Raw genomic sequence first — 228,847 nt, 5'->3', positions numbered from 1 at the left:
GCGCAGCGCCTCGTCCAGTGAAGTGCGGTAGGTCAGGTTGCGATCAAGGATCGGCTTGCCGTACTTGCTTTCGCCCAGTTGCAAAAACGGCGTGTCCTCTGTGGCCTGAATGAAGTTGCCTTGCGGATATACGCTGTAGACCCCCATGGGCCCGCCAGCAATCTGCCCGCCCACCAGCAGCGAGCAGCTCAAATCGACCTTGCTCGCCAGCTTGCAGCGGTCCCGGGTGACCACCTCGCGAATGGTTTCGGCCACCAGCACGGTGGCGTCGTACAGCGTGCGCACGTTCAGCAGATGGTTGCCCGTGCCGTTGCAGCGCTGGCGCAGCAGGTTGACCACCGATTGCGAGGTGGCCAGGTTGCCTGCACTCTGCAAGACGATCAAGCGCTCGCCGGGTGTGCTGAAGATGAACAGTTTGCGAAAGGTCGAGATCTGGTCGATCCCGGCGTTGGTACGTGAATCGGAGACAAACACCAGCCCGTCGGCCAGGTGCATGGCCACGCAGTACGTCATGTGGTTTACCTGTGTGCGTTGAAAGACCCCGGCGTCACGGCGACGACGGGGTCGGTAGGGGGCTTGCGTTACTGTTGCTGCCCCTGTAGCAGCGACCTGACCTGAACCTGCGCCAGCATCGACTCGGCCCCGCCGCCCCGGCGCATGCCGCGTACGGGGCAGGCGTCGAGGTAGTCCAGGCCCACCGCCAGTTTCAGGTGGCGATCGGGCCGGGCCAGCCGGTTGGTCACATCGAAGCTGTACCAGCCATCGCCCAGCCAGGCCTCGGCCCAGGCGTGGCTGGCCAGGTGGCTGGCATCCTCGGTGCACAGGTAGCCAGACACATAGCGTGCCGGGATCCCCAGGCTGCGGGCGCAGGCGAGGAAGGCATGGGTGTGGTCCTGGCACACGCCGGCACCGATGGCGAAGGAGTCGGCGGCGGTGCTGTCGACCGCCGTCGCGCCTGGGCTGTACGGCATGCGCTCGGCCAGCCCTTCCATCAGCGCGATCAGCGCGGCGCGGTCGCGGCGGCCGCCACAGTGTTCCCTGGCAAAGCCGAGCAGCGCTTCGTCGGCCTGGGTCAGGCGGCTGGTGCGCAGGAATGGCAAGGGCGACTGGCTGTCGTGTTCGACTTCGAGCGTCGGGTCGATCTCGACCTGACCCTTGGCACACAGCGCCAGGGCGCTGTGTGGCTCTTCCAGGGTCAACACGTGCAGCACGTTGCCGTAGGGGTCGATCTGGCTGCGCACCGGCCTGGGCATCTGCACCTGCCACTCGAGCACCTGCTGGCGGGCATTGCTCTGGGGTGTCAGGCGCAGGAACTGGATGCTGGCGCATACCTGGTTGGCGTAGGTGTAGCGAGTGTCGTGGTGGATGGCGAGCTTCATACGACCTCCAGGTAGGAGTGGTGAACGGTCTGGCTGAGTTGGCGAATACGCTCGATGAAGTCGGTCAGCCAGGGGTGCAGGCCGGCTTCGAGGATTTCGTCGATACCGGTGTAGCGCAGCCGGGCATTGAGCTCGGCAGCCATGCGCTGCGAGGCCCGGCCACTGGTGCTGGGCAGGCCGGCGAGGATATGGTCCAACTCCTCGATGCACGCATGCAGCGAGCGCGGCACATCGGCGCGCAACAGCAGCAGCTCCGACACCTGGCGTGCACTGGGCGCGTTGCGGTAGATCTCGTTGAACGCCTCGAACGACGACAGTGCACGCAGCAGGGCGCTCCACTGGTAGTAGCCACGGGCCGAATGGTCGCTGACCTCTTCCGATGCCTCGCCGAACATTTCGTAGCGTACATCCAGCAGGCGCAGGGTGTTGTCCGCCCGCTCCAGGAAGGTGCCCAGGCGGATGAAACAGTAGGCGTCGTTGCGCATGATGGTGCCCGCCGTGGCGCCGCGGAACAGGTGCGAGCGCTCCTTGACCCAGTCGCAGAACTGGCTCATGCCATAGCGCGCCAGGCCGTTGCTGGCGATGTTGCGCATCTCCAGCCAGGTGGCGTTGATGTTCTCCCACATGTCGGCGGTGATCCGCCCGCGTACCGCATGGGCATTGGTGCGCGCCGCCTGCAGGCAGCAGTAGATGCTGCCGGGGTTGGTCTCGTCGAAGGCGAAAAAATGCAGCATGCGCGCGGTGTCGAGCTCGTCGTGGCGCTGGTTGTAGTCGTCCAGGGTGCCGGCCGCCAGTAGCGACATGGCCAGCTCGGCGCGGCCGTCGCTGCGCCCGGCCTGGGGCATCAGCGACAGCGAATAGCTGACTTCGAGCATGCGCGCCAGGTTTTCGGCGCGCTCCAGGTAACGGGACATCCAGTAGAGGTCCGAAGCGGTTCTTGAAAGCATGTGTCAGTCCTCCACTACCCAGGTGTCCTTGGTGCCGCCGCCCTGGGACGAATTCACCACCAGCGAGCCTTCGCGCAGTGCCACGCGGGTCAGGCCTCCGGGCACCAGGCGGGTCTCGCTGCCCGACAGCACGAACGGGCGCAGGTCGATATGGCGCGGCGCGATGCCGTTCTCGACGAAGGTCGGGCAGGTCGACAGGCACAGGGTAGGTTGGGCGATATACGCCTCGGGGCGGGCCTTGAGGCGCGCGCGGAAGTCTTCGATTTCCGCCGCCGTGGCCGCCGGCCCGACCAGCATGCCGTAGCCGCCGGAACCCTGGGTTTCCTTGACCACCAACTCCGGCAAATGGGCCAGCACGTGGGACAGTTCCTTGGGGTTGCGGCATTGCCAGGTGGGCACGTTGTTGAGGATCGGCTCCTCGTCGAGGTAGAAACGGATCATCGCGTCGACGTAGGGGTAGATCGATTTGTCGTCGGCAAGGCCGGTGCCCACGGCGTTGGCCAGCACCACGTTGCCCGAGCGGTAGGCCGCGATCAGGCCGGGCACCCCCAGCATCGAGTCGGGGGTGAACGACAGTGGGTCGAGGTAGGCGTCGTCGAGGCGCCGGTAGATCACATCCACCTGCTTCGGGCCTGCGGTGGTGCGCATGAACACATGGTCGTCGCGCACGAACAGGTCGGCGCCCTCCACCAGCTCAACGCCCATTTCACGGGCCAGGAACGCATGTTCGAAGTAGGCGCTGTTGAAGCGCCCCGGGGTCAGCACCACGGCGGTGGGGTTGTCCAGCGGGCTGGCGCTCTTGAGGGTGTCGAGCAGCAGGTTGGGGTAGTGGTCGATGGGTGCCACCCGCTGGCTGGCGAACAGCTCGGGGAACAGGCGCATCATCATCTTGCGGTCTTCGAGCATGTAGCTCACTCCGCTGGGCGTGCGCAGGTTGTCCTCGAGCACGTAGTAGCTGCCGTCGCCGTCACGCACCAGGTCGACGCCGGCGATATGCGCGTAGATGTCACGGTGCAAGTCCAGGCCTTGCATGGCGATCTGGTAGCCCTCGTTGGCCAGCACCTGCTCGGCCGGGATGATGCCTTGCTTGAGGATGTGCTGGTCGTGGTAGACGTCGGCCAGGAACAGGTTCAACGCTTGCACCCGTTGGATGCAGCCGCGCTCCACTTTCTGCCATTCGCTGGCCTTGATGCTGCGGGGGATGATGTCGAAGGGGATCAGGCGCTCGGTGCCCTGTTCGTCGCCGTACAGGGTGAAGGTGATACCGGCGCGGTGGAACAACAGGTCGGCTTCGCGGCGGCGCTGCGCCAGCAACTCGGGCGGGGTGTCTGCCAGCCAGCGTGCAAACGGCTGGTAGTGGGGACGGCAGGCACCGTCGGCGTCATACATTTCATTGAAAAAAGCTCGGGACATACCGCACTCCTTGCCGCACTGATCGACGGCATTTTCCTGCAACTTGGCTACTTCACGATGCGAGATCCTGCGAGCGGGGATGGGTTCTGGTTTTTATCGGCACCTCATTGTGCGTTGACTACGTCCTGCTGCGCGTCGACCGGCGATGCGTTGCGCGGGTAGTTAAAGTCTTTGCAATGGAAGTGCCGGAATTCGGATAAGCGCTGAAACAGCTGAATATTTTTAAAAACAATCACGGACACGCTTTATTTATTCAATAAAGCGACGGTTTTGGCCTGGGTGAGCTGGGGACGATTGTTCGCGTGCGTGGGCCAGCAAGGTACGCCCGCGCCAAAACAGGGCGCGGTACGGTGGTGCTGGTTGTTTTGAACCAATACGGGGAGGGCGGCCGCTCAGACGGAAAATACGATCCCGGTGCGCAAGGAGGCACTACGGATATGTTCCTGCATCGCTTTCTGCGCCGCTGGCGCCGAATGCCTGGCCAGAGCGTTGAGAATCTTCTTATGTTCTTTCCAGGTTTCCATGGCCCGTTCCGGGCGAATGAATGGCAACTTCTGGCTTTCTATATAAATGGCCTCGCTGGCCATGACGATCTGCAGCATCGCCAGGTTGCCACTGGCCTCGAGAATGCGCCGATGAAACTCGAAATCCAGGCGCGCCGCCGCTTCGAAGTTGCGCGCCTTCAGCTCGATGCCCATGGCTTCGACATTCTCCGCCAGTGCATCGAGGGCCTCGGTAGTCAGGCCATTGGCAGCCTGGCCTGCGGCAAAGCCTTCGAGCACATAACGCAACTGGAAGGTATCGGCGGCGGATACCTGGGCATCGAACGGCCAGGCAAACCCCGACGCCGACGCAGGCGGTTCAGCTTGCGCAGCTTTGACGAATACCCCTTTGCCCGGCTGCACGCTTACCACTCCCATGGCACTCAAGGACGACAACGCCTCCCGCAGTGACGCACGGCTGACCCCCAGGTTCTGCGCCAGTTCGCGTTGCGCGGGCAGGGCGTCGCCCGGCTGGTATTCGCCCTCATCGATCAGGCGTTGGATGGCCTGCAAAGCGAGTTCGGGAACGGCGCCGCGAAGGGGGGCATCGAGCATCGGTACAGACCCATTCAATCAAAGAAGCTGTCGTTTTACGATGATCTTCACGGTGCACGCAAGTTTGGCCCTGTGCTGGTGCAAGGGTTCGAACGCTGCCATTTGAAGGGGATTTTTGTTCGGGTTGCCGGGCATAAGGCATCCAACTGTTCAGACCAGTAATACCACCAGGCACAAGGCCTGCAGCTGAATTGCCCGGATTTTCGGGCATTCTGGCACGTCGGCTGCAAGGGTTCAGCAAACACCAGCCCATCGCCACCTGAGGTCTTGACCATGAACAACCTGCGCAAATGCCTGCTGGCCACACTGCTGTGTGGCAGTGCCCTGATGCAATCAGTCGCCCACGCCGACACCCTCAGCGACATCAGCCAGCGCGGCGTGCTGAAGGTCGCCGTGCCCCAGGACTTCCCACCATTCGGTTCAGTCGGCCCCGACCTCAAGCCGCGCGGCCTGGACATCGACACCGCGCAGCTGTTGGCTGACAAACTGGGGGTGAAACTGGCGCTGACCCCGGTCAACAGCACCAACCGCATCCCGTTCCTTACCACCGGCAAGGTCGATTTGGTGATCTCCAGCCTGGGCAAGAACCCCGAGCGCGAAAAGGTGGTGGACTTCTCCAAACCCTACGCGCCGTTCTACCTGGGTGTTTTCGGCCCTGAAGCCAGTAGCATCGACACCCTGGACGCCCTCAACGGCAAGACCATCAGCGTCACCCGTGGCGCCATCGAAGACATGGAGCTGAGCGCGGTGGCCCCGCAAGGCGCGACCATCAAGCGCTTCGAAGACAACAACTCGACCATCGCCGCCTACCTGTCCGGGCAGGTGGACCTGATCGCCAGCGGCAGTGTGGTGATGTCGGCCATCGCGGCGAAAAATCCGGCCAAGGTGCCGGTGCTCAAGCTCAAGCTCAAGGACTCCCCTGTGTATGTGGGCATGGCCAAGGAGCAGCCGGCGCTGCGCGCCAAGGTCGATGAAATCCTGGTGCAGGCCAAGGCCGACGGCAGCCTTGGGCGCAACGCCGAGAAGTGGCTCAAGCAACCGCTGCCCGCCGATTTCGAGTGACCCTGAACGATGGCCTATCAATTCGATTTCGCTGCCGCCCTGCAGCAGGGCGACCTGCTGCTCAAGGGCGCGCTGTTCACCCTCGAACTGACCGTGATCGGCACCCTCGCCGGCGTTGCCCTGGGCATCGTCGGTGCGGTGGTGCGGGCCTGGCAGTTACGGCCGTTCAACTGGCTGTTCGCGGTGTATGTGGAGCTGATCCGCAACACGCCCTTCATCGTCCAGCTGTTTTTCATCTTCTTCGGCTTGCCGGCCCTCGGCGTGCGCATGACTGAATGGCAGGCGGCGGTGCTAGCCATGGTGATCAACCTGGGCGCCTATTCCACCGAGATCATCCGCGCCGGCATCCAGGCCATCCCGCGCGGGCAGCTGGAAGCCGCCTCGGCGCTGGCGATGACGCGCGTCGAGACGTTCCGCCATGTGATCATGCGCCCGGCGTTGGCCAAGGTGTGGCCGGCGCTGTCGAGCCAGATCGTCATCGTCATGCTGGGGTCGGCGGTGTGTTCGCAGATCGCCACCGAAGAGCTTTCGTTCGCGGCCAACTTCATCCAGTCGCGTAACTTCCGGGCGTTCGAAACCTACCTGTTCACCACCTTGCTGTACTTGGCCATGGCCATCGGTGTGCGGCAGGTGCTGAATTTGTTCGGCCGGCGCGTGATCGTGAGGAGACGCTGATGGATTTCACCTTCTGGGATATCGTGCGCAACCTGCTGACCGGGTTGCAATGGACCTTGCTACTGTCGCTGGTGGCGTTCGTCTGCGGCGGCGCCATGGGTTTGTTGATGCTGCTGGCGCGGATCAGCGACAGCGCTCCTTTGCGGCTGGCGGCCCGTGGCTATATCGAGCTGTTCCAAGGCACACCGCTGCTGATGCAGCTGTTCATGGTGTTTTTCGGCATCGCCCTGTTCGGCATCGATGTGTCGGCCTGGGCGGCGGCGGCAGTGGCTTTGACGCTGTTCACCAGTGCGTTTCTCGCCGAAATCTGGCGGGGCTGCGTGGAGTCGATCCCGCACGGGCAGTGGGAGGCCAGCGCCAGCTTGGCGCTCAGCCGTGGCGAGCAGCTGCGCCATGTGGTGCTGCCCCAGGCATTGCACCTGGCCGTGGCGCCGACCGTGGGCTTTTCGGTGCAGGTGGTGAAGGGCACGGCCGTCACTTCGATCATCGGGTTCACCGAACTGACCAAGACCGGCGGCATGCTGGCCAACGCCACCTTCGAACCTTTCCTGATCTACGGCCTGGTGTCGCTGGGCTATTTCATTCTGTGTTTTCCACTGTCGCTGGGTGCCCGCCACCTGGAGAGGAGGCTGCATGTCGCTGGTTAGCGTTTCTGCGTTGCACAAGTACTACGGGGACAACCATGTGCTCAAGGGGGTCGACCTGCGCATCGAGGAGGGCGAGGTGGTGGCGATCATCGGCCGCAGCGGCTCGGGCAAGAGCACCCTGCTGCGCACATTGAATGGGCTGGAGTCGATCAATGACGGGGTGATCGAAGTCGATGGCGAGTACCTGGATGCGGCTCGCGCCGACCTGCGTACCTTGCGCCAGAAAGTCGGGATGATCTTCCAGCAGTTCAACCTGTTCCCGCACCTGAGCGTGGGTGAGAACGTGATGTTGGCGCCGCAACTGGTGAAGAAGACGCCCAAGGCCGAGGCCCGGCAACTGGCGCGCAAGATGCTGGAGCGGGTAGGGCTGGAAGCAAAGTTCGATGCCTACCCGGACCAACTGTCCGGCGGCCAGCAACAGCGCGTGGCCATTGCCCGGGCGCTGGCGATGTCACCCAAGGTGCTGCTGTGCGACGAGATTACTTCGGCCCTCGACCCGGAGCTGGTGAGTGAAGTGCTTAGCGTGGTGCGCGGGCTGGCGAAGGAGGGCATGACGTTGGTGATGGTCACCCACGAAATGCGCTTTGCCCGGGAGGTGGGCGACAAGCTGGTGTTCATGCACCAGGGCAAGGTGCATGAAGTCGGCGACCCGAAGACTCTGTTCGATGCACCGAGGACGACGGAGTTGGCCAACTTCATCGGCAGTGTCGGGTAAGGCGGCGATCACTATCTATCTGTCTCTGCAGAGCGCGGTAAGGCCAATTATTCTGGCCACGGTACGCACTGCCCAGTGGCAGAATCAGGCGGCGCTGGTCAGTGCGTTGGGCGGGTAAGGGTAATGGGGGCTGCGTGGCAGCTCCCGCGTTACCGACTCAAACCTGGTCGATCGGAATGCCGTGGTTGTTCTTCCACATCAACACCACGCCACTGGCAACCAGCGCCACCACGATCAGGTAGACGTTGAACACCCAGCCGATCTGCTCCGAATAGAGCCAGGTCGTTACGTACGATGCGGTACCCCCGAACACCGCTACACCTAACGAAATGCACACACCGAACATCCGCGTGCGGTAGCGGGTAGGGACTTGCTCGGAAATCGATGCAGGCTTGCATCCGGTGATGAAGGCCACCAGCATCAGGCCAGCAGTCTGCGCCACCATCAGGGTCCAGGGCTCGCTGGAGATCATGCCCCACAGCGGGAACAGGGTCGCCGCGATACCCAGCAGCGAAATCAGTGCACAGACCTTGCGCCCGACCTGGTCCGAGATCCAGCCGCAGACCGGCAGGAAGGCCAGGTAGATAACCTGGGCGATGCAGCTCATCATGAATGCGTTATGCGGGTCCATGCCTTTCACGCTCAGGGCATAGATCGACGCCGAGGTGACCCAGGTGTAGTAGGTCAGGGTGGCGCCCGCTTCATACAGGAACAACCGTACACCGTGTTGCAACACCTGGCCGCGGCTCCAACAAGTAGTGTGCTGCGTTGCGCTACTGGTACTCGGGCTATGGTCGCTTTCCATCATGCTGCGCCGTAGCCACAGGGCAACCACCGCCAGCAGGCCGCCGGTGGCGAAGGGGATGCGCCAGCCCCAGTCCTGCATCTGCTCGGTGCTCAGCATCGAGGTCAGCAGGGCCATGTAGAAGGTCGCCAGAAGCGAGCCGCTGCCTACCGCGAAGAACACCGAGCTCGACCACAAGCCTCGGCGTTTCGGGGGGGCGATTTCGGCGATGTAGGCATAGGACGTGGTGGTCTCGCCACCATGGGCGAAACCCTGGATCAACCGCGCACAGAGTAGCAACGCGGAAGCCCAGCTGCCGACCGATTCATAGGCAGGAATGAACGCGATCAGCAGGCTGGCGCCGGCCATCAGCAGCATGGTGCTGAGCAGCACGGTACGCCGCCCCAGGCGGTCGGCCAGGATGCCGAACACGATACCGCCCAACGGCCGCAACAGAAAACCGGCAGCAAACACGGCAAGGGTGGCGAGCAGTGCCGAGGTCGGGTTGCTCTTATCGAACAGGGCGGCGGCGATATAGACGGAGGCGACGGTGTAGAGGGTCCAGTCGAACCACTCCAGCAGGTTGCCGACGCCGGTGGCGAGCAGCGATTTGCGGCGCAGGTTGACTGCGCTGGGGGCGGCTTGTGCCGCGCTGGCGGGCAGGGTCTCGGTCATATTGTTCATTGTTAGGCTCCGAGCGGAAGGGGCGGGCAGCGCCGGAGTTGGCACTGCCCGTACGGCGTAACGGGTCAGCTCGCCATGTGCGCGCGGGCGACTTCTTCGATACCGGCGGCATCGAGCTTGTAGTGCTGGTACAGGTGGGTGGGCGGAGCGATCAGGCTGTACTCGTCGTAAATGCCATGGCGCTTGAGCTTCACCCCGACGCCTTCGTCGGCCAGTACCTCGGCCACTGCCGCGCCCAGCCCGCCGAGCACGTTGTGCTCTTCCACCGTCATCATCCGTTGGCTGCGCGCCGCAGCGGTCAGAATCGCTTCACGATCGATCGGCTTGATCGAGGCCATGTCGATCACGCCCACCGAACGGCCCTCGGCATTGAGCTTGCGTGCCGCTTCCAGCGCCGGGTGCACGGTGATACCACAGGCGATGATGGTCAGCTCTTCACCCTGGCAGTGCTCGGTGGCCTTGCCGAACTCGAAGGTGGTGCCGCGTTCGTAGATGATCGGGTCGCGGCCGCGACCAATGCGGAAGTACACCGGCTTGTCATAGGTGGCCGAGGCCTTGATGGCCGCCACCAGTTGCGGGCCGTCGGACGGCGAGACCACCGCCAGGTCGGCGATCGAACGCATGGTGGCGATGTCTTCGGTGGCGTGGTGCGAGGTGCCATAGAAGCCCAGCGAGATGCCGGTGTGGTGGCCGATCAGGCGCACTGGCTGGGCCGAGTAGGCCACGTCCATACGGATCTGTTCGCAGCACAGCAGGCCCAGGAACGAGGCGAAGGTGGCCACGAACGGCATCACCCCGCAAGTGGCCAGGCCGGCGGCGGCGGTGACCATGTTCTGCTCGGAGATACCGAACTGGATGTAGCGGTCGGGGAACGCCGTGGCGAATTTGTTCAGGCCGTTGGAGTACTGCAGGTCGGCGGAGCCAGCCATGACCGGGTAGCCTTCGCGGGTCAGCTCGATCAGCCCATCGGAAAGGTACGACAGCCCAGGGTTCATGGCATTCAGGCCACGGTATTGCCAGGAGTTGGGGGACAGCGGGGCGTTCATGGTCAGATCTCCTTGGCTTCGATTTCAGCGATGGCGCGTTGCGCGTCTTCCGGGTCCAGGTAGCCCAGGTGCCAGCCCGGCTCGGTCTCCATGTAGGAAACGCCCTTGCCCTTGACGGTCTTGGCGATGATGCACACCGGCTTGTCGCGGTTTTCGTCGGCCTTGATGCGGCGCAGAGTGGTGGTCACCTCGCGGATGTCGTGGCCGTCGATCACATGGACCTCCCAGCCGAAGGCACGCCATTTTTCATCCAGCGGTTCGATGCCGATCACGTCATCGACCTGACCGTCGAGCTGAAAGCCGTTGCGGTCGACGATGGCGATCAGGCGGCTGGCCTTGTGGTGGGCGGCGCTCATGGCGGCTTCCCAGACCTGGCCTTCCTGCATCTCGCCATCACCGAGCATGACGAACACGTCGTAGCTGTGGCCGGTGAAGCGCTGCGCCAGGCACATGCCCAGGCCGCCAGACAGGGCGTGGCCGATGGAGCCGGACGAGAAATCGATGCCCGGCACCTTGCGCATGTCGGGGTGGTCGCCCAGTGGGCTACCCAGGCGGGTGTAGTCGTCCAGCCAGTCCTTGGGGAACATGCCAAGGTCGGCCAGGATCGGGAACTGGCCAACGGCGGCGTGCCCCTTGCCCATCAGGAAGCGGTCGCGCTCAGGCCACTTGGGGTCTTCCGGGCGCAGGCTCATGACGTCGTAGTACAACGCCGAGAACAGCTCGGCGGCAGAAAACACCGAGGTGTAGTGGCCGGTCTTGGCGATCTCGATCAGGCGGATGGTTTCCAGCCGGACGAATTTCGCCCGTTCGCGCAGGTGGGCGACGGTCTCGGCGCTGGGCACGAAGTCGCTGGCTTTCCAAGCCTCGAGGGTTTTACGGGGTGTAGCCATCTCTACCTCCAAATGCAGGCATCGCAGGGTGGGTGTTGCCAGGGGTATTCAGCGGGTCAGTGATTCCAGCGCGCGCATGGCCTCGATCAGGTCATCGCACTGCAGGGGCTGGCCGTTGGCTCGCAGGAAGTTGCGCGCATGGGGGGCTTGCAGGGTCGGCTCGGCGACCTGCTGCAAGGTGGCCTGGTCGGGCGCGTTGACGCCTAGCTCGGCCAGGTTGCAGGGCAGGCCGATGCGCCGGTAGAAGGCCAGCAACTCGGCCATGAACGCTGCCTCGCGGTCTTCCAGCACCAGCTGCACCAGCAGGCCATAGGCGACTTGCCAGCCGTGAACCTGGTCGCGGGCGCCTGGCACCTTGGACAAACCACGGGTCATGGCGTGGGCGATGGACAGCCCGCCGCTCTCGAAGCCCAGGCCGCTCATCAGCAGCACGGCTTCGATCAGGCGCTCGAAGGCGGCGTTCACCTGGCCGCTGCCGGCCAGCGCCAAGCCTTCCTCGGCATGCTCGCGCAGCACGGCATAGCATTCCCGAGCCAGGGTCACGCCGGCCAGCGAGGGGCGGGCGCCGAACATGTTGACACCGTCGGCCTTGAGGCACTGCTCAGCTTCGAACTTCTTGGTCAGGGCATCGGCGATGCCGGCCAGCAGGAAGGGGCGGGGGGCCTGGGCAATCAGGCGTGTGTCGACCAGCACGTAGCGCGGGCTGCTGAGCAGGTGGCCGACTTCGCTGAGCTGATGGTGCTCGTCGTAGACCACGTAGTTCTTCGACGTGGGGGCGTCATTGGAGGCGACGGTGGGCATGCTCACCAGCGCGGCGCCGCTGGAGTGGGCCAGGGCCTTGCCGGCATCGATGGACTTGCCGCCACCCACCGCTACCACCATGTCAAAGGTAAAGCGCGCGGCGGACTGGCGCAGGGCGGCGATGCCCTGGGCGGTGATCTCGCCATCGAAAGTGATGTAGTGCAATTGCACATCGGCGCGGGCACAGGTGGCGTCCAGGCGCTCTTTGACCAAGCCGATCACGAAGCTGTCGATGACTACTACGGCGCGGCGGCCGCAGTGGGCCAGGTACTGGCCTGCCTCGTCGAGTACATCGGGGCCTTGCACGTAGCGGCCGGGTGATCCGAAAACCAGATTCATACGGTACCTCTGTGTGACGGTTTGTTGTTGTTATGCGAGGTCGTGGTCGATCTCGGTCATGTGTGATGCATGATATATCATGCGTATTGGCCGTCAAGCGCCTTCACCGTTCGCTGACGGCCATCGATCGGTTCAGAGGGTGGAATCAGGCGATGGAGTAACCACCGTCCACCGCCAGGGTGGTGCCGGTGACGTAGCGGGCATTGTCGGAAACCAGGAAGGCGATGACGTCTGCCACGTCTTCCGGCTGGCCCCAGGCCTGCATTGGTATGCGCGAGAGGATCCCGGCCGAGCGGCTTGGGTCCTCATAGGCGCGGCGTGACAGCTGGGTGAGGATCCAGCCCGGTGCCACGGCATTGGCGCGCACACCGTCGGCGGCCCAGGCCACGGCCTGGCAGCGGGTCAGCTCGCCGATGGCGGCCTTGCTCGATGCATAGGCCGGTGTCTTGGCCGAGCCGAAGATGCCCCACATCGAGGCAAAGTTGACCACCGCGCCACGGGCCCGCTTGAGCCCCGGCAGCGCAGCGTTGCTGATGCGCATCACGGCGGTCAGGTTGACGTCGAGCACATGACTGAAGCCCTCCAACTGCCACTCGCGGTTGTGGTCGATGACCCCTGCGGCATTGACCAAGGCATCGACCCGCTCGAAGCGGCCGAAAAAGTCCGCCACTGCGACATCGTCAGTGACGTCCAGCTCCAAGTAATGAATGCCGTCCATGCGCTGTTCCGGCTCGCCCAGGCCCAGGGTGTGAACTTCATAGCCATCGGCGAGCAGGCGGCGTGCGGTAGCCAGGCCGATGCCCGAGCCGCCACCAGTGATGATTGCGATCTTGTTCATGAGTGCTCCGTTGGGAAGAACGCCATTCGGTTTTCAGTGCCCGTTGGCCGTGCCGAACAGGAAGTCGGCCAGCAGTTCGACCTGGCCGGTGATCATGTGCACGCCCTTGTGGACCTGGCAGCCACGGCCTTGGGCAGCTTCCAGCAGGGCAGTGACATCCGGGTTCATCACCACCTCGGCGACCAGCGTTCCGCTGTCGAGTGTGTGCGCTGGTAGCGGCAACGGGTCGTCGGCCTTCAGCCCCAGCGCCGTGGCATTGATCACCACATCGAAACCGCGACCATCGGCCGGGCCCGCCGCCACTTTGCGCCCAGGCAGCAATGTGCGCAATTGGGCGACCAGTTCCTCGGCCTTGGCCTGGGAACGGTTGGCGATGACCAGGCGCTGCAGCGGCTCGGCCAGCAATGCATGGGCGATTCCCGTGGCGGCGCCGCCGGCGCCAAGCAGCAGCACGCGTTTGCCGACCAGCGCGTGGCCCTGGTTCTTCAGGCCACGGACAAAGCCCTCGCCATCGAACATGCGCCCGCTGAAGCGGCCGTCGGACAGCCGTCGGGCGACGTTGCACACCCCAAGCGACGCCGCCGCGCCTTGCAGGTCGTCGCACAGTTCGGCGACTTCCAGCTTGTGCGGCACGGTGACGATCACCCCAGCAAGGTTTTCGATGCCGCGCAGGCCCGCCCAGGCGCTGGCCAGGTTGGCGGGCGACACCTCCCAGGGCACCAGCACGGCGTCATGGCCCAGGCGTTCGAGCAGCGGGTTGAAGAAGGAGGGGGTACGCAGGTGCTTGGCCGGGTAGGTCAGGTGAACCACCACTCGGGTGGTGCCGGTAATTGGCATGATGGGCTTCCTATGAAGTGGGTGGGGCGTCAGCGGCAATGACGGGGTGTTATTTGCTCACGGTGCGCGTCATCAGCCTCTGTTTAAAATATGATATATCATGTTTTTAATCGGCGTTGAAACCCCTGCGCTACCGGGATCTTAATGATGATGTATCATGCCTTATCGCCCGGCCGCACCCCTGCAGGTACCGGGCCATTCACCAGACAAGAGAGAATCAGCGTGACAGTTCACAAGCCGCTGGATAAAGGCAACTTGAGCGAGCGGGTCTACAGCATCATCCGCACGGCATTGATGGACGGCCAGTACCAACCCGGCGACCGCCTGCGCATCAGTGCCCTGGCCGAAGAATTCGGCGTGTCGATCACCCCGGTGCGCGAAGCGATCTTCCGCCTGGTCAGCGACCATGCGCTGGACATGAAAGCCGCCACCTCCATCTATGTCCCCGAGCTGACCGTCAACCAGTTGCGCGAGATCCAGCTGATCCGCCACCTGCTTGAAGGTGAAGCAGCGGGGCTTGCGGCCGAGCGCATCTCCGATGCCGAACTGGCCCATCTCGAGGAAGTGCAGGCCGCATTCCAGGCGGCGGTCAGCGTTGATTACAAGAAGGCTTCGTTGCTCAACCGCGAGTTTCATTTCGGCCTGATCGCCGCGGCGCGCACGCCGGTGATATTCAAAACCCTGGAAAACATGTGGGTGATGATGGGGCCGCTGCTCAGTACCTTCCACGCCGAAGTGCCCAAGGCCGAGCTGGCCAGCGCCAAGCACAAGCACTTCGAAGTGCTCGAGGCATTGCGCAAGCGCGACTCGGCCAAGGCCAAGGCTGCGTTGCAAGCCGACATCGCCTGGGGCGAGCTGATGCTGGAGTGGCTGGAACGCAAGTCCATGGCGGCGACCCCGGCTTGATGCCGTCGGGCGAGACCCTGGGTTGGAGCCATGGAACACGGGAGACGCGTACTCTCTGGTTTTCCACTGGCCAATTGCTTAGGGCACTCCAAGCCAGTGAAGGACGTAATTGAGGCATGGGAAAAAGTCATTTGCGCCCAGATCATTATTTCCTCTCTGGATGCCCAGTTATAGTGAGCGTGCCCTGCGCCTTGGACGAACACCCATGATTCCCGCCCTCGACACCATCTTCTCCCGACTGCGTTTGCGTCAGCTGCGACTGTTGATCGAGCTCGACCGCTGCGGTTCGTTGCACAAAGCCGCTGAGGCCATGGGCATTTCCCAGCCGGGCGCGACCAAGGCACTACGCGAGGTGGAGGATATTCTGGGGGTGCCGCTGTTCCAGCGCCAGCCTAGTGGTCTGATGGCCAACGATGTCGGGCGTTGCGTGGTGCGCTATGCGTGCCTGATCCAGAGCGACTTGGGACATCTGCGCGAGGAGGTGCTGGGGATCGTCCAGGGGCAAGGTGGCCGGTTGGCAGTTGGCAGCATCATGGGGGCTGTGCCGTTGCTGGTCGGTGCGCTGGGGCGTCTGCGACGTCGGCAGCCGCAACTGGCCGTGGAGATCGCTGAGAACACGAGTGCCAGCCTGCTGGGGCAACTGGATGAAGGGCGCCTGGACTTGGCGATCTGTCGTCCCGGTCTGGGACGCAACGCGGGTGACTACGTGTTCCATGAGCTGGCCCAGGAACCGCTCGCTGTGGTCGCTCATCCGCAGCACCCGCTGGCGGCACTGCCTGAACTGACGGTCGCCGACCTGAGCCAGTTCCGCTGGATCGTCTACCCGGCCAACATGCCAATGCGCCAGGCGTTGGAGCGAGAACTGAGCGAAGCGGGGATCGAGGTGCCGCGCTATCCGCTGGAAACCTCCTCGACCTTCGCCACGTTCATGTTGCTGGAAGAGGACCCGACCCTGGTGGCGGTGATTCCCCGAACGGTGGCCGTGTTCGCCGAGCAGCGTGGCTTGCTGGTGAGCCTGGCAGTGCGCTTGCGCGCGCTGAGCGAGCCGTTTGGGGTGGTTTATCGACACGCTTCACCGTTGTCGCACGCGGCGCAATTGCTGGTGGATGAGCTGGTTCAGGGGGCGTGACCCGCCGGGCCCGCACCGGCATTACCGCTGTTGCCGGTAGGCCCTTGTCCGCTCGAACCGATGCCCATCAGAACGTCCGCTCGCGGTAGTCGATCAAGCTGGAAAACACCGCGATCAGCACCGCTGCCACTACGAAGAAGATCAACGCGAAGAAGTACGCCCCGGTGAACTGTACGATCAGCCCGATGATGATCGGCACCAGTACGCCGGCCATGTTCCCGCAGAAGTTCATGGTCCCGCCCAGTACGCCGGTGCGTGATGGGCCGCCGATGATCGCCGGCAGACACCAGTACATGCCGCACCAGCGGATGAAGAACATCGCCACGCACAGCAGGGTGATCACCGCCCCGGTGTTGCCCACGTAGGCTGCGCCCAGGATGCACACGGCGGCCACCAGTGACGACCCGCTGAACATCGAGCGCATCACCAGGTTCGGCGAAGCACCGCTGGCCCGCCAGCGATCGCCGATCCAGCCGCCGATCAGCTCGCCGACGAAACCGCACATGAAGATCAGGAAGGTTGCCCCGCCCATGGCCGAGATGTCCAGGCCATGTTCCTTGTGCAGGTAGCTCGGCATCCAGGTCAGCAGGCCGTAGAACACCGCCAGGATGCAGCTGTAGCCTGCGAACATGGCGAAGATCGAGCGGTCCTTTAGCAGCACGCGCAGCGGGATGCCAGCCTTGGCCGCAGCGGCGTGGGCGCTGGCGTTGCCTTCGGTGATATGGCGCAGTTCGGCCTCGTTCACCCCCGGGTGCTCACTGGGGTGGTTGCGAATGTATTTCCAGGCCAGGATGCCCGCCAGGATGGTGCCGATACCGGCGATCACGAATGCCAGGCGCCACGAGCCGAGCCAGGCGATCAGCCCGGAGATGAGAATTGCGCCCAGCGCACTGCCCAGCGGTGCGCCACCGTCCACCAGCACGGCGCCGCGGCCGCGCTCGTTCGGCGTTAGCCATGAACCGTTGAGCTTTGCCCCGGCAGGCATTATCGGCGACTCGGCCACCCCCAGCCCGATGCGCGTGAGCAGCAGCAGCACCCAATTGTGCGACGCCGCGCCCAAGGCCTGGAAGGCACCCCAGGCGATGGTCGCGGCGCCGATGATGCCACGGGTGTGGAAGCGGTCCAGCAGCAGGCCGCCGGGGATCTGCATCAGCGCATAAGACCAGAAGAACGCGCTGAGCATCATGCCCTCCATGGCCGGTGTCAGGTTGAACTCCGGCGCGATCAGCGGCAGTGCCACCGACAACGAAGCGCGATCGATGTAGTTGATCGCGGTGAGCAGCAGCAGGATCAAAAAGATGCGCCAGCGCACGCTGGTCATGGGTGTGGCGTCAGTCAGCGCCAGGGCGGCCGGGGAGGAGGTCGTCTTCATCGCGGGAGGGCTCGTCATTGTGATTATCGGAGAGTTGCGTTGCCGGCGCATCACGTGGCGGCATCGCCACCGCGAAGCGCGATGCCCGTGGATTGTTCAATCCGTATCGGCCCTTGGGTAATGAAAAGACCTGATCCAGCGATAACACCTGCTTATCCCCTCGGTGGTGATAAGCAGTGGTTATTCCGGGATCAGGTCTTTTCATTATCTGCCCTTGTGCGCGCCGCCCTAGATTGCCCAGGCACGGCCCGCCGCACTCATGGCGGGCTCCAACAAGAACAGTGGCGCCACGTGCCTGAGGATATTCCATGAGCCATTTCCAGTTTCATTTCCCCACCCTCGCCAAATGCGGCGCAGGCATGGCTGAGCAGGCGGGTGCCTTGCTAAAGCCACATGTCCAGGGCGCACTCCTGGTGGTGACCGACCAGGGGCTGATCGATGCGGGCATTCTCAATGGTTTTTTCGCCTCGCTGGAGCAGGCCGGTATCGACTACCACCTATTCGCAGCGGTCGAAGCCAACCCCAGCACCGATGTGCTCGATGCCGCTGTCGCATTCCTGCGCGAGCGTGACTGCAAGGCGGTAATCGGCGTGGGCGGCGGCAGCAGCATCGACACTGCCAAGGGCGTCGCGGCGATGGCGACCAACCCGGGCAACATCCTCGACTACGAGGGCTACGACAAGCTGGTCAAGCCGCCGTTACCGATCTTCGCCATCCCCACAACGTCCGGTACCGGTAGCGAGTGCACCGCCTCGACCGTGTTCACCAACACGCGCACGCTGTTCAAGACCGTGATCGTCAGCCCGCTGCTGTTCCCGCGCCTGGCGATTCTCGATCCGGCGCTGACCCTCAAACTGCCCGCGTCGATCACCGCCGCCACTGGCATGGATGCGCTGACCCACGCGATCGAATCCTATGTCTCGCGCCAGGCTAACCCGATCAGCCAGGCCATGGCCTTGCAAGCGATCCGCATGATCGCCGCCAGCCTGCAGCGGTGCTATTTCGTCGGCACTGACATGGCGGCCCGCGAGCAGATGCTGCTGGGTTCATTCCTGGCGGGTGTGGCGTTCTCCCAGTCCAAGCTGGGCAATGTCCACGCGATCTCGCACACCTTCGGCGGCGTGTTCAACATCCCCCACGGCATCGCGAACGCCGCGCTGCTGCCCTATGTGATCAAGTTCAACGTGCCGGCCTGCCCCGAGCGTTTCCGTGACATCGCCATTGCCATGGGCGAAGACGTCAGCGGCCTGGATATCGCGCAGGCTGCGGGGCGTACGGTGGAGGCGGTGGTCGCGCTGAACCAGGCGATCGGCATCCCGGCGACCATCCGCGAACTTGGCGTGGACCTTGAGTACCTGCCGCAGATGGTCGGCGACTCCATGCGTAGCGGCAATGTGCTGGTCAACCCGCGCCTGACCACGGCGCGCGATGTCGAGCAACTCATCATCGATGCCTACCACGGCAACCTCTGAGTCCCCCCGAACGGAACCCATACTCATGTACTACGAAATGCGCACTTACACCCTGCACATCGGCAAGATGAAGGAATACCTCGAACACTTCGAAAAAGAAGGCCTGCCGGTGATTTCCCGCTACGCCACGCTGGTGGGTTGGTGGTACACCGAGATCGGCGAACTCAATCAGGTGGTGCATATCTGGGCCTACGACAGCCTGGATGAGCGCATCCAGCGGCGTACGGCGCTGTATGAAGACCGTGACTGGCTCGAGCGTTTCGTGCCCAAAGCCTTCCCGATGCTGATCCGCATGGAGTCGAAGCTGCTGCGGCCCGCAGCCTTCTCGCCGATCCAGTGAGCTCCCCACCGTTGTCGGCAACATCTACGTAACCCCCCCTGAATAACAACAAGAGGCCAGGCCCATGTGCCTAAAATCCAGCTCCATCTCGCCCGATATCGCCCGACTGCTCGAAGGCCTGCCTCGCAACTGGGGCAAGTGGGGGCCCGACGATGAAGTCGGTGCGCTCAACTACCTCGATCCTGCCCAGGTGCTCAAAGGCGTCGCCTGTATTCGCCAGGGCAAGACCTTCACCCTGCAGACTCAGATCGGCCACCCCAAGGGTGAACCGCTGTTCCCCGGTCGTCGTCCGTCATTGCGGGTCAATGTGCTGGACAAAGGCCACTACCTGGCCGGCAAGGCGCATTTCGACGGCAATGTCGAATACGTCGACGACGTGATCTTCATGCACCTGCAGGGCTCGACCCAGTACGACGCATTGGGCCATGTCTGGTACGACGACCAGCTGTGGAATGGCTACGACGCGCTGTCGACCATCGGCGGTATGAGCAAGGCGAGCATCCTGCCTATTGCCGAGCGCGGCGTGGTCGGGCGTGCGGTGCTGATCGACATGGCCCGCCATCGTGGCAAGGCGGTGCTGGACAAGGGCGAGGGTTTCGATCACCACGACCTGCTGGCCGCTGCCAGCGCCCAAGGCGTGACGCTGGAGCCGCGCGACATCCTCCTGGTTCGTACCGGCTGGATCGGCTCGTTCTACGAGCGCGAGGCTGAGGAGTTCTACCGAGACTACAACGAACCGGGGCTGGCCTTCAGCCGCGAACTGGTGGAGTGGTTCCACCAGATGCAGATTCCCAACCTGATCACCGACACCATGGCCAACGAAGTGGCGTTCGACGCCGAGTCGGGGGTGATGATCCCCCTGCACAACGCGCTGATGCGCAACCTGGGCGTAGCCTTCACCGAAGTCGCGATGCTCGACGCCCTGGCCGAGGACTGTGCCGCCGACGGTCAGTGGCAGTTCCTCTATGCCGCGGCGCCGCTGAAAATCGTCGGCGGCAGTGGGGCACCGGTCAATCCGATGGTGATCAAGTAACCCTTCACTTTCATATGCGAGCCACTCTTCATGTCTGACGGATACAACTTCATCGGCGGGCGGCGCAGCGGTCTGGGGACGGTGCTGTTGCACAGCATCGATGCCCATGGCGGCGAGCGCCTGCCCGGCTTCTTCCACCAGGCCACCGAGGCGGAGGTAGATGCTGCCGCTGCCGGCGCGCGCTCGGCCTTCCCGGTTTTCCGCAGCCTGGCGCCGGAGCGGCGGGCGCGTTTTCTGGAGGCCATCGCCGACCAGTTGGATGCGCTGGGCGAGGAATTCATCGCCGTGGTCGGTCGCGAGACGGCCTTGCCGGCACCGCGCATCCTCGGTGAGCGTGCACGCACCAGCGGTCAGTTGCGCCTGTTCGCCGAGGTGCTGCGTCGCGGTGACTTTCTGGGCGCCCGTATCGACCGGGCCATGCCCGAGCGCCAGCCGCTGCCGCGTCCAGACCTGCGTCAGTGCCGTCTGGGTGTCGGGCCGGTGGCCGTGTTCGGCGCCAGCAATTTCCCGCTGGCGTTTTCCACGGCAGGGGGGGACACGGCGGCGGCGTTTGCCGCCGGATGCCCGGTGGTAGTCAAGGCACACAGTGGCCATATGGCCACGGCGCAGTATGTGGCCATGGCCATCGAGCGTGCCGCGCAGTTGACGCAGATGCCGGCCGGGGTGTTCAGCATGGTTTTTGGTAGCGGTGTCGGCGAGCGTCTGGTGCTGCACCCGGCGATCCAGGCGGTGGGCTTCACCGGTTCGCTCAAGGGCGGGCGTGCCCTGTGCGATCTGGCGGCGACCCGGCCGCAGCCGATCCCGGTGTTTGCCGAGATGAGCAGTATCAACCCGGTGCTGGTGCTGCCAGAGGCGTTGCGCCTGCGCGGCGAGACCATTGCCCGCGAGCTGAGCGCCTCGGTGGTGCAGGGGGCAGGGCAGTTCTGCACCAACCCCGGTTTGGTGGTGGGTGTGCGCTCGCCTGAGTTCAGCGCCTTTGTCGAAGCCCTCAGGCATCAACTGGACGATCTGCCGGCGCAGACCATGCTCAACCGCGGTACGTTCGCCAGCTACTGCTCGGGCCTGCAACGCTTGGAGGCTCACCCACGCATCGATCGGCTCAGCATGGCGGGGCAGAGTGGCCAACAGGCGCGGCCGCAGCTGTTCAGGGCCGACGTCGGATTACTGCTCGAAGGCGATGAGTTGCTCCAAGAGGAGGTGTTCGGTCCTGTAACGGTGGTCGTCGAGGTGGCTGACCGCAAGACACTGCACGAGGCCTTGGTCGGATTGCGCGGACAGCTGACCGCAAGCCTGATCGGCGAGCCCGACGAGCTGGCCGAGGCGCAGGATTTGCTGGCGCTGCTGGAGGAGAAGGTCGGGCGGGTGTTGGTCAACGGTTATCCGACCGGCGTCGAGGTCAGCGATGCGATGGTACATGGCGGGCCCTATCCGGCGACTTCGGATTCGCGCGGGACATCGGTAGGCACCCTGGCCATCGACCGGTTCCTGCGGCCGGTGTGTTACCAGAATCTGCCTGACGCTTTGTTGCCGGATGCGCTGAAGGCTGCCAACCCACTGGGCATCAATCGCCTGGTGAATGGGGTGTTTAGCCGGGCTGCGCTGTAATCGAGCCCAGGGTGGCCCGTGCGTTGCGGGGCTTGTACATCAAGCCTGCAACGCGGGGCGCTTGTGTTCGCGTCGGCGGCGCCAGTTTCTACGTCGCCGTACGGCGCCATTGGCTTGACCTCCCCGACGCCAGCCTGCAACCGGCCAGGGGCTATCAAACTATTGGGTGAGCTGCAGTTGGACAGTTTATTACTGCAAGTAGAGAGGGGTTCAGGTGTAACTCGACGTCAACCAGCAATCGTTTTCTGTTCGTTCGTAGTTATTCGTCATTGCGCCAGGTGAGGCTGTTTTCAGGAAGGGAGAATGCGCGCATAGCGGTCGACGGTATCTATTGTTGATTCCACGTCAAATCTATTTGACTTGCCTATGGCTTAATCTGAAAACGCAAGTTCGCCAAACTGCAAACCATTGTTTAACTCCCTCCGGATTGCAACTATGCCTCTTGCACTGTTTGCTTTGACGTTGGCGGCCTTCGCCATCGGTACTACCGAATTCGTTATTGTGGGCTTGATCCCAACCATTGCTGCGGATCTCGGTGTGTCTCTGCCTTCGGCAGGGCTGCTGGTCAGCCTGTACGCGCTTGGTGTGGCTGTCGGCGCGCCGATCCTGACCGCGCTTACGAAAGGGGTACCGCGTAAGCCGCTGTTGGTGGGGCTGATGGTGCTGTTCACGGTTGGTAACCTGGTGGCCTGGCTGGCCCCTGGCTACACCACCCTGATTCTCGCTCGCCTGCTGACCGGTCTGGCGCACGGCGTGTTCTTCAGTGTCGGTTCGATCGTCGCCACCAGCCTGGTGCCTCGCGAGAAAGCAGCCAGTGCCATCGCCACGATGTTCAGCGGTATGACCGTGGCCTTTGTGACGGGTATCCCGTTGGGTACCTTCATCGGCCAGCACTTGGGCTGGCACGCTACCTTCCTGACAGTTGCCGCCTTCGGCGTGGTGGCACTCATCGGTGCGCAGGTGCTGGTACCACGCGACATTTCGCATACCGCGCCCGCGCCGCTCGCCCGGCAGTTGCGTGTTCTGCTGCAACCGCGACTGCTGCTGGTCTATGCGATGACCGCAGTTGGCTACGGCGGCTCGCTCATTGCTTTCACCTTTCTGGCGCCGATCCTGGAAGACATCTCCGGTTTCAACTCCAACATGGTGGGCCTGGTACTGCTGGCCTATGGCGTTTCGGTGGCAGTGGGGAACGTCTGGGGCGGCCGATTGGCCGACCGCAAGGGTCCCGTGGCGGCACTGAAGATCATTTTCGGGCTGCTCTCGGTTGTGTTGTTGGTGCTGACCTTCACCGCGCCGAGCAAACCGCTGGTGCTGTTGACGGTGCTGGCATGGGGCGCGGTGGCGTTCGGCAATGTGCCCGCCTTGCAGGTCTATGTCGTGCGCCAGGCGGAGCAGGTTGTGCCTGACGCAACCGATGTCGCAGCCGGCTTCAACATTTCGGCGTTCAACCTTGGCGTGGCCGGCGGTGCCTGGGGCGGTGCACAGGTCGTTGGCCATCTCGGCCTGGCCCATACGCCGTGGATTGCCGCGGTGGTCACGCTGGCCGCGCTGGGGCTCACGGTGTTGTCCGGCCGGCTGGACCGGCGCGCAGCCTCGGCGTTGGCCCAACCAAATCAAGCATGAAAGTTTCCTCGATCTTCGTTTCTTCCCAACCCTTCCAGGAGTTCATCATGAGTGTTCCTTCCTTCGGCGCAGGCACCTTCCGCCTGACCGGCCAAGCCGTCATTGATTCGGTGCGTAATGCGCTGGAGCTGGGCTACCGCGCGATTGATACCGCACAGATCTACGGCAATGAGGCCGATGTAGGTCAAGCCATCGCCGAGAGCGGCATCGAGCGTTCCGAGTTGTTCATCACGACCAAGATCTGGACCGACAACTACGCCCAGGACAAATTGGTGCCAAGCCTGCGCGAGAGCCTGAAGAAGCTGCGCACCGACTACGTGGACCTGACACTGATCCACTGGCCTGCACCCGGCAACGGTATCGAGCTGGCCGAATACATGGCGGCGCTGGCCGAGGCCAAGGCGCTAGGCCTGACCCGCCAGATCGGTATCTCCAACTTCAATATCGAATTGACCCGGCAGGCCATCGCCGTGGTTGGCAAAGACGAGATTGCCACCAACCAGATCGAACTCAGTCCTTATTTGCAGAACCACAAGCTGACAGCCTTCCTGAAAGAACAGGGCATCCCTGTCACCTCCTACATGACCCTGGCCTACGGCAAGGTACTCAAGGACCTGACACTGGCGCAGATCGCCGACAAGCACCAGGCCACTGTCGCACAGGTCGCTCTGGCCTGGGCGCTGCAACTCGGCTACGCGGTCATCCCGTCCTCGACCAAGCGCGAGAACCTGGCCAGCAACTTGCTGGCGGGTGACCTGCACCTGGACGCCGACGACATGGCCAGGATTGAACAGTTGGATCGTAACAGCCGCGAAGTCAGCCCTGAGGGCCTGGCTCCGGTTTGGGACTGAGGCGATCATCATGCGTATCCCCACAATGCCCCTGGAGCGATTGACCGCTGGTGGTTTCAGCATCGGTATCGAGGCTCCCCTGGACAACGACTGGACGCCCACCGCAGAGCAGGCACGGTGCAAAGCCGCCCGCCTGCCAGGCGAGCCGGACCTGGCTCGCCACGCCGAGCTCGCGCAGTTGGTTGACCGCCTCGGTTTTCGGGCGTTGTGGATACGCGACGTGCCGCTGTACGACCCTGCCTTCGGCGATGCCGCCCAGGTGTTCGAAGTTTTCGCCTACCTGGGCTATCTGGCCGGTATCACCCGCGACATCCTGTTGGGCACCGCTGCGGTGGTGCTTCCCATCCGCGAGCCGCTGCTGACGTTGAAATCGGCAGCGACGATCCAGAAATTGAGTGGAGATCGTCTGCTGCTGGGTGTGGCCAGCGGCGACCGGCCGGTGGAGTATCCATTGTTCGACCGCGATTTCGCGGGCCGCGGAACGGCTTTTCGTGAGCAGGTCGCGTTGCTGCGGGACCGCGCGCAGTCGAGCTTGCCGAATGGATTGACCGTGCTGCCGCGGTCAGCCGCTCCACTCCCGCTGCTGGTGGCCGGGCTGGCCCAGCAGAGCCCGGCCTGGATTGGCGAGCACATGGACGGCTGCCTGGCTTATCCGGGCACGCCCCGGGATCACGAACGCCGCGTTGCCGCATGGCGTGCGGTAGCCGGTGCCAAACCCTATGCGAGCTTCATCCACCTGGATCTGGCCGAGCGCGCCGACGCGCCGATGCAGCGCCATCGCTTCGGCCTGCGTGGCGGCCGCGACGCACTGATCGAGGAACTTCAAACGTTACGCGCAGCCGGCGTCGATCACGTAGGCCTGCACTTGCGCCGCAACCAGCGGCCGCTTGATCAGACCCTCCACGAGATCGCCGAACACGTCCTGCCCCTTTTTCATTCAGCCGATGCGACAGCGACGGCCATGGAGAACTGCAATGCCTGATACGAATGACCCCTTGTTCCAGCCGCTGAGGCTTGGCGACCTTGAACTGCCCAATCGCATCGTGATGCCGCCAATGACGCGTTCGCGTGCCAGCCAACCCGGTGACGTACCGAACGATCTGATGGCCCAGTATTACGCGCAACGTGCCACTGCCGGTCTGATCGTCAGCGAAGGCACCTGGATTTCCCCACTTGGCAAGGGCTATGCGTGGACGCCTGGCATTTACACTTCGGCGCAGGTCGCCGGGTGGCGCAAGGTTACCCAGGCGGTACACTCCGTTGGCGGACGCATTTTCGCACAGCTTTGGCACGTCGGGCGCTTGAGCCACATCAGCCTGCTCGATGGGCAGTCTCCGGTGTCTTCCACGGCTATCCAGGCTGAGGGTGTCAATGTGTTCGTCGCTGAAAGCGACGGCAAGCCGGGTTTCGTGCAAGCGTCCAAGCCGCGCGCGCTCAACGTGGAGGAAATCCGAGCCATCGTCGATGAGTTCCGCCAAGCCGCGCGCAATGCAATGGCCGCTGGCTTCGACGGCGTAGAGCTGCATGCCGCCAACGGTTACCTGATCAACCAGTTCATCGACTCCGGCGCCAACGGTCGCGGCGATGAATATGGTGGTTCGCTGCACAACCGCCTGCGTTTTCTCGGCGAGGTGGCGCAAGCCCTGGTCGAAGGCACGGGCGACAAGGGCTGTGTCGGCATCCGCCTGGCGCCGCTGACCACACTCAACGGCTGTGTCGATGACGACCCCGAAACCACGTACATCGCCGCAGCGCAGCTGCTCAGTGAAATTGGCGTGGGCTACATCCACATCGCCGAGGCCGACTGGGAGGACGCTCCTGAAATGCCGGTTGCGTTCAAGCAACGACTGCGTGAGGCGTTCCCCGGCACGTTCATCTACGCCGGCCACTACAACGCCGAGCGGGCTCGTACGGCGTTGCGCGAAGGGTGGGCCGACCTGATTGGCTTTGGCCGCCCGTTCGTTGCCAACCCCGACTTACCCGCGCGCCTGCGCGCAGCTGCGCCGCTCAACCCACACGACCGCGACACCTTGTTCGGCGGCGGTGCGCTCGGCCTGACCGACTATCCCAGACTGACGCAGTCCGCTGAAAACCCGGAGGCATGATGAAGACCCTTACAAAACTCACGTTGGCGGCTGTATTGCCGCTTGCCATGCATACCGCATCCGCAGCCGATTGGTATCCGTCAGCCTATGGTCCGAACGACGAGATCGGCGCTGCCAACTTGCTGACTCCGGAAGTGGTCAAGCAGGCCGTAGGCCTGGTCAAGACGGGCAAGACCTATCCGCTGGCGGTACCGGTGGACAAGCATCTGCCGGCCTTCCGGCATCGCAGCTTCAGGCTCTACAACGTGCAGGTTGGCCAGCAGGCGGGACGGTCGCTGGGGCCAAACAAGTTCACCTTCAATGATGAGCTGGTCAATGCCTGGACTGGCGTAGGAACCCAACTCAACGGTATCGGCCACATCGGTATCGACAACGTGTACTACAACGGCAACAAGGCAGCCGATTTCGTGACCGTTGATGGCGTCACCAAGCTCGGCGTCGAAAAAGTGCCGCCGATGGTGACCCGTGGCGTGGTGCTGGACATGACCGCTCACTACGGCAAGGCCATCGTGCCCGGCGGTACCGAGTTCAGCGTGGCCGACATCCAGGCGGTATTGAAGAAACAAGGCCTGACCCTGCGCAAGGGGGATGTGGTGCTGTTCAACACCGGCTGGCTGGAGCTGATCGGCAACGACAACGAGCAGTTCCTGGAAGTGGAGCCAGGTATCGGCATGGAGGCAGCGCAGTGGCTGGCCGACCAGGGTATCGTCGCCTTCGGCGGAGATACCTGGGCCTCCGAGGTTTATCCGAACCCGCATGGCAAGGACGAGTTTCCGGTCAACCAGTACATGCTTGCCAAACGCGGCATCTACAACCTGGAACTGATCGACAGCCGTGCGCTGGTGCACGACAAGGCTTGGGAGTTCCTTTTTGTTCTTGGCCAACCGCTCTATGCAGGTTCCACCCAGGTCAATATCAATCCGGTAGCCATTCGATGAATACGTGCAAGTAACTGTCTGTCTCAATCTCAAGTGATGCGCCAAGGCGGTCCCTGTCGGCCTGACAGGGACCGCCTTGTTTGTGCGACATCATATCGACGCGTGTGCCGGCGACGCGCCAGGCCGAGCCTAATGATCGTCAGCTCGTCGTGGCGCCTGCCAGCAAGTCGATCATTGCTCGTGCAGCTGCCGATTGTCGTTCATGGGGCGCATAGACCAGCGAGAAGGGCCGGGTGCGGCCCCGCAGACGTGGCAGCACCTCCACCAGGCGCCCACGCTCCAGGCGCTCGCGCACGATGAAGTCGTAGCTCTGGCAGATGCCGATACCCTGTTCGGCCAGGGACACCACGCCCAGGACGTCATCCGAAACCTCGATGCTCGAGACCGGGAGCCAGTCGATGTCTTGATCGCCGTCGCGGAACACCCACGGCGCCAGGCGCCCGGTCCGTGGCATGACGAAGGGCAGGCACAGATGCTGCTGCAACGCTTCCAGCGACTGCGGGGTACCCGCCCGTTGAAGATATTCGGGGGCGGCGACCAACAGCAGGGCTGCATCTTCGAGCTTGCGAGCAACCAGCCCGCTGTCCGGTAAAGGGCCCAGACGGATGGCGAGGTCGAAACCTTCTGCCACCAGGTCAACGTTGCGGTTGGTGATGTTCAATTCGACCTGCACCTGGGGGTGTGAGCGTGTGAAGCGAGCCAGCAGCGGCGGCAGGCGGTAATGGCCGTAGGTGGTCGGCACGCTCATGCGCACGCGCCCAGCCAGCGCGCCTCCCTGGCCCTGCACATCGCGTTCGGCCTCGACCAGCACGGCAAAGGCCCTGCGCGCCTGGTCCAGGTATTGCCGTCCAGCGTCGGTCAGGCCAAGCCTGCGCGTGGTGCGCTGCAGGAGTTGCCGCCCCAGCCGGGTTTCCAGCCGGGCCACGGCTCTGCTGAGCACCGAGGGGGTGGTCGACAGTACCACCGCGCCGGCGGTGAAAGAGCCGTGCTCGACCACCGCCATGAAGGCCTCTACATCCCCGAGATAGTCAAATTTACGGCTCATCTTGTCCCCTAAAGAACAAATGTTGTTCTGTCTGGCTAGTTTATCTCCTCCAGGGTGCTGAATACAGTACGCCCTGTCACACCTCTCTTTTAATGAATGTTCGAGTCTCATCATGAAACTGCTACCAAAGCTTGCAGCAACACTGCTACTAGGGCTCGCGGCGGCCACGGCCCAGGCCGGCAACGTGTTGGTCGTGCTGTCCGATGAAAACCATCTGGACCTGAAGGACGGAAAGGTCCTGTCCACGGGGTTCTTCCTTAACGAGCTGATGCAGCCGGTCAAGTTGCTGCTCGATGCGGGCCACCAGATCACTTTCGCTACGCCAAACGGTCAGGCACCGACGGTCGATGCCTCGTCCATCACTTCGGCGTACTTTGGCAATGACGCCGCCAACTTGCAGGTACACAAGGATCTGCTCGCCAAACTGGCGCTGACATCCAGGGAAAAATCGCCCGTGGTAAGCCTGGCACGTATCGAGCAATTGGGGTACGACCGGTTTGATGCAGTCTACATCCCAGGCGGTCACGCACCGATGCAGGACCTTTTGAAGAGCCCGGCGCTGGGGCGTTTGCTGACCGACTTCCATAGCCGCAGCAAGACGACCGCATTGGTTTGCCATGGCCCGATTGCGCTGCTATCGACGTTGCCGGATGCCAGTGGCTTTGTGGCCACGCTGGAATCCGGTCAGGCCCCGCGCGCGCCGCAGTGGATCTACAGCGGCTACCAGGTCACGGTCATCAGCAACCAGGAAGAAGAGCAGGCCAAACCTCAGTTGGGCGGCGGCGAAATGAAGTTCTATCCACAGACCGCGCTGCAGCAGGCTGGAGCGACGTTCCGCAGCAATGCCACGCCATGGGCCTCCAACGTCGTCGTCGACCGCGAGCTGATCACCGGCCAGAACCCGGCTTCGGCGCTTGCGGTGGGAGAAGAACTGCTCAAACGCTTGAAGTAGCGCGACGTCTGGAACCTCAACTCCATCCCAAATAGCCAGGTTCGCCCGGCCCACTTGCCGCAACGACACCCGCGCTCATGGCGCGGGTTGCCATGCGCATATTAAAAGGAAACCAGCATGGACCTTCAACTCACGGGTAAGACCGCGCTTGTCACCGGTGCCACCGCCGGCATCGGTTTGGCCATCGCCCAGACCCTGGCGCGTGAAGGCGTCGCTGTCACGCTGACCGGGCGCGACCCTGCAAAACTGCAAAGCGCCGTTGCCCAGATCACCCAGGCAGTGCCTGCAGCGCAAGTCTCCACCGTTGTCGCAGACCTGGGCAGCGCCGAGGGCGCCGCAACACTGTTTGCGGCTTACCCGGATACCGACATCCTCATCAACAACCTGGGCTACTACGAAGCCAAGGCCTTCGCCGACATCACCGACGAGGACTGGCTGCGCATGCTCGACGTCAATGTCATGTCCGGTGTGCGGCTGTCGCGGCACTACTTCCCGCGCATGCTCGAGCGGAACTGGGGCAGGGTGATTTTCATGTCAAGTGAAGTGGGCGCGTTTACACCCCCGGACATGGTGCATTACGGCGTCAGTAAGTCAGCGCAGTTGGCCGTCTCGCGCGGCATGGCGGAACTGACCAAGGGGACGGGGGTAACGGTCAACAGCGTGCTGCCTTCGGCCACCCGCTCCGACGGCATCGTCGAGTACCTGCGCCAGACCGCGCCGCGGCCGGGCATGACCGATGCGGAAATCGAAGCGAACTTCTTCCAGACCTACCGCCCCAGCTCGCTGATCGGGCGAATGATCGAAGCCGATGAGATCGCGGCAATGGTCGCGCTGTTGGCCAGCCCGCTTGGCGCTGCGTCCAACGGTGCGGCGGTGCGCGTCGAAGGCGGCACTTTCCGTTCCATCCTCTGATTCGGAGACAAGCCATGTCTGAACTCGTCATCATCGCCATCGCGCAGGCCAAGCCCGGTTTTGAAGCCGCGCTGGTCAAGGCACAGTCGGAGCTGGTCGCCATCGTGCGTGAGTTGCCTGGGTGCATACGCTACGAATTGAACGAGTCCCTGGAGCAACCGGGTCAAGTCGTGTTCGTCGAACGCTGGCGCGATCAGGCCGCTTGGGAAAGCCACAGGCGTGGCCCCCACATGGATGCGTTCCGCGCCAAGGCCGGGGCGATGATCGGTGCTTTCGAGCTCCTGCTCATGCACCAGGTCGCCTGATCGCTTGGTACTTCTTCGTCCCGTCTATTGGAATACACACATGTTCGTACGCATCCGTCGTCTGCCTGCCATTGGCATAGTGACCCTGATCTCCTTAGCCAACATCGCGGGTGCGGCGGATGCGCCTGTGCTTGAACGTTGGCGCAGCTATGCTGGTGTGAGCTGGGACGTGCCGCGCGCAGGCCAGGCTCCGGCCACGTTCCCGGCATCGGTCAACGCGCCCATCGCTGGAATCCATTTCGATGCACAAGGCACTGCCTTCGTGAGTACGCCGCGTCTGGTGTCTGCAGCGGCGCCCGCTACTTTGAGCACCCTGGACACCCAGACTATGGCTGGGCCCGCGCGCTTGAGCGCATTCCCGTCACGTCAGGGCAACGCGGTGAATGGCCCGGCGTCTACCAGCCTGCGCAATGTGCTCGGCTTTCATGTCGACCGTACCAACGGCTGGCTGTGGGCGCTGGACATGGGCTTTGTTAGCGGTGAGACCGAGGCTCCGCCTGGCTCACAGAAGGTGCTGGTGCTGGAACTGAAATCCGGCGCACTGGTGAAGGCAATCGACTTGCAGGGCGTGGCTGATCGCAAGGCCAGCTTTCTCAATGACATCGTCGTCGACGAGGCGCGTCGTGTCGCCTACATTTCCGACAGCGGTTCACGCAGTGCGCCTGACAACAAGGTGGGGCTGATCGTGGTGGACCTCGTGACAGGCACGGCTCGGCGCGTGCTCGATCGGCACCCGAGCCTGCAGGTCGAGCCGGGCGTGACGGTCATGGCCCATGGGGCCGAGGTGTGGTCGGGCAAGCCGCTGCAGATCGGTATCAACGGTATCGCCTTGTCGCCAGATGGCGAAACCTTGTACTGGACGGTAACCACCGGCACGCGACTGCATGCGCTGCCTACCAGTATCCTGCGTCAGGCTAGCGCCAGTGAAGTGCAGATCGTGTCGGCGATCCAGGACCTTGGCGCGGTAGGAGGCAACACCGACGGCCTAGCGACCGACGCCAGGGGGCGCCTCTACATCACCGATGTCACCCGCAATGGCATCGTCAGGTACGACCCCGCTACCAAGGCCATGTCGCTGCTGGCCAGTGACGAGGGTGTGCATTGGCCCGACACGCCTGCAATCCACCCAGACGGCGATCTGGTCTTTACCTCGAGCCGGCTGAATGACCACTTCGCAGGTATGGTCAGGGCAGGGGATGAGCGTTCCTGTCGCTCGATGGCCGCCAGGCGAAGTTCGACTGACTGAGCGGCTGGTGGTGCGATTCAGGAGCTTGGATGTGGCGCAGCTGCTGCTACGACGTGCCGGCTGCAGCGCATACGGTAAGCGAATGGAGTCAGTCCGTTGGCTTTACCGCTATTCGCGGATGACCAGGCGCTTTGCCGAAGCCGTAATCACGGCTTGCCAAAGACTGCCCAACGACGATGACTAGCAGATACCAGCCAACGCGCTCAAAGCGCCAGACGCGCTGCTGCATCGACATGTCTTCCTGAACAGGATTGCGCCTGGACGCCCATTCGTCTTCCGGCATGATCACTTGCCCTCAGGCGCGTGCGAGCAGCGGCGGGCGTTCCCGCTTGCGCCGGTGCCACCGATGATCAACACAGAGTCGCCCACCCAGTAACGCCTGGTCCAGCGCGCCCGGGCGGGCGCGCTGGCGCTCATCAGGCGGCGCGCTGTTCGCCCTTGAGCATCTTCTTCTGAGCTTCCATGGCCTTGCCCATGTCTTCAAGTTCCTGTTTGCCCAGCAGCTTGCGGGCAGTAGGGAACAGCTCACTTTCTTCTTCCTCGATATGGTGCTCCAGCAACTCCTTCATCACCTTGACCCTACCGGCGAACTCCACGGTGCCGGTCTCGGTGTGCAGCAGGTCGGGAATGACCAGCGAGTCGACCGTGCGGTGCTCCTCCTTGGCCTCGTAATACATCTTCGCTTCTTCCTTGCCGCCGGCCTGCTTGATCGCGGGGTACAGGATTTCTTCTTCCAGAGCCGTATGGATGCTCACCTCCTGCTTGATACGTTCGAGCAGTTCGGCGCGTTTCTTCACGGCGCGCTCGGTGGTCGAGGACAGTTCCTCGAGCAGTTTCTTCACCAGTTGATGGTCCTGGATCAGCAGTTCGATTGCGTTCATGGGACACCTCTTCAGGGGCTGGGAAAAATCACGGTTGCTCTGGGTGGAGTCGGCAACAAGCGCAAGGGTTCAATGCAGATGATGTGTGTTCTGCCGCGACAAGGCGGATGCTCCTAAGATGATTTGGGCGGTGAGGCTGCGCGGCTGTCATACCGCTGACCTGTCCCAGGTGAACCTTGCCACGGCAGCAGGCTCGACAGTCAAAGCGGGCGAGGGCAGGCAGCATGAACGCGATCACCCAGCAGATCACCCAGGAGCAGCGTCGTATGGCTGCAGTGAACCTTTGGTTCGCGCTGTATGACGATGTCGAGCGCAGGCGCGACTGCCCAAGTAGCCACCACGAAGAACTGCTTCGCCAGGTCGACGAGATGGACCGCTTGGGGCTCATTGACTGGCGCGAATGGCGAGACCTGCGACGGCTCGCCGACCGCGGCTTTCTCAAAGCCATAGCCGGCGCGGACTACCATCGTGTTTAAGTTCAGGGTCTTCGCCCCGATTGGAAAGCTGGCTGAAAGCCCCCATGCCATTCCGATGCACGGGATGATGGTTGGACGAAAGTGCTACACAAGCCAGCCGCTTGATCCTCGCACATATGCTTCCAGGGACGCAGGCATGGGCAGCGTTCACCGAACGAATACGCAAAAGGCTTAAGGCAGTTGGCTCAGTAACCAGCTTCTTGGCGTCCGCTGCCACGGGACAGGCCCACCCAGTCGCTCATTCTGCTCATGATGGACGAGGGTCAGATTTTTGATACCGAGCGGATGCGGGCGTGGCTTGTGTCCCGGCGCGATGTGATGCCCGTTCCCAGCATTGATCATGGTCAGGCGATATTGATGCTCTAATCGGCGGGGATGATGGAGATCTTGCCATTGCGCTCGACGATGGCAAATTTGACCTGCTGGATGTTTTCAATACCTTGGCTGTTTCTTGCCGACTCGAGAACATCGTCTTCCGTGAGGCGTGCTCGGCGCATTCGGTGATGCAGAAATTGCCCGTTCTCCACGACCAGGGTAGCGTGCCCATCCAGAAGCCGAGCCAAGGGCTTGGAGTTGAGCTTTGCCAACGACAGCCCTACGTCGAGGACGATCAGCGTCGCAATGACCAGCATGGCGTTGGTGAACGAGAAATCCTCACCCAGCAGTGCCTGCTGAGTGGCTTCCCCAATGATCAGCAGCAGAACGAAGTCGAATGTGCTCAGGTCCGCGAGTGAGCGGCGTCCGGCTACGCGGAACAGCAGCATGAGGGCCACGTACATCCCGGCTGCGCGGAGTATCGAATCCATGATGCGTTCCTATGGGTAGAGGAATGTGGATAAGTGGACAGCGGTTTGTGGGCCTGTCCTGACGACGCCCTCCAAGGTACCCACGTGATCACTTCGAAGCGTCAGGTACAAGGTGGCCACGCCGTCCTTGCTGGTACCCAGTTGCAGCAACAGGGCAGGGCCATGCGACATCGAAAGTTGCGGTTCCGGCTGCATCGTCTCGATACTGGCTGCGCGCAGTAGAGAGCCTTCAAGCTCTACCTTGACCGGCTGACCAGGCTCTCCTTGGACCGTTATGTAGAGGTTGTCGGTCGTGCCGCTGCGACTGAGGCGCTGATACTCGACCTTGACACGACCATCCTGGCTTACCACCTCAGCATCACTGAGCGGGCCGTTGCCAAACAGCCCTGCCAAGGCGAGCACGACGACGATGACCAGCAGATACCAGCCAACGCGCTCGAAGCGCCAGACGCGTTGCTGCATCGACATGTCTTCCTGAACAGGATTGCGCCTGGACGCCCATTCGTCTTCCGGCATGATCACTTGCCCTCAGGCGCGTTCGCCGCGAAGCCAGCGTTGGTGGTAGTGGGCAAGCCGCGTCAGCCCGAACAACGCCCCTTGGCGCATGACATCAGCCCGCTCACCGAAGAACCGTTGGGTACGGGTAAATACGGCTACTGGCTCGCCGGCAAAAGCCCAGGCAAAGCACATTGTGCCTGGCGGCACGCCAGACTCGGGCCCGGGCCCAGCCACGCCAGTGGTAGCGATCACGACATTGGCATCGCTGTCTCTCAACGCTCCCAGGGCCATTTCCCACGCTACTGCCTCGCTGGTCAGGCCGTAACGTTCGATGGTTTCGGCGCTGACGCCAAGCAAGCGTTTCTTGGCACTGGGGGAGTAGACCACATAGCCGCTTTCCAGCACTTCTCCGGTACCCGGCACCGCTGCCAATAGCGCCACCATGCAACCTGCCGTGCACGACTCCGCAGTCGTCAGGATCAACTGGTTGTCTTTGAGATAGCCGAGGGCGGCCAGTACGGGTTCGCTTGCCATAAGAGATCGACTCGCTTGTTGTTTGCGGTGGACGCAGTCAAGCGGTGATTGGTTCAGCGCAATCTTTGTCCGCCCATCCTGGGCAGTAAACCTAGCCTGAACTTTGCTCATCATCCTGGCTTCCCTTGTATACAGGGTCGCGATGCGGCCAATTCACCTGGGAAGAGGGAGAAACGATCATGAATGATCCTGTCACGTACTTCTGGATAGCCGTAGCGGCAATCATCCTGCTGGTTGACTTGTGGGCAATCGTCAGCGTTTTCCGCAGCGACAAGTCTGACGCAACCAAAGTGATGTGGTCGTTGATACTGGTGGTGCTGCCAATTGTCGGACTGGCCATCTGGGGAGTGGCCGGGCCTCGCGGAATCAAGCGCGGAACCGGGCCTACCTCACCCGAACACAGTAAAGGGTAGGAGGTCAGCATGACGAAAGAAGTCCAACAGCGGAAGCCTGGCTCGCAATCGAAGACTAAAGGCGAAGAGGAGCGGGACAACGATGCTCATCGTCCGGATGGCTCGTCGGGTACACCTCACGACTCTACGGCGCAAAAAACAGCACGGGAGGAGGGAAGGCACGAACGTTGATATTTTCACGAGAAACAGCAAAGAGGCTCGCTTTTTGGCGAGCCTCTTTTTTTTCGTCAAAGGATCGGCTTACCGCCAGTGACAGCGTACCGTGAACCACTGATGTAACTGGCTTCATCGGAGCCAAGCAGCACATAGATGGGCGCGACCTCCACCGGCTGTCCTGGTCGCCCCATAGGGTAGCTGGAGCCGAAGTTTTTCACGGCCTCGTCGGGCATGGTAGCCGGGATCAAAGGCGTCCAAATGGGGCCAGGCGCAACGCTATTGACCCTGATTCCCTTCTTCCCTAGCAATTGAGCCAAACCCGCCGTGAAGTTGGCAATGGCGCCCTTGGTCGCTGCATAGGCCAGTAGGCTTGGAGACGGATCGTCGGAGTTGACCGAGCTGGTGTTGATGATCGAACTGCCCTTTGGCATGGAAGGCAGTGCTGCCTTGCAGATTCTGAAGATCGCGGTGATGTTGGTATCGAAGGTTTTCACCCATTCGTCATCGTCGATTTCCTCCAGGGTTTCATGGGACATCTGGAAGGCGGCGTTGTTGACCAGGATATCGATGCGCCCGAACTGCTTGACGGTCTTTTCGACGATGTCATGGCAGTGCTGTTTCTGCGCCAGGTCTCCGGGGAGCAGAAGACATTTTCGGCCCGCTGCCTCGACCCAGCGCGCTGTTTCCTGCGCGTCGTCATGTTCATTGAGGTAAGCGATGGCAACGTCGGCGCCCTCGCGTGCGTAGGCGATGGCGACGGCCCGCCCGATGCCACTGTCGGCACCGGTGATCAGCGCAATCTTGCCTTCAAGGCGGTTATGGCCGGTATAGGACTGCTCACCGCAGTCTGGATAGGGCTCCATCTTGCGTTGTGAACCGGGGACGTTTTGGGGCTGGGACGGAAAGGGCGGAGTAGGGAAGTCGCGCATGGTAGAAGCTCCTGCAGTTGAGAACGCTCTTACCGTTTCGAAGCATCGGATGCCTGTGCGTTGGATTGAATGTGCACTTGGCATGACGAGCGGTGTATTGCTTTGAATGAATTGAATTCCAGACTGCGTCGCTTGTTCTACCGAACAGACCTCCTCGCGATCTCACCGCCTGGAGCCGTATTGCAGGAGGAAAAAGTGCCTCGAATCATTACCCCCGCGACCCCGGAGCATGAAATCAGCGAACACAACGCCAGGATGTTCGGCTCTCCCAAGGAGCGTCTGGACTTCTACCGGCGTGAGATCCAGTACGAAACCAGCATTCTGGCCAATCGCACCGACGCCTACCTGGCTGCCCAGTCCTTTCTGGTCATTGCGTTCGTGTCGTCTATGGGCAATCTCAATCAAGGATGGGGAGAAATGTTTACGCTGATCGTGCCAGCGTTCCTCGCCTTGTTGGGTGTGCTGAGCTCGCTCAATGCCTGGCCTGGGATCCGGGCGGCGTACAACATCATCGATCATTGGCAACTCAAGCAAGGTCACTTGCTGCAGAGCGAGCCCATCATGGGGTTGGCCTACGATGAATCGCCGCTGTTCTGCGAAACTGAAACTTCCCGGGCAGGGCATCGAAAGTCGATGCTGTTTTCGCTACGCACACCATGGATCTTCCTGGTGTTCTGGTTGCTGCTGGGTAGCTATTCGGTGTACATCCAGTTGGCGTGATGACGCTTCACTCGGCGAAGTATGGCCCCCGGAAAAGGGGGCCAGTGTGCTGAGAATGGGCTCAACCGGCCAGCGCCTTGATCAATTGCTCATTGAAGGCCGGAATATCGTCCGGCTGGCGGCTGGTGATCAGGTTGCCATCGACCACAACCTCTTCATCAACCCAGTTACCGCCTGCGTTGCGAATATCGTCCTGCAACGTCTTGTAGCTGGTCATCCGCTTGCCTTGAGCCAGGCCGGTCGAGACCAACAGCCAGGCGCCGTGGCAGATGACCGCCAATGGCTTGCTCGCCGCGTTGTGGCTTTTCACCAGCTTCTGAGCGCCGGGTATCAGCCGGATGGTGTCGGAATTCTGCACGCCACCCGGCAGCACGAGGGCGTCGTAAAGATCCAGGTGGGCGCTGTCGAACGTTGCATCCACGGCAAATTCGTCGGCGGGCTTGTCATGGTTCCAGCCGCGCACAGTCCCCTCCTTGTCGCCAAGAATATCGACCACGGCGCCGTTTTTCTCCAAGGCTTCACGCGGGCCGGTCAGCTCTATCTGTTCAAACCCGTCAGTGACCAGGAAGGCCACGCGCTTGCCGCTCAGTTGTGCATTCATTGTTGAATCTCCGTTTCCGATGGACCTGATAGGGGAGGCCATCCATAAAGCGGGAAGTTCAAAGACGATGCTTCGAATCCCGAACGCCTGACCAGTGGGTACCTTTCAAACACTCGCAGGCGTGCTTGCTGATATCACGTCGTATTTTGCCGCCTGGCTTTTCAATTGAATTTTTCTGGTCCATCTCCCCTCAACAGACGCATGAGTGAAAAGGGAGAGACTCACGTGGCTGGACAACAACTGTACGTTATCGAATACGCACTTCATGGCGAGAACCGATCATTCATCATCCGTCTGGAAAAAATGGACAACGCCGTTGCCTGGCATTGGGCAAGCTGCGACGCAGGGGTTGGCATCATTCCCAGGTTCTGTCAGCAGAAAATCAAGTTGGTCAGCCGGCCCATGGCCGAGCGCTACGGGATCGCGAATGTGAAGTGGCGATTGGCAGGCGATGGCCCGGAGTTCATTGCGCCGCCTATCGCTGTCGAAAAATTTTCCGAGACGGGTGTGGGCGAATAGCGGCCCACAGCTGACCCAATTGCCTGGAGACTTTGCTATGCAACCAAAAACTGAAGGTCTTGAAGAGCATGGTCCAAGCGGTGTGCCTTTCATCAACGATCCGGAAAAACCTACCTCACCGCCTTTGAATGACGCTGATGCCACCGACGCCGCGGAGGCTGAGCAAGACATCGAGGACGATGGCCAGACTCTTTAAGTAAAAGGAGCATGAAATGGACAACTATCATCTCAGCCCGACTTCTGATGGCTGGGAACTGAAAAAAGAAGGTGCTCACAGGGCCTCCAGGCGAGCTGCAACCAAACAGGAACTGGTGAGCTCGTTGCGGGATTTCTTTGAAGGCAAAACTGCGTCGGTGAAGATTCACAAGGCCGACGGTACCCTGGAGGAGGAGCGTACGTATCCACGCTCTGCTGACCCCCACCATACAAGAGGTTGAGTCACAGTAGCGCCTGTGACTATCTACCGCTGCAGATTGTCACGGGCTGCATCCTCTCCCACGGGGTCGACGGGTTTTTCGGGATGGGCTTCGCTCTGGCTGCCTTCACAGGCCCCTGCGCAGATGACCTTTATCGTCTGGTTCGCCATGCTGGGCGCAGTCTTGTTGCTGCTCGCGCTTTCATCCTCGTATTTGCGCTGGATACCTGTTACATCCTCGGTGGTGTGCCTTGGTCTAGGCGTTGCTCTGGGCTCGCCCGGGCTGAGCTTCCTGCAGCTTGATGTTGCACAGTCGGGTGGCTGGATGGAGCATCTGACCGAAGTCGCCGTGTTGTTTTCGCTGTTCTTCAGCGGCTTGAAGTTGCGCCTGCCCTTGGGTAACCGCAGATGGTGGGGGGCCTTCTACCTGGCTGGGCCGGTCATGGTGATCTGCATCGCTGGCGTAGCACTGGTGGCGCACTACGGGCTGAATCTGGGGTGGGGTATCTGCTTGCGCGTTACGAAGCGTGGAAACGGAGCGCTCGGTGACGTTCTTTTGTTTCGGTCGAGCGGCGCTTGATCTCTGGGACGCTAAAAATGCTCTGGCGAACGCTGATAAAAATGCCAGGGCGATCCTTCACCCTGGCTTCCAGGAAGCCTTCTCGTCTGAGTAATTCCACATTCGTTGGCTTTACCACTACTTGACCCAGTTCTGCGACTGAAAACCATCGGCATTCCACGATCTCGTGTGATGCTCGAGGCTGCATGGACGCTGGGACAGTCATGGGATAGAGCCAGTGCTCCTCGCCAGGCAGCACGCTGTGCCCAAGAAACTGAGCGTCGGTAAGTTGGAGGCTGGTTTCTTCACGCAACTCACGGCAGGCCGCCTCGAATTGTGTCTCGCCAGGATCAATTTTCCCGCCGGGTAGTGACCACTCAGGGGCTTGCTTGCGCACCATCAAAATTTTGCCGGCTTGCAGGCAAATGACAGTGGAATGCAGCTCTCTCAATTGGCTCATGGCGCTTCCTCCGGTATGAACGGAAGGCCCAAACCGCGCACCAAAGTTCATCTCGCAAGGTGAACGGTTCAAAGTCCGCTTTAGTCATTGCAGATGTCTCCAAGTGCTTGAGCGCTTCGGCTTCAGTCCTTTCAACACTAGCCGTCGTCAAACGAATGTCGCGTATCCTGCCCTGTTGGCAAGTGGCCGAGTACCGGTTTGAGACAGGGTGGGTGGTCATCGACAGGTCATTGAGGCACTTCGAACAAACCTTCAGGCAGCCCCGCAGTCACTACAGATAAGAGCCAGTGCCCAGAGGCCCAGGAAGGTAACCTATGCTCAGCCCACTTGATCAGGACGCCCTCATGTTTGCCATCGACAGCAACACCCAGCCCCTGCAGGCCTTGCGGTTCGAGGACGACGGCGCCACGCCCAACAGCCGTTTCCCCGTGTTGCTCTACCGTCTGCAACTTGCGCCTGCGCATGGCAATGCTGGCGCGTTCGAGACCTTGTTCGCCGCTCACCATTGGACCCCGCTGTGGCGTGCCGGAATTTTCGATTACCACCATTTCCACCCTAATGCGCACGAGGTGCTTGGCGTTGCCCGCGGCCATGCTCGAATAATGCTGGGCGGCGCAGCGGGCCAGGCGCTGACCGTCAAGGCGGGTGATGTGCTGGTGTTGCCAGCAGGGACGGGGCATCGATGCATGGCGTCCAGCGACGACTTTCTGGTCGTGGGCGCCTATCCCCAAGGGCAGGAAGATTACGACATCCAGCGGCCAGAAGTTGGCGCTCACCAGCAGGCGCTGGCACGCATCGCCCGAGTGCCACACCCTGAGCAGGACCCGGTAAGCGGAGCTCATGGTGCCCTGATGAGAATCTGGCAGTGATCAGAAAGAAACGAGATGGCTGCAGAGCCAATCCGATCGCCTGAAGAACGCCTGGATTTCTACTGAAGAGAAACCCAGGCAGGTGGCCAAACGAACCTTTCCCCCTAAAGATCGCTCACTGGCGCCGGCGTTGGGCATGGGTGATGACGAACCCAGCGAGCAGTCCGATAACTGCTGCACTCAGCAACAAAGGGGTTTTATCTTTTGCGGTTCGCCACCCACCTTCGATACTTCGTCGACCGCTTGGTGGCTCGAAGAGATTGCCTGAGGACTTCTGTGCGCCAGGGCTGCGGTCCAGTCCCCACCGAGTAAGCCAGCCGGAAAGTGCCGGCAGCCCTGGCACCAGATAGCTGGCCAAATGCGCGAGGCGGGCGCTTGCACCGACGGTGGTGTTGGCGCGGGGTGAGATTGCGCAGGCTACCATGGCTCTGGCCACGAGCTCTGGGTCGTAAATGGGCCCTGGTGGTTTGAGCGCATGGCCGGTGAAGTTACCGCCATCACGAAAGCCTGGGGTATCCATTACGGCTGGGTAGATGTCACAGACGTGGATGTTGGGGAATTCTGTCAGCTCGCCCCTGAGTGCTTCAGTGAGGCCGCGTAATCCGAACTTGCTGGCCGAATAGGCTGCGGCATAAGGTTGGGCTACCCAGCTGCCTAGGGACAAGGTGTTTATCAGCGTGCCGCTGCCCTGTTTCTTGAAGTAGGGCAGCGCAACATGGGCCCCGCGAAGGTAGCCCACCAAGTCGGTCTGGATGACCTGCTCGTGGGCTTCAAGCGGCGTTTCTTCGAAACTGCCCACCGCACCTACGCCCGCGTTGTTCACCCAAATGTCGATCCGGCCATGGCCAAAGTCGGCAGCACGGTCTGCCAAGGCTTGTACCTGATCGCTCTGGGTCATGTCGGTGGTTACGGCTACAGCATCGGTGCCGCAATCGGTGCATTCGTCCAGCGTTTCGAATAACCCATCCTGATCTCGTGCCGCCAGCACCAGACGCGCGCCTTTGCAGGCAAAAGCATGAGCTGCAGCACGGCCTATACCGCTGGACGCTCCGGTGATCACAACCACCTTGCCGCGCAGCGGGCCTCTGATCGGCGATCGAGTCAATGGGGTTTGCTCATCCGCGGATGAATTGGGGTCGTTTATCGGCGCCGTGAAGGTCTCACTGGCTTCGATGGGTGAGAGCTCGAGGGATGTACCGTCCACGAGATTCAAGGTCAAGTTGCTGATGGTGCCGGCCACCCGTTCCGGGAAAATGGGCTCCCCTTCAGCATCGAGACTGTCATAGATGAATCGGTCACCCTCCACCCATCCGACAGCCGTCAAAAGCTCTGGGCCGAGGTAATACTTGCCGTCCTGAAAGAAGCCTGGGAACTGATGAACACGTTCAAGGTTTTCAACGCGATACCGTTCACCTGGCTTCATGCCTGTGGCTTGATCAATCATGGTGCACGCTCCCGTGAGGTTTATACGTAGTCAGGGCCCAACGTCCCAGATGCCGCTCCTGGAACAAGGATCACTTTCCGGCAGTTGTCCTCTTTCTGATCGAACATCTTGTAACCCATTGCGGCTTCCTCCAACGCAAGGCGGTGGGTGACGATCAGCTCGGGCTGCAGGCGTCCTGCTTCGATATGTTCGAGCAGCTCGGGTAGGTACTTTTGAACATGGGTTTGCCCCATCTTGAAGGTCAGGCCTTTGTCGAAGGCATCACCGAACATGAAACCGTGAATGAACCCCGCATAGACTCCGGGCACGCTCACTACGCCACCACGGCGCACAGCCGCAATGCTCTGGCGCAGGGCCTTGCCGCTGCTGCCTTCCAGTTTCAAGGCCGTCATCACGGTTTCGGTAGTGCTGCCTTTGGCTTCAAACCCGACCGCATCGATGACCGCGTCCACGCCACGCATGCCGGGTGTCTGGCGAATGATGCTGTCGGCAGGATCATCATCCTTTTCAAAGTTGATCGGGATGACGCCGTAGGCCTGCTGGGCATAGGCCAGCCGGTAGTCGTTGTCATCCACCATGAAGACGGTGTGAGCGCCTAGCATCCGTGCGCAGGCGGCGCTCAGCAGCCCCACTGGCCCCGCGCCGTAGATCGCTACCGATGAGCCTTGGCCGATCTCCGCATTGATGACCGCTTGCCAAGCGGTAGGGAGGATGTCAGAGAGGAACAGCACTTTGTCATCGGCGAGGGTGGTCGGCACTTTGAATGGCCCGACATTGCCTTTGGGTACCCTGACGTAATCAGCTTGGCCTCCAGGAATGCCTCCATACAGGTGGCTGTACCCGAACAGCGCTGCGCCGGGCGGAATACCCTTTTTGTTGATGATCGATCCGCGTCCGGTATTGGTGGTTTCACAGGCAGCAAACAGATCGTGCTGGCAAAAAAAGCAACTGCCGCAGGCGATCACAAACGGAATCACAACACGGTCACCAACCTGCAGGTTCGTCACGTCTCTACCGACGTCTTCGACGATACCCATGAACTCGTGGCCGAAGATGTCGCCGTGTTCCGTTTCAGGAATCTTGCCGTGATAGAGATGGAGGTCGGAACCGCAGATAGCGGTCGCGGTGACCCGGAGAATGATGTCGTCTGCGTCTTGCAGGATGGGGTCTGGGACAGTATCGACCCTGACATCGTTAGCGCCGTGGTAGGTGAGTGCTCTCATCGTCTTGCTCCTGCATCACAAAAACGTGGGGGTATGCAGGGGAAGGCTTCTGGGCTGGTAAAGTTCAGACCAACCGGTTCAGTGGTGGTGTGATGCAGGCTGGGTTGAAGGGAGCAGCATTTCGAAGCTGGTTCCCTCGAGCTCCGAGGACTTCGCGTGGATGACACCCCCGTGACTGGATACGATTTGAGCAGCGATGAACAGGCCTAAACCCAAGCCCGTCCTGGCGTTGTTGTTTTCCTCCATGAAGGCGGAGCATCGTCGCTCGGGGTCGAACAGGTTGGGTAGCTCATTGGGCGAAATGGGCTTGCCCAGGTTGGTAACGACAAATCGCACGGAGTGTTCCGACTCGCTCAGGCGAACATGAATGGGATGTCGAAGATCGCCATGCCTGACCGCATTCCCGATGAGGTTGGAGAATGCTTGCGCCATGCGGTCGGGGTCAAAACTCCCAACTAGGCGCTTCGGTTCCTTATATAAGATAACGGCGTCAGGACGTCCAGCATTTATCTCAGCAATCACGGCCTTACAGATCTCGTTGAGATCAACCAGCTGTCTTGTAACCGGGATGCCAGTGCTCAGGTTGCAACGGGCCAGGTCGAGCAAATCGTTGACCATACGGTTTGCGCGTCGAACACTGCTGCTGATCTGGGTAACAATATCTCGCTCCCTATCAGGCAAATGCTTGCTTTTATGTAAGATATCAGAGCCCATCAACATCGCGCTCAGTGGTGACCGCAGGTCATGTCCCAGGACACCAAGCACCATTTTTCGAGTGGTTTCGACAGCTCGCCCATACGAACCAATCGACTCTGTCAAAGCCTGATCGATGGCTTCGTTGAATCGCACCATATCTTCGACCTGGCTGTCAGTGTTACCCGCTTCGGACGATAACCAGAGCCTTAACACGCTGGAACGCAGGGCACGGTATTCCGAAACCATCTGATCCAGGGTGAAACCATCCATCAACCTCAGCACAGCATGGGTTTGAGCTGCCGTCTCGTGGTCACCTGCCGGTGCGAGGCCCTTGGACTTCTGGATCTGCTCATGCTGCGTCTGTGGAGTCCTCATATCGATCGCCACAGCGCGAAGAATTTGTTCGGCATGGTTTCGCAGGGCTTTGTTACCCAGCGCAGGTGCAGGCGTTTCAACGGCGCGAGCAAAGCTGTCCCAGGCCAGGAGGATCGCCTCCAGGTTCGCTTCAATGAAATTTGACAGTCGCATGGCATATCTCCTGCGCAAGCGGCTTTCTGGGAAGCCTAGCGTAGTCGAAGACTGCACACGTCGGGCAGCCTCAGGAGGCAAAGACTAACCCCAATGCGACTACATGACTGTGTCCATTGTCGAAAACTGAAGACAAAATGAGGGTTGCGTCTGAGGCTAGTGCTCCACTGCTGCGAGCGCAAGTTCACTCGCGATGATGTCCCGAAACTTGGTCATAGGCCAAGGTTTGGGAAGAAATACTGCTTTCTCCGGCAATGCTCTACCCGCGAAATCGAAGTATCCACTCATTACGACGATTCGCGTCTCTGGTCTTTGCTGGTTGGCAATCCAGGCAAGATCGACCCCATTGAGCATACCCGGGGTTTGGATGTCGATGAGCATCAAATCCCACCGCTGGCTCACCAATTCATCGCGTCCATCGTCTGCCGTGGTCACGGCTTTGACCGAGGCCCCTTGATCCTCCAGGTAGTAGGACAACAGCTCTCGAATCATGGGGTCGTCTTCGACGATGAGAACGTTTGGGGATGCAGGCAGGCAATTTTCGAATTTGTTCATGGTGACATCTCTAGAGCGCCTGCTGGATAGGAGTGACATCCAAGTCTTCTCGCCAAGGAAGCGTAGGGCTGCAGCGCGCCGAGTTTCCGACAGCTTTGTTCATCCAATAATTCAATAAGATCGCTTCCGTGGCGATGGTTTCGAACGATATTTGAGGCGCCTTGCGCTCACGTCCAAGTCTGTGTACACCCTTTAATTGCAACGCTGTCCGTCAATCGTGGTGATTTATCACATCGTCTAAGGGCACCTAACGGATCCTGCAGCGCTCAAAGCTCCGATCCGTAGGCACCGACAAAGGTAAATACTGCGCTGATCCCCAAGCCTTTTGAAATCGAGGTATTGCTGGAGAAGGTGGCCGGGATGCTTCAGGTATCGAAATGATGCAAATGGATAATGATTGATTGAAAAACGGCTCCAGAGCGGGAAGCCAGGGCGGTCCATGTCCCTGGCGATTTGCTCAGCGGTTATCTTCCGTCATCCCGCTGTCTTCGTCCTGAATAGCTTGAGACCCGTCATCCATGTCGTCCTGCCGATCGGACTTGATGCCAGTCTCATGTCCTCCTTGGCCACCCCGTTGACTGGCGCCACTGGCACGCTGAGGATCGTCTTCCTGAAGATTTCCGCCGCTGCCTTGCCCTGTTTGCTCATCCTCAGATCGTCCCCCGGACATCTGGCCGCCTTTCTGACCAGCTTCTGACGCTCGTTGTGGATCGTTGGCGAAATTGCCCCCTGATGCTTGACCACCCTTTTGACCGGCTTCAGAAGCCTTCTCGCGGTCGTTCGCAAAATTGCCAGGGTTGTTCTGAGCGGTGCCGCCTTGCTGACCGGTTTTGTCTTGATCGTTTGCCATGATCTCGCACCTCATGTGTCACACAGTGGGCCTGTGTGTTTTCTTGAGAGCTTTCGGAAATCCCCCAAGCACCGTTAACTTTCGTATTAGCTGACCGAATGCGCGAAAGGTCGAGCCCCGCAACCTATTGCGTAGTAAAGACCTCAGCGACACACTCATTCCAGGCTGTCTGGGGGCACGGTTTCGACTGTATTGATCAGCGTGCTGGAGTTTCAAGTTGAACGAGTTAGCGGCGGTTCAAGTCATTAGGGAATGAGACGCCATTTCGCCGGTGAGTGAAAAGGGTATAAACCTGATTGTGATGTGAGCGTGAGCATGTGGGATGAAAAGGAGCGCAAGGTAAAAACCAGAGCTACTATCATTTGCTTGCAAAGCGGCAAGATTCTGTTAGTTCGAAAAAAAGCAGGTAAATGGCATTTCCCTGGCGGCACCATCGAGTTTCACGAGACGCCCAGTATGGCTGCCGAGCGGGAGTTGCGAGAGGAAACGTCCATCAAAGGGCATGGCCTGCTCTCACTTTGTACCCTGAGAGTCGGCTCCACACTCCATTACATTTTCACCACTCAACTGGACGACGGAGAAAAACCGCTGGCGAGTAACGAGATCGTTGCCTGTAAATGGGTACTTCGGGAAAAGCTGCTCTCCACGGATCTGAAGGCTTCAGCTGCGGCATTGCTTTCGCGTCAGCTGCCAGCGCTTAGTGCATGATCCAGAGGGCTGCAGGCGCAGACGAAGGTCGGCAGTGGTTGCCTAGCCGCATCAGGGCGGATGGGCAGAGATTGGCTTATGATGGCGAATGAATTTTCCCGCTGAATGTACGAAAGCCAAAGGTGTTGTAGAACAAGGTCACCGGAATCAGCAGTGCAAAACCAACCAGCATGAACGTTTGGCTTGCCCTGCTGGATGCAGCGTCGAATAGGGTGAGGTCGGGAGGGACGATCAGTGGGAAAATCGTAATGACCATCAGTTCGAATGCCAGAATGAACAGGATGAGCGCGCGCATAAACGGTGGCGGTGGCCTCCATCGCGCTTCGGGTCAGCCCGGATCGTTGCTCAAGCTCAGCCCAGGCATATCCCCGCACCCGCCCCATGAAGTGCCAAGGCATTCTGTATGTTGTGCGAGAACATCATGGTCCAGCACGGGCGGGTCGCCGTTTATTATCGAGCGTTCCTCCATTTCCAGAAGAGCCTTGGCTACCCCCATGACGGCAGCGGTGTCACCGCCGATTGCTACTTGGTGGTATTGAGTGCTGATGACAGTGGATTTCGGACCGAGCATTTCAGTGGGTGACTGGGGATTTACAAAGCGCTCCAATCCGCGTTCCCGGATTGGGTTGAAAGTGATGATCGGGACTTTGCGCTTACGTACCTCTTGAAGCGGATGAAGCATACGCGGGCTGTTGCTGCCTACGTTTTGCCCGAAGAAAAGGATACAGTCGGTGTGCTCGAAATCGGCCAGTGTGACCGTACCCACCGGTACTCCAATGCTTTCCTGCAAACCTACCGAAGTGCTCTCGTGGCACATGTTGGAACTGTCGGGAAGATTGTTCGTGCCATAGGCACGTGCAAACAGTTAATACATGAACGATGTTTCGAGCGATGCGCGCCCTGATGCGTAAAACGACCTCGTCGGGGCTCAGAGCGCGTAGCTGAGCGCCGATTGCCCCGTACGTCGGTGGACCACAGATTGGAAAAAACCATTTACGGGGGTATCACTCAGAACTATTGAAGAGTTCGTTCGACTCTCCACATCAGGTCTTTGGCCCGCCTCAGGGCGGGCCTTTTTTTCCGAGCGTCCGCCACAGCATTTTTAGCGCCAGCTCGCGATGCGCCATTGCAGCGACGGCGTGCTATGGAGTGCCTTGATGATCCACCTTGGGTGCGCGGGCTGGAGCGTGTCTCGCCAGTACGCCGATGAGTTCCTGCAGCCAGGCAGCCACTTGCAGCGCTACGCCGCGCGGCTTGCTGCCGTGGAGATCAACAGCTCGTTCTACCGTCCGCACCTGCCTGCGACCTATGCCCGTTGGGCATGCTCGGTACCGCAGCATTTCCGCTTTGCCGTCAAGCTGCCCAGGACCATCACCCACGAGCTGCGCCTGGAGGGCTGTGAGGTTGCGCTAGATGTGTTTCTTGGCCAATGCCAGCCATTGGGTGATCGCCTGGGCTGTCTGCTCCTGCAGCTGCCTCCATCGCTCGCCCATGATCCCAGTCGCGACCGGCGTTTCTTTGAATTCCTGCGTCAACGTCATGCCGGGCCGGTGGCGGTCGAGCCCAGGCACGCCAGTTGGCAAGCGGCGCAGTCGATGCTGGTCGACTTCCGTATTGCCCAGGTGGCGGCGAGCCCTTCACGCTTCGAGGCTGATGCGCAACCCGCTGGCTGGCCTGGATTGGCCTACTGGCGCCTGCACGGCGAGCCGCGGATCTACCACAGTGCGTATTCGCAACAGTACCTGCAACAGTTGGCTGAGCGGCTGCAGCGCAGCCGCGCTGCAGGTACGGCAACCTGGTGCATCTTCGACAACACCGCCTCCGGTGCGGCACTGGGTGATGCGCTGGCGCTCGAGCGATATCTGCGCTGATGCAAGCGGATCAAACTTTTTGCTCCTGTCAGGCTCTTCATACCTGCGCTGGTGGTCGGGCGCCAAGCCCGGCCACTTCCTTCACAGACTATCGGGGTCCCCGAAGAACATTTGGACAGGGCTCTAGGGCGGGATTTCTGGATTGCAGAAGCTGAAATGTACCCCCAGAAATACCCCTCGATACCCTCAGTAGAATACGCGATCGAGAATGGCGATTTCGGCTAGCCATCGATGTGGTATACCGTGGGCATCAGTGCATCCCCAAGGTGCAGTGGCTGGAAACCGGTCGGGCCCGCGCCTGTACTGGATCGCTTGTGACTAACGTCTCCCGTCGACGCGCAACGATACTTGATCGGTAATTGGCCGTTGGGTGGCTAAGTACCTGATTCACTGCACTGACCTGAGCCTTCGCCATAACGTGGTCCGACTGATTCCCAACTGCCGCGCCGCTTCGTCGAGATTGCCCCGGCAGTTATCCAGGGTTTCCTGCACATGCCGCAGCTGGGCGGCCTTGCCTATGCTGTGCAGGTCCGACTCCCGGGAGGGCCTGGCACGGCTGGTTGGCGCGACACTTTCGCACAGCTCGGGCAGCACCCGCGCCAGATACTGTTCGTCCACGCCGTGCTCCCCCAGCAGCTCGCAGGCCGAGAGCATCGCCCGCTCGATCACGTTCTCCAGCTCACGCACATTGCCTGGCCACCCATAACGTGCCAAATAAGGCAGCAGGGCGCTTGGCACCTTCGCCGCGCCGGGCGGCTGACCCTGGACCAGCAGGCGCTGGCTGATGCCTCTACAGATCAGGGCAATATCCTCGGGGCGCTCGCGCAAGGGCGTGGTCTGTAGGCGCAGGATGTTGAGCCGGTAATACAGGTCGGTACGAAAATCGCCATCTTGTATCGCAGCACTTAGGTCCTGATGGGTGGCGGCGATGATGCGTACATCGATCGCGATCGGCTCGGTGCCGCCCAGGCGCAGGACCTCGCGCTCCTGCAGTACCCGCAACAGGCGCGTCTGCAGTGACACGGGCATGTCACCGATCTCGTCGAGGAACAGCGTGCCACGGTGAGCCACTTCGAACAGGCCGGGCTTGCCGCCCTTGCGCGAGCCGCTGAAGGCGCCTTCCTCATAGCCGAACAGTTCGCTTTCCAGCAGCGACTCCGGGAAAGCCGCGCAGTTGATGGCGACGAAGGGGCCTTGCCGGCGCGGGCTCTCGTTATGGATGCCCTGGGCCAGCAGCTCTTTGCCGGTACCGCTTTCGCCGGTGATCAGGATGGTTGACTGGCTGGCGGCGAAACGCCTGGCCAGCTGCAGCATCTCGCGATTGGCCCGGCTGTTGCCGTCGAGCTGCTCGAGGCGGTATCGGGCGGTAAAGGCGCCGGGGCGGCGGGTGGAGCGGATGCGTTGGTCCGCGCGCTGCACAGCGGTGGTGTCCTGGCAGGTCAGGACCAGGCCGGTGCGCTGGCCGTTCTCCAGGATCGGCAGCAGGTTGCTGACCACTGCATGTGAGCCGAGCCGGATCACCCGGTTTTCTTCGCCACCCTCCGCAAACGCCTGCTCCAGGTCCAGTTCCGGGCACAGCTGCTGCAACGGACGGCCCAGCGCCGCGCCAAGGGGCAAATCCAGCAGATGGGCCAGGGCCGGATTCAGCGACTGCACCACGCCCTGGTTGTCGACTGCCGCCACGCCGGTGGGGATGTGTTGCAGCACGGCGTTCAAGTGCCGGCGCTTGGCGATCTCGATACGTTGGCTGTCGAGAATACCCAAGGCCTCTTCGAGCGCCTTGCGCACCGTGTCCTCGCTCAGTGACAGCACGCCGTGCAGGCCTGCCTGTTCCGCCAGCTCCACCACCGTCGAGGAACCGATGATGCTGCCACATCCCAGCCGCGCGGCCTGTTCGACCTCTTGGCGAGCTTCTTCCAGGGAGGTGTAGGCGGCCTGGTGAACCTGCACCGTGAACAGCGCGGCCATGGCCTGAAGGCCTTGGTCGATGCGGTTGTAGCTGAGCAAGGCCACCTGCGAGGCATGCTCGCGCGCCTGCCCCAATGCCCGCAGCAGGTCATCGCCGCCCACGCGCATCGTCAGTACCGGGCGCGCCAGATGCTTGCGCAGGTAGGCGGCAGTGGCCCCGGCGCAGATGAACACGTCGGCTTCGCCGCGCAACTCCAGTTCGCGGGCGACTTGCAGTGCCTCGGACACCGAAGTGTCGAGCACTTCGATATGGGTGTCGGGGTAATCCGTGGCGAGCGCGGCCACCATATGGGCGAGGCGGCTGCGTTGCCGGGGGCGCTGCAGGTGGCTGATCAGCACGACGACCTGGGACGTGGGGGAGTGCATGGCGGCGCCTGTTCAGAAATGAAGTGTTTCCATCCTGAACTAATTTGTTTCATGTATGCAATGCAGCGCTTCGCCAGATTTTCAGGTGAACCGCTGCAGGCCAGGTGTGACAGGGCCTACAGGTGAGCCCAGCAAAGTTGGCCCAGGCGTTGCTCTAGTTGACCTGCCCACTTGAAACCGAAGGCAGGACCATTGATTCATGAGCAGTTCCTCTACGACTTGTCCGGCTGGCCAGACGCTCGCGGTCGCGACCGATGAGCAGCGCCTTGTCGACTTCATCCGCGAGCAGGCAACGGCATCACGCGTTGTGATTCAAACCCGCAAGCGCCTGAGCGGCGGTGCCATCCAGGAAAACTGGCTGCTCGAGCTGTTGATCGAGGGCGGCCCCTGGGCCGGTGCCCGGCGCTGGGTGTTGCGCAGCGACGCGCTGTCCGCGCTGCCGGCCAGCCTCGACCGCGCCCAAGAGTTCGCCGTGTTGCAGGTGGCCCACCAGGCCAAGGTGAAAGTGCCGCGCCCGCTCTGGCTGTGTCGCGATGTTCAGGTCCACGGGCGGGTATTCTTCCTGATGGAGTACGTGCCCGGTGTCGCAGCCGGGCGGCTGCTCAGTGCAGGGGCGGGCGCCCAGGGCCAGGCCCGGTTGGCGGAACAGCTCGGTGCCAACCTGGCGCGCCTGCATCAGATCCGCCCGCCCAGTGCGGCGCTGGACTTCCTGCCCGTGCCGCAGCGTTCGCCGGCCCTGGCCACCGTCGATGCCTATCGTCGATACCTCGACACCCTTGACGATGCCTACCCGGCACTGGAGTGGGGCTTGCGCTGGTGCGAGCTGCATGCCCCGCGCGACAGCCGTCTGTGTCTGCTGCACCGCGACTACCGCACGGGCAACTACCTGGCCAGCGAGCAGGGGCTGGAGGCGGTGCTGGACTGGGAATTCACCGGCTGGGGCGACCCTTGCGAGGACCTGGGTTGGTTCACCGCCCCATGCTGGCGCTTCACGCGCCCTGACCTGGAGGCCGGCGGCATCGGCCAGCTGGCGGATTTCCTGCGTGGCTACCACCAGGTATCGCCACTGTGGATCGAGCCCCGCCAACTGCACTACTGGCAGGTCATGGCAACCCTGCGCTGGGCGGTGATCGCGCTGCAGCAGGGGCAGCGCCACCTGTCCGGAGAAGAACCTTCCCTGGAGCTGGCACTGACTGCGCGTCTGCTGCCGGAGCTTGAACTCGACATCCTGAACATGACCGGAGCCGATGCGCCATGACCCAGCCGCACGCCCATGAACTTCTCGAAATTGCCCGGCAGACCTTGCTGGAACAGGTCTTGCCGGCGCTACCCGGCGAGCTGCGCTACCCGACGCTGATGATCGCCAACGCCATGGCCATCGCCGCCCGGGAAAACCGCCTGGACGCCGCGGTCAGCCTTAAAGAGCAGATGCACCTGGCTGCGCTGACCGATGCGCCCGCCCCGTCGTTGCAGGACGCCCGACGCCAGCTGGCGCGGGCAATTCGCCAAGGTCGCCGCGACACCCCGCACAGCGCTCGCACCCTGGTCGAGACGCTGCGCCAGGTGACCCTGGACCGGCTGGCGATCAGTAACCCCAAGGCTGTGCGCTGAGCGCGGCGAGCCCCTGTTTCAAGACCGACAAGCACGAACAAGGACAAACATGAACTTCACCCTCCCAGACGAACTGCTCGAACTGCAGGCCAGAACCCGCACTTTCATTGCCGAGCAGGTCATCCCGTTCGAAAACGACCCACGCCAGGATGCCCACGGCCCCAGTGACGCCCTGCGCCGGGACCTGCAAGCCCGCGCCCAGGAAGCGGGCCTGCTGACGCCCCATGCCAGCCGTGAAATGGGTGGGCTGGGCCTGAGCCATGCGGCCAAGGCCATCGTCTTCGAAGAGGCCGGTTACTCGCCCCTGGGCCCGGTGGCGCTGAATATCCATGCCCCGGACGAAGGCAATATCCACCTGATGGACGTGGTGGCCACCGAAGCGCAGAAGGACCGCTGGCTGCGGCCTTTGGTCCAGGGGCACGTGCGTTCGTGCTTCGCCATGACCGAACCGGCACCGGGCTCGGGGTCTGATCCATCGATGCTGCGTACTACCGCCACCCGCGATGGCGACGACTACCTGATCAACGGCCGCAAGTGGTTGATCACCGGGGCCGACGGCGCCGGGTTCGCGATCATCATGGCGCGCATGGAGGATGGCTCGGCGACCATGTTCCTCACCGACATGCAGCGCGACGGGATCATCCACGAACGTCAGCTGGATACGCTAGACAGCTGCTTCACCGGTGGCCACGGGCAACTGCGCTTCGACAACCTGCGGGTACCGGCCAGCGATGTGCTGGGCGAGATCGGCAAGGGCTTCCGCTATGCCCAGGTGCGCCTGGCACCGGCGCGCCTGACCCACTGCATGCGCTGGCTCGGCGCTGCGCGACGAGCCCATGACATCGCCTGTGACTACGCACGCACCCGCGATGCGTTCGGCAAGCCGCTGGGCGAGCATCAGGGCGTAGGCTTCATGCTGGCCGACAACATGATGGACCTGCATGTGGTGCGCCTGGCGGTCTGGCACTGCGCTTGGGTGCTCGACCAAGGCCAGCGCGCCAATGTTGATTCGAGCATGGCCAAGGTGATCAGCGCCGAGGCGCTGTGGCGGGTGGTCGATCGCTGCGTACAGGTGCTGGGCGGGCGGGGCGTGACCGGGGAGACCGTGGTGGAGCGGATCTTCCGCGACATCCGCCCATTCCGCATCTATGACGGCCCGAGCGAAGTACACCGAATGAGCCTGGCGAAGAAACTCCTCGACCAGCGCCCGGGAGCCCACTGATGCAGCCGACTGTTGCCCGACTGTTCGCCCTTGATGGGCGCCGCGCCTTGGTGACCGGCGCCTCCAGCGGCCTTGGCCGACATTTCGCCACTACCCTGGCGGCGGCCGGTGCCGATGTGGTGGTGACGGCCAGGCGCCTGGCGCCGCTGCAGAGCCTGGTCGAGTCTATAGAGCTGGCCGGTGGTCGTGCGCGGGCCCTGGCCCTGGATGTGACCTGCCGCGACGATGTGTGCCGGGTGCTCGACGCCGCCGGCCCGCTGGATGTGCTGGTCAACAACGCCGGGGTGAGCGACAGCCAGCCGCTGCTGGCCTGTGACGACCAGAGCTGGGACCGGGTGCTCGACACCAACCTCAAGGGCGCCTGGACCGTGGCCCAGGAGTGCGCCCGGCGGATGGTCGCCGCGGGGCAGGGCGGCAGCCTGATCAATGTCACCTCGATCCTTGCCAGCCGCGTGGCCGGCGCCGTCGGCCCTTATCTCGCGGCCAAGGCCGGGCTTGCCCACCTGACCCGCGCCATGGCTCTGGAACTGGCGCGCCATGGCATCCGGGTGAACGCCCTGGCGCCGGGCTACGTGATGACCGAGCTCAACGATGCGTTCCTGGCCGGCGAGGCCGGGGAGAAGCTGCGCTCGCGTATCCCCAGCCGGCGCTTCAGCCAGCCGCAGGACCTGGACGGCGCCTTGCTGTTGCTGGCCAGCGATGCAGGGCGGGCCATGAGCGGCACCGAGATCGTGGTCGATGGCGGGCATCTGTGCAGCAGCCTGTGATCTGACGCGGACCCAAGCCTGAGGCGAGAACAACAATAAGCAGGAGATGTGTATGTACCTTCAATGCCTGGATAACCTGTCGATGGGGTGGCAGTGATGATTCACCCAACCTTCGAGCATGAGCTTGCCCCTAACGAAGCCAACCATGTGCCCCTTTCACCCTTGTCGTTCCTCAAACGCGCCGCCCTGGTGTACCCGCAGCGTGATGCCGTGGTCTATGGCGAGCGGCGCTACAGCTACCAGTTGCTGCACCAGCGCAGCCGCGCCCTGGCCAGTGCGCTGGAGCGGGTCGGCGTGCAGCCGGGCGAGCGGGTGGCGATACTCGCGCCGAACATCCCTGAAATGCTCGAGGCGCACTATGGCGTGCCCGGTGCGGGCGCCGTGCTGGTGTGCATCAATATCCGCCTGGAGGCGCGAAGCATCGCCTTCATCCTGCGTCATTGCGCAGCCAAGGTACTGATCTGTGATCGCGAGTTCGGCGGGGTCGTCCATCAGGCACTGGCCATGCTCGATACACCGCCGTTGCTGGTGGGCATCGACGATGACGCGGCCGAGCCGGGCGAGCTGGCCGCCGACCTGGACTATGAGACGTTCCTGGCCCAAGGCGACCCGGCCAGGTCGCTGAGCGCGCCGCAGAACGAGTGGCAGTCGATCGCCATCAACTACACCTCGGGTACCACGGGTGACCCCAAGGGTGTGGTGCTGCATCACCGCGGCGCCTACCTCAACGCCTGCGCCGGGGCGCTGATCTTCCAGCTGGGGCCGCGCAGCGTCTACCTGTGGACCTTGCCGATGTTCCACTGCAACGGCTGGAGCCACACCTGGGCGGTGACCCTGTCCGGTGGCACCCATGTGTGCCTGCGCAAGGTTCAACCCGAAGCGATCCACACCGCGATCGCCGTGCATGGCGTGACCCATTTGAGCGCAGCGCCGGTGGTGATGTCGATGTTGATCCATGCCGAGCACGCCGGCGCGCCGCGCGGGCCGGTGTCGGTGATCACCGGCGGCGCCGCGCCACCCAGCGCGGTGATCGCCGCAATGGAGGCACGCGGCTTCAGCATTACCCACGCCTATGGCATGACCGAAAGCTACGGCCCAAGCACCCTGTGCCTGTGGCAGCCGGGTGTCGACGAGTTGCCGCTGGAGGCCCGCGCCCGGTTCATGAGCCGCCAGGGCGTTGCCCACCCGATGCTTGAAGAGGCCACGGTGCTGGATACCGACACCGGCCACCCGGTCCCGGCCGACGGCCTTACCCTTGGCGAGCTGGTGGTGCGGGGCAACACGGTGATGAAAGGGTACTTGCACAACCCAGAGGCTACCCGTGCCGCGTTGGCCAACGGCTGGCTGCACACGGGCGACCTGGCTGTGCTGCACCCGGACGGCTATGTGGAAATCAAGGACCGAGCCAAGGACATCATCATTTCCGGCGGCGAGAACATCAGTTCGCTGGAGATAGAAGAAGTGCTCTACCAGCATCCCGAGGTGGTCGAGGCTGCGGTGGTGGCGCGCCCCGATTCGCGCTGGGGCGAGACACCTCACGCTTTCGTCACGCTGCGCGCTGATGCACTGGCCAGCGGGGACGACCTGATCCGCTGGTGCCGTGAGCACCTGGCACATTTCAAGGCGCCGCGTCACGTATCGCTGGTGGTGTTGCCAAAGACCGCCACGGGCAAGATCCAGAAATTCGTCCTGCGCGAGTGGGCACGGCAACAGGAGGCGGCAGTCGATAGCTTGGACGATTGATGTTGGCACGCTGGCTTGACTGTAATCCCTGTGGGAGCCGTGCTTGCCGGCGATGAGCCGCGAAGCGGCCCCAAGATTTCACGGTTGTTGCATAAATTGCTGGGGCCGCTTCGCGGCCCATCGCCGGCAAGCGCGGCTCCCACAGGGAGCGTGTCAACGCTTGGACGATGTGCAAAACAGAGCCTAGTGGCCGCGGAAGATATCGCCGATGCTCCCGACCGGTTGCGCCGTGTGCGCGACCGCTTGCTTAACTACCCCGGGCTTGGGCGCAAGGGCCGCCGCCAGGCACAGGGCGAGCGCCATGCTTGCCAGCAGAATGACAAAAACACGCATGAAAGCCTCCAGGTTCTGGTGAGGGCGTGCACCGTCACGCCTGCACGCCTCGGCTATCGCACTGTTCTCAGCGAGCGCCCGTTGCGAACGCTTGGGTAACGGCTGCAATGTCCTGATCGCCGTAACCCATCGACTGGGCCATGATCGTGCCCATGGCTCCAAGCCCCACGACGGATACGTCAAAGCCTGAACAGGCATCAACTGGGTTATGCATGATTCAACACTCCAGGTTCTTGTTTTATTTAGAGAAGGTTTTGTGACTGGGCCCAGCCGGCCGCGTCGTCCATCGTCTTGGCGAAAGCGTTGAAAATGGCATCCACATCGTCCTCTGTCGTAATCAGTGGCGGGCAGAAGGCGATCGTGTCGTAGATGGCGCGAATGATCAGCCCGTGCTTGTGAGCCTGTTTGAACACGTAGCCGCCCAACGTCCCTGGCCGGGCGAACGGTTGGCGGGTGGCCTTGTCGGCGACCAGCTCGATACCGCCCACCAGCCCGACGCCGCGGGCATTGCCCACCAATGGGTGATCGTCGAATTCGCGCAGCCTGCGCTGGAACACCGGAGTCAGGCGCTGGACATGGCCAATCAGGTCGCGCTCTTCGATGATGCGGATGTTTTCCAGGGCCACCGCAGTGGCGACCGGATGGCCCGTGCAGGTCAGGCCATGGGCAAAGGCCCCCAGGCGCTGGCTCTGGCTGAGCAGGACGTCATGGATCGCATCGGACAACAGTACAGCCGCCAGGGGTTGATAGGACGAGGTGAGCTGCTTGGAGAGCACCATGATATCGGGCTGGATGCCGTACAACTCAGCGCCGAACATCGTGCCAAGCCTGCCAAAACCGGTGATGATTTCGTCGAGTACCACGAGGATGTCGTAGCGTTTGCAGACCGCTTGGATCGCCGCCCAGTAGCCTGTGGGAGGAGGGATCACGCCGCCTGCCGCGATCACCGGCTCGCCGATGAAGGCGGCGATGGTTTCCGGCCCTTCGGCAAGGATGTAGCGTTCCAGTTCGTTCGCCAGACGAACCGTAAAGGCCTCTTGTGATTCTCCTGGCCGAGCAAATCGGTAGAAGTTCGGGCAGGTCAGGTGATGAACCGGGATGGCCGGCAGATCGAAGTCACGGTGCATCGATGGGATGCCGGTCAGGCTTGCTGCGGCGACGGTGGCGCCGTGATAGGCCTGTTGTCGAGAGATGAATTTCTTTTTGGCGGGCCGGCCCAGTGCGTTGTTCAAGTACCACACCATTTTCACCACCGAATCATTGGCCTCGGAACCTGAGTTGGTGAAGAACACATGGTTCAGATCGCCCGGCGCGAGCTCGGCCAGCTTGGCGGCGAGCGCTGCTGCGGGCGCATTGGTCTTGTGGCTGAAGCTGTGGTAGTAGGGCAGTTGCTTGAACTGCTCGGTGGCAGCGTCGACCAGGCGCTGCTCGCTGAAACCCAAGGCAACGCTCCACAGCCCAGACATGGCTTCGAGGTAGGCATTGCCCTGCTCATCGAATACCCGTATGCCGTCGCCACGGGTGATCACCAGCGGCCCGACTTCCCGGTGCTGGGCCAGGTTGGTGTTGGGATGAATGAGTGAAGCCAGATCATTCTGAACGGTTGCAGAGTGAAGGTTCATTGGCTCATGTTCCCGTTATTGGCCAAGCGCTGCCGCGACCGACTCGCCGAATGCTTTCAGGCCTTCTTCGAGCTGGTCGGTCGGGGTGTTCACCGGTGGCATCAGCTTGATGATTTCGCCGTTCGGGCCGCAGCGGTCGACCAGCACGCCCGCTTGCAGCACGCGTTGCTGGGCATCCTTGGCCAAGGCCACATTGCCTCGGCCGAAATCGATGCCGGCGATCATGCCGCGCGAGCGGGCGGAGGCGACGCCCGGGATCTCGGCGAAGCCGGCAACGGCACGTGTCATGGCTGCGCTGTTGTCAGCCAGGACCTTCAGGAACTGCTCGTCGCGCCAATAGCCGAGCGCGATCTGTGCGGTCAGGAAGGCCAGCTGGTTGCCGCGGAAGGTGCCGATGTGATCGCCTGGTTCCCACACATCCAGCCCGGCGCGGATCAATACGATCGCCATCGGCAGGCCAAAGCCGCCGATGGATTTCGCGCAGGTGATCACGTCCGGCACGATCCCGGAGCGCTCGAAACCGAAGAAGTCGCCCGTGCGGCCACAGCCAGCCTGGATCTCGTCGCAGATGAGCACCACCCCGTGATCGCGGGTCCATTGGCGCAAACGCTGCAACCACAGGTTGGAGGCCGGGTAGACACCGGCCTGGATCTGCACCGACTCCACGATCACGGCGGCTGGCATTTCCGATCCGCTGCCCTGGTCGTTGGCGAGGCGCTCGAGGAAGCCCATGCTGTCGAACTCACCATAAGGGCTGTCTTCGTACGGCACGAACACCACGTCGTTGGACAGCCCGGGGCCCCGGCGGCTACGGTTGCCGGTGACCGCCAGCGCGCCGGCCGTCATGCCGTGGTAAGCCCCGTAGAAGGAGACGACTTTGGTGCGCCCGGTTGCCTTGCGTGCCAGCTTCAATGCTGCCTCGACGGCGTCGGCGCCGGTCGGGCCTGTGAACTGCACCTTGTAGTCCCAGCCGCGTGGCTGGAACAGGTCACGCTCGATCGACTCCAGGAACTGGCGCTTGGTGGTGGTGTGCAGGTCGAGGGCATGGGTCACGCCGTTGGCCGACAGGTAGGCGATCAACGCATCGCGCATGCGCGGGTCGTTGTGGCCATAGTTCAGGGCGCCGGCGCCGGCGAAGAAGTCCAGGTACTCGCGGCCATCTTCGCCGCGGATCTTGCTGCCCTGGGCGGTATCGAACACCAGCGGCAAGTCGCGGCAGTACATCCGCACGTTGGACTCGAGCCTTTCGAACGTTTCGATGTTGTTCATGCATAACCTCTTGCAATGATGGGGTGTCGTGGGGCGGTCAGTGCTTGAACATCACGTGGCGGACCACGGTGTAGTCTTCCAGGCCGTACATGGACAGGTCCTTGCCGTACCCCGACAGCTTCACGCCGCCATGGGGCATCTCGCTCACCAGCATGAAGTGGGTGTTGACCCAGGTGCAGCCGTACTGCAGGCGGGCGGCCAGGCGATGTGCCCGCCCCACGTCGGCGGTCCACACCGAAGAGGCCAGGCCGTAGTCCGATTCATTGGCCCAGGCCAGTACCTGGGCCTCATCCTCGAAGGGCGAGACCGTTACCACCGGGCCGAAGATTTCACGGCACACCACCTCGTCCTCCTGCCGGGTGCCGGCCAGGACCGTGGGCTCGAAGAAGAACCCGGCACCGGCGGCGCGTTTGCCGCCCGTGATGACTTCGATGTGAGGCAGTTCCTTGGCCCGGTTGACGAACCCCTCGACACGCTCCAGGTGCTCTTGGGTGATCAGCGGGCCCATTTCGGTTGCCGGGTCATCCTGCAAGCCGCATTTGATGCTGGACACGGCTTCGCCAAGCTTGCGAACGAACTCCGGGTAGACCGCTTTCTGCACATAGAGGCGGCACGCGGCGGTACAGTCTTGGCCGGCATTGTAGAAGCCGAAGGCGCGGATACCCTCGACGACGGCGTCGATGTCGGCATCGTCGAAGATGATCACCGGTGCCTTGCCCCCCAGCTCCATGTGCATCCGTTTCACACTGTCGGCCGTGCCTTCGATGATCCGGCTGCCGGTGCGTACGGAGCCGGTCAGCGACACCATGCGCACCAAAGCATGACTAGTCAGCGGCTCGCCCACCGTGGCGCCGCGCCCATGAACGATGTTGACCACTCCGGCGGGGAAGACATCGGCGAGCAGTTCCCCCAGCTTCAAGGTGCTCATCGGGGTGTGCTCGGAGGGCTTCAGGACCACGGTGTTGCCGCCGGCCAAAGCCGGGCCGAGCTTCCACGCCGCCATCAGCAACGGGTAGTTCCACGGCGCGATAGAGGCGACGACGCCGACCGCGTCGCGACGGATCATCGAGGTGTGCCCCGGGATGTACTCGCCCGCCGCCGAGCCTTGCAGGCAGCGAACGGCACCGGCAAAGAAGCGGAACACGTCCGACACGGCGGGCAGTTCGTCCTGCAGCACGGCCGTGAACGGCTTGCCGCAGTTGTCCGCCTCCAGGCGGGCGAACACCGGTGCTTGGGCGTCGATGTTGTCAGCAAGTTTGAGCAGCAGTGCCGCGCGGTCCTTGGGCGGTGTTTGCGACCAGGCTTCGAAGGCGGCGTCCGCACTTTGCACTGCGGCATGGACCTGGGCATGGCTGGCCTCGTGGGTCTGGACCAGGACGCTACCCAGGGAGGGGTTGTAGACGTCCACGTGGTCGCCTTCGCCGGCTACAAGGGCACCATTGATCAGCAATTTCGTTTGCATGTCGATCTCGTCATTGAATGGCGAGGCCTGTGGCCTGCCTTGTGATTGTCGTCAGAGCGTTCGATGGGAAGAGAGGGCTATACCAGGGCGTCGGGGACCGGGTTACGGAACAGGCTGGTCCGGCAGGCGAGGTAGATCAGCCCAAGGGCGAGCCAGCAACTGCCCATGATCAGGGCGTCTTTGTCCAGGCTGGCCAGCATCCACCCGGCCGTGACCAGGCCGATGAGGGGGCAGAGCACCCCATGCACCAGTCCGGCACCATCCTTGACGCGCGGATCGAAGGTGAGCCGCAAGGCGCACAGGTTGACGGCGGTGAAGGCGAGAAAGGCGCCGAAGTTGACCAGGGAAGTCGCGGTTGCGATCGTCAGGCCAAACCCGGCGGTGCCGAAAACACCGCATAGCAGGATGTTGAAGGCCGGGGTCTTGTAGCGAGGGTGCAGCGCGCCGAACAAGCGCCGGGGCAGCTGGTTGTCCCGGCCAAGGGCGTAGAGCAGCCGGCCCACGCTGGCCTGGAATGACATCCCAGCAGCGAAGTGGGCGACGATGATCCCGGCCAGGACCACGGCGAAGAACAGGTCGCCGCCGATCATCCGGGCAATCTCGAAGGCCGCCCCGTCCACAAGCTCGAACGTGGGGGAAGGGTGCGCCAGGTACATGAAGTACGAGGAGCCGACGTAGACCGAACCGCCGATCAACGCGACCAGCAGGATGGCGCGCGGCAGCGTGCGGCCAGGGTCGCGGGTTTCCTCGCTCAGCGTGGACAGCGCGTCAAAGCCAAGGAACGAGTACGCGGCAATGGCGGCGCCGGCCATGCTGGTGGCGAAAGGCACGTCCTGATTGAAGAACGGCTTGGCCGACAGCAGCCCGCCAGGGCCGTTAGCCGCCACGATGTAGTGCACGCACAGCCCGATGAACACGACGATGATGACCAGTTGCACCACCATCAACAGCACGTTGAAGCGGTTGGCGACCTGAATGCCGAGCACATTGAGCAGCGAGGTGGAGACGATGAAGCCAGTGATCCACACCCACTGGGGCACGTCTGGAAACGCCATGTTGAGGTAGCTGGCGCCGAGCAGCCAGATCAGCATCGGGATGAAGAAGTAGTCGAGCAGGGCTGCCCAACCCACCATGAAGCCGAGGTTGGCATTGAGCATCTTGCGGGTGTAGGTGTAGGCCGAACCTGCCACCGGGAACACCCTGACCAGTCGGCCATAGCTCAAGGCCGTGAACACCACGCCGGTAGCTGCGACCAGGTAGGCCATGGCCGTGGTGTTGCCGCTGGCCTGGGTGATCACGCCATAGGTGCCGAAGACGATCAGCGGGGCCAGAAAGGCCAGGCCGAACAGCAGCACGGAAAACGGGCCCAGGGTGCGCCTCAACGAGGCGCCGGGGGTTGACTGACTCATGGCGGTGCCCTCTTACGCGACGAAGTGGTAAGCGGTGGTGATGATGTCGTGGTAGGCCTCTACGGACATCGCCTTGGCATTGCTGGCGTCCGAGAAGTTCTGCTTGGACTTCTCGGCAATGGTCGGGAAGTCTTCCTCGCGCACACCCTTGACCTCTGCGAAACGGGGAATGCCCAGCTCCTTGCTCATCTGGAACAGATGGCCGACGGCGGCCTCGGCGGCGTCGACCGGCGAAAACGTGGGGTCGATCCCCAGCGCATAGGCCACCTGGGCATGGCGGACAATATCGGCATCACGGTTGTGGCCGAATACAAAGGGCAGGAAGATCGCGTTGCCCACACCGTGGGGCGTGTCGTACATGCCACCGATGGCTTCGGAAATGCAGTGCACGCTGCCGACGTCGGCGTTGCCGAAGGCCATGCCGGCGATCAGGCTGGCCACCAGCATCTGCTCACGGGCCGCCTGGTTGTCGGGCTCCTGCACGGCCGCCTTGAGGTGCTGGCTGATCAGGCGGATGGCATGCAGCGCCAGGCCGTCGCTGATCGGGTTCGCCACGCGGCAGGTGTAGGCTTCGATGGCATGGGTCAGGGCATCCATGCCGGTGGCGGCGGCAATCGATGGCGGCAGCGTGTCGGTGATATGGGAATCGAGCAGCGCCAGTACCGGGCCGATGCGATAGTCCAGCACGTTCATCTTGAAGTGGCGGGCGGTGTCGGTGATCACCGAGAAACAGGTCACTTCGCTGCCGGTGCCGGCCGTGGTCGGGATGGCGACGATGGGCGGGATGGCATGGGTAAGCGTGAACGACCCTTCGTAGTCCTCGATACGGCCGTCGTGGGTGAGCAGCAGGCTGATGGCCTTGGCCGCATCCATCGCGCTGCCCCCACCCACGGCCAGCAGACCGTCGATACCCGTGCCCCGATAGCGCTGGGCGGTGTGGTTGATGTCTTCACTGCGCGGGTTGGCCTTGATGTCCGCCACTTCATCGTAGGTGATGCCGGCCTTGTCGAGGCTGGCGTAGACGCTGTCCAGCAGGCCTGCTGCCTTGACCCCGGCATCGGTCACGATCAAAACGCGGGCCAGGCCGAGTTGCCGCAGGTGTTCACCGGTGCGCTCGCGCAGGCCCGGTTCCATCACGATTTTGCTGGGGAGTAAAAACTTGAATTCCATACGTACCTCTTGCTCAATTGTTGTCATTGTCGAAAGGGCAGTGGAGGAGCATCCGCGCCTGGCCGTGGTTAACGGCGCTGGCGTGTGATGTGGGCCTGGCGGTTAGTCGCAGGCCGGAATGTTGTTGTTTTGGGTCTTGCTCAAGCGTGTTGCGTAAAGCCTCCAGCGGAATAAAAAGAGGGGCGACCAAGCGACGGGCCCCTAAAGGAAATCTGTGCTATCGCATGTGCCCCGTCAGTAGGGACAGCAGCGTGCCCGACAGGCACGTCGGCAAGTCATGCCCCATCCCGGGTAGCAGCACCAAGCTGGCGCCAGGAATCGCTGACGCCGTGGCAAACCCGCCATTGGTGGCGACCATGAGGTCTTTGTCGCCATGAATGACCAGCGTGGGGCAGCGAATCCGCTGCAACTCCTGGGTACGGTCACCGGAATTGATGATCGCGCCGATCTGCCTGGCGGTGCCGAGGTTGCTGGCCTCACCGCCACCTCGCGGCCAGGCTTGCGTGGCGTAGTCACGCAGGGCCGGCTCGTTCCACTCCAGCCGCGAACCGATCAGCCCCATGATGTCCACGTAGTCGCGAACGCTTTCGTGCTGGTTGCGCGGTGGGCGGCGCAGCAGCTGGAACAGGGCTTTGAGCGCCGGCTGGCCGACGCGCAGCGAACCTGTGGTGGAGAAGATCGAGGTCAGGGTGCTGACGCGTTCGGGGTAACGCGCGGCGAGGGTCTGGGCGATCATGCCGCCCATCGACATCCCCACCACATGAGCCGTTGCCAGCTTCAAGTTGTCCATGAGCCCGAGCACGTCGTTGGCCATGTCACCCAGGTCATAGCCGGGTGTGCGCTTGCGCAGGAACTGCTGCAGGGTCGTGGGGGGCGCCACATCCGTGAAGAACGAGCGGCCCGCGTCACGGTTGTCCAGCGTGATGACCCGCAAGCCTTGCTCGACCAAACCATCGATGAGCGGCTGCGGCCAGTAGGTCAGTTGCAGCCCGAGGCCGACGATAAGCACAACTGCCGGGGCGGTTTCGTCGCCATGGCTGCGATAGCAGAGCTTGCGCTCGCCCGGCAGTTCGCAGAAACGATCGGTGCTCATCGGCGGCTACCTTGCTGCTGCAACTGGACATCGGCGTGCAAGGGCGCGTTGGGTACTGCGGTGAACTTCAGGCACTTGTCTGCCACCGTGCCACGGCGCAGCAGTTTGACGTCGCGGAAGTAATCCATCGACATCACCCAGGGTTCGCGCGGGCCCTGGCGCGGCATGCTGTCCAACGCGCGCTGTACGTAGCCGGCACCAAAGTCGAGCAAGGGGCGGGTTTCGATACCTTCCGGCGCCTTGGGCTCACAGACGTTGTAGCCTTCGCGCTCCATCAAGCCCAGCAAGCGGCAGAAATGGTCGCACAGCAGGCAGACTTTCAAGGTCCAGGACGAGTTGGTATAGCCCACCGCGAATGCAAAATTGGGGACACCGGAGAGCATCATGCCTTTGTAGGCCAGGGTCTCGCTGAGCACGACCGGTTTGCCGTCCTTGTGCAGGGTGATGCCACCGAACAGCTGCACGTTCAGCCCCGTGGCGGTGACGATGATATCGGCCTTGAGCATCTTGCCTGACTTGAGCAATACACCGTGCTCGGTGAACCGCTCGATATGATCGGTGACGATGTCGGCTTTGCCCGCGCTGATGGCTTTGAACAAATCGCCTTCGGGCACCGAGCACAGGCGCTGATCCCACGGGTTGTAAGGCGGGTTGAAATCCACGTCGACCGGGTAGTCTTTCGGCAACTCCTTGCGGGTCAGCCACAGCAGCAGTTTCTTCGAAAGCTTGGGGAAGCGCTGGCAGAAGCCCCAGAAGGCCAAGGTGATCTTGGCATTCTTGTAGCGCGTCAAGGAATAGGCGGTTTGCGCGGGCAGAACCTTGCGCAGGAACGCTGCAACCCCATCGTTGGCGGGCTGGTTGATGATGTAGGAGGGCGTGCGCTGCAGCATGGTGATGCTGGCGACCTTGTCCGCCATGGCCGGGATCAGGGTTACCGCAGTTGCGCCACTGCCAATGACCACGACGCGCTTGCCGGTGTAGTCGAGGTCTTCCGGCCAGTGTTGCGGATGGATGATCTGGCCCTTGAACTGTTCGGTACCCTCGAAGAGGGGCGTGAAACCCTGGTCGTAGCGGTAGTAGCCACCTGCGCTGAACAGCCAGCGGCATTCGAGGGTACGGACCTGCGCCGTTTGACCATCCTCGATGCGCACCGCCCACAGGCCCTTTTCACTCTGCCAGTTGGCCGAGATGACCTTCTGCTGGTACTGAATGAAGGGGCCCAGCTGGTGCTCGTCGATGGCTTCGATCAGGTACTCCAGAATGTCTGCGGCGTCCGCCAGGGACTTGGCCTTGGTCCAGGGCTTGAAGTCAAAACCGAAGGTGTAGAGGTCCGAGTCGGAACGGATGCCGGGGTAACGGAACAGGTCCCAGGTACCCCCCACGCGCTCGCGGGACTCGAGGATGGCAAAGGTCTTGTTCGGTTGCTGGCGTCGCAGGTAGGCCGCCGCGCCGATGCCAGACACACCGGCTCCCATGATCAGAACATCGAGCGGCTCAACCGGAAGAGCAGTGTGAGAGGACATGTCGCCTCCTATTGTTGTGTTATAGAGACTGATCTTTTGACTTGATCATTTGACTCAGAATAAAGTCGCAGGAAGGGTGGAACAAGGTGCAAAATGCACCACGTCACTGGTATTTCAGGATGATTTGCACCTGTCGCTTCGCCGATCAACGATCAGACTGGGTCAGTCTGGTAGGTATCGTCATCGGAGCGTTCGAAGGGGCGCTGCGGCTTTCAGGGCCGGAGGGGGAGGGGATCGCCGTACAGCGACGCAGCACGGCGAATCCTGTGGGGCCTCAGTAACTGGCCACCAGCAACTTGACTGCCTGGCAGGCGGTCTCGGTCTCGGCCTCAAGGCGTGCACGGTCGCCGTGGGCGGACCAGGCGAGCATCAGGCCGTCGAACAGATTGATCAGCAAGCGGCTGATAGTGGTCAGTGCTGCCTGGTCCAGCGCGCCGTCGGTGACCTTCACGATGGCCTGTTGGGCCGCTTCGAGGGAAACGGCATAGATCTTGGTTGCCATCTCTGGATTGTTGCGCAGGTTCCAGCAAAACAGTTCGAACTGCGTGGTGGCCATTTCCGGGTGGGCGGTGAACCAGTTGACCAGCTGTCGCAGCATTTCCCCCACCGATTCCGCCGCCGTGGCGCCTGTCGGCACGTGTTGCAACGATTGTTGCGGCATGTTGATCAAGGACTCGTAGACCGCATAGAACAGCTCGTCCTTGGTGTGGAAGACATAGTGCAACGATGCCAGCGGCGAATCTGCCGCCGCAGCGATTCGCCGGGTTGTGGCGTTGGCCACCCCATGTTCCGCGATCACCTTTACGGTGGCCTCGATAAAGTCCTGCCTGCGCTCTTCAGCACCAATCCGAGCCATTGAGCGTTCTCCCTTTTCGGTATTGCCGCCGGCCCCTTGGCCCGGCGTTGACGGTGACGAATGCTAGCGCAAGGTCAAGTCTCAATCCATGAGTCGATGCAATCCCATTCCGTATGGGCACGGTAGGGTACGGAAAATTCAAATCAAACGACTTGATCAAGTGACCATGTTCGGTAATGATGAGTTCACCTCCCAGGTCGCCCGGCCTCGGTGGACAGAACAATGACAAAACCAGACAGGTAGAAAGCAGATGGATACACGAGCGCTCTCCACAGTCAGCAGCGACGCCTCGATCGAGCAGGTGGTGGACATCATCCGCCGTGACGGTGGCGTCATCATTGCCGACTTGGTTTCACCGGCAACGCTGAAATCCCTCACCGAAGAGCTGGACAGCTACCTGAAGGTCACACCTTGCGGTGTCGATCCTTACTTCGCAGGCACCCAGACCCGCCGTGTGGCCCGCATCATCGGGCGCAGCGACACCGCCGTGGAGGTGGCACTGCACCCGCTGTTCCTTGGCGCGGCCAGGCAGATCCTGCAAACCCCTACCCACGTCTGGGTGGGCAGCGACCGCATCGAGATGGCGCCTGATATTCAACTGAGCATCACCCAGGCGATCCAGATTGGCCCGGGGCAAGGCCTCCAGCCCCTGCACCGTGACGATGCCACTTCGCTCTGGCGGCACCCACAGTATGGGCGTGAGGCCAGGCTGCAAATGATGCTGGCCATTTCAGACTTCACCGAAGAGAACGGTGCGACGCGCGTCATCCCTGGTAGCCATCAGTGGGATGACGAGCGAATGCCCACCCAGGAAGAGACCGTCGCTGCGCAAATGAAGGCTGGCTCCGCGCTGCTCTGGATCGGCTCGGTGTATCACGGCGGCGGCGCCAACACGACGGATGCCCCTCGTACTGGCCTGACGATGGCCTACGACCTGGCCTTCCTGCGCCTTGAAGAGAATCACTTCCTGTCCATTCCCGTCGAACGTGTTCGCCAGCTCCCAGGTGAAATGCAACGCCTGCTGGGCTGGAGTGCCAGTTCCACGTTGCTCGGCTGGGTGGAAATCGATGGCCAGATGCGCGACCCGCAAGAGCTCCTGGGCATGCCGGCTTTCTCCGAGCCGGGTAAAGGCTTCTGACAATTCTGGGAGTGACGCGAATGAACGCGTTGAACAATGCGGCCGATGGTGACGCAGCACCGTTGAAGTTTCGCAGTCTGGGTGGATGGGTGGAAAGACCGGCTGATCTGCAGCCGACCCTCGAAGGTCACGCGCAGGCCGATGTGATCGTGATCGGCGCCGGTTTTGCCGGGCTTTCGACCGCACTGGAACTCAAGGCGCTCGGGGCGGATGTGATCGTACTGGAACAGGAATTCGCCGGCTTCGGTGCCAGTGGCCGCAATGCCGGTTACCTGCTGGGCAGCATGGGTATCGAGTACGACATGTTCGTCAAGCGCGTGGGCGTGGAGCAGGCGACTCAGTTCGTCAGGTTCTATGACGAGGCGGTGCCCTATGTGGAAGGTCGCTTCAAAGCCTTGGGTATCGACTGTGACTACAATCCTTCGGGCGTGCTGCGGGCAGGTGTTCATCCCAGCCAAGAGAAGCGCTTGCGGGAAAACATGGCGCTGGGTCATAAACTGGGAGCGACAAGCCGCTTCGTCGACGGTGCCGAGATGCGTGCGCGGGGTATCCCCCCAGCGTTTCTGTTCGCCACCGAGCAGTGCGGCGGCACCTTGAACCCCGGGAAGTACATCGGCGGCCTGCGGCGCGCGGCCATCGAGGCGGGGGTGAAGCTCTACGAACGCACGCCGTTGCTGGGTTTCAGCGAAGGGCCGGTCATTACCTGCAAGACTGCCCATGGCCGTGCAACCGCCCCGGTGATGGTGCTGGCAACCAACGCCTATACCCCGCAACTGGGGGTGTTGCGCAACAAGGTCGCGGCGATTCGGGTGTCTGCAATCGAAACCCAACCGCTGTCGACGCAGCAGTTGGCTGCCCTCGGCTGGCAAGGGAGGGAAGGGATCATCACACCGCACTACACCATGGAAAGCCACCGCCTGACGGCGCACGGCACGATGGTGTTAACCGTCAAGAAGCTAGGTTATGCCTACGGTTCGAAGACGCCCAATATCCCGGACCATGACGCCTACACCGCATTGGCAAAGGTACTGCGTGAGCGCTATCCGATGTTGCAAGGCCTGGGCGTCAAGCACTGCTGGAGTGGTTACGTCAGTGGTGCCTACGACTTCCTGCCGGTGATCGGTGCCATGGGCGCGAAGCAGAACATTTACTACACCACTGGCTGCTCGGGCCACGGGCTGGGCACGCAATCGTTGATCGGCAAGCTGTTTGCCGAGCAAATCAACGGCAAGTCGCCTGAACTGCTGGCGGCACTGCAACACAAGACCCCGTCCTTGCTGCCTGAACCCTTGCAATGGTGCGCCGTACACGCTGCCTTTGCGGCGGCCAAGTTGCTGGATGACTGGACCGATAGAAAAGTGCGTAAAGACAAAGCCAACAAGGGCTGATTGCATTTGATGTGCTTGTTCTATGCCCGTCATTGTAGAGCGACGGCGCAACCCTTTTGACAGAGGCTGTTATCGTGGAACTCATAGATTTGTTTGCGTTGATCTCATGTGTGCTGCTGGTGGTGTGTGGCTTGGGTTATGGCGTTGCATTTATCAGGCGCAAGAATTATCTGCTGGGCGTGGAGTTCTTGATTGTAGGTGTTTCCGCAACCAACTTTACGACGTTCATCGCCACGGGGTGGCAGGCCAATTATAATATTGCCATTTTTCTGGATGCTTTTTCCCGCGGGGTCGGCGTGCCGATTATTGCAACGCTCGGATTGATGGCCGTGACGCATAATTACAAGCCGTCCCCGGCAAAGGACGTGATATTGTTTTTGATCGCTTTTGCCGCGACGGCCATTTATTACCTGTCGACGAGCTTTAAAGCGGCGCTGCCTTATTTCTATGTGTTGATGTGGTCGCTGTACACGTTGTTCCTGGTCTACTTCATCTGGCGGCTGGTACGTGCCGGCGAGTCGCTGCACGCGCTGGCCACCTTGCTGGGAGGGGCGGCGGGGTTGACGATCGCGCTGCGGTATGACTTCTTCCCGATCCCAGGGGATGACACCAAGATGGTCTTCATGACCTGTGCTTTCCTGACCTGGTCCTATTCGATTATGCAGTTGTTTTATGCCTATGGGGCACTTCAGCGCTCAAGTACAGTGTCCTCACACGCCATGCTTCATCCCCGTTAAGTTGCGGGGTAGTTAACGGGTTGTTCAATGGCTGGCGGGAAGAGTGGACTGATATCTGCTGTTACTCCATGGCGGGCGAAAGCCTGCTTTTTTACCGCCTCTAGGGGCGGTTTTTTTATGGGTGAATCATTCGCATTAGTTATGGGCTTGCATAAGCGAGAAGTCGCCAGGGTTCAGTGTGGCTAGTGGTAAATCTTTTAGATGGCGCACTATTAAAAGCATCTTTTGGTAACACATGTTTCCTTACTTCCCAATAAGATGCAGGCGCCAGGTATGCATTAATCGTTAAATAACTTCAACTCGCTGATTTATCTAACGTAATCCACTCATGACGCATTCTGGCATGTGGCTTGCGTGTTGATCGCTCGACATGGTCAATTGATCATGTCGCTTGATCAGGATGCAGAAGGCGCCGATTTTTCCGCCCGGAAGGTCGAGCAGCCGGTCCAAGCCCTTTGTTTGAGGAACCTCCAATGAAAGAAGTCACTGCACGGTCGGAAAGTGTCGTATCCGCCCGCCGTATTTTCAGGCAGCTGCTGGTAAGCCTTGCGGCCTCGACCGCGATCTGTTCGGTACAGGCTGCGCCCCAGGGGGCAGAGGCGTTGGGTTCGAAATTGACGCCGCTGGGGGGAGAGAGCGCCGCCAGTGCTAGCGGGGATATTCCGGCCTGGTCCGCTCCAGGGCCACAGGGGGCGGGCTGGAGCTACGGCCAGGTGCGAGGGGAGCATTGGAAGTTCAAGGGCGACAAGCCGCTGTACAGCATCGACTCTAGCAATGTGGCGCAACACGCGAGCCAGCTTTCACCGGCCCAGCTGGAACTGTTCAAAAAGGTTCCGGGCTATCGCATGGATGTCTTCCCCACCCGCCGTACCTGCGACGCGCCGAACTTCGTGGCTGAGAACACCAGGCAGAACGTGGGCTTCGCCAAGCTCGATGCTTCCGGTGTCGCCCTTGAAGAAGCCCATGTTCCGGGTATCCCGTTCCCGATGCCCACTACCGGTGCAGAGGTGATGTGGAACATGAAGATGCGCTATCGCGGCGTTGGCGTTGAAATCCCCCGGAGCATTTCAGGTATTTCACCACGCAAGGGGGGTGAGTGGTTACGTCAGTCCACCGACACCTTCTTCCTGACCCCCTGGGGCAAAAAGGGCAGCGCGCTTTTCTCCTCCTACGGCCGTCTGGAAAACGCGACCTTCTTCAACTACCTGGAGCCTGCCGCGTTGGCCGGTCAATCCGCCGTGCAAACGGCTGTGGCCGGCGAGCAGGCCACGACCTTCTACTACTTCCCTGGCCAGCGTCGCGTGCGCCGTATGCCGTCGTACTCCTACGACGCGCCGCAGATCGGCCTGGACAACCAGTACACCGTGGACGAGGCAAACGTCTTCTTCGGCACCATGGACCGTTTCGACTGGAAGCTGATCGGCAAGCAAGAGCTGCTGGTGCCTTACAACGATTTCGGTGCATACGATACCGCCGCCAAGGTAGATGCGTTCGCCGGCAATGACTCGATCACGCCGCAGTCGCGTCGCTATGAGCTGCATCGCGTCTGGGTGGTCGAGGCCAATGTCCGTCAAGGCATGCGCCACCAGGCGCCCAAGCGCATGTTCTACATCGACGAGGACAGCTGGAACCCGCTGCTGGCCGTCGACTTCGACAAGCAAGGGCAGATCTGGAAGGTGCGTGAAGGGTTTTCGATTCCCGTGTACGAAACCGGCGCTTGCGACGTGCAGGCCCAAGTCCAGTACAACCTGGCCGATGGTCGTTACCTCTTCGACATGACCTCGATCGGGGCGGGCAAGAACGACATTCGCTGGATCACCGAAGACAGTGGCAACCCTCGCCTGAAACGTGACTTCTTCACCTCCGACAACCTGCGAGCCATCAGCGAGCGCTAGTCCGACGCCAGATCGAGAGCCAACATGAAAAAAATAATGACGAAAGCGTCAGGCCTTGCCATCGTGTGCGCAACCCCGCTGGCAATGGGGTTCACCTTTGAAACCGAAACCCTGACAGGCTCCTTCGATTCCACGATCACCGCAGGCATGGGTCTGCGTACGGAGTCGCGGGGCTGCAACCTGATCAACCAGGGGCCGACCGGCCACAACGTGCCGTCCGGCTGCCTGGCGCAGAGCTCCGGCGTGGCGGACCAGGGCGACCTGAACTACGACCGCGGCGACATGTTCACCAACTACCTCAAGGGCACCCATGAGCTGTTGGTCAAGATGCCCGAGGACGTGACCTTCATGGCGCGTGGCACCTGGATCCGCGATTTCGCGGCCACCGATACCACTGGCACGCTGTCGTTCAATACCCCAGAGAGCGTCGGCAGCGACGGGCTGAGTGACGACGCCCGCGACGACCTCGCCTTCAAGGCCCGCCTGCTGGACCTGTGGGTGAGCAAAGGCTTCGACGTAGGCGGGCAGCGGGTCCGTGCGCGCCTGGGCAACCAGGTGATCAACTGGGGCGAGAGCCTGTTCGTGGCCGGTGGCATCAACAACACCAACGCCTACGACTACCAGGCCTTGGCGCGCCCCGGCGTACAACTCAAGGAGGCCGTGCTGCCCGCGCCGATGCTCAGTGTTGCGTCAGGCCTTGGCTCGGGTGTCAACGTAGAGGCCTATTATCAGTTTCGCTGGAACAAGAGCGAGTTGCCGCCGGTGGGCAGCTATTGGTCAAACACCAACGCGCTGGGCGAGGGCAGGGGAGACTACGGGTTCTCCGAAAAGGATGCCCGCAACAGCGGCCAGTGGGGCCTTTCGCTGCGCTGGCAGCCGGAAGACAGCGACATCAACTATGGCTTCTACGTGATGCGTTATCACGACAAGTTGCCGTCGTTGCGCGTCGCCATTCTTGACCCGAACACGTTCGCGGCGGCACCCACCTGGGAATACCAGGAAAACCGGATGATGTATGGCGTCAGCGCCAACATGCCGATCGGTGACTGGGCAGTGGGTACGGAGCTTTCTTACCGGCCGAAGGACTCGGTCATGCTCAACCCTGTCGTCGACCTGTGTTCCGGCAATGGGGGCAAATGCTGGAAAGACGAAAAGAAATTCCAGTGGCACCTCACCGGCCTCTACAGCTTCACGCCGTCCAACTCCCCGACGCTGCTCGATTTCACCGGGGCCAGCACGGGCACCCTGCTGTCGGAACTGGTGGTGATCAAGTACCCCGGGTTGCATGACGAGGTCAATGGCGAACCACTCGCTCCAGGGCTCAATGCCTGGCAACTGGATCCTGCGACAGCGCCAAAGTCCCGTGGCGACAAGACCTCGTCGGGCATCAATCTGGACTTCAGCCTGACCTATGACGGCACGTTGCTGCCGGGCTGGCAGGTCACGCCCGGCGTCTTCTATTCGCGCTCGCTTGGAGGACGAACGCCGAACCTGAGCGCCACTTTCACCGAAGACGCGAGCAACATGAACCTCTACCTGAACTTCGTGCGTAACCCGGCCAGTTGGCAGATTTCCCTCAACTACGCGAAGTTCATGGGCGGCGAAACCCCCTACGACCAGCTTTATCGTGACCGCGATTATGTCGGCATCGCGATCTCCCGCACCTTGTGAGGCCTGCCGTGAATGGTTCTGTAAAGCTATCTGAAGCCCCGGCACGTGGCCTGTTGTCACGCGTCGAGGGTGTGTTGTTCGGGCATCGTCGTCTGGTGCTGGCGAGCCTGGCGATGTTCACGCTGATCATGGGCTGGTTCGCCGTGCAACTGCGCATGGATGCCGGCTTCGAAAAGCAATTGCCGGTAGGCCACGAATACATCAAGACATTCGAGGCCTACCGCAACGACCTGCTGGGAGCGAACCGGCTGACCATCGTGGTCAAGGCCCGAAAGGGCGATATATGGAGCGCCCCGGGCCTGAAGCGGCTGTATGACGTCACCCAGGCGGTGACCTTCCTCCCGGGAGTTTCACGCAGCAGCGTGCGTTCGTTGTGGACGCCCAATGCCTTCGTCAACGAAATCACCGAGGAAGGTTTTCGTGCTGATCCACTGGTACCGGGTACGGTTTCTCCCGATCACCTGGATGACCAGATCATCGCGACGATCGCCAATTCCACTGCCCAGGGTGGTTTCATCGGCACGCTGGTTTCCCGTGATCAGAACAGCGCGATGATCACGGTGGAACTCAACGAGTACGACACCAATGGCGCCCATCTGGACTATGTGGCGTTCAACCACAGGCTGGAAAAAGAGATCCGCCAGCAATTCGAGGATGGCGAATTCGAAGTCCAGATTATCGGTTTCGCCAAGCAGATTGGCGACATCGCTGACGGTGCTTCAGCCGTACTGGAGTTCTGTTTGCTGGCGTTGCTCCTGACCGCGGGGGCGGTGTACTGGTATTGCCACTCCCTGCGCTTCACGCTGCTGGCGCTGGTCTGTTCGCTGGCCTCGCTGGTGTGGCAGTTCGGCAGCCTGCGCCTGTTGGGGTACGGGCTCGACCCGTTGGCGGTGCTGGTGCCCTTTCTGGTGTTCGCGATCGGGGTTTCCCATGGTGTGCAGCAAATCAACTTCATCGTCCGCGAGATCGCTATCGGCAAGAGTGCCGAAGAGGCGGCGCGCTCGAGCTTCACGGGGCTGCTGATTCCCGGGACACTGGCGCTGGTGACCGCGCTGGTTTCCTTCGTGACGCTGCTGTTGATCCCTATCCCGATGGTGCGTGAGCTGGCGATCACGGCCTCGCTTGGCGTGGGCTACAAGATCATCACTAACTTGGTGATGTTGCCGTTGATGGCGTCATTGCTGAGTGTCGATGACCAGTACGCGGCCGCCCAGGAAGCCTCCCGACAGCGCCGGACCCGCTGGCTGCGTGGCCTGGCCCGGCTCGCCGAGCCGCGCAAGGCGCAATGGGTGCTTGGCGTTGCCTTGGTGGTATTCCTGGTGGCGATCTGGCAAAGCCATGACCGTGTCGTTGGTACACTGCAGGCGGGCGCGCCGGAACTGCGCGAGGAGGCCCGCTTCAATCGCGATGCGGTCTCTATCGCTGGCAACTACGACATTGGCCTGGACTGGCTCAGCGTGGTGTTCGAAGTCAACAAGGCCCCCTCTGGCGAAGACAGCCAGGTGGCCTGCGAGGATGTCGCCCTGGGCCAGTACCAGGATCGCTTCGTGTGGGCCATGCAGGGGGTGCCCGGCGTGCTCTCGGTCGCGTCCTTCTCCAGCAACATGCGCCAGTTCAACGAGGGCTACAACGAAGGCAACCCGAAGATGGCGGCGGTACCCATTGACCCGATGAACTACGCCGCGCTGGCCACCGAGGTGGCGCGCACGCCCGGGCTGATGCGCACCGACTGCAGCATGTCGGCGGTGCACTTGTACCTGGCCGATCACAAAGCCACGACCCTCACCCGAGTGGTGGACGCCGCCAAGGCGTTCCGCAGTGAGTACCCGATGCCAGGCATTTCGGTGCGCCTCGCTTCGGGCAACGCCGGGGTGTTGGCCGCCATCAACGAGGAGGTGGAAAAAAGCGAAACTCCCATGTTGCTTTACGTCTATGCCGCCATCGCATTGCTGGTGCTCGTGGTGTACCGCGACCTGCGGGCAGTCCTGGTGTGTTGCCTGCCGCTGACCATCGGCACCTTCATTGGCTACTGGTTCATGAAGGAGCTGCAGATCGGCCTGACCATCGCCACCTTGCCGGTGATGGTGCTGGCGGTGGGCATTGGCGTCGATTACGCCTTCTACATTTATAACCGCCTGCAGCTGCACCTGGCCCATGGGCAGCCAATCACCAAGGCCGTGGAGTACGCGCTGCTCGAAGTGGGTGTTGCCACTATTTTCACAGCGATAACCCTGGCGGTTGGAGTGGCCACCTGGGCCTTCTCGGAACTCAAGTTCCAGGCCGACATGGGCAAGCTGCTGGCCTTCATGTTCATCGTCAACATGGTCATGGCCATGACCGTGCTGCCGGCCTTCGCCGTCTGGCTGGAGCGGGTATTCCCACGTAAGCGCCCTGTGCGCATGATCGGCGCGCTGGTGCACTGAGGAGAGAAGCATGAAGTTCAGGGATTCTTTCACCGCGGTCTTGCTCGCAGCAGCATTGCCGTTGATGTCTCTTCAGGCCGCGCCGTTGCAGGCCGTGCCGGCCGTACAGGCGAGCAACGCCACGCAGGCCACCATGCTGGCCGCCGGCTGGGCGGGGGCGCGCATGGTGGCCGTGGGCGACCACGGTGTCGTGCTGTTATCCGACGATCAGGGCGTGCAGTGGCGCCAGGCGAGGTCGGTACCGTTGTCCACACCATTGACAGGCGTGTCTTTCGTGGATGCCAAACGCGGGTGGGCGGTTGGCCACTGGGGCGCGATCCTGGTCACCACCGATGGCGGGGAGTCCTGGCAGGTGCAGCGCCTGGCCACTGAAGAAGACCGGCCACTGTTCGCGGTGCACTTCTTCAATGCCCGGCAGGGTGTTGCGGTAGGCCTCTGGTCGTTGGTGCTGACTACCGAGGATGGGGGCCAGACGTGGTCCGAGCAGACGCTGCAGGCCCCGCCGGGGGCCAAGCGGGCCGACCTCAACCTGATGGGGCTGTTTGCCGACAGCCGCGGCACGTTGTACGCCACGGCCGAGCATGGGCAGGTACTGCATTCTGAGGACCAGGGTAAGAACTGGCGTTACCTGGATACTGGCTACGAAGGCACCCTGTGGGCAGGCGCGGTACTGGCCGATGGACGTCTGCTGCTAGGTGGCCAGCGCGGCACCCTGTTGCAGGGTTCAGCGGACGGCAAGGGCTTTCGCCGAGTGCCAACGCAAAGCAAGGGCTCTGTCACGTGCGTAGCGGTAGCCGGTTCGCGTGTGCTGGCGGTCGGGCTGGATGGGCTGAGCGTGCAAAGCAGCGATGGTGGGCACAGTTTCCAGGAAACGCAGACCGCTGATGGCCTTTCACTGACGGCGGCGTTATTCAACGCCGAAGGCGTACCTGTATTGTTTTCACGCCGGGGAGTAATGCCCTACCAGGAATGAAGGGTTGGCCACTCGCTCATAGGCCAGGCATCGCAATCCGGTGCCTGGCCTGTTTCCTTGCCTGGGCGATTGGGTGGTCGTGGCACCTTCAGGTCCAGGCAAGTCAACGCTGGACGCTAGAGCTGAAGGTAATCCGCCAGGTCTGCGTAGTTATGTTGCCAAAGGCCAGGGCTGCCATTGGGGTATTGGGAGCGGAAACCGAGGATCTTCTGTACCCGCGGAGAAAGCGTGCGCACCAGCTCGAGCGGCACGATCAACGGGTAGGCCTCTTCCGGCGTGATGATCGAAGCCTGCATCGGGATGGTTAGCCCGCGACGGTAATAGTCGGTGGTGACGTTGGCCCCGCCACCGTGAACGACCTTGCCGCCGAACAGCACGGCATCTCCGGCTTTCAACAGGGCGGGGATCGTCATCTCGGGGGTGCCGACATCGTCGAAGTCATCCCAGTCCTGGCTCCCGGGGATCAATCGTGTGGCGCCGTTTTCCTCGGTGAAATCGGTCAGCGCCAGCATCAGGTTGGTGATGGCGCGTGGCGCATGCTTGTTCATGGTCACGAACGGTTGGTACTGCATCATGTCACGGTGCAGCATTTGTGCTTTGTTGCCTGGGCCGATTTCGATCAACTGGGCCGTGGTCAGCCACCAGTCACCGCACTCCGGGGCGTAAAGCACTTTCCCCAGTTCGTGGAAGAGGTCGTCATCGAGAATTTCCTCACGAAAGGCCTTGCTGTGGGTGACTAGGTTGGTGAGCCGTTTGGTCTGATGGCCATGGAACTCGGCGATCAGCTCGTGCTCGTGCCTGGAGCCGGCATCGAGCGCGGCCAGGGGGGCGTCGAGCTCGTTGTTGATCCGTACGACTTGTTCTGGGGTCATGAAGTTGCGGATGATTACCGCACCTGCTTGGTCGCTCAGCAGCGCAATCTCTTGCGCGGAAGTCGAGCGGGTTACCACGGGCAGGCTTGGCGTGGCGTCGCGAGAGGCTGACATTGAGAACACTCCAGATTGAAAGGAACGGTTGCGCAGGCGGGTTGACGTTTGATCAAAGGGCATCAGGAAACAGGCCTGCTTGCCACTGCGCTAAACCCAAAAAAGGGACATGAAGCGTGACGGTGCCTCCTTGTATTTTTTGTTCAGGCAGTGCGTTCATGCTAGGTTTCCACTGGCCCTGCGCCAAGGTACGAACTGCACCATTTTCCAGCCGATTTTTGAGTGATTTGCACCGCCCATGACCAGCACGCCATCACCCTGGCCACGCCCCTCGGAAACCGTTCGCGAGCTCATGCGCAAAGGCGCCGAACTCGCTCAGGCGCTGCCACCCGAATGGGTCGAGCGCCTGAACCAGTCACTGTTCTCTTCGCCCGAAGATGCCAGGTTGCTGGAGGACCCGGTCATCCTCGCGGCGTGCCGGCGCGCCAACCGCGCTGAGTTGCTGCACTGGGCGAATGCCAACCTGCAGCGCCCCGGGGAGCCGGTGGAGCCCTATGTGTCCGCTGACATGGTGGACACGGCCAGAGAGCTCGCCCGCAGGGGGTTGTCCGAACTGCTGATGAATGTTGCAAGGTCGACACAGAACGCAGCCTGGGACCTGTGGATGAAGATGGCCTTCAGCCTGACGCAGGATCCCGCGGTGCTCGAGGAGTTCCTGGAGGTCTCGTCGCGGTCGATCTCGGACTTCATCGACAGCAACATGCGTGTGGTGACGCAGATCATCCTCGAAGAAAAAAGCGCCCAGGCCCATGACGACCCTATCGATAAACGCAGCCTGGTCAGCCGGCTGCTCGATGGCAGGGATGTGGACACGGAGCAGTTCGGCAGGCGACTGGGCTACAGCCTGGCTCAGAGGCACCATGCCTGCCTCGTCTGGAGCGAAACCCCGGACGCCGAGATTCGCCCCTTGGAGGATATGGCGCGTGCCCTGGCGCAGCTCACGGGTACGGTAGCGCCTCTGATCGTATTCGCGGGCCCTGCGACCCTGTGGGCCTGGAGCAATGCGGCAAAGCCGCTGGACCTGAACCTGCTGCAGGGCGTCGCCCGGCAATTTCCGAAGATACGCGCGGCAATCGGTTCGGCGGGCGCGGGGATGAATGGCTTCCGGCGCTCGCATCTGGAGGCCTTGACCACACAGCGGTTGATGGGCCGTCTGGCGGGCTCACCCGCCGTTGCCACGATCGATCAGGTGAGGATGGTGTCGCTGATGACCCAGGATGCCCGCGCGGCCAGGCAGTTCGTCTTGAGCACGCTGGGGCGCTTGGCGTCGGAGCCCACGGTTCTTCAGCATTCGCTGCACGCCTTCCTGGCCAATGGCTGCAACATCACCCAGACCGCCGAGGTGCTGGGTACCCATCGCAATACCTTGCTGCGCCGGCTGGAGCGCGCCCAGGACTTGTTGCCTATCCCGTTTGGCGACCATCGCATCCAGATCGCTGCCGCACTCGAACTGGTGATCTGGAATACCCCACTTGCAGACGACGAGAAATAGTTGTCAATGCACGACCAGAGTCAGGGCTGCGGGCCAGGAACCAGAATTCGAGCAGTTAAATAACTAGTGATTGGTCATGAGCTTGCGTCAACTGGCTCCGCTCGAATGCGCCCACGTTGTAGTTCTTACATATTTTCGTCGCTGCCGAAGAACATCTGTATTCTCGACCTCAGCCACCGCTCCGCCGGGTCATTGTCCTGCGCCCCGCGCCAGGCCATGTGCAGCTCGAACGTGCGCACTTCCATTGGCAGGTCTTCAGCGCGCAGTCCACCGGCTGCCGTCAATGCATCGGCTGTGTAGTCCGGCACCGTGGCGACGATATCGGTGCCCGCCAGCAAGCTTCCCAAACCGTTGAACTGCGGCACCGCAAGTACCACATGGCGCTTGCGGCCGATCTCTTCCAGCGCCTCGTCGATGAAGCCCGACAGGTCACCGGCAAACGACACCAGTGCGTGGGGCCGCGCGCAAAAGTCGTCGAGGGTAATGCTGCCTGGCACGCTGTCGGCGCGCAGCAGCTTGGGCTTGCTGCGCCGCAGTATCTTGCGCTTGGCGTTGGCCGGCAGTTCGCTGGTGTAGCTGACGCCAACGGAAATCTCACCCGAAGCCAGCAGGGTCGGCATCAGCAGGTAGTTGACCCGGCGCACCACCAGGACGATGCCGGGGGCTTCGGCGCGGATGCGCTTGAGCAGCTGTGGCAGCAGGGCGAACTCGGCGTCGTCCGACAGGCCGATGCGGAACACCGCGTTGCTGGTCGCCGGGTCGAAATCGGCGGCACGGCTGACCGCGGTGGAGATCGAATCAAGTGCCGGCGACAGCAGGGCAAAGATTTCATGGGCGCGTGCCGACGGCTCCATGCTGCGGCCGGTACGCACGAACAGCGGGTCGTCGAACAGGTTGCGCAGGCGCGACAGGGCCGCGCTGATCGCCGGCTGGCCGAGGAACAGCTTCTCGGCGGCGCGGGTCACGCTACGCTCATGCATGAGGGTTTCGAACACGATCAACAGGTTGAGGTCTACGCGACGCAGGTCGTTTCGATTCATCGGTGCGCTTCGCCTGAAGTGGAGCAGGGGTGAATCTTAAGGCCAAAGGCTGTTACCCTGCACGGATTTCCGGGGGCCAATGCACAGGAAAGTCAGGTGCCCAATCGATGACAGGCATGTCGACTATTAATAGCCACTGATGGTCTAACGGCAAAAGCCCGGATAAAGTCCGTGGTAATACGAGATTCACACAGGCGAGGTATGCGATGTCCCGCATGATCCGTTTCCACAAGTTCGGCGCTGCCGATGTGCTCCGATGCGAGGAGCAGGCCGAACCGTCACCTGCCGTTGGCGAGGTGCAGATCCGCGTCGAGGCCATCGGCGTGAGCTGGTATGACGTGCTCTGGCGGCAGAACCTGGCGCCATCCCAGGCCCGTCTGCCCGCGGGGATCGGCCACGAGATGGCCGGTGTGGTGACGGCGGTCGGTGAAGGCGTCGATGACATTGCGGTGGGCGACCGGGTCGCCAGTTTCCCGGCCACCAGTGCCAACGATCACCCGGTGTATGGCGATGTCATCGTCCTGCCGCGCACCGCCATCACCCGCTACCCGGACCTTCTCACGGCGGTCGAGGCCAGCGTGCACTACACGCCGCTGCTGATCGCCTACTTCGCCTACGTCGACCTGGCACGCGCCAAGGCCGGGCAGACCGCGCTGGTCACCGATGCCAGCCATTGTGCCGGGCCCGCCTTCGTGCAACTGGGCAAGGCGCTTGGCCTCAAGGTGTTCGCCGCCACCAAGGAGCCCGAGCAGCGTGAATACCTGCTGGCCCTTGGGGCCGACAAGGTGATCGTCACCGAAGAGCAGGACCTGCTCATGCAGGTTGGCAAGTACACCGATGGCCGCGGCGTGGACATGGTCCTCGATGGCATGGGCGGGCCACAGATGTCGCTGCTCGGCGATGTGCTGGCGCCACGTGGCAGCCTGGTGCTGTACGGTCTGCAGGGAGGCAACCAGACGCCGTTCCCGGCCTGCGCGGCGTTCCAGAAGAACATCCAGTTCTACGTGCACTGCATCGGCAACTTCACCGGCAAGCCGGAGCTGGGTATCAGCCAGGACCAAGTGGCGCTGCAACGGGCCTTGCGCGATATCAACCAGTTCACCGCCGATCAGTTGCTGACACCGCAGATCATCAAGGTGTACCCGTTCTCCGAAGTGGTCGAGGCCCATCGCTACATGGACGGATGCCCCTGTGGTGGGCGGGTGGTGCTGGACATGGCGTCAGCCTGACAGCATGTTTGGCGACGAAAAACCGGGCTCATGCCTAATGCCAGTCAGTTAATAGCGATCTGGGCGCAGAGGTGTTCGTCGAGGTATTTACTTCGCCTGTGAGATCGAGCGCCGCCCGCGCGGCGCATCGCGAGCTGTCGCTCGCTCCTACGTCTGTTTCGGGCCAATCATTCCTGTGGCATTGGCGCGCGACCGCCTTGGTGCATGTCTCGATATCGCGTCGTACCAACAAGGCGGTCGCGCGCGCCAGTCACAGGCGTTACTGGCCCGAAACAAACGTAGGAGCGAGCGATAGCTCGCGATGCGCCGCGCGGGCGGCGCTCGATCTCACAGGCGCTTAAAGGGCGAAGGCGGGCACCTGTCAGCCCCGACGCGCTTAACTGACTGGCATTAGGCGTATGCCCGGTTTTTTGCATGGGGGCCGGCTATCTTGAATAGGTTTTAGTCGCGGCTTTGTAATTGAATGTTGCCAACAAGTAATGGTTCATCTCTTTAAGCGTCCTTTTCTATAAGGCATTTTCCTGTTGTCTGCATATTGTGTGATTTCTGATTTCTGAATGGTTTTTTAGTCGGCATCTGTATCTTTTAATCCCTTTTCAAGGCTCGATAATGGCGCAATGATACTTGGCGCAAGGAGCGTGTGGTGGAGAAGGGGCCCTATTTTTCAATGGCATGGCGACAGATTTTCGCAACTTCAAAGTTTCCCGTTTTGCTGTAGGAAATTTCTTAAAGTTAAATTCGCTGCACCTTTAATAGGCGACCCGCTTGTGCGGCGGATGAAGTTGTGAGGTGACGCCGTGAGTATTGTTCACGACCAGGCTATGCACTTTATCTACCAACAGGTGCTGGAGCGCCTGTTGAGCCATATGTCCAAGGAACAACGTGTTTCGCTGCAACTGTTGATCCAGCGTTTGCTGGTGGCCGCCGGTGGGCCGGAATACATCGGTACGTTCAGGTTGCTGGTGATGCAGGGGGGCGATCGCCGTAGTGCCCGGCTGTTGGCGATCTTGCGTGCAGCCCAGCTGAGCATCGCCTTGCGGGCCCCCGTGACGTTCAAATTACGCGTGCTGGTGAGCTGTTTGCCGGCAACCAGCAGTGCGCAACTGGAGCAGCACGAGCGCCACTTCAACGCCTTGTTCATGCATGACGACCCGCGCGTGCAACTGGAAATGGTCGATGGCGCTGCGGTGATACCTTTCTGCCGTCAGGCCGACGCCATGGCTCGGGATAGGCCGTTGGCACGTGAAGCTTTGCTCTTGTTCGGCCACCTCGTCGATGCGAGCCCGGACGCGCTGCTGGGCAGTCGCACGCACCTGGAGCTGGCCGATGCCCTTCGTCTGGCGCTGGTCACCTACCCGAGCGCCGATGCGCTGGTCACCGCCATGCCGGCCAGCCAGCGGCGGCGGTTTGCGGCCTGGGCCCGGCGGAGCCTGCGCCAGGCAGGTGTAGAAGCCCCGGACACGCTGCATCAATGTGTTGAAAACTTGGCCAACTGCCTGGGCCAGCTGCATGCCGCCGCCGGCTCACCGGGCGGGGCGCATGCCTCGCCATGCAGCGCACAGTCGAGAGCATTGCCGCTGCGGGTTATCGTGATCGACGATCTGTTTGCGCAGCTGCTCGGTGAGGGGGAACTGGACCAGGCACTGGGAGGGTGTTTCGAGCCGGCGCGGCACGCCACGCCGCTGTCGGCGTTTGTCGATCCGCTTGCACTGTCGCAGTTGCATGAACTGGCCGCTCGCTGCCAGGCGCCTGTTGCACCCAGGCAAGCATTGCGCCTGGTCAGCCCGAATGCTGAGGCGCAGCCACAGCAGGCTCGCCTGGCCAAGTCATATGGCCTCGAACAGACTCAGCTCGCCTGCATGCTGTACCGGCCGTTTGCCGATCAGGGGGCAGGGCTAGAGCATTTTCTGCAATCCCGGCACGCTGACATGCTGGTCGCATTGCCTTACCTGCATCGGGCCCTGCAAGGCAAAAGCTGCCCCGATGCGGTCAAGGACTGGATAGTGAACACCAGCGGTCTGACGCTTGCGCAACTGCGCATGGTCTACAAAGGGCGACTGGGGCCTGGTATGCGGCACTTGCTGGCCAACCTGGCGCGACGGGATGTGCAGCTGCGCTTGCTGGCATGTGAGGCCGTCCCGCGCACGTTGGCGCGCAAGGCATCACCCTGATGGGCCGTGAGTTCGCCTATCAGGTGGTGTACCGCTACTTGGTTGCGTTGATCGACGAGGCGGAGCGGGGCGGGCAGCCACGCTTGCCCTCGTTGAGGGCCTTGTCCAGGCGCCTGCGTGTTTCGCTGGCCACGGTGCAGGCCGCCTACAACCTGCTCGAACACGAAGGGCGTGTGCGCTCGGTACCAAAGTCCGGCTACTTCGCCCAGGCCGGCATCCAGGCAGGCCAGGTCGACGCGGCCCATGCGCTGCCGGCGCAGCCGCAGCTGGAGCGCGCACTGTGCGCCCATGAGCGGCGCCTGGGGCGGCTGCGCGGGCGGCCTGCGCGCATGCTGGGCGGGCCACGCCTGCGTGATGCGTTGGCAGAGCGCTACACGCGGTCTTCCCGTCAATTCTGGAGGCCGGAAGATGTGCACCTGGGCCCGGATGTGCAGGCCGTACTGGAAACCCTGCTGCTGGCGCTGGCGCTGCGAGGCGCTACCGTGCTGGTCGCTTCGCCGTGCTGCTGGCGGATCCTGCGCACGCTGCAACGCTGCGACATGCGGGTCATCGAGGTACCGCTGGAAAGCTGCGGCAGCCTGGATATCGCCAGTCTTTCAAGGTTGCTGGGATGTGAACCGGTGCGCATGGTCATCATGCCATCGTGCCTGGGGATGCCCGTGGGACGCCTGATGCCCCAGCGAGTTCAGCAGCAACTCGGTGATCTGCTGGCACTTCATCCAGTCTGGTTGCTGGAGAACGATCTGGACAGCGAGTTGTGCTTTGCCATGCCAACGAGGCGCTTGCGCGATTGCGTTGACCCGCGCTGGTTGCTGGTGCTGGGTTCGCTCGAGTTCTCAGTGGGGGCCGAGGCACCTTATGCCTACGTGCTCGGGGGCCACCCGGCCTTGCCGGAAGCGTTTGCCCAGCGCGCCTTCCAGCTTGCGCCGATGCGGCAGCAGGCGCTGGCGCAGATGATCGCGACAGGCGAAATCGATGAGCAGCTAGGCCAAATACGCTTGGCGCTGCAGGGGCGTATGGAGCAACTTGGCCAGCACTTGCGTACGGTCCTGGGCAGGCAGGTGGACTTCGACATGCCGGATGGCGGGTGCGCCTTGTGGGTGCGCCTGTCACTGTCGATGGTGGGCACACACGCCATGGCGGCGACAGCGGGCTCGGCATTGCAAGTGCTGGCGGGTGAGCAATTCAGTTTGCACGGGCGTTACCGGCAGCATCTGGCGCTGACGTGGCTGGGCGAGCAGCCCGAGGCACTGGTGGAGGCGTTGGAAAACCTGGCAGGGGACCTGGCGTTCGGCACCATTCGTCGGTAGGTCGGCGGAATGAACCCTGGTGCTTGCCTGGGTGCTCTATCTGTATGTATAAACAGTGCTCACTCTTTTTGCCCGACCCCGTCCTGTGATCGCCCACTCCGTCGATGACCCGCTGTATTACTTGCACAACTTCCGCCAGGTGCTGCTGTGGGTCGAGTCACGTTATGCCGACCTGCTCGAAGAGCAGGAGCTGGCCTTTCTCCATGCCTTTGCCGAGCTGGCGCAGCCGGCCCAGGCGCTGATGGTGCGCATGGTGATGCGCAAAGGCGAGCTGTTTCGCTGTGACCGTCTGGACTATGCCGAAATCGGTGACAGCATGGCGGCCCTGCAACCGCTGTTGGCATTGGGCTGGGTGCGCGAGCCCGAGACCCTGAGCCTTGAGCAGCTGTTCGCGCTGTTGCGCAAGGATGAACTCGCCCTCGGGTTTGCCGGGCAGTTGAGCCGTCCGCGGGCGGCCAAGGGCGACCTGCTGGAGCAACTGCGGCCCCTGGTGATGGCCCCCAGGCCCTTGCGCGAGTGGTTCGCCCAGGCCCCGGTGGGTATCGTGCAATGGTGCCTGCAGCCGCTGTGCGATCGCATGCGCCTGTTGTTTTTCGGCAACCTGTACCAGGACTGGTCGGACTTCGTGCTGGCTGACCTGGGCCTGCTGCGTTTCGAGCAGGTACCGTTCAGCCCCGACTCGCGTGCCCTGCAGCTGCGCACCGAGGTCGACCAGGCCATGGCGCTGCACCAGTGTGCCGAGCGCCTGGAACAGGGTGAGGACCCTGCATCGATCCTGGCGACACTGGCAGGCCTGAGTATCGACAACCCATGGCTCGCCCGGCGCCATGGGCGGCTGCTGTTCGCCGTTGGCCAGCAGTGCGAGCGCCTGGGTGCCTGGGACCAGGCCCTGGCAGTTTATGCCCGTAGCAGCCATGCGCAAGCGCGTATCCGCCAGGTGCGCGTATACGAGCGCAGCGAGCGTTGGCAGCAGGCCCACGCATTGGCCCTGGAGCTGGCGGCCGCACCGGCCAACGCCTTGGAAGTGCAAGCCCTGGAACGCATGCTGCCGCGGCTGGCACGCAAGCTCGGCGGGCCTGTGCAGCGCCGCCGGCGCGCACCCGCCCTGGAGCTGATCGAACTGGAGTTGCCGCGCGAGCAGGCAGCGCTGGGTGTCGAGGAGGCCGTGCGCCAATACCTGGCGCAAGCGGGAGGGCAGGCGCATTACGTGGAAAACACCCTGTTCAACAGCCTGTTCGGTCTGCTGTGCTGGGAGGCGATTTTTGCCCCGGTTCCAGGTGCCTTCTTCAACCCGTTCCAGGCGGCGCCCCAGGACTTGCATGACAGCGATTTCCAGCAACGGCGTGCGGCACCGTTCGCGGCCTGCCTGGGCCGCCTGGACGAGGGCTCCCATCGTCAGGCCATCCTCGATTGCTACACAGCCAAGCAAGGCCTGCAATCGCCGTTCGTGTTCTGGCCCATGCTCAGCGAAGCGTTGCTCGATCAGGCGCTGGCGTGCCTGCCCGCCGAGCACCTGAAACAGTGCTTCCTGCGCCTGTTGCAGGATATCCGCAACAACCGCGCTGGCATGCCCGACCTGATCCAGTTCTGGCCGGAGCAACAGCGCTACCGGATGATCGAGGTCAAGGGCCCGGGTGACCGCCTGCAGGACAACCAGCTTCGTTGGCTGGAGTTCTGTGCCGAGCATGGCTTGCCGGTGGCGGTCTGCCATGTACGCTGGAGCGAGTCACAGTGAGCTACCGCGTGGCGGTGCGGGCGTTGTGTGAGTTCAGCGCCAAGGTCGGTGACCTGGACTTGCGCTTCACCCCTTCACCCACGGCGCAGGAAGGTATCGAAGGGCACCGCCGTGTGGTCGCTCGGCGCGCCGCAGGCTATGAAGCGGAAGTCGCCCTCGAGGGCAAGTACCAGGGCTTGCTGGTGCGAGGGCGTGCCGATGGCTATGACCCGGCCGCCAACCGCCTGGAAGAGATCAAGACCTACCGCGGCGACCTGGCACGCCAGCCTGCCAATCACCGCCAGCTGCATTGGGCCCAGGCCAAGGTCTATGCCTGGCTGCTGAGCCAGGCGCGGCAGCTGCCGGCCGTCGAGGTGGCGTTGGTCTATCTGGATGTCGACAACGACAGCCAGACACTGATCAGCGAGCATTTTCGCGCCGATGAATTGCAGGACTTCTTTGAAACGCAGTGCCAGCGGTTTCTCGCCTGGGCCCAGGCCCAGCAACAGCGCCTTGCCGAGCGCGACCAGGGGTTGCAGGCTCTGGGCTTTCCTTACCCGGAGTTTCGCCAGGGGCAGCGGCAACTGGCTGAAACCTTGTACAAGGCGGTCAGTACCGGGCGCTGCCTGATGGCCCAGGCCAGCACCGGCATTGGCAAGACGCTCGGCACCTTGTTCCCGCTGCTCAAGGCCATGGTCCCGCAGCGACTGGACAAGGTGTTTTTCCTCACGGCCAAGACGCCGGGGCGGGCGCTGGCACTGGACGCGCTGGGCCAGATCAGCGCGGGCACGCCGCAGCCGGCTTTGCGCACCCTTGAACTGATCGCCCGCGACAAGGCCTGTGAATACCCGGACAAAGCCTGCCACGGCGAGTCCTGCCCGTTGGCCAAAGGTTTCTACGATCGCTTGCCCGCTGCACGGGCAGCGGCGGCCTTGCGGCCTATGCTTGACCGCGCCGGCTTGCGCGAGGTGGCGCTGGCGCACCAGGTCTGCCCGTACTACCTCGGCCAGGAAATGGCCCGTTGGGTGGACGTGCTGGTGGCCGACTACAACTACTATTTCGACGCCCACGCCATGCTGTTCAGCCTGACCCAGCTCAACCAGTGGCGGGTCGCGGTGCTGGTAGACGAGGCGCACAACCTGGTCGAACGCGGGCGCGGCATGTACAGCGCCAGCCTCGACCAGGGCCAGTTGCTTGCCTTGCGCCAGAGCAAGCCGCAGGGGCTCGGCAGTGCCCTGGACCGGCTCAATCGGCAGTGGAACGCGCTGTACAAGGACCAGCACGTGCCGTATCAGGCCAGCGATCAGTTGCCGGAGGCCTTTCTGCGTGCCCTGCAGCAATGCATCGGATTGATCCAGGAGCGCATGAATGAAACACCTGCCGAGGTCGATGCCCAGGTCCTGCAGTTCTTCTACCAGGCGCTGCAGTTCAGCCGTGTAGCCGAACTGTTCGACGAGCATTTCCTGTTTGACGTCAGCCTGCGCGAAGGCCCGCGCAAGCGGCGCCTGGCCAGTCTGTGCCTGCGCAATGTCACTCCAGCCCGGCTGCTTGCCCCGCGCATGCAGGCAGCGCGCAGTGTGACGCTGTTTTCCGCCACCTTGAGCCCGAGGCCTTTCTACACCGACCTGCTTGGTATGCCGGCTGATACCGCTTGGCTGGAAGTGGCGGCGCCGTTCCGTGCCGAGCAGCTTGAGGTGCGCATTGCCAGTCAGGTCTCGACTCGCTATCGCGAACGCCAGGCTTCACTGGCACCGATCACCGCGCTGATTGCCGAGCAGTACCAGCGTCAGCCAGGTAACTATCTGGCGTTCTTCAGCAGCTTCGACTACCTCCAGCAGGTGGCCAGCCTGCTCGCCGAGCATCATCCTGGCATCCCGCTGTGGGCCCAGGCACCAGGCATGGACGAAAGCGCGCGCCAGGCGTTTCTTGATCGCTTCGTGGCGGACGGGCAGGGGGTGGGCTTTGCCGTGCTCGGCGGGGCGTTCGGCGAAGGGGTCGATTTGCCTGGCACGCGGCTGATCGGAGCTTTCGTCGCAACCCTCGGCCTGCCCCAGGTCAACCCGGTCAACGAACAATTCAAGCAGCGCCTGGGCCGGCAGTTTGGCGCCGGCTTCGACTACGCCTACCTGTACCCCGGCGTACGCAAGGTCATCCAGGCCGCCGGGCGGGTCATTCGTGGCGACCAGGACCGCGGCGTGCTGGTGCTGATCGACGAACGGTTCGCAGAACAACGGGTGCAGCAGATGTTCCCCGCGTGGTGGCAGGTGGCCGCTAAATAATCCACGGTGGCCCCATCGCACGGCATTGCAACTCCCAGTACACTGCGTGTTCCAACACCCACATCCGCTGAACTCGAGGTTTTTGCATGACGCTCAGTCCTTTGGCAGGCAAGCCGGCTCCGGCCAGCGTGCTGGTCGATATTCCCCGCCTGCTCACCGCCTACTACACCGGCCGCCCCGACGCTGCCGTGGCGGCCCAGCGCGTGGCCTTCGGCACCTCGGGGCACCGGGGCAGCTCGTTCGACCTGAGCTTCAACGAGCACCATGTGCTGGCGATCACCCAGGCTATCTGCCTTTACCGCCAGGAAAAAGGCATCGACGGCCCGCTGTTCATCGGCGCCGACACCCACGCGCTGTCCGCGCCGGCCGCAGCCAGTGCGCTGGAAGTGCTGGCCGCCAATGGCGTGCAGGTGATGCTCTCCAAGGACGACGAATACACCCCGACGCCGGCGGTGTCCCATGCCATCCTCTGTTACAACCGTGGCCGCAGCCAGGGCCTGGCCGATGGCATCGTCATTACCCCGTCGCACAACCCGCCACAGAGCGGGGGTTTCAAGTACAACCCGCCCAACGGCGGCCCGGCCGACAGTGACGTGACCAAGTGGATCGAGGCCAAGGCCAACGAACTGCTGGCTGCGAACCTTGCCGGGGTCAAGCGCATGGAGCATGCCCAGGCGCTGCAAGCTGCCACCACCCAGCGCCATGACTACGTGACCCACTACGTGGCCGACCTGGAAAACGTCATCGACTTCGACGTCATTCGTGGTGCCAACCTGCGCCTGGGCGTCGATCCGCTGGGCGGGGCAGGGGTGCGCTACTGGTCGGCGATTGCCGAGCGCTACCAGCTGAACCTGGAAGTGGTGAACACCGAGGTCGACCCGACCTTCCGCTTCATGTGCGTGGACTGGGACGGCCAGATCCGCATGGACCCATCCTCGCCTTACGCCATGCAAGGCCTGATCGGCCTGCGCGAGCGCTTCGACGTGGCCTTCGCCTGTGACCCGGACCATGACCGCCACGGCATCGTCACCGCCGATGGCCTGCTGCAGCCGAACAATTACCTGGCCGTGGCCATCGATTACCTGTACCGCAATCGCCCGCAATGGCGCACAGACGCCGCAGTGGGCAAGACCGTGGTGTCCAGCGGCCTGATCGACCGCGTCACCGAGCGCCTGGGCCGTGAGCTCTACGAAGTACCGGTGGGCTTCAAGTACTTTGCCCAGGGCCTGTTTGACGGCACGCTCGGTTTCGGTGGTGAAGAGAGCGCCGGCGCCTCGTTCCTGCGCAAGGATGGTACGGTCTGGGCGACTGACAAGGACGGCCTGATTCCGGCGCTGCTGGCGGCCGAGATGACTGCCCGTACCGGGCGCAACCCGAGCCAGGCCTACAACGACCTGACTGCGGCGCTGGGCAAGCCGTTCGCCACCCGCGTTGAGGCCAAGGCCGATGCCCGGCAGAAGGCCGCACTGAGCAAGCTGGCGCCGGAGCAGGTGAAGTCCACCGAGCTGGCCGGTGAGCCGATTGTGCAGATCCTCAGCAAGGCGCCCGGCAATGACCAGGCGATTGGTGGCTTGAAGGTGATGACGGCCAATGGCTGGTTCGCCGCACGGCCTTCGGGGACGGAAGACATCTACAAGATCTACGCCGAGAGCTTCGTCGACGAGGCTCACCTCAAGCGCCTGGTGGAAGAGGCGCAGGTGCTGGTGGATGCGGCGATTGCCTGATTGAACTGAGCGGGGCTGCTGCGCAGCCCCCTTTCACTTATGCAACATCGACCAGGACAATCTCGCTGTCTTCGATCGCGGTCACCCGCAGCACTTCTTCTTCCTCGATCGCCACGCCATCCCGGCCCTTGGCACGCAGTCCATTGACTTCCACCAGCCCCTTGGCCGGCACCAGGTAACCCCGGCGCCCGGCATCGAAGCGGTATTCGGCGGTTTCGCCAGCCTGCAGCGTTGCTGCAACCAGCCGTGCATCGGTGCGGATCTGCAGGCTGTCCTCATCTCCGGCGCGGCCACTGGCCAGGGTCACGAAGCCTTCGCCACGCTCACCTTTCGGGAACGGGCGGGTCCCCCACGACGGTGCATCGCCCACCCTCTCCGGCACGATCCAGATCTGGAAGATGCGGGTATCGACCTCTTCCAGGTTGTATTCGCTGTGCACGATGCCGCTACCGGCACTCATCACCTGCACGTCGCCAGCTTCGGTACGGCCCTTGTTGCCCAGGCTGTCCTGGTGAGTAATGGCGCCTTCACGCACATAGGTGATGATTTCCATGTCGCGGTGCGGGTGAGGCGGGAAACCGCTGCCTGCGGCAATCAGGTCGTCGTTCCAGACCCGCAGGTTGCCCCAGTGCATGCGTGCCGGGTCGTAGTACTCGGCAAACGAGAAGTGGTGGTGGGCGTCGAGCCAGCCGTGGTTGGCGTGGCCGAGGCCTTCGAATGGTCGCAGTTGCAGCATGGTCGTGCTCCTTGAATCAGTGGAATGGAGCCATGATGCGTGAAAAATAGATCGAAAATAAGCGTAAATATCGGCTGATTATGATCATTAAAATAGATAGATAGTGGCGATGTGGATTATGCGATTCATCGCCTAATCCACTGATCTGAAAGCATTCGCTGGTGATTTTCGGCAGATGCGGCGAACATGTCCGCTGATCTGATTTTCAACGGAGTGACCGTGGCCCACGAGCAACCCCAGGCCCCCGCCGAACTGACCCCGCCCGCCCAGTTACCTTGGTTGCGTCGCTTGGCCGCCCGCCTGCTGGGCCGTGGCTTGAACCGCCTGCAGGCGCAGCACCGCGACTCCTGGTGTCTTGGTTACGAGGCAGGGCGCCAGGTGCTGGTTATCCGCGACGCACGCCCTGACACCTGCGCTGTGCCCAGGCAGGACGACAACCTGTTCGACGATTGGCGCCTGCCGTTGAGCGCCGAACTGAAAAAGCGCTTCAAGGCCGACGTTGCCCAGCGCCTGCCCGCCGAGGCCCAGCCCAGCGCGGCGCAGTGGAAGCTGATCTTCAGCGACACCCCGTCCACCTGCGTGGTGGCCGGCGCCGGGGCGGGCAAGTCGACCTCGCTGGTACTGCGCATCCTGCTGCTGCGTCACTACCTGGGCTACGAGCTGGACGCGATGACCGTGGTCACCTTCACCCGCGAGTCACGCAAGGATTTCATCAAGCGCCTGGTGCAGGTGTTCGCCCTGTGGCAGCTCGACCTGCAACCGGCCAAGGCCCGCGAGCTGGTGCGCACCTTCCATTCGCGGATCCTGCCGTTGGTGCGCAGCCTGCCGGGCTTCAGCCAGGTGCGCGCGTTCGAGACCCTGGGCAACGAGATGCCGGCCGGCCGTGAGGCGGAAGCCGAGAGCAACCCGTTCGACCTGCGCCTGAACGATGCCCAGCGCCAACAGCTCAACCAGTGCTACAGCCAGTTGCTCGGCGACAGCCCGCGCTTTGCCGAGATCGTCGCCACCTTGCGCCGCGAGGCCCTGCAACTCAAGCCGCTGGACCCGGACCACCCGGATGTGCAGAAACGCGTGCAGGTCACCCAGCTGGCCGCCCAGCGTGACGAAGAGTTGTGCGACGTGATCGAGGACCTGTGGTTTGCCGCTGGCGCCTGGCCGATCAAGGGGATCGAGCCCTGCCGCGAAACGGTCGAGATCCGTGGTAGCCGCTTCCATGTGCACGGGCGTCTGGAAGGCCTCGAAGCCTGGGTGGTGCTGGGCTTCGACCCGGCGGAAAGCGCCCAGTACCAACGCCCCGGCGCCAAGCTGGCGGTGCGTGCCGAGTGGGCCGTCAAGCGCACTCTGCTGCAGGCGTTCTGCGACAAGCCGCTGATCTGGCTCGACAACTACGCCATGGCCCGGCGCCTGGCCGCATCACTGGCCGGCGATGCCGTGGCCGGGCCCGGCTTCGAGTACAAGGTCAAGGGCGAGCTGGCCCCAGCGCCGCTGCTCGACGCCTTCGTCGGCGCCGCCAACTTCATCGAGAACCTCGGCCTTGAAGTGAATCCGGCCGTGGCAGCCATGAGCTTTCCGTCCGGCGATCCCGACGCGCTGTTCTTCGAGGCGTTGGCCCTGTACTGGAAGGCCCTGGAAGCGCACCTGCTCGACCAGTCGCCACCGGTGATGAGCTACAACCGCATGTTCGCCCTGTTCGGCGAGAACAACCCGGAGAACCTGCAGCTGCTGCCCGACCCGCTGCTGCGGCCACTGGCGCACCTGATGATCGACGAGTTCCAGGACGTCTCGCCGCAGATCGTCAGCTGGCTGCGTGCCAGTCTCGCGGAAATCCGCCGCCGCGGCCCTGCCATGCACACCGGGCGCAATGCCCAGCATTCCTCGCTGATGTGCGTGGGTGACGACTGGCAGTCGATCTATGGCTGGCGGGGCAGTTCGCCGAAGTACTTCATGGAGTTCACCAAGGCTTTCCCGTCGCCGGCCAACACCCGGGTGATGCTGGTCGACAACTACCGCTGTCAGCAGCAGGTGATCGATGCCGCCGAACATCTGGTCAAGGGCACCCCAGCCATTGCCGGCAAGAAGGCGTGGGCCAGCGGGCCGGCTGCCGAGCTGAGAGGATCTCCGGTGCGGGTCTTCGACCGTGATGAGGCGGCGCTGGGCGAGACACTGATCGAGCATTACCAGCGCGGCGAATCGGTGATGATGCTGTACCGCAAGGGCAGCGACAAAGCCCTGATGAACGAGCACCTGCAAAGCGTCCTGCACGCCGAAGCCCTGCTGCCCGCCGAGCAACGGCGCCTGCGCCAGCTGACCTACCACAGCGCCAAAGGGCTGCAGGCCGATGCAGTGTTCATGCTTGGTGATTGCCAGTACCTGACCAGTTCGCCGTACAAGAACCAGGTGTATCGCCTGGCCGGGTTGGGCAAAGCCGGTGATGCGCAGCCGTTCGACACGGCGCAGAAGGAAGAGGTGCAACGCCTGGCCTATGTGGCGGTGACACGGGCGGTCAGGCACTGCTACTGGCATGTCGAGAGCGCCAACGGCGAGGTGGCGGGTGCGCCTCGCGCGTCGGCCCAGGTGGATGGCCGGCAGGCCTTCTTCGAAGACCTGCGCGGCCATTGAGCCGCGTTCAAGCGTCGATGACTTCCAATTGCCGGGTAAGGCTGAGCAGCAACCCGGCCTCCACTTGCTGTTGCTCGTGCGTCAATGCGCTCGTGGCGTTGTCGAACGCTTGCTGCCCGAGGGGTACGCGGCGTAACGCGCCGTGTTCGTCCAGGGGAGGGGCTGGCATGACCGGAGCCAGTGCACGTGTTATGGCGCTGTCCAGATGGGTGATAGGCTCGTAGTCTGCGTCCCAGCAATAGAACAGATAGTCGAGGCCAGGGCGCCAGAAGTCGGTGATGGCCTCGAACTGGCTGGCATAGCGTACTTTCAGGTAATTGATCCAGACTGGCTGTTGGCACGTCCACTGCTGCCGGGCATCGGTGTCGGCGTCGAACGTGCGCACGGCAGCCTCCACGTTGCCGATAATCTGCCGATTGATCCTCGCCGCGTCACGATAAAGCATGCCGCTGCTAGGTTCGGGAAAGTCGAGCGTGTGAGCCAGGGACTGGCGCAAGGCCAGGCGGACTTCAATATCGTCGACCAGGCCCGTCTCCAGGTCGACATCGGGGAAGGCAGTGGGCACATCCAGCGGGTCATAGGCCGGCAATTCTTCGTCCATGACGTTGTCCAGCAGGGCCTGCTTGCGCTGACCTCGCCTGAAGCTGATGCGATCTGCCAGTTCATTGACCTTCTCCCGGCGATACAGTTGGCGGTACAGGTCGAGCAGTGGTTTGGCGGTGCCATGCGCCTGGTCGAATGCATCACTGGCCAGCAACTCCACTTCCAAGGCGCTGAAGGCTTCGGCGCCTGCGTCACCACAGGTGGGCGGGTACAACTGTGCAACCTCGTTAAGGCGCTCGCGCAGCGCGGAGTTTTCACGAGCCCGCTCCAGCAGCGCCCAGACCCTTTCACGCAATCCTTGCGGATCGCGTTGTGCTTCCTTTGAATTGACCAGCCGTTCCAACACGGCTTGCAGGTCACCGTTTTCGCTCTGTTCGAACAGTTCGGTCCACAGCTGTTCTTGCTGTGTATTCGCCCAATCACGCCAGAACCCCTGCCACTCGGGGCGTTCGGGAGGGTGCTCGAAGACGTTGACGCCACTGGCCAGCAGGCGTCTGCGCGTTTCGGCTTCCAGACCGTTGTAGTTGAATAGCCAGCGGCGCTCGGACAGGTGGGCGCTGACATCACGCGCATAGGGGCTGCGAAGGATGTTCGACAAGTCTGCAATGTGATGGATGCGGTTGGATGAAAGGTCCAGAAAGCGCAGCTGATATTGAGGCTGGCTCATCAAGGTGGTGAGGCCCTCGGGCCATGCGGGTAATGCGCAGTTGTTAAGATCCAGATGTTGGAGGCGGGCCATGTAACGGACATCGGGTGCACGCTGCAGTGGGTTGAAGCTGAGGTCCAGTCGCTGAGGATGAACCAGATCCTGAAAACGCTTGGCGAGGTTCTCATCGAGGGTGATGCGGTTGCTACCCAGCCTCAGGATGTCCAGTGGTCGACTGGCGAGAAAGGTCAGCGTGGTTTCATCCAGAGTCAGTTGGTTGCGCCGCAGGTTCAGTTGGCGCAGGTCGGGCATCGCCGTCAGTGCGTTTTGCGCGGCGGGTGTGAGGCTGGCAAGGCCATTGCTAGTCAAGTCCAGGCTGCGCAGGCGGGGCACCGATGCAAGCGCGTCGAACAGCCCCTGGGCATCGATCGCCGGGTTGCGGGTCACTTCCAGCACCTGCAGATTGGGAAAGCAGGACAGGAATTGGGCATCCAGTTGCTGCAGCTCCAACCCCGTCAGCTTGAGTTCGCGGATATGGGGCAGACGGGCGGTAACTGCAGGCATCCGGGGTATGCGCATACGCTCCAGCACCAGCGTTTCGCGATCACTTGCGCCTTCCCGTCGCCAAGCCTCTTCGAGCAGCGAGGCGCAGCGCTGTCGATCCTGCCGCTCGAACACGTCAGTGGCGCCCCAGATCCAGTTCTTCAGATCGCGGTCAAGCGTTTGCAATTCTGCTTGCAACTCCTTGACCGCAGCGCCCAGATCACCCGTTTTGCTCAGCTCGGCCCGCAAGTCAGAGATCTGGCTGGCGTTGAGCGAGGGGAACAGCGAACGGAGCCGATGTTCAGCAGCACCCACACTGCCTCGGCCACTGAGCGGGTAACCGATGCGACCATGGGCCAGGCGCAGGGGGGAACGCCAGCCTGGCTTGATAGGCTGCTGGCCTAGCAGCGTGGCACAGCCCGATCGGTCGGCAACGGCGAAATCCAGCAGTTGGGCATCGTTCGCGTGCGGATGTTTGGCCAACAGGGCCTGGCGCAGCTTTTGGCTGTCGGAGTTGGCCAGGCTTGTTCGATACAAACCAAGCACGGCGCGGTCAAGGCGGGTGCGGGCTTGCAGGTGGCGTGCTTCTTCCGCCACGCGCAAGGGCACGCGGCCTCCCGCCAAACGTTGGCGTTCGCTGTGGCTGGCCTGTTCGACGAGCGCTTGCAGGGCACTGTCGGGCACACCGGGAAACTGGCGGCTGATGGTCTGCGCTTCGATGCTCAAGGGTGTTCGCCGGCTTCCAAGCAAGCGCTCGAAGACGTCGACGCGACGCGTTGTCAGGCGGCTCGCCAATTGCTCGTCCAAGGCCCTTGCCCGTTGTTCGGGAGCAATGCCAGGTAGCAGCTGCTCGATTGCGTCCTCATCCATTGCGGCCAGGACGACCATGCTCAGGTGGCCTTGTTCAAGGTCCTCGCGGCCGATTTCGATCTGCACCGTGTCACCTGCGTCCGGCGCACCATAATAGGCGGCATCTCCCCATTTTTCGGCGCCGGTGAAGACCTTCAGCCTGTAACGTGCCGGCCAGTCTGGCAGGCTCACCAGTTCAGGAAGGGCCAAGTTCTTGTAGGCAGCAAGCGGCAGGCCATGCCGAACCCGGTTGATGATGTCCGTTGCATCGTTGTCCAACTGCAGACGCAGCAGGATATCGGTCAGCAAGGCCGGTGGGCGCGAGCCGTTGACCTGGTGGTAACGCAGAACATCAGCGCTGTCCCCGGCAATACGCAAGGCTGCGAGCTGCTCCACTGTCTGCAGGCCCTGGCTGAATGTGCCAAGCGCGTGCAGCAGCTTTTCATCGTTCCAGCCGAGCGGGTCGTCATGGGTCAACTGCCAGCGCTTGTCGCCCAGGTAACGCAGGGGGGGGGCGTAGGCGTCGGTGCTGGCAGGGTGGCGGACACACCATTGCCGGTCGGTGTTCTCGAACGCTTCATACAGCTGACCCTCCAGCAGTACGTGGCGCTTGCCGTTGACGCTGTACAGCCCCCAAGCATCGGCCTGCGCATCGGCAGGCAGTGCTGCATTGCTGGCGTATGAGCGCATGTCGGGTTTCCACAGCTGTTCGCGGCCATCCTTCCACACGCTTTCCAGTGCATCAACGAAGCCCGACGCCTTGAGTGCGTAGGTACCGGCAGCGAAGCCGGCAATCACCGCCGCATTGACCGCCAGCGATTCAAGCTGACCCAGCGCTTCTTGGGTATCGCCTTCCTCCCAGGCTTCGAAGCCGGTGAACACCGAGTCCATGATCTGGTAGGCGAACACGCCTGACATGACGACATCCAGCCCCGGGACAAAGAAGGCGGCGACATTGAGCAGGTTCATGCCGGAATCCAGCCAATGCTGGAGACGTTTCTGGCGTGCCGCGGCGTTGGCATCTGCGGTAGGCACGGCGATCGCTTTGGCGTCAGCCAGGAGGCGCAGCTTGTGGTCGTTGAACAGGACGTGCCATATCGGCAATGCCAGCGGTGTGGGGACGATAGGGATGTGGGGGAGCTTTCGCGGCTTGCGCCCGCCCGTGTCGGTTGTTTCGAACAGGGCGGCTTCGAGCTTGTGGCTCAGCTCGACCTGACTGCTCTTGTAGGCGTTATTGACCAGCCGACGGCGGAACTCGGTTTGCAGCAACCGTCTGCGCAAGTGCGCGCCGACGTCTTGCAATGAATTGAACTCCCTTATCGGGTGTTCAGAGTCATTGGGGATGTAGAGTACGCAGGGGGTTGCCTGGCCCGGAATATCAGAGCCCATTAACAGCACATCATGGATCGGGATGCCGAACAGGCTGAAACGCCAGCAGCGCAGAGGCCGATCGTTGTAGTACGGCTGGCTTTCGTTGTTGCACAACCCCACCAGTGCTTCGCGGCCTGCCTTCGTCAGCAAACCTTTCAGCCAGGCGATCATGACCTGGACTTTGAGCACCTGGCGCTGTGCCTGCCCCCAAAAACGTTCGATCTCAACCCTTCTGGGGCCTTCGTAAATGGCTTGCAGATGGTTCTGGTACTTCTGCCCAAGGTCCAGTGCCCGGCATTGACGCACGAATGCCAAAGGTTGGAGCCGGGGTAGTGCAGCATCGTTTTGCGGGCCAAGGACCAGCGTGTCGTAAGGCCCCACTTCATCGAGCCCTTCGAAGTTGTGCAGGGCTGCCTCCAGCAAGGAACGCTTCTGTGCTGGTCCCTTGGGCCGCGTGCTAGTGGGTTCGAGTTCCACCGGAGGGGCGAGTTCGAACTCCAGGCCAGGCGGGTTCATCCACGGGGTGAAGATCTCGTACGGTTGCTGGACGTATTGCGCCTTGTCTACCTCGACATCCAGATTCAATTGTTCTTTCAACAGGGGCTTGCAGAACGTCCTGATGTCCTGGAACCCCTTCAGTGCGCCCTGCAAGGCCTTGAGCTGGTTTTCCCGATAGCCGATGAGGCGCCGCAGTAGCGCCTGGTCATCGGGGGAGGCGGCCGCATACCAACTGTAGGGCACACCGTTTTCATCCAGGTAGTCCTTGCGCAGGCTGCGCACGATGTGGCGAGTGTGGTCAGGGTGCATCGTCTGGGTCCAGGCGGGCAAGCCACGGATGATCTGGGCCTGATGGAGGGGGGGAGCTGTCTGCGTCATGCTGTTGGCACTCTGGAGTATGGAGTCTTCAGTCGAGCGCATTCGGTCCAGGCGCAGGTGGTACTTAGTTGGGTCAGGGTCGGTCCTGTGCACGCGAGGGTCGGTAGCAGGCCAGCGTGGACAGGGCTGTTAGGGGATGGTGGAGTCCGGCATGGCGTGGGCATGCCGTGTGGGTGGCGCCGTTGTGGCCTGCTGCAGGCCGGCGCTGCGTGATGCCTGGCCATGGGCCGGCACTCTGTCAGGGAGAACTCCGATGCATTCGCTGTGCAGTCCAAAGGATCACCTGCTGGACCTCGAGGGTATTGAAATTGCGGTAAGGACCTGGGGGCCTGAAGATGGCATCCCAGTCCTGGCCTTGCATGGCTGGCTGGACAATGCAGCCTCGTTCGAGCGCCTGGGGCCGCTGTTGGAGGGCTGCTTCGTGGTGGCCCCTGACCTGGTCGGTCACGGCCGTTCCGATCACCGCCGCCATGACAGTGGCTATTACCTCTGGGAACATGCCGAGGACATGCTGGCCGTCACCGACAGCCTGGGCCTGTCCCAGTTTCATGTGCTCGCCCATGGCATGGGCACCGGCATCGCCTCGCTGCTGGCTGCCATGACCAGCGGCATCGCCAGCATGATCTTCCTCGATGGCATCGGTGCGCCGTTCACCGTCGCCGAGGACGATCGCGTGCAGCACCTGGCGCGTGCCTATCGGCTGAAAAAGATGGTCCAGCGCAGCCAGTTGCGGGGTTTTGGCGAGCCAGATGGCAGCCGGTTCGACAACCTGGAGACCGCGCTCGAACAACGGCGCAAGCGCCTGGATGGCGAGTTGAGCGAGGAGGCCGCCCGGCTGCTGGCACTGCGCGACTTGCTGCAGCTGGCCGACGGTTACAGTTGGCGTCACGACCCACGGCTGGTGCTGCCCGAGCCCATGCCGCTGACCGAACGCGAGGCGTGCGACCTGCTGCGGGAAATCCGCTGCCCGTTGTACCTGATGTTCGGCAGGCAAGGCGCATTCACCGGCACGGGCTTCGAACAGCGTCAGGCGGCGTTGCCAGGCCATGCCAAGGTGTCCTGGCACCCGGGCGGGCATCATTTCCACCTCGAGGCGCCGGACCGGGCACTGGTCGACCAGATCCTGCGCATCCTCGCTCGGCATGAAGGCGGCCTGCTGCAGCGCCTGGTGAATGAATAGGCGGTGATGGTCAGCGAGCCAGGTCCTGGGCTATGGTGGCGAACGTTCACGGGCACTCGCCAAAAGGAGACCTGGCATGCGACCGTTCACCATCAAGCACATCGATCACCTGGTGCTGCGGGTCACCGACCTGCCGCGCAGCGTGGCCTTCTACCGTGACCTGCTGGGTTGCACGGTCAGCCGTGAGCGCCCGGACCTGGGCATGGTCCATCTGGCGACCGGCACGGCAATGATCGACCTGGTAACCCTCGACGGCCCGCTGGGCCGGCCCGGTGGTGCGGCGCCGGGGGCAGAAGGGCGTAATCTGCATCACTTCTGCCTGCGCATCGAACCGTTCGACGAACAAGCCCTGACGGCTTACCTACAAGCAGAAGGCGTCGCCGTCGAAGCGGCCGAGAAGCGCTATGGCGCCGAAGGCGAGGGGTTGTCGCTGTACTGTTTCGACCCTGATGGCAACCAGGTCGAACTCAAGGGCCCGGTCGAGGGAGCGGCATGACGCAGGTCGACGCGTTCGAGCACTGGATCGATACGCCTGACGGCAAGCTGTTCGCCCAGGACTGGCAACCCCTGAACGGCCAAGGCGTGCCGATCATACTGTTGCACGACTCGCTGGGCTGCGTTGCCTTGTGGCGTGACTTTCCCGAACAGCTGGCCGCGGCGACCGGTCAGCGGGTGATTGCCTATGACCGGCTAGGCTTCGGCCGCTCCGCTGCGCACCCAGGCCGGTTGCGCCGTGGCTTTGTCGAGGCCGAGGCGGAGCAGGGCTTTGCGGCGTTGCGCCGGCAACTGGGCATCGGCGACTTCATCGTCTTTGGCCACAGCGTCGGCGGCGGCATGGCCGTCGGCTGCGCAGCGACCCATGGCAAACATTGCCGAGGCCTTATCATCGAATCGGCCCAGGCCTTTGTCGAGGACCTGACCTTGCAGGGCATCCGCGAAGCCGATCAGCAGTTCGCCGCACCAGGTCAGCTGGAGCGCTTGGCGCGGTATCACGGCGACAAGGCCGAATGGGTGTTGCACGCGTGGGTGGACACCTGGCTGGATGATGCCTTCGCCGACTGGAACCTGGATGCGCTGCTGGCGCAGGTGCATTGCCCGCTGCTCAGCCTGCATGGCGACCAGGACGAATTCGGTTCGCCAGCGCATCCACGGCGCTTCACCACGCTGGCCGCCGGGCCGAGCGCGATGTGCCTGTTGCCAGGCTGCGGGCATGTTCCGCACCGGGAACAGGCCAAGGTGGTCCTGGCCGAAGTGCAGCGGTTTCTGGGGTGATGGCATCTGGCGATGCTGGCAAGTGGATATTGCCGCAAAGCCGATTATGCTTCAGTTACCTTGCTGCGATTCGAGGCAGCTGACCTCGTCGTGCTTCGCGCAACCAATGCTAGCCCTAGGGCCTGGGTGCGACGGTGAAATGGGTGTGAGGTACTCCGGCCTGCGATAACGACAAGACGGAGGCAACCCATGGCGGTTCTCGACAGCGCTTCCACGGGCAGTAGCGCGCCCCAACGGGGCATTACCAAGGAGGAGCGCAAGGTCATCTTCGCCTCCTCGCTGGGTACCGTGTTCGAGTGGTACGACTTCTACCTGTACGGCTCGCTGGCAGCGATCATTGCCAAGCACTTCTTCGCCGGCGTCAATGAAACCACCTCGTTCATCTTCGCCTTGCTGGCCTTTGCTGCCGGCTTTGCCGTGCGTCCGTTCGGAGCCATCGTGTTCGGCCGCTTGGGCGACATGATCGGGCGCAAGCACACCTTCCTCATCACCATCGTCATCATGGGCCTGTCCACCGCAGTGGTCGGGTTGTTGCCCAGTTACGCGGCGATTGGCGTGGCGGCACCGATCATCCTGATCACCTTGCGCCTGCTCCAGGGCCTGGCGCTGGGCGGCGAGTATGGCGGGGCGGCCACCTATGTGGCCGAGCATGCACCCAAGGGCCGACGCGGCTTCTTCACGGCGTGGATCCAGACCACCGCCACGCTTGGCCTGTTCCTCTCGCTGCTGGTGATCCTGGCCTGTCGCACCATCATGGGCACCGAGGTGTTCGAGGCCTGGGGCTGGCGGGTACCGTTCCTGCTGTCGATCCTGCTGCTGGCGATTTCGGTGTACATCCGCATGCAGCTCAACGAGTCGCCGGTGTTCCTGAAGATGAAGGCCGAAGGCAAGGCGTGCAAGGCGCCGCTGACCGAGTCGTTCGCCCGCTGGGACAACCTCAAGGTGGTGATCATGTCGTTGCTCGGTGGCACTGCCGGGCAGGCGGTGGTGTGGTACACCGGGCAGTTCTACGCGCTGTTTTTCCTGCTGCAGATGCTCAAGATCGACCCGCAGACCGCCAACCTGCTGATCGCAGGTTCCTTGCTGATCGGTACGCCGTTCTTCATTTTCTTCGGCAGCCTGTCGGACCGTATTGGCCGCAAGAAGATCATCATGGCCGGCTGCATCATCGCCGCGCTGACCTACTTCCCGATTTTCAAGGCGCTGACCGAGTACGGCAACCCGGACGTGTTTGTCGCCCAGGAGCAGAACCCGGTGGTGGTGGTGGCAGACCCTGGGCAGTGCGCGTTCCAGTTCGACCCAGTAGGCAAGGCCAGATTCACCAGCTCCTGCGACATCGCCAAGAGCCTGCTGGCCAAACGTGCGATCCCCTACACCAACCAGGCCGCCGAGCCTGGCAGTGTGGCGCAGATTCGCATCGGTGAACGGGTGATTCCGAGCTTCGACGGCAGCAGCCTGGCGGCGGCTGATCTGAAGACCCAGAGTGACGCCTTCACCGCGACCATGAGCGGCGCCTTGAAGGAAGCGGGTTACCCGGAAAAGGCCGACCCGGCGAAGATCCACTATCCAATGGTGCTGTTGCTGCTGACCATTCTGGTGATCTACGTGACCATGGTCTACGGGCCAATCGCCGCGTGGCTGGTGGAGCTGTTCCCGGCGCGTATCCGCTACACCTCGATGTCGCTGCCGTACCACATCGGCAACGGCTGGTTCGGTGGTTTCCTGCCGACCGTGGCGTTCGCCATGGTGGCGGCGACCGGGGATATCTACTACGGGCTGTGGTACCCGATCGTGATTGCGGTGATGACGGCAGTGCTGGGGATCTTCTTCCTGCCGGAGACCAAGGACCGGGATATCAGTTAGGCAGGATCGGCCTCTTCGCGGCTTTAGCCGCGAAGAGGCCGGCACAAGCAAAAATCAATCGAAATAGCCGCGCAGGCTGAAGGCATAGCCAATATCCACCCCTTTGGCCTCACCCCGATTCCAGCGTTTCTTCAGCACGAACTCGAACGCCGGTTCGTACAAGCCGTCCCTGATCAGCGCCCCCGCCAGCACCTCGACGTCATACCAGCCATTGTCCAGCTCGATGATCGGCCGCCCCGGCACCTGATAGCGGGCTATCAGGTCACCCAGCGTCTTGTTGGTGAAATGCTGCAGGATGCGCCAGGTGTAAAGCATCACCGCACGGTGCTCGACCTGCAGCACATAGCCATTGCGCCGGTGCTTGAGGCGGCTTCCGGGCTCTAGCAGGGCCGGTGTGTAGCCATCGAGGGTGAACAGGATGTGGTAGGGCAGGTTGTCGACCCCCGCCAGCGGCACCACCACGCCTTCGGCCACGGCCCTGTCGCCGCTGTCATTGCTGGTGAACTCGCGGGCCAGGTCGTCGGACAGGTGGTTTTCGTGTTTGAAACGGTCGAGCAGCTGGATATCGCCCAGCAGGAAATAGTCGACCAGGTCGTTGAGCACTTCGCTGAATTCGTGGCGCATCTGTTTTCCTTGTTGTGGCGCACGGGATACAGCTGCAATGTAGCCAATGGCAGCATTGGCTGCCATGGGCGCGGCTCAGTGTTTCTGGGCGATCTGGATCAGGTTGCCGCAGGTGTCGTCGAACACCGCGACCGTGACCGGGCCCAGGTTGGTGGGCTCCTTGGTGAACTTCACGCCGGCTTTGCACAGCCGGGTGTACTCGGCCTGGATATCGCGCACGCCGAACGAGGTGGCCGGAATGCCGTCCTGTCTCAGCGCTTGCTTGTAGACCTTGGCCGCCTGGTGCGCATCGGGCTCCAACAGTAGCTCGACACCATTTGGGTCATTGGGAGAGGTCAGCGTCAGCCAGCGATGCTGGCCCATGGGGATGTCATGCTTGGGCTCGAAGCCCAGTACGTAATGGTAGAACGCCAGAGCCTTGGCCTGGTCGTCGACGAGGATGCTGGTGACAACGATCTTCATAGGCGCACACCGTACCTGCGGGTCGTTACCTACCAGTAAAGACGCTTTGGACCGATTCACCAGCCCTGAGCGTTGAGGCGCTTCTGCGCTGCGTCAGATTTGTAATACCTTTCGTTGATTTGTGTAAGGCTGTTCCCTAACAGCACCAAACCACTTTTTCCCCCTGCGAATGCAACTATCGTGCGGTTCCTTCACACGCGTACAAGGAACAGACATGACGCTCAAATCCATGCTCGTTGCTGCCGCCATCAGCATCCCGGCGATCACCCAAGCAGCCACTCCTGAGCCGATCAGGATCCCTGTCGGGGCCCCAACAATGGTTCATCATTTGAAATACGAGGTGATGTATAGCGAAAAGCCGTTCGAACTGGCGCGCATCTACTACTACGACAATGGTATCTACAAGATCGTGTCGCCTGGCGAGGATCATTATGGTGTGTACGTGATCGTGGGGCAGTCGACCGATTCGGTCTACAAGATCAGTTACCTGTCGCTGCCCTCCGAAGATTGGGGCGGAAATGTCGCAAGGCACGACCTGACCTTCGACAATCAGAAGCAGGTTTTCACTCAGCAAGCCCTTGCTTACACGGACCAGAAGATACCCCCGCAACACGGCACCTTCGTTCAGGCAGAAAACACGGCTATCGATCATGCCGGTGTTAACTGGCTACGTCCCTGACGGCAGGTCTGGAGCATTGACACGTATTTCGTAGTATCAATGTACAGGTGGACTCGCTGCCGGCCTCTTCGCAGGCTTGCCCCGCGAAGAGGCCGGCACTGGTAACACAAAAGTATGTTCAAGCCATAGGCAAATCCTTCATCACCCAGCAGCCCGCTGAATCAGGCCACAAGGTAAAGTGGCAGGAAAATTCCAAGGCGCCCGCGAACGGCGCCAACGAGGTGCCTGTGGCTTCCTATACCTTGCGACAACTAAAGTATTTCGTTACCACCGTCGAGGCCGGCAGCGTTGCTGAAGCCTCGCGCCAGCTGTACATCGCCCAGCCGTCGATCTCCACGGCGATCAAGAGCCTGGAAGAAAGCTTTGGCGTGCAGCTGTTCATCCGCCACCACGCCCAAGGCGTCTCGCTGACGCCAAGTGGCAAGCGTTTCTACGCCAAGACCAAGTCGTTGCTGCAGATGGCCCACGAGTTCGAGCAGAACGCCCTGGCCGACAACGACACCGTGGCCGGTCAGATCGACATCGGTTGCTTCGAAACCGTGGCGCCGCTGTATCTGCCGCGGCTGATCGCCGGCTTTCGCGAGCGTTATCCGGGCGTGGACATCCGCCTGCGCGACGGCGAGCAGCAGGATCTGATCCAGGGACTGACCGCGGGCACCTTCGACCTGGCATTTCTCTATGACCACGACCTGGACGGCACCATTGAAGCCGAACCCTTGATGCCGCCGCAGAAGCCTTACGTGCTGCTGCCCGAGAAGCACCGCTTCGCCGGCCAGGCACAGGTGTCACTGCGCGACCTGTGCCCGGAGCCGATGATCCTGCTGGACGTGGCGCCGAGCCGGACCTACTTCGTCAGCCTGTTCAATGAAATGGGCCTGACGCCGAACATCGTCTTCAGTTCGCCGTCGATCGAGATGGTGCGCGGGATGGTGGGGCAGGGCTTCGGGTTTTCGCTGCTGGTGACCCGGCCACATTCGGAATGCACTTATGACGGGCAGAAGCTGGTGACGATCGACATCGCCGAGCCGGTGGCGCTGTCGGGGTTGGCGGCGGCGCACCTGAAGCGGGTGCAGCTGACCAAGCCCGCGCAGCTGTTCGTCGAGTTCTGCCGCGAAGAATTGGCCAAGTTCTGAGACCTTGGGGCCGCGAAGCGGCCCCAGCTATCTCGAATGGATCACTGCTGATCCGGCACCACCGCAATCACGTCGATTTCCATCAGCCACTCGGCCTGGGCCAAGCCGGCCACCACCAGCCCGGTGGAGATCGGGTAAACGCCCTTGAGCCATTTGCCCACTTCCTTGTACACCGGTTCACGGAAGCGTGGGTCGGTGATGTAGGTGGTGGTCTTGACGATGTGCGACAAGTCGGAGCCTGCCTCTTCGAGCAGCTGCTTGACGTTCTTCATCGCCTGCTCGGTCTGCGCCCGAGGGTCACCCAGGCCCACCAGCTTGCCTTCGAAGTCGGTGCCGACCTGGCCACGCACGTAAATGGTGTTACCCGCCCGCACGGCCTGACACAGGTCGTTGTCCAGGGTCTGGTTAGGGTAGGTTTCCTTGGTGTTGAACATGCGGATGCGAGTATGAGTAGGCATCAGTGGGCTCCGAAGGTGCTGACGTTGCTGATCGAGTGGTCTTGTTGCTCATCCGCGTCGCGCTGCTCGCGGTCGCGGTAGGCCAGGTAGGTGCGCTGCGTGGCGATGTGGCCGGCGACATGCTTGGCGTCGTGCCACACGCCCCAGATGAACGACGAGCCACGGCGCGACAGCCAGGGCAGGCCGAGGAAGTACACGCCCGGCTCGCGGGCGACGCCACGCTGGTGCTGGGGCTTGCCGTTGGCGTCGAAGGTGTCGACCTGCAGCCAGCTGAAGTCCACGCCGTAGCCGGTGGCCCAGATGATGCTGGTGACGCCGGCCTGGGCCAGGTCCAGTTGCTGCAGCGGTTTGACCATGCACTCCGGGTCGGCCAGGCGTTTGCGCGCCTCGGGCTCTTCCGGCAGGTCCAGGCCGTTGCGCTCGATGTAGGCATCGGCGGCATCCAGCAGGGCCAGGTAGTTCTCGTCGCCGCGGTTGATGTTGTCGACCAGGTTGTCCTGAAAGCGTGCCACGCCGTTTTCGAACGACTGGGTCAGGCCGACCAGGGTCATGCCCTGGTGGGCGAGGGCGCGGAAGTCCACGGTGTGGCCGCCACGGGCGCCACTGACGGCGATGGTCACGTGCTCGCGGCCCGGTTTGGCGATTTCCGCGTCCCACTCACCCAGTACACCCAGCCACCAGCAGAAGTCGCGGTTGCGGTAGGCCCGTGGCGGGCGGTCGTGGGCGCCGACCGACAGGTACACCTGGCGCCCGGCACGCATCAGCTCTTCGGCGATCTGCACACCGGAGGAGCCGGCGCCCACCACCAGCACGGCGCCTTCTGGCAGCTGCTCGGGGTTGTAGTAGGCGGCGGAGTGGATCTGATGCAGGTTGGCATCTTTCGGCGCGATGGCCGGGATGACAGGTTTCTGGAAGGGGCCGGTGGCAGCCACTACGCGGTTGGCGCGGATTACGCCTTCGTTGGTCTCGATGGTGAAGCCGGGGCGGTCGGCATTGCGTACCACCTTCTTCACTTCGATGCCGGTGCGTACCGGCAGGTTGTACTTGCGAACGTACTGCTCGAAGTAGTCGGCGACCTGGTCCTTGCCGGCGAAGGCGTCGGCGTCGAGGTTGAATTCCAGCCCCGGGAAGCGGTCATGCCAGACCGGGCCGTTGGCCACCAGCGAATCCCAGCGGCCGGTGCGCCAGGCCTCGGCAATGCGCTTGCGCTCCAGCACCAGGTGCGGCACGCCAAGCTTGCTCAGGTGTTCGCTCATGGCCACGCCGGCTTGGCCGGCGCCAACCACGAGGGTGTCGATTTCGATGTTGTTCAGTGTCATGTCCGAGCCCTTGTTCAGGCGGTTTTTGTCAGGTCGGTTTGGAGGACCGCCGTTGCCTGGAGCCAGACTAGGGATGCCTGGAAAATCGCGAAAATAGTATTTAGCTGGGGCTTGCCGATAAAACGGCGAAGGCCCCGATTTTCCTGGGCTTGGCTGGGGTTATAAGGGCATTTCGACCGGTATTGGCCGGCCTTAGTTTTTTCCTGTTCAAGGCACAGGAAAATGTTGGTTTCGTGGCCCTGAAGCTTGCGCCCAGAATGCTGGGCATCGCACAGAACAACAGGAGTTCCACCATGACCTTCTCTATCATCGGTCGCTGCCAGGAAACCGGCCAGGTCGGTATTGCCATCAGCTCGTCGAGCATCGCCGTGGGCGCCCGCTGCCCGTGGGTACGTGCTGGCGTCGGCGCCGTGTCGACCCAGAACATCACCTTGCCGGCCCTCGGCCCGCAAATCCTCGATGCCATGGAACAGGGCCAGATGCCGCCTGCCGCCGCGCTGGACCGGGTGCTCAGCGCCAACGGCTGGAGCGAGTATCGCCAGGTCACGGTGATCGACAGCCAAGGCCAGGTGGCACTGTTCACCGGCCAGGAAGCGCTGGGCGTTCATAACGCCGTGGCGGGCGAGCAGTGCGCGGCCGCTGGTAACCTGTTGTCCTCGCTCCAGGTGATCGAAGCCATGGTGCAGGCCTTCGAACAGGCCGGTGGGCATCTGGCTGACCGCCTGCTGGCAGCCATGCACGCCGCGATGGCGTCGGGTGGTGAGGCCGGCCCGGTGCATTCCGCGGCACTGAAGATCGCCGGCGAGCTGACCTGGCCGCTGGTGGACCTGCGTGTTGACTGGGCTGACGAGGACCCGATCGGCGTGCTCGATGGCCTGTGGCAGGCGTACCGTCCGCAGATGCAGGACTATGTGACCCGCGCCCTCGACCCGACCGCCGCACCCAGCTACGGGGTGCCGGGCGATGAGTGAATTCAGCAGCCGCGCCTTACTGGAGCGGCTGATCGGTTTTGCCACGGTCAGCCGTGACTCGAACCTTGAGTTGATCGCTTTCATCCGCGACTACCTGGCCGGGCTTGGCGTGGAGTGCGAGCTGTTCCACAACCCGGAAGGCAGCAAGGCCAACCTGTTTGCCACCATCGGCCCCAAGGATATCGGCGGTGTGGTGCTGTCCGGGCACACCGACGTGGTGCCGGTGGACGGCCAGGCCTGGACACTGCCGGCCTTCGCCTTGACCGAGCGCGACGGGCGCCTGTATGGCCGTGGCACGGCCGACATGAAGGGCTTCATCGCTTCGGCGTTGGCTGCCGTGCCGGCATTCCTGGCGCAACCGCTGCGCATGCCGGTGCACCTGGCGTTCTCCTATGACGAGGAAGTTGGCTGCCTGGGCGTACGCTCGATGCTGGCCGCACTGGAAAAGCGCCCGCACAAGCCGCGCCTGTGCCTGATCGGTGAGCCTACCGAATTGAAGCCAGTGCTTGGCCACAAAGGCAAGCTGGCGATGCGTTGCGAAGTGCATGGCGCGGCCTGTCACTCGGCGTACGCACCTTACGGAGTGAATGCCATCGAGTATGCTGCGAAGCTGATCGGCAAGCTGGGCGAGATCGGTGATGGCCTGGCGTTGCCGGCCCATCACGACGAGCGCTTCGACCCGCCGTTCTCCACGGTGCAGACCGGGGTCATCAAAGGGGGCAGGGCGCTGAACATCGTGCCGGAGGAATGTGCGTTCGATTTCGAGGTGCGCGCGCTGCCGGGGTTCGAGGCGCAGGCGGTGGCCGACCAGCTGCAGACCTACGCCGAGGCCGAGTTGCTGCCGCGCATGCGCAAGGTAAACGCTGGCAGTGCGATTCGCCTGCAACCGTTGAGTGCGTATCCGGGGCTGGCCACGCCAGCCGACAGCGAGGCCGCGCGCTTGGTGGCATTGCTCAGTGGTTCGGATGATTTCGGCACCGTGGCGTTCGGCACCGAAGGCGGCCTGTTCGACCAGGCGGGTATTCCGACCGTGGTGTGCGGGCCGGGCAGCATGGACCAGGGGCACAAGCCGGACGAGTTCGTCAGCGTCGAACAGATGCGGGGTTGTGATGCGATGCTGCTGAGGTTGGTGGATTACCTCAGGCAGGAATGAGGGTGTTGGCTTCGTCGCGGGCATGCCCGCACAGGTACTGCACAGGGCTTGAGAGCTGTGGTGTCCCTGTGTGGGCATGCCCGCGAATGGGCTGCGAAGCAGCCCCGGCGGCTTAGAAGGTTGCCTTGACCTGCAGGCCAAAGACCAGCGCGTTGTCGATGTCCTTTCCGGAGAACGCCCCAGGTTCGATGATGTATTGCACATCCGGGCGCAGGTTCAGCCACGGCGTGGCCTGGTAGCCATAGCTCAGTTCCACCAACTGCTCGGCATTGTCGATGTTGGGGAACTGCTGCCCAGCATTGAATGCAGCGTCTTCCAGCACATCGCGGCTACGCGGGTTCGGCACGGCACGGCCATAGCCCAGGGCCACGGTATCGCGCGGGCGGCCTTCGAACGGCTTGTACAGGACCACACCGGCGCCATACCACTTGGTGAACGGCGAGGCGGCCTCGCTCGCTGCCGAGTACTGGCCGAAGGCGTGCAGGCTGCGGCCTGGCGAGCCGGCGTCGTTCCACACGGCCTGGTCGACCAGCAGGTAGTGGCCACCGCGACCGGACACTTCCTTGCTGCTGTCGACGCGCTTCACGTCGGAGCTGTCGTAGTAGTAACCCAGCTTGTACTCGCCCGGCAGTTCGCCCTGCAGCTTGTACACGAGTTCCACAGGCACCACGGTGCCTGTGGTGTGCTTGGGCCCCAGGTGCCAGGCGCGGCTGGAGTTGCCGTTGCTTTGCGGGTCGACGTTGAATGCCGCCACGCGCAATTGCCAGGACGGCGACAGGTCGTACTTCACGCGCACGCCGAGGTGGGCGTTAGGGTAGTTGGTCCAGCCACTGCCGCCGGACATGTTCAGTGGGTGGCCACAGAAGCCGGCGTTCATGAAGTTGCACAGGATGCCGCTGTCGAGGCCGCCGAGGTCGTTGCCCATGGCCATGTAGCCGAGCTTGACGTTGAGCGCCGGGGTGAACAGGGTGCGTTCGTAGCTCAGCTCGGTCAGGCGGGTGTACAGGCCGCCGTAGTTTTCCTGAATCGGCAGGCGGTTGCCGACCAGATCTTCCGAGGCGCTGTTGCCGCGGCGGTCGTTGATGGTCAGCTGGACCTTGCCGCCGTTTTCCAGGCCGTACAGTTTCGACAGGTCGAACTGGGCGCCGAGCTTGATGTTCTGCGAATAGCGCGCCGAGCGGTGCAGGCCGCCGTGGGCGTTGTAGGCGGTTTCACCGCTGTAGTCGCCGGTGATCTTGACGCCGTCTTCTTCGAGCTGGTGACGCAGGCCGCCCCAGTCACCGGTCATGGTGCTGCGGTTGAGCAGGTCGCCGTCGGCCAGGGCAGCGGTGCTGGCCAGGGCCAGAAGCAGGGTTGGGGTGATGCGGATTGCGGATGGCATTGCTGTGTCTCGTGTTGTTTTCGGAGGGCCATTCGCGAACAAGCCCGCTCTCACCAGGATCAGGGGAGAACCTGTGGGAGCGGGCTTGCCCGCGAATGCAGCGACGCGGTCTTACGGCAGGGCGTAAGAAATCACGTAGTCGCCACGATCAGTCGACTGGCGCGCACCGCCAGCGGTGATCACCACGTACTGTTTGCCGGTCTTCGGCGAAACGTAGGTCATCGGACCACCCTGGCTGCCTACAGGCAGGCGGGCTTTCCAGATCTCGTTACCGTTGCTGCTGTCATAGGCGCGCAGGTAGAAGTCCTGGGTACCGGCGATGAACACCAGGCCGCCTTGGGTCGACAGGGTGCCGCCGAGGGTCGGCAGGCCGATCTTGATCGGCAGGTGCATGCGGATGCCCAGGGGGCCGGTGTCTTCCACGGTGCCGACCGGTACCTGCCAGGCGATCTGACGGGTCTTCATGTCGATGGCGGTCAGGGTGCCGAAGGGCGGGGCCTGGCACGGGATGCCGGCAACCGACAGGAAGCGGTTCTTGTTCACTGCGTATGGGGTGCCCTTGAGCGGTACAGCGCCCATGCCGGTGTTCAGTGCTTCACCGCCGGAGGCTGCGCCACCTTTGTTCTGCGATGGGATCATCTGGATCCACAGGCCCAGGCGCATGTCGTTGACGAAGATGAAGCCATGTACCGGGTCGGTGGAGAGGCTGCCCCAGTTCATGCCACCCAGCGAACCCGGGAAGCTCAGCGACAGGTCGGTACCTGGCGCGGTGTACAGGCCGTCGTAGCGCATCTTCTTGAAGTCGATACGGCACAGCAGCTGGTCATACGGCGTGGCACCCCACATGTCCGATTCGCTCAGGGTCTGCGCGCCGATCTGCGGCATGCCTACCGATTTGGGCTGGGTCGGCGAGTACGGCTCGTTGGGGATGTTGCTTGGCTTGACCGGCACTTCGTCGACCTGGGTCAGCGGTTTGCCGGTGGCGCGGTCGAGCACGTAGATCTGCCCGGCCTTGGTGCCGATCACCACTGCAGGCACGGTCTTGCCGTCGTCCTTGGTGAAGTCGATCAGGCTCGGCTGCATCGGCAGGTCGAAGTCCCAGAGGTCGTTTTGCACGGTCTGGTATACCCACTTCTGGTTGCCGGTGGTGGCGTCCAGGGCCAGCACGGAGGCACCGTAGGTGTGGTCCAGCTTGCTGCGCTCAACGCCATAGATGTCGGTGGACGACGAGCCCATTGGCAGGAACACGGTGTTCATCGCCGGGTCGTAGGACATCGGTGCCCAGCTGTTCGGGGTGCTGCGCACGTAGGTGCTGTCGCCTTCCGGCGCTTTACGGTCTTCCGGGTTGCCCGGGTCGAAGGCCCAGCGCATTTCACCGGTGATCACGTCGAAACCACGGATCACGCCGCCAGGCATGTCGGTCTGGACGTTGTCGGCGACGCGGCCGCCGACCACCACGGTGGTACCAGCCATCAGCGGTGCGGAGGACAGCTGGTAGTAGGAGTCCGGCACGTTACCCAGGCCGGCCATCAGGTTGACCTGGCCGTTGTTGCCGAAGCCCTGGCAGAACTCGCCGTTGTCGGCGTCCACGGCGATCAGGCGGCCGTCGATGGTGTTGGTCAGCAGGCGACGCTGGCAGTTGGCACCGGCCGCTACGCTGCCGCCGGTGATCGGCGAGCTGTTCGGCTGGGTCGGCTGGGCGATCGCGGCGGTGGCGTCGAAGTAGGCCATGCCACGGCAACGCTGCCAGACCTTGGACTGGGCGTTGATCTCGTTCTTCCACAGCTCTTTGCCGGTGTCGGCATCGAGGGCGATCAGGTTGTTGTGCGGGGTGCAGATGAACACCTTGTTGCCGATCTGCAGCGGGGTCAGCTGATCTTCGGCACCGTTGCCGTCACTGATGGCGACGTCACCGGTATGGTAGGTCCAGGCCACCTTGAGCTTGTTGACGTTGTCGCGGTTGATCTGGTCCAGCGCGGCGAAACGGCTGCCACCTTCGGTGTTGCCGTAGTGGGCCCAGTCCTTCTGCTCCTTGCCGGTTTCGACCGGGGTCATGCCCGGGCCCTTGCCGGTGGGGGCAACGCTTGGGTGGGCGACGAACATGTTGCCCGCGGCGATCACCAGCACCACGGCCAGTACGCCGGCGATGCCGTAGGCACCACGGCCTGCGCTGGCGCCATTGGCACGGGCGAGCATCGGGTAAACCAGCGCCACGACCATGCCGATCGCGCCGAACATGAACAGGCGCGAGAACAGAGGCCAGAACACCAGGCCAGCGTCGCTCAGCGCCCAGATCGCGGTACCGACCAGGAACGCCGCATACAGCCAGGCGCCGGCCTGCTTGCGGCGAGCGATGAGAATACCGGCGATGGCCATGGCCAGGCCGCCGATCAGGAAGTACCAGGAACCGCCCAGGCCGGCGAGCTTGACGCCGCCAGCAGCCAGGAGCAGGCCGAGCAGGGCGATGATCACGCCCAAGCCGACCAGGATGATGTTTGTGGCGCCAGAGGCGCGCGGTGTTTCGTTCATGCCAGGGATCTCAGCAGGTGGAATGTGCGCAGTCTAAGCCCTTAGCTTGCTAATTAACAAGTTGGTACATAATTTTATGAGGCTGATTGTCGCAGGGCCGAACTTGCAAAGATGTGTATAAAAGTTTAGATCTAGCCCTGAAAATTGCAGTAAAAATGGTATTTGGCAGGTATATGGATGTAGCGCTTTAGACTTTTGTAGCATGAACGATGGACGTATCAGTGGCTTGGCCAGGGTGTTTCGCTGCCATGAAACACGGCAAGCCAGATGGTCGGCTGCCCTTGGGCAGTCCATTCCACCCGATGACGGCAATGCGCCGGAATGTCCAGGCAGTCGCCAGGCACCAGCAAGCGGGTGTAGTCCTCGTGTTCAAGGCGCAGCCCGGCGGTACCGGTCAACAACATGATCCATTCGCCTTCGGCCTGGTCATACCAGTAGCCCGGCGGGCTGGCCTGGCCGCAGGAAACGATGCGTTCGATGCGCAGGCCAGGGCGCCGCAGCAGTTCATCGACCCGTTCGGCAGCGGAAGGGTCGCAATGGGGCAGTGCATTGAGCAGGTTGGTGACGGTCATGGGCAGTTCTCGCACTGATGGAGGTGCTTCCACTATGGACCTGATCGCTCTGTTGTGCGCTTCTTGACCCGCTTCGTGGTTTGTAGGACTGTTCCGAGATTTGAGAATTGGGGTACCCATGGACAAGCTCCTGGCGATGAGGATGTTCACCACCACAGTCGATGCCCAGGGCTTTTCTGCGGCAGCGCGCAGGCTCGGCGTCGCCACCTCGTCGGTGACGCGCCTGGTCGATGGGCTGGAGTCGGAACTCGGCACGACCTTGCTCAACCGCTCCACGCGCCAGGTCAGCCTGACCGAGGCGGGCGCACGTTACTACGCCCGGGCCAGGGAAATCTTCGACGCGCTGGACGAGGCCGACGCGAGCGTCGCCGACCGTGGCGATGAGCCGGTCGGCGTGCTGCGCCTGTGCCTGCCGGTAGAGTTCGGCCGCCGCGTGATCGCACCGCATCTTGGGTCGTTCCTGGCCTGCCACCCGTCGCTGGAGCTGGACATCGACATGAGCGACCGGCTCGATGACCTGCTCGACGGCCGCTACGACCTGTCCATTCGCCTTGGCGACCCATCACCGCACGACGAACTGGTGTGCCGGCCACTTGGCCGCTTCCAGCGCTGGTTGGTGGCAAGCCCAGATTACCTGGCCAGGCGTGACGCGTTGCTGCATCCCGAGCAGTTGCTGCAGCACGCCTGCCTGCGTTTTCGCTACGGGCAGAAGGCGCGCGCCTGGCGCCTGCAGCGGGCCGATGAGGCAGTGGAACTGGACGTGAGCGGGCCGTTGCGCAGCGCCAACGCCGACCTGTTGCGCGAAGCGGCGCTGGCCGGCAGCGGTATTGCCTTGCTGGCTGACTGGCTGGTGCGCGAGGATGTGGCGGCCGGTCGCCTGCAGCGGGTGTTTGCGGACTGGCAGGTCAGCCCCGGCACCGCCAACGACAGCATCAATGCCTTGTATTTGCCCAACCATCGCGGCTCTCGGCGGGTCAACGCGTTCATCGGCTTTTGCGAAGGCCTGCTCACACCCTGATCCCAGCCGTTGCGCCTGGCGCAAAGCCCCGTTGCGCCGGAACCGGATTCTCTCGTTGGCAAGCGCTCGGTAAGGTGCCTGGCATATTCCAACCCGATGCCGAGGTACCTCGCATGAATTCCTCCCTTGCTGCTGCACCGCCAGCCCATGCCGGCCTGAGCCGTGCCCTGGTCGCGCTGCTGGCGTTCTGTTGTGGCGCAATCGTTGCCAATATCTATTACGCGCAGCCCATCGTCGGGCTGATCGCCCCGGACCTGGGCCTGTCCACCGAGCGCGCCAGCCTGATCGTGTCGCTGACCCAGTTGGGCTACGCACTGGGCCTGCTGTTGCTGGTGCCACTGGCTGACCTGGTGGAAAACCGCCGGTTGATGATCGTCACCGCCGTACTGGCCTGCGTCAGCCTGTTGCTGGCGGGGACCAGCAGCAGCGGCCAAGGGCAACTGTTCCTGGTCTATGCCTTGCTGATCGGTTTCAGTTCGGTGGCCGTGCAGATGCTCATCCCGTTGGCCGCGCACCTTGCGCCTGAGCAAGCGCGCGGGCGGGTGGTCGGCAACATCATGGGCGGCCTGCTGCTGGGCATTCTGCTGGCGCGGCCGCTGTCGAGCCTGGTCGCCGACCACTTTGGCTGGCGCACGGTGTTCATCGGCGCTGCTGGCCTGATGTTGGCGATCATCTTGCTGCTGGCGCTGACCCTGCCGCGCCGGGTGCCTGAGCACAAGGCCAGTTATACCGGGCTGATGCTGTCCTTGGTTGCCCTGCTGCGCCAATACCCGGTGTTGCGCCAACGCTCGCTGTACCAGGCATTGATGTTCGCGGCGTTCAGCCTGTACTGGACTGCAGTGCCACTGGCCTTGGCCAGTGAGCACGGCCTGTCGCAAAGCCAGATCGCCTTGTTCGCCCTGGTCGGCGCGGTCGGCGCTATCGCCGCGCCGATGGCCGGCCGCCTGGCCGACGCCGGCCATGCCCGTGCCGGTTCGTTGCTGGCGCTGGTGTTGGCGCCGCTGGCGCTGCTGCTGGGGCTGACGGCGCCCGGCTACAGCGTGATCGGCCTGGGGCTGACCGGGGTGCTGCTGGATTTTGCGGTGCAGATGAACATGGTAATAGGCCAGCGTGAAGTCTATGCCCTGGACCCGGCCAGCCGTGGGCGGCTGAATGCGCTGTACATGACCAGCATCTTCCTGGGCGGGGCAATGGGTTCGGCGGTGGCCAGCGCGGTGTTCGCCCAGCAGGGGTGGCACGGTGTGGTGCTGGTGGGGGCGGCATTGCCGGGCATGGCCCTGGTCATCTTCCTGCTGGTTGCGCGGCGCACTTGAGCCATCAACGGCCCAGCGGCAAAGCCACGCCAATCAATGCAAACAGGCTCCCGCAGCAGCGATTGAACCCTTTGCCGCCCTTGGCCAGCCAGGGGCGGATGCGAAACGCCAGGCGCGCCAGTACGTATTCGACCACGCATTCCACGCTGGCAAAGGTCGCCGCCATGATCACGAACTGCAGCAACAGCCCACGCTGTGGGTCGATGAACTGCGGCAGGAAGGCACCGTAGAACAACAGTACCTTGGGGTTGGCGATAGCCGACAGCAGTCCTTGGCGGAACATCCCCAGGTTGCTTAGGCGGGCAGCGCGCTCGTTTACCTCCAGATGCAGGGCAGGGCTGCGCCAGAGCTGGATGCCCAGCCACACCAGATAGGCTCCCCCCACCCATTTGAGCACGGTCAGCACCGAGGCCGACGTTTGCAGCAGCGCCGTCAGCCCGAACATCGCCAGGGCAATCAGTGCACTGAAGCCGAACACCCCGCCGACGATGGTGAACAGCGTGCGGCGCGCGCCGTACAGTGCGCCGTGGGTCAGGGCGAGCAGACTGTTCGGGCCGGGGGTCAGCGACAGGCCGATGCTCGCCAGCAGGTAGATGAACCAGGTATCCAGAGCCATGATGGGCGCCTCAGGTATTCACGAGCAGCCAGTCTATGGGACGGCACTGCAAGTACAGGGTATGATCTGGACATTCAATGGTGTTTTCTGGACCTGTTTTGAATGACCCCTGATATCCGCCTGCTGATCCTGCCGCTGCCGGACTTCGCCTTGCTGCCGTTCGGTGCGTTTCTCGACAAGCTGCGCTTCAGCGCCGACGACGAGGACTACAGCCAGCAGCGCTACTGCAGCTGGACCGTTGCCAGCCTGACCGGCGAGCCCGTGCCGTCAAGCAGTGGTGCGGTGCTGCAGGTGCAGGCCATTGCCGAACAGTTGCAGTGGGAAGACTACGACTACCTGGTGCTGTTCGGCAGCCGCAATGCCGAAGCCACGGCTGCGTTGGCGCCGTGCTACAAACCCCTGCTCAAGCGTGCGGCCAGGGCGGGGGTGAAACTGGTCGCCATCGACAACGCTGCCTTCCTGCTGGCCGCCTGCGGCCTGCTGGACGGGCACAAGGTCGTGGTGCACTGGCGCCATGAGGCGGAGTTTCGGGCATCCTTCCCGCAGCTGCAGGTGCTGCGCGAGCAGTTGTACTGCATCGACGGGGCGCGTATCACCTGTGCCGGCGGCACGGCAGCCCTCGACCTGGCGGTGGCACTGCTGGCGGGCGCCTGCGGGCGTGCCCGGGCGCTCAAGGGCCTGGCCGACATGCTGGTGGACGAATCGCGAGACAGCCGCCATGCCCTGCGCTCACTGGAGGCCGGCGCCGGGCAGGGGCGCCACGTGCAGCGCGCGCTGGCGCTGATGCGTCATCACCTGGGTGCACAAGGGTCGATCGAACAGCTGGCTGCGGAGCTCGGCATCAGTCGGCGTCAGCTGGACCGCCAGTTCCAGGCCAGCCACGGCATGAGCGCCAAGGCCTGGTGGCTGGAGATGCGCCTGCAGCAGGCGCGCTGGCGATTGCTCAACTCCAGCCACAGCCTGGCGCAGATCGCCGATGAGGTCGGACTGGGCGATGCCAGCTACCTGGGCAAGTGCGTGCGGCGGCGGTTTGGCTGCACGGCGCTGGCGCTGCGTAGCTCAAACGGTCATTGCGGCGTGCCAAACAGGCCGGTCCAGTAGATGCCGGCATCGCTCTTCGGGTCTACCGCATAGGCTGCGCCCATTTCGCGGAAGTCCGGGTTCATCAGGGTGGCGCAGTGGCCGGGGCTGTCGAGCCAGCCATCCACCACCTTCTGCGCGGTGTCGCGCCCGGCGGCGATGTCTTCGCCGATCTGCTGGTACAGGTAGCCGGCCAGTTCTGCCCGGTCACCCGGCGTGCGTCCCTCCTTGTCGATATGGTCGAAGAAGTTCTGGTTGGCCATGGCCCGTGTATGGCTGGCTGCCACGCCCGCCAGCGCCGTGCTCCAGCTCAGCGCAGGGGCTGCGGCAAACGGCTGGCCGCCGCATTGGCGGGGGGCCTTGCGTGCGACATTGATGGCCTGCAGCAGCTTCTGCCCCTCAGCCTGCCAGTCACCCAGGCGCCCGCTGAGCAAGGGCCGGGCCAGCACGATGCGCCAGTCGCGGCCTTCCTGGCTGACGCCGATGTCGACAAACTGCGGATCGAGCACCACCTGGCAGAAGCTCTCCTTGATGGCATTCATGGCAGCGTTCGCATCACGTGGGCCGGACAGGCTGATGGCCTGGACGTTGACCATCGGGTAGGCAGCGCGGCTCATGGCCTGCTGCAGGTCGCGAGTGCCCTCCGGCGACAGCGCCAGGCGCGTGTCGCTGTTGAGCGGCGGCAGTTCCACCGACACCTGGTCCCCGCAGCGCTGGGCCTGGCTGCGGTAGGTATTGATCGAATCGATCAGCTGCGCCTCTTCGCCGGTGACGGCCAGGGCCCCGGTCGACAGGACCAGGCCCAGCGACAAGGCAGCAACGGATGACAGGACGCGCATGTGGATCTCCCTGTGACTGGCAGCGTCTTGGTATGCGCTGCTCATCCTACACAAGCGCGAGGCTTTTGGCCCAGTCTCGTGCAAAGCATCGATAACGCCAGCAATGACTTGCGGGCGGCAAAAGAGGGAGTAGACCGGTGAGCGCCAGAAAAGTGCAGTGGCGGATCAGCGCGCCAGTTCCTGATTCGGCTTGTAGAACAGGAAGTGCCGGGTCTCGGCGGTCTTGCGATAGGCCTTGGCCCAGCTCGGGTGTACCTGGCGGTCATGGAAGTACAGCGCGCCGCCAGTACTGTCCTTGAGTTGCTGGTTCAGGGCCTTGCGGGCGATTTCCTTGGCAATGTCGTAGCGGTCCTTTTCCTCGACCTGGTCCGGGCGGCCGTCACACCACCAGGAAAACTGGCAGGATTTGGTTTCCACGCCTTGCTTGACCACCCCGCAGATGGTGTCAGGGAAGCCATCCTTGCCCAGCCGGTTGATCACCACGCTGGCCACCGCGCTCATGTCTTCGGCGTCGGCACCCTTGGCTTCCCAATAGATGGTGCGTGCCAGGCAGGTAATGCTGTCATCCATCGGCGCCTGGCCTGCAGGGTCCACCGCTTGTACTTCGCCAGGGGTGATGGTTTCCGCCTTTTTCGGCGGTGCAGCATCCTCCACCACCTTCTTCTCGAGGTTTTCCGCCTTGTCCTCGGCCACTGCCGCCTTGGCACTGTCGGCGGCATGCAAAGGGCCTGCGAGCAGGGCCGAGGTCAAGCCGATCAGCATCCACGAGAGGCGCATGGTCAATTTTCCGAAGTGTGTGCTGAGTCACAGTCTAGCCAAGCGCAATCACTTCAGCGTAAGCATTAGCACCAAAGGCAAGGTCGCGGCAGCCAGCACGGTCTGCAGGGCGATGATGGTGGCCATCAGCGGCGCATTGCCGCCCATCTGCCGCGCCATCACGTAAGACGATGAAGCGGTCGGCAAAGCCTGGAACAGCACCGCCACAACCGCTGCCTGGCCGCTCAACCCAAGCAGGCGGCACAGGCCCCAGGTGGTCAGCGGCATGACCAGGAACTTGAAAGCCGATGCCGCCAGCAATGGCCGAACTTGTTGGCCGAGACTGGCGCCGCCGAGCGCGGCGCCCACGCACAGCAGGCCCAAGGGCAGGGCAGCCTGGCCCAGCGCCTTGACCGTGGGTTCAAGGCCGGCCGGCAAGCCCAGGCCGGTGACCCGCAACAACAGGCCCCCGGCGCAGCCGACGATCAGCGGGTTGGCGAAGATGGCCCGCAACACCGTTGCCGGGGAGCTGTGGCGTGCACTGAAGCGGGCAAATACCAGCACGCAGAGCAGATTGACCAAGGGCACGATGGCGGCGTTGGCCACCGCAGCCAGTGCAATCCCGGCGCTGCCGTAGATGCCGGCGGCGAGAGTGGCGCCGATGTAGTTGTTGAAGCGCACGCCGCCCTGGAACACCGAGGTGAAGTCGGCGCCGTCGTGGTTCACTGCACCCTGGTAGAGCACCAGCAGCACGGCGCCTAGCAAGGTAGAAAGCATCAGTACACCGACCATGCCCAGCACCGGCACGCCATCGAGATTGGCCGTGGCCAGGCCGTGGAGAAACAGCGAGGGCAGCAACACGTAATAGCTCAGGCGTTCGGCGCCCGGCCAGAACGACTCGGCGAGGAAGCCGCGGATGCGCAGGAAGGTGCCCAGGGCAATGAGCAAGATGATGGGCACGAGTGTGGTCAGCAGCAGGTGAAGCATGGTGGTCGTTCCGTGGTCGGGTACGGGCACAGGTTAGCGTGGCTGACTGATTGGGAAAAACGTTGATTTCTTCACTGACTGTTGAGGAAAACTGTACCTTTACGCGTCCATGGCGGTCCTCAACACCGCACTGAGGTGCCGGCGCTGGCTCTTTTCGTGTTCCAGCAACACCACCCGCCGTACCAGTTGTGGCTCGCCAAAGGGCAGGCAGGTGGCCGGCGGCAAGCGTTGCAGGTCGTCATCGGCCATGGGAATGATCGCCACCCCCAGCCCCATCACCGCCATGCGCGCCAGTGCTTCCTGGCTGTCCAGCTCCATCTGCTCACTGACCTGCAAATGTTGGCGGCGCAGCTCCTGCTCGATCTGTCGCCCGGCCCAGGCACGCTTGTCGAAGCGCAGGAACGGTTGGCTGGCCAGCAGCTGCGGCAGGCTCTGGCCTGCCAGTTCGGGGCTGGCGATGGCCCAGAAGCGGTCCTCGAACAGCGGCGTGAAAATCAGGTTCTGCGGGTAGGGACTGACCGGCTCTGTGGTGATCGCTGCATCCAGCTCGCCATCTTCGACGCGCCGTGCAAGCTCGGCCGACATCCCTGAGTTCACGCTGATGTGCAGTTCCGGGTGATGTGCCTTGATCCACACCAGGGCCTTGGGCAGGCGTCGGGCCAGGACCGTGTGGATCGCCCCCAGGCGCAGCCGGCCACGCAGGCTCGGGCCGCTGGCCAGGGCATCGGCCAGTTCGTCATAGGCGCCGAGGATGTGCTCGGCCCGCGCCACCGCCAGCTGCCCGGCTTCGGTCAGCACTACCTGGCGACGGCTGCGGTCGAACAGCGCGACCTTGAGCTCGTCTTCGAGGGTCTTGATGTGCAGGCTCACGGCCGAAGGGGTGAGGCTGAGCAGGTCGGCGGCACGGGCGAAGGTGCCGTGGCGGGCGATGGTCACCAGGGTGCGCAGGGCTTTGAGGGACACGCGAACGGGCTCCGGGCGGCAAGGGAAGTGTTTCAGTCTGTGGCTGAATGGAATGCCTGGCAAGCTGCGCAGTCCCACTCGTTATGTGGGTATGAAGCCCGCCAGTCCCAAACCATGGAGAAACGAAATGAAAGCAGTAGTCTTCACCGCATTGCTGGCCTCGGCCGGTCTCGCCCAGGCCGCGCAGACGGTGGAATTGAAGCTGGCCGGGGCGGATGGCCCGGGCAAGTCGATCGGGACCATCAGCATCGAACAGAACAAGTACGGCACTGTGCTCACCCCTGACCTCAAGGACCTGCCGCCGGGCGTACATGGCTTCCACCTGCACCAGAAGGGTTCATGCGCAGCGGCAGAAGAAAACGGCAAGCCGGTGCCAGCCGGCGCGGCGGGCGGGCATTGGGACCCTGACGCCACCAACGCACACAAAGGCCCCTATGACGACAGTGGCCACCGTGGTGACCTGCCGGCGCTGTATGTGGGCTCCGACGGCAAGGCCACCTACCCGGTACTGGCGCCACGGCTGAAAGCTACGGATTTCAAAGGCCATGCACTGATGGTGCATGCTGGAGGCGACAACCACAGTGACCATCCAGAGAAGCTGGGCGGTGGTGGTGCCCGCGTGGCTTGCGGGGTCGTTCAATAATCCATTTCTTGAAGTTGGCCCGATCCCTGTGGGAGCCGGCAAGCACGGCTGCCACTCAGCTGCGTAACCACTGCACCAGCCCCAGTACCGTGGCCGTGGTGTCGCGGCCATGGGGCACCACCAGGTAATACGCTTCTCGTGGCTTTACCACCAGGTCGGTCAGCCGTACCAGTTCGCCAGACGCCAGCAGGTGATCGAGCATGCGCCCCCAACCCAGCGCCACGCCATGGCCGTGTAATGCGGCCTGGATGGTGTCGGTGTACAGGTGGCAGCGCAGCCCGTAATCGAGCTTCGGCGGGTTGCCTCCGAGGGCGCGGAACCAGGTCGGCCAGGTCATCCAGCCCTCGGTGGTGGCATCGGCGTCGAGCAGGTCGGCGGTGTACAGGGCTTCGAGCGAGTCCGGCCTGGCATTGCGTGCCAGCCAGGCCGGCGAACACACCGGGAAAACCTCTTCCTCGAACAGTTGCAACGCAGTGCCATCCTCCCAACGGCCATTGCCGTAGCGCACCAGCAGGTCGATGTCGTGATTGCGCAGGTCGCCGGTGAACATCTGCGTCGCCAGGCGCAGGCGCACGTGAGGCATGGTCGCGCGCAGGTTGCTCAGGCGCGGCATCACCCGCAGCTGGGAAAAGGTTGCGGTGGTGCTGAGCACCAGTTCCTGTTCGCCGCTGCCTTCACTGAGGCGGTCGAACATCGCCGCGATTTTCTGCAAGGAATCCGACATTACTGCGAACATCGCCTGGCCTTCGCTGGTCAGGCGGATACCGCGGTGCAGCCGCTGGAACAGCTGTACCCCAAGGTTATCCTCGAGCTGCCGGATCTGCTTGCTCACCGCCGCCTGGGTCACGCCCAGCTCACGGGCCGCAAGGGTGACACTGCTGTGCCGGGCGACCGCTTCAAATTCGAGGAGGGCGGTCATCGATGGGATGATGCGTCGGTAACCTTTGTGGGTATTGCCGTTTTCTTGTGTTTTCATGCGAAGTCCTGGCAAGCGCGACACGCTGGTCCGCGTCGCGCGCCGACAGTGGCAGAAAACGCGGCAGGGCGAAAGGGCTGCTCAGGGTTGGCGCTCGGCCACCGCACGTAATGTCCGCAGCGTCACCACCGGGGCATCGACGACGAAGCGATTGGCCAGCCAGCCCGGCACGTCCCCCGCCGGGTCTGCCTGCAACTGGTAGGTCACCTCGGTTTCCCGTTCGCCGAGCGGCTTCATGACCCATTCGCCGGACAGGTGCTGTACGCGGATCAACCCCGGCTCTTCTGGCAGGCGGTTCGGTTCGGCGCTCAGGTGCCGCACCAGGGTGCCGTCATCCAAACGTTCGGTGCTGACCTTGAGAATGATGTCGCGCGGCAGGGTAGGCCACGGCAGGTTGGTGGTCAGGTAGACCCAGGTCGTGTCCCCCTCCACATCCAGTAGGCGCATCTGCTCGCAGGCGTACAGCCACTTGCACGCCACCCGCAGGTTTTCCTGAAGGTCGGTGAGGGTGCGCACGCTGGCTTTCATGGTACTGACGCCGCGGAACTGCTGGTAGGGCGAATCAGCTGTCGCGGCCAGGTAGACACGGATGCCTTCACGGTCGTAGGCGATCTTCCAGTCATCAGCCGCCAGGCTGGTGCTGGAAGCAAGCAATAAGGCAAGCATCAGGCAGCGGTTCATCGCGAGCACCGCGCTAGGGGCATGACTTGTCAGTATGAGCGGCAAACAGAAAGCCCGCCAGGTGGCGGGCTCTCGGGCATCAGCCTGAACTCAACGCTGTGGGTTGAGGGTCAGGTGCACGTGACGGTTCACGTCCTTGTACAGCAGGTAGCTGAACTTGCCTGGGCCGCCGGCGTAGCACGCTTGCGGGCAGAAGGCGCGCAGCCACATGAAGTCGCCGGCTTCCACTTCGACCCAGTCCTGGTTCAGGCGGTACACCGCCTTGCCTTCCAGCACATACAGGCCGTGTTCCATGACGTGAGTTTCCGCGAACGGAATCACGCCGCCTGGCTGGAAGGTGACGATATTGACGTGCATGTCGTGGCGCATGTCGGCCATGTCGACGAAGCGGGTGGTGACCCAGCGGCCTTCGGTGCCCGGCATCTCGATGACGGTGGCGTTGTCGCGATGGGTGACGAACGACTCAGGCACGGCCAGGCCTTCGACTTTCTGGTAGTGCTTGCGCAGCCAGTGGAAGGTGACGTTGGCCTTGCTGTTGTTGCGCAGGCTCCACTCGGCGCCCGGGGCCAGGAAGGCATAGCCGCCTGGGGTCAGGGTGTGGTGCTTGCCTTCGACGGTGATGTCCAGCTCGCCTTCGACGATGAACACCACGGCTTCGGCGTTCGGGTCCAGCTCAGGGCGCTCGCTGCCGCCTTCCGGGGCCACTTCGACGATGTACTGCGAGAAGGTTTCGGCAAAGCCGGTCAGCGGGCGGGCGATGACCCACATGCGCATCTTGTCCCAGAACGGCAGGTGGCTGGTGACGATGTCACGCATCACGCCTTTGGGGATCACGGCATAGGCTTCGGTGAACATGGCACGGTCAGTCAGCAGCTCGGTCTGAGCTGGGTGCCCACCGTGGGGGGCGAAGTAGGAGTGGTTCGACATGAGCGGTCTCGACTTGTTGTTCTCTCCCCGTGCCTTGGACCACACCGGCCGGTGCGTGCAGGGGATGTGCGGACAGCATAGGGGGCAGTCCGCGTCATCCACAAATTAAATGTTGAAATACTCGACATTCAGTTACTGAATGCGAACCTGGCGCCCAGCGTGGGCTTCGGGCAGCCGGTCGCCCTGGCCGAACAGCTTGTGGCGCAAGGTGCCGTCGGTGTAGCTCAGCGGGTAGCGGCCACGGCGCTGCAGCTCCGGCACCAGCAGGTCGACGACGTTGGCCAGGTCGTCCGGTTGCACGGCATAGGTGAGGTTGAAACCGTCGATGCCGGTCTGGTCGAGCCAGTGTTCCAACTGGTCGGCAATCTCGTCGGGTGAACCCACCAGTACCGGGCCACGCCCACCCAGGCCGACGAATTCGGCGGCTTCACGCACGGTCCAGCGGCGGTTCGGGTCGGCGGCGGTGAACGCCGCCAGCGCGGCACGGCCAGCATCGTTTTCGACGTATTCGATGGGGGCATCCGGGTCGAGGCCGGCGAAGTCGATACCGGTCCAGCCTGAAAGCAAGGCAAGGGCAGCGTCCAGATCGACATAGCGGCGGTATTCGGCAAAGCGTGCCTGGGCTTCCTGGGTGGTCGGCGCGACGATCAGCAGCGCCTGGGCATAGATCAGCACCTCGTCACGGCCACGCCCGGCCACCTCGCTGGCCTGGCGGATGCCGTCGGCGTAGCGGCGCAGCACTGTCGGCGTCGGGCCGCTGATGAACACGCACTCGGCATGCCGGGCGGCGAACTGTTGGCCACGCGCCGAGGCACCGGCCTGGAACAGCACCGGCGTGCGCTGGGGTGAGGGCTGGCACAGGTGCATGCCGGGCACCTGGAAATGCTCGCCGGCATGTTGGATGGCGTGCACTTTCGACGGTTCGATATAGCGGCAAGTTTCACGCTCCAGTTGCACCGCATCGTCTTCCCAGCTTTTTTCCCAAAGCTTGTACAGCACCTCCAGGTACTCCTCGGCCAGGTCGTAGCGCTGGTCATGGCCCAGCTGGCGGGCCAGGCCCAGGTTGCGCGCGGCGCTGTCGAGGTAGCCGGTGACGATGTTCCAGCCGACCCGGCCATTGCTCAGGTGGTCGAGCGTGGACATGCGCCTGGCGAAGGGATAAGGGTGTTCATAGGTCAGCGAAAAGGTGACGCCGAACCCCAGGTGCTCGGTGACCCCGGCCATGGCCGGCACCAGCAGCAACGGGTCGTTGACCGGCACCTGTACGCCACCGCGCAGGGCGGCCTGGGGGCCACCCTGGTAGACGTCGTAGATGCCCAGCACGTCGGCGATGAACAGCGCATCGAACAGCCCGCGCTCCAGCAGGCGCGCGAGGTCGGTCCAGTAATCGAGGCGGTTGAACGCCACGCTGGTGTTGCGCGGGTGGCGCCACAGCCCCGGGGACTGGTGGCTGGCGGCGTTCATGCTGAAGGCGTTGAAACGGATGTGGCGGGGCATTGCCTTCACTCCCTGGTCACGGCAATACAGAAGCCGGGTAAATGGCATCAGCCACTTGCAACTTGTGTGGAATCAGGCCCAGGCCCTGGAAGGTATCGGCCAGTTTCTGCTGCTCGGCGACGATCTGCGGGGTGATGGCCACGGCGTTATAGTTGCGCCGCTCGCTGGCCACCTCCAGCACATTGGCGCTGATGCCCAGTTGCGGCGCCAGCAGCGCGGCAACTTCGGCGGGCTTGGCGTTGGCCCATTGGCTGACCTTGCCCAGTTCGCTGAAGAAGGTCTTCAGCAAGTCGCGGTGCTGGTCGGCGAAGGTGGCGGTGGACAGGTAGAAGGTGCGGTTGTTGGTCAGCCCGCTGCCATCGCGCAGGTTCTTCAGCCCCGGCTGGCTTTCGGCCGCTGCAAGGAACGGGTCCCACAGGGTCACGGCCTGCACGCTGCCCGATTGCAGGGCGGCGACGGCATCGGCGGCGTTGTTGACATAGGCCGGGGTGATGTCCTGATAGCTCAGGCCGGCCTGCTCCAGGGCTACCGCCAGCAAGTATTGGGCGTTCCATCCGCGGCCGGTAGCCACGCGCTTGCCTTTGAGGTCCTGCACCGCGGTGAGGTGATCCTGTTCGCGCACCACCAGGCCGATGCCGCGTGGGTAGGGTTGTTCGGCGGCCAGGTAGACCACCGGCTTGCCGGCGGCCTGGGCGAATACCGATGGCGCGTCGGCAGCGTGGCCCAAGTCGATGGCGCCGGTACTCAGCGCCTCGAGCAGTTGCGGGCCGGCGGCGAATTCGTGCCAGCTGACCTTCACGCCTTGGGGCGCCAGGGCCTTTTCCAGTGCGCCGCTGCCTTTGAGGATGTTGATGCTGTTGAATTTCTGATAACCGATGCGCAGGGTCTTGGTGTCTTCGGCGAAGGCGCTGGACCAGGGCAGCAGGCTGCTGGCGACGGTCGCCAGGAGGCCGCCGACGAGCAGGCGGCGAAGGGGGGAGAAGGGCATGGGCGTCGCTCCTTGAACAGGGTGGGAAACGGTGTACCCAGCCTAAGGAGGTGGCGTTTGGCTTTCAATTTTTTAATTCCATTTGGTTAGATTGTTTTGTTCTTTTTATATCCTTTTGTGTTTGTGTCGTCTGATGACGACATTTTCGCATCCTCTTGCTAGGATTCGGGCCATTCAAAAGGAGCCCCGTTCATGCCCATCCTGCGCCGGCGCAGCACCCGTATCGCCCTGACTGCCACCACTGGCCTGGTGGCCGCCACCCTGGGTTTTTTCGCCTGGCAATCGTTCTACCCGGTGCAGGCCGCCAGTGGCTGGCATGTCGAGGTGCTGCACCGCGATGTGACCAAGGCTGCTTCGCTGCTGCCCCAGGCTGACGGCAGCCTGCTGGTCAGCCGCGAGCTGGATGACGGCAAAGGCAGCATTCTCAAGATCACCGCCAGCGGCGACCGCGTGGTACTGATCGACAACCTGTCCAAGCCCGACGGCATGGTCGCGGCACAAGGTGGCTGGGTGTTCAGCCAGGAAGGCGGCCAGGCGCCGGTCAGCCTGTCCCGCGATGGCCAGGTCATCCACCTGTTCGATGGCAACAGTGTGCAGGGGCTGTGGAACGATAGCGATCACCTGTACGCCATCGAAGACCGCAAGGGCAATGGGCGCCTGATGCGTTATGACTGGGCCAGCGGCCAGCTCGAGGTGCTGCGCTCGGGGTTGACCGAAACCGAAGGCCTGACCCGTTGCGCCGACGGCCGCCTGTTGTACACCGAGAAAGGCACCGGCATCGTTCGTGCGTTGTCCGACGACGGTAAAGACCCGGTGGTGATCGAAGGCCTGCGTCATCCCACCTTCCTGATGTGCGATCAGCGCGGGCTGTGGATCAGCGAGGACAACACCCACCGCGCACGCCTGTTGCGGGTGGATGCCAATGGCACCCAGCACGTGGTCCTGACCTTCCTCAAGGCACCGCAGTCGATCATCGCCGATGGCAAGGGTGGCTACCTGCTCGCCGAAGGCGGGCGCAATCGCGTACTGCAGCTGACCCCGCCAGCTGACGAGGCCACTGCCCAGCGCTAACCGGGCAGGTGGCGCTCGCGTCCTGGCAACAGGCCCAGCACCAGCAGGCAGCCAAGCAGGCTCACCGCGCCGACCCAGCCAAAGGCGTACACCACCTTGAGCACCACCAGGAATGAAAAGCCCCGGGCGATGGCCAGTAAAGGCTACCCAGCAACCATCAGCAACGACTGCGGCACCGGGCTTTGCGGATGCTGCGGCTCCTGCAGGCTCAGCAACCTGAATCCCGCCATGTCCAAAGCATTCAGCCAGCTGGCCAAGGTCCGGAAATACCACGGCATCGGCCGCCATTCCCCGGCAAAACCCGCAAACGACTCCTCACGCCAGCCGTCCTGATAATCCCCGCCCGCCACGCTCCAGGGGTGCAGGGTCTGGATCACCAGCACGCCAGCGGGCGTCAGCAGTGCCTTCATGGCCGTCAGCAACGGGATGATGTCCTGGTGCAGCAGGGCGAAATTGGCGCAGATCAGCTCATAGTCGCTGCCGATATTCACCTCACCTGCGGCCAGCTGCGCATAGCTGGCCTGGTGCACGTGCGGCGAGCCTGCGGCCCGCGAAGCCTCGACCAGCGCGGCGTCGCCGTCCACGCCGGTCACCTCGATGCCGCGATCGGCCAGCGCCCGCAGCAACCAGCCTTCGCCGCAGCCGAGGTCCAGTACCCGCTCTGGCTGGCGACCGAGGATCGCCAGCAGGATCGCCTGGTCGGTGACCTGCCGGCGGCTCTCGATGGCGCCGCCACGTACCGCGTCTATCCAGGCCCTGGCGTTGTGCTGCCAGCTGTGCAGCAGGGCGTCTTCGGGAGTGGGCATGTCGGGGTTCCTGAGCAGTGGCGCTGCTCAAGCATAGGCGTTCGCCGACGTCTTGTCCGAGGGGGCCCGGGCCGGAGCCTGAAGCGACTCGCGTCCGTAGAAGCCAAGCGCGGTGGCCCAGGTGGTCAGCCACACGAAAATCCCGGCCCAGAAGGTATGCGACATGTAGTGCCAGCCTTGCAGCACGCGGGTGGTGCCGTAGACGAAGCCGATCAGCAGAATGGCCACCAGCAGCTTGCGCGCATGCTGCCAGCGGTAACGCAGCGCCACGAAGTACAGCGCCAGCAGGGTGAAACCGCTGGAGGCGTGGCCGCCCGGCCAGCAACGACCCTCACCCGCCTTGCTCAACCAGCGGAAGTTCTCGTACCACTCCACGTGCGCCTCAGGGCCGCCGTAGAGGGTGGTTTCCACCGGGCAATACACGCTGGTGTGGCTTTTCAGGTAATGGATGACCGTGGTGCTCAGGGCAAACGCCACCACCACGAACAGGAAGTCGCGGCGATGACGGCTGGTAAAGCGCAGCATCGGGCTGATTCTGGCGGCATTCAGGCCGCGGGTGATCAGTGCGTCGGGGTGGTTCGCCAGGCGGGGCCAGATGAACGACAGCAGCGAGCCGATGATCGCCGCCTCGCCGGTCCAGTTCGGCAGGATGCGCGGCCATTTGTGGGTCACTTTTTCGAACAGCTGGTCATGCAGCAGCGGGAACTGCCCGCTGACCGGGTCGAGCAGCAGGTTGCTGATCCAGCGGTCCAGCGTGGTGAGGTCGAACAGCAGGAACGTGACCGCGGCCAGCAACAGCGGCAATAGCAGGTTGTTGACGTAGAACGTGGCGCGTGAAGAAACGGGCATGCTTACTTCCCTGTGCTGCTGTTGAGTGTCTGCCATTGGTTGGCGTTGAGTTGCCCGAGCAGGTGGGCCTTGCCGTTGCTGTCTTTGCTGATGAACAGTGCACTGGCATAGCCGGCAACGCGTTCGCCGCCCGCCACGCCCAGCTGCCGTTCGAGGTGGTCGATGCAGCCGCTGTGGGTGACCAGCACCAGGTTGTGGCCCTCGCGCTTGTGCGCCAGGGCGGTGTTGGCAAAGGTACTGTCGCAGCGCGCCAGCCAGTCCTGGGTTTCGATGGCCTTGCCGAAGACGAACGAGGCGGTCTGCTGGGTGCGTACTTCCGGGCTGCTGAGGATATCGGCGTTGGCCAGGCCCAGGCGGCGGATACCGTCGCCGACGGTGGCTGCGGCATGGCTGCCATCCACGGTGATGCCGGCAGGGTCACCCAGGCACGCATGGTTCGAACGGTCGCAGCGTTCGGCGTGGCGGACCAGGACAATCACCTCGTCACTGTTCCAGGCGCTGTAGACGCCATGCTCGGTCATCAGCTGGGTGTTGCCCAGGTTGGTGACATGGGTACGAAACAGGTGCCAGAGGCCGAACACCGTCATCGCCAGCAACATCGCCAGCAGCCAGGCAGCGGGCAGCTTGCGGCGTTTCAGGCGCAGGGCGCGCGGGTGTGTTGCAACTACATTTTCCAGCATGCTGCCACTCCGAGGACAAGGCTGGCAGCACCTTAGCCTCGGCTATGTGGCCCGATGGTGAAGCGGATGTGAAAATTGCCTTATCCCTGCCAGCCGCCGCCGAGCGTCTTGTACAAGGTCACCCGGTTGACCTGCTCGGCCAGTTGCAGGCTGATCAGCGACTGTTGCGCGGAATAGAGCGAGCGTTGGGCGTCGAGCACATCGAGGAAACTGTCCGAGCCTTGCTTGTACAGCGCCAGCGACAGGTTGTAGCTGGTCTGGGTGGCATCGGTCAGGTTGCGCTGGGCGTCGAGCCGTTCATTGATGTGGGCGCGTACCGAGAGCGCATCGGCCACTTCGCTGAAGGCGGTCTGCAAGGTCTTTTCATAGGTGGCCACTTCAATTTCGCGAGTGACCTTGGCCGCGTCGAGGCTGGCGCGGTTGCTGCCGGCGTTGAAGATCGGCAGGTTGATCGACGGGGCAAAGCTCCAGGCGCCGCTGCCGCCCTTGAACAGCCCGGACAGCTGGCTGCTGGCACTGCCGCCGCTGGCGGTCAGGGTAACGCTGGGGAAGAACGCCGCCCGGGCGGCACCGATATCGGCGTTGGCTGCCTTCAGTGTGTGCTCGGCAGCCAGCACGTCGGGGCGGCGTTGCAACAGCGTTGACGGCAGGCCTGCTGGCACACTGACCAGCAGCGCGGTATTGCCCTGGCTGTCGTCCGGCAACAACGTGCTGTCCACACGCTGACCGACCAGCAGATCCAACGCGTTGCGGTCCTGCTCGACCTGGCTGGCATAATTCGCCGCATCGGCGCGGGCCGACTCCACGGTGCTGCGGGCCTGGGCCAGGCTCACCCCGGACTCGCCACCCAGGCCGTGGCTCTGCTGTACCAGGGCGTAGGTCTTCTGCTGGCTGGTGTAGGTTTCGTTGGCCAGCTTGAGCAGCTGCTGGTCAGCGGCCAGGGTCATCCACGCACTGGCCACCTCGGCCACCAGGCTGATCTGGGTGCTGCGGCGGGTCTGCTCCAGGGCAAGGTACTGTTCCAGGGCGGCGTCCTTGAGGTTGCCCAGGCGCCCGAACAGGTCCAGCTCGTAACTGCTGACGCCGAGGCCGACGCTGTACTGGCTGCTGACCGAGGTCGTGCCATTGGACAGCGCGCGCTGGCGAGTGCCATCGGCCGTGGCCGACACCGCGGGCAGCAGCGCGGCGCGCTGGATGCGGTATTGCGCCTGCTGGTACTCGACGTTCAGCGCCGCCACCCGCAGGTCGCGGTTGTTGGCCAAGGCCAGGGTTACGGTGTCGCGCAGACGGCTGTCGACGAACAGCGATTGCCAACTGATGTCGGCGCTGGTCGCGCTGTTACCGGTGGTCGTCGGCCACTGCTCGGCCACTGGCGCCGCCGGGCGCTGGTAGTCGGGGGCCAGGTTGACGCAACCGGTCAGGGCCAGCGCCAGCAAGAGGGGGGACAGGCGCATCAGGCTTCTCCTGCAACGGTTGCGGTGGTGCCGGCGCGGCGATCGGCCAGGCGTTGCACCAGCACATAGAACAAAGGAATGAAGAACAGGCCGAGCACGGTGGCGGCCAGCATGCCACCCAGCACGCCGGTACCGATCGCCTGTCGCCCGCCAGCGCCGGCTCCACTGCTCAGCGCCAGCGGCAACACCCCGAGGATGAACGCCAGCGAAGTCATCAGCACTGGGCGCAGGCGGATGCGCACGGCCTCCAGGGTGGCGTCGAGCAAGTCCTGGCCGCGCGCGTAACCTTCCTTGGCGAACTCGACGATCAGGATCGCGTTCTTCGCCGCCAGCCCCACGGTGGTCAGCAGGCCGACCTGGAAGTACACGTCGTTGGCCAGCCCGCGCATGCCGGTCAGCAGCAGTGCGCCAAGGATGCCCACCGGCACCACCAGCATCACGGCAAACGGCACTGACCAGCTTTCGTACAGGGCAGCCAGGCAGAGGAATACGAACAGGATCGAAATGGCGTACAGCAGCGGTGCCTGGTTGCCGGCCAGGCGCTCCTGATACGACTGCCCGGCCCAGGCGTAGCCGATACCATTGGGCAATTGCGCCATGATCTGCTCGAGCGCAGCCATGGCATCGCCGGAGCTGACACCTGCTGCCGGCTCGCCCACCAGCTCGTACGAGCCGAACCCGTTGAAGCGCTCCAGCAGCGGCGAGGCGGTGCTCCACGAGGTGCTGGTGAAGACCGACAGCGGCACCATGGCGTCGCTGTCGTTGCGCACGTACCAGGCGCCGATGTCCTCGGCCTGCATGCGTTTGTCGGCCTCGCCCTGCAGGTAGACCTTCTTCACCCGCCCGGCGTCGATGAAGTCGTTGACGTAGCTGCCGCCCATCACCGTGCTCAGGGTGGCGTTGATGTCGCTGGCGGCAACGCCCATGGCGCCGGCCTTGCGGTCATCGATGGCGATGTTCAGCTGCGGCGTGTCTTCCAGGCCCTGGGCGCGCACGTTGGCCAGGCGCGGGTCCTTGGCGGCCAGGGCGATGAACTGGTTGCGCGCCTTGAGCAGTTCGGCATGGCCGAGGCCACCCAGGTCCTGCAGCTGCACGTCGAAACCGGAGCTCTGGCCCAGGCCCTGGATGGCCGGCGGGGCGATGACGAAGACGTTGGCGTCGAGGATCGACGACAGCGCCATGTTGGCCCGGCGTGCCACGGCGGCCGCGCTGTGTTCGTCGCCCTGGCGCTCGCGCCAGTCCTTGAGCTTGATGAAGCCGCGCCCTGAGTTCTGCGCGTTGCCGCCATTGCCCAGGCCACGCACGGTCAGGATCGAATCGACTTCCGGCTGCGCGAGCATGTAGTCCTGCACCTGGCGGCTCACGGCCTGCAGGCGCTGGTCGGTGCCGCCGACTGGCAGGGTCATCTGCATCATCAGCATGCCCTGGTCCTCCTCGGGCAGGAACGCTGTCGGCAGCTTCTGGAACATCAGCGCCACGCCGCCGAGCACCAGCGCATACACCAGCAGGCTGCGCAGTGGCCGCGCCAGCACCTTGCCGACGGCACGCTGGTAGCGCTCGGACATGCGCTCGAAATTGCCGTTGAACCAGCCGAAGAAGCCGCGCCGCGTGACGCCGTGGTCGGCCAGCGGCTTGAGCAGGGTGGCGCACAGCGCTGGCGTCAGGCTCATGGCCACCAGCACCGACAGGGCCATGGCCGCGACCAGGGTCACCGAGAACTGCCGGTAGATCACCCCGGTGGAACCGCCGAAGAAGGCCATGGGGATGAACACCGCCGACAGCACCACGGCGATGCCGACCAGCGCACCGCTGATCTCGCCCATCGACTGGCGCGTCGCTTCGCGGGGCGCCAGGCCTCTTTCTGCCATGATGCGCTCGACGTTTTCCACCACGACGATGGCGTCGTCGACCAGCAAGCCAATGGCCAGCACCATGCCGAACATGGTCAGGGTGTTGATCGAGTAGCCAAGCAGTGCCAGCACCCCGAACGTACCGAGCAGTACGACCGGTACGGCGATGGCCGGGATCAGCGTGGCGCGCAGGTTCTGCATGAACAGGTACATGATCAGCACCACCAGGGCGATGGCTTCGAACAGCGTCTTGACCACCTCCTCGATGGATATCCTCACGAACGGCGCGGTGTTGTAGGCCACCTCGCTGCGCAACTGCAGCTTGCTGGGAAAGAACTGCTGCAGCTCGGCCAGCTTGGCCTGCACCGCTTCGGCAACGTCCAGGGCGTTGGCGCCGGTGGCCAGGCTCACCGCCAGGCCACCAGACGGCCGGCCGTTGTGTTCGGCGACCACGTCGTAGCTTTCGCTGCCCAGTTCGACCCGGGCCACGTCGGCCAGGGTCACCACCGCACCGGCGCTGCTGTGCTTGAGTACCACGTCACGGAACTGGGTGGCGGTCTGCAGCTTGCTGCGGGCGTTGATGGTGGCGTTGAGCTGCTGCCCGGCGCGGGCGGGCAGGGCGCCGAGCTGGCCGGCGGAGGTGTCGACGTTCTGTGCCTCCAGCGCGCTGCTCACGTCCGATGGCATCAGCGCATACTGCTTGAGCTTGTCCGGGTCGAGCCAGATGCGCATGGCGTAGCTCGACCCCAGGGTGGTCACCTCGCCGACGCCGCTGACCCGGCTGATCTGGTCGTACAGGGTGCTGGAGATAAAGTCGCTGATGTCGGTGGCGCCGATGTCGGGGTTATCCGACACCAGGGAGACGATGATCAGGAAGTCGCTGGCCGAGTTGTGGATCTCGATGCCTTGCTGCTGCACCGTGTCGGGCAGCCGTGCCTTGGCCTGTTCCAGCTTGGTCTGCACCAGCATCTGTGCGGTATTGATGTCGGTGCCGGCTTCGAAGGTCAGAGTGATCTTGGCGCTGCCCGACGAGCTGCTGCTCGACGACATGTAAGTCAGGCCGTCGAGGCCGGTCATCTGCTGCTCGATGACCTGGGTCACCGAGTCTTCCATGGTCTTGGCCGATGCACCGGTGTAGGTGGCGCTGAGGCTGATCTGCGGCGGGGCGATGTTGGGGTACTGCGCCAGCGGCAGCGTGAAGATGGCCAGGCCACCGCCGAGCATCACCAGGATGGCGATGACCCAGGCGAAGATTGGCCGGTCGATGAAGAAACGTGCCATGTAATACGCCTCAGTGACTGTCGTTGATGGCGGTGAGGGCCTTGTCCTGGCCCTGGGCCTGGATCTGCACCTGCTGGCCGACGCGGACCTTCTGCAGGCCCTGGACGATCACCTGGTCACCGGCCGCCAGGCCCTGGCTGACCCACCAGCGGTTGTCCACCGCACGGGCCAGGGTCAGCTCACGCTGCTGCACCTTGCCATCGACCACCACCAGGGCAGTGGCGCCGCCGCGTTCGTCGCGGCTGACGGCTTGCTGCGGCACCAGGATGGCGTCGCGCTGCACGCCTTCCTGTACGGTGGCCTTGAGGTACATGCCAGGCATCAGTAGGCCGTCGGGGTTCGGCACCACCGCGCGGAAGGTGACACTGCCGGTGCTTTCATCCACGCTCACGCCATTGAAGGTGAGGGTGCCGGCATGGGCATAGGTGCTGCCGTCTTCGAGTTCCAGAGTGATGCGTGTAGCGTCTTTCTGTTCACTGGCGGCGAGCTTGCCGTCGGCCAGCTCGCGTTTGAGGCGCAGCAGCGTGCTGCTGGGCTGGGTGAAGTCGACGTAGATCGGGTCCAGCTGCTGCACGGTGGTCAGGGCGGTGGTCTGCTCGGCGGTGACCAGCGCGCCAGGGGTGACCGACGAGGTGGCAGTGCGGCCATCAATTGGCGCATTGATGCGGGTGTAGTCGAGATTGATCTGCGCCGTGCGCTGCGCGGCCTGGGCCGACAGCAGGCTGGCGCGGGCCTCGAGCAGGGCGGCCTGGGCGCTTTCGTTGTCCTCGGCGCTGATGGCGTCGATCTTCACCAGTTGCGCATCGCGGCTGGCCTTGAGTTGCGCCGCCTTGAGTGTTGCGTTGGCGGAACTGACGGTGGCCTTGGCCTGGGCCAGCGCTGCCTGGTAGGGCTGCGGGTCGATCTGGTAAAGCGCCTGGCCGGCCTTGACCGTGTCACCTTCGTTGAACAGGCGTTGCTGGATGATGCCGCCGACTTGCGGGCGGATCTCGGCAATCAGGTGGGCGCTGGCACGGCCGGGCAGGGTGGTGGTCAAGGCCTGGGCGGCGCTGGTCACTTCATAGACGGCGACCTCTTGCAATGGGGCTACAGGCGCGGCGGTCTCGGCTTCGCGGCAACCACCAATGACCAGCAGCCCGGCACTGAGCAACCAGGCGCGGGCCAGGGGCGAACGGGCAAGCATCAGGGAGTGGAATAACGTAGGCATCGCAGGCTCCGAGCCAGAAGATTTCGATGGCCCAAGCGTGCGCGGCAATTGTGCAGGCAATGTGCAGAAAGCGTGGAGATTGCCCGGCGCGCCTTGCAGCAGCAGGGCCTGCGCGCTTCAATATCGGCAACTCCAATGCGCCGGCGGTGCCATGAAAGTCAGCCTTTCCCGCAAGTTTTTCATCGCCATGCTCGCGGTGTGCGCATTCGCCGTGCTGGGCATGGTGTTCGCCGCCTACTTGAGCCTGAAGTACGGTTTTCTCGGCTACCTCAACCAGCAGGCCGAGGAGCGCATGGAGCGCATCGTGCCTCGGGTCGAGCAGGCCTATGCCCGTAACGGCAGCTGGGACTTCATCCGCCGCGACAAGGACCAGTGGTTCGAGTTGCTGCGCCCCGATGATGCCCGGCCAGACAAGACCTTCGACCCCAGCCTGCTGACCGTCTCCGACCTGACCGGCGCGTTCGTGCGTTTCGCCCTGCTTGATGCCCAGCACCAGCCAATCATCGGTTACCAGGCGGCCAGCAGCGACATGCTGCTGCGGCCGATCCATCACCAGGGCCAGGTGGTCGGCTGGATGGCCCTGGCGCCGTTGCAGTCGGTCACCAGCGTCGGTGACCGGCGTTTCCAGCTCAATCAGCTGCGCTCCAGCTTGTTGATCGGCCTGGCCTGCCTGCTGGCCACGGCAGTGATCGCCTGGTGGTTGAGCCGCGCCCTGCTGCGGCCGATCCGCGAAGTGGCCAGCGCCACCCATCGCCTGGCGGCGGGGGATTACGCGATCCAGCTGCCGGTACGCTCGGCTGACGAAGCCGGGCAACTGGCCGGTGACTTCAACCGCATGGCTGCCACCCTGGCCAGCAACGAGCGCCTGCGCCGCGATTTCATGGCGGACATTTCCCACGAGTTGCGCACGCCGCTGGCGGTGATGCGTGCCGAGCTGGAAGCCATGGAAGACGGTATTCGCCCGCTCGATGGCAATGCCCTGCGCTCGTTGCAAGGCGAGGTGGGGGCGCTGAGCAAACTGGTCGACGACCTGTTCGAGCTGTCCTTGGCCGAGGTCGGCGGCCCTACCTATCGCCGCGAACGCATCGACCTGTGCGTGCTGTTGCCGGTGGTGGCCGAAGCTTTCCAAGCCGGTTTCGCCGAGCGCGGCCTGGCTTTGCGCCTGGAGTTGCCCGACCAGCCGCTGTGGGTGCTGGGCGATGAGTCGCGCCTGGGCCAGTTGTTGCACAATCTGCTGGAAAACAGCCGCCGCTACACCGATGCAGGTGGCCACACGGTACTGCGGGCATTCCAGGACGGCGACCAGGTGCTGGTGCAATGCGAAGACACCGCCCCGGGCGTAGACAGTGCTTCACTGGCGCGCCTGTTCGAGCGCTTCTACCGCGCCGAGCGCTCGCGCAACCGTGCCAGTGGCGGCACCGGCTTGGGCCTGGCAATCTGCCGCGGCATTGCTGAAGTGCACGGTGGCAAGCTGACCGCCAAGGCCTCGACCCTGGGCGGCTTGCTGTTGTCCCTCACCCTCCCGGTTGCCGGAGACCAGGCATGAGCCAGATCCTGCTGGTGGAAGATGAACCCAAGCTCGCCGCCCTGGTGGCCGAATACCTGCGTGCCGGTGGCTACAGCGTCGAGCACCTGGCCGAAGGCCTGGCCGTCATTCCGGCGATCCGCCAGGGCCAGTACGACCTGGTCCTGCTCGACCTGATGCTGCCCGGTCGCGATGGCCTGGACATCTGTCGCGAGCTGCGCGGCTTCAGCCAGATGCCGCTGATCATGATGACCGCCAGGGTCGATGAGATTGACCGCCTGCTGGGCCTGGAACTGGGCGCCGACGACTACATCTGCAAGCCATTCTCCCCGCGCGAGCTGGTCGCGCGGGTCAAGGCGGTGCTGCGCCGCAGCGGCCAGCAGGCGCCGAGCCTGGGGCTGGAACTCGACGCTCGTGCGTTCCAGGCGCGTTACCAGGGCGTGGCGCTGGACCTGACGCCGGTAGAGTTCCGCATGCTGGCGGCGTTGGCGGCACGGCCCGGCCAGGTGCTGTCCCGCGACCAGCTGATGAACCACATCTATCAGGACCACCGGGTAGTGGCCGACCGCACCGTCGACAGCCACGTGAAGAACCTGCGGCGCAAGCTCACTGCAGTCACCCCGAAGCAGGATCCGTTGCGGTCGGTTTATGGGGTGGGTTATAGCCTGGAGTTCGAGTGAGGGCCTGGAGGTTCGCCGTAAGGTTTGCAGCGCCTGGGAGATCGAGCGCCGCGCGGGCGGCGCTCGATCTCCCAGGCGCTGAACGGCTCAAAGCAAACAGCCCTAAGGCTAATTCATTACCCTGACCGTAACGATCAATCCTCCAGCTTGATTGATCCCCCAATCCCGCTCGCCCTACTGTGCTTCCACGACAGCGAACCCGTGGAGTCACCCAATGACCATAACGAAGAATCCACCGCCGCAATGGTCCAGGCGACGCGCCGAGAAGCAGCGCCGCCTGGACCGCGTCCGTCACCTGGCCGACGGTGTGGTGCTGCCCACCGAGCGGATCGTCGAAGCGCTTGAACTGCTGATCGCCCCTGGCGACCGGGTGGTGCTCGAAGGCAACAACCAGAAGCAGGCCGACTTTCTTTCGCGCTCGCTGGCCAAGGCCGACCCTGAGCGCCTGCACGACCTGCACATGATCATGCCCAGTGTCAGCCGCGCCGAGCATCTGGACCTGTTCGAACGCGGTATCGCCCGCAAGCTCGACTTCTCCTTCGCCGGCCCGCAGAGCCTGCGCATCGGCCAGCTGCTGGAAGATGGCCTGCTGGAAGTCGGTGCCATCCACACCTACATCGAGTTGTACTCGCGGCTGCTGGTCGACCTGATTCCCAATGTCACCCTGGTCGCCGGCTTCATGGCCGATCGCGATGGCAACCTGTATACCGGCCCCAGCACCGAAGACACCCCGGCGCTGGTCGAGCCTGCCGCCTTCAGCGACGGCTTGGTGATTGCCCAGGTCAACCAGCTGGTGGACCGCGTCGACGACCTGCCACGGGTGGATATTCCGGCGTCCTGGGTGGACTTCGTGGTGGTCGCCGACCAGCCCTTCTACATCGAGCCGCTGTTCACCCGCGACCCGCGCCACATCAAGCCGGTGCATGTGCTGATGGCGATGATGGCGATCCGTGGCATCTACGAGAAACACCAGGTGCAGTCGCTGAACCACGGCATCGGTTTCAACACCGCCGCCATCGAGCTGATCCTGCCCACCTACGGTGAGTCGCTGGGCCTCAAAGGCAAGATCTGCCGCAACTGGACGCTCAACCCGCACCCGACCCTGATCCCGGCCATCGAGACTGGCTGGGTCGAGAGCGTGCACTGTTTCGGTACCGAGCTGGGCATGGAGGACTACATCGCGCAGCGCCCGGACGTGTTTTTCACCGGCCGCGATGGCTCGCTGCGTTCCAACCGTATGATGTGCCAGCTGGCCGGGCAGTACGCAGTCGACCTGTTCATCGGCGCTACCTTGCAGGTCGATGGCGATGGTCATTCCTCGACCGTCACCCGTGGCCGCCTGGCGGGCTTTGGCGGGGCGCCGAACATGGGCCATGACCCCCGCGGCCGGCGCCACGCAACCCCGGCCTGGCTCGACATGACCGTGCCGGAGACGATGCTTGAGCGTGGTCGCAAGCTGGTGGTGCAGATGGTCGAGACCTATCAGGAAGGCGGCAAACCCACCTTCGTCGAAACCCTCGACGCCGTGGAAGTGGCGAAGAAAGCCGGCATGCCCCTGGCGCCGGTGATGATCTACGGCGACGACGTCACCCACCTGCTCACCGAAGAAGGTATCGCCTACCTGTACAAGGCGCGCAGCCTGGAGGAGCGCCAGCAGATGATCGCCGCCGTGGCCGGGGTCACTGCCATCGGCCTGCGCCACGACCCCAAGGACACCCTACGCCTGCGCCAGCAAGGCCTGATCGCCTTGCCCGAGGACCTCGGCATCCGCCGCACCGACGCCAGCCGCGAGCTGCTCGCCGCGCGCAGCATCGCCGACCTGGTCGAATGGTCTGGCGGCCTCTACAACCCGCCCGCACGGTTCAGGAGCTGGTAAATGACGCCTTACGCGATCCCTGTAGGAGCGGCTTCAGCCGCGATGAGGCCCGCCCGGCAAACCGAGCTCTCCTTGTCTGAGCGCTTGGCCGACCTGGCCACCGAGGCCCTGATCGACGAAGCCGACCTGTCCCCCAAACCCGGCCTGGTCGACCGCCGCAGCAGTGGCGCCCACTCCGACATGACCCTGGCCCTGATGCACGCCTCGGCGCTGGCCCTGTGGCCTTGCCTGCGGCAGATGGCCGAAGCCGCACAGGCCCATGGCGAGATTGGCCGGCCGCTGCGCGCCGAACTGGGCCGCATCGGCCGTGAAGGCGAGCAGGCCATGCTCGCCACCACGGGCGGCATCAACACGCACCGCGGCGCGATCTGGGCCCTCGGCCTGCTGGTGGCCGCGCAAGCGCTCGATGCCAAGGCCGATCCCCAGGCGGTTGCCGCCCGTGCCGGCCGTATCGCCCTGATCGACGACCCAGCCGCTATCGCGCAAGACAGCCACGGCACCCAGGTCCGCCACCGCTACGGCGCCAGCGGTGCCCGCGAACAGGCCCAGCAAGGTTTCCCGGCCGTGCTCGAACATGGCCTGCCACAACTGCGCCGCAGCCGCGCCAACGGTGCCAGCGAAAGCCACGCCCGGCTGGATGCCTTGCTGGCGATCATGGCCGCACTCAGTGACACCTGCGTGCTCTGGCGCGCCGGCCTGCAAGGCCTGCAAACCCTGCAGGCAGGCGCTCGTGCGGTGCTGCAAGCGGGTGGCTGCGCCAGCCTCGATGGCCGCCGTCAGCTGCGCCTGCTGGACGCACAACTGCTGCAACTGAATGCCTCACCTGGCGGCGCCGCCGATCTGTTGGCCGCCTGCCTGTTCCTCGACAAAGCCGGGAGCCTGTGAAATGGAAACCCTGAACTTTCAATTCCCCGCCGCCGAGCCTGGCCGTGGCCGCACCTTGGTCGGCTGCGTCAGTTCCGGCGATCTGGAAGTGCTGATCGAGCCCGGCAGCGCCGGGTGCCTGGAGATCCAGGTGGTTACCTCGGTCAACGGCAGCAGCGCACGCTGGCAGCAGCTGTTCCAGCGCCTGTTCGATGGCCGCACGCTGCCTGCGGTGAAGATCGACATCCACGACTTCGGCGCCACTCCTGGTGTGGTGCGACTGCGCCTGGAGCAAGGTTTCGAGGAGATTGCCCATGACTGACATCGCCCGCCTGCTGCAAAGCCGCAGCTTCGTCGAACTCGGCGCTCGCCAGCGCGCCCGTGCCTTGCTCGATGCTGGCAGCTGCCGTGAACTGCTCGGCCCGTTCGACCGCCTGATGTCGCCGTGGCTGCCACGCCAGGGTATCGTGCCCCAGGCCGACGACGGCGTGGTCATCGCCAAGGGCCTGCTCAATGGCCGCAATACGGTAATCGCCGCCATCGAAGGCGCGTTCCAGGGCGGCAGCATGGGCGAGGTCGGCGGTGCCAAGATTGCCGGCGCCCTGGAGCTGGCCATCGAGGACAACCGCAATGGCATCCCAACCTGTGCCGTGCTGCTGCTGGAGACCGGTGGCGTGCGCCTGCAAGAGGCCAACCTTGGCCTGGCGGCCATTGCCGAGATACAGGCGGCGATTGTCGAATTGCGCGCCCACCAGCCGGTGATCGGCGTAGTCGCAGGCTCGGTCGGTTGCTTCGGTGGCATGTCCATCGCGGCCGGCCTGTGCAGCCACCTGTTGGTGACCCGCGAAGCACGCCTGGGCCTCAATGGGCCACAAGTGATCGAGCAGGAGGCCGGTATCGCCGAGTACGACGCCAAGGACCGCCCGTTCATCTGGAGCCTGACCGGAGGCGAACAACGTCACGCCAGCGGCCTGGTGGACGCGTACGTGGCAGATGACGTCGACAGCATCCGCCAGCACTTGCTGCAACTGCTGGACACGCCATCGGCCAACCGCGCCGGCCGCCACGCCTGGTACCTGGAGCGCCTGGCCAGCCTGGGCGCCGACTGCCCGCAACTGGACGCCGCTACCGTGCGCGCCCTCTACCAAGGAGATGCCCCATGAACCGTGCCCTGAACTGGCTGCCGGGCTTGGCCGGTGGCGAAACGATGCCGGGCTATCCTGCTTCGCTGCGGGTGATCGATGGCGAACTGGACAACCGCCTGGCGCGCTTCATTGCCGTGGTACCCGACGCGCACAATCCGTTCCCACGGGCACGGGCCGGCGAAGTCGGCCTGCTCGAAGGCTGGGGCCTGGCCAAGGCGGTGAGCGAGGCGGTCGAGCTGGACCGCGACGGCGAGAAACGGGCCATCGTCGCTGTCATCGATGTGCCGAGCCAGGCCTATGGCCGTCGCGAGGAAGCCCTGGGCATTCACCAGGCACTGGCCGCCGCCGTGCAGGCTTATGCCCAGGCGCGCCTGGCCGGGCACCCGGTGATTGGCCTGCTGGTCGGCAAGGCTATGTCCGGTGCCTTCCTGGCCCACGGCTACCAGGCACAACGGCTGATCGCCCTGGATGACAGCGGGGTGATGGTGCATGCCATGGGCAAGGCGGCCGCAGCGCGGATCACCCTGCGCAGCGTCGAACAGCTGGAGGCGCTGGCAGCCGAGGTGCCGCCGATGGCCTATGACCTTGCCAGCTACGCCTCGCTGGGCCTGCTTTGGCGACGCTTGCAGGTCGAGAGCGCCGACACGCCGAGTGCCGCCGACATTGCCCAGGTACGCGCCTGTCTGGGCGAGGCTGTGCGAGATATCGGCCATTCGACTGACCTCAAGTCACGCCTGGACGGTGAACACCGCAGCGCCTCGCGCGACGTGCGCGCCCGCCTGCGCAGCCAGTGGCAGGAGGCCTGAGATGAACCTGCCGCAGCCACATGACCTGCTCTGGGGCATGCCCCCGGCCGACCTGCCTGCCGACGCGCCTGCCTGGGCTGTTCAGGCATTGGCAGCCGGGCAGCCGGTGGTGGTGCGGCGTGCCGCCTGCGCCAGCGGCTGGGTGGCGGTGGGTGTGCGCGGACAGGGGCGTGAGCAGCGCCTGGGTGTGCAGATGCGCGTGCGCGATATCCAGCGGCAGCTAAGCCCCGAGGCATTGCGCTGGGCGGGGCAGAGCCCCTGGCCAGCCTTGCGGGCGCTGGTCTCGGTGGCACCCGTGCTCGATGCCTGCGGGCTGGTCTGGGGGCCGACGGGAGGCGTCGGTTACCAGTTGGCCACCGGCTGCAATGTCGTGCATGGCGACAGTGACCTCGATCTGCTGGTGCGCACGCCACAGTTCATGGCCCGGGCCAAGGCGCGCGAGTTGCTGGATATTCTCGATTGCGGCCCGTGCCGTATCGATGTGCAACTGCAGACGCCAGCCGGTGCCGTGGCCCTGCGCGAGTGGGCTGGCCTGGCGCGCCGGGTGTTGCTGAAATCAGCCCAGGGCGCACGCCTGGTAGCCGACCCATGGGATGCGCTGGAGTGTGCAGCGTGAGCAGTCTGTTCGCCTTCCCTGGCCAGGGAGCGCAACAGGCAGGCATGCTGCAGCGCCTGCCCGAGGGCGCCACGCTGCTGCTGGAGGAGGCCAATGATGCGCTGGGTGAACAGGTCGCGGCGCTCGACAGCAATCAGGCGTTGCAGTCGACCCGTGCCGTGCAGCTCTGCCTGCTGCTGGCCGGGGTGGCCTGGGCGCGCTGGCTGCTGCAGCGCAGCCCGGCACCGGACTATGTGGCCGGCCTGTCCATCGGTGCTTATCCCGCTGCCGTGACGGCTGGGGCACTGCAGTTTGCCGATGCGGTGCGCCTGGTGGCCCTGCGTGGCGAGCTGATGCAACGGGCCTACCCACAGGGTTACGGCATGACCGCCCTCAGCGGCCTCGACTTGAGCAGTGTCGAACGTTTGCTGGAGGAAGTGGGCGGCGAGGTGTACCTGGCCAACCTCAACAGCGACAACCAGATCGTCATCGCCGGCAGCGACACCGCCATGGCCGAGGTCGCCGCCAGGGCTCGTGGGCGTGGTCAGGGCGTGGCCCGGCGCCTGGCGGTGAGCGTGCCGTCCCACTGCGCATTGCTCGACGGTCCGGCTGCCGAGCTGGCGGGTGCGTTCGCCAGCGTCGAGCTGCGGCGCCCGAGCATTACCTACCTGAGTGGCAGCAGTGCGCGGCCGATCTTCGATCCACAGCGCCTGCGCGATGACCTGGCCGGCAACATGGCCCGGCTGGTCGACTGGCGTGCCACGTTGCGCAACGCCTATGAACGCGGCGTGCGTCTGCACCTGGAAATGCCGCCGGGCAGCGTGCTCAGCGGCCTGGCCCGCCCGGTGTTCGAACAGGGCAGGGTGGTTGCCCTCCAAGCCACCCGCTGGGATACCGTCGACGCGCTGTTGCGCCAGGAGGTGGCCGACAACCGATGACGGCGCTGCAATTCGAAGAACAACAACAAGCAACTTCGACTCAAGCTGAGGACAACAACAATGATCATCTATGGTGTGGCTCTGCTGGCGGTGTGCACGCTGGCCGGCGTTATCGTCGGCGACTTCCTGGGCGTGCTGCTGGGTGTCAAATCCAATGTGGGCGGGGTCGGCATCGCCATGATCCTGCTGATCTGCGCACGGCTGTACATGCACCGCAATGGTGGCATGAGCAAGGAGTGCGAGTTCGGCGTCGGCTTCTGGGGCGCCATGTACATCCCGGTGGTGGTGGCCATGGCCGCCCAGCAGAACGTGGTCACCGCCCTGCACGGCGGGCCGGTGGCGCTGCTGGCGGCGATCGGTGCGGTGCTGGTGTGTGGACTGACCATTGCCGTGATCAGCCGCAGCCATCGCGGCGAACCCTTGCCGGCGCCCGATGCGCCCGAAGTTGCCAACTCGCAGGCCGCCCCTGCAGGAGGGCGCTGATCATGTGGCCAATCATTGACAATGCCCTGGAACACAACGGCCTGATCACTGCCTTTGCGGTGGTCGGGGGGATCATGTGGTTGTCGGTGCTGCTGTCGAAATACCTGACGTTTGGCCGTGTGCACGGCTCGGCCATCGCCATCGTCATCGGCCTGGTGCTGGCCTGGGTTGGAGGTACCGTGACCGGTGGGCAGAAGGGCCTGGCGGATATGGCGCTGTTCTCCGGTATCGGCTTGATGGGCGGGGCCATGCTGCGCGACTTCGCCATCGTCGCCACGGCCTTCGAAGTGCAGGCCACCGAGGCGCGCAAGGCCGGGTTGATTGGTGCGGTATCGCTGCTGCTGGGTACGGTGCTGCCGTTTATCGTCGGTTGCGCGGTGGCCTATGCCTTTGGCTACCGGGATGCGGTGAGCATGACCACCATCGGCGCCGGGGCGGTGACCTACATCGTCGGGCCGGTGACGGGCGCGGCGCTGGGGGCGAGTTCGGATGTGGTGGCGCTGTCGATTGCCACCGGGTTGATCAAGGCGATTCTGGTGATGGTGTTCACCCCGGTGTCGGCCCGGCTGCTGGCGTTGGACAACCCGCGCTCGGCGATGGTGTTTGGTGGGTTGGCGGGGACTGTGTCGGGTGTGACAGCGGGGCTCGCGGCTACTGACCGGCGCTTGGTGCCCTACGGTGCGCTGACTGCCACCTTCCATACCGGATTGGGGTGTTTGATGGGGCCCTCGATTCTGTACTTTTGCGTGCGGGGATTGGTAGGTTGAAGATCAGGGGCCGTTCTACGGTCCCTGTTGGCTCACTCAGCGAGACACTGGCGTTGATTCACGTATTTGGGGCACTACCAGTCCAAGAGCATCGGGGCGACGATCAGACTGGACTCGGTGCCCCTGATCAGAGAGCAACATTTCGAGACGGGCAATGAGTTGTTCAGGTTGCACTTGATTATTGCGACCACCAATCTCTACATGTAGATGTTCGGCGCGTGGTGGCGTACCAGGTGTTTCTGGTGAACCTAGTAGTTCCGGATTTGGGCTTGAGGCGTTGGACCCCAATGAGCTCGGGGGGCTGGTTCGAACACTTCCTCCAAGGCTTGGGTTCGCACCAGCGCCGCGTCCTCTTTGCCAGTCTGGTTGTGGGCTCGAGCTTAAGCTACGAGTCCGCGCTCGACTGGGCGTTACGCTCCCACTTCGAATCGGGCTCGGGGGCAGGCTACGACTCAGCTGTTGAGGAGAATAATTAGGCAAGCGAGACGGCATGTGGCCATCCGGATCACGATAATTAACAGGATCCCCGGCACAATAGGCATAGGCATTCAGCCCGCCGCTTGCAAAGGGGCTAACGCTGTCGGGAGAGTTGAAACGCATCAATTCGGCACTGTACAGCCGATATCCCTGACCCAGAAAATAGTAATTCGCCCAGGTTTCCATGCGTTCGCCGTTGAATCTCAAGAGTGACGGTCCCCTTCCGTCAACCGAGTCAGATCCATAGCAGGTGTACCTCAGCATGCGGTCCAGCAACTGGAGCGGGCTAGAGGATAAGTGCTTTGAGGTCGTAAACCACCGTGAGTAATGCTCCAATACCAGGCAAGAGCATGTCTTCCCGCGAAGTATGCCGCCACTGGCAGAACTGACAGGTTGGGCAGTATCAGGCCTCGCGGCTGTACATCCGGCATTCAGCCAACAATGCCAGCAGATTCGGCTCCCGCTCCCGGGCCTTGAGAAACACCACGCCGATATGCTGCTGCAATCGATACCGCGCCTGCAGCGCAATCAGCTTCACGCGGTTCTCATAGACCGCTGCGATCCGCCCTGGCAGCAGGGCAAACCCCACCCCCGAACTGACCATGCTCAGCAGTGTAAAGATGTCGTTCACCTGCATCGCCACCTTCGGCTCGAATCCGGCCTGCTGGAACACCCGTGCGCCGTCACGGTGGGTGGCGAAGCCCTGGGTCAGGGTGATGAAGGTGGAGTCGGCGAGGTCTGCCAAGTCCACTTCCTGCTGCTCGGCGAACGGTGAATCGGTTGGCACGGCGAGGAAGATGTCGTCGGAGAACAGCGGCAGTTGCTCGCAGGCCGGGTCTGCCACGCTTTCGTCCAGCGACACCAGGATCGCTTCTAGCTCGTGGTTTTTCAGGCGTTGCAGCAGGTCTATGTTCGAGCCGAGTGTGAGGTCGATGTTCAGCTCGCTGCGCCGCAGCTTCAGGCCCATCACCAGCTTTGGCACGGTCTTCACGGTCAGCGAATACAGCGCGCCAAGGCGGAAGCGCTCGGCGTAGAAACCGGCGGCCTCGCGGGTCTGGCGCACCATCTGCTCGGCGTCCTGAATCAGTTGGCGGGCTTTCTTCTCCAGCACGTAGGCGCTTTCCAGCGGGATCAGCTGGCGGCCTTCGTGCTTGAACAGCGGGCAGCGCAGGGCGCTTTCCAGGGAGTGGATGGCGCGGTGCACGCTGACGGCGCTGGTGGACAGCTCGGCGGCGGCGCGGCCGAGGTTGCCGCTGCGCATGAAGGCGAGGAAGGTCTCGAGCTTTTTCAGGGTCAGTTCTTCGTCGATCAGCATGCACAGGGGCCCGCAGGAAGGGAGCCGCTGATCATGCCACAGCCGCATGCCTCATGGCGGTGTCAGGTTGCTTGCCAGCAAGCGTGCCCGGCGCAGTTGCGCAAGGTTGCGCGAGCCGGTGCAGAAGCAGGCGATGCGCAACTGGCGCAGGAGAACATCGAAATGCTCCACCACTGCCTGGGTGGAGATCATCGCTGCACTCAGTACATGGGCTGCCTGGCCCACCAGGTCGGCACCGAGGCGAATGGCCTTGGCGGCATCGACGCCGTTGGCCACGCCGCCGGAGGCGATCAGGCCGATTTCCGGCACGGCACGGCGTACCGCCAGCAGGCACTGGGCGGTCGGGATGCCCCAGTCGGCAAACGCCAGGGCGACCTCGCGCTCGGCGGCGTTGCCGGCGCGCTCGGCTTCTACGGCTGCCCAGCTGGTGCCGCCTGCACCGGCGACATCGACCATGGCTACACCTGCGTCACACAGCATGCGCGCCACGCTGGGTGAAATGCCTGCGCCGACTTCCTTGGCGATCACTGGCGTGGGCAGTTGGGAGGTCAGGGTTTCGATGCGTTCGAGTACGCCGCGCCAGTCACGGTCGCCTTCAGGCTGTACGGCTTCCTGCAGGGGGTTCAGGTGGATGATCAGGGCATTGGCCTGCAGGGTGTCGATTGCGCGGCGCGCCAGGTCCAGGCCGTCGGCCTCTCGCAACTGGGCGGCGCCGAGGTTGGCCAGTAGCGGCACATCCGGTGCCAGGCGGCGTAGCTCGCCGGTCAGGCCTTGGTCCTGGTTGCTGCGCAGGCTCACACGCTGCGAGCCGACGCCCATGGCGATGCCCAGTGCCTGGGCGGCTTCGGCGAGGTGCTGGTTGATGAAGCGTGCGCGTTCGGCGCCACCGGTCATGGAACTGATCAGCAGCGGGGCGCGTAGGGCACAGCCGAACAGCTCGGTGCTCAGGTCGACGTCGTCCAGGGCCATTTCGGGTAATGCGCAGTGCTCGAAGCGCAGCGCCGACCAGCCGGGGTCTACGGCGTGCGTGGGGGTGCCGGTCAGCACGATGTCCAGGTGATCGTCCTTGCGTTGGCTTAGCGGGGTTTTCTTCATGCCGGCTCCGTTTTGAAGGGGGCAGCAGGGATACAACATATATAGATAAGTTGAAAATTGGCACAGCATCAGGCATTGGCGTGTGCCGCTGGTTCCTTTCCATGGATGCTTGGTTTGTGATTGTGTGAGGGCTGGCAGGTGTTCGCCGGTAGTCTTGCAGTGCCTTTGAGATCGAGCGCCGCCCGCGCGGCGCATCGCGAGCTTCGCTCGCTCCTACGTTTGTTTTTGGCCAATAATGCCTGTGACACGCGCGCGACCGCCTTGTTTGTACGACGCGATATCGAGACATGCGCCAAGGGATTCGCGCGAAAATCCCACAGGTTAACTGGCCCGAAACAAACGTAGGAGCGAGCAAAGCTCGCGATGCGCCGCGCGGGCGGCGCGCGATCTGACAGGCGCTGCAAGGTTTTCGGCGGGCACCAGTTGACCCCCCGCCCACCCCCGCGTAGCCTTGCGACTTCGAGGTTCTTCGGCCCTGCCGAAGCTAAGACGGGAACGCGGTACAAGCCGCGGCTGCCCCCGCAACTGTAAGCACCGACAATGGATCGACACAGCCACTGCGCCGCGCGCGGGAAGGCGTCATCCCGCCAGTTTCTTGCTGCCAAGAGCTGGAGCGGTGCAAGCCAGGAGACCTGCCTCGAGCCGAATTCGACTTTCAACCGGGCGGGGTGATCCGGTGGCGAACAAGCCCGGCCGGCCTGGCCTGCGGCTTTCGTCCCGTGTGCCCGCGCCAACCTGCCAAGGGCAACGCGACATGAAAACACTGGCCAAGCTCCCCGTCACCATCGTTACCGGCTTCCTCGGCTCGGGCAAGACCACCTTGCTCCGCCACATGCTCGACAACGCCCAGGGCCGCCGCATCGCGGTCATCGTCAACGAATTCGGCGAGCTTGGCATCGACGGCGAAATCCTCAAGCAATGCAGCATCGGCTGCACCGAGGAAGAAGCCAGCGGCCGCGTCTATGAATTGGCCAACGGCTGCCTGTGCTGCACCGTGCAGGAAGAGTTCTTCCCGGTAATGCGCGAACTGGTCGCACGCCGCGGCGACCTCGATCACATCCTCATCGAAACCAGCGGCCTGGCATTGCCCAAGCCCCTGGTTCAAGCCTTCCAGTGGCCGGAAATCCGCAACGCCTGCACCGTTGACGCGGTGATCACCGTGGTCGACAGCCCGGCCGTGGCAGCCGGCACCTTCGCCGCCTACCCGGACCAGGTCGACGCCCAACGCAAGCTTGACCCCAACCTGGACCACGAATCGCCGCTGCACGAACTGTTCGCTGACCAGCTGGCCAGCGCCGACCTGGTGGTGCTGAACAAGGCCGACCTGATCGACGCCGAAGGCCTGGCCAAGGTCCGTGCCGAAGTGGCCGAGGAGCTGCCACCGGCGGTCAAGGTGATCGAAGCCAGCAGCGGCCGGCTGCCGCTGGAAGTACTGCTGGGCGTGGGCGCGGAGTCCGAGGCGCACATCGATGGCCGTCGTACTCACCACGATTCCCACCATGACGGCGATGATCACGACGATCACGACCACGACGCCTTCGACTCGATCTCCATCGACCTGCCCGAAGCCGACGAAAGCCTGCTGCTCGATGCCCTGACCCAGCTGGTGGTGGAGTTCGGCATCCTGCGCGCCAAGGGCTTCGCGGCCATCCCCGGCAAGCCGATGCGCCTGCTGGTGCAGGGCGTGGGTACCCGTTTCGACAAGCACTTCGACCGTGCCTGGCGCGCCGACGAGCCACGCATCACCCGTCTGGTGCTGATTGGCCAGGACCTCGACGCCACGCAACTGGAAGCGCGCCTGCGCCAGGCCCTGGGCGCCTGACCCATGCACCTGCTGCGGACCCAGCCCGGCGGCTTCGTGCCGGACGACAGCATCGCCGACCTCGGCCAGACACCCGCCGACCTGGTGATTCTCTGCAGCGGCGACTCGCACCTGGCATTGCTCGCCGAAACCGCCGAGCAACTGCCGGACGATTTCCCCAGCCTGCGCCTGGCCAACCCGATGCAAGTGCAGAACCATGCCTCGGTCGACCTGTATGTCGACGAGGTCCTGTGCCATGCCAAGGTGATCCTGGTGTCGCTGCACGGCGGTGTCGGTTACTGGCGCTATGGCGTCGAACAACTGGTCGAGCTGGCGGCACGGGGCGTGCAGCTGATTCTGGTCCCCGGCGATGACCGCCCGGACCCTGAGCTGACCGGTCTCGGGACAGTCACCGGCGAGCCGGCAGAGCGCCTCTGGCACTACCTGCGCCAGGGCGGCAAGAGCAACGCTGTCAACCTGTTCAAATGCCTGGCCAGCCAGTGGCTGGGGCGCGATTACCGTTGGGACGAACCGCAGCCTTTGCCGCGGACTTCGGTGTATCACCCGCGCAAACCCAGTGCGCTGCTAGAGGACTGGTACAGCCAGTGGAACCCCGAACACCCGGTGGCGCCATTGCTGTTCTATCGTTCCCACCTGCAGGCCGCCAACACCGCCTTCATCGACGTGTTCTGCGAGCGCTTGCAGGCCGCCGGCCTCAACCCGCTGCCCATCGCAGTGGCCAGCCTCAAGGAAAGCGCCTGCCTGGAGCAAGTCGAGGCCTGGCTGGACGAAGTGGGCGCAGAGGTGTTGATCAACACCACAGGGTTTGCCCTGTCCAGTCCGGAACGCCCCAACCTGCGTCCGTTCCGCCGTGACATCCCGGTGTTGCAGGCCATCTGCGCACAGGACAACCAACCCGGATGGGAGGCCAGCGAGCAGGGCCTCGGTGCCCGCGACCTGGCCATGCACATCGCCTTGCCGGAGCTGGACGGGCGAATCATCACCCGCCCGGTGAGTTTCAAGGACATGGCCTGGCGCAGCGAGCGCAGCCAGTCCGACGTGGTCTGCTACCGCGCGCACCCCGAGCGCATGGACTTCGTCGCCGAGCTGGCACGGCGCTGGGTCGAACTGGCGCGCCTGCCCAATGGGCAAAAGCGCGTGGCTCTGGTGCTGGCCAACTACCCGACCCGCGATGGCCGCATTGGCAATGGCGTCGGCCTGGACACCCCGGCTGCCGCACTGAACATCCTCAAGGCACTGCAGGCTGAGGGCTATCCGCTCGCGGAGCTGCCAGGCAGCGGCACACAACTGATTCACCAACTGCTCGGCGGCGTCACCAACGACCTCGAGCACCTCGACCAGCGCCCCTGCGCCCAGAGCCTGAGCCTGCCGGACTACCGGGCAGCGTTCGAGCGCCTGCCCGAGGCCAACCGCCAGGCCGTGCTGGAGCGGTGGGGGCCGCCCGAGCAGGACCCGATGTACCGCGCAGGCCGCCTGATGGTGGCCGGTTTGCGCTTTGGCCTGACCTTCGTTGGCATCCAGCCGGCGCGTGGCTACCAGGTCGACCCCAGCGCGGTGTACCACGACCCGGACCTGGTGCCGCCCCATGGTTACCTGGCGTTTCACTTCTGGCTGCGCCATGCCTTTGCTGCCGATGCCGTCATCCACGTCGGCAAGCACGGCAACCTGGAGTGGCTGCCCGGCAAGGGCGTCGGCCTGTCCGCACAATGCTGGCCGGACGCGCTGCTCGGCCCGCTGCCGAACATCTACCCGTTCATCGTCAACGACCCGGGCGAAGGCGCCCAGGCCAAGCGCCGGACTCAGGCGGTGATCATCGATCACCTGATGCCGCCGCTGACTCGCGCCGAAACCTATGGCCCCCTGCGCCACCTGGAGCAGCTGGCGGACGAATTCTACGAAGCCCAGCTGCTCGACCCGCGGCGCGCACGTGAGCTGCAGCGCGACATTCTGGAGCTGGTCAAGGCCAACCATATCGACCGTGAGTTGCAGCTGGAAGGCCAGCTGGACGATGCCGCCGTCTGGCTGCCGCGCCTGGACACTTACTTGTGCGACCTAAAAGAATCGCAGATTCGTGATGGCCTGCATGTGTTCGGCCAGTCGCCGCAGGCCCGCCTGCGCATCGATACCTTGCTGGCCTTACTGCGCGTGGAGCGTGGCGATGGCCGCGGTGGCAATGCCAGCTTGTTGCGGGCGCTGGCCAAGGCATTGGCGCTGGGCTTCGATCCCCTTGATTGCGACCTCGGTGAGGCCTGGTCAGGGCCACGGCCGGCGCTGCTGCAGGCCGTGAACGACGGCGCGTGGCGCACCTCTGGTGATACCCGCGAGCGCCTTGAGCTGCTTGCGTTGAGCATCATCGAGCAGGCACTGGAGGCGCATGCGCAACTGCCCGAGCAGCCCGAATGGCAACCGGTGCACGAGGTAATAACTGCCCTGCGCGAGCAGGTCGCACCGGACCTGGATGCGTGCGGTGCGGCAGAAATCAATGGGTTGCTTGCCGCGCTGGCCGGGCGTTTCGTACCGGCCGGCCCCAGCGGCGCACCCAGCCGCGGCCGCCTGGACGTATTGCCCACCGGCCGCAACTTCTACACCGTGGATGTGCGCAACCTGCCGACCACCACGGCCTGGCGCCTGGGGTTCGCCTCGGCCAACCTGATCCTCGAACGGCACCTGCAGGACCATGGCGACCATCTGCGCCAGCTGGGCCTGTCGGTGTGGGGCACGGCAACCATGCGCACCGGTGGCGACGACATCGCCCAGGCCATGGCGCTGATGGGCGTGCGCCCGGTGTGGGCCACCGGCAGCCAGCGGGTCGACGACTTCGAGATCCTGCCGCTGAGCCTGCTCGACCGCCCACGGGTGGACGTGACGCTGCGTGTTTCGGGCTTTTTCCGCGATGCCTTCGGCAACCTGATCCGCCTGTTCGATGCGGCGGTGCAGGCCGTGGCGGCACTGGACGAGCCGGACGACCTCAATCCCCTGGCCGCACGGGTGCGCAGCGAATGCGCCAGCCTGCAGGCGCAGGGCGTGGATGCCGAACAGGCGGCGCGCCAGGCGGGTTGGCGGGTGTTCGGGGCCAAACCTGGCGCCTACGGTGCCGGCGTGCAGAACGCCATCGATGGCCGCCTGTGGCACAGCCGAGACGACCTCGCCGAGGTGTACCTCAACCACGGCGGCTACGCCTACGGTGCCAGCGATGAGGGTACCCCGGCGCGCGCCCAGTTCGCCCGGCGCCTGGGCCAGGTGCAGGCGGTGTTGCAGAACCAGGACAACCACGAGCACGACCTGCTCGATTCCAACGATTACTATCAGTTCCAGGGCGGCATGCTGGCAGCATCGGAGACCCTGTCCGGTGGGGCGGTGGCCAGTTACCACGGCGACCACAGCCAGGTCGACCGGCCGCGGATCCGTACCTTGAAGGAAGAGCTCAACCGCGTAATACGTGCCCGTGCCCTGAACCCGAAATGGATCGACGGGGCGAAACGCCATGGCTACAAGGGTGCGTTCGAGCTGGCTGCGACCGTCGACAACCTGTTCGCCTTCGACGCCACCACGCACCTGATCGACGACCATCACTACCAGTCGCTGGCCGATGCCTACGTGCTCGACCCGGCGACCCGCGACTTCATGCGCGAGCACAACCCCGAGGCCCTGCGTGACCTCACCGAACGCCTGCTGGAAGCCCAGCAGCGCGGGCTCTGGGAAGCCCCCGGTGAGTACCGCGAGGCGCTTGAGGAGCAGTTGCTCGACGGCGAGGAACAGGCTTGAAATGAGTGAACCCGTACAATTTCCACTGGCAGCCGTGGTCGGTGCCGAGGACCTCAAACTGGCCCTGTGCCTGACCGCCATCGACCCGAAGATCGGTGGCGTGCTTATCGAAGGCCCACGCGGCATGGCCAAGAGTACCCTGGCTCGCGGCCTGGCCGACTTGCTGGGCGAGGGCCCGTTCGTGACCTTGCCGCTGGGGGCGAGTGAAGAGCGCTTGGTCGGCACGCTAGACCTGAATGCCGCGCTCGGCCAAGGCAAGGCGCAGTTTTCCCCTGGCGTGCTCGCCCACGCCGATGGCGGCGTGCTGTATGTCGATGAAGTCAATCTGCTGCCCGATACCTTGGTCGACCTGTTGCTGGATGTGGCCGCCAGTGGCACCAACCGCATCGAGCGTGACGGTATTTCCCATCGGCACAGTGCCCGTTTCGTCCTCATCGGCACCATGAACCCCGAGGAAGGCGAGTTGCGCCCGCAGCTGCTCGACCGCTTCGGCCTGAATGTGGCGCTCGATGGCCTGCCAGCCCCGGAGGCACGCCAGCAGATCATTCGCCGGCGGTTGGCCTTCGACAGCGACCCGCAGGCGTTCTGCGAGCAGTGGGCCAGCGCCCAGGCGCAACTGCGCGCGCGCTGCCAGGCGGCGCGCCAGAGGCTGGCGGCTATTGCCCTGGACGATCAGGCCCTGGCCTGGATCACCGAGCGTTGTTTCGCCGCCGGCGTCGATGGCCTGCGTGCCGACCTGGTCTGGCTGCGCGCGGCCCGCGCCCATTGCGCCTGGCGCGGTGGCCAGGCGATCGAGGAGGGTGATGTCGACGCCGTCGCCGAATTTGCCTTGCGCCATCGCCGGCGTACCGCGCCCGATGCGCCAGCCACTGCGCCACCCGGCGCAGCGGACGGCAGCGACCGGCAGGGCGAAGGCGGGCAGGGCGATTGGGGCGCGCTGCCCGCGCAGCCTGTCAGCAGCGGTGCAAGGCGAGAGGTGCCGAACTGGGCAAAAAAGCCCTGAGCATCCGCCAACCAGGTTTGAGGGTGGCGGATGCCATGCCCCGTGCCGGAAAACTGGCGGGTGCCAGCCGTGGCCGCGCCCGTGGGGCATCCTCTGGCCGGGTGGCCTGGCTGCCGACCTTGCTCAAGGGGCGCCCGAAGCTGCGCCAGGACCTTTGCTGGCAGCAGCGCCAGGCCCAGGCCAACGAACTATGGCTGGTGATCGTCGACGCCTCGGCTTCTACACGGCGTCATCAGGCCCTGGCGCAGTGCAAGGGCCTGCTGGCCGAATTGTTCGACCAGGCCTATCGGCAACGCGCCCGTCTTGCCCTGCTGACGGCCAGCGGTGGTGCACCGCAATGGCAGCGCCATGGCCTCAAGGCGTCGGCAAGCTTGCAGCCTTGGTTGCAGGCCCTGGGGGCTGGCGGCGGCACGCCTTTGATCGCAGCACTGGAGCAGGCACGGCGCTGGCTGCAGGCCCGGCAGAAAGCCCATCCCCATGAGTTGCAGCGCTGCCTGGTGTTCACCGATGGTCGCCTGCAGCGTTGGCAGGCCGTGCACCCCATGCCATGCGCCACCGTATTGGTGGACATGGAATTGGCGCCAGTTCGCCTGGGCCGGGCACAACAGTTGGCCACGGAACTACAGGCCGACTATCAGCATCTTGAGCAATTCAAGGTAATGGAGTGAGTTAGGCGAAAGGGATAGGCGCGACACTTTGTCGCAATAAGAAAGTTGCCTGGAGGGGGATGAAAAGTTGCTCAAGTGCGTGCCGGGCACGCACTTGCAGGGACGCAGCGATATTACTTCGGCATCGACCAGGGCTGCAGGTCATAACCTTTCTGGCACAGTTCGGCACGTACTTCCTCGATCAGGCTGGCCCATTGTGCAGGGTCCGAATAGATACGCGACGATACTTGTTTGCTGCCGATACGGGTGCTGGTCCGGTCGATCACCGCCAGGCTCAGCTCGCCGGTGCCGTTGGGCGCATCCCAGGCAACGCACTGGAAGGGTTCGAAGGCGTGGTCGGCAATCAGCAGTGCCTCGTTGACACGCAGCGGTGCATTCATGGTTCGGTCTCTCTATGGTCCCAAACATCGAAATTAGGTCCGCGTAACTGCTACGTCGCTTCAGGTGTTATCGCGATCCGCAGCGCGGGGTTACTCGTACTGATGCTCCAAGTTAGGGGTGGAGTCACACAGCGCGTGTAAATTTTTTGCGAGTTACAAATTTTTTTATTTCCCGGCGCCGCTGTGACGCCAATAAATATGAAAAATTCCCGAACGGTGCTGACCGTGCAGAATCCGGCAGACAGACGGTCGTGGGCGGCGTCAAGTTCGTTGCTACTGTTAATTCGGCGCCGCAACTTACTGTTTTCACATAAAAAACCAACAATTGGCGCCAAGGAACGGTCATGCACGAGACTGCCGCCCTGCGTCGCTTGCTCATCGTCGACCCCTGCGACGATTGTCACCGTCTGTTACCCGGCCTGGAGAGCGCCGGCTGGGAGGTTCACAGCTGTAGCCTGGACCAGGCTTTGGAGCACCGTTGTGATATTGGCCTGTTGCGCCTGCAGGCGTCGCACCTGCGCCATCCTGATGCGGTCAAGGACATGATCAAGCGCAGCAACACCGAGTGGATTGCCGTGCTCAACGCCGAGCAGTTGCGCATGCAGAATGTCGGTGATTTTGTCTGCGAGTGGTTTTTCGACTTTCACACCTTGCCGTTCGACTTCTCCCGCGTATTGGTGACGCTGGGGCGGGCGTTCGGCATGGCTCGCCTGCGTGGCAAGGGCGCGGTGAGGGTGGATGGGCTGGAACATGAGCTGCTCGGTGACAGCCGGCCGATCCTGGAATTGCGCAAATTGCTCGGCAAGCTGGCCCCTACGGAGTCCCCCGTGCTGATCCGCGGCGAGAGCGGCACCGGCAAGGAACTGGTGGCGCGCACGTTGCACCGCCAATCACAGCGTAGCGAAATGCCGTTCATCGCCATCAACTGTGGGGCCATACCTGAGAACCTGATCCAGTCCGAGTTGTTCGGGCATGAGAAAGGCGCCTTCACCGGCGCCCATCAGCGCAAGGTAGGGCGGATCGAGGCGGCCCATGGCGGCACCTTGTTCCTTGACGAAATTGGCGACCTGCCCCTGGAGTTGCAGGCCAATTTGCTGCGTTTCCTGCAGGAAAAGCACATCGAGCGGGTAGGGGGGAGCCAGCCGATACCGGTGGATGTGCGGGTACTGGCGGCCACCCATGTGGACCTGGAGAAGGCCATCGAGCATGGGCGTTTTCGCGAAGACTTGTACTACCGGCTCAACGTGCTGCAGGTGGTGACTGCACCGCTGCGCGACCGCCATGGCGACCTGTCGATGCTGGCCAACCACTTTTCGCACTTCTACAGCCTGGAAACAGGTCGCAGGCCGCGGTCATTCAGCGACCACGCGCTGGCGGCGATGGGGCGCCACAACTGGCCGGGCAATGTGCGCGAGTTGGCCAACCGGGTCAGGCGCGGGCTGGTGCTGGCCGAAGGGCGTCAGATCGAGGCCCAGGACCTTGGCCTGCAGGGACTGGAGCAGGAAGAGCAGCCCCTGGGCACGCTGGAAGATTACAAGCACCGGGCGGAGCGCCAGGCGCTGTGCGATGTGCTGGACCGGCACAGCAACAATATGAGCATTGCCGCGAAGGCGCTTGGGGTATCACGACCGACGTTCTACCGGCTGCTGCACAAGCACCAGATCCGTTGATCAGCTGGATTGGGCGATATGCCCGTCAGACAAGTCTTCCAGCGGCTCTTCTTCGCCCGGTAGCGCGGTGATCACGCTGAAGTCACTGACCTCGACCTCGCCGCCGCCATAACCGAGCAAGTGGAAGGAAAACGCCTTGCGCATAGTCGGGTTATCGAAGCCGAATTCCATTTCCAGCGGTTTGTCGGCCGTCACCCGGATCTCTTCGGGCAACCCCAGCGGTACATCCTGCTCCAGTTCCTTGGCCTTGAGCTGGATATAGGCGGCGTGTTGAGGGTCCAGCGAACGTACTTTGATCCGCACCCGGGTGTGCGAACCCTCGGGCATTTCCAGGTACTGTGCGCCGATCAGGTTGTCTGCCCAGTCGTCGCGAATGCGTGCCTGCAACTGGATGGCGGACGGGCCGCCGAACTGGTAGCGCAGGTTGAGTGGTGTTTGCAGCAGGGACTGGTCGAGCACCCCGGCCAGCGCGCCGATCTGTGCGCCGAGGGTACCGTCGCCGGGGCCGAGATAGCGGGCTTTGTCGGCGATGAACCCCGGGCTGTCGTAGCGGCGGCAGCGCTGCTGGAAGTCGCACTCGGTGAAGATGCCCTTGCCGTCGTGGTAGCGCAGCATGCCGTTGGTGTAGGAAATCATCTCCCGGCCGCTGTCGTAATCACGGTACAGCGAGCGCCCGCCAAGGGCGACCGGGATTGGCAGGGCAAAGTAGTCGAGCAGGGAGGTGGCCAAGTCGATGTGGCCGTAGGTCCCGTTCTTGATGCGCGGCAGTTCTGCCTGCTCGGGTGCCAGGGTCAGGTTGAAGCCCCAGGACGAGGCCAGGCGCACGCCGTCGATACCGTGGGATTCGTCCGAGGTGATCACCACCAGGGTGTCCTTGAGCACGCCCTGGCGATCGAGGTTGTCCAGGAAGGCGCCGATTGCATCATCGAGGTAGGCGACCGCCGCTTGCTTGGCGGTGTCGTAGCGCTGCAGGTATTCCTCGGGGGCGGAGTAGGGCTGGTGAGTGCCCACGGTGAGCAGGGTGAGCATCCAAGGGCGGTCCTGCTGGCGCAACTGGCCGACATAATCCAGGGCGCCTTCGAAGAAGGCCCGATCATCCTTGCCCCACGGGAATTCCAGGTAGTTGTTGTTGCTGAACCACTCCAGCCCGTGCACCGAGTCAAAGCCGATATGCGGCATGATCCGGTCCTTGGCCATGAAGCGCAGGCCGGCGCCTTGCAGGTAGTGCGTGGTGAACCCGGCCTGGCGCAGCTGCGCCGGCAGGCAGGCCTGGTTGCGCTGTTGCTGGGTGAGCAGTTCGACACCTTTCGGCGTGCCGTTGGCCAGCTTGTCGTAGTCGCCGCACAGCATCGCATACAGGCCGCGGATGGTCTGGTGGGTATGCAATACGTAGTCGGGGGTGTTCATGCCACGTTCGGCCCAGTGGCTGAGCTTGGGCATCAGGTCTTCGTCGAAACGGCTGTGCAGGGCCTGGCGGTTGGGGCGCACGTAGGCGCCCGGGATGCCTTCCAAAGTGATCAGCAGCAGGTTGCGGGCGCGACCCGGCGCAGTCAGCAGCGATTGCCCGCTCAGGTCATGCTGGGTCAGGCCTGCACTGGGTAGCGGCGTGACGATGGGCGTCTGACCGGCCCAGTGCTGGACCTTGCGCTGCAGGTCGCCGGTGGCGGCAGTCAGCAACTGATGGGGAAGGTTGTACTGGCGCCACTGGTCGGCGTCGCTGGGTGCCAGGTGCTGGCTGCCCCAGTGGGCCGCGAACAGCAGCGCCGGGACGGCCCAGGCCTTGCGCGGGAGTTTCTCACCAGATTGCCTGCGGCTGTGCCAGGCGCTCGCCAGCCAAGCCAGCAGGCCGCCCGCCAGCAATACGGGCAGCCAGGCATGGGCCAGGCCGCCGCCGGTGGAGTTTTCCATGAACTGCGGATCGAACAAATAGCCGAGGTCGGCGCTGTTAGGCAACCTGCCGACTGCACTGACCAATTCGGCCGAAGCTACCCAAAGCGCGGCCCAGGCCAGCAGAACCGGCAGCGCCAGCCACCACGCGCGGCGATGCAACACCAGCACCAGCAGGCTGCCCAGCGCCAGGTCCGACAGGTAGCCATACGGGCTGGACCAGCCCAGCAGGGCGCGCACGAGCAGTGGAATCACCAGCACCAGGGTTGCCAAGGCGAGAAGCCGGGTACGTGGTGGGCCTTGCAGGTTATTCACGAAAACTTTCCTTTTTGCCATGAAATCGTCACAAATATGTGCGCGATGATAACAGGCCGATCCCCGGAAAGCCGTTGACTACAAGGTTGGTAACCAATTGGGGCGCGATGCGCCCCGACGGTCAGAAGTAATACGGGAACTTCAGGCTGAAGGAAAAGTCCGGTGCATCATCTGTCAGGCCAATCGACAAGTTCGGTACGATCGTCAGGTTGTTGGTGGCGGCAAAGGTCAGGCCGACGTTGAAGTTGGCCGCGTTATAGTCACTGTTGGTGATCGACTGCCAATCACCCCCGTCGGGTTTGATCTTGCTCTTGCTGGAGAACTGGTCGGTCACCGAGAACGACATGCTCATCTTTTCGTTCAGGGCGAACGCGATACCGCCGCCGATCTGCCAGGAGTCACCCAGTTTCACGTCCCCTGGCACCTTGGTGTCGACCTGCGGGCTGATGTCGCTGAACGAGTCCTGCATGTTGTAGGTGTATTGCAGGCTGGCGAACAGCACGGCCGGGTCGAACGTCTTGACCAGCGAGATACCTGGCGAGATCGACCAGACACCATTGCCGGTCGGCAGGTCTTCCGGCACCGCCAGGTTGTCGTTGCCAGGGCTCTGGATCAGCTTGATGCCATACGGGTCCTTGCCTGTCGGTGCCTTCACACGTAGCGTGGCCACGGCATCGGGCCAGGTTTCGTCCTCGTCGAGGAATTTGTAGGCGATACCCACGTTGACGTCGCCGATGGCGGGGTCGCGGGTCACCGATTCGTCGTTGGTAGTGCCCGCAGCGCCACCTGCACCGCCCGACGAGTAGGTGGACTGACGATAGACGATGGGTACGTTGATATCGAACTGCCAGCGCTGATCGACGTTGTAGCGTGCCGTCAGGTCCAAGGTCCAGTTGTCGGCCTTGATGCGGTCGATGTTGATGTTGCCGAGGAAGATCGAGTCCAGCGCCAGGAAACCGTTGAGGGTCAGCGCACGGGTATCGTAGTGGGTGTAGGTCAGGCCGGTTTCGACACTGAATTTGCCGCCACCGAAGAAGCCGCTCGCTTCGTCGTACAGGTTTGACACGCTCTGCGCCGGCTCCGAGTTGTCCTGCAACGACTGCCCGTAGGAGCTGCCGCTGTTGCCTGGTGTGCCGGTGGCCACCGTCTGGCCACCTTTTACCCCCTCCGCGGGGGACTTGGTCAGGCGCTTCGGTGCTGGCTGAGCGGGGGCCTCTTCGACCTGCTTGAGCCGTTGTTCAAGCACCATCAGTGCGTTCTGTTGGGCTTCGTAGCGCTGTTTCAGCGCAATCAGTTCCTGTTTGAGTGCTTCGACCTGAGGGTCGGTTGCCGCTTGCAGCAGAGTGGCCGGGGCCAGTGTTGAAATACAAACGATAGCTCTGAACGTCGACAAACGGTGCATGGATTAGCCGTCCCTTCTGACTACATACGATGAGACATGAGCGTAGTTCAGTATCCGAGATTGCGAAGGCCTTTGAGCTGCTCAAGATTGGCCCCCATGGACCCGGCCATCGGCGCGCTGTCACGCAACACCACATTGAGCGAAGTCAGGTTGCTGACCCGGTTGCTCGAGCCGAGCAGGGTGGTGTTCTGCATCAGCCCACCTTCGCCCAGGCGCTGCAGGCTGCTGCCCTGGTTGCCGTTGGCAACGATGTTCATCTGCACGCCAGCGCTGCTGGACGACACGCTCATCGAGCCCGCGCCGTTGGACCCCACCAGGGTGGAGCCGGCCGCCAGGGCCTGGCCCTGTGGTTGGCTGGCAGGCGCTTCGTTGCCCTTGGTGACGTTGATGTCGACATTGTTGTGGGCCGTGTTGAAGTCACCGGCGGCGCGTACCACCTGGGTCACGCCCTCGGTGGTGTTGAGGCCGCTGCCGCCAGTGACGGTACCGGTACCGGTGCTGCTGGTTCGTGCGCTGCCAGTGCCTTTTTCATCGATCATCGAGACATAGAACTGCGGTTTGATGGTCGATTGCTGAACTTGCATCGTCGAGGTCGCACCGATCACTTCGCCATTGGCGTTCTGCCAGGTACTGCTCATGACGACACCGAAGCTGACGATTCGCCCAGGCATCACGTAGCGCCCGCGCAGGTTCGCCAGTTCCTGATCCTTCAGTTCGATCGGTTTCAATGTTTCTGCCTGGGTCGGCAGGCTGGCGGCCAGGCATATGACTGCCAGCCACAGGGAAGTCTTCATGGGGGTCTCCCGGAGCGTCTTTCCCTTCTTCATGAAAAGAAGGTCGTTAGAAGAAGTCGCTTTGAATGAAACCGAAGTCCATCAACTCTGCGTCCTGCACCGGCTGGAAGTTGCTGATGCGGTTCTTGGCGCTCAGCGGCAGCGGTGGGTCGAGGAGGACATTGTTCTTGTCATAGCCCTGGCCGATGACAGCGAAGATGATGCCGTTCCAGCCTTTGACGAAATCATCGAGCTTGAAGCGTTTGTGGCCGAGCACCGGGTCGCCGATGTACACCCAGCCTCTGTCGACCTTCTGCATCACCACGAAATGCTTGTAGCCACGGATATCCAACAGCACGACCACTGGAATGCGGATGCTGTGCAGGGTGTCGGGGGCTACTTTGTAGCCGCGTGCACGCATGCCCAGGCTTTCCACATACTTTTTCATGTCGAGCATGGAAAACCCTTGGGTACGAACCAGGTCTTCGTTGGCGTGGGCGAGCATGCCCTCGATCACCTGGTGTTCATCCACATCCAGCCAGTAGGCCTGGCGCAGGATGGTCGCCAGCGACGCTGCACCGCAGCTGAAATCGGTCTTCTGTTGCACCAGGTCGGCGAACTTGCGTTCGCGAATGCTCTGGATCGGTTTGTAGATCACTGCACCACCCGGCAGCACGGACAACGGCATCTGCGAGGCTTCGCCGACACTGGCGATGCACAACAGAATTGCCAAGGCGATAATGCGCATGTTCGACGCCCCCTGCCATGTTCTTGTTAGAAAGAGGCTCCCCGAAGGGAGCCTCCAGACCGCAGTGGTTACATCGAGGTGTTGGAGATGGCCAGCGAGTTGCTTTGCTGGTTGCCCACACCTGCTGCCACGTTCACGCCCAGGTTGCCGCTGCCACCGTTCACCGAACCACTCAGGGTAGCGGTGTTGGTCACAGGGTTGGCCCAGCCGGTCGGGGTCAGCACTTGGAACGACACGGTGTTGCTCAGAGCGTACTCGCTAGACTCGCTGAAGCTCTTCGAGATGCTGTCCGACGACTGCGAAGCTTTTTCGCCGGCTTTGTCGTAGGCCGAGGCACTGGCTTTTTCCCAAGCCGAGGCGTTGGCCTTCTCGTAGGAAGTATCGCGAGCCTTGTCATAGGACGAGTCATGGCTACGGTCATACGAAGAGTCATAGGCTCTGTCGAAGGACGAGCTGAGCGACTTGTCGAACGACGAGTTGCTGGACGAGTCATGCGACTTGTCGATCGATGCATCCAGCGATGCACTGAGCGATGCGTCGAAGTCCGAGCTGCGCGAGCGAGTGAAGTTGCCGAAGGTTTGCGACGACGATGCGCTGCCATTGGCGCTGGCATCGAGCGATGCGCTAACCGTGGTGTTGGAGGACGAGCTGTGGTCGCGGCTGGACGAGCCGTTTGCAGCCCAGTTGTTGGAGCCGCTGGCGTTCATGCTGTTGCTGCCGCTGGAGCTGCTGCTGTTGGAGCCGCTGGCAGTCATGCTGCTAGAGCCGCTGGAGCTGCTGCTTTTGCTGCCGCTGGCACTGGCGCTCTGGCTGCCCGATGCGCTGTAACTCGAGCTGGAGCTCTTGTCGACGCTGGCATCGAACGAACCGCTACGCGAGGCCGAACCACTCGAAGAAGTGGTGAAGCTCAGCGTGTCGATGGTGTAGGTGCGGTCGGCACGGTTGTTCACCTCCAGACCAGGGCCGTTCTGATCGGCCGAGGCGGTGGCGCTCGAGTTACCGATAGCCGCAGCGTTGTTGGCGATGGCCATGGTATTTTTCTGCTGGTTCAGGTCGCCGCCAGCGATGTTGATACCAATGTTGCCGCTGCTGCCGTCAGCCGAGCCGCTCATGACCGCAGAGCTCTGCGTCGACCAGTTGTTGACAGTGTTGTTGTTGCTGCGCTGGGTAACTTCAGCGGTAGCAGTGGAGGTGCCGAACACGAAGCTGTTGTCGATGTCGGCATTATCGGACGAAGTGTTGGCGATGGCCGCAGCGTTGTCCTGCTGGTTGCCGTTACCGGCGGCCACGTTGACACCTACGTTGCCGCTGGCGCCGGTGCCGGAGCTGCTCATTTCAGCTTCGTTGATGGTGCCTTCGTTACGAATGGTGTTGCCGGTGCTTCTTTGGGAGTCGGTCGCTTCAGCGGTGGCGCTGGTGTAGACCGCCCTGTCCATTTGCCGGTGGTGGTTGTTATGGTTGTCGTGACCACGACGATTGTTCTGATCCGCTTGTGCAGCAACAGCCATGACCGCAGCAATTGCGAAAACCAGAGGCTTGATTGCCATCGAGGGTTTCATGGTGTTTCTCCGTCTTTTAGGTTAAGTGTTGTTCTTTACCTGTCTGGGTCAGTTCGCGACCCTAACGCTCAGGGTGTTTGCCGTCTGGTTGCCCACCCCGGCGCTCTGATTCAGCTGAATGACCCCGCGGCTACCGGTGAATGCCTGGTCACCGGTGGTGACCTGGCGATAGCCGGGTGAGGTATCAGATGGATCGGAGCTGTTGATCAGCGCCACGTTCTGTTGCAGCAGGACGCTGTCATCGATGCTTTGCGGTTGTGTACTGATGCTGATGCGCAGGGCATTGGCCTGCTGGGTTGCAGCGCCGGCACTCTGGTTGACGCCCAGGGCGCCGTTACCATGGCTGAAGGCGTTGCCCTGGATGCTGGCGCTGGCGCCCATGTTCGGGTCGACGATGGACAGCTGGCGCTGGCGAATTTGCGTGCTAGCAGCGGCCTCGTGCCCGGTGGCAAGTGCTCGGGCGTTGGCTTGTTGCTGTTGATCGCCGGCGGCCTGGTTAACGCTGAAGTTGCCTTGGTACTGCGCGCCGGAACTGTCGATGTTGGCGTCGTTGATAACCGGAACCGGAGATTGCGCCAGCGCCGAGGCACTGCTCAGCAGGGCCAGGATAAACAGCGTCTGCCTCATCTCATTTGCCTCCGGTCAGGATCTGCAGTGGGGCAAGACCGCGCTGAACGCTCGAGTTGACCATGTTGGAGATGCCGTTGCCCGAGCCGGTGCCGCGGCCGGCAGCCTGGTTCGCCAGCTGCGTCTGGTTGCCGATCTGGCCGCCAAGGTTGTTGGTCTGCTGAGTGACCAGCGAGGAAATCCCTGTGCCGCTGGTAATGCTGGCAAAGTCGCCATCGCTCAGTTCGTTGGTCTGTTTGATAACGTATGCGGAAGGGTTGGCATTGGCGGTGGTAGGGTTGGGGTCGGGCGCCAGGGGCGCTCGGATGGCCATGCGCGGTTGAACATCACGGGTGATGATGATGATGCCGTTATCGGCCATCGCGGGCAGCACCGATACCCAAGCACAACCGACCAGCAGCAGGCGAACAATGCCTTTATCCAGTTTCCCCATGACGGCTACTCCTTCTTTTGGCGCTGGTCTTGTGCAGCGTTGCGAAGGAGGAGAGCGAAAGCCGTGCCGTTTTTGGATAACGCTTTAAAATCAGATAGTTGCGCGCAGTGCCTGAACTGGCCGTGAATTTGTTGTATCAGCGCTGAGACAAATTTTCAGTGAATTGGCGTTTGGCCCAGCATTTGCGTTACTCGAAGGGGCTTTTCGACGATTGTTTCACAACCTTGACACTGCCCCCACAAATGGCTGCAAGCCCACAGATACGGGGGGTTGGCTTCATCTGGGTGTGTCATGGGATTAACACTCGGTGATGCAGGCCGGGTTTTTTCCCTCCAGCAGGCGCTGCACTGCAAGCAGGGCTGTGGCGCTGCGTTGTGGCCAGTCCCCCTCGATGATCTGCACCGCTTGCCCGTGGCGTTGCAGCCAGTCACGGCTGTCCTCGAAGAACGCCTGGCGGTCGGCAAGGTCCGGTTGGCTACGCTGGCCATCGTCGACCCAGCCCACCCCCTGCGGGCTGAGCAACAGGTGCAGGTCGTAACGACGGGCAAGTAAAGCCTGTTCCAGCCAGGGCGGGCAAGCGTCGAACAGGGCGCGGCTCCACAGCATGTTGCTGAGCAGGTGGGTATCGAGAATCAGCAGTTCAGGTGCCTGCTGGCGGGCCTGGTCTTCCCAGGCCAGTTGGCCGCGGGCGATGGTGGGGATATCGGCATAGCAGGTGTCGCGACATTCCTGGTCGATGAAGTGGCGTACGTACTCGCCCACCACAATACCGCCGAAATGCGCCTGGATTTCACCGCTAAGCCAGCTTTTGCCGCTGGATTCGGGACCGCACAGTACCAGGACCTTCATGGCTGCACCAATGCAGGGGCACGGCGCCATTCCAGCCAGCCGCGTACCGCGATCAGCGTCAACACGGCAAAGAAACCAGCGGTGAAGTACAGCTGCTGGTTCAGGTATTGGCCGACATAGACCACATCCACCACGATCCACAGTGGCCAGCACTGCACGCGTTTCTGCGCCATCCACAGTTGTGCGACCAGGCTGAAACCGGTCAGCGTGGCATCCAGCCAGGGCAGGGCCGCATCCGTCCAGCTGGCCATCGCCGCACCGAGTGTCACGCTCAGCAGCAGCCCTGCCAGCAACCCGCCGAGCAGCGCCCGGGCTGGCAGGCGCGAGACCTGGCGAGCGTCTTCGACCCGGTCCGGGCGCTTCCATTGCCACCAGCCGTACAGCTGCAGCACGGCGTAGGCCACTTGCAGCAGCATGCCCGAGTACAGCTTCACTTCGTAGAACAGCCAGCCATAGATCAGCACCATGACCAGGCCGATCGGCCAGCACCAGGCATTCTGCTTGACGGTGAGCCACACGGCGGTGACGCCGAGCACGGCGGCGATGAGTTCGAGGCCGGACATCGGCGATCCTTGGTTGGCAAAGGGCGGCGATTGTAGCTTGTGCAGGGCGGGAGGTGTAGCGCGCAACCGGCACCGGCCCGCTCGGGGGCCGGTATTTACAGCCTGTTCAGACCCGGAACTGACGCAGCAGCTGTTCCAGCTCCTCGCTCAGTTGTCCCAACGCCACGCCCGCATCGCTGGATTGGCGCGCGGCATCGGCGGTCTGCTGCGACAGCCCGGCGGTGTCCAGCACATTGCGGTTGATCTCTTCGACCACATGGGACTGCTGCAAGGTGGCGCTGGCGATCGAGGCGTTGAGGGCGGTGAGGTTGTGCAGTGCCTGGCTGATGGCATCCAGGCTGGAACCGGCCTCGCGGGCTTGCTGCACGGTCTGGCGCGAAGCCTCGCTGCTGGTGTCGATGGCCTTGACCGCCGCATCGGACTGGCCTTGCAGGTGCTCGATCATGGTGTGGATTTCCGCTGTCGACTGCGCGGTACGTTGTGCCAACAGGCGTACCTCGTCGGCCACCACGGCAAACCCGCGGCCCTGCTCGCCAGCGCGAGCGGCTTCGATGGCGGCGTTGAGGGCGAGCAGGTTGGTCTGCTCGGCGATGGCCCGGATCACGTCGAGCACGCCACCAATCTTGGTACTGTGCCCGGCCAGGTCACGGATCACCTGCACAGCCTGGTCGATGGTCGCCGAAAGCCGGTCGATCTGTTGCAGGCTGCCGTGGATGGCCTGCTGGCCGTGTTCCACCTGCTGCTGCGCGGCGCGCATCTCACCGGCGGCCTGTTCGGCCGTCTTGGCCACGTCGTGCACGGCATAGGTGACTTCGTTGACCGCCGTCGCCACCTGGTCCATCTGCAGGGACTGCTGGGCGCTGTGCTGCTGAGCGACACCAGCATTGTCGCCGACGTGCCCGGCCGACTGCGCCAGGGCGTGAGCAGCGCCCTGAAGCTGGCCAACCACCCCTTGCAGCTTGCCGTTGAACTGGTTGAAGTGCTGGCCCAAGTAGGTGATCTCGTCACGGCCGTGGGTGTCCAGGCGGCGGGTCAGGTCGCTTTCGCCGCTGGCGATGTTGCCCATGGCCTGCACCGCTTCCTGCAGGGGGCGGGCAATGCTGCGGGCGATGAGCATGACCACCAGGGCCATCAGCAAGGCAATGCCCAGGCCGACCAGCGAGGCATCGCGCAACTGGCGGGCGAATTCGGCCTGCACATCATCGACGTACACGCCGGAACCGATGATCCAGCCCCAAGGCTTGAACAGTTGGATATAGGAGGTCTTGGCCACCGGCTCGCTGGCACCCGGCTTGGGCCAGCGGTAGTCGACCGGGCCGGCGCCCTGGCTGCGGGCGAGGGCGACCATCTCGTTGAACACGGCAAAGCCGTCCGGGTCGCGAATGGCGGAGAGGTCCTGGCCATCGAGCTTGGGGTTGGCCGGATGCATGATCATCCTGGGCCCCAGGTCGTTGATCCAGAAATAGTCGTTCTGGTCGTAGCGCAGCGCCCGCACCACTTGCAGCGCCTGCTGCTGGGCCGCCTCGCGGCTGAGCGTGCCGGCGGCCTCCAGGCCCTGGTAGTAGGCCAGCACGCCAGCGGCGGTCTGTACCACGTGGCGGGTCTTTTCCGCCTTGGCCTGGTACAGGTCGCCATGGATCTGGCGCAGCATCAGCAGGCCGAGCACCACCAGCATGCCCACCGCTACCACCAGAATCAGCCACAGACGACGGCTGATCGACATCGACCGCAATGCCTTCATCGAATCCACTCCTACCTTGTTCTTTTTATTCAGGTGCATCCAAGCACGCTTTGCAGGCGGCAGGCACTCGACTAATGGCTAAGTGCTAGTTATTGGCTACTCTGCCACAGGCTGCGCGCGCCTTTGTCATGCCGCTTTGATAGGATCTCGGCCGAGCAAGATGAAACCTTTAGTCAGGCTGAACTTTTCCACTGGCGTCGGTCCCAGAAGTCGCTGTAAAAAGGCCGCGCCGCGTGCGGCAATCAAAAGCAAATCAAGAATAAGGGGCCTGCAAGCAGCAGTGCCCCATCGGGGGAACAATGGATTTTTGGACGGCCTTTCAGGCAATCATCTTAGGTGTGGTCGAGGGGCTCACGGAGTTTTTGCCGATTTCCAGTACCGGCCACCAGATCATCGTCGCCGACCTCATCGGGTTTGCTGGCGAACGGGCCATGGCGTTCAACATCATTATCCAGCTAGCGGCGATCCTGGCGGTCGTGTGGGAGTTCCGCAGCAAGATCCTCGAAGTGGTGTTCGGCCTGGCCAGCCAGCCGAAGGCCCGGCGTTTCACCGGTAACCTGTTGCTGGCGTTCATGCCGGCGGTGGTGCTGGGCGTGCTGTTCGCCGACCTGATCCACCAGTACCTGTTCAACCCGATCACCGTGGCGACGGCGCTGGTGATCGGTGGTGTGATCATGCTCTGGGCTGAGCGTCGCCAGCACACCGTGGCGGTGGACCATGTCGACGACATGCGCTGGACCCAAGCCCTGAAGATCGGCTTCGTGCAGTGCCTGGCGATGATCCCGGGTACCTCGCGCTCTGGTTCCACCATCATCGGCGGCCTGCTGTTCGGCCTGTCGCGCAAGGCGGCCACCGAGTTCTCGTTCTTCCTGGCGATGCCGACCATGGTCGGTGCGGCAGTCTATTCGGGCTACAAGTACCGCCATTTGTTCGAACCGAGCGATTTGCCGGTGTTCGCCCTCGGCTTCGTGACCTCGTTCATCTTCGCGATGATTGCCGTACGCGCGCTGCTGAAGTTCATCGCCAACCACAGCTATGCGGCCTTTGCCTGGTACCGCATCGTCTTTGGTCTGCTGATCCTGGCGACCTGGCAGTTCGGCTGGGTCGACTGGTCGACGGCGCACAGCTGACATGGCACGGGCACAGAATACGGCGTCAAGCGGCGCCGAACGCACAGCGGGCGTGCGCAATGCACGCCTGAAGCTGTTGCTGCTGGCAGGGCTGTGCCTGTTGCCGGTACTTGGCGCGGCACAGATGGGCTGGAGCGGGCAGACCTGGGTGCCATTGGCGTTGTACCCGCTGGTCAGCCTGATCAGCCTGCTGCTGTACTGGCAGGACAAGCGCCAGGCCCAGGGCAATACCTGGCGCACGCCAGAAAAGGTGCTGCACGCCAGCGAGTTGCTGGGAGGCTGGCCCGGAGCGCTGGTTGCCCAGCAGCTGTTCCGACACAAGACACGCAAACTGTCTTACCAGCTGGTGTTCTGGGGTATCGTGCTGCTGCATCAGGTGTTCTGGCTTGATTACCTGTTCCTGGGCAGCCGATTCCTGCCGTTCATCTGATCAGCTCAGCAGGCTTGCCTGCAGCCGTTTTGGCAGCCGTCGCACCACCAGCTGGTGCGAGCGCTGCAGCAGGTCGCACAGTTCATCCCGGCCCATGGGGTAGGGTGGCGCCATGCTGATCCACCTGGCACGTGCCAGATAAGGCGCCGGCCGCACGCCAGGGCGGTCGCAATAGCCCAGAAACAGCTCGTCGGCGACCTTGAACGACAAGCCCGCGCCGGCCAGGTCGAGCACGGCGAACATCTTGTTGCCGGCCACGGAAAACACCCGGATACCGCCCCATTTGTAGTCCTCCCTCGCGCCCGGCAGGCTCAGGCAGAATGCTGCCACCTGTTCCTCGGTCATCTTTTGCTTAGACATAACGCTCCCCACACGCTTCGAACGACGCCGCCAGGTGGTCTATCCATGCCCGCACGGCCGGCAACAAGCCACGTCGATGAGGGTAGACCGCTTGCAGGTAGCCGCCTGGCAATGACCAGTCCGGCAGCAGCTTCACCAGCTCGCCGCGTTCCAGTTCCTCTTCGCAGAACATGCTGGGCAGGGCGGTGAAGCCCAGCCCGGCGCGCACGGCGGCGTTGCGCACGACAAAATCGTCGATGGCCAGGCGTGGTTCCAGGGCGATTTCCTGCTGACGGCCATTGGGCCCGTGCAAGCGGAAGTGCACCAGCCGGTCGGCTTCGGCGGCGCCCAGCACAGGGAGCGTGGCCAACTCGGAGGGCTCGCGGATATGGTCGGCAAAGCCGGGGGCTGCCACCAGCTGCATCTGCGCCTGGCGCAGCCGGCGGGTCACCAGTGCCGGATCTTCGTCGCCCAGGTCGCGTACGCGCAGAGCGACGTCGATGCCTTCGGAAATCAGGTCGACACGGCGGTTGAGCAGGACCATGTCCAGCTGCACCTGCGGGTACTGTTCGAGGAAACGGCTGATCACCTCTGGCAGGAATGCATGGGCCAGGGCTACCGGGCACGAAACACGCAGGCGCCCGCGCGGTTCGCTGCTCATGCTCGCCACCACCTCGTCGGCAGCCTCGGCCTCCAGCAGCATGGCCTGGCAATGGTGCAGGTAGCGCTCGCCAACGGCCGTGAGTTTGAGCTGGCGCGTGGTGCGCTGCAGCAGGCGGGTGCCAAGGCGTTCTTCCAGTTCGGCAATCCGCCGCGACAGGCGCGACTTGGGAATGCCCAACTGGCGCCCGGCCGCAGCAAAGCCGCCGGCTTCGACCACCTGGGCAAAATAGAAGAGGTCATTGAGGTCTTGCATGGGGGCTGTCTCACTGTTCTACCTGTGGGACAAACTAACGCATTTTTACTGACTTTTCAGCCATTCGGCATCCCGGTAGGATTCTCCCCATCGTGATCGCCCACCGCCGCGGTCTTCATTCACAGGAGAGTCCCATGAAACTGTTGCATATCGATTCGAGCATCCTGGGCGACAATTCCGCCTCTCGCCAACTGAGCCGCGAAGTGGTCGAAGCCTGGAAAGCCGCAGACCCGAGCATCGAAGTGGTCTACCGTGACCTGGCCGCCGACGCCATCGCCCACTTCTCGTCCGCCACCCTGGTGGCTGCCGGTACCCCGGAAGAAGCCCGTGACGCCGCCCAGGCCTTCGAAGCCAAGCTGAGCGCCGAAACCCTGGAAGAATTCCTCGCCGCCGACGCCGTGGTGATTGGCGCACCGATGTACAACTTCAGCGTGCCGACCCAGCTCAAGGCCTGGATCGACCGCGTGGCCGTCGCCGGCAAGACCTTCCGTTACACCGAAGCCGGCCCGGAAGGCCTGTGCGGCAACAAGAAAGTGGTGCTGGTCTCCACCGCGGGTGGCCTGCACGCTGGCCAGCCGACCGGTGTTGGTCATGAAGACTTCCTCAAGGTGTTCCTCGGCTTCATCGGCATCACCGACCTGGAAGTGGTCCGTGCCCACGGCCTGGCCTATGGCCCGGAACACCGTACCCAGGCAATCGACGCCGCCCAGGCGCAGATCGCCAACGAGCTGTTCGCCGCAGCCTGATCGCCGGGCGACAAAAAAACGGCTGGTGCCCCGTGCACCAGCCGTTTTTTTCATCCAGTTTTCATCTGCCGGTGGTAAGGCCGGATCTATGCTGACGCTATCCTGAGGCCTGCTGCGCGATAGCTGACCGATGAACACTCCCCGTTGTTTGCTGGCATTGCTGCTCGGTGGCCTGTTGGCCCATGCCGAGGCTTCCCCGTGGGTGGCCGGTCTGCATTACATGACCCTCGACGATCCGGTCGACGCCCGGCCAATGCAGGCTCTGGCGTTCTACCCCTCCCATGGCACACCGCGCAATATCCGCATCGACGGCTATCCCATCGACGTCGCTGAAGAGGCCCCGGTCGCCCTCGGGCAGTTTCCGCTGCTGGTGCTGTCCCACGGCAACACTGGCAGCCCGCTGGCGCTGCATTACCTGGCCACCGCCCTGGCCCGCCAGGGCTTTGTCGTTGTGGCGGTGGTGCACCCAGGCGACAATGCCCGGGACCATAGCCGCCTGGGCACTCTGAGCAATCTTTATGGGCGGCCCTTGCAGGTCAGCGAGGCCATCACGTCCGCCCGTGAAGACGCGTTGCTTGGCCCTTACCTGAATGACGGCAAGGTCGGTGTGATCGGCTATTCGGCCGGCGGTGAAACCGCCTTGATCCTGTCTGGCGCCCAACCTGACCTGGATCGCCTGCGCCGTTATTGCCTCGAGCGCCCAGGTGATGCCGATGCCTGCAAGACCCATGGCGTGCTGATCGCCGACCGCAGCGAGCTGGCGCCCAAGGCCGATTCACGGGTCGGCGCGGTGATGCTGATGGCTCCCTTGAGCCTGATGTTCGGCCGCCATGCCCTGGCCGGGGTGAAGGTGCCCGCGTTGATCTACAGTGGTGACAGTGACCAGTTGGTGGCGGTGGACCGCAATGCCGAGGAACTGGCGCGCAAGCTGCCAATCACCCCGGACTACCGCTTGCTGGCAGGGGCCGGGCACTTCGTGTTCATGGCCCGCTGTGACGAGGAGCAGCATGCGCGCATGCCAGCGCTGTGCAAGGACGCCGATGGTGTCGACCGGCGCCACATCCACCATTCGCTGCAGCGTGATACGGCGGCGTTCTTCACCCAGGCCCTTGGCGCGCCGGAGCACGCCGAGCGCTCAGCCGCGGCGACCGCGCCGCGCCAGTAGCAGCGTCAGGCCGACCCCGGCCAGGGCCAGCAGCGCCGCGACGCAGAAAATCGAGGCATAACCCAGGTGCACCGCCACCGCGCCCATCACCGGGCCGGCGATGGCCAGTGCCATGTCGAAGAACACGGCATAGGCCCCCAGCCCCGCACCACGGCTGCTGCTCGGCACCTGCTTGATCGCTTCGACGCCCAGTGCCGGATACACCAGCGACAGGCCGAAGCCCGTCAGGCCGGCACCGACCAGCGCCCAGGGCGGCGAGGGCGCCAGCCACAGCAGGCTCAGGCCGAGCACTTCGGTGGCCATGCAGGCCATGGCCACGTTGTAGCCGCCAAAGCGGTTGACCGCGTTGACGAACAGCAGCCGCGAAATGATGAAACACAGGCCGAAGGCACTCAGGCACCAGGCCGCACCGACCCAGCCACGCTCCAGGTAATAAAGGGTGACGAAGGTGGTCAGGGTGCCGTAGCCAATCGACGCCAGGGTCAACCCCAGGCCGCAGGGTGCGACGCGGCCAAAGGCCGACCAGAACGGTAGCCGCTCGCCACGCGTCACCACGACGTCGGGGCGCTTGCGCAGCACCAGCAAGGCCACTAACGCCAACACCAGCAAGGCCGGGCCGAGCACGCTGAAATCCAGGCCTGCGACCGCCAGCACACCGACTGGCGCACCGATGGCGATCGCCCCGTACGAGGCGATGCCATTCCACGAGATTACCCGCGCCGTGTGCTCCGGGCCGACCTGGCTGATGCCCCAGCTCAAGGTGGCGACGCCGATCAGCCCCTGCGCCAGGCCCAGCAGCACACGGCCGCCGAGCAGCAGGGCCAGGCTCAGCAGCGGCGCCTGCAGCGACCAGGCCGAGAGCAGCGTCAACACCCCGCAACCGGCGATGCCCAGCAGGCCATAGCCAATCGCCTTCTTGCCCCCCAGGGTATCGGCCACGCGCCCGGCGAAAGGGCGGCTGAGCAGGGTGGAAAGGTACTGCAGGCCGATGGTCACCCCGGCGATCACCGCACCAAAGCCCAGCTGGTCGTGCACATAGCTGGGCAGCACCGCAATCGGCAGGCCGATGCAGAGGAAGGCAATGAAGGTGTAGAAGACGATCGACAGGATCTGCAGGGTAATACTGAAGGTGCTGCTGGTGGGGGCGGGCTGTTGCGCAGTCATGGGCTCTTTCGCGGGCGGGCGGTTGGGCGTGCCCTAATCATGGCCGCTGCGCGAAGTAAATGAAAGCAGGCTAACGAATTATTCATCGGCGAGAGCCAGCCTGTGGGATTGGCGGTGGATTCTTCGCGGGACAAGCCCGCTCCCACAGGATCTCCACAGTCTTCTGGGATGTGGTAATCCTGTGGGAGCGGGCTTGCCCCGCGAAGATGCCGGCCCAGCCACCCAAAGGCGACCAGGCCAACTCAGCTACCTCAGACCACGACGCCCTGGCTACGCAGGTAATCGTCATAGGTTCCGCTGAAGTCCACCACACCATCAGCGCTCAGCTCGATGATACGGGTCGCCAGCGACGACACGAACTCGCGGTCATGGCTGACGAACAGCAGGGTGCCCGGGTAGTTTTCCAGCGCCAGGTTCAGCGCCTCGATCGATTCCATGTCCAGGTGGTTGGTCGGCTCGTCCATCACCAGCACGTTCGGCTTCTGCAGGATCAGCTTGCCGAACAGCATGCGGCCTTGCTCACCACCGGAAATCACCTTCACTGACTTGAGGATCTCGTCGTTGGAGAACAGCATGCGCCCCAGGGTGCCGCGGATCACCTGCTCGCCGCTGGTCCACTGGCCCATCCAGTCGAACAGGGTCATGTCGTCTTCGAAGTCGTGGGCGTGGTCCTGGGCGTAGTAGCCCACTTCGGCGCTGTCGGTCCACTTCACGGAGCCGGCATCCGGGGTCATCTCGCCGACCAGGGTACGCAGCAGGGTGGTCTTGCCGATACCGTTGGGGCCGATGATCGCTACGCGCTCGCCGGCTTCGACGGTGATGTCGAAATTCTTGAATAGCACCTTGTCATCGAAGGCTTTCGCCATCTTCTCGACGACCACTGCCTGGCGGTGCAGTTTCTTGGTCTGTTCGAAGCGAATGAACGGGCTGACACGGCTCGAAGGCTTGACCTCGGCCAGCTGGATCTTGTCGATCTGCTTGGCACGCGAAGTCGCCTGCTTGGCCTTGGAGGCGTTGGCCGAGAAGCGGCTGACGAAGGTCTGCAGTTCGGCGATCTGGGCTTTTTTCTTGGCGTTGTCCGACAGCAGTTGCTCGCGCGACTGGGTGGCCGCGGTCATGTACTCGTCGTAGTTGCCCGGGAACAGGCGCAGCTCACCGTAGTCCAGGTCGGCCATGTGCGTGCACACGCTGTTGAGGAAGTGCCGGTCGTGGGAAATGATGATCATGGTGCTGTTACGCGCCGTGAGGATGGTTTCCAGCCAGCGGATGGTGTTGATGTCCAGGTGGTTGGTCGGTTCGTCGAGCAGCAGCACGTCCGGGTCCGAGAACAGCGCCTGGGCCAGCAGCACACGCAGCTTCCAGCCTGGCGCCACTTCGCTCATCGGGCCAAAGTGCTGCTCCAGCGGAATACCCAGCCCCAGCAGCAGCTCACCGGCACGGGATTCGGCGGTGTAGCCGTCCATTTCGGCGAACTCGGTTTCCAGCTCGGCGACGGCCATGCCGTCTTCCTCGGTCATTTCCGGCAGCGAGTAGATGCGGTCGCGCTCGGCCTTGACCTTCCACAGCTGGCCGTGACCCATGATCACGGTGTCGATCACGGTGAATTCTTCGTAGGCGAACTGGTCCTGGCGCAGTTTACCCAGGCGGGTGTTCGGCTCGAGCATGACCTGGCCGCCGGACGGCTCCAGGTCACCGCCGAGGATCTTCATGAAGGTCGACTTGCCGCAACCGTTGGCACCGATCAGGCCGTAGCGGTTGCCGTTGTTGAATTTGACCGAAACGTTTTCGAACAGCGGCTTGGAGCCGAACTGCATGGTGATGTTGGCGGTGGAGATCAAGGAACTTACCTATCAATAACTTACGTGGCTTCTTCGCAGCTGCGGACCAATTTCGGACCAATCTGGAGCTTTTCCAGCTCCTGCCAGTCGTTGGACGAGTTAATCCAGCGCGCATGAGTCGATAAGAGCATCTGCACGCCATGCCCGAGCTGTTGGGCGATAAATGCGGGGTTGAGACCAGACATTGAGCCTATTGTCGCATAGGTGTGGCGGCAGTTATACGGGGGCGGTAGCTCCTTGTGCCCGCCTGTCGAGCGCTCGGCACTTCATGCCAGCCGAAATTTTCCCAATCGTATGCGCAGACATCCTGCGCCTGAGATGGGAGAACGGTTATGGCGATTGACCACAATGGCCCAGATGCAGCGTACCCAGGGCCAGCTGAAGGCAGCCCTGATACAGGGCAGGGTCATGGATCTGGATTGGAAAAAACGGCTTCCGAGCCCAAGCAGGGCGTCGGTGAGGCTTGGTCGGAAAAGCGGCCTGAGGATTGGAATCCTCCTCCCGGAAACCCAGGCTCCGACCAAGACTCACAGGTTCCACGCGACAACGGTACTGCGCGTACTGACGAGGACAAGGCGCCGGACCCGACAGAGACTGGTGGTGAGGTACCCCTATCACCCGACGACGACGCTCCAATCGAAGAAGAGATGAAAGACGTGGATGCCAACAACGCTGTGTCCAGCGAGCATCCCGAACCTCGATGAGCTCGTCATTTGCCAGGTGAGGCCCTGAACAGGGCTGCATCCGAGTGAGGTACACCGCAATGAGCAACGATCCGAAAGCGCAAGGCGGCACCAATCCAGACATGCCTGCTTCACCCGATCCAGTGGTAGATCCCGACCGGCCAACCGTTCCTGACCCGGATGATGATCCGCTCATGAATGAAGAGGAAGGTGGTGACCGTTCGCCGGGCGGTGAAAACCCTGCCTTGGACGAGGATACGCCCAAGGAATAAGCCACTCCGCACTCCAGGCCCGCCAAGTGCGGGCCTTTTTGATTGTGGCGTTTTTAATGGACTCAACCGACCTCGGCCACGGCTCAGCGGCCCGGACCGTAGGCGTGGAGCTCTGTTACCTTACGATGCAAGTCCAGCGATGGTTCTGCCGGTATGGCGCCCTGGTAAACGCCACGTCGGTGACCAGCGTCATGCCCCGTTCCTGAAGGGCTTCGGCCAGTTGAGCGAGTGTCTCTGCTTCGATAGTCATTGCTGTTACCTCGTCAGATTGACTGCGTTCATAAATCCTGACCGATAAGGCAACTGTCGAATTCAATTTTTTTGGGATTTTTCAGCGGGTAGCCCGCAACCGGGCTACCGTGCTGATGCCTAGGATTTGTACTCGATGGTGTAGGACTCATCATCTCTAAGGTCTTCGGTAACCGGCAAGCCGAATAGCTTACAGCCACATTCACTGATGCTGCATCGGCACACGGCCCCTTGTTTGAGCTGGGCCCACAAGCCTGCGTCATGTATTACGATACCCACGACCCGCTTTTGTGGATCCTCTTGGACCGGAGCATCCTGATAATCAAGGTCACACCCGAACCCAGGGGGCGTAAGTTCTGGGTCGTACCCGATCACTACACCATGTCGCTCAAGATCGGCCCTTATCCGCTCAACCACCTCGTATGCTTCTTGTTTAATCATGATCGATATCTCACGGTTCATGCGCTCATCAAAATTTTAGCTGACCCTGATGGTTTTCGTTGTTAATCGGCGAGACCAGTTCTGGTGATGTAGCTGGGTCGATCCATTTCCGTGCCTGCTCAGGGGGAGCACCAAGGGCATCCTGTCCGCGAAAGGCCGATATGGGTCGATAGTTGAATTCGGCGGATGCATGCACCGGGTCAGTTTGATTTTTTCAGGCATGACGACTCTTTGGCCGCTCCTGCGACCCGCTTGTGCTTAAATTGGCGGGTTGTGAAATGGGTATTTCTTGTCAAGGAGAACGCTTATGTTTGCTGTCGGTATGGCGCTGCTTGCTGTCGGGCTGGCCACGTCGAACGCTGGTCTGTGGATACCAGGCGCCGCGCTCATGGCCGCCGGGATCGTTAAAAGAGCGCGCAGCTAATCCCTTGGCCGCTATGTCGCGATAATGGCGCTTTATCCACGTTGACTGCTCACCCCTCAGGCAGAGTGATGCCGCACACAAATTCTTTCGAGCCAAGACGGTGAGAGCCGTACTCCACAACGTAGCCGTCGCCGCGGCGTTCCGCTTCCGCCTTGGCTGTTTTCTGGTCGGCATAGACGTCGACAAAATGCCATGGATATCTATCCCGAAGAACGCCCCACCCAAGCACCCAACCTTCCTGGTCAGGATCTGGAGGCAGGTTTTTCGCCAAGCTGCGAATGGACATAAAGCGCTTCCTGTAATGGACCCGCCTCGACGCTACTACGGCACCACTCTGTCTGGTTACTGGGTTTGCGTACAGGCTGGGTGTCTGGTCAGTTCTTATGGTCTTCAACATGGCTTAAGCAAAGCCTTGAGCGGGCATGACTTTAGCCACGTTGTCGATTTGTCTGCGAGGTGTCTGTTTGATTTCGCATCTCGCCGCGCAAAGGCTGGCAAATGGGTGGAGCCCCCAATATCCGCAGGGGCGGGGAGAGCGGAGTTCTTCGGGTTGAGCTAGGTTTGCCAAGACGCACGGCGCCGGCTATTTGGGTAGCTTAGCGTCGTGCTGCTGATGACCAGGCTATCGCGCAGCCATCGGGTGGCGCTGAGTCGGCTGCACGAGCAAGCGAAACATCCCACTGAAATCAACTGGCCAGCCCCGCCAGCCTGAAACACCTGCGGCCTTGAGCCTGGTGTCAGTACTCGAGCCTACGAATAGCCACATTGCCGCGCTTGTACTGCTGGTAGCCGGTGTAGGGAAGGATAACTGTATCGGCAATGCCCGATGCTGCCATGTCCATCAGAATAGGGAACGGCGCCCAATGCGACCCGCTTCGTTGCGGACCGTTCAAGTTGCAGAACTGATAAGCGACGCCGCTGTACGCCCGGGTAATCGTATGGCAGTTGGTCTGCCATTTCGCCAGGTCGTCCACGGCTTTCGACTCGTCGGACACTGTGCGCACGGTCCCACACCCACTGAGGGCCATGGCCAGCGCCACTCCCATCCATAGCTTTTTCATCATGCAGCTCCATTGGTGATGGCCGAATCATAGCGCATCAGCACAATGTGGAATGGGAATTGCTCTCTCCCGGAAAACCGGGGATTTTGGGGGGATGCTGAGATGACTGAGAACGATTACCGCTACATGATCTTCGTGGTGGCTGCTGTGCTGGTCCTGACTACGGTAGCTTCCTGGGTGTTTCTTGAAGCCATCAGCTGAGCCCATTCCTGGGACCTGCCTGACCCTGAACCGGGCCAGGGGCTCACCCCGAAGGGTGATGGTCTGTAACCAGGTCCCATGCAAGAATCCCAGCCACAACAACCCTGGCACGGGACCACGACAATGAGCAAAGACCGGCTGAAATCGCCCGACTGGTACGCGCAGATGGCCCGTGTCGTCGACGCCCAGGGTTCGCCGGGCTTTGTCGAGGCGCTGTTCGCCGCCCTCAAGCTGATTGCCCCGTGCCAGGCCATTACCGTGTTCCTCTACCCGCGCAAGGGGTTGCCGTCGGCGCTGTTCGAAAAGGACGAGGAAGGCCCGTGGCTGCCGGAAGGCAACATCCAGAAGTACCTCGAAGGCTACTACCTGCTGTGCCCGTTCTACCGGGCCTGCATGGACGGCATCGCCCCGGGTTGCTATCGCCTCAGCGACGTCGCCCCCGATCACTTCAAGCGCAGTGAGTACTACCTGGCGTTCTATCAGCACGCCCACCTGGAAGACGAACTCAACTTCATCGTGCCGCTCGACGAGCACCTGACCATAGCCGTGGCCCTGGCCAGTACTCGCCGCCTGGACCGCCAGCAGGTCAATGACCTCAAGTGCGTGGCGCCGTGGGTGGTGGCCACGGTGCGGCGGCAGTGGAGCCACCTGGATGTCGATGCCCTCGGGGGGCGTTTCGAGAGTGCCCTGGGCCGGCAGATCAACGCCGCGCTGAACAACTTCGGCTCCTCCTTGCTCACCGAGCGCGAGTGCCGCATCGCCCAGTACCTGCTGCGCGGCCACTCGACCCGTTCCCTGGCCGAGCGCCTGGGCATCAGCGAGGACACGGTCAAGACCCATCGCAAGAACCTCTACACCAAGCTCGACATCGCCAAGCAGTCCGAGCTGTTTTCGCTGTTCATCGACTCGCTGGCCCAGGCCCAGGAAGGCCTGAGCAAGGACCCGCTGGAAAGCTACCTGCGAAGGCGCTGATCGCGCCGTTTCACCCCACCCGATTTCTACTGTCAGCGGTCTGGCAGGGCCAACTGCACGCCGCGTTTTACCCTGGAGAACAACAATGAACGCACCGTTCCAAGCCAAGCTGCAAGCCCAGCGCGACACCCGTGACTACCAGGCCGGCGATGCCGCCCACCACATCCACGCCTTCCTTGACCAGAAGGCGCTGAACGCCGAAGGCCCGCGGGTGATGGTCGGTGGCGAGCGCCTGCACCTGTGGGACAGCGACGGCAAGCGCTACCTGGACGGCATGTCGGGCCTGTGGTGCACCCAGCTCGGCTACGGCCGCAAGGACCTGACCGCCGCCGCCGCCGCGCAGATGGACCAGCTGGCCTATTACAACATGTTCTTCCACACCACCCACCCGGCGGTGATCGAGCTGTCCGAGCTGCTGTTCAGCCTGCTGCCGGGCCACTACAGCCACGCCATCTACACCAACTCTGGCTCCGAGGCCAACGAGGTGCTGATCCGCACCGTGCGCCGCTACTGGCAAGTGGTCGGCCAGCCGAACAAGAAGATCATGATCGGCCGCTGGAACGGCTATCACGGCTCGACCCTGGCGGCCACCGCGCTGGGCGGCATGAAGTTCATGCACGAAATGGGCGGCATGATCCCGGATGTGGCGCACATCGACGAGCCGTACTGGTACGCCGCTGGTGGTGACCTGACCCCGGCCGAGTTCGGCCGCCGCTGCGCCCTGCAACTGGAAGAGAAGATCCTCGAACTGGGGGCCGAGAACGTCGCCGGTTTCATCGCCGAGCCGTTCCAGGGCGCGGGCGGGATGATCTTCCCGCCGGAAAGCTACTGGCCGGAAATCCAGCGCATCTGCCGCCAGTACGACGTGCTGCTGTGCGCCGATGAAGTGATCGGTGGCTTTGGCCGCACCGGCGAGTGGTTCGCCCACGAATATTTCGGCTTCGAGCCGGACACGCTGTCGATTGCCAAGGGCCTGACCTCGGGTTATGTGCCGATGGGTGGCCTGGTGCTGAGCAAGCGCATTGCCGAGGCACTGGTGGAGCGTGGTGGGGTGTTTGCCCACGGCCTGACCTATTCCGGGCACCCGGTGGCGGCGGCAGTGGCCATTGCCAACCTCAAGGCGCTGCGCGATGAAGGCATCGTGCGCCAGGTCAAGGAAGACACCGGGCCGTACCTGCAGCGCATTCTGCGCGAAGTGTTTGCCAACCACCCGCTGATTGGCCAGGTGCAAGGAGCCGGCCTGGTGGCGGCGCTGCAGTTCGCCGAGGACAAGGGCAGCCGCAAGCGCTATGCCAATGAGAATGACCTGGCTTGGCAGTGCCGCACTTATGGTTTCGAGGAGGGGGTGATCATTCGTTCTACCCTGGGGCGGATGATCATGGCGCCGGCGCTGGTGGCTAATCACAGCGAGCTGGATGAGCTGGTGGAGAAGACTCGGATTGCGGTGGACCGCACTGCACGTGGGTTGGGATTGTTGTAAGGGGTGAGATTGCCGGGGCCGCTTTGCGGCCCATCGCCGGCAAGCGCGGCTCCCACAGGTACGGTGCAAGTCCATGTACCTTGTGTGGGCTTCACAAATGTTCACAAAGTTTCAAATGAGACAAAATTGACTCATTAAGCCTCCAGAAATATCATTCGGGCCGTTTTTATCTATAGCTCGGGTGAATCATGAGCCACTTGCGTGCATTAGGAATGGCCAGCTGCCTGGCCGCTGCCGTCGCTTTAGCCGGCTGCGGCGAGCAGGAAACGCCACCGTCCGCCGCCAACACCACCGTTCCCGTCCAGACCGTCACGGTCGCCGCCGAGCCCCTGGCACTGGCCTCGACCCTGCCTGGCCGGGTCGAGCCCATGCGCGTGGCGGAAGTCCGCGCCCGGGTGGCCGGCATCGTCCTGCACAAACGCTTCGAAGAGGGCGCCGACGTCAAGGCCGGTGACGTGCTGTTCCAGATCGATCCAGCGCCATTCAAGGCCGCGCTGTCACGTGCCGAAGCCGAACTGGCGCGGGCCCATTCGGTGATGCTCGAGGCCCAGGCCCGGGTGCGCCGCTACCAGCCGCTGGTGAAGATCGAAGCGGTCAGCCAGCAAGACTTCGACAGCGCCAGCGCCGACCTGCGCAGCGGCCAGGCGGCCGTGCGTTCGGCCCAGGCCGATGTCGAGACGGCGCAGTTGAACCTCGGATACGCCACGGTCAAGGCACCGATCTCCGGCCGCATCGGCCGTGCCCTGATCACCGAAGGCGCCTTGGTCGGGCAGGGCGACGCCACGCTGATGGCGCGCATCCAGCAACTCGACCCGATCTACGTCGATTTCACCCAGTCCGCTGCCGACGCCCTGCGCCTGCGCCAGGCGCTCAAGGACGGTGCGCTGGCGGCAGGTGAAAACCCGGCCCTGACCGCTCGCGTGGAAGGCACCGATTACCAACGCCAGGGCACGCTGATGTTCACTGACGTTGCGGTCGACCGTGGTACCGGCCAGGTGACCCTGCGCGGGCGCTTCGACAACGCCGACGGCATCCTGCTGCCGGGCATGTACGTGCGTGTGCTGGCACCTCAGGGCACCGACAACCAGGCGATCCTGGTGCCGCAGCGCGCCATCCAGCGCGGCAGCGACGGCGAGGCACGGGTGATGCTGGTCGGCAAAGGCGGCATCGCCGAAGTCCGCAGTGTGCATACCGGTGCCATGCAAGGCGCCCGCTGGCAGGTCACCGAAGGCTTGCACCCGGGCGACCAGGTGATCGTCGGCAGCCCGGCGGGCCTGGCGGCCGGCATGCCGGTGGCGCCGTCCCCGGCACAACAGGCCGCGGCGCGTTAAGGCGAGGGTAGCGAGATGTCCAAGTTCTTCATCAAGCGGCCGAACTTTGCCTGGGTCATGGCACTGTTCATTTCCCTGGGCGGGTTATTGGTGATGCCGCTGTTGCCGGTTGCCCAGTACCCCAACGTGGCACCACCGCAGATCACCATCACCGCCACCTACCCGGGCGCCTCGGCCAAGGTGCTGGTGGAGTCGGTGACCAGCATCATCGAGGAGTCGCTCAACGGCGCCAAGAACCTGCTGTATTTCGAGTCCACCAACAACTCCAACGGCATGGCCGAGGTGGTGGTCACCTTCGAGCCGGGCACCGACCCGGAACTGGCCCAGGTGGACGTGCAGAACCGCCTGAAAAAGGCCGAGGCACGCATGCCACAGGCGGTGACCACTCAGGGCATCCAGGTCGAGCAGACCAGCGCGGGCTTCTTGCTGATCTACGCCCTGAACTACAAGGATGGCGCCGGCAAGGCCGACACCACCGCCCTGGGCGACTATGCCGCGCGCAACATCAACAACGAGCTGCGCCGGGTGCCCGGTGTCGGCAAGCTGCAGTTCTTCTCTTCGGAAGCGGCCATGCGGGTGTGGGTCGACCCACAGAAGCTGGTCGGCTTTGGCCTGTCGATCGATGACGTGAGCAACGCCATCCGCGGGCAGAACGTGCAGGTACCGGCTGGCAGCTTCGGCAGCGCGCCGGGCAGCAGCGAGCAGGAACTGACCGCCACCTTGGCGGTGCAGGGCACCCTGGACGACCCAGAGGCCTTTGGCCGCGTGGTGCTGCGTGCCAACCCCGATGGCTCGCTGGTGCGCCTGGCCGATGTCGCGCGCCTGGAAATTGGCCTGGAGAGCTACAACTTCTCCTCGCGCCTGGACGGCAAGCCGGCGGTGGCCGGCGCGGTGCAGCTGGCGCCCGGCGCCAATGCGCTGAAAACCGCCGAGCTGGTCAAGGAACGCCTGGCCGAGCTGAGCGAGTTCTTCCCCGAAGGCGTCGAGTATTCGGTGCCATACGACACTTCGCGCTTTGTCGACGTGGCCATCGAGAAGGTCATCCATACGTTGATCGAGGCCATGGTCCTGGTGTTCCTGGTGATGTTCCTGTTCCTGCAGAACATCCGCTACACCCTGATCCCGTCGATCGTGGTACCGGTGTGCCTGCTGGGCACGTTGATGGTGATGAAGCTGCTGGGCTTCTCGGTGAACATGATGACCATGTTCGGCATGGTGCTGGCCATCGGCATCCTGGTCGATGACGCCATCGTGGTGGTGGAGAACGTAGAGCGGATCATGGCCGAGGAGGGGCTGTCGCCGGGCCAGGCGACGATCAAGGCCATGGGCCAGGTGTCGGGGGCGATCATCGGCATTACCCTGGTGCTCTCGGCGGTGTTCCTGCCGCTGGCGTTCATGGCAGGCTCGGTGGGGGTGATCTACCAGCAGTTCTCGCTGTCGCTGGCCGTGTCCATCCTGTTCTCCGGCTTCCTGGCGCTGACCTTCACCCCGGCCCTGTGCGCCACGCTGCTCAAGCCGGTGGCCCCTGGGCACCACGAGAAACGCGGCTTCTTCGGCGCCTTCAACCGTGGCTTCGCTCGCCTGACCGAGCGCTACTCGGGCATGAACAGCGCGCTGGTCAAACGTGCCGGGCGCTACATGCTGGTGTACGCCGGCATCCTGGCGATGCTCGGCTACTTCTACCTGCGTCTGCCGGAGTCGTTCGTGCCGGTGGAAGACCAGGGCTATGCCATCGTCGACGTGCAGCTGCCACCCGGTGCCAGCCGCGTGCGCACCGATGCCACCGGCCAGGCGCTGGAGCAGTTCCTGATGTCGCGTGAGGCGCTGGCCTCGGCATTCATGGTCAGCGGCTTCAGCTTCTCGGGCATGGGCGAGAACGCCGCACTGGCGTTCCCCACCTACAAGGACTGGTCGGTGCGCAGCAAGGAGCAGTCAGTGGACGCCGAAACCGTCGCCATCAACACCCAGTTCGCGGGCTATGGCGATGGTGCGATCATGGCGGTCAACCCGCCGCCCATCGATGGCCTGGGCAATTCCGGCGGCTTTGCCTTGCGCCTGCTCGACCGCGGTGGCCTGGGCCGCGAAGCCCTGCTGGCGGCGCGTGACCAGTTGCTGGGCGAAGCCAATGGCAACCCGGTGATCCTCTACGCGATGATGGAAGGCCTGGCCGAGGCGCCGCAACTGCGGGTCGCCATCGACCGCGAGAAGGCCCGCGCACTGGGTGTGAGCGTTGAGACCATCAACAACACCCTGGCCACTGCCTTCGGTTCGGCAGTGATCAACGACTTCACCAACGCCGGCCGCCAGCAGCGCGTGGTGGTGCAGGCCGAACAGGGTGAGCGGATGACGCCGGAAAGCGTGCTGCGGCTGTACGCACCGAATGCCGAGGGCCAGCAGGTGCCGTTCAGCAGTTTCGTCACCACCCGCTGGGAAGAAGGGCCGGTGCAGATCGTGCGCTACAACGGCTACCCGTCGATCCGCATCGCCGGCGACGCCGCGCCGGGGTACAGCACCGGCCAGGCCATGGCCGAGATGGAGCGCCTGGTCAGCGAGCTGCCACCGGGTATCGACTATGCCTGGACCGGCTTGTCGTACCAGGAAAAGGTCTCCAGCGGCCAGGCCACCAGCCTGTTCGCCCTGGCCATCCTGGTGGTGTTCCTGCTGCTGGTGGCCCTGTATGAGAGCTGGGCGATCCCGCTGACGGTGATGCTGATCGTGCCCATTGGTGCCTTGGGCGCGGTGCTGGCGGTGATGGTTACCGGCCTGCCCAACGATGTGTACTTCAAGGTCGGCCTGATCACCATCATTGGCCTGGCGGCGAAGAACGCGATCCTCATCGTCGAGTTCGCCAAGGAACTCTGGGAGAAGGGCTACAGCCTGCGCGACGCCGCCATCGAGGCCGCGCGCCTGCGCTTCCGGCCAATCGTGATGACATCCATGGCGTTCATCCTCGGCGTAGTGCCCCTGGCCATTGCCAGTGGCGCCGGCGCCGCCAGCCAGCGGGCCATCGGCACCGGGGTGATCGGCGGCATGCTCAGTGCCACCTTGCTGGGCGTGGTGTTCGTGCCGATCTGTTTTGTCTGGGTGCTGTCGCTGCTCAAGCGCAAGCCGGCGCCGCACGCTCAAGCTGCCGAGGTGACTGATGGTCATGCGTAATCTCGTGGTGCCGTTCGCCCTGGCCGTGCTGGCCAGCGGCTGCTCTCTGGCACCGACCTATGAGCGCCCCGAGGCGCCAGTGGCCCAGCAGTGGCAAGACGGGGCAGGGCATGCGGGCCTGCAGGTGGACCAGCTGGACTGGCAGGCATTCATCGTCGACCCGGCCCTGCGCCAGCTGGTTGGCACGGCGCTGGACAACAACCGTTCGCTGCGCCAGACCTTGCTCGATATCGAGCAGGCCCGAGCGCAATACGGGATCCAGCGGGCCGATCGGGTGCCAGGCCTGAATGCCGGGGCGTCGGGCAATCGACAGCATGTGCCGGGCAGCCTGTCCAATGATGGGCAGGAGGGCGTGACAAGCACGTATCAAGTGGGCGTGTCGCTGCCGGAATACGAAGTCGATCTGTTCGGCCGGGTGAAGAGCCTCAGCGATGCCGCGCTGGAGCAATACCTGGCCACCGAGGCAGCCGGTCGTGCAGCACGTATCGCCCTGATCGCCGAGGTCAGCCAGGCCTACCTGAGCCTGGACGGTGCCGAGCGGCGCCTGGCGCTGACCCGCCAGACCCTGGCCAGCCGCGAAGACTCCCTGGCGCTGATCGGCCAGCGCCGTGCGGCAGGCGCTGCCACCGCGCTGGACCACCAAGAAGCGCTGGGCCTGGTCGAGCAGGCCCGCGCCGAACTGGAAAGCAACTTGCGCCAGCAACGCCAGGCGTACAACGCCCTGGTGTTGCTGGTCGGCAGCGCGGATGCCGGCACGCTCATACCGGCCGAACGCCAGGCTGCGCCGAGTGTGCTGCAGGACATCACCCCCGGCGCGCCCTCGGCGCTGCTGGAGCGACGCCCGGACATCCTCGCCGCCGAACATCAGCTGCGGGCGCGCAATGCCGACATCGGTGCAGCACGGGCCGCATTCTTCCCGCGCATCAGCCTGACCGGTAGCTTCGGCACGTCGAGCGCACAGATGTCCGGCCTGTTCGACGGCGGCTCACGCAGCTGGAGCTTCATGCCGCAGCTGTCGTTGCCGCTGTTCGATGCCGGGCGCAACCAGGCCGGGCTGAGCCTGGCCGAGGCGCGCAAGGATTCGGCGGTGGCGGCGTATGAGGGGACGATCCAGTCGGCATTCCGCGAGGTGGCCGATGCCTTGGCGGCGACCGATACGTTGCGGCGCGAGGAAGTGGCGCGGCAGGCGCTGGCCGATACCAGCCGGGCGACCTTGGCACTGGCCAAGGCACGCTATGAAGGCGGGATCGACAGCCACCTGCGCTACCTGGATGCGCAGCGCAGCGATTTCGTGAATGAGGCGGCCTACATCGAGGCCAGTACCCAGCGCCAACTGGCGTTGGTCGACTTGTTCCGCGCCCTGGGCGGCGGGTGGCCGGCGCGCGGCTGAGCACAGGCTCCTTTGGTTGGAGGATCCAACCGTGTTGGCCCTTGGGACTTGTGCCCAGGGGCCTTTTTTTGTGTCAGGGCTGCTGGCCCTTTCGCGGGGAAAGCCCGCGAAGAATGCAGCACCAAATTCAAGTCGGGGCCAGGGCTCCATGCAGGAACAGCTGCTCCAGCGCCAGCGCCGAATTGGCACTGGCCGCTCGCCCACGCCGCTCGGCATCGACCATGCCGTAGATCTGGGTGATGAACATCTCGGTAAACACCGCCGCGCTGATATCGATGCGCAGCACACCCAGCTGTTGGGCGCGCAGGAAGAATGAATCCATGGCCCGGGTGTAGGCCAACCAGCGGCGGTCTTCGTTGTCGCCCAGCAAGGTATCGGGCCGGTACTGGAACATCAGGAACACCAGCATTTCACGGTGCTTGAGATGCTCGGCGATCAGGTGGCGCACGGCGTCCAGCGGTTCGGCGGTGGCCAGCGCGGCATTGCTGATGACCTGGTTGAGCACCTGTTCGCCGTGGCTTTCGAGCATGGCCACCAGGTTGTCGCGGGTGCCGCAGAAGCGGTGCAGGGTGGCCTTGCTGACGCCAGCGGTCTCGGCCAGTTCCTTGAGGGTTGCGCGGGGGTGGACCACGATGGCGTGGGCCAGGGCCTTGAGCAGGCGTTCGTCGTGGGGCGTGGGTTGCATCGAAGGGCCTCGCATGGGTGGCATGCTTGGCATTGTGCAGCAAATGCGGAGGGGATCAAGCGCTGGCGTCTCATTTGAGACATTTTTGTTTCCTGTGCTGGCCTCTTCGCGGGGCAAGCCCGCCCCACAACGACCGCACAGATTTTGCCATCTGTACATTACCTGTGGGAGCGGGCTTGCCCCGCGAAGAGGCCCTTACAGGCTACAACTCAGTGCGGCCCGCGTGGAATGGTCTTGAGCAGGTCTTCCGGGCTGATGTGCCCCACCACCTGAGCCACCGCGCTACCCGGTGTCGGCAGGTCGATGATGTGGTTCTTCATCTTGCCGATCACATGCATTTCGCACGGCTTGCAGTCGAACTTCAGGGTCAGCACTTCATCGCCCTGGATCAGCTGCATCGGCGCCACCTTGGTGCGCACGCCGGTCACGCCCTTGGCCTGTTTAGGGCACAAGTTGAACGAGAAACGCAGGCAGTGCTTGGTGATCATCACCGGCACTTCACCGTGTTCCTCATGGGCTTCGTACGCCGCGTCGATCAGCTGCACGCCATGGCGATGGTAGAAGTCGCGGGCCTTCTGGTTGTAGACGTTGGCCAGGAACGACAGGTGCGACTCCGGATACACCGGTGGCGGCGTGGTCTCGGCCTTGCGCCCGCCACGTGGGTGCGCCTTCACGCGCGCCTCGGTCAGCGCCTCGATGGCTTCACGGCGCAGGGCCTTGAGCTGCGAGTTGGGGATGAAGAACGCCTGCGGCGCATCCAGCTCGATACTGTTGGCGTGGTACATCGTGGTGCCCAGCTGGCCGAGCAGGTCGTGCAGCTGGTCCAGTGCCTGCTGTGGCTTGTTGGCAGCGCCGAACGGGCCGTCCAGCGCAACCTGCACGCTGACGCCTTCCTCACTGCTGAGGGTCAGCATCAGGCGCTGCTCGCGTAGCACCGCGTGCCATTCCACGCCCACGCGGCGCTCCGACGAAGTGCGCTGCAGGGCCTGCTGCCAGTTGTGGTCGAGGTTGCGCGACAGCGGGTGGTTGGGCCGCAGCTTGTGCAGGCCTTCCGGCATCTCGTTGGGTTCGACGCGGTAGCGGTAGCGCTTCTGGCCGTCTTCCACGAACTCGCCACGCGGCTCGGCGATGTTGGCGCGGAAGCCCACCACCTCACGCTTGACTAGCACGTTGAGGCCGTCGCCGTTGGTCAGCGGCACCTCGGTGACCACCTGCATGTCGCGCTTGCCGACCTTTTCCACCACACCCACGGCCAGGCCGGTGAAGGTTGGCGAGTCGAAGGCACCGATGTCGACCTTGCGATCGGTGACGAAGTAGTCGGTGCTGCCGCGGTGGAAGGTCTTGTCCGGGTCCGGCAGGAAGAAGTGCTCGGTACGGCCGCTGGAGGCACGGGCCAGTTCCGGGCGGCCTTCGAGGATGGCGTCTAGTTCCTTGCGGTAGTGGGCGGTGATGTTCTTCACATAACCCATGTCCTTGTAGCGGCCCTCGATCTTGAACGAGCGCACACCAGCATCGACCAGGTCGGCCAGGTTGGCGGTCTGGTTGTTGTCCTTCATCGACAGCAGGTGTTTTTCGAACGCGACCACGCGGCCCTGGTCGTCTTTCAGGGTGTACGGCAGGCGGCAGGCCTGGGAGCAGTCACCGCGGTTGGCGCTGCGCCCGGTCTGGGCGTGGGAGATGTTGCACTGGCCGGAGAAGGCCACGCACAGCGCACCGTGGATGAAGAACTCGATGGCCGCGTCGGTTTCGCTGGCGATGGCGCGGATCTGCTGCAGGTTCAGCTCGCGGGCCAGTACCAGCTGGGAGAAACCGGCCTGGTCGAGGAACTTGGCCCGCTCCAGGGTGCGGATGTCGGTCTGGGTGCTGGCATGCAGCTCGATGGGCGGGATATCCAGCTCCATCACCCCCAGGTCCTGCACGATCAGCGCGTCGACGCCGGCGTCGTAGAGCTGGTGGATCAGCTTGCGCGCCGGTTCCAGCTCGTTGTCGTGGAGGATGGTGTTGATGGTGGTGAACACGCGTGCATGGTAGCGATGGGCGAACTCGACCAGTTCGGCGATATCGCTGACTTCGTTGCAGGCGTTGTGGCGCGCGCCGAAGCTCGGGCCGCCGATGTAGATGGCATCAGCGCCGTGCAGGATCGCCTCGCGGGCGATGGCCACGTCACGGGCAGGGCTGAGCAGTTCCAGGTGATTCTTTGGAAGGGACATGTCGTTATAGGTTCGGGCTGTCACGGTTTAGGGCGGCATTGTAGCGGGGAATGGGGCGGGTGGCATCTTTGAGTGCCGAGAGGTGTGCTGCTGTGCCGGCCTCTTCGCGGTGCAAGTCGGATCGCCGCACCGCCGCTCCTACAGGGACCGCGCAGGTTTGTAGGAGCGGGCTTGCCCCGCGAATGGGCCGCAGAACGGCCCCAACAGTCAGAACTGGTATTCCAGCCCGGCCCCGGCATACCAGGACCTGCCCGGCGCCGCCTCGTAGTACCGGCCATTACCATCGCCGACAATCACCGAGCCCACATACTGCCGGTCCAGCAAGTTGTCCAGGCGCACCAGCTGGTGGAACGTCCACGGCCCGACCTGTTGCTGGAACTGCGTACGCCAGTTGAACACCGCATAACCCGGCGCCGCATGCTGGTCGTTGGTGTCGTCGACATACACCTTGCTCCGGTACTGCCCTTCGAGCCCCATGCTGATGCCGTCGCGCGGCTTCCACACCAGCTCACCGAACAGGCTGCTGCGCGGCACGCCGGGCAGCTGATTGCCCTTGTCGATGGTCGTAGTGCCTTGGGTGAAGGCCTCGTCATAGGTGGCGTCGAGCAGGGTATAGGCCAGGTTGGCCTGCCACTGCTCATTCAGCTCACGCTGCACGCTCAGCTCGAAGCCACGGCGCAGGGTCTTGCCGGCGTTGCGGTAGCTGGTGCGGCCATCGGTGGAAGCCGCGACCACGATCTCGTCCTTGGTGCGGATCTCGAAGATTGCGGCATTGATCCGCGTGCGCTCATCCGGGCGCATCTTCAGGCCCAGTTCGTACTGGGTACTGGTGGCCGGTTCCAGGCCGAAGTTGAAGCCTTCCAGTGCCCCGGGGGCGTAGGCCATCTCGGCCTGGGTCGGGGTTTCGAAGCCCTGGCCGGCGCTGATGTAGCCATGCAGGTCGGGAGTGAAGGCGTACATCACCGACAGGGTCGGGGTCGTACGCTGGTACTTCTTCGAACCACTGGCATCGCCGTTGGCCAGGAAGTGGTCGTCCACCTCCATCTCCATGCTGCTGTGGCGCAGGCCGGCATCCACGGTCCAGCGGTCCAGTTCCCAGTGGGCCTGCACATACGGATCGAGGCTGGTGGCGGTGTCTTTTTCATCCCGGCGCAGGTCGCCTTTCACGCCCAGGGTGTCGCCGCTGAAGTTCTGGAAGCCACGGCGGTCGTCGCGGCTGCGGTCGTAGTCGGCACCGAAGGTCAGGGTCAGGTTGCCGGGGGCGGCGCTGACCGGCTGGATCCAGCGCAGGGTGCCGCCGTGGAATTCGCGGTCGAAGTCGACCACGCCGCCACCGCGGTTGTTCGCCGGGGTGCCCTTGGGGATCGACAGGTACTGGATGACGCTACGTTTGCCCGCATACAGGTTGAACTGCAGGGTCGCCTCGCCGAAGTAGCGCTCGTAGTTCATGCCCACCTGCTGGTGGTGGATGCTCTTGCGCGTGCCGTACTCCTCGGCGCGCGCCGCCACCGAGCGCGGGTCGTGCTGGTAGGCGCCCCAGGTCTGGCCCAGCGGGTCTTCGGTACCGTTCTGCTCCAGGGTGCTGAAGATCAGCGCCAGACGGCTGTCTTCGTCCGGCTTGACGTGCACCTTGGCGAAGGTCTGGTCGCGGCGGGCGGCGCTGTGGTCGCGGTAGCCGTCGGTGTCCATGCGCGAGGCATCGACCAGGAAGCCGGCTTGTTCGCTGCCGCCTTCGCTGTAGACGTGGTTCTTGTTGAAGCCATCGCTGCCGAAGGTGGTTTCGGCGCCCACCTTGGGCGGCCCCGAACCATCGCGGGAGAACATCTGGATCACGCCACCGGCATTGCTGCCGTATAGGGCAGAAGCCGGGCCACGCAGCACTTCGATGCGGTCAGCCACGTCCAGGTTCAACGAGGCCGCCTGGCCCTGGCCATCGGGGGTACTGGCCGGGATGCCGTCGCTGAGCAGCTTGATGCCACGGATGCCGAAGGCCGAGCGGGCGCCATAGCCACGCGAGGAAATCTGCAGGTCCTGGGCGTAGTTCTGGCGGTTCTGTACAACCAGCCCTGGCACGCGGTTGAGCGCTTCCGACAGGTTGACGCCCAGCTGGCCATCGGCGATCTGTTGGCGGTCGACGGTATCGATGGAGTAGGGCAGGTCAAAGCTCGGGTTGGGGGCGTAGGTGCCGGTGACCACCACCGGTTCCAGCAGATTGAAGGTGGTGACGGGTTCGGCCTGGGCCAATGGGCACAGACCGGGAAGCAAGGCGATCAGGGCCTTGCGGCGAAACGGGGGGAATTGCATGCAGCGTCCTGCTTTCGAAAAGAAGGCCCCGCCCGCAGGCGGAGCCGGTAAAACGGTAATCAGCGTTTGGCGGCCATGGCAGTCACTTCGACGCGCATTTCCGGGTAAGCAAGTGCAGCCACGCCAACGGCGGCACGCACCGGCCACGGCTTGCTGAAGAAGCGCTGGTACACCTCGTTGAAGGCAGCACGGTCGGCCATGTCGGTCAGGTAGATGGTCAGGTGCATCACCCGGTCCATGCCGCTGCCGGCCTTTTCCAGGGCGTCCTTCAGGGCCTGCAAGGTGCTCTCGCTCTGCTGGGTGATGTCGGCATCGAGATCGGCCGGGATCTGCGTGGTCACCAGGATACCGTTGTACTCAGCGACGTCGGAGGAAATGGACTCAGCGTCGGAATCCGGTGTGTAGATAAGATCTGCCATGGGTATTCGCCTTGCAACGGAAGGAAAGCGGCAAGCCTACGCGAGCCTGTCGCAAGGGTCGAGCCGATGGGCGCTTATGCATTGAAATGCTGCGCCCCGGCGGTCAGAATCGCCGCCGATTGTTGAGCAAGGTGCTGAAGTTGAACGAACAGACATTATCCATGCGCCTGGAGCGTGTGGCGGCGCATGTGCCGCAGGGCGCACGCCTGGCCGATATCGGCTCGGACCACGGCTACCTGCCGGTGGCACTGGCGCTGCGCGGGGTGATCGAAGCCGGGGTGGCCGGCGAGGTGGCGCAGACGCCCTATGCCTCGGCCCAGCGCAACGTGCGCCGCAATGGCCTGACGGAAACCGTCACCGTACGCCTGGCCGATGGCCTGGAGGCCATCGAGGCCGACGACCGCATCACCGCCATCAGCCTGTGCGGCATGGGTGGCAAGACCATGTGCGAGATTCTCGAGCGTGGCAAGGCGCGCCTGAACGGCAGCGAGCGCCTGATCCTGCAGCCCAATGGCGATGAGCGCGAATTGCGCGGCTGGCTGATGGACAACGGCTACCGGATCGTCAGCGAAGAACTGCTGCGGGAAAACCGTTTCGACTACGAGATCATCGTCGCCGAACCTTGCGAGGTGGTGACCTACAGTGCCGAAGAGCTGTATTTCGGCCCTGTGTTGATGCGCGAGAAAAGCCCGGCATTCGTGACCAAGTGGCAGCGCATGCTGCGCCAGAAGCAGCAGAGCCTGGCCAACTTCGAGCGTGCCCGCGATGCCATCCCGCAAGAAAAGCTGCGTGACTTCGCCCGGCAGATTGGCTGGATCAACGCGGTACTGGCCTGACTCACTGCTGCGAGCAGTTGCCCATTTCGCGGTAGTCGACTTCGCGTTTCTGGCCCTGGTGGTCGACATACACCATGTGCGCGGTACCGACCTGGCAGTCGGCGGCGTTGCTGGCCGGGGTGATCGAGATGACCTTGGCCACATCCAGCGTCATGCCGTACTCATAGTTGCTGGTGGCCGGCTGGCTGGCCGGCGCATCGGCGAAGGCGCCGAACGAGGCAAGGGCGGCAGACAGGGCTACAAAAGCTATCGAACGTTTCATGGCAGGCTCCTTTTTCAATGTTTTACCAATGATGTATTCATTGGTGATCCTCAATAAATGGGCTAAGTCGTGATAGATTCCTGCCTGGAACGTACGAATAATACCGATCAAGGAGCCCAGCCCCCATGGACATGCTGCACGCCATGCGTACCTTTGCCCGGGTGGTGGAGTGCGGCAGCTTTGCTGCAGCTGCCAATGCCCTCGACATTTCCGCCGCGCAGGTGTCGCGGATCGTTGCCGAGCTGGAGAACCAGCTGCAAACCCGCCTGCTGCACCGCACCACCCGGCGTTTGCGCATGAGCGAGGCGGGCGAGCGCTTTCTTGAGCGGGCGCGGCAGATCATGGCGCTGACCGACGAGGCCATGGACGAAGCCCGCGGCGCGCACCTCACCCCGCGTGGCCGCTTGCGCCTGCATTGCCCGCATGGCCTGGGCATGTTGCTGATGCCGCTGGTGGCCGGCTACAACGCGATCTGCCCGGAAGTGGTGATCGAGCTGACCCTGTCCCAGCGCAACCCCGATCCATTGGCCGAGGGGCACGACGTGGTGATCACCGTGGATGAGGCATTGCCCGATTCTCAGCTGATTGCCGTGCCGCTGGGCAACATCTTCAGCATCCCCTGCGCCGCGCCCGGCTACCTGGAGGCCCACGGTGTACCCGAGCAGCCGGAAGACCTGCACGATCACCGTTGCCTGCGCATGGCGTATCCGATGTACGAAGGGGATTGGGTATTCCCGCAGGGGCTCGACCACTGCGTGATCGCCCCGCGTGACAGCTTCCTGACCAACGTCGCCGACGCCATGCTGGTGGCCAGTGAGCTGGGCATGGGCATCGGCCTGCTGCCGTTCTACACCGCCAGCCAGGCCATTGAACAAGGGCGTCTGCGGCGCTTGCTGGCGCCCTATCGGCTACGCGAGAGCGCGCTGTATGCGATCTACCCGTCGCGGCATTACCTGGATGCCAAGGTGCGGACCTGGATCGATTACCTCAAGGAACAGCTGCCGGGGATGTTTGCCAGCCATGAACGGATCGTCGACGACGCGCAGTTCTGGCGTTGAGTCAGTGCCCGTAACGGCCCACCAGGCTCTGTGCACCCAGCGCATGGTCTTTGAGCAACTCCATCAAGCCATTGCGATCCAGCTCTTGCGGCAAGGTGCCCAGCGGCAGGTCGGTGGCAATCAGGGTCAGTGCATAGTGGTGCGGCTTGTCCCCGGCTGGCGGGCAAGGGCCGCGATAGGTCATGGTGCCGTGCGAATTGCGCCCGACGATCAGCGCCTGGCTGGTCTGCCAGCCAGCGCCTGCCTCCAGCCCGTCGAGTGCCGGGTCGATGTCATAGGCGAGCCAGTGCACCACGCCGAGGCCCTTGCCGCCGTCAGGGTCGAACATCACCAAGGCCAGCGACTGCGTGCCGTAGGGCAGGTTCTTCCAGCTCAACTGCGGCGTGCGCCCCTCACCGGCACCGCAGGCCGGATCCGGCCCAACCTGCTGCAGGCCGATGACACCGCCATCGGTGAATGACGACGAACTGATCGACAGCGCGGCAGAATCGCCACCGGCAGCCACGGCGGTGCAGGGCAGCAGGGCGGCGAGCAGCCAGGGTTTGAGGTGCATGACGATTCCTCGGCAGGGCTTTGCGCCGCAGTGTAGACCAGCTGCCGGTCAGCGGCTGTCCTGGTCTTCGGCAGTGCCGCCGGTGTGCCCGGCGCCGGAGCCTGTGGCTTCACCGGTGCTGTTGGAGCCACCGGCCGCGCCATCGGCGGCATCCGAGTTGCTGCCGGTGTCGCTGCTGTCATTGTCCTGGCCGCTGCCCGGGCTGTTGACGCTGCTGCCTTCGCCGGCGGTCTTGCCGCCGCGCTCGTCGGTTTTCGGATGGCTGTCGGTATTGGTCGTGTCCGTCGCGGCATAGCTGGTGGTGGCGGCGATCCCCATGGCGAGGGCGAGCAACAGCGAGTGAATGCGGATCATGGCAAGTCTCCTGGGCGGATGATCTGTCATTCGTTTGGCTGGCGGAGGGTGCCGGGGTGCCCCATGGGCGACGGGCGGTCGAAAAAAAGGGCCGCGATGGCGGCCCCTTCATTCATTTGGCTTCTGCCTGCGCTGTTGGCGCAGCGGGTTGCACCGGTTCCAGCGGCGGATGCTCCTGCGCCGCATGCATCAGGTCCTCGGTCACCCGCAGCTCGGCGCCGGTCGGTGAGAAGGTGGTCGATGCCGTGAACGGTGCCGGGTGCTCCGCTGCCGGGCGCTTGCCGCGACGCCAGAGGAAGAAGCACACCATCCCCAGGTTGACCACGGCAAAGGCCCAGAACAGCCCCACTTCGCCAAATTCGGTCATGGCCGGCGAAATGGCCAACGGTGCCATGGCCGAGCCCAGCGAGTTGATCAGCAGCAGGCCCTGGATCATCGGTACCAGCGCGTCGGACGGCGCGCGGTCGGCAGCATGGCTGACCGCCACCGGGTACAGCGCGAACACGCCGCCACCCAGCAGGAACAGCATGGCCGGCAGCAAGGCCGAATCCGACGGCAGGAACACCGTGATCAGCGACAGCACCATGCACAGCGCCGCCAGGGCGATCAGCACATCCTGGCGGTCCTTGCGGTCGGACCAGCGGCCCACCGGGTATTGCAGCAGCATGGCGCCGAGGATCACCCAGGCCATCATGTTGCCGACCTCACCGACATCCAGGCCGATGCGCTGCAGGTACAGCGGCAGCAGGGCGTAGATACCGGCAATGACCACTCCGGAGCCAAAGCAGCCAACCAGCCCCGACGGTGCCACGCCCAGCAGTTGCCGTGGCTTGAGCGGCTCGACCTGGTCCAGCAGCGGCGACACCCGCGGCAGGATCACGATCGGCAGTACCGACAGCGCAGCCAGCATGCCGGCCAGCATGAACGGTGCGCTGTCGCCCAGGTGGGTGATCACGCCGAGGCCTGCCTGGGCGATCACACCCGCGCCGTAGAAGGCGATCATGTACAGCGCCAGCAGGCGCCCGCGGATCTTCGCGTCACCAGCCAGCAGCAGCCAGCTTTCGATCACCAGGAATACGCCGACCGCCGCCCAGCCGTTGATCAGGCGCAGCACCGACCACCAGGTGGCGTCGTAGAACAACCCCTGCAACAGGATGGTCGCGGCGATCAGCGAGGCGAAGCTGGTGTAGGCGCGGATATGGCCGATACGCAGGATCAGCCGGTCGTTGAAGATGGCGCCGAGGGTCAGGCCGATGAAGTAGGTCGACGAGACGATACCGATGGTCGTTGCCGATTCGCCGGCAGCGTCCAGGCGCAGGGTGGTAAGGGAAGACATGAAGCCGTTGCCCAGGGCAATGATGAACAGCCCGAGCAGGGGCGCCAGCGCCATGGCCAGCAAACGCGGAGACATACATACCTCAAGTTGGAGTGGCGATTTAGGAACGCCTCTTCGAACGCGCACGCAAAACGGACCCATCGAGGGCCGAATAAAGTGCACGGATGTGCCTGGGCTGGATGCGACCTGGGCAAGACTCAACCGCTGGACCCTGGAATAGCTGGGCCGGGCGGGGTCGGTTGAGCCTATTTCACATGGGCGTCATGTGTTCAGGCCTGGACTCTGTCGTTGCTGCCGGTTGCCACCGTTCAAGGCGACGGGCGAAAAGGAAGCGCGATTCTACGGGTTGTGACCGATTTGCCCAAGAGGCTAAGGCCTGCGACGCGACGACGCAGGGCGGGATGCGACAGCTTTGTGCCCCAATCCGACATCCCAGACACCTCTGGCCTGCGGCATAATCGGCATTCTTACCAAGGAAGGCCCGCCCCATGCTCGCTTCGCTGTTCGCCGTCCTCGCCCCGGTCTTCATCGTCGCCGGCATCGGCTTCGCCTGGGCCCGCAAAGGCCTGGACTACCCCACCGAGTTCATCGCCCGCATGGTCATGACGGTCGGCACGCCATCGCTCGTGCTGTCGACCCTGAGCCGCACCGAGCTGGCCGCCACGGCCTTCACCAGCATGGCCCTGGCGTGCCTGTTGTGCACGCTGGGCATGGCCGCGGCCGGGCTGCTGGTGTGCCGCGCTTCAGGCCAGCACTGGCGGGTGCTGCTGCCGGCTTTCATGTTCCCCAACACCGGCAACATGGGCCTGCCGATCAGCCTGTATGCCTTCGGCGAGCACGGCCTGGCCCTGGCCGTGGCGTTCTTCCTGACCTTGTCGATCGTGCAATTCACCGTGGGCATGGCCATTTCCGGCACGGTGGCCTCGTTCAAGGCCCTGTTGCGCAACCCGATCGTCATCAGCCTGGCCGGCGCCATGCCGATCATCTTCCTCGACTTCGAACTGCCGCGCTGGCTGGCCAACACTGCCGACCTGCTCGGCGGCATGTCGATCCCGCTGATGCTACTGACACTAGGTGTGTCACTGGCCAGCATCCGCCCGCAGCATATCGGCGGCGGCTTGGTGCTCGGTGGCCTGCGCATCGTGCTGGGCGCGGCGGTGGGGTGGGCGGTGGGAACAGCCCTGGGCATGGAGACCATGGAGCGGGCGGTGCTGATGGTGCAGTCGGCGATGCCGGTGGCGGTGTTCAATTACCTGATGGCGGTCAGGGCCAACCGGCAACCGGAGCAGGTGGCCAACCTTGTGATGTGCTCGACGCTGCTGTCGTTCGTCTGGCTGCCGGTAGTACTGGCCTGGTGGATGTAGGCCTTATTTGTCAAACAAGCGCTCGTGCACCCAGCCCTTGTTGGTCAGTACCATCACCCGCTTTTCCTGGGCGGGTGTTTCATGGGTCGCCACCGCACTGCCCAGGTCACGGATATTGGCCCTGACCTCGTCATTGGCTGCCCAGTCCGGCAACCCGGTGATCTTGTAGGCATAGGTCACATCGGAAACGGTGTGCCCCATCATCTGCCCCGGCTCGCTGAACTGCTCGATCGCCGTCACCTCGGCCTTGCCGAAGCACAGCCCGCCGCGGGTCTGGCCGTTGAGCATCTTCTGGGCATCGGCCTTGTAGTATTTGCGGCCCTCGTCGGTGAGGTCGTAGGCGTAGTAGATGTCGGTGCGGGCCGGCTGCCACAGGCGCTCCGGCACTTCGACGCGGGAGATTTCCCGCTCGCTTACGATGCCCACCCGGGCCAGGGCATGCAGCGCCTTGTTGGTGCCGGTGACGTCGAAGTCCTGGGTCTTGGTGGGGAAGTCGCTGACCACGAAGCAGTGCGGATACTGCGTGTCGAGGTAGGCCTGGGCCGCCTTATGGAAATTGGCCTCGTTGGCGTCCTCAGTGTCCGAGCAGCCGGCCAGGGTGGCCAGCAACGCCAGCGGTACGATCTTCCTGAGCATGATGAAACGTCCTTGGATTGCGAAGATAAACCGGTGGGCAGGCATTAGAACCCACGGCCTAGAGCGGCGCAATCGTGGCAGTACGGCATCTGGACAGGGTTCACAAAGCCGCTGTCAATGGTGCCCTTGCGGCTCCCGGGTATCGATGCCCACCACCACCGACATCCCCGGGCGCAGGCGTGCGGCGTCCGGCTGGTCGGGGTCGACGGTGATGCGCACCGGGATGCGCTGGGCAATCTTCACGAAGTTGCCGGTGGCGTTGTCGGCCTGCAACAGGGCGAACTCGGAGCCGGTGGCCGGCGAAATCTGCTGCACATGGCCGTAAAGCTTGAGGTGGTTCAAGGCGTCCACGGTGAAGGTCACCGGCTGGCCGATGCGCACGTCGGCCATCTGGGTTTCCTTCATGTTGGCGATCACCCACAGGGTGTCGGGCACCAGCGCCATGAGTTGGGCGCCAGAGTTGACATAGGCCCCCAGGCGCGTGCCGATCTGCCCCAGCTGGCCGTCGCGCGGGGCGGTGACGCGGGTGTTGTCGAGGTCGATGCGGGCCAGTTCGACGGCGGCTTTCGCATTTTCCACCGAAGCCTCCAGCGAGGCGCGGTTGACAATCACCGTCTCGCGGTCCTGGCGGGCGATTTCCAGCGCGGCCTTGGCCTGGGCCAGGTTGGCGACGGCGGCAGCCTCGCTGGCGCGGGCCAGGTCCAGAGAGCTGCGCGACACCGAACCATCGCTGACCAACGCCTGGTTGCGGCTGAGGTCGGCCTTGGCCTTGGTGGCCTGGGCCGAGGCATCGCCAATTGCCGCCTGGCGTTGGGCAATAGTAGCTTCGGCGCTGTTGCGCTGCTGCAGGTTGTTGGCCAGCGCCGCCTGCTGCTGTTGCAGCTGGGCGATGGCTTGGGCCAGGCGCTGCTTGTAGATGCGGTCGTCCAGCTGCACCAGCAGGTCGCCAGCCTTTACGAACTGGAAGTCATGCACCGGCACGTCGACGATATAGCCGCTCAGCTGCGGGCCGATGATCGTCACCTGGCCGCGCACCAGGGCGTTTTCGGTGCTTTCGATGGTGCTGCTGAACGGCGGCAGGTTCCAGGCATAGAGCACTATCAGGATGCCGACCAGGGCCACGCAGGCGAAGCTGATCGAAGACAGAATGCGCACTCGCCGCGTGCGCACCGGGCTGGTCGGTTCGCTGGGCGGCGTGCTGCCTTCGGGGGTTTCGGCGATGGCGGTGGTGGTCGTGGTGCGGGTTTCTTCGGTCATCGGCTGGCAGTACCGCTGGTGGAGTCGGATGAAGCAGCCTGGCGGGCGACATACCACAGCCAGGAGCCGCGAATGGTAATCCAGATCATGGTCAGCACGGCGATGCTGCCAATCAGTACGAACACGTCGTTGTAGGCCATCACGTTGGCCTCGCGGGTGGCGGCGCTGGCCAGCACGCGCATGCCGGCCTCGCTGCGCAGCGCCGGGTCGGCGAGGATCCCGGCATAACCGCCGCCGCCGCTTTGCACGCGGGCATTGACCAGCGGTTCGAGGTAGCTGAGGCGGTCCATCAGGTGGCTGGAATGGAACTTCTCGCGCCAGGTCTGGAAGGTGCCCAGCAGCGCCGCGCCAATCAGGCCGCCGAGGTTGTTGCAGATGCCGAACAGCACCGAGAAGCTCACCAGGTTGCGCGGGTTGGCGCGTACGTGGCTGATGCCCAGGGCCATCGAAGGGCCTAGGAAGAAGGTGCTGCCGAAGGCCAGCAGGAACTGGCTGAGGTACATCTGTGCCGGGCGCGTGAGGTTGCTCGAACTGCTGTCCATGAACGCCCCGGTGGCCATCGCCAGCAGCGAGACGAACAGCGGGATCACCAGGTGCTTGGGGTCGATGGTCAGCGCACTGCTGGCCAGGCCCGCCACGGCGCCGAGCAACATGATCCAGTACAGTGAGCGCATCTGTTCGCTGCCCATGTTCAGCACCTGCAGAAAGCCCACCGCGCCGGTGGACTGCTCCGAGGTGACCATGCGAATCAGAATGACGCACAGGCCCAGGCGGATGATCGCGCCGCTGCCCAGCCAGCGCGTCATCAACAGCGGGTTCTGGCGGTTGTGCTCGATGGCCAGGCCGGTGAAGATCAAGGCAATCGACGAGGCCAGGGCGATGCCGATCCACGGCGCCTCCAGCCACCAGTCGATGCGCCCCAGCGACAGCGCGGCGCAGAGCAGGGCGACGCCGCTTGCCATCAGGGTGAAGGTAAGGAAGTCCAGAGGCTCGAAGGTCTTGAAGCGGTCACCGGGGGGCAGCTTGAGCAGCAGCACGCAGCCCAGGGCAGCCAGCGCCAGGCCCAGTTCGAACAGGTACAGGCCGCGCCATTCGGCGATCTGCAGCAGGTCTTCGGAGAAGATCCGCGCCAGCGGCAGGGCCAGTTGCGAGGCGCCCAGGCCCAGCACCATGGCCTTCAGTCGCCAGCGCTCGGGGAACGCCTGGATCATGTAGTACAGGCCAAGCGAACTGAGCGCCGCGCCAACCATGCCGTGGGCGGCGCGCACGGCAATGGCCGAGTTGAGGTCGTTGACCAGCAGGTGGGCGAAGGTGACCAGGGCATACAGCACCAGGAACACCTCGGTGAAGGCGCGCAGGCCGAACTGCTGGCGAAACTTGACCAGCAACAGGTTGATCGACACGTTGGTCATCACATAGGCCGCTGGCAGCCAGGCCATCTCGGCACTGGTCGCGCCTAGCGCGCCTTGCAGGAACACCAGGTTGGCGGTGACCAGTGCGTTACCCAGGCCGCCAGTAATTGCCACCAGCAGGCCGACCACGCCGTACGCGAGGCGCTTGGCCGGCGTGTGCAGGGGCGTGGAAGGGGAGCCGGGAAGGCTGGGCTTCTCGTGCGGGAGCCACTGGCGCGGGGTGTATTTGTCCATGGGGCTGACTGTACTTCGCGCTACAGTCAGCCTCAATGGTTTTTCAGTTCACCCGCAATGCAACATGCCCTCGATTGTTGCCATAGCAATTCCAGGCATCATTGGCATACGCGTAGAGGTACCCGGAGCGCTTGGGGGTATAGGTGCACCCTTTACCGATCTCGAACACCTCGGGCTTGATCAGATAGCCTTTGGCATCCACCCCTTCGCCGTTGGCGATCGCGCCAATCAGGCTGAACCAATCGAACTGCTCGTGACGCTTGGTGAAACTGAAGTTGGCATCGTCGTTCTTGAACAACTTGCTGTACCAGGACTCGAGCTGGCCGAGCGCACTGCCAAGCAGCTGGGCAATTTCCGCCGGCTGAAAGTTGCCGTCGTGGGTACCACCGGGCCCGCAGCTGATCGAACTGTCGAGCCACTCCCCGGATGCACTGAACTGGTAGGTGCGGCCAGCCTCCAGCCACAGCCCCGTTTCGTTCCAGGGGAGGCGGGCTGCAATGTCGATCACTAGCGGTGGTGAGGGTGCGACAAGACGTGACAAGCGATAGGGGTGCTGAGTGATGGGCGGGTCGATCTGGCGCTCAAGGGCGGTTTTGTGAAAACTGGCTGTTTGTGAGTCGAGGCTCGGGATACTCCGCGGTTGCGTGGGTAGCAGGCTGAACACGCCATCGCACGAGTCATGCATCATGTCGTGAAAGTCGGGGCGGATCTGCTGGATCGTCAGGGAGTTGAATACCAGCCCGCACTTGCCAGCCTCCTCGACCATCCACTGCAAAGCACCGTCAGCCAGGCCGCTTTCACGATAGCCACCCCCCACGTCGGAATGCACGCCAGGGAACCATAGTTGTTGCACATCGCAACCTGGTGGCACATTCGTCCACAGGGTGGGCTGGAAGGAGGCACGGCGTTCGTCCATGGCCAAGGCGTGCCGGCCGGTCCTGACGGCGCTATGGAAGGTGGTGTCGTGGAACGTGTAGCGATTGCGGTCATCGAGCAGGTTGAGCAAGGCCATGTCGTCAGGTATGCCCAGAGCACCGACGGTGTCCCACACGCCTATGAAGCGGATCGGAATGCTTTCGCCTTTGGCATTATGGAACTGCCAGCCCAAGGCTTCCCAGTCTTCACGGTTTTCGAGTTTGCGTCGGTAGCCGAATTTCATCAGGCGGTCGAGACGCTTCCAGACTTCCGCGGCCTCGATGCCAGCGATCCTGAGCAAGCCGCAGCTATTGATCAGGCCGCTCAGGCTCCTGACGGTATAGGCGCCACGGCTGAAGCCGAACAGATAGATGTCCATGCCCGGCTGATAGCAGTAGCACAGCTTTTGATAGGCACTCTTGATGTTGTCGTCCAGCCCGGAGCCGGTGCCGCCGCCAAGCGCCTTGTCCCACCATTTGCCGGATGTGCCGACGCCGGGATGGTAGTACTTTTCCTGATGGTTTTCGGCAGCGTCGTATTCCGCCACTGCGTTATGCAGCCTGACCACATTGGTGGGTGCCGGAACACCCTTGTCGAGCTGTTCGGGCGTATTCCAGGTACCGTCGCAGCAAATCACGATGTTGGACATGAGACCGTCCTCCGTTCGAGTGAACGTGGTGATGGATCACGCATGAATCCAGAAGGCACTTTCGGCAAACTGCTCGTCGTTCCACCATTCGGCCTTTCCAGTTCCATACGCGAAGTTGCGCGCCCCGGCCTGGCTCTGCAGCGGCGCAATCACTGCACCGCTGGCATCGCGCCGCGCGCCATGCACGGCATCTTCAGGCACCACCGCGACAATGTGCCCGGATTTGCCATCTTCCTTGCGCCGCGCCACGATCAAGGCGACCGCGCCTTGGTTGGCGAACTGCTGCAGCTTGCTGAGCGTACCGGTTTGCCGCCAGCCAAAGGCATTGCCAAAATCGCGCAACCAGCGGAACAGGTCGTTCGCCCGCATCTCGGTGATCGTGGCGCCAATCAGCGGTGCGACGTCCTTGTCTTGTGAAAGGTCGAGCAGCGCCCTGGATGTCCACCACACGCGTGGCAGATACACACCGGCAAGGGCGCAGTAGTCGTGGCAATAGATGTTGCAGAAGGTCAGGCCGTCGTGGGGCTGGTAGCGTTTGTTGGCGACATTGTCGACGCCGAGCCAGTCGATGATCGCGGCCAGTTCGCTGCGCAGTGCCTCCGCGTTCTCGCCATTGCGTTGCGGCTGGCCAGGCTCGTTCAGCGAATGTGCATTGGCTGGGTCGATGCGCCGGGTCACCCGGCCTGGCTTGCGTGGCATGTCGACGGCGACAATGCCGGTAGCGGGCATCGACGGTGCGGGGAGGGTGATTGGCACCGCTTTGGTCGATTTATCCGTCACCAGGAACCGTTGCGCGACGAAGCCGTGCAGCAAGGCACCGTTCAGCGAAGTTTCTATCTCGCGAAAACCGTTCTTTGCCCGGCCAGTGACCGCGCGAACCGGGTGGCCATCGGGCAGGTTCCCTATGACGTTGGCTTGCGCTGGCTCGCTGATGAGTGGCTCGCTGCGCACCCGCAAGGTACTTTCGCGGGTGTCTACCCGCAGGAATGCACCGCTGGCCGTCAGCGTGCTCGGTGGTGGCACCAGCGCCAGGCCAGGCGCCGGAGGGGCGATCTGCGGCTGGGCGCCGTCCAGGGGTACGGTATGGGCCAGCTGGATGAAGTCGAGGAGGTTCTCGCCGTAGTAGCGTTTGCCGTCGAAGTAACCCTGACGCAGGCCTTTCTTCGGGTTGAACCCGCCTGTGTTGTAGGCGATTCCGACGGATGCCAACTGTTGGTCATCAAGCGCCTGCGCCCCGGCCAGCCCCAGCGTCTTGAGACCGCGCTTGAGTTCGTTCAGGCAGTGGTCAAGGGCATCATCGAATTGAGCGTATCGCTGGTCGAGGAAATAGTCAGGGTCATCCTTGAAGAATTGCAGGTCGCGCTGGAAGATGCCGAAGCCGTGGCAGAACTTGTCGGGTCGGCGCGCCACTGTGGCGTAGTCTTGAACGTGTCGAGCCATTTCCACCAGCGACTCATGCGCCAGGTCGAACATCTGCTCGCCACGCGGCGCCGCCAGCAATGCAGCCTTGTCCCTGGGGAAGGCTTTGCGGCCTTTGTCCGAGTCCAGCGTGTCACCTACGCACAAGCGCAGCACGTCGGTTTCCGGCAGGTCATGACGCAAGGTAGGCCAGACTTCGCCAGACTCCTGGCAGGCGATTGCAGTGAGAAAGTCCACGGTCAGTGGCGTACCGGCCAATGCGCCTTCCAGTCGGGACTGGAAGTGGGATTTGAACCATTGAACATCGTTTGCGTTGGGCATGATCGGCTCCTGCGCAGATCCCACGATCTGCGTGTGATTGGATTGACCCAAGCGTCCTGCCCGTTTCGAGAGGCGTTTTCCATGCGCCTCCGTGTCGAGAGGTTGTGACTAGAACTTCGAATAGTTCAGCGCATCGACCAATACCGAGCCACCCAGGCCGGTCAGCGACAATAACAATGCACGGACCAGCGGCTCGTCGGCGTAGCGGGAGAAGGCGCCGGTGTTGAGTGTCACGATGCGCTCGCGGATCAGGCTGAACTTGCCGCACAAGGCTTCGTCCGGGGTTTTCAGCAGGTACTGGTCGATGCGTTGCAGGCCCACCGTTCTGGCCCTTTCGGCCGCCCGACGCAGCGATAGCGCCGAAGCTAGCAGGATCAACCCTGTGAGCACGAAGGTGATGACCATTCCGGGTGGGGTCGACCAGTTGTCGAACAGGCTGCTGCGCGAGGCAATCAGGATCAGCAAGACAATGGTCGGTGCATAGATCAACCGGCTGACGGCGGCGGTGCGCTTGGCAATCAGGGTCAGGCCGAACCAGGCGTCGATGCTCGGGTGCGATTGACGTTGAGCGAACTCGCCGAAAAGGGTCTTGTGCTCCCGTTGCAGCCCCTCTGGCCAGATCCAGTCCTCATCGCTGAATTGGCGTATGAACCGGGTCAGCAGCCGGTTGGCGTCGACAACCCAGAACACCAGCAGATTGAAGGTCAGCAGCGGTGGTAGCCAGCTCCACTGGCGCAGCGCCAGGTTGCCGCGCATGGGGTCGCCATCCATCGGCCAGAGCACGAAGAACATGCTGGTGAGCACCAGGAAGATCCAGGAACCCAGCATGGCGCGCAGCAGCCTTGCACCAAAACTGCCGCAGATACAGTGCTCCTGCCAATAGACGATGAACTGCCTTGGCGTGTGGGCGAGGCCAGTTCTTCTTTCATACATGCGAGGCGTGTTGGGCGAGAGCGGCAGGAATATATGATGAAGCCACTCACCGGCCTCTCTTGCCAGCTTGTCGAGTCGGCGCAGCTTGCCACGACGGGTCAGCAGGCGCGGCTGGCGCCACAGGCTTGTCGGGTATTGGCGCATGGCGCTGCTGAGGTGGTAGTCGCGCTCGATCTCCAGGCGATTGAGGCGAAGGTTGCGGGCACCCCAGGCCAGCGCGGCCAGCGAAATCAGTACCGCGAGCAAGCGCAGCCCCAGGGTTGGCCAGGCGCTGATACCTTCGAACAGGAACATCGGCTCGCCCAGGCCGTGTTCAGTCAGGCTCTCACGCTTCTGGTAGGCCCCCAGCAGCGCCAGGATAAATATCACCAATGGCACCAGCACATACCAGGCGTTGGCATCGAACAGGCCACCGCCTGCGAGGGTTTTACCTGCCACGTTGGCTTTGCAATCGAGCATGCGACGGTTCAGGCCTGAGGCGATCAACCCCAGCAGGATCAAGCCGAACGCCACCCACATCAACTCGACCCGCCAGGTGCGTGTGGCAGCCCAGGCCAATAGTGCGGCCATGCCATAGAGTGCCGGCGGCACCCATGCACTCGGCCCGGTGCTCGTCTCGCCATTACTGCTGCTCCACCAACTCAGCAGCAGGCCAAGGGTGACCAGTATCAGTACCAGCGGCCCCGCCAGCATGAATGACTGAATGCCATGCAAGCGGTCCTGGAGTGCCGGTGAGGGCTCTGGGTAGATGGGGGGGGAGGGATCCTGCAGGCAGCGCAAGGCCATGATGTCCTGAGGCCGGATATAGGTGCCCTGGCCTGAATGCCTGTCGGCAGGGCCGCAGTCGATGGCACGCTCCCGGGTGGAGCTGCTTTCCAGCGGTATGAAGCCGCTGATACCGACCTCGTAGATACTCGGAGACAGGATGCCTGACTTGGAATAATCAAACTGCCAGCGCTTGGCGTCGAAAGGTTCGGGTGCCATAGCTGCCAGTACCGAGATGAACACCGAACTTTGCAGACTGTCGCGAAACGGCGGCATTTCTTGCTGCAAGGCACGTGTGAGCGTCAGGCCATACGCCGATGCCAATACCAGATTGCGCGTTACCTCGGCTTGGCCACGTTGCAGCATGCGGGCGTCGAGGTCAGTCGAAAAATACACTTTGTTGGGCATGCGATTCTTGAGTGCCTGCAGCACCAACAACTTGTCATAGGTGTCCAGGCCGAGTACCCCGATGGCGCCGATGCCGCTTTTGCCGGCATTGCGGTAAGCCTTGTCCTGCATCGAGATGTGCTCGGCGAGGCGGCGCAAGTAATCCAGCTGCGAGTTGCCGTCGGACTTTTCCAAAGGGCTGAGGTCTAGATCGAGTCTGGTGTTGTCGGTTTTCTTCTCGGTCTTGGCGATCGTGTCTTCCGGCAAATGGCCGTCGAGGCCGCGCAGGTAGCTGAAGCGCAGGACCCATGGGTCGACCCGGTCCATTCCCAGAGGCTCGAATGTAGGCCGTTCAGCAATTTTTTTGCGGAAACTCTGGATCAAGGCACGGCTGTAGAAACTGTCCCATTCCGAGATCAGAGCAATACGGTTGGCGTTGCGCCATTCACCCTCCGGGAAACACTTGTGTTCATCATCCGGCGTCAGGCAACGCGCGCCTGCCGTGGGATCAACGTGGCGCAACTTCAATTCATCCAGAAGCAGACGGGCCATGGTGGTGTCGTCGCTGATGGTGCGAATCAACTTGAGGCTGTTGAACGAGTGGGTGTCGGAATGTTTTGGCGCGCTGATTTCGCGTAACAGGAATTTTTTGTCGGCGGTTGCCAGCGGTGAATAGATCTCGATGCCCTTGGTCAGGTAATTCCAGAACACATAGTCATCCGGTTGGTTTTGTGCCTCCGCTTCTTGCTCATAAAACTGGCCCAGCATCGCCGAGTCAGCCGGGCCTATCACTTTGAGTACGCCGTTTTCCTTACCCCCGATCGGTGCGAATCGAAGGTTTTCGAGCGAACCCAGTGGATTGTGCCTAATGGCATTCTGTTTGAGCCATAGCAGGCGCACACGCTCCACAGGCGGCTGTTCTTCGTCGCTGGACGGAGCCGGTTCCAGTGGGTCGGCTGCGAAATCCTCGTAGGGTACTTCTACCGCGTCCTTGCTGCTTGTCAGTGTCTGCAGGCTAGGGGCCATGGCCAGGCAGCGTACATGCTGCTCGTCCTCAGGCACCAACCGAGCCCCCTTCAGCCCTGCGAGGATGGCATAGCGCATTCGCCGACGCAGCTCGACAGCTTCGGCATAGGCGCCATCCTCCACCAGCGCAACCAGCAGTTGGGCCGGTTTTTGTAGGGGGGTGGCAGTGCAGGCGGGCTCAGGTTTTGGCTCTTGATCCTTGATGCGTTTTCGATAGCGCTCCAATGCATCGAAGGGGTCTTGCCACAGGCGAGCCTCGATAGGCGTTTGCGGTTGGAACTGCGCACCGACCGGACGCGTTTCCACGAACGGTTCACGAATCAGCGCAAAAGTTGAAATAACCAGGCTCAGAACCACTGCGCCGCCAGGCAGCCATACGGAGTAGTTGCTGGTTGAATCCTTGTTCGTATCCATGGCGCAATACCCGAAACGGGTCGCTCTTTGCGCGAATGCGGGACCGGATCCAGATGCCGCGAGCGGCGGCGTGCACTACGTCGATGGGGTCGGCCGTGCGGAGCGGCGGAAATTTACCTGATTCACTAGAACTGGCAACTTGATTTTAGTTAGACGCAAACAACAGGCAAGTTGTTAGTTAAGGAGAACAACAACTTCCAGATGTTCGGTATGAACTTGTCAAACGGCAGTGCACTGCAGTCACCTGTAAAAGCGCTTGCTGGCGGGCATGTCAGGCCCTGACAGCAAGCGCTCTGGCCCAACGCCCTAATGGCCCACCACCATGTCGGTGAACGGCGCTACATAAGCCTGCAAGGTCACCAGCCCGCCCACCAGTACCGCCAGTACGATCGAGTGGAAGAACACATAGCGCAGGATTTCGCCTTCATGCCCATACCAGCGAGTCGCGGTGGAGGCTACGACGATCGACTGCGCATCGACCATCTTGCCCATCACCCCGCCCGAACTGTTGGCTGCGGCCATCAGCACCGGGCTCAGCCCCAGCTGCTCCGCCGTCACCCGCTGCAACCCGCCGAACAGTACGTTGGAGGCCGTGTCCGACCCGGTCAGCGCCACGCCCAGCCAGCCGAGCAGGGTGCCGAACATCGGGTAGAAGATGCCCGTGGCGGCGAATGCCAGGCCCATGGTCGCGTCCAGCCCCGAATAGCGCGTGAGGAAGCCCAGCGCCAGCATGGCGACGATAGTGATCAGCGAGTAGCGCACCACCCACAGTGTGCGTAAATATTGCCGCCCCAGCTCAAGGGGCGAATAACCCATCAGCAGCCCGCCAAGGACCGCCGCCAGGAAGATGCCGCTACCGGTGGCGGTGAACCAGGTGAACTTGTATTGGGCATCTTCTTTCTTCGGCGTGGGCACCACAGGTGGCACTTTCTCGATCTGTTGGTGGATCGAGTCGAAGGTGAACACCGGGGCGAACACCGGGTTGCCCTCACGCAGCGGCTTCCCTTGCGGGTCGAGCATCGCCGCGCCGCTGGCCGGGTCGAGCGCCTGGCGAGTGTCGAACAGGTTCTTGAAGCCCGCCGTGCCCCAGGCGAACACGAACACGGTGAGGATGATCCACGGTAACCACGCCTTGAACACGCTGCGCTGGTCGCGTTGGGTGAAGGTGGCCGTGGCACCTGCCTTGCCGTCGTCTTCGACCTTGGAGTTGTCGACCCGGCCGGTGAGCGCCGCCGAGGTGTGCACGCTGGCCGGCTTCCATACCCGCAGGAAGGCGGTCAGGCAGGCCATGGAGATCAGCGCGGCGATCACGTCCACCAGCATCGGCCCGTGGAAGTTCGAGACCAGGAACTGGGGCACCGCGAACGTGACCCCGGCCACCAGGATCGCCGGCCACACCTCAAGCATCTTGCGCCAGCCGGCAAAGGCCCAGATCAGCCAGAACGGTACGATCACCGAGAAGAACGGCAGTTGCCGGCCGACCATGGCCGACAGTTCCATTTCATCCAGCCCGGTGACCTTGGCCAGGGTGATGATCGGCGTGCCCAGCGCGCCGAACGCCACTGGCGCGGTGTTAGCGATCAGCGCCAACCCCGAAGCGGCCAGCGGCGAAAAGCCCAGGCCGATCAGGATGGCCCCGGTCACTGCCACCGGCGTACCGAAGCCCGCTGCGCCCTCGAAGAAGGCGCCGAAGCAGAAGGCGATCAGCAGCAGTTGCAGGCGGCGATCGTCGGTGATGCGGGCCAAGGAGTCCTGCAGCACCTTGAACGAGCCGTTCTCGGTGGTCAGCCGGTGCAGGAAGATGATGTTCAGCACGATCCAGCCGATCGGCAGCAGGCCGTTGGCGGCGCCGTACAGCGCAGCGGAGCCTGCCATGTTGGCCGGCATGCCGAAGGCGAAGATCGAGATCAGCAGTGCCGAGCCCAGGGCGAGCAGGGCGGCGATATGTGCCTTGATATGGAAGAAGGCCAGTGCCGCCAGCATCACCACCACCGGTACCGCGGCCATGAATGTGGAGAGCACTGGGCTTGCGAACGGATCGTAGATTTGCTGCCAGACCATTTGCCACCTCGTTTGTTGTTATGTGAGGTATCGCGTTTTTGGGCAGACGGCATACAGGGATGCCAGGGGGAGTATAGGAAGGAATTTTTTACCTGTACTGGCCCTTCGCGGCTAAAGCCGCTCCTGCAGGGCACGCAATTCTCCTGTAGGAGCGGCTTTAGCCGCGAAGAGGCCGGAACAGGCGCTACAAGGCCCGGGCAAGAAACTCGGCAGTCCGGCTATCCTCGCAATTAGCCACGACATCAGGCGTACCACTGACCACCACCCGGCCCCCCGCATCCCCGGCCCCCGGCCCGATGTCGATCACCCAGTCACTCTGCGCCACCACACGCATGTCATGCTCGACCACCACCACACTGTGCCCGGCCTCGACCAAGCGATTGAGCTGCACCAGCAAGCGGTCGATATCCTGCGGATGCAGCCCGTTGGTAGGCTCGTCCAGCACATACAAGGTCGCCCCACGGGCCACGCGCTGCAGCTCGGTGGCCAGCTTGATGCGTTGCGCCTCGCCACCGGACAGCTCGGTAGCCGGCTGCCCCAGGCGCAGGTAGCCCAGGCCGATGTCCTGCAGCACCTGCAGGCAACGCCGCGCCGCCGGTTGCTCGGCAAACACCTCAAGCGCCTGTTCGACCGTCAGCTGCAGCACCTGGGCGATGTTCATGCCCTGCCAGCTCACCGCCAGGGTCTCGGGGTTGTAGCGTGCACCGTGGCAGGTCGGGCAGGGCGCGTAGACGCTGGGCATGAACAGCAGTTCGACGCTGACGAAGCCTTCGCCCTCGCAGTTGTCGCAACGGCCCTTGGCGACGTTGAACGAGAAACGCCCGGCATCGAAACCGCGGGCCTTGGCCTGCTCGGTGGCGGCGAACAGCTTGCGCACATGGTCGAACAACCCGGTGTATGTGGCCAGGTTGGAGCGCGGCGTGCGGCCGATCGGTTTCTGGTCCACCTGCACCAACCGCTGGATGCTAGCCAGCCCGGCAGTGACGCGCCCAGCGCTGAACTGCTCGGGCTCATCCTCCAGGCTATGCTCTTCCGGCTCGGACTTCTGTTCGGCCTGACCGAGATGGGCACCGACCAGCTCCAGCAAGGCCTGGCTGACCAGGCTCGACTTGCCCGAACCGGAAATGCCGGTGACCGACGTGAAGCAACCCAGCGGAAAGCGGGCGCTGAGGTTGTCGAGGTTGTTGCGGGTGATGCCTTCCAGCGCCAGCCAGTCGTGCGGCTGGCGTGGTGTGCGCAGGTTGCGCTGCTGTTCGGCGAACAGGTAGGCGGCAGTGCGCGAGGCCTCGACTTGTGCCAGGCCGGTTGGCGGGCCGCTGTAGAGCACCTGCCCGCCATGCTCGCCGGCCGCGGGGCCGACATCCACCAGCCAGTCGGCGCGGCGCATGGTGTCCAGGTCGTGCTCCACCACATACACCGAGTTGCCCGCCTGCTTGAGCCGCTGCAAGGCATCGAACAGCGCTTCGCTGTCGGCCGGGTGCAGGCCGGCGGAGGGTTCGTCGAGCACGTAGATCACGCCGAACAGCTGCGAATTGAGCTGGGTGGCCAGGCGCAGGCGTTGCAGTTCGCCGAACGACAGTGTCGGCGTGCTGCGCTCCAGTGCCAGGTAGCCCAGGCCCAGGTCGATCAGGGTGTCGATACGTTCCAGCAACTCATTGGCGATGCGCTGTGCGGCCAGGCGCTTTTCCAAGGTCAGGTTATCGTCGTGCTGCTCCAGGTAGCCAGGCGCAGCCACCTGGCGAAACACCGTGGCCAGGGCCTGCAACGGCAACCGCGACAGCTCGCCGATGTCGCGACCGGCGAAGGTCACGTCCAGCGCCGCACGCTTGAGCCGTTTGCCCTGGCACACCGGGCAGGGGCTGGGCCGCATGTACTGCGACACGCGCTTGCGCATCTGCGCGCTCTGCGAGTGCATGAAGGTATGCAGCACGTAGCGCCGGGCGCCGCTGAAGGTGCCCTGGTAGCTGGGTTCGAGCTTGCGCTTGAGCGCGGCGCGGGTCTGCGCCGGTGTCAGGCCGGCGTACACCGGCACGGTGGGCGTTTCTTCGGTGTAGAGAATCCAGTCGCGCTGCTCCTGCGGCAGGTCGCGCCAGGGGATGTCGACGTCATAGCCCAGCGTCACCAGGATGTCGCGCAGGTTCTGCCCCTGCCAGGCCATTGGCCAGGCCGCCACGGCGCGTTCGCGGATGGTCAGCGACGGGTCGGGGACCATGGTCGCTTCGGTCACTTCATAAACTCGCCCCAGCCCATGGCACTCCGGACAGGCGCCTTGCGGGGTGTTGGGCGAGAAGTCCTCGGCATACAGCATCGGCTGCCCGACCGGGTAGCTGCCGGCGCGGGAGTAGAGCATGCGGATCGAGCTGGACAGGGTGGTGACGCTGCCCACCGACGAGCGCGCGCTGGGCGTGCCGCGTTGCTGCTGCAGGGCCACGGCCGGGGGCAGGCCTTCGATGGCATCGACGTCCGGCACGCCGACCTGGTCGATAAGGCGCCGGGCATAGGGCGCGACCGATTCGAAGTAGCGGCGCTGGGCTTCGGCGTAGAGGGTGGAGAAGGCCAGCGAGGACTTGCCCGAGCCGGACACCCCGGTGAACACCACCAGCGCGTCGCGGGGGATATCGACGTCGATGTTCTTGAGGTTGTGCTCGCGGGCGCCACGGACGCGGATGAAGCCGGTGGGAGTGTGCGGCATGGGGCGGTCCTTGGCAGTGAAGAGCGCTCAAGGTAGCAGTATTTGTGTTGGCTGTGCCGGCCTCTTCGCGGCGCCGAAGCACGAAGAGGCCCGTGAGCCTTGCACAGGATCAGGACCGTGGTTCGCGGGTACCCAGCACATCGCGGATGTTGTCGACCACATTACTGTCCTTGATCACGTCGCTCAGCCAGCCTTCCAACGGCATGTTGCCCCACTTGATGGCGCGTTCGATCAGGTAGGGCACCGGGCTTTGCGGTTCGCTCTGCTTGAAGAACTGGGCGATGCCCGCAAGCATGGTGAAGGCCTCGTCGCGGGTCAGTGGCGTGGTGCGCATCGGCGCAGGCGCTTGGGCCTCTATGTGCGTGTTCATCGGTTCACCTGCTTCGCTGGAGGGGGCAACGGTGGCGACAGGTTCTGCCACTGGCACGACGACCGGGTGCAGTTCGACGCCGCGGTCCTTGAGCAGTTTCTCCGCCAGCTGGCTGGCGCGCGACAGCATGTCGGCGAGGCTGGCGAAGCTCGGGGCCTCCACGCCGAACAGGCGGTCGGCACTGGCCTGCAGGCGGTTGCAGGCCTGCAGGCTGGCGGCAATCTGCATGGCCTTGGTGCGCAGGTGCTCGGTGTCGCTGAGGGCGACTGAACGCTGGAAGATCTCGGCGTTGATCTTGCCTTCGTTCAGCGCAGTCTGCATCGCCTTGGGGTTCTGCAAGGCGAGGTTTTCTACATGGCGTGATTCGTCATAGCGCAGCACGCCGAAATTTTGCCCTTGGGTGATGGGCAAGCCACCGGCAATGTCGGTGAGCGTGGTCTTGAGCCAGGAAAGGCGAGCGGCGCGCTCGTCCAGGCCGTCTTCGAGCGACGGGTAGGCGCTGTCCCAGAACGTGTCGAGAATGCGCTCGGTCAACATCAGGCCGAAGCTGATACCTTCGAAATGCTCGCGCTGGGCCAGGCCTTCGCTGAGCCAGGCGACCAGCATCAGGTCCTTGCTCTGTTGTGCCAGCCCCTGGGCCGAAAGATCGATGACCTGTTCCCAGTTGGCGGTTTTCAGGTCGGTCTGCCAGTCGCCCTGGGTCAGGTAGTCAGGGTCTGCCCGGCGCGCCTCCTTGATCTGGTCGAACAAGGCAGAGAAGCTCAAGTCTTCGCCACTGCCACCATCGATCGGTGCGGCCAGCTCGGCCAGCGAAAGGTCGTTGAGGATTTCAGGCATATCACACTCTGGTCAGGGGAGGGGAGCGGCGCACCGGGCAAGCCGGCACGCTGCGAAACATGGGCCGCCTGCGCGGCCCATGGGCAAGCAAGTGCTTAGGCGAACACTTTGTTCGCGGTGCGGTCCCAGCCACCGACGATGTTGCCGCCAGCCTGGCCGTCGGTGCGGTTCTGCTGGGTGTAGGTGGTCTTGATGCGAGCGAAGTTGAAGCTGATCTCTTCGATCGGCAGGTCGCTCACGGCCTTGTCTTCACCGCCCTGGTTGCCACCGGCGACGAACTTGACCGACGACACCACGACTTCTTCCATGTCGATGGTCAGGTAGGTGACCTTGTCGCCACCGGCACGGTTGACGTTCAGCTTCAGCTTGGCGATGTGCTTGCCGGTGCAGCAGTGTTCGAACAGCTTGGCCGAAGCCTTGTCGACTGCCTTGCGGATCTTGAAGTCGCTCAGGGCAACACGCTCGGAGGACGCACCGCCCGAGGAGCTGGCGGTAGCCGAGGTGGCCTGGGTGGCGCCGTACTCGTAGCCCAGCACTTCGATCCAGTCCTTGTGCTTGTCGTCCAGTACTTCGCCTGGGATGCCGTCGATTTGGATATACGCGTCAAAAGCCATTGTGAAACTCTCCATTAACATCATTTGAAGGGTTGCTCATGCACCCCTTGGTTTTGACCTCGCCGAACACGTCGGCAGAGGTAGCTTGCCGCCCCCCTGGCCTCCTCCTGTGAGGCCCGGGTGGCCGGTTCTTGCGGCGCGGCCTCAGTTGAGCCCGCGCACTTCGATTTCCACCCGGCGGTTGGGCTCCAGGCACTTGATCAGCTGCGCCCGTGGCTGCTGCATGTCGCAGTTGACCAGCGGCTTGCGGCTGCCTTCGCCCTGGGCGACCACCAGTTCGGCGGGCACGCCCTTGCCGACCAGGTAAGTACGGATGGTCTGCGCCCGTTGTTTCGACACCTGCAGGTTGCCCTGGCTGTCGCCGAGCTGGTCGGCGTGGCCAGAGATGACGATCTTGCCGATGTTGGGCGTGTTCAGCAGTTTGCTGGCGATCGCGCTCAGCTGGTTCTGGCCCTCGTTCTTCAGGCTCTGGAAGTCGGCGCGGCCGAAGGCGAACAGCGTGTCGGACTCCAGCGTGATGGTCTCGATCGAGCGCAGCGACTGGGCTCGCAGGCTGTCGATGTAGTTGCGCGAACTGGACATCAGGAAAGCGTTGTCGAGGATGCGTGGCACGTCCGGCTCACGGATCTGGTCGCTGTAGAAGGTGATCTGGCGGCTGGCGTACAGGTAGTCCTGGTTGCCGCCTTCGCTGCCGGCCGCCGCCATGCTCTTGCCGGTCTGGCGGGCGATGGCCGGGTACCAGTAGTCCGGCAGGCGCGCCTTGAGGAAGGCCGGGTCGGCCTTTTCGCGCTGGGCCGGCGACAGCATCACGTAGGTGTCCAGGGTCGCCTTGCCGAAGTCGGCGATCGACTGGGCGCGGTTGTCATGGGGCAAGGCTTCGGCCTGCACGCTGTCGACGCCGCTTACTGGCTGCAGCTCACGGGCGTTGCGCTGATAGACCTTGAGCGTGGTCAGCAGGTACAGGGTGCGGGTCAGGTTGTCAGCCGTGGGCTTGAGCATCACGTTCTGCAGGGTGGCGAAGTAGCGATTGCGCACGAACGGCTCCACCTCATGGCCCTGGTACAGGCCCAGGCGCATGCCCAGCGGCACGCCCTGTTCGTGGTGCTGCTGATAATAGTGCGCAGTCCAGAACCGCAGGCGGTCGAGGCTGTGCCAGGCGGCGTACTGGCCGCTGGCGGCCTTGTCTTCGGCCTTGGCCTGGGCCAGCTCGCCGGCAATGCTGGCCAGCGTGGCGCGGTTGTTCAGGTACGACCAGCCCCACAGGCTGCACAGCACCAGGCCGGCCAGGCTGGCAGCGGCCACCCAGGCGCCCTTGCGCCGGCGTTCGCGACGGTTGCTGGTGTACAGCGCCACCAGGTGCTGGTCGGGGATGATCACCTTGCGGAACAGGCTGTTGATGAACAGGGGCGCCGGGTGGCTGCCAGCACCGGCAGCGTCTGCGTCATGTTCCAGGGCGAAGCGCTCGGCTACATGCTGGCCGTGGCTGCCCCATTGAGCTTCGTCAGCCTCCAGCGCGGCGGTGAAGTAGAAACCGCGAAGCATTTCGGCATTCTGATAAGGGTTGGCACGCAGCAGGCTGTCGACGAACTGCTGCAGGCGCGGCTTGAGCGCCGCCAGCTCCAGCGGGAAGCGGTAGGCCGCGTCGTTCTGCCGGGTCACCTGGATGTCCTGCTGCACCAGTTGCTGGCTCGCCACTTGCTGCCAGTAACCGGTCAGCTCGTCCATTGCCTTGCCGAAGCGCTGGCCCCAGTTGGCCTGCTCGTAGCCCTTGTGCGAGAAGGTCTTGCCCATTACCTCGCCGCGCGCGGCATCGTCCAGCTGGCGGTAGAAGGGGGTAAAACCTGGGATCAGGTCGCATTTGGTGAACACCAGGTAGATCGGCAGGCGCACTTCCAGCAGCGCGCAGCTTTCCTGGATGCGCTCGCGCAGGCGCTTGGCCACGCGCTCCTGGTCTTCGGCCAAGCCATGCAGGATGTCGGCGATGCTGACGCTGACGATCAGGCCGTTGAGCGGGCGGCGCTGGCGATGTTGACGCAGCAGTTGCAGGAACCCACGCCACTTGCCGGCTTCTTCGGGGCTGTTCATGTAGCGCCCGGCGGTGTCCAGCAGTACCGCTTCGGAGCTGAAGAACCAGTCGCAGTTGCGTGTGCCGCCCAGCCCGGACACCCGTGCGCCCTCGCGTTCGGCATAGGGGAAGTTCAGGCCCGACTGCAGGATCATGGTGCTTTTGCCTGCAGCCGGCTGGCCGATCACCAGGTACCAGGGCAGGGCGTACAGCGCATCCTTGGCGGCGGTGCCGCGCGGCTTGTTGCTGTGCAGGCGCTCGATGCTCTGCAGCAGGCGTTCGCGCAGCAGGCTGATTTCCTCGCGGTCGGCCGGGGTGGCGTTGAGCACGGCCTGGTCGGCGTCGTCACGCAGCAGGCCTTCGAGGTTGTGGTGCTGGCCGGCACCCCGGTACAGCAACAGGACATAGCCCGCCGACAGCAGCAGGAACACGCCGATGCCCGCCAGCAGGCTGTGCAGCGAAGCGAAGCCCAGGGCACGGCCGATCGCCCAGACCAGGAAGATCGCCAGGAAGAACGCCACCCCCAGCAGGTAGGGTTGGTAACGCAGGCAGTAGTACTTGATCTTGTTCATACAGGCGTCGCATCCAGCGCATCGACGAACTGGTCGATGACGTGTTCAAGAGGTCGGTCGTAGTCGTGTTGGCGTGGCGCCGCTGCCAGCGGGCCGAGCAGCGCCAGGTGCTGATGTGCGTCGGCACAGCTGCTGAGCAGGCGATAGGCGCTGCTGGCGTGGCGCGACGGGAAGCAGTACAGCCGCGGGTGCATGAAGTCGTCGGCCAGCAGGCTCACCGCCGGCACGCGCGGGTGCCCGCTCATGCGCGTCAGCCAGGTCAGCCAGAGGTCGGCCGTGGGGTTTTTCAGGCCGCGTTCGGCCGGCAGCGGCAGTTCGATGCCGCCGTCGTAGTCGCCGTGCAACGTGGCCCGGCTGGCCTGCAGCCGCGCCAGCGCGGTGGCACTGTCGAAGCTCGGCCAGGATCCGTGCAGGGCGCGGGCGACATCGGCAAAGCTGAAGTCGCGGAGGAACTTGGCGTGAACCCGGCGGAACAGGTCCAGGTCCTGGGGCTGCAATGGGCGCAAGGCCTTGATCCGTTCGAACAGGCTGGCTCGGTCGGCGCCTTGTACCGCCTGGTGCAGCAACGGTTTGATCTGCGTGCTGAACAGTTCACCCAGGGTGAACGGGTTGACCAGCGCTGCGCCTTCCTCGCCCTTGAGCAGCTGGAAGATGAAGAACGGGTAGCGACGCTGGCTGGCGTCACGCGAGCTGAGCAGGCCACCGAGCAGCCAGTTGCCATTGCGCGCTCGGTAGTTGAAGAAGCACATCGGCAGTGCGTCGAACAACGCCTGCCAGTCTTCGCGGTGGCGCATGGCCGCCAGCGAGGACTGCAGCCAGGCGTCGAACTCGCAGACTTCCTCCGCCGCGCCATGCAGGCTGACGAAGTCCGCGCTCGACGGCAACTTGCCGAAGCAACCGATCATTGCGCGCCCCGGTCGTTGAGGGCGCTGAGGGCCTTGACGTCACCCAGGTCGGTCAGCTTGACCCCACCGAAGTTGCGCACCACCAGGCTCACGCGGCCGTTGGCGGTGTTCCAGCTGAAGCGCTGCTGGATACCGTCGAGGTCTTCGACCCGGGCGCTTTCGTTCATGCGCAGCAGGCCCCAGCGCCCCGGGAAGTCGAACACGGTGACCCGCGCGCCACTCAGGGTGACCACGTCCAGGCGGGCGCCCGGGGTGTTGCTGGTGCCTGGCCAGGCAAAGCGGTTCCAGCTGCTGCGGCCGTTGCGGTAGTGCTGCTCCTGGCCATCGAGGGTGAACACGATGTCGGTGAAGTTGGCCGAGGGCTCCAGCATGATCTCGAAGCCGTTGTCACGGTCCGACAGGCTGGCGATCACCTGGCCCACGGAGCTGGCCTTGTCGATGCTGTTGAGCATGCCTGGATTGACCAGCGCCGGCCCCTTGCCGTCGCCAGCCCCCAGGCCTTCACCGCCGGCCAGGTTGCCGATTTCATTGCGTTTGAAGGCTGGCAGCAGGCCGCTGTCGGGGTCGACGAAGCGCTGCAGGTCTTTCACCGAGGCTTCGTTGCGGCTGCCGCCGGCAATCGGGTAGCGGTGCGCCATGACCTGCTCCCACGGCTTGGCGATCTGCTGCGCCCAGGCCTTGGCGATCTGCTGCCCGGCCGGGTCGCGCAGGGTCGCCCAGGCGTACTGGATCGGCAGGCTGAACAGCCCCTGCAGCGAGCGTGACAGGCCGTCCTGGCTGGTGTCGACGCTGCTTTCCACGTAGTTGCGCACGGTGGTGACTTCGCTCGGCTGGCCTTCCAGGGTTTCGCTGATCAGCTGTTTGCTGCTCTTGCCCACATCCTGCGAGCGCTGGATGTTGTTCATGCGCACCTTGAGCTTGCGCAGCGCGGCCAGGTAGCGGTCCATGATGGTGCTGTCGGCGCCTTCGGCATTGTTCTCGGCGAACACCCGCGCCACGGGTTCGAAGCGCTTGGCCAGGCTGCCGTCATCGACCGCCGGCAGGACCGGGGCGACGTCAACGGGGAGGGCGTCCTTGCTGTCGAGCAGGCCGGTGACCTTGCTCCAGAAGCCGTCCTCGCGGGCGGCACCCGGGGCCGGGATGGCATGCTTGACCGGCAGGTCCCACTGGGTGTTGTCGTTGACCGCCGCCAGCAGGTTCTTCACCGGCGAGTTCTGCACGTCGCTGAGCAGGCCCAGTTGCTGGGTGGCGGATGCCAGGTCGGCGAAGTGACGCACGCCGACGCTGCTGACCATCTTGTACCAGGCCTGGGTGTAGTCGCGCTTGTAGCGGGTCATGAACTCGCGGACGAAGTTGGCCTTCTGCACGATGGCATCGCCGCCTTCGCCGTCCAGTACCCAGTCCGACTCGTTGCGCAGGTTGCCCGACACCAGCTTGATCAGCTCAGGCTTGACGAAGGTGTCCCAGCCCTGGCGGGTGTAGATCGCCGGTACGCCAGCGGAGCCGTACAGCAACGCGCGGCCCGGTTGCGGCACCAGGTCGTTGAGGCTCAGCGCCGGGAACTGGCGGCTCGATTCGAGTTGCAGGCGCAGGTATTCGCGATCGACCAGGGAGCTGGAGATCATGAACGACTTGAGGTTTTCCCGGGTTTCGTTGATCAGTTGCTCATTGCGTGGCAACGACGGTGCCTGGCCCTGTTCCAGCAGCTGTACGTAGAGCGGGGCGTTCTCGTCGATCACGCTGGCATCGGCCAAGGTGCCTTCACCTGCGGCGCTGGCCCAGGCCTGGGGCAGGCTGGCGGCGACGAAGGCAGCGTCCGGATGGGCCTGGGGTTCGGTCAGCAGCAGGTACAGCTTGAGGGTGTTGTAGGCATCGATGATCGACGCCACTTGTTGCTCGTCGAGGCGCCCGAGCATTTCCTCGGACAACGACAGGCCGCCGGTGGTGGCCGACAGGTCGGCGGCATCGCTGGCGGTGGCCAGGTTGACTTTGGCGGCATAGCCACCCATGCGGGTATTACTCAACGCAGCCTGGGCCTTGGCGGCGACAGCCGGAGCCAATGGCTTGCCATTGCGCTTCTTCTGCGGTGCCGGGGTAAATTCCAGTTGCTGATTGATACCGCTGGCGAAGGTGTTGAACGCGCGCATCTGCATTTGCAGGCTGCGGGCGATCGGCTCCAGCGCCTGGCTACGCAGTTGCGCCAGGTAGGCGGTGCGGGTCACCTGATGGATTGCCTCGCCGTGGTACAGGCCGGCACTCAGTTGCAGGGGGACGCCCTGCAGGCGATGGGCCTCGACGGCGGCCATCTGCTCGCGCAGCACTTCCAGGCCCTTGCCCGCGGCCAGCAGCTGCTCGCGGTCTTCTGCCTGCTCGATCTGCGCCAGTTGCCCGCGCAGGCTGTCCAGCCATTGGCGGTTGTTGCTGAACGACAGCGCCTGCCAGCCGATGAACAGCACGCCGGTGGCGGCAGCCAGGCCCAGCAGCAGCGGGTTGAAACCGGCCTGGCGGCCCTGGCGCGACTGGAACAGGGTCAGGTCGCGGTCGGGGAAGATCACCCGGCGGAAGGTATCGGTGATGAAGTAGCTGCGGTTGCCCAGCGCCTTGCCTTGCTGTTCGGCGCGGTCTTCGTAGGCGGCCTGCAGGGCGAATGCGTCGGCGATGGCGTCTTCGTAGACCTGCCCCAGGTGCTGGTCGGTCTGCAATGCACTGGTGAAGTACAGACCGCGCAGCAGCAGCGGGGCGCCGCCGCGGTGGCCACGGGTGAAGTGTTCGAGGAACTGTTCGAGTACACCGCTGAGGGCGGCGAAGTACTGCGGGAAGTTCAGCAGGGTGCTGTCGGCCTCGGCACCGAGGGCGATCATCTGCGCGTCGACGTGCTGGCGAATGTGGTTCTGCAGTTTGCCCAGGCGCGCGTGCAGCACGGCGTGCAGGCCGTTGTTGCGGATTTCCGACAGGCCGAAGGTCATGCCCAGCGGCTGCTGGCGGTCGTGCAGGTCGAGGCCGTCGAACGCCTGGTTGAAGCCCGGCAGCTGGTCGGTCTTGCTCAGCATCAGGTAGACCGGGGGGTTGGCGTCCAGGCACTCGGCGTACTCTTCGACCCGCGCCACCAGCTGGGCGGCCAGGGCGTTGCGTTCTTCGCTGTTGGCGGCCAGCAGCTCGGGCAGGCTGACCACCAGCACCAGGCCGTTGATCGCCGCCTTGCCACGCTGCTTGCGCAGCATGCGCAGGAAGGCCGAGAACTCGCTGGCCGACTGGTCGTCGCGCAGGTAGCGGCCGGCGGTGTCGATCATCACCGCGTCAGGGCTGAAGTACCAGTCGCAGTGCTGGGTGCCGCTTTCACTGTCATTGGCCGTGGCAATGCTCGCCGACAGGCCGGAATGGGTCAGCAGCGAAGTCTTGCCGGCGGCCGACATGCCGATTACCAGGTACCACGGCAGGTCGGACAACGCCGCCTTGCCGCCACCGCCGGCGGAGCGGTCGGTGCGCAGCATGGCGATGGCGTGCTTGAGGCGTTCGCGCAGCACCTGCTGGTCACGGAACTCGCCGGTGGCGTTCCACGAGCGGTCGACCTCGATCTGCAGCAGGTTCTCCAGGTTGTGCTCGGCGCGGATGCGCTGGTACTGGCGCAGCACGATCACCAGCAGGAAGCAGGCGCTGATGATCGCCAGCGCTTCAGGCACGTGATGACGCAGCCACGGCACCAGCGGCGCGACCAGCCAGCAGATCAACAGGCTCGCCAGCCACAGCAGTGGCAGGAGAATCCAGAAACTTTTCAACAGACGCAGTAATGTTTTCATGTCTTCCTGACTCGGCTACCTGGGGTGTGCTCAGGCACTGAACAGCTGGCGGATTTGTTCGGAAAGGGCGGCGACGTCCTTGTCCAGCAACCAGTCGAGCGTCAGGTACACGGCGACGCAGACCAGCGCGATCAGCGCCAGGTACACCCACAGCGGCACCTCGTGGCGCAGCATCTGCGACACCTGGTCGGGCAGTGCCCAGTCCGGCGACAGGGCCTTGGGCGCCTTGCGGTAGCGGGCGATATCCTGGCCCAGGGTGTTGGCCAGGTAGCGCAGCTGGTCTTTCTGGCCGAGGCCGAACTTGCCTTCGAAGCCCAGGGCCAGGCACAGGTGATACACCTCGAGCACGTCGATGTTCTGCTTGACGTCGGCACGCAGTGCGTCGACCTTCTCGTAGAAACCTTCACCGGCCAGGTGCACACCGAAGTAGCGGAACTGCAGCGGCTGCAGCTCGAAATGCCGGCGCAGTTCGTTGTCACCGGAACGCAGCACGCTTTCGTCGAGGAACGCGCACAGCGCGTACTGGGTATCCTTGACCTGCTCGACGCTGTAGTTGGCGGCGCGGGCATCGCGTTCGAGGTTGGCGAAGAAGCGCTCGACGCTGCCTTCGAAGGCCTGCACCGAGGTGACCTGGCGGCCACGGCGCACGATCAGCGCCATGCTGATGAAGTCCTGGACCAGGTCCTTGAGCGTCGGTTTGTCGCTGGCGGCCGCGACGGCGCCCTGTTGCAGTACGGCTTCGGTCATTTGAGCACCGCCATCAGTTCAAGCTTGAGGTTGGTAAAGGCGCTGGGCGCGTAGAAGCACACGGTCTGGGCGTTCATCATTCGCTCATACACATGGCCGTGCGGCTCGATGGCGAAGTACTGGTTGTCCAGGCGCACCGGGATCGCGTTGGGCAGCCGCGCGGCGTGGTTGAGGGTGACGCCGGGCATGGCGCTGTTGACCACCACTTCGATGTCTTCCGGCGAGCCGACCTTGAATGCCCGCGGCACCAGTTCGAGCAGGCTGGCACCGGGCATGTCGGCCTGCACCGAGACGTAGAAGTCAGCCTCGACCAGGCGCGGGTCGCGCAGCTGGCCCTGCCAGTACGACGGCTTGGTCTGGGTGAGGTTGATGACGATGCACTGGTTGGGCACGACGTTGTCGAGCATCACCCGGATCATCTCGTCGAGCTTGACCAGCGATGCCGCCGGGTCGCGGTGGTCGTACTCCGGCACGTCGCTGAGCTGGCTGTCGAGGGTGAAGGTCAGCAGGCCGCCGGCCAGGTCGGCGAGGAACAGGTACAGGCGCTCCGGGTGCAGGCGCGGGTGGGCCAGCAGGTGGGCCAGCTGCGGGTGGGCGCGGTTGACCGTGTTCAGCAGCCAGAACAGGGTGACGTCGCTGGAGCCGAACTCGGCGATCTGGTCGGCACGCTCGCGGCGCCGGCCGGACAGCGCCTTGCTCTTGGCCTGCAGGGCGCCGAGCAAGCGCTTGCCGATGCCGGCCAGGGTCTCGTGGTTGCCCAGGTGCAGGGTCGGGTGGACGAAATGCGGGTCGAGGTTGAAGCCGCCCATGCTGTTGCGCGTGAGCTTGGCCAGCGGGCAGTGGCTGTAGCCGTCGAGGCTGTCACCGTCAACCAGCATCACCACGTTCAGGCGCAGGCTGGTGATTTCGTTTTCCAGCTCGCCTTCGTTGAGGTCGGGCAGGGTGTCGAACTGTTTGCGGAAGCGCCGGGCGGCCTTGTGCTCCTGGCCGTCCTCGACGTAGTTGAGGCCGAACGGCTCGGGCAGCTTGAGCGCGGCATAGACCTTCAGCTCGTTGGCCTTGAGCAGATCCTTGAGGTCGCGTGCGGCCGGCAGCGGGTCGTGCTGGGGTGCGTCGTACAGGCTGCCGTCGGGGAACACCAGCTTCAGGCGCTTGAGCTGCAGCGAACCGTTGGCCAAGGCATCCTCGTCCACCTGCAGCGCCTGCACACCCCAATGGAACGGGGTGCCGCGCAGGGTCGCTTCGGCCAGCTGGTGCTGGTGGAACTCATCCTGGTACTGGAAGTGCTGGGGCAGCAGGAACATGCCTTCCGACCACATCACCCGGCTCTGCTTGCTCATTTGACGCTATCCACTAAAGAGTTGAGGGTTTTGTCCGCAGCGTTCTGTGCCGACTGGCCGGCCACATCGGTGGCCTTGTCGAGCACGGCGTCCTGCACCTTGTCGGCCAGGGACGGCGTGGCCTGTTCGGCCTTCTTCGCGGCCGCCAGCTGGTCGGCGGTCGGCGGTTTATTCAGTACGTCGACACCGCGCATGGCGCTGATTTCGGTCTTGTCCACCAGCACCCGCAAGCCGTCGGAGGAGAACCAGATGCCATCCTTGCGCAGCGACTCGGCGTCGAAGGCGACCTTCCAGCGCGCGTCCTTTTCATCGCGGAAGAACGCCGCCACACCCACGTAGCGCGCACTCTTGGCCAGAGGCCATTGGTCGATCTGGCCAATGCCTGGCAGCAGGGTGATCTCGCGGGCTTCCACCAGGGTGTTGCCGAGGGCCTTTTCCGGGGTGTCCCAAAGGGTCTCTGCATCGGTCGCGGCGAAGCGTTCGAGGTCGGTCAGCTGGTACACGCGCATCACCACCGACAGCGGTTTGCCCTCGACATCGGGGTTGAGCTGGTTGCCGCCGTCGGAAGTCAGGATGACCTTCTCGCTGTCGCTCAGCATGTCGGCCGCCCAGCTGTCATCCATGCGCTTGCCGATACGGTCGGTGACCCCGCAGCCAGCCAGCGTCAGCAGCAGGGCGGCGGTGGTCAGGCGCTTGAGGGCGGTGTGTTTGTGTTGCATGACGGCTAAACCTCCTTGTACGGGTCAGGCCAGGCGATAGGCGAAATCGCCATCGCTGCCCAGCTCGATCGCCAGGCGCTCGATCGGCGTGTCCTGGGCCATGCGCTCGAGCACGCGCTGGGCGAGTTCGGGCATCAGGGTCTGGGACAGGATGTTGTCGATGTTGCGCGCACCGCTGTCGACCTCGGTGCAGCGCGCGGCGATGGCCTTGATCAGCGCCTCGTCGTAGCTCAGTTCGGCCTGGTGGTTGCGGGCAAAGCGCTTGGCGATGCGTTCCAGCTTGAGGGCGACGATGCGCTCGAGGATCTGGTCCTGCACCGGGTAGAACGGCACGATGCTCAGGCGGCCGAGGAAAGCCGGCTTGAATACCTGGTTCAGCTCGTCGCGCAGGCCTTCGACGATGGCGTCCGGCGTTGGCAGTTCGCTGGCATTCAGGCAGGTCTGCATGATGCGTTCGGTGCCGGTGTTGGAGGTGAGGATGATCACCGTGTTGCGGAAGTTGATCTCACGGCCTTCGCCGTCGTCCAGCACGCCCTTGTCGAACACCTGGAAGAACAGTTCGAGCACATCGGGGTGGGCCTTTTCCACCTCGTCGAGCAGCACCACGCTGTAC

Annotated in this window: 197 protein-coding genes, 7 pseudogenes and 1 riboswitch (2 of these 205 running past the window's edge); of the genes and pseudogenes, 91 read left to right on the top strand and 113 right to left on the bottom strand. The window is 63.4% G+C overall.

The window, feature by feature from the left end; translation table 11 throughout:
* The 5 genes from C2H86_RS27855 to C2H86_RS27835 form a co-directional block, all read right to left on the bottom strand.
* A protein-coding gene (locus C2H86_RS27855) for a proteasome-type protease (RefSeq protein ID WP_159410836.1) crosses the window boundary here: on the bottom strand, positions 1-513 show its 5' portion. It extends 219 nt beyond the left edge of the window; only the first 513 of its 732 coding nucleotides appear in the window; its start codon is at positions 511-513; its stop codon lies beyond the left edge, outside the window.
* Positions 514-581: 68 nt separating this feature from the next.
* Entirely contained in the window at positions 582-1,379 is a 798-nt protein-coding gene (locus C2H86_RS27850; protein ID WP_159410835.1) for a transglutaminase family protein, read from the bottom strand.
* The gene (locus C2H86_RS27845) at positions 1,376-2,326 is read right to left on the bottom strand and encodes an alpha-E domain-containing protein (RefSeq protein WP_159410834.1); all 951 of its coding nucleotides are present in this window, start codon (positions 2,324-2,326) and stop codon (positions 1,376-1,378) included. Before C2H86_RS27845 ends, C2H86_RS27850 begins: the two co-directional genes overlap by 4 nt.
* 3 nt (positions 2,327-2,329) lie before the next feature.
* Positions 2,330-3,739: a circularly permuted type 2 ATP-grasp protein gene (locus C2H86_RS27840; protein WP_159410833.1), complete on the bottom strand. Its 1,410-nt coding sequence runs from the start codon at positions 3,737-3,739 to the stop codon at positions 2,330-2,332.
* A gap of 392 nt (positions 3,740-4,131) precedes the next feature.
* Positions 4,132-4,836, bottom strand: coding sequence for a FadR/GntR family transcriptional regulator (locus C2H86_RS27835; protein ID WP_159410832.1), 705 nt, complete (start codon positions 4,834-4,836; stop codon positions 4,132-4,134).
* 273 nt (positions 4,837-5,109) lie between these two features.
* Here C2H86_RS27835 and C2H86_RS27830 point away from each other — a divergent pair, with 273 nt between their 5' ends.
* Genes C2H86_RS27830 through C2H86_RS27815 form a run of 4 tightly spaced genes read left to right on the top strand, consistent with a single transcriptional unit; the run spans position 5,110 to position 7,935 of the window.
* Positions 5,110-5,898: a transporter substrate-binding domain-containing protein gene (locus C2H86_RS27830; RefSeq protein WP_159410831.1), complete on the top strand. Its 789-nt coding sequence runs from the start codon at positions 5,110-5,112 to the stop codon at positions 5,896-5,898.
* Positions 5,899-5,907: 9 nt separating this feature from the next.
* Positions 5,908-6,573 (top strand): amino acid ABC transporter permease, encoded by a 666-nt coding sequence (locus tag C2H86_RS27825; protein WP_159410830.1) that lies wholly within the window; start codon positions 5,908-5,910, stop codon positions 6,571-6,573.
* Entirely contained in the window at positions 6,570-7,220 is a 651-nt protein-coding gene (locus C2H86_RS27820) for an amino acid ABC transporter permease (protein ID WP_205524637.1), read from the top strand. Before C2H86_RS27825 ends, C2H86_RS27820 begins: the two co-directional genes overlap by 4 nt.
* Positions 7,207-7,935 carry an amino acid ABC transporter ATP-binding protein gene (locus C2H86_RS27815; RefSeq protein ID WP_159410828.1) on the top strand — a complete coding sequence of 243 codons (729 nt, stop codon included), beginning with the start codon at positions 7,207-7,209 and terminating at the stop codon, positions 7,933-7,935. The genes C2H86_RS27820 and C2H86_RS27815 overlap by 14 nt, the downstream gene beginning before the upstream one ends.
* A 157-nt stretch (positions 7,936-8,092) precedes the next feature.
* On the opposite strand, the gene C2H86_RS27810 is transcribed toward C2H86_RS27815, so the two are convergent.
* From C2H86_RS27810 to C2H86_RS27785, 6 genes are all read right to left on the bottom strand, one after another.
* Positions 8,093-9,403, bottom strand: coding sequence for an MFS transporter (locus C2H86_RS27810; protein WP_205524583.1), 1,311 nt, complete (start codon positions 9,401-9,403; stop codon positions 8,093-8,095).
* A gap of 65 nt (positions 9,404-9,468) precedes the next feature.
* Positions 9,469-10,449 carry a transketolase family protein gene (locus C2H86_RS27805; RefSeq protein WP_159410827.1) on the bottom strand — a complete coding sequence of 327 codons (981 nt, stop codon included), beginning with the start codon at positions 10,447-10,449 and terminating at the stop codon, positions 9,469-9,471.
* Between the two features lie 2 nt (positions 10,450-10,451).
* Positions 10,452-11,339, bottom strand: coding sequence for a transketolase (locus tag C2H86_RS27800; protein ID WP_159410826.1), 888 nt, complete (start codon positions 11,337-11,339; stop codon positions 10,452-10,454).
* Positions 11,340-11,387: 48 nt separating this feature from the next.
* Complete coding sequence (locus C2H86_RS27795; RefSeq protein WP_159410825.1) at positions 11,388-12,479, bottom strand: glycerol dehydrogenase; 1,092 nt, start codon at positions 12,477-12,479, stop codon at positions 11,388-11,390.
* A gap of 145 nt (positions 12,480-12,624) precedes the next feature.
* The gene (locus C2H86_RS27790) at positions 12,625-13,317 is read right to left on the bottom strand and encodes an SDR family NAD(P)-dependent oxidoreductase (protein ID WP_159410824.1); all 693 of its coding nucleotides are present in this window, start codon (positions 13,315-13,317) and stop codon (positions 12,625-12,627) included.
* 33 nt (positions 13,318-13,350) lie between these two features.
* Positions 13,351-14,154, bottom strand: coding sequence for a shikimate dehydrogenase family protein (locus tag C2H86_RS27785; RefSeq protein ID WP_159410823.1), 804 nt, complete (start codon positions 14,152-14,154; stop codon positions 13,351-13,353).
* A gap of 222 nt (positions 14,155-14,376) precedes the next feature.
* Here C2H86_RS27785 and C2H86_RS27780 point away from each other — a divergent pair, with 222 nt between their 5' ends.
* Both C2H86_RS27780 and C2H86_RS27775 read left to right on the top strand, forming a co-directional pair.
* Positions 14,377-15,060 carry a GntR family transcriptional regulator gene (locus C2H86_RS27780; protein ID WP_159410822.1) on the top strand — a complete coding sequence of 228 codons (684 nt, stop codon included), beginning with the start codon at positions 14,377-14,379 and terminating at the stop codon, positions 15,058-15,060.
* A gap of 205 nt (positions 15,061-15,265) precedes the next feature.
* Entirely contained in the window at positions 15,266-16,189 is a 924-nt protein-coding gene (locus C2H86_RS27775) for a LysR family transcriptional regulator (protein ID WP_159410821.1), read from the top strand.
* 67 nt (positions 16,190-16,256) lie between these two features.
* Here the strand turns inward: C2H86_RS27775 and C2H86_RS27770 are convergent, their stop codons facing one another.
* Entirely contained in the window at positions 16,257-17,561 is a 1,305-nt protein-coding gene (locus tag C2H86_RS27770) for an MFS transporter (protein WP_159410820.1), read from the bottom strand.
* 308 nt (positions 17,562-17,869) lie between these two features.
* On the opposite strand from C2H86_RS27770, the gene C2H86_RS27765 reads away from it, so the two are divergent.
* The 9 genes from C2H86_RS27765 (at position 17,870) to C2H86_RS27725 (ending at position 27,531) form a co-directional block, all read left to right on the top strand.
* On the top strand, positions 17,870-19,033 hold the full coding sequence (locus C2H86_RS27765; protein ID WP_159410819.1) for an iron-containing alcohol dehydrogenase: 1,164 nt from the start codon (positions 17,870-17,872) through the stop codon (positions 19,031-19,033).
* 25 nt (positions 19,034-19,058) lie between these two features.
* The gene (locus C2H86_RS27760) at positions 19,059-19,373 is read left to right on the top strand and encodes an NIPSNAP family protein (RefSeq protein ID WP_159410818.1); all 315 of its coding nucleotides are present in this window, start codon (positions 19,059-19,061) and stop codon (positions 19,371-19,373) included.
* A gap of 64 nt (positions 19,374-19,437) precedes the next feature.
* A complete protein-coding gene (locus C2H86_RS27755; RefSeq protein ID WP_159410817.1) occupies positions 19,438-20,406 on the top strand; it encodes a cyclase family protein in 969 nt (322 codons plus the stop codon).
* A gap of 30 nt (positions 20,407-20,436) precedes the next feature.
* Positions 20,437-22,011, top strand: a complete 1,575-nt coding sequence (locus C2H86_RS27750; RefSeq protein WP_159410816.1) for an aldehyde dehydrogenase (NADP(+)) — start codon at positions 20,437-20,439, stop codon at positions 22,009-22,011.
* A gap of 435 nt (positions 22,012-22,446) precedes the next feature.
* Positions 22,447-23,637 (top strand): MFS transporter, encoded by a 1,191-nt coding sequence (locus C2H86_RS27745; protein WP_159410815.1) that lies wholly within the window; start codon positions 22,447-22,449, stop codon positions 23,635-23,637.
* Positions 23,638-23,684: 47 nt separating this feature from the next.
* Positions 23,685-24,488, top strand: a complete 804-nt coding sequence (gene dkgB, locus C2H86_RS27740) for a 2,5-didehydrogluconate reductase DkgB (protein WP_159410814.1) — start codon at positions 23,685-23,687, stop codon at positions 24,486-24,488.
* 10 nt (positions 24,489-24,498) lie between these two features.
* The gene (locus tag C2H86_RS27735; RefSeq protein ID WP_240349660.1) at positions 24,499-25,470 is read left to right on the top strand and encodes a TIGR03571 family LLM class oxidoreductase; all 972 of its coding nucleotides are present in this window, start codon (positions 24,499-24,501) and stop codon (positions 25,468-25,470) included.
* Positions 25,463-26,593: an alkene reductase gene (locus tag C2H86_RS27730; RefSeq protein WP_159410813.1), complete on the top strand. Its 1,131-nt coding sequence runs from the start codon at positions 25,463-25,465 to the stop codon at positions 26,591-26,593. The genes C2H86_RS27735 and C2H86_RS27730 overlap by 8 nt, the downstream gene beginning before the upstream one ends.
* A complete protein-coding gene (locus tag C2H86_RS27725; protein WP_205524582.1) occupies positions 26,593-27,531 on the top strand; it encodes a cyclase family protein in 939 nt (312 codons plus the stop codon). Before C2H86_RS27730 ends, C2H86_RS27725 begins: the two co-directional genes overlap by 1 nt.
* A gap of 139 nt (positions 27,532-27,670) precedes the next feature.
* Here C2H86_RS27725 and C2H86_RS27720 read toward each other — a convergent pair whose 3' ends face one another.
* Positions 27,671-28,576, bottom strand: coding sequence for a LysR family transcriptional regulator (locus C2H86_RS27720; RefSeq protein WP_159410811.1), 906 nt, complete (start codon positions 28,574-28,576; stop codon positions 27,671-27,673).
* 112 nt (positions 28,577-28,688) lie between these two features.
* On the opposite strand from C2H86_RS27720, the gene C2H86_RS27715 reads away from it, so the two are divergent.
* The 4 genes from C2H86_RS27715 to C2H86_RS27700 all read left to right on the top strand — a co-directional run bounded on the left by C2H86_RS27715 (position 28,689) and on the right by C2H86_RS27700 (position 31,991).
* Positions 28,689-29,528: a type 1 glutamine amidotransferase domain-containing protein gene (locus C2H86_RS27715; RefSeq protein WP_159410810.1), complete on the top strand. Its 840-nt coding sequence runs from the start codon at positions 28,689-28,691 to the stop codon at positions 29,526-29,528.
* A 117-nt stretch (positions 29,529-29,645) separates the two neighbouring features.
* Entirely contained in the window at positions 29,646-30,440 is a 795-nt protein-coding gene (locus C2H86_RS27710; RefSeq protein ID WP_159410809.1) for an SDR family NAD(P)-dependent oxidoreductase, read from the top strand.
* Between the two features lie 14 nt (positions 30,441-30,454).
* Positions 30,455-30,745, top strand: coding sequence for a putative quinol monooxygenase (locus C2H86_RS27705; RefSeq protein WP_159410808.1), 291 nt, complete (start codon positions 30,455-30,457; stop codon positions 30,743-30,745).
* A 40-nt stretch (positions 30,746-30,785) separates the two neighbouring features.
* Positions 30,786-31,991, top strand: coding sequence for an L-dopachrome tautomerase-related protein (locus tag C2H86_RS27700; RefSeq protein WP_159410807.1), 1,206 nt, complete (start codon positions 30,786-30,788; stop codon positions 31,989-31,991).
* Between the two features lie 88 nt (positions 31,992-32,079).
* Here C2H86_RS27700 and C2H86_RS27695 read toward each other — a convergent pair whose 3' ends face one another.
* Both C2H86_RS27695 and C2H86_RS27690 read right to left on the bottom strand, forming a co-directional pair.
* The gene (locus C2H86_RS27695) at positions 32,080-32,274 is read right to left on the bottom strand and encodes a hypothetical protein (RefSeq protein ID WP_159410806.1); all 195 of its coding nucleotides are present in this window, start codon (positions 32,272-32,274) and stop codon (positions 32,080-32,082) included.
* A gap of 133 nt (positions 32,275-32,407) precedes the next feature.
* Positions 32,408-32,872, bottom strand: a complete 465-nt coding sequence (locus C2H86_RS27690) for a hemerythrin domain-containing protein (protein WP_159410805.1) — start codon at positions 32,870-32,872, stop codon at positions 32,408-32,410.
* Positions 32,873-33,096: 224 nt separating this feature from the next.
* Here C2H86_RS27690 and C2H86_RS27685 point away from each other — a divergent pair, with 224 nt between their 5' ends.
* Positions 33,097-33,348, top strand: a complete 252-nt coding sequence (locus C2H86_RS27685) for a hypothetical protein (RefSeq protein ID WP_159410804.1) — start codon at positions 33,097-33,099, stop codon at positions 33,346-33,348.
* A 362-nt stretch (positions 33,349-33,710) separates the two neighbouring features.
* Here the strand turns inward: C2H86_RS27685 and C2H86_RS27680 are convergent, their stop codons facing one another.
* Genes C2H86_RS27680 through C2H86_RS27670 form a run of 3 tightly spaced genes read right to left on the bottom strand, consistent with a single transcriptional unit; the run spans position 33,711 to position 35,186 of the window.
* Positions 33,711-34,154: a DUF421 domain-containing protein gene (locus tag C2H86_RS27680; protein WP_159410803.1), complete on the bottom strand. Its 444-nt coding sequence runs from the start codon at positions 34,152-34,154 to the stop codon at positions 33,711-33,713.
* Positions 34,155-34,163: 9 nt separating this feature from the next.
* On the bottom strand, positions 34,164-34,670 hold the full coding sequence (locus tag C2H86_RS27675) for a hypothetical protein (RefSeq protein ID WP_205524581.1): 507 nt from the start codon (positions 34,668-34,670) through the stop codon (positions 34,164-34,166).
* A gap of 12 nt (positions 34,671-34,682) precedes the next feature.
* Positions 34,683-35,186 (bottom strand): CinA family protein, encoded by a 504-nt coding sequence (locus tag C2H86_RS27670; protein WP_159410802.1) that lies wholly within the window; start codon positions 35,184-35,186, stop codon positions 34,683-34,685.
* Positions 35,187-35,365: 179 nt separating this feature from the next.
* On the opposite strand from C2H86_RS27670, the gene C2H86_RS27665 reads away from it, so the two are divergent.
* Positions 35,366-35,599 (top strand): PLD nuclease N-terminal domain-containing protein, encoded by a 234-nt coding sequence (locus C2H86_RS27665; RefSeq protein WP_100773779.1) that lies wholly within the window; start codon positions 35,366-35,368, stop codon positions 35,597-35,599.
* A 227-nt stretch (positions 35,600-35,826) separates the two neighbouring features.
* On the opposite strand, the gene C2H86_RS27660 is transcribed toward C2H86_RS27665, so the two are convergent.
* Positions 35,827-36,684 (bottom strand): SDR family oxidoreductase, encoded by an 858-nt coding sequence (locus C2H86_RS27660; RefSeq protein WP_159410801.1) that lies wholly within the window; start codon positions 36,682-36,684, stop codon positions 35,827-35,829.
* A 195-nt stretch (positions 36,685-36,879) separates the two neighbouring features.
* On the opposite strand from C2H86_RS27660, the gene C2H86_RS27655 reads away from it, so the two are divergent.
* Entirely contained in the window at positions 36,880-37,404 is a 525-nt protein-coding gene (locus C2H86_RS27655) for a hypothetical protein (protein ID WP_159413021.1), read from the top strand.
* Positions 37,405-37,465: 61 nt separating this feature from the next.
* On the opposite strand, the gene C2H86_RS27650 is transcribed toward C2H86_RS27655, so the two are convergent.
* Positions 37,466-38,005 carry a type 1 glutamine amidotransferase domain-containing protein gene (locus C2H86_RS27650; RefSeq protein WP_159410800.1) on the bottom strand — a complete coding sequence of 180 codons (540 nt, stop codon included), beginning with the start codon at positions 38,003-38,005 and terminating at the stop codon, positions 37,466-37,468.
* A gap of 225 nt (positions 38,006-38,230) precedes the next feature.
* Here C2H86_RS27650 and C2H86_RS27645 point away from each other — a divergent pair, with 225 nt between their 5' ends.
* From C2H86_RS27645 to C2H86_RS27635, 4 genes and pseudogenes are all read left to right on the top strand, one after another.
* Positions 38,231-38,524, top strand: a complete 294-nt coding sequence (locus tag C2H86_RS27645) for a DUF6555 family protein (RefSeq protein ID WP_205524580.1) — start codon at positions 38,231-38,233, stop codon at positions 38,522-38,524.
* A 37-nt stretch (positions 38,525-38,561) separates the two neighbouring features.
* Entirely contained in the window at positions 38,562-38,720 is a 159-nt protein-coding gene (locus C2H86_RS28270) for a hypothetical protein (RefSeq protein ID WP_205524579.1), read from the top strand.
* Positions 38,721-38,736: 16 nt separating this feature from the next.
* The gene (locus C2H86_RS27640; protein ID WP_159410798.1) at positions 38,737-38,961 is read left to right on the top strand and encodes a DUF2188 domain-containing protein; all 225 of its coding nucleotides are present in this window, start codon (positions 38,737-38,739) and stop codon (positions 38,959-38,961) included.
* Positions 38,962-39,084: 123 nt separating this feature from the next.
* A pseudogene (locus C2H86_RS27635) lies at positions 39,085-39,459 on the top strand (cation:proton antiporter); the annotation flags it as partial.
* A 130-nt stretch (positions 39,460-39,589) separates the two neighbouring features.
* Here the strand turns inward: C2H86_RS27635 and C2H86_RS27630 are convergent.
* Positions 39,590-39,958 (bottom strand): annotated as a pseudogene (locus C2H86_RS27630) (NUDIX domain-containing protein); the annotation flags it as partial.
* Positions 39,959-40,302: 344 nt separating this feature from the next.
* On the opposite strand from C2H86_RS27630, the gene C2H86_RS27625 reads away from it, so the two are divergent.
* Positions 40,303-40,827 carry a cupin domain-containing protein gene (locus tag C2H86_RS27625; protein WP_159413020.1) on the top strand — a complete coding sequence of 175 codons (525 nt, stop codon included), beginning with the start codon at positions 40,303-40,305 and terminating at the stop codon, positions 40,825-40,827.
* A 115-nt stretch (positions 40,828-40,942) separates the two neighbouring features.
* On the opposite strand, the gene C2H86_RS27620 is transcribed toward C2H86_RS27625, so the two are convergent.
* From C2H86_RS27620 to C2H86_RS28525, 5 genes and pseudogenes are all read right to left on the bottom strand, one after another.
* Complete coding sequence (locus C2H86_RS27620; protein ID WP_159410796.1) at positions 40,943-42,271, bottom strand: SDR family oxidoreductase; 1,329 nt, start codon at positions 42,269-42,271, stop codon at positions 40,943-40,945.
* Positions 42,272-42,291: 20 nt separating this feature from the next.
* Positions 42,292-43,494 (bottom strand): zinc-dependent alcohol dehydrogenase, encoded by a 1,203-nt coding sequence (locus C2H86_RS27615; protein ID WP_159410795.1) that lies wholly within the window; start codon positions 43,492-43,494, stop codon positions 42,292-42,294.
* A gap of 78 nt (positions 43,495-43,572) precedes the next feature.
* Positions 43,573-44,718, bottom strand: a complete 1,146-nt coding sequence (locus tag C2H86_RS27610) for a sensor histidine kinase (protein WP_159410794.1) — start codon at positions 44,716-44,718, stop codon at positions 43,573-43,575.
* Positions 44,719-44,874: 156 nt separating this feature from the next.
* The gene (locus C2H86_RS27605; RefSeq protein ID WP_159410793.1) at positions 44,875-45,273 is read right to left on the bottom strand and encodes a response regulator; all 399 of its coding nucleotides are present in this window, start codon (positions 45,271-45,273) and stop codon (positions 44,875-44,877) included.
* A 658-nt stretch (positions 45,274-45,931) separates the two neighbouring features.
* Positions 45,932-46,078 (bottom strand): annotated as a pseudogene (locus C2H86_RS28525) (general stress protein); the annotation flags it as partial.
* A gap of 360 nt (positions 46,079-46,438) precedes the next feature.
* On the opposite strand from C2H86_RS28525, the gene C2H86_RS27595 reads away from it, so the two are divergent.
* Positions 46,439-46,831, top strand: a complete 393-nt coding sequence (locus tag C2H86_RS27595; RefSeq protein WP_159410791.1) for an NUDIX domain-containing protein — start codon at positions 46,439-46,441, stop codon at positions 46,829-46,831.
* A 76-nt stretch (positions 46,832-46,907) separates the two neighbouring features.
* On the opposite strand, the gene C2H86_RS27590 is transcribed toward C2H86_RS27595, so the two are convergent.
* Positions 46,908-47,087 (bottom strand): cytochrome d ubiquinol oxidase subunit II, encoded by a 180-nt coding sequence (locus C2H86_RS27590; RefSeq protein ID WP_240349742.1) that lies wholly within the window; start codon positions 47,085-47,087, stop codon positions 46,908-46,910.
* Between the two features lie 19 nt (positions 47,088-47,106).
* Positions 47,107-47,814: pseudogene (locus C2H86_RS27585) on the bottom strand (molybdopterin-dependent oxidoreductase); the annotation flags it as partial.
* Positions 47,815-47,988: 174 nt separating this feature from the next.
* Between C2H86_RS27585 and C2H86_RS27580 the strand changes: the two are divergent.
* Entirely contained in the window at positions 47,989-48,702 is a 714-nt protein-coding gene (locus C2H86_RS27580) for a DUF72 domain-containing protein (protein WP_159410789.1), read from the top strand.
* Positions 48,703-49,089: 387 nt separating this feature from the next.
* Here the strand turns inward: C2H86_RS27580 and prpR are convergent, their stop codons facing one another.
* Entirely contained in the window at positions 49,090-51,036 is a 1,947-nt protein-coding gene (prpR, locus tag C2H86_RS27575) for a propionate catabolism operon regulatory protein PrpR (protein ID WP_159410788.1), read from the bottom strand.
* A gap of 199 nt (positions 51,037-51,235) precedes the next feature.
* Here prpR and C2H86_RS27570 point away from each other — a divergent pair, with 199 nt between their 5' ends.
* From C2H86_RS27570 to C2H86_RS27550, 5 genes are all read left to right on the top strand, one after another.
* A complete protein-coding gene (locus C2H86_RS27570; protein ID WP_159410787.1) occupies positions 51,236-52,294 on the top strand; it encodes a phosphotransferase family protein in 1,059 nt (352 codons plus the stop codon).
* A complete protein-coding gene (locus C2H86_RS27565) occupies positions 52,291-52,647 on the top strand; it encodes a DUF6285 domain-containing protein (protein WP_159410786.1) in 357 nt (118 codons plus the stop codon). Before C2H86_RS27570 ends, C2H86_RS27565 begins: the two co-directional genes overlap by 4 nt.
* 49 nt (positions 52,648-52,696) lie before the next feature.
* Positions 52,697-53,869, top strand: coding sequence for an acyl-CoA dehydrogenase family protein (locus C2H86_RS27560; RefSeq protein ID WP_159410785.1), 1,173 nt, complete (start codon positions 52,697-52,699; stop codon positions 53,867-53,869).
* On the top strand, positions 53,869-54,636 hold the full coding sequence (locus C2H86_RS27555; RefSeq protein WP_159410784.1) for an SDR family NAD(P)-dependent oxidoreductase: 768 nt from the start codon (positions 53,869-53,871) through the stop codon (positions 54,634-54,636). The genes C2H86_RS27560 and C2H86_RS27555 overlap by 1 nt, the downstream gene beginning before the upstream one ends.
* A gap of 96 nt (positions 54,637-54,732) precedes the next feature.
* Positions 54,733-56,379: an acyl-CoA synthetase gene (locus C2H86_RS27550; RefSeq protein WP_159410783.1), complete on the top strand. Its 1,647-nt coding sequence runs from the start codon at positions 54,733-54,735 to the stop codon at positions 56,377-56,379.
* A gap of 183 nt (positions 56,380-56,562) precedes the next feature.
* Here C2H86_RS27550 and C2H86_RS27545 read toward each other — a convergent pair whose 3' ends face one another.
* From C2H86_RS27545 to C2H86_RS27500, 10 genes are all read right to left on the bottom strand, one after another.
* The gene (locus tag C2H86_RS27545) at positions 56,563-56,712 is read right to left on the bottom strand and encodes an amino acid permease (protein WP_159410782.1); all 150 of its coding nucleotides are present in this window, start codon (positions 56,710-56,712) and stop codon (positions 56,563-56,565) included.
* A 67-nt stretch (positions 56,713-56,779) separates the two neighbouring features.
* Positions 56,780-56,926: a hypothetical protein gene (locus C2H86_RS27540; protein ID WP_159410781.1), complete on the bottom strand. Its 147-nt coding sequence runs from the start codon at positions 56,924-56,926 to the stop codon at positions 56,780-56,782.
* 28 nt (positions 56,927-56,954) lie between these two features.
* Positions 56,955-58,334 (bottom strand): aspartate aminotransferase family protein, encoded by a 1,380-nt coding sequence (locus C2H86_RS27535; protein WP_159410780.1) that lies wholly within the window; start codon positions 58,332-58,334, stop codon positions 56,955-56,957.
* Between the two features lie 15 nt (positions 58,335-58,349).
* A complete protein-coding gene (locus tag C2H86_RS27530; RefSeq protein ID WP_159410779.1) occupies positions 58,350-59,603 on the bottom strand; it encodes a diaminobutyrate--2-oxoglutarate transaminase in 1,254 nt (417 codons plus the stop codon).
* Positions 59,604-59,640: 37 nt separating this feature from the next.
* Positions 59,641-61,065 carry a gamma-aminobutyraldehyde dehydrogenase gene (locus C2H86_RS27525; protein ID WP_159410778.1) on the bottom strand — a complete coding sequence of 475 codons (1,425 nt, stop codon included), beginning with the start codon at positions 61,063-61,065 and terminating at the stop codon, positions 59,641-59,643.
* Positions 61,066-61,142: 77 nt separating this feature from the next.
* Entirely contained in the window at positions 61,143-62,474 is a 1,332-nt protein-coding gene (locus C2H86_RS27520) for an APC family permease (protein WP_159410777.1), read from the bottom strand.
* A 12-nt stretch (positions 62,475-62,486) separates the two neighbouring features.
* Positions 62,487-63,644 carry an iron-containing alcohol dehydrogenase gene (locus C2H86_RS27515; protein WP_159410776.1) on the bottom strand — a complete coding sequence of 386 codons (1,158 nt, stop codon included), beginning with the start codon at positions 63,642-63,644 and terminating at the stop codon, positions 62,487-62,489.
* Positions 63,645-63,861: 217 nt separating this feature from the next.
* Positions 63,862-64,737, bottom strand: a complete 876-nt coding sequence (locus tag C2H86_RS27510; protein WP_159410775.1) for an alpha/beta fold hydrolase — start codon at positions 64,735-64,737, stop codon at positions 63,862-63,864.
* Positions 64,734-66,260 carry a flavin-containing monooxygenase gene (locus tag C2H86_RS27505; RefSeq protein ID WP_159410774.1) on the bottom strand — a complete coding sequence of 509 codons (1,527 nt, stop codon included), beginning with the start codon at positions 66,258-66,260 and terminating at the stop codon, positions 64,734-64,736. Before C2H86_RS27505 ends, C2H86_RS27510 begins: the two co-directional genes overlap by 4 nt.
* 274 nt (positions 66,261-66,534) lie before the next feature.
* Positions 66,535-67,116, bottom strand: coding sequence for a TetR/AcrR family transcriptional regulator (locus C2H86_RS27500; RefSeq protein ID WP_010953715.1), 582 nt, complete (start codon positions 67,114-67,116; stop codon positions 66,535-66,537).
* Positions 67,117-67,366: 250 nt separating this feature from the next.
* On the opposite strand from C2H86_RS27500, the gene C2H86_RS27495 reads away from it, so the two are divergent.
* The 7 genes from C2H86_RS27495 to C2H86_RS27465 all read left to right on the top strand — a co-directional run bounded on the left by C2H86_RS27495 (position 67,367) and on the right by C2H86_RS27465 (position 77,341).
* The gene (locus tag C2H86_RS27495; protein ID WP_159410773.1) at positions 67,367-68,254 is read left to right on the top strand and encodes a phytanoyl-CoA dioxygenase family protein; all 888 of its coding nucleotides are present in this window, start codon (positions 67,367-67,369) and stop codon (positions 68,252-68,254) included.
* A gap of 20 nt (positions 68,255-68,274) precedes the next feature.
* Positions 68,275-69,642, top strand: a complete 1,368-nt coding sequence (locus tag C2H86_RS27490; RefSeq protein ID WP_159410772.1) for an NAD(P)/FAD-dependent oxidoreductase — start codon at positions 68,275-68,277, stop codon at positions 69,640-69,642.
* 89 nt (positions 69,643-69,731) lie between these two features.
* On the top strand, positions 69,732-70,379 hold the full coding sequence (locus C2H86_RS27485; RefSeq protein ID WP_159413019.1) for a hypothetical protein: 648 nt from the start codon (positions 69,732-69,734) through the stop codon (positions 70,377-70,379).
* 473 nt (positions 70,380-70,852) lie between these two features.
* The gene (locus tag C2H86_RS27480; protein ID WP_159410771.1) at positions 70,853-72,274 is read left to right on the top strand and encodes a DUF1329 domain-containing protein; all 1,422 of its coding nucleotides are present in this window, start codon (positions 70,853-70,855) and stop codon (positions 72,272-72,274) included.
* 84 nt (positions 72,275-72,358) lie between these two features.
* Positions 72,359-73,945: a DUF1302 domain-containing protein gene (locus C2H86_RS27475; RefSeq protein ID WP_159413018.1), complete on the top strand. Its 1,587-nt coding sequence runs from the start codon at positions 72,359-72,361 to the stop codon at positions 73,943-73,945.
* An 8-nt stretch (positions 73,946-73,953) separates the two neighbouring features.
* Complete coding sequence (locus C2H86_RS27470) at positions 73,954-76,368, top strand: efflux RND transporter permease subunit (protein WP_159410770.1); 2,415 nt, start codon at positions 73,954-73,956, stop codon at positions 76,366-76,368.
* A 10-nt stretch (positions 76,369-76,378) separates the two neighbouring features.
* Positions 76,379-77,341, top strand: a complete 963-nt coding sequence (locus C2H86_RS27465; protein WP_159410769.1) for a WD40/YVTN/BNR-like repeat-containing protein — start codon at positions 76,379-76,381, stop codon at positions 77,339-77,341.
* A gap of 116 nt (positions 77,342-77,457) precedes the next feature.
* Here C2H86_RS27465 and C2H86_RS27460 read toward each other — a convergent pair whose 3' ends face one another.
* On the bottom strand, positions 77,458-78,327 hold the full coding sequence (locus tag C2H86_RS27460; protein WP_159410768.1) for a phytanoyl-CoA dioxygenase family protein: 870 nt from the start codon (positions 78,325-78,327) through the stop codon (positions 77,458-77,460).
* Between the two features lie 238 nt (positions 78,328-78,565).
* On the opposite strand from C2H86_RS27460, the gene C2H86_RS27455 reads away from it, so the two are divergent.
* The gene (locus C2H86_RS27455) at positions 78,566-79,819 is read left to right on the top strand and encodes a PucR family transcriptional regulator (protein WP_205524578.1); all 1,254 of its coding nucleotides are present in this window, start codon (positions 78,566-78,568) and stop codon (positions 79,817-79,819) included.
* Between the two features lie 125 nt (positions 79,820-79,944).
* On the opposite strand, the gene C2H86_RS27450 is transcribed toward C2H86_RS27455, so the two are convergent.
* Positions 79,945-80,859, bottom strand: coding sequence for a LysR family transcriptional regulator (locus tag C2H86_RS27450; protein WP_159410767.1), 915 nt, complete (start codon positions 80,857-80,859; stop codon positions 79,945-79,947).
* A gap of 206 nt (positions 80,860-81,065) precedes the next feature.
* On the opposite strand from C2H86_RS27450, the gene C2H86_RS27445 reads away from it, so the two are divergent.
* The 6 genes from C2H86_RS27445 to pgm all read left to right on the top strand — a co-directional run bounded on the left by C2H86_RS27445 (position 81,066) and on the right by pgm (position 91,286).
* Positions 81,066-82,088 carry a zinc-dependent alcohol dehydrogenase family protein gene (locus C2H86_RS27445; protein ID WP_159410766.1) on the top strand — a complete coding sequence of 341 codons (1,023 nt, stop codon included), beginning with the start codon at positions 81,066-81,068 and terminating at the stop codon, positions 82,086-82,088.
* Positions 82,089-82,885: 797 nt separating this feature from the next.
* Complete coding sequence (locus tag C2H86_RS27440; RefSeq protein ID WP_159410765.1) at positions 82,886-84,259, top strand: hypothetical protein; 1,374 nt, start codon at positions 82,886-82,888, stop codon at positions 84,257-84,259.
* Positions 84,259-85,569 (top strand): GntR family transcriptional regulator, encoded by a 1,311-nt coding sequence (locus C2H86_RS27435; protein ID WP_159410764.1) that lies wholly within the window; start codon positions 84,259-84,261, stop codon positions 85,567-85,569. Before C2H86_RS27440 ends, C2H86_RS27435 begins: the two co-directional genes overlap by 1 nt.
* Before the next feature lie 85 nt (positions 85,570-85,654).
* Complete coding sequence (locus tag C2H86_RS27430) at positions 85,655-87,304, top strand: VRR-NUC domain-containing protein (RefSeq protein WP_159410763.1); 1,650 nt, start codon at positions 85,655-85,657, stop codon at positions 87,302-87,304.
* Complete coding sequence (locus C2H86_RS27425) at positions 87,301-89,562, top strand: ATP-dependent DNA helicase (RefSeq protein ID WP_159410762.1); 2,262 nt, start codon at positions 87,301-87,303, stop codon at positions 89,560-89,562. Before C2H86_RS27430 ends, C2H86_RS27425 begins: the two co-directional genes overlap by 4 nt.
* A gap of 86 nt (positions 89,563-89,648) precedes the next feature.
* The gene (pgm, locus tag C2H86_RS27420) at positions 89,649-91,286 is read left to right on the top strand and encodes a phosphoglucomutase (alpha-D-glucose-1,6-bisphosphate-dependent) (RefSeq protein ID WP_159410761.1); all 1,638 of its coding nucleotides are present in this window, start codon (positions 89,649-89,651) and stop codon (positions 91,284-91,286) included.
* A gap of 37 nt (positions 91,287-91,323) precedes the next feature.
* Here the strand turns inward: pgm and C2H86_RS27415 are convergent, their stop codons facing one another.
* Positions 91,324-92,022 carry a pirin family protein gene (locus C2H86_RS27415; RefSeq protein WP_159410760.1) on the bottom strand — a complete coding sequence of 233 codons (699 nt, stop codon included), beginning with the start codon at positions 92,020-92,022 and terminating at the stop codon, positions 91,324-91,326.
* 186 nt (positions 92,023-92,208) lie between these two features.
* On the opposite strand from C2H86_RS27415, the gene C2H86_RS27410 reads away from it, so the two are divergent.
* Positions 92,209-94,641: a UvrD-helicase domain-containing protein gene (locus C2H86_RS27410; protein WP_159410759.1), complete on the top strand. Its 2,433-nt coding sequence runs from the start codon at positions 92,209-92,211 to the stop codon at positions 94,639-94,641.
* Between the two features lie 7 nt (positions 94,642-94,648).
* Here the strand turns inward: C2H86_RS27410 and C2H86_RS27405 are convergent, their stop codons facing one another.
* Complete coding sequence (locus C2H86_RS27405) at positions 94,649-99,460, bottom strand: NEL-type E3 ubiquitin ligase domain-containing protein (protein WP_240349658.1); 4,812 nt, start codon at positions 99,458-99,460, stop codon at positions 94,649-94,651.
* A 322-nt stretch (positions 99,461-99,782) separates the two neighbouring features.
* Between C2H86_RS27405 and C2H86_RS27400 the strand changes: the two genes are divergently transcribed.
* The 4 genes from C2H86_RS27400 to C2H86_RS27385 all read left to right on the top strand — a co-directional run bounded on the left by C2H86_RS27400 (position 99,783) and on the right by C2H86_RS27385 (position 103,844).
* Positions 99,783-100,709, top strand: a complete 927-nt coding sequence (locus C2H86_RS27400; RefSeq protein WP_159410758.1) for an alpha/beta fold hydrolase — start codon at positions 99,783-99,785, stop codon at positions 100,707-100,709.
* Positions 100,710-100,785: 76 nt separating this feature from the next.
* Positions 100,786-101,205 (top strand): VOC family protein, encoded by a 420-nt coding sequence (locus tag C2H86_RS27395; protein WP_159410757.1) that lies wholly within the window; start codon positions 100,786-100,788, stop codon positions 101,203-101,205.
* Complete coding sequence (locus C2H86_RS27390) at positions 101,202-101,981, top strand: alpha/beta fold hydrolase (RefSeq protein WP_159410756.1); 780 nt, start codon at positions 101,202-101,204, stop codon at positions 101,979-101,981. The genes C2H86_RS27395 and C2H86_RS27390 overlap by 4 nt, the downstream gene beginning before the upstream one ends.
* 189 nt (positions 101,982-102,170) lie before the next feature.
* Positions 102,171-103,844 carry an MFS transporter gene (locus tag C2H86_RS27385; protein WP_159410755.1) on the top strand — a complete coding sequence of 558 codons (1,674 nt, stop codon included), beginning with the start codon at positions 102,171-102,173 and terminating at the stop codon, positions 103,842-103,844.
* 54 nt (positions 103,845-103,898) lie between these two features.
* Here C2H86_RS27385 and C2H86_RS27380 read toward each other — a convergent pair whose 3' ends face one another.
* Entirely contained in the window at positions 103,899-104,468 is a 570-nt protein-coding gene (locus tag C2H86_RS27380) for a hypothetical protein (protein ID WP_159410754.1), read from the bottom strand.
* Between the two features lie 75 nt (positions 104,469-104,543).
* Entirely contained in the window at positions 104,544-104,930 is a 387-nt protein-coding gene (locus C2H86_RS27375; protein WP_159410753.1) for a VOC family protein, read from the bottom strand.
* Positions 104,931-105,144: 214 nt separating this feature from the next.
* Here C2H86_RS27375 and C2H86_RS27370 point away from each other — a divergent pair, with 214 nt between their 5' ends.
* Together C2H86_RS27370 and C2H86_RS27365 are read left to right on the top strand one after the other, a co-directional pair.
* Entirely contained in the window at positions 105,145-105,609 is a 465-nt protein-coding gene (locus C2H86_RS27370; protein ID WP_240349657.1) for a hypothetical protein, read from the top strand.
* Between the two features lie 227 nt (positions 105,610-105,836).
* Positions 105,837-106,742: a LysR family transcriptional regulator gene (locus C2H86_RS27365; protein ID WP_085677657.1), complete on the top strand. Its 906-nt coding sequence runs from the start codon at positions 105,837-105,839 to the stop codon at positions 106,740-106,742.
* 41 nt (positions 106,743-106,783) lie between these two features.
* On the opposite strand, the gene C2H86_RS27360 is transcribed toward C2H86_RS27365, so the two are convergent.
* A complete protein-coding gene (locus tag C2H86_RS27360) occupies positions 106,784-107,200 on the bottom strand; it encodes a RidA family protein (RefSeq protein ID WP_159410752.1) in 417 nt (138 codons plus the stop codon).
* Positions 107,200-108,519, bottom strand: coding sequence for a flavin-containing monooxygenase (locus C2H86_RS27355; RefSeq protein ID WP_159410751.1), 1,320 nt, complete (start codon positions 108,517-108,519; stop codon positions 107,200-107,202). The genes C2H86_RS27360 and C2H86_RS27355 overlap by 1 nt, the downstream gene beginning before the upstream one ends.
* A 293-nt stretch (positions 108,520-108,812) precedes the next feature.
* On the opposite strand from C2H86_RS27355, the gene C2H86_RS27350 reads away from it, so the two are divergent.
* A complete protein-coding gene (locus C2H86_RS27350; RefSeq protein WP_159410750.1) occupies positions 108,813-109,490 on the top strand; it encodes a DUF1028 domain-containing protein in 678 nt (225 codons plus the stop codon).
* On the top strand, positions 109,483-110,643 hold the full coding sequence (gene argE / locus C2H86_RS27345) for an acetylornithine deacetylase (RefSeq protein WP_159410749.1): 1,161 nt from the start codon (positions 109,483-109,485) through the stop codon (positions 110,641-110,643). The genes C2H86_RS27350 and argE overlap by 8 nt, the downstream gene beginning before the upstream one ends.
* A 112-nt stretch (positions 110,644-110,755) precedes the next feature.
* On the opposite strand, the gene C2H86_RS27340 is transcribed toward argE, so the two are convergent.
* The 3 genes from C2H86_RS27340 to C2H86_RS27330 all read right to left on the bottom strand — a co-directional run bounded on the left by C2H86_RS27340 (position 110,756) and on the right by C2H86_RS27330 (position 115,125).
* Positions 110,756-112,024, bottom strand: coding sequence for a carbohydrate porin (locus C2H86_RS27340; protein ID WP_159410748.1), 1,269 nt, complete (start codon positions 112,022-112,024; stop codon positions 110,756-110,758).
* A 111-nt stretch (positions 112,025-112,135) separates the two neighbouring features.
* On the bottom strand, positions 112,136-114,553 hold the full coding sequence (locus C2H86_RS27335; protein WP_159410747.1) for a glucose/quinate/shikimate family membrane-bound PQQ-dependent dehydrogenase: 2,418 nt from the start codon (positions 114,551-114,553) through the stop codon (positions 112,136-112,138).
* A 218-nt stretch (positions 114,554-114,771) separates the two neighbouring features.
* Positions 114,772-115,125, bottom strand: coding sequence for a cupin (locus C2H86_RS27330; protein WP_159410746.1), 354 nt, complete (start codon positions 115,123-115,125; stop codon positions 114,772-114,774).
* 118 nt (positions 115,126-115,243) lie between these two features.
* Here C2H86_RS27330 and C2H86_RS27325 point away from each other — a divergent pair, with 118 nt between their 5' ends.
* Positions 115,244-116,143, top strand: coding sequence for a LysR family transcriptional regulator (locus C2H86_RS27325; RefSeq protein WP_159410745.1), 900 nt, complete (start codon positions 115,244-115,246; stop codon positions 116,141-116,143).
* Between the two features lie 113 nt (positions 116,144-116,256).
* Positions 116,257-117,456, top strand: coding sequence for an MFS transporter (locus tag C2H86_RS27320; RefSeq protein WP_159410744.1), 1,200 nt, complete (start codon positions 116,257-116,259; stop codon positions 117,454-117,456).
* A gap of 4 nt (positions 117,457-117,460) precedes the next feature.
* On the opposite strand, the gene C2H86_RS27315 is transcribed toward C2H86_RS27320, so the two are convergent.
* Positions 117,461-118,072 (bottom strand): LysE family translocator, encoded by a 612-nt coding sequence (locus C2H86_RS27315; RefSeq protein WP_159410743.1) that lies wholly within the window; start codon positions 118,070-118,072, stop codon positions 117,461-117,463.
* 102 nt (positions 118,073-118,174) lie between these two features.
* On the opposite strand from C2H86_RS27315, the gene C2H86_RS27310 reads away from it, so the two are divergent.
* Entirely contained in the window at positions 118,175-119,173 is a 999-nt protein-coding gene (locus C2H86_RS27310; RefSeq protein ID WP_159410742.1) for a GlxA family transcriptional regulator, read from the top strand.
* On the opposite strand, the gene C2H86_RS27305 is transcribed toward C2H86_RS27310, so the two are convergent.
* From C2H86_RS27305 to C2H86_RS27290, 4 genes are all read right to left on the bottom strand, one after another.
* A complete protein-coding gene (locus tag C2H86_RS27305) occupies positions 119,140-119,991 on the bottom strand; it encodes a CAP domain-containing protein (protein ID WP_159410741.1) in 852 nt (283 codons plus the stop codon). The two genes, C2H86_RS27310 and C2H86_RS27305, sit on opposite strands and share 34 nt — an antisense overlap.
* Positions 119,992-120,156: 165 nt before the next feature.
* Positions 120,157-120,768, bottom strand: a complete 612-nt coding sequence (locus tag C2H86_RS27300) for a cell wall hydrolase (RefSeq protein WP_159410740.1) — start codon at positions 120,766-120,768, stop codon at positions 120,157-120,159.
* A gap of 48 nt (positions 120,769-120,816) precedes the next feature.
* The gene (locus C2H86_RS27295) at positions 120,817-121,734 is read right to left on the bottom strand and encodes an AEC family transporter (RefSeq protein ID WP_110634942.1); all 918 of its coding nucleotides are present in this window, start codon (positions 121,732-121,734) and stop codon (positions 120,817-120,819) included.
* Between the two features lie 99 nt (positions 121,735-121,833).
* Positions 121,834-122,697 (bottom strand): LysR family transcriptional regulator, encoded by an 864-nt coding sequence (locus C2H86_RS27290; RefSeq protein ID WP_159410739.1) that lies wholly within the window; start codon positions 122,695-122,697, stop codon positions 121,834-121,836.
* 127 nt (positions 122,698-122,824) lie between these two features.
* Here C2H86_RS27290 and sodC point away from each other — a divergent pair, with 127 nt between their 5' ends.
* Entirely contained in the window at positions 122,825-123,340 is a 516-nt protein-coding gene (gene sodC, locus C2H86_RS27285; RefSeq protein WP_159410738.1) for a superoxide dismutase family protein, read from the top strand.
* Between the two features lie 55 nt (positions 123,341-123,395).
* Here the strand turns inward: sodC and C2H86_RS27280 are convergent, their stop codons facing one another.
* The 5 genes from C2H86_RS27280 to C2H86_RS27260 form a co-directional block, all read right to left on the bottom strand.
* The gene (locus C2H86_RS27280) at positions 123,396-124,316 is read right to left on the bottom strand and encodes a LysR substrate-binding domain-containing protein (protein WP_159410737.1); all 921 of its coding nucleotides are present in this window, start codon (positions 124,314-124,316) and stop codon (positions 123,396-123,398) included.
* A gap of 81 nt (positions 124,317-124,397) precedes the next feature.
* Positions 124,398-124,997, bottom strand: a complete 600-nt coding sequence (locus C2H86_RS27275) for an START domain-containing protein (protein WP_159410736.1) — start codon at positions 124,995-124,997, stop codon at positions 124,398-124,400.
* 90 nt (positions 124,998-125,087) lie between these two features.
* Complete coding sequence (locus C2H86_RS27270) at positions 125,088-125,924, bottom strand: bifunctional allantoicase/(S)-ureidoglycine aminohydrolase (protein WP_027918838.1); 837 nt, start codon at positions 125,922-125,924, stop codon at positions 125,088-125,090.
* A gap of 132 nt (positions 125,925-126,056) precedes the next feature.
* Complete coding sequence (locus C2H86_RS27265; protein WP_159410735.1) at positions 126,057-127,421, bottom strand: LLM class flavin-dependent oxidoreductase; 1,365 nt, start codon at positions 127,419-127,421, stop codon at positions 126,057-126,059.
* A gap of 16 nt (positions 127,422-127,437) precedes the next feature.
* Complete coding sequence (locus tag C2H86_RS27260; protein ID WP_159410734.1) at positions 127,438-128,409, bottom strand: aliphatic sulfonate ABC transporter substrate-binding protein; 972 nt, start codon at positions 128,407-128,409, stop codon at positions 127,438-127,440.
* A gap of 192 nt (positions 128,410-128,601) precedes the next feature.
* Here C2H86_RS27260 and C2H86_RS27255 point away from each other — a divergent pair, with 192 nt between their 5' ends.
* A complete protein-coding gene (locus C2H86_RS27255) occupies positions 128,602-129,480 on the top strand; it encodes an SMP-30/gluconolactonase/LRE family protein (protein WP_159410733.1) in 879 nt (292 codons plus the stop codon).
* 143 nt (positions 129,481-129,623) lie between these two features.
* On the opposite strand, the gene C2H86_RS27250 is transcribed toward C2H86_RS27255, so the two are convergent.
* The 6 genes from C2H86_RS27250 to C2H86_RS27225 form a co-directional block, all read right to left on the bottom strand.
* Positions 129,624-130,286, bottom strand: coding sequence for a class I SAM-dependent methyltransferase (locus tag C2H86_RS27250; RefSeq protein WP_159410732.1), 663 nt, complete (start codon positions 130,284-130,286; stop codon positions 129,624-129,626).
* A 27-nt stretch (positions 130,287-130,313) separates the two neighbouring features.
* Positions 130,314-131,135 (bottom strand): phosphatase PAP2 family protein, encoded by an 822-nt coding sequence (locus C2H86_RS27245; protein ID WP_159410731.1) that lies wholly within the window; start codon positions 131,133-131,135, stop codon positions 130,314-130,316.
* A gap of 2 nt (positions 131,136-131,137) precedes the next feature.
* Positions 131,138-131,815, bottom strand: coding sequence for a histidine phosphatase family protein (locus C2H86_RS27240; RefSeq protein WP_159410730.1), 678 nt, complete (start codon positions 131,813-131,815; stop codon positions 131,138-131,140).
* Positions 131,816-131,895: 80 nt separating this feature from the next.
* Positions 131,896-133,269 (bottom strand): efflux transporter outer membrane subunit, encoded by a 1,374-nt coding sequence (locus tag C2H86_RS27235; protein WP_159410729.1) that lies wholly within the window; start codon positions 133,267-133,269, stop codon positions 131,896-131,898.
* On the bottom strand, positions 133,269-136,400 hold the full coding sequence (locus C2H86_RS27230; RefSeq protein ID WP_159410728.1) for an efflux RND transporter permease subunit: 3,132 nt from the start codon (positions 136,398-136,400) through the stop codon (positions 133,269-133,271). The genes C2H86_RS27235 and C2H86_RS27230 overlap by 1 nt, the downstream gene beginning before the upstream one ends.
* A gap of 10 nt (positions 136,401-136,410) precedes the next feature.
* The gene (locus tag C2H86_RS27225; RefSeq protein WP_240349656.1) at positions 136,411-137,607 is read right to left on the bottom strand and encodes an efflux RND transporter periplasmic adaptor subunit; all 1,197 of its coding nucleotides are present in this window, start codon (positions 137,605-137,607) and stop codon (positions 136,411-136,413) included.
* Positions 137,608-137,758: 151 nt separating this feature from the next.
* Here C2H86_RS27225 and C2H86_RS27220 point away from each other — a divergent pair, with 151 nt between their 5' ends.
* From C2H86_RS27220 to madM, 11 genes are all read left to right on the top strand, one after another.
* On the top strand, positions 137,759-139,153 hold the full coding sequence (locus C2H86_RS27220; protein WP_159410727.1) for an ATP-binding protein: 1,395 nt from the start codon (positions 137,759-137,761) through the stop codon (positions 139,151-139,153).
* Complete coding sequence (locus tag C2H86_RS27215) at positions 139,150-139,812, top strand: response regulator (RefSeq protein WP_159410726.1); 663 nt, start codon at positions 139,150-139,152, stop codon at positions 139,810-139,812. Before C2H86_RS27220 ends, C2H86_RS27215 begins: the two co-directional genes overlap by 4 nt.
* Positions 139,813-140,026: 214 nt before the next feature.
* On the top strand, positions 140,027-141,688 hold the full coding sequence (gene mdcA, locus C2H86_RS27210) for a malonate decarboxylase subunit alpha (protein WP_159410725.1): 1,662 nt from the start codon (positions 140,027-140,029) through the stop codon (positions 141,686-141,688).
* 42 nt (positions 141,689-141,730) lie between these two features.
* Positions 141,731-142,573, top strand: coding sequence for a triphosphoribosyl-dephospho-CoA synthase (locus C2H86_RS27205; RefSeq protein WP_240349741.1), 843 nt, complete (start codon positions 141,731-141,733; stop codon positions 142,571-142,573).
* Between the two features lies 1 nt (position 142,574).
* Positions 142,575-142,874 carry a malonate decarboxylase subunit delta gene (locus C2H86_RS27200; RefSeq protein WP_159410723.1) on the top strand — a complete coding sequence of 100 codons (300 nt, stop codon included), beginning with the start codon at positions 142,575-142,577 and terminating at the stop codon, positions 142,872-142,874.
* The gene (locus C2H86_RS27195) at positions 142,867-143,715 is read left to right on the top strand and encodes a biotin-independent malonate decarboxylase subunit beta (RefSeq protein WP_159410722.1); all 849 of its coding nucleotides are present in this window, start codon (positions 142,867-142,869) and stop codon (positions 143,713-143,715) included. Before C2H86_RS27200 ends, C2H86_RS27195 begins: the two co-directional genes overlap by 8 nt.
* Positions 143,712-144,503, top strand: coding sequence for a biotin-independent malonate decarboxylase subunit gamma (gene mdcE, locus C2H86_RS27190; RefSeq protein ID WP_159410721.1), 792 nt, complete (start codon positions 143,712-143,714; stop codon positions 144,501-144,503). Before C2H86_RS27195 ends, mdcE begins: the two co-directional genes overlap by 4 nt.
* Before the next feature lies 1 nt (position 144,504).
* Positions 144,505-145,119: a malonate decarboxylase holo-ACP synthase gene (locus tag C2H86_RS27185; RefSeq protein WP_159410720.1), complete on the top strand. Its 615-nt coding sequence runs from the start codon at positions 144,505-144,507 to the stop codon at positions 145,117-145,119.
* Entirely contained in the window at positions 145,116-146,036 is a 921-nt protein-coding gene (gene mdcH, locus C2H86_RS27180; protein WP_159410719.1) for a malonate decarboxylase subunit epsilon, read from the top strand. Before C2H86_RS27185 ends, mdcH begins: the two co-directional genes overlap by 4 nt.
* A 60-nt stretch (positions 146,037-146,096) precedes the next feature.
* A complete protein-coding gene (gene madL, locus C2H86_RS27175; RefSeq protein WP_159410718.1) occupies positions 146,097-146,519 on the top strand; it encodes a malonate transporter subunit MadL in 423 nt (140 codons plus the stop codon).
* 2 nt (positions 146,520-146,521) lie between these two features.
* The gene (madM, locus tag C2H86_RS27170; protein ID WP_159410717.1) at positions 146,522-147,286 is read left to right on the top strand and encodes a malonate transporter subunit MadM; all 765 of its coding nucleotides are present in this window, start codon (positions 146,522-146,524) and stop codon (positions 147,284-147,286) included.
* Positions 147,287-147,322: 36 nt separating this feature from the next.
* Here the strand turns inward: madM and C2H86_RS28865 are convergent, their stop codons facing one another.
* The 3 genes from C2H86_RS28865 to fni form a co-directional block, all read right to left on the bottom strand.
* Positions 147,323-148,027, bottom strand: a complete 705-nt coding sequence (locus tag C2H86_RS28865; RefSeq protein WP_159410716.1) for an RHS repeat-associated core domain-containing protein — start codon at positions 148,025-148,027, stop codon at positions 147,323-147,325.
* A 139-nt stretch (positions 148,028-148,166) separates the two neighbouring features.
* Positions 148,167-149,078 (bottom strand): LysR family transcriptional regulator, encoded by a 912-nt coding sequence (locus C2H86_RS27160; protein WP_159410715.1) that lies wholly within the window; start codon positions 149,076-149,078, stop codon positions 148,167-148,169.
* 51 nt (positions 149,079-149,129) lie between these two features.
* A complete protein-coding gene (fni, locus tag C2H86_RS27155) occupies positions 149,130-150,173 on the bottom strand; it encodes a type 2 isopentenyl-diphosphate Delta-isomerase (RefSeq protein WP_159410714.1) in 1,044 nt (347 codons plus the stop codon).
* 444 nt (positions 150,174-150,617) lie between these two features.
* Positions 150,618-150,827: riboswitch (cobalamin riboswitch) on the top strand.
* A gap of 100 nt (positions 150,828-150,927) precedes the next feature.
* Between fni and cobW the strand changes: the two genes are divergently transcribed.
* From cobW to C2H86_RS27135, 4 genes are read left to right on the top strand one after another with little or no spacing between them, the layout of a single operon-like run.
* Positions 150,928-151,995 carry a cobalamin biosynthesis protein CobW gene (gene cobW, locus C2H86_RS27150; RefSeq protein WP_159410713.1) on the top strand — a complete coding sequence of 356 codons (1,068 nt, stop codon included), beginning with the start codon at positions 150,928-150,930 and terminating at the stop codon, positions 151,993-151,995.
* Between the two features lie 3 nt (positions 151,996-151,998).
* Entirely contained in the window at positions 151,999-155,760 is a 3,762-nt protein-coding gene (gene cobN / locus C2H86_RS27145) for a cobaltochelatase subunit CobN (RefSeq protein ID WP_159410712.1), read from the top strand.
* A gap of 1 nt (position 155,761) precedes the next feature.
* A complete protein-coding gene (locus C2H86_RS27140) occupies positions 155,762-156,763 on the top strand; it encodes an ATP-binding protein (protein ID WP_159410711.1) in 1,002 nt (333 codons plus the stop codon).
* A gap of 35 nt (positions 156,764-156,798) precedes the next feature.
* A complete protein-coding gene (locus C2H86_RS27135; RefSeq protein WP_159410710.1) occupies positions 156,799-157,431 on the top strand; it encodes a vWA domain-containing protein in 633 nt (210 codons plus the stop codon).
* A gap of 113 nt (positions 157,432-157,544) precedes the next feature.
* Here the strand turns inward: C2H86_RS27135 and C2H86_RS27130 are convergent, their stop codons facing one another.
* Positions 157,545-157,811 carry a hypothetical protein gene (locus C2H86_RS27130; RefSeq protein ID WP_027919312.1) on the bottom strand — a complete coding sequence of 89 codons (267 nt, stop codon included), beginning with the start codon at positions 157,809-157,811 and terminating at the stop codon, positions 157,545-157,547.
* Positions 157,812-158,155: 344 nt separating this feature from the next.
* On the opposite strand from C2H86_RS27130, the gene C2H86_RS27125 reads away from it, so the two are divergent.
* Positions 158,156-159,481: a sigma-54 dependent transcriptional regulator gene (locus C2H86_RS27125; RefSeq protein ID WP_159410709.1), complete on the top strand. Its 1,326-nt coding sequence runs from the start codon at positions 158,156-158,158 to the stop codon at positions 159,479-159,481.
* Here the strand turns inward: C2H86_RS27125 and C2H86_RS27120 are convergent, their stop codons facing one another.
* The 11 genes and pseudogenes from C2H86_RS27120 to mcpP form a co-directional block, all read right to left on the bottom strand.
* The gene (locus tag C2H86_RS27120) at positions 159,482-161,704 is read right to left on the bottom strand and encodes an LTA synthase family protein (RefSeq protein WP_159410708.1); all 2,223 of its coding nucleotides are present in this window, start codon (positions 161,702-161,704) and stop codon (positions 159,482-159,484) included.
* A gap of 100 nt (positions 161,705-161,804) precedes the next feature.
* Positions 161,805-163,085, bottom strand: coding sequence for a hypothetical protein (locus C2H86_RS27115; RefSeq protein ID WP_159410707.1), 1,281 nt, complete (start codon positions 163,083-163,085; stop codon positions 161,805-161,807).
* A gap of 47 nt (positions 163,086-163,132) precedes the next feature.
* Positions 163,133-163,879, bottom strand: a complete 747-nt coding sequence (locus tag C2H86_RS27110) for a hypothetical protein (protein WP_159410706.1) — start codon at positions 163,877-163,879, stop codon at positions 163,133-163,135.
* Positions 163,880-163,925: 46 nt separating this feature from the next.
* Positions 163,926-164,606, bottom strand: coding sequence for a C39 family peptidase (locus tag C2H86_RS27105; RefSeq protein ID WP_159410705.1), 681 nt, complete (start codon positions 164,604-164,606; stop codon positions 163,926-163,928).
* Between the two features lie 68 nt (positions 164,607-164,674).
* Positions 164,675-166,165, bottom strand: a complete 1,491-nt coding sequence (locus C2H86_RS27100) for a heme utilization protein (RefSeq protein WP_159410704.1) — start codon at positions 166,163-166,165, stop codon at positions 164,675-164,677.
* A gap of 48 nt (positions 166,166-166,213) precedes the next feature.
* Complete coding sequence (locus tag C2H86_RS27095) at positions 166,214-166,792, bottom strand: adhesin (RefSeq protein WP_159410703.1); 579 nt, start codon at positions 166,790-166,792, stop codon at positions 166,214-166,216.
* Position 166,793: 1 nt separating this feature from the next.
* Positions 166,794-167,225: a hypothetical protein gene (locus C2H86_RS27090; RefSeq protein ID WP_159410702.1), complete on the bottom strand. Its 432-nt coding sequence runs from the start codon at positions 167,223-167,225 to the stop codon at positions 166,794-166,796.
* A 297-nt stretch (positions 167,226-167,522) separates the two neighbouring features.
* Positions 167,523-168,074 (bottom strand): AAA family ATPase, encoded by a 552-nt coding sequence (locus tag C2H86_RS27085; RefSeq protein WP_159410701.1) that lies wholly within the window; start codon positions 168,072-168,074, stop codon positions 167,523-167,525.
* Entirely contained in the window at positions 168,071-168,637 is a 567-nt protein-coding gene (gene pnuC, locus C2H86_RS27080; protein WP_159410700.1) for a nicotinamide riboside transporter PnuC, read from the bottom strand. Before pnuC ends, C2H86_RS27085 begins: the two co-directional genes overlap by 4 nt.
* A 106-nt stretch (positions 168,638-168,743) precedes the next feature.
* Positions 168,744-169,316: pseudogene (locus C2H86_RS28860) on the bottom strand (methyl-accepting chemotaxis protein); the annotation flags it as partial.
* Positions 169,317-169,664: 348 nt separating this feature from the next.
* Positions 169,665-170,288 (bottom strand): annotated as a pseudogene (gene mcpP / locus C2H86_RS28855) (methyl-accepting chemotaxis protein McpP); the annotation flags it as partial.
* A 389-nt stretch (positions 170,289-170,677) separates the two neighbouring features.
* On the opposite strand from mcpP, the gene C2H86_RS27070 reads away from it, so the two are divergent.
* Together C2H86_RS27070 and C2H86_RS27065 are read left to right on the top strand one after the other, a co-directional pair.
* Positions 170,678-171,508: an undecaprenyl-diphosphate phosphatase gene (locus C2H86_RS27070; protein WP_159410698.1), complete on the top strand. Its 831-nt coding sequence runs from the start codon at positions 170,678-170,680 to the stop codon at positions 171,506-171,508.
* A gap of 1 nt (position 171,509) precedes the next feature.
* Positions 171,510-171,938, top strand: a complete 429-nt coding sequence (locus C2H86_RS27065; RefSeq protein WP_159410697.1) for a DUF1294 domain-containing protein — start codon at positions 171,510-171,512, stop codon at positions 171,936-171,938.
* Here C2H86_RS27065 and C2H86_RS27060 read toward each other — a convergent pair whose 3' ends face one another.
* Both C2H86_RS27060 and C2H86_RS27055 read right to left on the bottom strand, forming a co-directional pair.
* A complete protein-coding gene (locus C2H86_RS27060) occupies positions 171,939-172,298 on the bottom strand; it encodes an MmcQ/YjbR family DNA-binding protein (RefSeq protein WP_159410696.1) in 360 nt (119 codons plus the stop codon). It abuts the gene before it with no gap.
* Positions 172,291-173,193: a LysR substrate-binding domain-containing protein gene (locus tag C2H86_RS27055; protein WP_103447234.1), complete on the bottom strand. Its 903-nt coding sequence runs from the start codon at positions 173,191-173,193 to the stop codon at positions 172,291-172,293. The genes C2H86_RS27060 and C2H86_RS27055 overlap by 8 nt, the downstream gene beginning before the upstream one ends.
* Positions 173,194-173,327: 134 nt before the next feature.
* On the opposite strand from C2H86_RS27055, the gene C2H86_RS27050 reads away from it, so the two are divergent.
* Together C2H86_RS27050 and C2H86_RS27045 are read left to right on the top strand one after the other, a co-directional pair.
* Positions 173,328-173,939 carry an FMN-dependent NADH-azoreductase gene (locus C2H86_RS27050; protein WP_060507230.1) on the top strand — a complete coding sequence of 204 codons (612 nt, stop codon included), beginning with the start codon at positions 173,328-173,330 and terminating at the stop codon, positions 173,937-173,939.
* A gap of 130 nt (positions 173,940-174,069) precedes the next feature.
* Complete coding sequence (locus tag C2H86_RS27045) at positions 174,070-175,104, top strand: alpha/beta hydrolase family protein (protein ID WP_159410695.1); 1,035 nt, start codon at positions 174,070-174,072, stop codon at positions 175,102-175,104.
* Here C2H86_RS27045 and C2H86_RS27040 read toward each other — a convergent pair.
* The 3 genes and pseudogenes from C2H86_RS27040 to C2H86_RS28515 form a co-directional block, all read right to left on the bottom strand.
* A complete protein-coding gene (locus C2H86_RS27040; protein ID WP_159410694.1) occupies positions 175,075-176,268 on the bottom strand; it encodes an MFS transporter in 1,194 nt (397 codons plus the stop codon). The genes C2H86_RS27045 and C2H86_RS27040 overlap by 30 nt on opposite strands.
* Before the next feature lie 251 nt (positions 176,269-176,519).
* Complete coding sequence (locus C2H86_RS27035; protein WP_027919182.1) at positions 176,520-178,106, bottom strand: ABC-F family ATPase; 1,587 nt, start codon at positions 178,104-178,106, stop codon at positions 176,520-176,522.
* A gap of 20 nt (positions 178,107-178,126) precedes the next feature.
* Positions 178,127-178,333 (bottom strand): annotated as a pseudogene (locus C2H86_RS28515) (site-specific integrase); the annotation flags it as partial.
* 536 nt (positions 178,334-178,869) lie between these two features.
* Here C2H86_RS28515 and C2H86_RS27030 point away from each other — a divergent pair.
* Positions 178,870-179,061 (top strand): hypothetical protein, encoded by a 192-nt coding sequence (locus tag C2H86_RS27030; RefSeq protein ID WP_159410693.1) that lies wholly within the window; start codon positions 178,870-178,872, stop codon positions 179,059-179,061.
* A 1,163-nt stretch (positions 179,062-180,224) separates the two neighbouring features.
* Here the strand turns inward: C2H86_RS27030 and C2H86_RS27025 are convergent.
* Both C2H86_RS27025 and C2H86_RS27020 read right to left on the bottom strand, forming a co-directional pair.
* Entirely contained in the window at positions 180,225-180,461 is a 237-nt protein-coding gene (locus tag C2H86_RS27025; RefSeq protein WP_159410692.1) for a hypothetical protein, read from the bottom strand.
* Between the two features lie 451 nt (positions 180,462-180,912).
* Positions 180,913-181,239: a YceK/YidQ family lipoprotein gene (locus C2H86_RS27020; RefSeq protein ID WP_346266748.1), complete on the bottom strand. Its 327-nt coding sequence runs from the start codon at positions 181,237-181,239 to the stop codon at positions 180,913-180,915.
* Between the two features lie 321 nt (positions 181,240-181,560).
* On the opposite strand from C2H86_RS27020, the gene C2H86_RS27015 reads away from it, so the two are divergent.
* From C2H86_RS27015 to C2H86_RS26995, 5 genes are all read left to right on the top strand, one after another.
* Complete coding sequence (locus tag C2H86_RS27015) at positions 181,561-182,409, top strand: helix-turn-helix transcriptional regulator (RefSeq protein WP_085678937.1); 849 nt, start codon at positions 181,561-181,563, stop codon at positions 182,407-182,409.
* Between the two features lie 85 nt (positions 182,410-182,494).
* Complete coding sequence (locus tag C2H86_RS27010; RefSeq protein ID WP_159410691.1) at positions 182,495-183,889, top strand: aspartate aminotransferase family protein; 1,395 nt, start codon at positions 182,495-182,497, stop codon at positions 183,887-183,889.
* A gap of 188 nt (positions 183,890-184,077) precedes the next feature.
* On the top strand, positions 184,078-185,220 hold the full coding sequence (locus C2H86_RS27005; protein ID WP_159410690.1) for a MexC family multidrug efflux RND transporter periplasmic adaptor subunit: 1,143 nt from the start codon (positions 184,078-184,080) through the stop codon (positions 185,218-185,220).
* A gap of 15 nt (positions 185,221-185,235) precedes the next feature.
* Entirely contained in the window at positions 185,236-188,376 is a 3,141-nt protein-coding gene (locus C2H86_RS27000; RefSeq protein WP_159410689.1) for an efflux RND transporter permease subunit, read from the top strand.
* Positions 188,363-189,766: an efflux transporter outer membrane subunit gene (locus tag C2H86_RS26995; RefSeq protein ID WP_159410688.1), complete on the top strand. Its 1,404-nt coding sequence runs from the start codon at positions 188,363-188,365 to the stop codon at positions 189,764-189,766. The genes C2H86_RS27000 and C2H86_RS26995 overlap by 14 nt, the downstream gene beginning before the upstream one ends.
* Before the next feature lie 127 nt (positions 189,767-189,893).
* Here C2H86_RS26995 and C2H86_RS26990 read toward each other — a convergent pair whose 3' ends face one another.
* From C2H86_RS26990 to C2H86_RS26975, 4 genes are all read right to left on the bottom strand, one after another.
* Entirely contained in the window at positions 189,894-190,451 is a 558-nt protein-coding gene (locus C2H86_RS26990; protein ID WP_159413012.1) for a TetR/AcrR family transcriptional regulator, read from the bottom strand.
* A gap of 209 nt (positions 190,452-190,660) precedes the next feature.
* The gene (locus C2H86_RS26985; RefSeq protein ID WP_159410687.1) at positions 190,661-192,661 is read right to left on the bottom strand and encodes a peptidase U32 family protein; all 2,001 of its coding nucleotides are present in this window, start codon (positions 192,659-192,661) and stop codon (positions 190,661-190,663) included.
* 207 nt (positions 192,662-192,868) lie between these two features.
* The gene (locus C2H86_RS26980) at positions 192,869-194,965 is read right to left on the bottom strand and encodes a TonB-dependent receptor family protein (RefSeq protein WP_159410686.1); all 2,097 of its coding nucleotides are present in this window, start codon (positions 194,963-194,965) and stop codon (positions 192,869-192,871) included.
* 59 nt (positions 194,966-195,024) lie between these two features.
* Positions 195,025-195,390 (bottom strand): RidA family protein, encoded by a 366-nt coding sequence (locus tag C2H86_RS26975; RefSeq protein WP_110638586.1) that lies wholly within the window; start codon positions 195,388-195,390, stop codon positions 195,025-195,027.
* Positions 195,391-195,524: 134 nt separating this feature from the next.
* Here C2H86_RS26975 and C2H86_RS26970 point away from each other — a divergent pair, with 134 nt between their 5' ends.
* The gene (locus C2H86_RS26970) at positions 195,525-196,220 is read left to right on the top strand and encodes a tRNA (adenine(22)-N(1))-methyltransferase (protein WP_159410685.1); all 696 of its coding nucleotides are present in this window, start codon (positions 195,525-195,527) and stop codon (positions 196,218-196,220) included.
* Position 196,221: 1 nt separating this feature from the next.
* Here C2H86_RS26970 and C2H86_RS26965 read toward each other — a convergent pair whose 3' ends face one another.
* Positions 196,222-196,482 carry a DUF2790 domain-containing protein gene (locus C2H86_RS26965; RefSeq protein WP_159410684.1) on the bottom strand — a complete coding sequence of 87 codons (261 nt, stop codon included), beginning with the start codon at positions 196,480-196,482 and terminating at the stop codon, positions 196,222-196,224.
* A gap of 125 nt (positions 196,483-196,607) precedes the next feature.
* Here C2H86_RS26965 and C2H86_RS26960 point away from each other — a divergent pair, with 125 nt between their 5' ends.
* Entirely contained in the window at positions 196,608-197,540 is a 933-nt protein-coding gene (locus tag C2H86_RS26960) for a LysR family transcriptional regulator (protein WP_159410683.1), read from the top strand.
* Between the two features lies 1 nt (position 197,541).
* Here the strand turns inward: C2H86_RS26960 and C2H86_RS26955 are convergent, their stop codons facing one another.
* The 3 genes from C2H86_RS26955 to C2H86_RS26945 form a co-directional block, all read right to left on the bottom strand.
* Entirely contained in the window at positions 197,542-198,093 is a 552-nt protein-coding gene (locus tag C2H86_RS26955) for a YbhB/YbcL family Raf kinase inhibitor-like protein (protein WP_159410682.1), read from the bottom strand.
* A 48-nt stretch (positions 198,094-198,141) separates the two neighbouring features.
* Positions 198,142-198,447 (bottom strand): hypothetical protein, encoded by a 306-nt coding sequence (locus C2H86_RS26950; RefSeq protein WP_159410681.1) that lies wholly within the window; start codon positions 198,445-198,447, stop codon positions 198,142-198,144.
* Positions 198,448-198,559: 112 nt separating this feature from the next.
* On the bottom strand, positions 198,560-199,858 hold the full coding sequence (locus C2H86_RS26945; RefSeq protein WP_159410680.1) for an MFS transporter: 1,299 nt from the start codon (positions 199,856-199,858) through the stop codon (positions 198,560-198,562).
* A 413-nt stretch (positions 199,859-200,271) separates the two neighbouring features.
* On the opposite strand from C2H86_RS26945, the gene C2H86_RS26940 reads away from it, so the two are divergent.
* Positions 200,272-201,147: an AEC family transporter gene (locus tag C2H86_RS26940; RefSeq protein WP_159410679.1), complete on the top strand. Its 876-nt coding sequence runs from the start codon at positions 200,272-200,274 to the stop codon at positions 201,145-201,147.
* A 3-nt stretch (positions 201,148-201,150) separates the two neighbouring features.
* Here the strand turns inward: C2H86_RS26940 and C2H86_RS26935 are convergent, their stop codons facing one another.
* The 17 genes from C2H86_RS26935 to tssH all read right to left on the bottom strand — a co-directional run.
* Positions 201,151-201,783, bottom strand: coding sequence for a hypothetical protein (locus C2H86_RS26935; RefSeq protein ID WP_159410678.1), 633 nt, complete (start codon positions 201,781-201,783; stop codon positions 201,151-201,153).
* Positions 201,784-201,897: 114 nt separating this feature from the next.
* Positions 201,898-203,040 carry an HlyD family secretion protein gene (locus tag C2H86_RS26930; protein WP_159410677.1) on the bottom strand — a complete coding sequence of 381 codons (1,143 nt, stop codon included), beginning with the start codon at positions 203,038-203,040 and terminating at the stop codon, positions 201,898-201,900.
* The gene (locus C2H86_RS26925) at positions 203,037-204,686 is read right to left on the bottom strand and encodes an MFS transporter (RefSeq protein ID WP_159410676.1); all 1,650 of its coding nucleotides are present in this window, start codon (positions 204,684-204,686) and stop codon (positions 203,037-203,039) included. Before C2H86_RS26925 ends, C2H86_RS26930 begins: the two co-directional genes overlap by 4 nt.
* Positions 204,687-204,729: 43 nt before the next feature.
* Entirely contained in the window at positions 204,730-206,250 is a 1,521-nt protein-coding gene (locus tag C2H86_RS26920; RefSeq protein ID WP_159410675.1) for a DUF2235 domain-containing protein, read from the bottom strand.
* A gap of 36 nt (positions 206,251-206,286) precedes the next feature.
* A complete protein-coding gene (locus C2H86_RS26915) occupies positions 206,287-207,990 on the bottom strand; it encodes a hypothetical protein (protein ID WP_159410674.1) in 1,704 nt (567 codons plus the stop codon).
* 108 nt (positions 207,991-208,098) lie between these two features.
* A complete protein-coding gene (locus tag C2H86_RS26910; protein WP_159410673.1) occupies positions 208,099-211,515 on the bottom strand; it encodes a hypothetical protein in 3,417 nt (1,138 codons plus the stop codon).
* A gap of 306 nt (positions 211,516-211,821) precedes the next feature.
* Positions 211,822-213,576: an L-lactate permease gene (locus C2H86_RS26905; RefSeq protein ID WP_159410672.1), complete on the bottom strand. Its 1,755-nt coding sequence runs from the start codon at positions 213,574-213,576 to the stop codon at positions 211,822-211,824.
* 184 nt (positions 213,577-213,760) lie between these two features.
* Entirely contained in the window at positions 213,761-216,268 is a 2,508-nt protein-coding gene (gene uvrA / locus C2H86_RS26900; RefSeq protein ID WP_159410671.1) for an excinuclease ABC subunit UvrA, read from the bottom strand.
* Between the two features lie 109 nt (positions 216,269-216,377).
* A complete protein-coding gene (gene tssA, locus C2H86_RS26895; RefSeq protein ID WP_159410670.1) occupies positions 216,378-217,475 on the bottom strand; it encodes a type VI secretion system protein TssA in 1,098 nt (365 codons plus the stop codon).
* Between the two features lie 95 nt (positions 217,476-217,570).
* Positions 217,571-218,089, bottom strand: a complete 519-nt coding sequence (locus C2H86_RS26890) for an Hcp family type VI secretion system effector (RefSeq protein ID WP_016499518.1) — start codon at positions 218,087-218,089, stop codon at positions 217,571-217,573.
* 144 nt (positions 218,090-218,233) lie between these two features.
* Positions 218,234-220,726 carry a type VI secretion system membrane subunit TssM gene (gene tssM / locus C2H86_RS26885; protein WP_159410669.1) on the bottom strand — a complete coding sequence of 831 codons (2,493 nt, stop codon included), beginning with the start codon at positions 220,724-220,726 and terminating at the stop codon, positions 218,234-218,236.
* Positions 220,723-221,631 carry a type VI secretion system-associated protein TagF gene (gene tagF, locus C2H86_RS26880; RefSeq protein ID WP_159410668.1) on the bottom strand — a complete coding sequence of 303 codons (909 nt, stop codon included), beginning with the start codon at positions 221,629-221,631 and terminating at the stop codon, positions 220,723-220,725. The genes tssM and tagF overlap by 4 nt, the downstream gene beginning before the upstream one ends.
* The gene (locus tag C2H86_RS26875) at positions 221,628-225,428 is read right to left on the bottom strand and encodes a type VI secretion protein IcmF/TssM N-terminal domain-containing protein (protein ID WP_159410667.1); all 3,801 of its coding nucleotides are present in this window, start codon (positions 225,426-225,428) and stop codon (positions 221,628-221,630) included. The genes tagF and C2H86_RS26875 overlap by 4 nt, the downstream gene beginning before the upstream one ends.
* Before the next feature lie 30 nt (positions 225,429-225,458).
* The gene (icmH, locus tag C2H86_RS26870; RefSeq protein ID WP_159410666.1) at positions 225,459-226,175 is read right to left on the bottom strand and encodes a type IVB secretion system protein IcmH/DotU; all 717 of its coding nucleotides are present in this window, start codon (positions 226,173-226,175) and stop codon (positions 225,459-225,461) included.
* Positions 226,172-227,515 (bottom strand): type VI secretion system baseplate subunit TssK, encoded by a 1,344-nt coding sequence (tssK, locus tag C2H86_RS26865; RefSeq protein ID WP_159410665.1) that lies wholly within the window; start codon positions 227,513-227,515, stop codon positions 226,172-226,174. The genes icmH and tssK overlap by 4 nt, the downstream gene beginning before the upstream one ends.
* Positions 227,512-228,234 (bottom strand): type VI secretion system lipoprotein TssJ, encoded by a 723-nt coding sequence (gene tssJ / locus C2H86_RS26860; RefSeq protein WP_159410664.1) that lies wholly within the window; start codon positions 228,232-228,234, stop codon positions 227,512-227,514. Before tssJ ends, tssK begins: the two co-directional genes overlap by 4 nt.
* 24 nt (positions 228,235-228,258) lie before the next feature.
* On the bottom strand, positions 228,259-228,847 hold the end of the coding sequence (gene tssH / locus C2H86_RS26855) for a type VI secretion system ATPase TssH (protein ID WP_159410663.1). It continues 2,009 nt past the right edge of the window; only the last 589 of its 2,598 coding nucleotides appear in the window; its start codon lies beyond the right edge, outside the window — the gene reads right to left on this strand; its stop codon occupies positions 228,259-228,261.

Origin of the sequence: Pseudomonas putida, assembly GCF_009883635.2 — a bacterium.
Lineage (GTDB): Bacteria > Pseudomonadota > Gammaproteobacteria > Pseudomonadales > Pseudomonadaceae > Aquipseudomonas > Aquipseudomonas putida_W.
Note: the sequence above shows the minus strand (reverse complement) of the source record. Positions and strands in the feature narration are given on the sequence as shown.

Excerpts from the sequence above, each read along its gene's own strand:
- C2H86_RS27850 (WP_159410835.1), bottom strand. The coding sequence starts at position 1,379 with ATGAAGCTCGCCATCCACCACGACACTCGCTACACCTACGCCAACCAG.
- C2H86_RS27845 (WP_159410834.1), bottom strand. The coding sequence starts at position 2,326 with ATGCTTTCAAGAACCGCTTCGGACCTCTACTGGATGTCCCGTTACCTG.
- C2H86_RS27840 (WP_159410833.1), bottom strand. The coding sequence starts at position 3,739 with ATGTCCCGAGCTTTTTTCAATGAAATGTATGACGCCGACGGTGCCTGC.
- C2H86_RS27835 (WP_159410832.1), bottom strand. The coding sequence starts at position 4,836 with ATGCTCGATGCCCCCCTTCGCGGCGCCGTTCCCGAACTCGCTTTGCAG.
- C2H86_RS27830 (WP_159410831.1), top strand. The coding sequence starts at position 5,110 with ATGAACAACCTGCGCAAATGCCTGCTGGCCACACTGCTGTGTGGCAGT.
- C2H86_RS27825 (WP_159410830.1), top strand. The coding sequence starts at position 5,908 with ATGGCCTATCAATTCGATTTCGCTGCCGCCCTGCAGCAGGGCGACCTG.
- C2H86_RS27815 (WP_159410828.1), top strand. The coding sequence starts at position 7,207 with ATGTCGCTGGTTAGCGTTTCTGCGTTGCACAAGTACTACGGGGACAAC.
- C2H86_RS27810 (WP_205524583.1), bottom strand. The coding sequence starts at position 9,403 with ATGAACAATATGACCGAGACCCTGCCCGCCAGCGCGGCACAAGCCGCC.
- C2H86_RS27805 (WP_159410827.1), bottom strand. The coding sequence starts at position 10,449 with ATGAACGCCCCGCTGTCCCCCAACTCCTGGCAATACCGTGGCCTGAAT.
- C2H86_RS27800 (WP_159410826.1), bottom strand. The coding sequence starts at position 11,339 with ATGGCTACACCCCGTAAAACCCTCGAGGCTTGGAAAGCCAGCGACTTC.
- C2H86_RS27795 (WP_159410825.1), bottom strand. The coding sequence starts at position 12,479 with ATGAATCTGGTTTTCGGATCACCCGGCCGCTACGTGCAAGGCCCCGAT.
- C2H86_RS27790 (WP_159410824.1), bottom strand. The coding sequence starts at position 13,317 with ATGAACAAGATCGCAATCATCACTGGTGGCGGCTCGGGCATCGGCCTG.
- C2H86_RS27785 (WP_159410823.1), bottom strand. The coding sequence starts at position 14,154 with ATGCCAATTACCGGCACCACCCGAGTGGTGGTTCACCTGACCTACCCG.
- C2H86_RS27775 (WP_159410821.1), top strand. The coding sequence starts at position 15,266 with ATGATTCCCGCCCTCGACACCATCTTCTCCCGACTGCGTTTGCGTCAG.
- C2H86_RS27770 (WP_159410820.1), bottom strand. The coding sequence starts at position 17,561 with ATGAAGACGACCTCCTCCCCGGCCGCCCTGGCGCTGACTGACGCCACA.
- C2H86_RS27765 (WP_159410819.1), top strand. The coding sequence starts at position 17,870 with ATGAGCCATTTCCAGTTTCATTTCCCCACCCTCGCCAAATGCGGCGCA.
- C2H86_RS27760 (WP_159410818.1), top strand. The coding sequence starts at position 19,059 with ATGTACTACGAAATGCGCACTTACACCCTGCACATCGGCAAGATGAAG.
- C2H86_RS27755 (WP_159410817.1), top strand. The coding sequence starts at position 19,438 with ATGTGCCTAAAATCCAGCTCCATCTCGCCCGATATCGCCCGACTGCTC.
- C2H86_RS27750 (WP_159410816.1), top strand. The coding sequence starts at position 20,437 with ATGTCTGACGGATACAACTTCATCGGCGGGCGGCGCAGCGGTCTGGGG.
- C2H86_RS27745 (WP_159410815.1), top strand. The coding sequence starts at position 22,447 with ATGCCTCTTGCACTGTTTGCTTTGACGTTGGCGGCCTTCGCCATCGGT.
- dkgB (WP_159410814.1), top strand. The coding sequence starts at position 23,685 with ATGAGTGTTCCTTCCTTCGGCGCAGGCACCTTCCGCCTGACCGGCCAA.
- C2H86_RS27735 (WP_240349660.1), top strand. The coding sequence starts at position 24,499 with ATGCGTATCCCCACAATGCCCCTGGAGCGATTGACCGCTGGTGGTTTC.
- C2H86_RS27730 (WP_159410813.1), top strand. The coding sequence starts at position 25,463 with ATGCCTGATACGAATGACCCCTTGTTCCAGCCGCTGAGGCTTGGCGAC.
- C2H86_RS27725 (WP_205524582.1), top strand. The coding sequence starts at position 26,593 with ATGAAGACCCTTACAAAACTCACGTTGGCGGCTGTATTGCCGCTTGCC.
- C2H86_RS27720 (WP_159410811.1), bottom strand. The coding sequence starts at position 28,576 with ATGAGCCGTAAATTTGACTATCTCGGGGATGTAGAGGCCTTCATGGCG.
- C2H86_RS27715 (WP_159410810.1), top strand. The coding sequence starts at position 28,689 with ATGAAACTGCTACCAAAGCTTGCAGCAACACTGCTACTAGGGCTCGCG.
- C2H86_RS27710 (WP_159410809.1), top strand. The coding sequence starts at position 29,646 with ATGGACCTTCAACTCACGGGTAAGACCGCGCTTGTCACCGGTGCCACC.
- C2H86_RS27705 (WP_159410808.1), top strand. The coding sequence starts at position 30,455 with ATGTCTGAACTCGTCATCATCGCCATCGCGCAGGCCAAGCCCGGTTTT.
- C2H86_RS27700 (WP_159410807.1), top strand. The coding sequence starts at position 30,786 with ATGTTCGTACGCATCCGTCGTCTGCCTGCCATTGGCATAGTGACCCTG.
- C2H86_RS27695 (WP_159410806.1), bottom strand. The coding sequence starts at position 32,274 with ATGCCGGAAGACGAATGGGCGTCCAGGCGCAATCCTGTTCAGGAAGAC.
- C2H86_RS27690 (WP_159410805.1), bottom strand. The coding sequence starts at position 32,872 with ATGAACGCAATCGAACTGCTGATCCAGGACCATCAACTGGTGAAGAAA.
- C2H86_RS27685 (WP_159410804.1), top strand. The coding sequence starts at position 33,097 with ATGAACGCGATCACCCAGCAGATCACCCAGGAGCAGCGTCGTATGGCT.
- C2H86_RS27680 (WP_159410803.1), bottom strand. The coding sequence starts at position 34,154 with ATGGATTCGATACTCCGCGCAGCCGGGATGTACGTGGCCCTCATGCTG.
- C2H86_RS27675 (WP_205524581.1), bottom strand. The coding sequence starts at position 34,670 with ATGCCGGAAGACGAATGGGCGTCCAGGCGCAATCCTGTTCAGGAAGAC.
- C2H86_RS27670 (WP_159410802.1), bottom strand. The coding sequence starts at position 35,186 with ATGGCAAGCGAACCCGTACTGGCCGCCCTCGGCTATCTCAAAGACAAC.
- C2H86_RS27665 (WP_100773779.1), top strand. The coding sequence starts at position 35,366 with ATGAATGATCCTGTCACGTACTTCTGGATAGCCGTAGCGGCAATCATC.
- C2H86_RS27660 (WP_159410801.1), bottom strand. The coding sequence starts at position 36,684 with ATGCGCGACTTCCCTACTCCGCCCTTTCCGTCCCAGCCCCAAAACGTC.
- C2H86_RS27650 (WP_159410800.1), bottom strand. The coding sequence starts at position 38,005 with ATGAATGCACAACTGAGCGGCAAGCGCGTGGCCTTCCTGGTCACTGAC.
- C2H86_RS28270 (WP_205524579.1), top strand. The coding sequence starts at position 38,562 with ATGCAACCAAAAACTGAAGGTCTTGAAGAGCATGGTCCAAGCGGTGTG.
- C2H86_RS27640 (WP_159410798.1), top strand. The coding sequence starts at position 38,737 with ATGGACAACTATCATCTCAGCCCGACTTCTGATGGCTGGGAACTGAAA.
- C2H86_RS27625 (WP_159413020.1), top strand. The coding sequence starts at position 40,303 with ATGTTTGCCATCGACAGCAACACCCAGCCCCTGCAGGCCTTGCGGTTC.
- C2H86_RS27620 (WP_159410796.1), bottom strand. The coding sequence starts at position 42,271 with ATGATTGATCAAGCCACAGGCATGAAGCCAGGTGAACGGTATCGCGTT.
- C2H86_RS27615 (WP_159410795.1), bottom strand. The coding sequence starts at position 43,494 with ATGAGAGCACTCACCTACCACGGCGCTAACGATGTCAGGGTCGATACT.
- C2H86_RS27610 (WP_159410794.1), bottom strand. The coding sequence starts at position 44,718 with ATGCGACTGTCAAATTTCATTGAAGCGAACCTGGAGGCGATCCTCCTG.
- C2H86_RS27605 (WP_159410793.1), bottom strand. The coding sequence starts at position 45,273 with ATGAACAAATTCGAAAATTGCCTGCCTGCATCCCCAAACGTTCTCATC.
- C2H86_RS27595 (WP_159410791.1), top strand. The coding sequence starts at position 46,439 with ATGTGGGATGAAAAGGAGCGCAAGGTAAAAACCAGAGCTACTATCATT.
- C2H86_RS27590 (WP_240349742.1), bottom strand. The coding sequence starts at position 47,087 with ATGGTCATTACGATTTTCCCACTGATCGTCCCTCCCGACCTCACCCTA.
- C2H86_RS27580 (WP_159410789.1), top strand. The coding sequence starts at position 47,989 with ATGATCCACCTTGGGTGCGCGGGCTGGAGCGTGTCTCGCCAGTACGCC.
- prpR (WP_159410788.1), bottom strand. The coding sequence starts at position 51,036 with ATGCACTCCCCCACGTCCCAGGTCGTCGTGCTGATCAGCCACCTGCAG.
- C2H86_RS27570 (WP_159410787.1), top strand. The coding sequence starts at position 51,236 with ATGAGCAGTTCCTCTACGACTTGTCCGGCTGGCCAGACGCTCGCGGTC.
- C2H86_RS27565 (WP_159410786.1), top strand. The coding sequence starts at position 52,291 with ATGACCCAGCCGCACGCCCATGAACTTCTCGAAATTGCCCGGCAGACC.
- C2H86_RS27560 (WP_159410785.1), top strand. The coding sequence starts at position 52,697 with ATGAACTTCACCCTCCCAGACGAACTGCTCGAACTGCAGGCCAGAACC.
- C2H86_RS27555 (WP_159410784.1), top strand. The coding sequence starts at position 53,869 with ATGCAGCCGACTGTTGCCCGACTGTTCGCCCTTGATGGGCGCCGCGCC.
- C2H86_RS27550 (WP_159410783.1), top strand. The coding sequence starts at position 54,733 with ATGATTCACCCAACCTTCGAGCATGAGCTTGCCCCTAACGAAGCCAAC.
- C2H86_RS27545 (WP_159410782.1), bottom strand. The coding sequence starts at position 56,712 with ATGCGTGTTTTTGTCATTCTGCTGGCAAGCATGGCGCTCGCCCTGTGC.
- C2H86_RS27540 (WP_159410781.1), bottom strand. The coding sequence starts at position 56,926 with ATGCATAACCCAGTTGATGCCTGTTCAGGCTTTGACGTATCCGTCGTG.
- C2H86_RS27535 (WP_159410780.1), bottom strand. The coding sequence starts at position 58,334 with ATGAACCTTCACTCTGCAACCGTTCAGAATGATCTGGCTTCACTCATT.
- C2H86_RS27530 (WP_159410779.1), bottom strand. The coding sequence starts at position 59,603 with ATGAACAACATCGAAACGTTCGAAAGGCTCGAGTCCAACGTGCGGATG.
- C2H86_RS27525 (WP_159410778.1), bottom strand. The coding sequence starts at position 61,065 with ATGCAAACGAAATTGCTGATCAATGGTGCCCTTGTAGCCGGCGAAGGC.
- C2H86_RS27520 (WP_159410777.1), bottom strand. The coding sequence starts at position 62,474 with ATGAGTCAGTCAACCCCCGGCGCCTCGTTGAGGCGCACCCTGGGCCCG.
- C2H86_RS27515 (WP_159410776.1), bottom strand. The coding sequence starts at position 63,644 with ATGGAATTCAAGTTTTTACTCCCCAGCAAAATCGTGATGGAACCGGGC.
- C2H86_RS27510 (WP_159410775.1), bottom strand. The coding sequence starts at position 64,737 with ATGAGCACCGATCGTTTCTGCGAACTGCCGGGCGAGCGCAAGCTCTGC.
- C2H86_RS27505 (WP_159410774.1), bottom strand. The coding sequence starts at position 66,260 with ATGTCCTCTCACACTGCTCTTCCGGTTGAGCCGCTCGATGTTCTGATC.
- C2H86_RS27500 (WP_010953715.1), bottom strand. The coding sequence starts at position 67,116 with ATGGCTCGGATTGGTGCTGAAGAGCGCAGGCAGGACTTTATCGAGGCC.
- C2H86_RS27495 (WP_159410773.1), top strand. The coding sequence starts at position 67,367 with ATGGATACACGAGCGCTCTCCACAGTCAGCAGCGACGCCTCGATCGAG.
- C2H86_RS27490 (WP_159410772.1), top strand. The coding sequence starts at position 68,275 with ATGAACGCGTTGAACAATGCGGCCGATGGTGACGCAGCACCGTTGAAG.
- C2H86_RS27480 (WP_159410771.1), top strand. The coding sequence starts at position 70,853 with ATGAAAGAAGTCACTGCACGGTCGGAAAGTGTCGTATCCGCCCGCCGT.
- C2H86_RS27475 (WP_159413018.1), top strand. The coding sequence starts at position 72,359 with ATGGGGTTCACCTTTGAAACCGAAACCCTGACAGGCTCCTTCGATTCC.
- C2H86_RS27465 (WP_159410769.1), top strand. The coding sequence starts at position 76,379 with ATGAAGTTCAGGGATTCTTTCACCGCGGTCTTGCTCGCAGCAGCATTG.
- C2H86_RS27460 (WP_159410768.1), bottom strand. The coding sequence starts at position 78,327 with ATGTCAGCCTCTCGCGACGCCACGCCAAGCCTGCCCGTGGTAACCCGC.
- C2H86_RS27455 (WP_205524578.1), top strand. The coding sequence starts at position 78,566 with ATGACCAGCACGCCATCACCCTGGCCACGCCCCTCGGAAACCGTTCGC.
- C2H86_RS27450 (WP_159410767.1), bottom strand. The coding sequence starts at position 80,859 with ATGAATCGAAACGACCTGCGTCGCGTAGACCTCAACCTGTTGATCGTG.
- C2H86_RS27445 (WP_159410766.1), top strand. The coding sequence starts at position 81,066 with ATGTCCCGCATGATCCGTTTCCACAAGTTCGGCGCTGCCGATGTGCTC.
- C2H86_RS27435 (WP_159410764.1), top strand. The coding sequence starts at position 84,259 with ATGGGCCGTGAGTTCGCCTATCAGGTGGTGTACCGCTACTTGGTTGCG.
- pgm (WP_159410761.1), top strand. The coding sequence starts at position 89,649 with ATGACGCTCAGTCCTTTGGCAGGCAAGCCGGCTCCGGCCAGCGTGCTG.
- C2H86_RS27415 (WP_159410760.1), bottom strand. The coding sequence starts at position 92,022 with ATGCTGCAACTGCGACCATTCGAAGGCCTCGGCCACGCCAACCACGGC.
- C2H86_RS27410 (WP_159410759.1), top strand. The coding sequence starts at position 92,209 with ATGTCCGCTGATCTGATTTTCAACGGAGTGACCGTGGCCCACGAGCAA.
- C2H86_RS27405 (WP_240349658.1), bottom strand. The coding sequence starts at position 99,460 with ATGCACCCTGACCACACTCGCCACATCGTGCGCAGCCTGCGCAAGGAC.
- C2H86_RS27400 (WP_159410758.1), top strand. The coding sequence starts at position 99,783 with ATGCATTCGCTGTGCAGTCCAAAGGATCACCTGCTGGACCTCGAGGGT.
- C2H86_RS27395 (WP_159410757.1), top strand. The coding sequence starts at position 100,786 with ATGCGACCGTTCACCATCAAGCACATCGATCACCTGGTGCTGCGGGTC.
- C2H86_RS27390 (WP_159410756.1), top strand. The coding sequence starts at position 101,202 with ATGACGCAGGTCGACGCGTTCGAGCACTGGATCGATACGCCTGACGGC.
- C2H86_RS27385 (WP_159410755.1), top strand. The coding sequence starts at position 102,171 with ATGGCGGTTCTCGACAGCGCTTCCACGGGCAGTAGCGCGCCCCAACGG.
- C2H86_RS27380 (WP_159410754.1), bottom strand. The coding sequence starts at position 104,468 with ATGCGCCACGAATTCAGCGAAGTGCTCAACGACCTGGTCGACTATTTC.
- C2H86_RS27375 (WP_159410753.1), bottom strand. The coding sequence starts at position 104,930 with ATGAAGATCGTTGTCACCAGCATCCTCGTCGACGACCAGGCCAAGGCT.
- C2H86_RS27370 (WP_240349657.1), top strand. The coding sequence starts at position 105,145 with ATGACGCTCAAATCCATGCTCGTTGCTGCCGCCATCAGCATCCCGGCG.
- C2H86_RS27360 (WP_159410752.1), bottom strand. The coding sequence starts at position 107,200 with ATGCCTACTCATACTCGCATCCGCATGTTCAACACCAAGGAAACCTAC.
- C2H86_RS27355 (WP_159410751.1), bottom strand. The coding sequence starts at position 108,519 with ATGACACTGAACAACATCGAAATCGACACCCTCGTGGTTGGCGCCGGC.
- C2H86_RS27350 (WP_159410750.1), top strand. The coding sequence starts at position 108,813 with ATGACCTTCTCTATCATCGGTCGCTGCCAGGAAACCGGCCAGGTCGGT.
- argE (WP_159410749.1), top strand. The coding sequence starts at position 109,483 with ATGAGTGAATTCAGCAGCCGCGCCTTACTGGAGCGGCTGATCGGTTTT.
- C2H86_RS27340 (WP_159410748.1), bottom strand. The coding sequence starts at position 112,024 with ATGCCATCCGCAATCCGCATCACCCCAACCCTGCTTCTGGCCCTGGCC.
- C2H86_RS27335 (WP_159410747.1), bottom strand. The coding sequence starts at position 114,553 with ATGAACGAAACACCGCGCGCCTCTGGCGCCACAAACATCATCCTGGTC.
- C2H86_RS27330 (WP_159410746.1), bottom strand. The coding sequence starts at position 115,125 with ATGACCGTCACCAACCTGCTCAATGCACTGCCCCATTGCGACCCTTCC.
- C2H86_RS27325 (WP_159410745.1), top strand. The coding sequence starts at position 115,244 with ATGGACAAGCTCCTGGCGATGAGGATGTTCACCACCACAGTCGATGCC.
- C2H86_RS27320 (WP_159410744.1), top strand. The coding sequence starts at position 116,257 with ATGAATTCCTCCCTTGCTGCTGCACCGCCAGCCCATGCCGGCCTGAGC.
- C2H86_RS27315 (WP_159410743.1), bottom strand. The coding sequence starts at position 118,072 with ATGGCTCTGGATACCTGGTTCATCTACCTGCTGGCGAGCATCGGCCTG.
- C2H86_RS27310 (WP_159410742.1), top strand. The coding sequence starts at position 118,175 with ATGACCCCTGATATCCGCCTGCTGATCCTGCCGCTGCCGGACTTCGCC.
- C2H86_RS27305 (WP_159410741.1), bottom strand. The coding sequence starts at position 119,991 with ATGCGCGTCCTGTCATCCGTTGCTGCCTTGTCGCTGGGCCTGGTCCTG.
- C2H86_RS27300 (WP_159410740.1), bottom strand. The coding sequence starts at position 120,768 with ATGCGCCTCTCGTGGATGCTGATCGGCTTGACCTCGGCCCTGCTCGCA.
- C2H86_RS27295 (WP_110634942.1), bottom strand. The coding sequence starts at position 121,734 with ATGCTTCACCTGCTGCTGACCACACTCGTGCCCATCATCTTGCTCATT.
- sodC (WP_159410738.1), top strand. The coding sequence starts at position 122,825 with ATGAAAGCAGTAGTCTTCACCGCATTGCTGGCCTCGGCCGGTCTCGCC.
- C2H86_RS27280 (WP_159410737.1), bottom strand. The coding sequence starts at position 124,316 with ATGAAAACACAAGAAAACGGCAATACCCACAAAGGTTACCGACGCATC.
- C2H86_RS27275 (WP_159410736.1), bottom strand. The coding sequence starts at position 124,997 with ATGAACCGCTGCCTGATGCTTGCCTTATTGCTTGCTTCCAGCACCAGC.
- C2H86_RS27270 (WP_027918838.1), bottom strand. The coding sequence starts at position 125,924 with ATGTCGAACCACTCCTACTTCGCCCCCCACGGTGGGCACCCAGCTCAG.
- C2H86_RS27265 (WP_159410735.1), bottom strand. The coding sequence starts at position 127,421 with ATGCCCCGCCACATCCGTTTCAACGCCTTCAGCATGAACGCCGCCAGC.
- C2H86_RS27260 (WP_159410734.1), bottom strand. The coding sequence starts at position 128,409 with ATGCCCTTCTCCCCCCTTCGCCGCCTGCTCGTCGGCGGCCTCCTGGCG.
- C2H86_RS27255 (WP_159410733.1), top strand. The coding sequence starts at position 128,602 with ATGCCCATCCTGCGCCGGCGCAGCACCCGTATCGCCCTGACTGCCACC.
- C2H86_RS27250 (WP_159410732.1), bottom strand. The coding sequence starts at position 130,286 with ATGCCCACTCCCGAAGACGCCCTGCTGCACAGCTGGCAGCACAACGCC.
- C2H86_RS27245 (WP_159410731.1), bottom strand. The coding sequence starts at position 131,135 with ATGCCCGTTTCTTCACGCGCCACGTTCTACGTCAACAACCTGCTATTG.
- C2H86_RS27240 (WP_159410730.1), bottom strand. The coding sequence starts at position 131,815 with ATGCTGGAAAATGTAGTTGCAACACACCCGCGCGCCCTGCGCCTGAAA.
- C2H86_RS27235 (WP_159410729.1), bottom strand. The coding sequence starts at position 133,269 with ATGCGCCTGTCCCCCCTCTTGCTGGCGCTGGCCCTGACCGGTTGCGTC.
- C2H86_RS27230 (WP_159410728.1), bottom strand. The coding sequence starts at position 136,400 with ATGGCACGTTTCTTCATCGACCGGCCAATCTTCGCCTGGGTCATCGCC.
- C2H86_RS27225 (WP_240349656.1), bottom strand. The coding sequence starts at position 137,607 with ATGCCTACGTTATTCCACTCCCTGATGCTTGCCCGTTCGCCCCTGGCC.
- C2H86_RS27220 (WP_159410727.1), top strand. The coding sequence starts at position 137,759 with ATGAAAGTCAGCCTTTCCCGCAAGTTTTTCATCGCCATGCTCGCGGTG.
- C2H86_RS27215 (WP_159410726.1), top strand. The coding sequence starts at position 139,150 with ATGAGCCAGATCCTGCTGGTGGAAGATGAACCCAAGCTCGCCGCCCTG.
- mdcA (WP_159410725.1), top strand. The coding sequence starts at position 140,027 with ATGACCATAACGAAGAATCCACCGCCGCAATGGTCCAGGCGACGCGCC.
- C2H86_RS27205 (WP_240349741.1), top strand. The coding sequence starts at position 141,731 with ATGAGGCCCGCCCGGCAAACCGAGCTCTCCTTGTCTGAGCGCTTGGCC.
- C2H86_RS27200 (WP_159410723.1), top strand. The coding sequence starts at position 142,575 with ATGGAAACCCTGAACTTTCAATTCCCCGCCGCCGAGCCTGGCCGTGGC.
- C2H86_RS27195 (WP_159410722.1), top strand. The coding sequence starts at position 142,867 with ATGACTGACATCGCCCGCCTGCTGCAAAGCCGCAGCTTCGTCGAACTC.
- mdcE (WP_159410721.1), top strand. The coding sequence starts at position 143,712 with ATGAACCGTGCCCTGAACTGGCTGCCGGGCTTGGCCGGTGGCGAAACG.
- C2H86_RS27185 (WP_159410720.1), top strand. The coding sequence starts at position 144,505 with ATGAACCTGCCGCAGCCACATGACCTGCTCTGGGGCATGCCCCCGGCC.
- madL (WP_159410718.1), top strand. The coding sequence starts at position 146,097 with ATGATCATCTATGGTGTGGCTCTGCTGGCGGTGTGCACGCTGGCCGGC.
- madM (WP_159410717.1), top strand. The coding sequence starts at position 146,522 with ATGTGGCCAATCATTGACAATGCCCTGGAACACAACGGCCTGATCACT.
- C2H86_RS28865 (WP_159410716.1), bottom strand. The coding sequence starts at position 148,027 with ATGCTGAGGTACACCTGCTATGGATCTGACTCGGTTGACGGAAGGGGA.
- C2H86_RS27160 (WP_159410715.1), bottom strand. The coding sequence starts at position 149,078 with ATGCTGATCGACGAAGAACTGACCCTGAAAAAGCTCGAGACCTTCCTC.
- fni (WP_159410714.1), bottom strand. The coding sequence starts at position 150,173 with ATGAAGAAAACCCCGCTAAGCCAACGCAAGGACGATCACCTGGACATC.
- cobW (WP_159410713.1), top strand. The coding sequence starts at position 150,928 with ATGAAAACACTGGCCAAGCTCCCCGTCACCATCGTTACCGGCTTCCTC.
- cobN (WP_159410712.1), top strand. The coding sequence starts at position 151,999 with ATGCACCTGCTGCGGACCCAGCCCGGCGGCTTCGTGCCGGACGACAGC.
- C2H86_RS27140 (WP_159410711.1), top strand. The coding sequence starts at position 155,762 with ATGAGTGAACCCGTACAATTTCCACTGGCAGCCGTGGTCGGTGCCGAG.
- C2H86_RS27135 (WP_159410710.1), top strand. The coding sequence starts at position 156,799 with ATGCCCCGTGCCGGAAAACTGGCGGGTGCCAGCCGTGGCCGCGCCCGT.
- C2H86_RS27130 (WP_027919312.1), bottom strand. The coding sequence starts at position 157,811 with ATGAATGCACCGCTGCGTGTCAACGAGGCACTGCTGATTGCCGACCAC.
- C2H86_RS27125 (WP_159410709.1), top strand. The coding sequence starts at position 158,156 with ATGCACGAGACTGCCGCCCTGCGTCGCTTGCTCATCGTCGACCCCTGC.
- C2H86_RS27120 (WP_159410708.1), bottom strand. The coding sequence starts at position 161,704 with ATGGCAAAAAGGAAAGTTTTCGTGAATAACCTGCAAGGCCCACCACGT.
- C2H86_RS27115 (WP_159410707.1), bottom strand. The coding sequence starts at position 163,085 with ATGCACCGTTTGTCGACGTTCAGAGCTATCGTTTGTATTTCAACACTG.
- C2H86_RS27110 (WP_159410706.1), bottom strand. The coding sequence starts at position 163,879 with ATGAAGACTTCCCTGTGGCTGGCAGTCATATGCCTGGCCGCCAGCCTG.
- C2H86_RS27105 (WP_159410705.1), bottom strand. The coding sequence starts at position 164,606 with ATGCGCATTATCGCCTTGGCAATTCTGTTGTGCATCGCCAGTGTCGGC.
- C2H86_RS27100 (WP_159410704.1), bottom strand. The coding sequence starts at position 166,165 with ATGAAACCCTCGATGGCAATCAAGCCTCTGGTTTTCGCAATTGCTGCG.
- C2H86_RS27095 (WP_159410703.1), bottom strand. The coding sequence starts at position 166,792 with ATGAGGCAGACGCTGTTTATCCTGGCCCTGCTGAGCAGTGCCTCGGCG.
- C2H86_RS27090 (WP_159410702.1), bottom strand. The coding sequence starts at position 167,225 with ATGGGGAAACTGGATAAAGGCATTGTTCGCCTGCTGCTGGTCGGTTGT.
- C2H86_RS27085 (WP_159410701.1), bottom strand. The coding sequence starts at position 168,074 with ATGAAGGTCCTGGTACTGTGCGGTCCCGAATCCAGCGGCAAAAGCTGG.
- pnuC (WP_159410700.1), bottom strand. The coding sequence starts at position 168,637 with ATGTCCGGCCTCGAACTCATCGCCGCCGTGCTCGGCGTCACCGCCGTG.
- C2H86_RS27070 (WP_159410698.1), top strand. The coding sequence starts at position 170,678 with ATGGATTTTTGGACGGCCTTTCAGGCAATCATCTTAGGTGTGGTCGAG.
- C2H86_RS27065 (WP_159410697.1), top strand. The coding sequence starts at position 171,510 with ATGGCACGGGCACAGAATACGGCGTCAAGCGGCGCCGAACGCACAGCG.
- C2H86_RS27060 (WP_159410696.1), bottom strand. The coding sequence starts at position 172,298 with ATGTCTAAGCAAAAGATGACCGAGGAACAGGTGGCAGCATTCTGCCTG.
- C2H86_RS27055 (WP_103447234.1), bottom strand. The coding sequence starts at position 173,193 with ATGCAAGACCTCAATGACCTCTTCTATTTTGCCCAGGTGGTCGAAGCC.
- C2H86_RS27050 (WP_060507230.1), top strand. The coding sequence starts at position 173,328 with ATGAAACTGTTGCATATCGATTCGAGCATCCTGGGCGACAATTCCGCC.
- C2H86_RS27045 (WP_159410695.1), top strand. The coding sequence starts at position 174,070 with ATGAACACTCCCCGTTGTTTGCTGGCATTGCTGCTCGGTGGCCTGTTG.
- C2H86_RS27040 (WP_159410694.1), bottom strand. The coding sequence starts at position 176,268 with ATGACTGCGCAACAGCCCGCCCCCACCAGCAGCACCTTCAGTATTACC.
- C2H86_RS27030 (WP_159410693.1), top strand. The coding sequence starts at position 178,870 with ATGAGCAACGATCCGAAAGCGCAAGGCGGCACCAATCCAGACATGCCT.
- C2H86_RS27025 (WP_159410692.1), bottom strand. The coding sequence starts at position 180,461 with ATGTCCATTCGCAGCTTGGCGAAAAACCTGCCTCCAGATCCTGACCAG.
- C2H86_RS27020 (WP_346266748.1), bottom strand. The coding sequence starts at position 181,239 with ATGATGAAAAAGCTATGGATGGGAGTGGCGCTGGCCATGGCCCTCAGT.
- C2H86_RS27015 (WP_085678937.1), top strand. The coding sequence starts at position 181,561 with ATGAGCAAAGACCGGCTGAAATCGCCCGACTGGTACGCGCAGATGGCC.
- C2H86_RS27010 (WP_159410691.1), top strand. The coding sequence starts at position 182,495 with ATGAACGCACCGTTCCAAGCCAAGCTGCAAGCCCAGCGCGACACCCGT.
- C2H86_RS27005 (WP_159410690.1), top strand. The coding sequence starts at position 184,078 with ATGAGCCACTTGCGTGCATTAGGAATGGCCAGCTGCCTGGCCGCTGCC.
- C2H86_RS27000 (WP_159410689.1), top strand. The coding sequence starts at position 185,236 with ATGTCCAAGTTCTTCATCAAGCGGCCGAACTTTGCCTGGGTCATGGCA.
- C2H86_RS26995 (WP_159410688.1), top strand. The coding sequence starts at position 188,363 with ATGGTCATGCGTAATCTCGTGGTGCCGTTCGCCCTGGCCGTGCTGGCC.
- C2H86_RS26990 (WP_159413012.1), bottom strand. The coding sequence starts at position 190,451 with ATGCAACCCACGCCCCACGACGAACGCCTGCTCAAGGCCCTGGCCCAC.
- C2H86_RS26985 (WP_159410687.1), bottom strand. The coding sequence starts at position 192,661 with ATGTCCCTTCCAAAGAATCACCTGGAACTGCTCAGCCCTGCCCGTGAC.
- C2H86_RS26980 (WP_159410686.1), bottom strand. The coding sequence starts at position 194,965 with ATGCAATTCCCCCCGTTTCGCCGCAAGGCCCTGATCGCCTTGCTTCCC.
- C2H86_RS26965 (WP_159410684.1), bottom strand. The coding sequence starts at position 196,482 with ATGAAACGTTCGATAGCTTTTGTAGCCCTGTCTGCCGCCCTTGCCTCG.
- C2H86_RS26960 (WP_159410683.1), top strand. The coding sequence starts at position 196,608 with ATGGACATGCTGCACGCCATGCGTACCTTTGCCCGGGTGGTGGAGTGC.
- C2H86_RS26955 (WP_159410682.1), bottom strand. The coding sequence starts at position 198,093 with ATGCACCTCAAACCCTGGCTGCTCGCCGCCCTGCTGCCCTGCACCGCC.
- C2H86_RS26950 (WP_159410681.1), bottom strand. The coding sequence starts at position 198,447 with ATGATCCGCATTCACTCGCTGTTGCTCGCCCTCGCCATGGGGATCGCC.
- C2H86_RS26945 (WP_159410680.1), bottom strand. The coding sequence starts at position 199,858 with ATGTCTCCGCGTTTGCTGGCCATGGCGCTGGCGCCCCTGCTCGGGCTG.
- C2H86_RS26940 (WP_159410679.1), top strand. The coding sequence starts at position 200,272 with ATGCTCGCTTCGCTGTTCGCCGTCCTCGCCCCGGTCTTCATCGTCGCC.
- C2H86_RS26935 (WP_159410678.1), bottom strand. The coding sequence starts at position 201,783 with ATGCTCAGGAAGATCGTACCGCTGGCGTTGCTGGCCACCCTGGCCGGC.
- C2H86_RS26930 (WP_159410677.1), bottom strand. The coding sequence starts at position 203,040 with ATGACCGAAGAAACCCGCACCACGACCACCACCGCCATCGCCGAAACC.
- C2H86_RS26925 (WP_159410676.1), bottom strand. The coding sequence starts at position 204,686 with ATGGACAAATACACCCCGCGCCAGTGGCTCCCGCACGAGAAGCCCAGC.
- C2H86_RS26920 (WP_159410675.1), bottom strand. The coding sequence starts at position 206,250 with ATGTCCAACATCGTGATTTGCTGCGACGGTACCTGGAATACGCCCGAA.
- C2H86_RS26915 (WP_159410674.1), bottom strand. The coding sequence starts at position 207,990 with ATGCCCAACGCAAACGATGTTCAATGGTTCAAATCCCACTTCCAGTCC.
- C2H86_RS26910 (WP_159410673.1), bottom strand. The coding sequence starts at position 211,515 with ATGGATACGAACAAGGATTCAACCAGCAACTACTCCGTATGGCTGCCT.
- C2H86_RS26905 (WP_159410672.1), bottom strand. The coding sequence starts at position 213,576 with ATGGTCTGGCAGCAAATCTACGATCCGTTCGCAAGCCCAGTGCTCTCC.
- uvrA (WP_159410671.1), bottom strand. The coding sequence starts at position 216,268 with ATGCCGCACACTCCCACCGGCTTCATCCGCGTCCGTGGCGCCCGCGAG.
- tssA (WP_159410670.1), bottom strand. The coding sequence starts at position 217,475 with ATGCCTGAAATCCTCAACGACCTTTCGCTGGCCGAGCTGGCCGCACCG.
- C2H86_RS26890 (WP_016499518.1), bottom strand. The coding sequence starts at position 218,089 with ATGGCTTTTGACGCGTATATCCAAATCGACGGCATCCCAGGCGAAGTA.
- tssM (WP_159410669.1), bottom strand. The coding sequence starts at position 220,726 with ATGAACAAGATCAAGTACTACTGCCTGCGTTACCAACCCTACCTGCTG.
- tagF (WP_159410668.1), bottom strand. The coding sequence starts at position 221,631 with ATGATCGGTTGCTTCGGCAAGTTGCCGTCGAGCGCGGACTTCGTCAGC.
- C2H86_RS26875 (WP_159410667.1), bottom strand. The coding sequence starts at position 225,428 with ATGAAAACATTACTGCGTCTGTTGAAAAGTTTCTGGATTCTCCTGCCA.
- icmH (WP_159410666.1), bottom strand. The coding sequence starts at position 226,175 with ATGACCGAAGCCGTACTGCAACAGGGCGCCGTCGCGGCCGCCAGCGAC.
- tssK (WP_159410665.1), bottom strand. The coding sequence starts at position 227,515 with ATGAGCAAGCAGAGCCGGGTGATGTGGTCGGAAGGCATGTTCCTGCTG.
- tssJ (WP_159410664.1), bottom strand. The coding sequence starts at position 228,234 with ATGCAACACAAACACACCGCCCTCAAGCGCCTGACCACCGCCGCCCTG.